At 69.0% G+C, this 230,686-nt stretch carries 196 protein-coding genes, 1 tRNA gene and 2 pseudogenes (2 of these 199 only partly in view); 123 read left to right on the top strand and 76 right to left on the bottom strand.

Annotated elements, in window-relative coordinates; all coding sequences use genetic code 11:
- The 9 genes from ABD212_RS00790 to ABD212_RS00830 form a co-directional block, all read right to left on the bottom strand.
- Nucleotides 1-727, bottom strand: partial view of a CoA-acylating methylmalonate-semialdehyde dehydrogenase gene (locus ABD212_RS00790; protein ID WP_344090194.1) — the start only. It extends 806 nt beyond the left edge of the window; the window shows 727 of its 1,533 coding nt (coding positions 1-727); the start codon lies at nucleotides 725-727; its stop codon lies off the left edge, out of view.
- Between the two features lie 76 nt (nucleotides 728-803).
- Nucleotides 804-2,135, bottom strand: coding sequence for an aspartate aminotransferase family protein (locus ABD212_RS00795; RefSeq protein ID WP_344090195.1), 1,332 nt, complete (start codon nucleotides 2,133-2,135; stop codon nucleotides 804-806).
- Between the two features lie 88 nt (nucleotides 2,136-2,223).
- Nucleotides 2,224-3,375 carry an ABC transporter substrate-binding protein gene (locus ABD212_RS00800; protein ID WP_344090198.1) on the bottom strand — a complete coding sequence of 384 codons (1,152 nt, stop codon included), beginning with the start codon at nucleotides 3,373-3,375 and terminating at the stop codon, nucleotides 2,224-2,226.
- 91 nt (nucleotides 3,376-3,466) lie between these two features.
- Complete coding sequence (locus ABD212_RS00805) at nucleotides 3,467-4,228, bottom strand: ABC transporter permease (protein ID WP_344090201.1); 762 nt, start codon at nucleotides 4,226-4,228, stop codon at nucleotides 3,467-3,469.
- The gene (locus ABD212_RS00810) at nucleotides 4,225-5,064 is read right to left on the bottom strand and encodes an ABC transporter ATP-binding protein (protein ID WP_344090203.1); all 840 of its coding nucleotides are present in this window, start codon (nucleotides 5,062-5,064) and stop codon (nucleotides 4,225-4,227) included. The genes ABD212_RS00805 and ABD212_RS00810 overlap by 4 nt, the downstream gene beginning before the upstream one ends.
- Entirely contained in the window at nucleotides 5,061-5,933 is an 873-nt protein-coding gene (locus tag ABD212_RS00815; RefSeq protein WP_344090206.1) for an ABC transporter permease, read from the bottom strand. Before ABD212_RS00815 ends, ABD212_RS00810 begins: the two co-directional genes overlap by 4 nt.
- Complete coding sequence (locus ABD212_RS00820; RefSeq protein ID WP_344090208.1) at nucleotides 5,930-6,946, bottom strand: TIGR03842 family LLM class F420-dependent oxidoreductase; 1,017 nt, start codon at nucleotides 6,944-6,946, stop codon at nucleotides 5,930-5,932. The genes ABD212_RS00815 and ABD212_RS00820 overlap by 4 nt, the downstream gene beginning before the upstream one ends.
- Before the next feature lie 157 nt (nucleotides 6,947-7,103).
- The gene (hydA, locus tag ABD212_RS00825; RefSeq protein ID WP_344090210.1) at nucleotides 7,104-8,567 is read right to left on the bottom strand and encodes a dihydropyrimidinase; all 1,464 of its coding nucleotides are present in this window, start codon (nucleotides 8,565-8,567) and stop codon (nucleotides 7,104-7,106) included.
- A gap of 236 nt (nucleotides 8,568-8,803) precedes the next feature.
- The gene (locus tag ABD212_RS00830; protein ID WP_344090211.1) at nucleotides 8,804-9,652 is read right to left on the bottom strand and encodes a nitrilase-related carbon-nitrogen hydrolase; all 849 of its coding nucleotides are present in this window, start codon (nucleotides 9,650-9,652) and stop codon (nucleotides 8,804-8,806) included.
- A gap of 166 nt (nucleotides 9,653-9,818) precedes the next feature.
- Between ABD212_RS00830 and ABD212_RS00835 the strand changes: the two genes are divergently transcribed.
- Nucleotides 9,819-11,066 carry a histidine kinase gene (locus ABD212_RS00835; RefSeq protein ID WP_344090213.1) on the top strand — a complete coding sequence of 416 codons (1,248 nt, stop codon included), beginning with the start codon at nucleotides 9,819-9,821 and terminating at the stop codon, nucleotides 11,064-11,066.
- Nucleotides 11,063-11,734, top strand: a complete 672-nt coding sequence (locus ABD212_RS00840) for a response regulator (protein WP_344090215.1) — start codon at nucleotides 11,063-11,065, stop codon at nucleotides 11,732-11,734. The genes ABD212_RS00835 and ABD212_RS00840 overlap by 4 nt, the downstream gene beginning before the upstream one ends.
- 23 nt (nucleotides 11,735-11,757) lie before the next feature.
- Here the strand turns inward: ABD212_RS00840 and ABD212_RS00845 are convergent, their stop codons facing one another.
- A complete protein-coding gene (locus ABD212_RS00845) occupies nucleotides 11,758-12,450 on the bottom strand; it encodes a hemerythrin domain-containing protein (protein ID WP_344090217.1) in 693 nt (230 codons plus the stop codon).
- Between the two features lie 151 nt (nucleotides 12,451-12,601).
- Here ABD212_RS00845 and ABD212_RS00850 point away from each other — a divergent pair.
- Together ABD212_RS00850 and ABD212_RS00855 are read left to right on the top strand one after the other, a co-directional pair.
- Nucleotides 12,602-13,360: pseudogene (locus ABD212_RS00850) on the top strand (ABC transporter ATP-binding protein); the annotation flags it as partial.
- 161 nt (nucleotides 13,361-13,521) lie between these two features.
- Nucleotides 13,522-14,994 (top strand): ABC transporter permease, encoded by a 1,473-nt coding sequence (locus tag ABD212_RS00855; protein WP_344090219.1) that lies wholly within the window; start codon nucleotides 13,522-13,524, stop codon nucleotides 14,992-14,994.
- 177 nt (nucleotides 14,995-15,171) lie between these two features.
- Here the strand turns inward: ABD212_RS00855 and ABD212_RS00860 are convergent, their stop codons facing one another.
- Nucleotides 15,172-15,690, bottom strand: a complete 519-nt coding sequence (locus ABD212_RS00860; protein ID WP_344090221.1) for a GNAT family N-acetyltransferase — start codon at nucleotides 15,688-15,690, stop codon at nucleotides 15,172-15,174.
- The gene (locus ABD212_RS00865; RefSeq protein ID WP_344090223.1) at nucleotides 15,683-16,204 is read right to left on the bottom strand and encodes a hypothetical protein; all 522 of its coding nucleotides are present in this window, start codon (nucleotides 16,202-16,204) and stop codon (nucleotides 15,683-15,685) included. The genes ABD212_RS00860 and ABD212_RS00865 overlap by 8 nt, the downstream gene beginning before the upstream one ends.
- A 243-nt stretch (nucleotides 16,205-16,447) precedes the next feature.
- On the opposite strand from ABD212_RS00865, the gene ABD212_RS00870 reads away from it, so the two are divergent.
- Entirely contained in the window at nucleotides 16,448-17,200 is a 753-nt protein-coding gene (locus tag ABD212_RS00870; RefSeq protein ID WP_344090225.1) for a 2-phosphosulfolactate phosphatase, read from the top strand.
- Nucleotides 17,201-17,206: 6 nt separating this feature from the next.
- On the opposite strand, the gene ABD212_RS00875 is transcribed toward ABD212_RS00870, so the two are convergent.
- Both ABD212_RS00875 and ABD212_RS00880 read right to left on the bottom strand, forming a co-directional pair.
- The gene (locus ABD212_RS00875; RefSeq protein ID WP_344090227.1) at nucleotides 17,207-17,695 is read right to left on the bottom strand and encodes a SprT-like domain-containing protein; all 489 of its coding nucleotides are present in this window, start codon (nucleotides 17,693-17,695) and stop codon (nucleotides 17,207-17,209) included.
- A 54-nt stretch (nucleotides 17,696-17,749) separates the two neighbouring features.
- Nucleotides 17,750-18,277: a tetratricopeptide repeat protein gene (locus ABD212_RS00880; RefSeq protein WP_344090229.1), complete on the bottom strand. Its 528-nt coding sequence runs from the start codon at nucleotides 18,275-18,277 to the stop codon at nucleotides 17,750-17,752.
- Nucleotides 18,278-18,445: 168 nt separating this feature from the next.
- Here ABD212_RS00880 and ABD212_RS00885 point away from each other — a divergent pair, with 168 nt between their 5' ends.
- Entirely contained in the window at nucleotides 18,446-21,637 is a 3,192-nt protein-coding gene (locus ABD212_RS00885; RefSeq protein WP_344090231.1) for an ATP-binding protein, read from the top strand.
- Between the two features lie 37 nt (nucleotides 21,638-21,674).
- Here the strand turns inward: ABD212_RS00885 and ABD212_RS00890 are convergent, their stop codons facing one another.
- The 3 genes from ABD212_RS00890 to ABD212_RS00900 all read right to left on the bottom strand — a co-directional run bounded on the left by ABD212_RS00890 (nucleotide 21,675) and on the right by ABD212_RS00900 (nucleotide 24,583).
- On the bottom strand, nucleotides 21,675-22,490 hold the full coding sequence (locus ABD212_RS00890; protein ID WP_344090233.1) for an ABC transporter permease: 816 nt from the start codon (nucleotides 22,488-22,490) through the stop codon (nucleotides 21,675-21,677).
- Nucleotides 22,487-23,491, bottom strand: a complete 1,005-nt coding sequence (locus tag ABD212_RS00895; RefSeq protein WP_344090236.1) for an ATP-binding cassette domain-containing protein — start codon at nucleotides 23,489-23,491, stop codon at nucleotides 22,487-22,489. The genes ABD212_RS00890 and ABD212_RS00895 overlap by 4 nt, the downstream gene beginning before the upstream one ends.
- A gap of 228 nt (nucleotides 23,492-23,719) precedes the next feature.
- A complete protein-coding gene (locus tag ABD212_RS00900) occupies nucleotides 23,720-24,583 on the bottom strand; it encodes a spermidine synthase (protein WP_344090239.1) in 864 nt (287 codons plus the stop codon).
- Between the two features lie 47 nt (nucleotides 24,584-24,630).
- Between ABD212_RS00900 and ABD212_RS00905 the strand changes: the two genes are divergently transcribed.
- Together ABD212_RS00905 and ABD212_RS00910 are read left to right on the top strand one after the other, a co-directional pair.
- Nucleotides 24,631-25,386, top strand: coding sequence for a 5-oxoprolinase subunit PxpA (locus ABD212_RS00905; protein ID WP_344090241.1), 756 nt, complete (start codon nucleotides 24,631-24,633; stop codon nucleotides 25,384-25,386).
- Nucleotides 25,380-27,431 (top strand): 5-oxoprolinase subunit B/C family protein, encoded by a 2,052-nt coding sequence (locus ABD212_RS00910; protein WP_425561218.1) that lies wholly within the window; start codon nucleotides 25,380-25,382, stop codon nucleotides 27,429-27,431. Before ABD212_RS00905 ends, ABD212_RS00910 begins: the two co-directional genes overlap by 7 nt.
- 54 nt (nucleotides 27,432-27,485) lie before the next feature.
- Here the strand turns inward: ABD212_RS00910 and ABD212_RS00915 are convergent, their stop codons facing one another.
- The 5 genes from ABD212_RS00915 to ABD212_RS00935 all read right to left on the bottom strand — a co-directional run bounded on the left by ABD212_RS00915 (nucleotide 27,486) and on the right by ABD212_RS00935 (nucleotide 40,768).
- Complete coding sequence (locus ABD212_RS00915; RefSeq protein ID WP_344090244.1) at nucleotides 27,486-30,092, bottom strand: ATP-binding protein; 2,607 nt, start codon at nucleotides 30,090-30,092, stop codon at nucleotides 27,486-27,488.
- An 81-nt stretch (nucleotides 30,093-30,173) separates the two neighbouring features.
- Nucleotides 30,174-32,801 (bottom strand): DUF4062 domain-containing protein, encoded by a 2,628-nt coding sequence (locus tag ABD212_RS00920; protein WP_344090246.1) that lies wholly within the window; start codon nucleotides 32,799-32,801, stop codon nucleotides 30,174-30,176.
- Between the two features lie 55 nt (nucleotides 32,802-32,856).
- Complete coding sequence (locus tag ABD212_RS00925; RefSeq protein ID WP_344090248.1) at nucleotides 32,857-35,475, bottom strand: DUF4062 domain-containing protein; 2,619 nt, start codon at nucleotides 35,473-35,475, stop codon at nucleotides 32,857-32,859.
- A gap of 53 nt (nucleotides 35,476-35,528) precedes the next feature.
- On the bottom strand, nucleotides 35,529-38,141 hold the full coding sequence (locus ABD212_RS00930) for an ATP-binding protein (RefSeq protein ID WP_344090250.1): 2,613 nt from the start codon (nucleotides 38,139-38,141) through the stop codon (nucleotides 35,529-35,531).
- Between the two features lie 17 nt (nucleotides 38,142-38,158).
- Entirely contained in the window at nucleotides 38,159-40,768 is a 2,610-nt protein-coding gene (locus ABD212_RS00935; protein WP_344090252.1) for a DUF4062 domain-containing protein, read from the bottom strand.
- A 315-nt stretch (nucleotides 40,769-41,083) separates the two neighbouring features.
- Here ABD212_RS00935 and rpoB point away from each other — a divergent pair, with 315 nt between their 5' ends.
- The 3 genes from rpoB (at nucleotide 41,084) to ABD212_RS00950 (ending at nucleotide 49,407) form a co-directional block, all read left to right on the top strand.
- A complete protein-coding gene (gene rpoB, locus ABD212_RS00940) occupies nucleotides 41,084-44,575 on the top strand; it encodes a DNA-directed RNA polymerase subunit beta (protein ID WP_344090254.1) in 3,492 nt (1,163 codons plus the stop codon).
- A 47-nt stretch (nucleotides 44,576-44,622) separates the two neighbouring features.
- Nucleotides 44,623-48,498 (top strand): DNA-directed RNA polymerase subunit beta', encoded by a 3,876-nt coding sequence (rpoC, locus tag ABD212_RS00945; RefSeq protein WP_344090256.1) that lies wholly within the window; start codon nucleotides 44,623-44,625, stop codon nucleotides 48,496-48,498.
- Between the two features lie 258 nt (nucleotides 48,499-48,756).
- Nucleotides 48,757-49,407, top strand: coding sequence for a hypothetical protein (locus tag ABD212_RS00950; protein ID WP_344090258.1), 651 nt, complete (start codon nucleotides 48,757-48,759; stop codon nucleotides 49,405-49,407).
- Between the two features lie 24 nt (nucleotides 49,408-49,431).
- Here ABD212_RS00950 and ABD212_RS00955 read toward each other — a convergent pair whose 3' ends face one another.
- Nucleotides 49,432-50,022 (bottom strand): DUF3558 domain-containing protein, encoded by a 591-nt coding sequence (locus ABD212_RS00955; RefSeq protein WP_344090260.1) that lies wholly within the window; start codon nucleotides 50,020-50,022, stop codon nucleotides 49,432-49,434.
- 138 nt (nucleotides 50,023-50,160) lie between these two features.
- Here ABD212_RS00955 and ABD212_RS00960 point away from each other — a divergent pair, with 138 nt between their 5' ends.
- From ABD212_RS00960 to ABD212_RS01155, 40 genes are all read left to right on the top strand, one after another.
- Entirely contained in the window at nucleotides 50,161-51,114 is a 954-nt protein-coding gene (locus ABD212_RS00960; protein WP_344090262.1) for an ABC transporter, read from the top strand.
- Nucleotides 51,115-51,639: a hypothetical protein gene (locus tag ABD212_RS00965; RefSeq protein WP_344090264.1), complete on the top strand. Its 525-nt coding sequence runs from the start codon at nucleotides 51,115-51,117 to the stop codon at nucleotides 51,637-51,639.
- Nucleotides 51,640-51,711: 72 nt separating this feature from the next.
- Entirely contained in the window at nucleotides 51,712-52,368 is a 657-nt protein-coding gene (locus tag ABD212_RS00970; protein ID WP_344090266.1) for a spermidine/putrescine ABC transporter substrate-binding protein, read from the top strand.
- Between the two features lie 136 nt (nucleotides 52,369-52,504).
- Nucleotides 52,505-53,635, top strand: a complete 1,131-nt coding sequence (locus ABD212_RS00975; RefSeq protein ID WP_344090268.1) for a serine/threonine-protein kinase — start codon at nucleotides 52,505-52,507, stop codon at nucleotides 53,633-53,635.
- Complete coding sequence (locus ABD212_RS00980; RefSeq protein WP_344090270.1) at nucleotides 53,635-59,613, top strand: Ig-like domain-containing protein; 5,979 nt, start codon at nucleotides 53,635-53,637, stop codon at nucleotides 59,611-59,613. The genes ABD212_RS00975 and ABD212_RS00980 overlap by 1 nt, the downstream gene beginning before the upstream one ends.
- Nucleotides 59,614-59,660: 47 nt before the next feature.
- The gene (locus tag ABD212_RS00985) at nucleotides 59,661-60,626 is read left to right on the top strand and encodes an AAA family ATPase (RefSeq protein ID WP_344090272.1); all 966 of its coding nucleotides are present in this window, start codon (nucleotides 59,661-59,663) and stop codon (nucleotides 60,624-60,626) included.
- The gene (locus ABD212_RS00990; protein WP_344090275.1) at nucleotides 60,623-61,996 is read left to right on the top strand and encodes a DUF58 domain-containing protein; all 1,374 of its coding nucleotides are present in this window, start codon (nucleotides 60,623-60,625) and stop codon (nucleotides 61,994-61,996) included. Before ABD212_RS00985 ends, ABD212_RS00990 begins: the two co-directional genes overlap by 4 nt.
- A gap of 32 nt (nucleotides 61,997-62,028) precedes the next feature.
- Nucleotides 62,029-64,503: a transglutaminaseTgpA domain-containing protein gene (locus ABD212_RS00995; protein WP_344090278.1), complete on the top strand. Its 2,475-nt coding sequence runs from the start codon at nucleotides 62,029-62,031 to the stop codon at nucleotides 64,501-64,503.
- Nucleotides 64,500-65,936, top strand: a complete 1,437-nt coding sequence (locus ABD212_RS01000; protein ID WP_344090280.1) for a DUF5684 domain-containing protein — start codon at nucleotides 64,500-64,502, stop codon at nucleotides 65,934-65,936. The genes ABD212_RS00995 and ABD212_RS01000 overlap by 4 nt, the downstream gene beginning before the upstream one ends.
- The gene (locus ABD212_RS01005) at nucleotides 65,933-66,397 is read left to right on the top strand and encodes a hypothetical protein (RefSeq protein ID WP_344090282.1); all 465 of its coding nucleotides are present in this window, start codon (nucleotides 65,933-65,935) and stop codon (nucleotides 66,395-66,397) included. Before ABD212_RS01000 ends, ABD212_RS01005 begins: the two co-directional genes overlap by 4 nt.
- Nucleotides 66,398-66,720: 323 nt before the next feature.
- Nucleotides 66,721-67,089 (top strand): 30S ribosomal protein S12, encoded by a 369-nt coding sequence (gene rpsL, locus ABD212_RS01010; protein ID WP_018171438.1) that lies wholly within the window; start codon nucleotides 66,721-66,723, stop codon nucleotides 67,087-67,089.
- 5 nt (nucleotides 67,090-67,094) lie between these two features.
- Complete coding sequence (gene rpsG, locus ABD212_RS01015; RefSeq protein ID WP_344060058.1) at nucleotides 67,095-67,565, top strand: 30S ribosomal protein S7; 471 nt, start codon at nucleotides 67,095-67,097, stop codon at nucleotides 67,563-67,565.
- Nucleotides 67,566-67,705: 140 nt separating this feature from the next.
- A complete protein-coding gene (gene fusA, locus ABD212_RS01020; RefSeq protein ID WP_344090284.1) occupies nucleotides 67,706-69,820 on the top strand; it encodes an elongation factor G in 2,115 nt (704 codons plus the stop codon).
- Nucleotides 69,821-69,967: 147 nt separating this feature from the next.
- Nucleotides 69,968-71,161, top strand: coding sequence for an elongation factor Tu (gene tuf, locus ABD212_RS01025; protein WP_344090286.1), 1,194 nt, complete (start codon nucleotides 69,968-69,970; stop codon nucleotides 71,159-71,161).
- Between the two features lie 140 nt (nucleotides 71,162-71,301).
- A complete protein-coding gene (locus ABD212_RS01030; RefSeq protein ID WP_344090288.1) occupies nucleotides 71,302-71,517 on the top strand; it encodes a hypothetical protein in 216 nt (71 codons plus the stop codon).
- A gap of 286 nt (nucleotides 71,518-71,803) precedes the next feature.
- On the top strand, nucleotides 71,804-79,366 hold the full coding sequence (locus ABD212_RS01035) for an LPXTG cell wall anchor domain-containing protein (RefSeq protein WP_344090290.1): 7,563 nt from the start codon (nucleotides 71,804-71,806) through the stop codon (nucleotides 79,364-79,366).
- Between the two features lie 467 nt (nucleotides 79,367-79,833).
- Complete coding sequence (rpsJ, locus tag ABD212_RS01040) at nucleotides 79,834-80,142, top strand: 30S ribosomal protein S10 (RefSeq protein WP_013584016.1); 309 nt, start codon at nucleotides 79,834-79,836, stop codon at nucleotides 80,140-80,142.
- Nucleotides 80,143-80,150: 8 nt separating this feature from the next.
- Nucleotides 80,151-80,810 carry a 50S ribosomal protein L3 gene (rplC, locus tag ABD212_RS01045; protein WP_344090292.1) on the top strand — a complete coding sequence of 220 codons (660 nt, stop codon included), beginning with the start codon at nucleotides 80,151-80,153 and terminating at the stop codon, nucleotides 80,808-80,810.
- Between the two features lie 4 nt (nucleotides 80,811-80,814).
- A complete protein-coding gene (gene rplD / locus ABD212_RS01050) occupies nucleotides 80,815-81,477 on the top strand; it encodes a 50S ribosomal protein L4 (protein ID WP_344090295.1) in 663 nt (220 codons plus the stop codon).
- Nucleotides 81,474-81,773, top strand: coding sequence for a 50S ribosomal protein L23 (gene rplW / locus ABD212_RS01055; RefSeq protein ID WP_344090298.1), 300 nt, complete (start codon nucleotides 81,474-81,476; stop codon nucleotides 81,771-81,773). Before rplD ends, rplW begins: the two co-directional genes overlap by 4 nt.
- 26 nt (nucleotides 81,774-81,799) lie before the next feature.
- Nucleotides 81,800-82,639 carry a 50S ribosomal protein L2 gene (gene rplB / locus ABD212_RS01060; protein WP_344090300.1) on the top strand — a complete coding sequence of 280 codons (840 nt, stop codon included), beginning with the start codon at nucleotides 81,800-81,802 and terminating at the stop codon, nucleotides 82,637-82,639.
- Between the two features lie 12 nt (nucleotides 82,640-82,651).
- Nucleotides 82,652-82,933 carry a 30S ribosomal protein S19 gene (rpsS, locus tag ABD212_RS01065; protein ID WP_344090302.1) on the top strand — a complete coding sequence of 94 codons (282 nt, stop codon included), beginning with the start codon at nucleotides 82,652-82,654 and terminating at the stop codon, nucleotides 82,931-82,933.
- Between the two features lie 21 nt (nucleotides 82,934-82,954).
- Nucleotides 82,955-83,356, top strand: coding sequence for a 50S ribosomal protein L22 (gene rplV / locus ABD212_RS01070; RefSeq protein WP_344090304.1), 402 nt, complete (start codon nucleotides 82,955-82,957; stop codon nucleotides 83,354-83,356).
- Nucleotides 83,356-84,108, top strand: a complete 753-nt coding sequence (gene rpsC / locus ABD212_RS01075; protein WP_344090306.1) for a 30S ribosomal protein S3 — start codon at nucleotides 83,356-83,358, stop codon at nucleotides 84,106-84,108. The genes rplV and rpsC overlap by 1 nt, the downstream gene beginning before the upstream one ends.
- Nucleotides 84,108-84,527, top strand: coding sequence for a 50S ribosomal protein L16 (gene rplP / locus ABD212_RS01080; RefSeq protein WP_344090308.1), 420 nt, complete (start codon nucleotides 84,108-84,110; stop codon nucleotides 84,525-84,527). Before rpsC ends, rplP begins: the two co-directional genes overlap by 1 nt.
- Nucleotides 84,527-84,841, top strand: a complete 315-nt coding sequence (rpmC, locus tag ABD212_RS01085) for a 50S ribosomal protein L29 (protein ID WP_344090310.1) — start codon at nucleotides 84,527-84,529, stop codon at nucleotides 84,839-84,841. Before rplP ends, rpmC begins: the two co-directional genes overlap by 1 nt.
- Complete coding sequence (rpsQ, locus tag ABD212_RS01090; RefSeq protein ID WP_344090312.1) at nucleotides 84,841-85,218, top strand: 30S ribosomal protein S17; 378 nt, start codon at nucleotides 84,841-84,843, stop codon at nucleotides 85,216-85,218. Before rpmC ends, rpsQ begins: the two co-directional genes overlap by 1 nt.
- The gene (gene rplN / locus ABD212_RS01095; protein ID WP_344090315.1) at nucleotides 85,215-85,583 is read left to right on the top strand and encodes a 50S ribosomal protein L14; all 369 of its coding nucleotides are present in this window, start codon (nucleotides 85,215-85,217) and stop codon (nucleotides 85,581-85,583) included. The genes rpsQ and rplN overlap by 4 nt, the downstream gene beginning before the upstream one ends.
- Nucleotides 85,584-85,585: 2 nt before the next feature.
- Nucleotides 85,586-85,945 carry a 50S ribosomal protein L24 gene (gene rplX, locus ABD212_RS01100; RefSeq protein ID WP_344090317.1) on the top strand — a complete coding sequence of 120 codons (360 nt, stop codon included), beginning with the start codon at nucleotides 85,586-85,588 and terminating at the stop codon, nucleotides 85,943-85,945.
- A gap of 2 nt (nucleotides 85,946-85,947) precedes the next feature.
- Entirely contained in the window at nucleotides 85,948-86,538 is a 591-nt protein-coding gene (gene rplE / locus ABD212_RS01105; protein ID WP_344090319.1) for a 50S ribosomal protein L5, read from the top strand.
- Nucleotides 86,539-86,676: 138 nt separating this feature from the next.
- Nucleotides 86,677-87,075, top strand: coding sequence for a 30S ribosomal protein S8 (gene rpsH, locus ABD212_RS01110; protein WP_344090321.1), 399 nt, complete (start codon nucleotides 86,677-86,679; stop codon nucleotides 87,073-87,075).
- Between the two features lie 6 nt (nucleotides 87,076-87,081).
- Nucleotides 87,082-87,618 carry a 50S ribosomal protein L6 gene (gene rplF, locus ABD212_RS01115; RefSeq protein ID WP_344090322.1) on the top strand — a complete coding sequence of 179 codons (537 nt, stop codon included), beginning with the start codon at nucleotides 87,082-87,084 and terminating at the stop codon, nucleotides 87,616-87,618.
- Nucleotides 87,619-87,620: 2 nt separating this feature from the next.
- Complete coding sequence (gene rplR, locus ABD212_RS01120) at nucleotides 87,621-87,980, top strand: 50S ribosomal protein L18 (protein ID WP_344090323.1); 360 nt, start codon at nucleotides 87,621-87,623, stop codon at nucleotides 87,978-87,980.
- Nucleotides 87,977-88,675, top strand: coding sequence for a 30S ribosomal protein S5 (gene rpsE / locus ABD212_RS01125; protein ID WP_425561219.1), 699 nt, complete (start codon nucleotides 87,977-87,979; stop codon nucleotides 88,673-88,675). The genes rplR and rpsE overlap by 4 nt, the downstream gene beginning before the upstream one ends.
- Nucleotides 88,675-88,860: a 50S ribosomal protein L30 gene (gene rpmD / locus ABD212_RS01130; RefSeq protein ID WP_179437254.1), complete on the top strand. Its 186-nt coding sequence runs from the start codon at nucleotides 88,675-88,677 to the stop codon at nucleotides 88,858-88,860. Before rpsE ends, rpmD begins: the two co-directional genes overlap by 1 nt.
- Nucleotides 88,860-89,462 carry a 50S ribosomal protein L15 gene (gene rplO, locus ABD212_RS01135; protein WP_344090325.1) on the top strand — a complete coding sequence of 201 codons (603 nt, stop codon included), beginning with the start codon at nucleotides 88,860-88,862 and terminating at the stop codon, nucleotides 89,460-89,462. Before rpmD ends, rplO begins: the two co-directional genes overlap by 1 nt.
- A 96-nt stretch (nucleotides 89,463-89,558) precedes the next feature.
- A complete protein-coding gene (secY, locus tag ABD212_RS01140; protein WP_344090327.1) occupies nucleotides 89,559-90,881 on the top strand; it encodes a preprotein translocase subunit SecY in 1,323 nt (440 codons plus the stop codon).
- Nucleotides 90,878-91,477 (top strand): adenylate kinase, encoded by a 600-nt coding sequence (locus ABD212_RS01145; protein WP_344090329.1) that lies wholly within the window; start codon nucleotides 90,878-90,880, stop codon nucleotides 91,475-91,477. Before secY ends, ABD212_RS01145 begins: the two co-directional genes overlap by 4 nt.
- Before the next feature lie 4 nt (nucleotides 91,478-91,481).
- Nucleotides 91,482-92,321 carry a type I methionyl aminopeptidase gene (gene map, locus ABD212_RS01150; protein WP_344090331.1) on the top strand — a complete coding sequence of 280 codons (840 nt, stop codon included), beginning with the start codon at nucleotides 91,482-91,484 and terminating at the stop codon, nucleotides 92,319-92,321.
- 12 nt (nucleotides 92,322-92,333) lie between these two features.
- A complete protein-coding gene (locus ABD212_RS01155; RefSeq protein WP_344090333.1) occupies nucleotides 92,334-93,026 on the top strand; it encodes a DsbA family protein in 693 nt (230 codons plus the stop codon).
- Between the two features lie 566 nt (nucleotides 93,027-93,592).
- Here ABD212_RS01155 and ABD212_RS01160 read toward each other — a convergent pair.
- On the bottom strand, nucleotides 93,593-94,609 hold the full coding sequence (locus tag ABD212_RS01160) for a hypothetical protein (RefSeq protein ID WP_344090335.1): 1,017 nt from the start codon (nucleotides 94,607-94,609) through the stop codon (nucleotides 93,593-93,595).
- A gap of 645 nt (nucleotides 94,610-95,254) precedes the next feature.
- Here ABD212_RS01160 and infA point away from each other — a divergent pair.
- From infA to truA, 9 genes are all read left to right on the top strand, one after another.
- On the top strand, nucleotides 95,255-95,476 hold the full coding sequence (gene infA, locus ABD212_RS01165; protein ID WP_013583992.1) for a translation initiation factor IF-1: 222 nt from the start codon (nucleotides 95,255-95,257) through the stop codon (nucleotides 95,474-95,476).
- 65 nt (nucleotides 95,477-95,541) lie between these two features.
- The gene (gene rpmJ, locus ABD212_RS01170; RefSeq protein ID WP_282836964.1) at nucleotides 95,542-95,658 is read left to right on the top strand and encodes a 50S ribosomal protein L36; all 117 of its coding nucleotides are present in this window, start codon (nucleotides 95,542-95,544) and stop codon (nucleotides 95,656-95,658) included.
- A 251-nt stretch (nucleotides 95,659-95,909) separates the two neighbouring features.
- Nucleotides 95,910-96,290 (top strand): 30S ribosomal protein S13, encoded by a 381-nt coding sequence (rpsM, locus tag ABD212_RS01175; protein ID WP_344090338.1) that lies wholly within the window; start codon nucleotides 95,910-95,912, stop codon nucleotides 96,288-96,290.
- A 32-nt stretch (nucleotides 96,291-96,322) separates the two neighbouring features.
- Complete coding sequence (rpsK, locus tag ABD212_RS01180; protein ID WP_179437262.1) at nucleotides 96,323-96,721, top strand: 30S ribosomal protein S11; 399 nt, start codon at nucleotides 96,323-96,325, stop codon at nucleotides 96,719-96,721.
- Nucleotides 96,722-96,885: 164 nt separating this feature from the next.
- Nucleotides 96,886-97,875 (top strand): DNA-directed RNA polymerase subunit alpha, encoded by a 990-nt coding sequence (locus ABD212_RS01185; RefSeq protein WP_344090341.1) that lies wholly within the window; start codon nucleotides 96,886-96,888, stop codon nucleotides 97,873-97,875.
- An 81-nt stretch (nucleotides 97,876-97,956) separates the two neighbouring features.
- Nucleotides 97,957-98,565 (top strand): 50S ribosomal protein L17, encoded by a 609-nt coding sequence (rplQ, locus tag ABD212_RS01190; RefSeq protein ID WP_344090343.1) that lies wholly within the window; start codon nucleotides 97,957-97,959, stop codon nucleotides 98,563-98,565.
- A gap of 282 nt (nucleotides 98,566-98,847) precedes the next feature.
- The gene (locus ABD212_RS01195; protein WP_344090345.1) at nucleotides 98,848-101,025 is read left to right on the top strand and encodes an adenylate/guanylate cyclase domain-containing protein; all 2,178 of its coding nucleotides are present in this window, start codon (nucleotides 98,848-98,850) and stop codon (nucleotides 101,023-101,025) included.
- 9 nt (nucleotides 101,026-101,034) lie between these two features.
- On the top strand, nucleotides 101,035-102,468 hold the full coding sequence (locus tag ABD212_RS01200) for a mechanosensitive ion channel domain-containing protein (RefSeq protein ID WP_344090347.1): 1,434 nt from the start codon (nucleotides 101,035-101,037) through the stop codon (nucleotides 102,466-102,468).
- A gap of 70 nt (nucleotides 102,469-102,538) precedes the next feature.
- On the top strand, nucleotides 102,539-103,405 hold the full coding sequence (truA, locus tag ABD212_RS01205) for a tRNA pseudouridine(38-40) synthase TruA (protein WP_344090349.1): 867 nt from the start codon (nucleotides 102,539-102,541) through the stop codon (nucleotides 103,403-103,405).
- Between the two features lie 60 nt (nucleotides 103,406-103,465).
- On the opposite strand, the gene ABD212_RS01210 is transcribed toward truA, so the two are convergent.
- The 6 genes from ABD212_RS01210 to ABD212_RS01235 form a co-directional block, all read right to left on the bottom strand.
- Nucleotides 103,466-104,155 (bottom strand): endonuclease/exonuclease/phosphatase family protein, encoded by a 690-nt coding sequence (locus ABD212_RS01210; protein WP_344090351.1) that lies wholly within the window; start codon nucleotides 104,153-104,155, stop codon nucleotides 103,466-103,468.
- A 103-nt stretch (nucleotides 104,156-104,258) separates the two neighbouring features.
- On the bottom strand, nucleotides 104,259-105,464 hold the full coding sequence (locus ABD212_RS01215) for an acyltransferase family protein (protein ID WP_344090353.1): 1,206 nt from the start codon (nucleotides 105,462-105,464) through the stop codon (nucleotides 104,259-104,261).
- Nucleotides 105,465-105,492: 28 nt separating this feature from the next.
- Nucleotides 105,493-106,803: a UDP-glucose dehydrogenase family protein gene (locus ABD212_RS01220; RefSeq protein ID WP_344090355.1), complete on the bottom strand. Its 1,311-nt coding sequence runs from the start codon at nucleotides 106,801-106,803 to the stop codon at nucleotides 105,493-105,495.
- A 123-nt stretch (nucleotides 106,804-106,926) separates the two neighbouring features.
- A complete protein-coding gene (locus ABD212_RS01225) occupies nucleotides 106,927-107,991 on the bottom strand; it encodes a glycosyltransferase family 4 protein (RefSeq protein WP_344090357.1) in 1,065 nt (354 codons plus the stop codon).
- Complete coding sequence (locus ABD212_RS01230) at nucleotides 107,984-109,114, bottom strand: hypothetical protein (RefSeq protein ID WP_344090358.1); 1,131 nt, start codon at nucleotides 109,112-109,114, stop codon at nucleotides 107,984-107,986. Before ABD212_RS01230 ends, ABD212_RS01225 begins: the two co-directional genes overlap by 8 nt.
- Nucleotide 109,115: 1 nt before the next feature.
- Nucleotides 109,116-110,108, bottom strand: coding sequence for a glycosyltransferase (locus tag ABD212_RS01235; protein WP_344090359.1), 993 nt, complete (start codon nucleotides 110,106-110,108; stop codon nucleotides 109,116-109,118).
- Nucleotides 110,109-110,489: 381 nt separating this feature from the next.
- On the opposite strand from ABD212_RS01235, the gene ABD212_RS01240 reads away from it, so the two are divergent.
- Nucleotides 110,490-112,136, top strand: coding sequence for a hypothetical protein (locus ABD212_RS01240; protein WP_344090361.1), 1,647 nt, complete (start codon nucleotides 110,490-110,492; stop codon nucleotides 112,134-112,136).
- A gap of 19 nt (nucleotides 112,137-112,155) precedes the next feature.
- On the opposite strand, the gene ABD212_RS01245 is transcribed toward ABD212_RS01240, so the two are convergent.
- The 10 genes from ABD212_RS01245 to ABD212_RS01290 all read right to left on the bottom strand — a co-directional run bounded on the left by ABD212_RS01245 (nucleotide 112,156) and on the right by ABD212_RS01290 (nucleotide 123,955).
- Entirely contained in the window at nucleotides 112,156-113,046 is an 891-nt protein-coding gene (locus ABD212_RS01245) for a hypothetical protein (RefSeq protein ID WP_344090363.1), read from the bottom strand.
- Between the two features lie 99 nt (nucleotides 113,047-113,145).
- Entirely contained in the window at nucleotides 113,146-114,399 is a 1,254-nt protein-coding gene (locus ABD212_RS01250; RefSeq protein WP_344090365.1) for a YveK family protein, read from the bottom strand.
- Nucleotides 114,396-116,042, bottom strand: coding sequence for a hypothetical protein (locus ABD212_RS01255; protein ID WP_344090367.1), 1,647 nt, complete (start codon nucleotides 116,040-116,042; stop codon nucleotides 114,396-114,398). The genes ABD212_RS01250 and ABD212_RS01255 overlap by 4 nt, the downstream gene beginning before the upstream one ends.
- Before the next feature lie 29 nt (nucleotides 116,043-116,071).
- Nucleotides 116,072-116,935: an alpha/beta hydrolase gene (locus tag ABD212_RS01260; RefSeq protein WP_344090369.1), complete on the bottom strand. Its 864-nt coding sequence runs from the start codon at nucleotides 116,933-116,935 to the stop codon at nucleotides 116,072-116,074.
- Nucleotides 116,932-118,008 (bottom strand): acyltransferase family protein, encoded by a 1,077-nt coding sequence (locus tag ABD212_RS01265; RefSeq protein WP_344090371.1) that lies wholly within the window; start codon nucleotides 118,006-118,008, stop codon nucleotides 116,932-116,934. Before ABD212_RS01265 ends, ABD212_RS01260 begins: the two co-directional genes overlap by 4 nt.
- 127 nt (nucleotides 118,009-118,135) lie before the next feature.
- Complete coding sequence (locus ABD212_RS01270; protein WP_344090373.1) at nucleotides 118,136-119,119, bottom strand: glycosyltransferase family 2 protein; 984 nt, start codon at nucleotides 119,117-119,119, stop codon at nucleotides 118,136-118,138.
- Nucleotides 119,116-120,270, bottom strand: a complete 1,155-nt coding sequence (locus tag ABD212_RS01275) for a glycosyltransferase family 4 protein (RefSeq protein WP_344090375.1) — start codon at nucleotides 120,268-120,270, stop codon at nucleotides 119,116-119,118. Before ABD212_RS01275 ends, ABD212_RS01270 begins: the two co-directional genes overlap by 4 nt.
- Nucleotides 120,267-121,934, bottom strand: a complete 1,668-nt coding sequence (locus ABD212_RS01280) for a lipopolysaccharide biosynthesis protein (RefSeq protein ID WP_344090377.1) — start codon at nucleotides 121,932-121,934, stop codon at nucleotides 120,267-120,269. The genes ABD212_RS01275 and ABD212_RS01280 overlap by 4 nt, the downstream gene beginning before the upstream one ends.
- Complete coding sequence (locus tag ABD212_RS01285; RefSeq protein ID WP_344090379.1) at nucleotides 121,931-122,980, bottom strand: glycosyltransferase; 1,050 nt, start codon at nucleotides 122,978-122,980, stop codon at nucleotides 121,931-121,933. Before ABD212_RS01285 ends, ABD212_RS01280 begins: the two co-directional genes overlap by 4 nt.
- Nucleotides 122,981-123,109: 129 nt before the next feature.
- Complete coding sequence (locus ABD212_RS01290) at nucleotides 123,110-123,955, bottom strand: polysaccharide pyruvyl transferase family protein (RefSeq protein WP_344090381.1); 846 nt, start codon at nucleotides 123,953-123,955, stop codon at nucleotides 123,110-123,112.
- A 203-nt stretch (nucleotides 123,956-124,158) separates the two neighbouring features.
- On the opposite strand from ABD212_RS01290, the gene ABD212_RS01295 reads away from it, so the two are divergent.
- Nucleotides 124,159-125,676: a sugar transferase gene (locus tag ABD212_RS01295; protein ID WP_344090384.1), complete on the top strand. Its 1,518-nt coding sequence runs from the start codon at nucleotides 124,159-124,161 to the stop codon at nucleotides 125,674-125,676.
- Nucleotides 125,677-125,684: 8 nt separating this feature from the next.
- Here the strand turns inward: ABD212_RS01295 and ABD212_RS01300 are convergent, their stop codons facing one another.
- Entirely contained in the window at nucleotides 125,685-126,137 is a 453-nt protein-coding gene (locus ABD212_RS01300) for a VanZ family protein (protein WP_344090386.1), read from the bottom strand.
- A 202-nt stretch (nucleotides 126,138-126,339) separates the two neighbouring features.
- On the opposite strand from ABD212_RS01300, the gene ABD212_RS01305 reads away from it, so the two are divergent.
- From ABD212_RS01305 to glmM, 4 genes are all read left to right on the top strand, one after another.
- On the top strand, nucleotides 126,340-126,792 hold the full coding sequence (locus tag ABD212_RS01305) for a VanZ family protein (RefSeq protein WP_344090388.1): 453 nt from the start codon (nucleotides 126,340-126,342) through the stop codon (nucleotides 126,790-126,792).
- A gap of 145 nt (nucleotides 126,793-126,937) precedes the next feature.
- Entirely contained in the window at nucleotides 126,938-127,384 is a 447-nt protein-coding gene (gene rplM / locus ABD212_RS01310; protein ID WP_344090390.1) for a 50S ribosomal protein L13, read from the top strand.
- A gap of 29 nt (nucleotides 127,385-127,413) precedes the next feature.
- On the top strand, nucleotides 127,414-127,893 hold the full coding sequence (gene rpsI, locus ABD212_RS01315; RefSeq protein ID WP_344090391.1) for a 30S ribosomal protein S9: 480 nt from the start codon (nucleotides 127,414-127,416) through the stop codon (nucleotides 127,891-127,893).
- Between the two features lie 14 nt (nucleotides 127,894-127,907).
- Nucleotides 127,908-129,266 (top strand): phosphoglucosamine mutase, encoded by a 1,359-nt coding sequence (glmM, locus tag ABD212_RS01320; RefSeq protein WP_344090393.1) that lies wholly within the window; start codon nucleotides 127,908-127,910, stop codon nucleotides 129,264-129,266.
- Nucleotides 129,267-129,272: 6 nt separating this feature from the next.
- On the opposite strand, the gene ABD212_RS01325 is transcribed toward glmM, so the two are convergent.
- Nucleotides 129,273-130,124, bottom strand: coding sequence for a hypothetical protein (locus ABD212_RS01325; RefSeq protein WP_344090396.1), 852 nt, complete (start codon nucleotides 130,122-130,124; stop codon nucleotides 129,273-129,275).
- Nucleotides 130,111-132,717, bottom strand: coding sequence for a DUF4062 domain-containing protein (locus ABD212_RS01330; RefSeq protein WP_344090398.1), 2,607 nt, complete (start codon nucleotides 132,715-132,717; stop codon nucleotides 130,111-130,113). The genes ABD212_RS01325 and ABD212_RS01330 overlap by 14 nt, the downstream gene beginning before the upstream one ends.
- 165 nt (nucleotides 132,718-132,882) lie before the next feature.
- Between ABD212_RS01330 and ABD212_RS01335 the strand changes: the two genes are divergently transcribed.
- A complete protein-coding gene (locus ABD212_RS01335) occupies nucleotides 132,883-133,992 on the top strand; it encodes a fatty acid desaturase family protein (protein ID WP_344092363.1) in 1,110 nt (369 codons plus the stop codon).
- Nucleotides 133,993-134,061: 69 nt separating this feature from the next.
- Here ABD212_RS01335 and ABD212_RS01340 read toward each other — a convergent pair whose 3' ends face one another.
- A complete protein-coding gene (locus tag ABD212_RS01340; protein WP_344090400.1) occupies nucleotides 134,062-134,268 on the bottom strand; it encodes a cold-shock protein in 207 nt (68 codons plus the stop codon).
- 169 nt (nucleotides 134,269-134,437) lie between these two features.
- Nucleotides 134,438-135,382 (bottom strand): Ppx/GppA phosphatase family protein, encoded by a 945-nt coding sequence (locus tag ABD212_RS01345; RefSeq protein ID WP_344090402.1) that lies wholly within the window; start codon nucleotides 135,380-135,382, stop codon nucleotides 134,438-134,440.
- Nucleotides 135,383-135,540: 158 nt separating this feature from the next.
- On the opposite strand from ABD212_RS01345, the gene coaA reads away from it, so the two are divergent.
- The 9 genes and pseudogenes from coaA (at nucleotide 135,541) to ABD212_RS01390 (ending at nucleotide 143,764) form a co-directional block, all read left to right on the top strand.
- Nucleotides 135,541-136,494: a type I pantothenate kinase gene (gene coaA, locus ABD212_RS01350; RefSeq protein ID WP_425561220.1), complete on the top strand. Its 954-nt coding sequence runs from the start codon at nucleotides 135,541-135,543 to the stop codon at nucleotides 136,492-136,494.
- Nucleotides 136,495-136,719: 225 nt separating this feature from the next.
- The gene (glmS, locus tag ABD212_RS01355; protein ID WP_344090406.1) at nucleotides 136,720-138,573 is read left to right on the top strand and encodes a glutamine--fructose-6-phosphate transaminase (isomerizing); all 1,854 of its coding nucleotides are present in this window, start codon (nucleotides 136,720-136,722) and stop codon (nucleotides 138,571-138,573) included.
- A gap of 203 nt (nucleotides 138,574-138,776) precedes the next feature.
- A pseudogene (locus ABD212_RS01360) lies at nucleotides 138,777-139,124 on the top strand (holo-ACP synthase); the annotation flags it as partial.
- Nucleotides 139,125-139,249: 125 nt separating this feature from the next.
- Nucleotides 139,250-140,371, top strand: coding sequence for an alanine racemase (gene alr / locus ABD212_RS01365; RefSeq protein WP_344090408.1), 1,122 nt, complete (start codon nucleotides 139,250-139,252; stop codon nucleotides 140,369-140,371).
- On the top strand, nucleotides 140,368-140,868 hold the full coding sequence (gene tsaE / locus ABD212_RS01370) for a tRNA (adenosine(37)-N6)-threonylcarbamoyltransferase complex ATPase subunit type 1 TsaE (RefSeq protein WP_344090411.1): 501 nt from the start codon (nucleotides 140,368-140,370) through the stop codon (nucleotides 140,866-140,868). The genes alr and tsaE overlap by 4 nt, the downstream gene beginning before the upstream one ends.
- A gap of 58 nt (nucleotides 140,869-140,926) precedes the next feature.
- Nucleotides 140,927-141,634, top strand: coding sequence for a tRNA (adenosine(37)-N6)-threonylcarbamoyltransferase complex dimerization subunit type 1 TsaB (gene tsaB, locus ABD212_RS01375; protein ID WP_344090413.1), 708 nt, complete (start codon nucleotides 140,927-140,929; stop codon nucleotides 141,632-141,634).
- Nucleotides 141,631-142,143 carry a ribosomal protein S18-alanine N-acetyltransferase gene (rimI, locus tag ABD212_RS01380; RefSeq protein WP_344090415.1) on the top strand — a complete coding sequence of 171 codons (513 nt, stop codon included), beginning with the start codon at nucleotides 141,631-141,633 and terminating at the stop codon, nucleotides 142,141-142,143. The genes tsaB and rimI overlap by 4 nt, the downstream gene beginning before the upstream one ends.
- Nucleotides 142,140-143,216 (top strand): tRNA (adenosine(37)-N6)-threonylcarbamoyltransferase complex transferase subunit TsaD, encoded by a 1,077-nt coding sequence (gene tsaD / locus ABD212_RS01385; protein WP_344090417.1) that lies wholly within the window; start codon nucleotides 142,140-142,142, stop codon nucleotides 143,214-143,216. The genes rimI and tsaD overlap by 4 nt, the downstream gene beginning before the upstream one ends.
- Nucleotides 143,213-143,764: a DUF4190 domain-containing protein gene (locus ABD212_RS01390; RefSeq protein ID WP_344090419.1), complete on the top strand. Its 552-nt coding sequence runs from the start codon at nucleotides 143,213-143,215 to the stop codon at nucleotides 143,762-143,764. Before tsaD ends, ABD212_RS01390 begins: the two co-directional genes overlap by 4 nt.
- Before the next feature lie 12 nt (nucleotides 143,765-143,776).
- Here the strand turns inward: ABD212_RS01390 and ABD212_RS01395 are convergent, their stop codons facing one another.
- Nucleotides 143,777-145,000 carry a THUMP-like domain-containing protein gene (locus tag ABD212_RS01395; protein ID WP_344090420.1) on the bottom strand — a complete coding sequence of 408 codons (1,224 nt, stop codon included), beginning with the start codon at nucleotides 144,998-145,000 and terminating at the stop codon, nucleotides 143,777-143,779.
- Between the two features lie 291 nt (nucleotides 145,001-145,291).
- Here ABD212_RS01395 and groES point away from each other — a divergent pair, with 291 nt between their 5' ends.
- Both groES and rarD read left to right on the top strand, forming a co-directional pair.
- Nucleotides 145,292-145,588 (top strand): co-chaperone GroES, encoded by a 297-nt coding sequence (gene groES / locus ABD212_RS01400; RefSeq protein ID WP_344090422.1) that lies wholly within the window; start codon nucleotides 145,292-145,294, stop codon nucleotides 145,586-145,588.
- 255 nt (nucleotides 145,589-145,843) lie between these two features.
- On the top strand, nucleotides 145,844-146,782 hold the full coding sequence (gene rarD / locus ABD212_RS01405) for an EamA family transporter RarD (protein ID WP_344092365.1): 939 nt from the start codon (nucleotides 145,844-145,846) through the stop codon (nucleotides 146,780-146,782).
- Between the two features lie 160 nt (nucleotides 146,783-146,942).
- On the opposite strand, the gene ABD212_RS01410 is transcribed toward rarD, so the two are convergent.
- Nucleotides 146,943-147,272 carry a metal-sensitive transcriptional regulator gene (locus tag ABD212_RS01410; protein WP_344090423.1) on the bottom strand — a complete coding sequence of 110 codons (330 nt, stop codon included), beginning with the start codon at nucleotides 147,270-147,272 and terminating at the stop codon, nucleotides 146,943-146,945.
- Nucleotides 147,269-149,566: a heavy metal translocating P-type ATPase gene (locus ABD212_RS01415; RefSeq protein ID WP_425561221.1), complete on the bottom strand. Its 2,298-nt coding sequence runs from the start codon at nucleotides 149,564-149,566 to the stop codon at nucleotides 147,269-147,271. Before ABD212_RS01415 ends, ABD212_RS01410 begins: the two co-directional genes overlap by 4 nt.
- Nucleotides 149,567-149,923: 357 nt before the next feature.
- On the opposite strand from ABD212_RS01415, the gene ABD212_RS01420 reads away from it, so the two are divergent.
- From ABD212_RS01420 to guaB, 6 genes are all read left to right on the top strand, one after another.
- A complete protein-coding gene (locus tag ABD212_RS01420) occupies nucleotides 149,924-151,276 on the top strand; it encodes an ABC transporter substrate-binding protein (RefSeq protein WP_344090427.1) in 1,353 nt (450 codons plus the stop codon).
- Nucleotides 151,277-151,347: 71 nt separating this feature from the next.
- On the top strand, nucleotides 151,348-152,688 hold the full coding sequence (locus tag ABD212_RS01425; RefSeq protein WP_344090429.1) for a branched-chain amino acid ABC transporter permease: 1,341 nt from the start codon (nucleotides 151,348-151,350) through the stop codon (nucleotides 152,686-152,688).
- A gap of 9 nt (nucleotides 152,689-152,697) precedes the next feature.
- Entirely contained in the window at nucleotides 152,698-153,693 is a 996-nt protein-coding gene (locus tag ABD212_RS01430; protein ID WP_344090431.1) for a branched-chain amino acid ABC transporter permease, read from the top strand.
- Nucleotides 153,694-153,727: 34 nt separating this feature from the next.
- Nucleotides 153,728-154,840 carry an ABC transporter ATP-binding protein gene (locus tag ABD212_RS01435; RefSeq protein ID WP_344092368.1) on the top strand — a complete coding sequence of 371 codons (1,113 nt, stop codon included), beginning with the start codon at nucleotides 153,728-153,730 and terminating at the stop codon, nucleotides 154,838-154,840.
- Entirely contained in the window at nucleotides 154,840-155,628 is a 789-nt protein-coding gene (locus tag ABD212_RS01440; RefSeq protein ID WP_344090433.1) for an ABC transporter ATP-binding protein, read from the top strand. The genes ABD212_RS01435 and ABD212_RS01440 overlap by 1 nt, the downstream gene beginning before the upstream one ends.
- 72 nt (nucleotides 155,629-155,700) lie before the next feature.
- Nucleotides 155,701-157,203 (top strand): IMP dehydrogenase, encoded by a 1,503-nt coding sequence (gene guaB / locus ABD212_RS01445; RefSeq protein ID WP_344090436.1) that lies wholly within the window; start codon nucleotides 155,701-155,703, stop codon nucleotides 157,201-157,203.
- Nucleotides 157,204-157,404: 201 nt separating this feature from the next.
- Here the strand turns inward: guaB and ABD212_RS01450 are convergent, their stop codons facing one another.
- A complete protein-coding gene (locus tag ABD212_RS01450) occupies nucleotides 157,405-158,871 on the bottom strand; it encodes a DHA2 family efflux MFS transporter permease subunit (RefSeq protein ID WP_344090439.1) in 1,467 nt (488 codons plus the stop codon).
- Between the two features lie 137 nt (nucleotides 158,872-159,008).
- Between ABD212_RS01450 and ABD212_RS01455 the strand changes: the two genes are divergently transcribed.
- The 3 genes from ABD212_RS01455 (at nucleotide 159,009) to ABD212_RS01465 (ending at nucleotide 161,828) form a co-directional block, all read left to right on the top strand.
- Entirely contained in the window at nucleotides 159,009-159,593 is a 585-nt protein-coding gene (locus tag ABD212_RS01455) for a TetR/AcrR family transcriptional regulator (protein ID WP_344090441.1), read from the top strand.
- Nucleotides 159,594-159,633: 40 nt separating this feature from the next.
- The gene (locus ABD212_RS01460) at nucleotides 159,634-159,918 is read left to right on the top strand and encodes a DUF2277 domain-containing protein (RefSeq protein ID WP_344090443.1); all 285 of its coding nucleotides are present in this window, start codon (nucleotides 159,634-159,636) and stop codon (nucleotides 159,916-159,918) included.
- A 221-nt stretch (nucleotides 159,919-160,139) separates the two neighbouring features.
- On the top strand, nucleotides 160,140-161,828 hold the full coding sequence (locus ABD212_RS01465) for an ABC-F family ATP-binding cassette domain-containing protein (RefSeq protein ID WP_344090445.1): 1,689 nt from the start codon (nucleotides 160,140-160,142) through the stop codon (nucleotides 161,826-161,828).
- 89 nt (nucleotides 161,829-161,917) lie between these two features.
- On the opposite strand, the gene ABD212_RS01470 is transcribed toward ABD212_RS01465, so the two are convergent.
- Nucleotides 161,918-163,030, bottom strand: a complete 1,113-nt coding sequence (locus ABD212_RS01470) for an FAD-dependent oxidoreductase (RefSeq protein WP_344090447.1) — start codon at nucleotides 163,028-163,030, stop codon at nucleotides 161,918-161,920.
- Nucleotides 163,031-163,193: 163 nt separating this feature from the next.
- On the opposite strand from ABD212_RS01470, the gene ABD212_RS01475 reads away from it, so the two are divergent.
- The 9 genes from ABD212_RS01475 to ABD212_RS01515 all read left to right on the top strand — a co-directional run bounded on the left by ABD212_RS01475 (nucleotide 163,194) and on the right by ABD212_RS01515 (nucleotide 172,118).
- Nucleotides 163,194-164,312 (top strand): GuaB3 family IMP dehydrogenase-related protein, encoded by a 1,119-nt coding sequence (locus tag ABD212_RS01475; protein WP_344092370.1) that lies wholly within the window; start codon nucleotides 163,194-163,196, stop codon nucleotides 164,310-164,312.
- Between the two features lie 149 nt (nucleotides 164,313-164,461).
- Nucleotides 164,462-165,316: an SURF1 family protein gene (locus ABD212_RS01480; RefSeq protein WP_344092372.1), complete on the top strand. Its 855-nt coding sequence runs from the start codon at nucleotides 164,462-164,464 to the stop codon at nucleotides 165,314-165,316.
- A gap of 62 nt (nucleotides 165,317-165,378) precedes the next feature.
- Entirely contained in the window at nucleotides 165,379-166,731 is a 1,353-nt protein-coding gene (locus tag ABD212_RS01485; RefSeq protein ID WP_344090450.1) for a glucose-6-phosphate dehydrogenase, read from the top strand.
- A gap of 89 nt (nucleotides 166,732-166,820) precedes the next feature.
- The gene (locus ABD212_RS01490) at nucleotides 166,821-167,321 is read left to right on the top strand and encodes a DUF3817 domain-containing protein (protein ID WP_344090452.1); all 501 of its coding nucleotides are present in this window, start codon (nucleotides 166,821-166,823) and stop codon (nucleotides 167,319-167,321) included.
- A complete protein-coding gene (gene guaA, locus ABD212_RS01495) occupies nucleotides 167,318-168,901 on the top strand; it encodes a glutamine-hydrolyzing GMP synthase (protein WP_344090454.1) in 1,584 nt (527 codons plus the stop codon). Before ABD212_RS01490 ends, guaA begins: the two co-directional genes overlap by 4 nt.
- A gap of 59 nt (nucleotides 168,902-168,960) precedes the next feature.
- Nucleotides 168,961-169,413 (top strand): nitroreductase family deazaflavin-dependent oxidoreductase, encoded by a 453-nt coding sequence (locus ABD212_RS01500; RefSeq protein WP_344090456.1) that lies wholly within the window; start codon nucleotides 168,961-168,963, stop codon nucleotides 169,411-169,413.
- A complete protein-coding gene (locus ABD212_RS01505; protein WP_344090458.1) occupies nucleotides 169,410-170,807 on the top strand; it encodes a glycosyltransferase in 1,398 nt (465 codons plus the stop codon). The genes ABD212_RS01500 and ABD212_RS01505 overlap by 4 nt, the downstream gene beginning before the upstream one ends.
- 70 nt (nucleotides 170,808-170,877) lie before the next feature.
- A complete protein-coding gene (locus ABD212_RS01510; RefSeq protein WP_344090460.1) occupies nucleotides 170,878-171,534 on the top strand; it encodes a ClpP family protease in 657 nt (218 codons plus the stop codon).
- The gene (locus ABD212_RS01515; RefSeq protein WP_344090462.1) at nucleotides 171,531-172,118 is read left to right on the top strand and encodes a ClpP family protease; all 588 of its coding nucleotides are present in this window, start codon (nucleotides 171,531-171,533) and stop codon (nucleotides 172,116-172,118) included. The genes ABD212_RS01510 and ABD212_RS01515 overlap by 4 nt, the downstream gene beginning before the upstream one ends.
- A 125-nt stretch (nucleotides 172,119-172,243) precedes the next feature.
- Here the strand turns inward: ABD212_RS01515 and ligD (ABD212_RS01520) are convergent, their stop codons facing one another.
- The 3 genes from ligD (ABD212_RS01520) to ABD212_RS01530 all read right to left on the bottom strand — a co-directional run bounded on the left by ligD (ABD212_RS01520) (nucleotide 172,244) and on the right by ABD212_RS01530 (nucleotide 175,052).
- On the bottom strand, nucleotides 172,244-173,500 hold the full coding sequence (gene ligD / locus ABD212_RS01520; RefSeq protein ID WP_344090464.1) for a non-homologous end-joining DNA ligase: 1,257 nt from the start codon (nucleotides 173,498-173,500) through the stop codon (nucleotides 172,244-172,246).
- 192 nt (nucleotides 173,501-173,692) lie between these two features.
- Entirely contained in the window at nucleotides 173,693-174,031 is a 339-nt protein-coding gene (locus ABD212_RS01525; RefSeq protein ID WP_344090466.1) for a helix-turn-helix domain-containing protein, read from the bottom strand.
- Between the two features lie 106 nt (nucleotides 174,032-174,137).
- A complete protein-coding gene (locus tag ABD212_RS01530) occupies nucleotides 174,138-175,052 on the bottom strand; it encodes a Bax inhibitor-1/YccA family protein (protein ID WP_344090468.1) in 915 nt (304 codons plus the stop codon).
- 155 nt (nucleotides 175,053-175,207) lie between these two features.
- Here ABD212_RS01530 and ABD212_RS01535 point away from each other — a divergent pair, with 155 nt between their 5' ends.
- Nucleotides 175,208-176,218 carry a glycerophosphodiester phosphodiesterase family protein gene (locus ABD212_RS01535; RefSeq protein WP_344090470.1) on the top strand — a complete coding sequence of 337 codons (1,011 nt, stop codon included), beginning with the start codon at nucleotides 175,208-175,210 and terminating at the stop codon, nucleotides 176,216-176,218.
- Nucleotides 176,219-176,236: 18 nt separating this feature from the next.
- On the opposite strand, the gene ABD212_RS01540 is transcribed toward ABD212_RS01535, so the two are convergent.
- The 5 genes from ABD212_RS01540 to ABD212_RS01565 form a co-directional block, all read right to left on the bottom strand.
- Nucleotides 176,237-176,539, bottom strand: a complete 303-nt coding sequence (locus ABD212_RS01540) for a hypothetical protein (RefSeq protein ID WP_344090472.1) — start codon at nucleotides 176,537-176,539, stop codon at nucleotides 176,237-176,239.
- Between the two features lie 71 nt (nucleotides 176,540-176,610).
- Nucleotides 176,611-177,225 (bottom strand): PadR family transcriptional regulator, encoded by a 615-nt coding sequence (locus ABD212_RS01545; RefSeq protein ID WP_344090474.1) that lies wholly within the window; start codon nucleotides 177,223-177,225, stop codon nucleotides 176,611-176,613.
- 353 nt (nucleotides 177,226-177,578) lie between these two features.
- Nucleotides 177,579-178,253 (bottom strand): cation efflux transmembrane domain-containing protein, encoded by a 675-nt coding sequence (locus ABD212_RS01550; protein ID WP_344090476.1) that lies wholly within the window; start codon nucleotides 178,251-178,253, stop codon nucleotides 177,579-177,581.
- A 552-nt stretch (nucleotides 178,254-178,805) separates the two neighbouring features.
- Entirely contained in the window at nucleotides 178,806-180,242 is a 1,437-nt protein-coding gene (locus tag ABD212_RS01560; protein WP_344090478.1) for an MFS transporter, read from the bottom strand.
- A gap of 46 nt (nucleotides 180,243-180,288) precedes the next feature.
- A complete protein-coding gene (locus ABD212_RS01565) occupies nucleotides 180,289-181,581 on the bottom strand; it encodes a DJ-1/PfpI family protein (RefSeq protein ID WP_344090480.1) in 1,293 nt (430 codons plus the stop codon).
- Nucleotides 181,582-182,082: 501 nt separating this feature from the next.
- On the opposite strand from ABD212_RS01565, the gene ABD212_RS01570 reads away from it, so the two are divergent.
- On the top strand, nucleotides 182,083-183,402 hold the full coding sequence (locus ABD212_RS01570) for an alpha/beta fold hydrolase (RefSeq protein WP_344090482.1): 1,320 nt from the start codon (nucleotides 182,083-182,085) through the stop codon (nucleotides 183,400-183,402).
- Nucleotides 183,403-183,431: 29 nt separating this feature from the next.
- On the opposite strand, the gene ABD212_RS01575 is transcribed toward ABD212_RS01570, so the two are convergent.
- Nucleotides 183,432-184,391, bottom strand: coding sequence for a GlxA family transcriptional regulator (locus ABD212_RS01575; protein WP_344090484.1), 960 nt, complete (start codon nucleotides 184,389-184,391; stop codon nucleotides 183,432-183,434).
- Nucleotides 184,392-184,465: 74 nt separating this feature from the next.
- On the opposite strand from ABD212_RS01575, the gene ABD212_RS01580 reads away from it, so the two are divergent.
- Entirely contained in the window at nucleotides 184,466-185,536 is a 1,071-nt protein-coding gene (locus ABD212_RS01580) for an NAD(P)-dependent alcohol dehydrogenase (protein WP_344090487.1), read from the top strand.
- Nucleotides 185,537-185,912: 376 nt separating this feature from the next.
- Here the strand turns inward: ABD212_RS01580 and ABD212_RS01585 are convergent, their stop codons facing one another.
- From ABD212_RS01585 to ABD212_RS01600, 4 genes are all read right to left on the bottom strand, one after another.
- Nucleotides 185,913-186,329 (bottom strand): MerR family transcriptional regulator, encoded by a 417-nt coding sequence (locus ABD212_RS01585; protein WP_344090489.1) that lies wholly within the window; start codon nucleotides 186,327-186,329, stop codon nucleotides 185,913-185,915.
- Entirely contained in the window at nucleotides 186,326-186,658 is a 333-nt protein-coding gene (locus ABD212_RS01590; RefSeq protein ID WP_344090491.1) for a hypothetical protein, read from the bottom strand. Before ABD212_RS01590 ends, ABD212_RS01585 begins: the two co-directional genes overlap by 4 nt.
- 311 nt (nucleotides 186,659-186,969) lie before the next feature.
- Nucleotides 186,970-187,533, bottom strand: coding sequence for a hypothetical protein (locus ABD212_RS01595; protein WP_344090493.1), 564 nt, complete (start codon nucleotides 187,531-187,533; stop codon nucleotides 186,970-186,972).
- A gap of 24 nt (nucleotides 187,534-187,557) precedes the next feature.
- Nucleotides 187,558-188,586, bottom strand: a complete 1,029-nt coding sequence (locus ABD212_RS01600) for a LacI family DNA-binding transcriptional regulator (RefSeq protein ID WP_344090495.1) — start codon at nucleotides 188,584-188,586, stop codon at nucleotides 187,558-187,560.
- Nucleotides 188,587-188,744: 158 nt separating this feature from the next.
- On the opposite strand from ABD212_RS01600, the gene ABD212_RS01605 reads away from it, so the two are divergent.
- The 7 genes from ABD212_RS01605 (at nucleotide 188,745) to ABD212_RS01635 (ending at nucleotide 200,131) form a co-directional block, all read left to right on the top strand.
- Nucleotides 188,745-189,713: a carbohydrate ABC transporter permease gene (locus ABD212_RS01605; protein WP_344090498.1), complete on the top strand. Its 969-nt coding sequence runs from the start codon at nucleotides 188,745-188,747 to the stop codon at nucleotides 189,711-189,713.
- Complete coding sequence (locus ABD212_RS01610; protein WP_344090500.1) at nucleotides 189,710-190,534, top strand: carbohydrate ABC transporter permease; 825 nt, start codon at nucleotides 189,710-189,712, stop codon at nucleotides 190,532-190,534. The genes ABD212_RS01605 and ABD212_RS01610 overlap by 4 nt, the downstream gene beginning before the upstream one ends.
- A 72-nt stretch (nucleotides 190,535-190,606) precedes the next feature.
- The gene (locus ABD212_RS01615; RefSeq protein WP_344090501.1) at nucleotides 190,607-191,878 is read left to right on the top strand and encodes an ABC transporter substrate-binding protein; all 1,272 of its coding nucleotides are present in this window, start codon (nucleotides 190,607-190,609) and stop codon (nucleotides 191,876-191,878) included.
- A gap of 104 nt (nucleotides 191,879-191,982) precedes the next feature.
- Complete coding sequence (locus ABD212_RS01620; protein WP_344090503.1) at nucleotides 191,983-193,734, top strand: DUF5605 domain-containing protein; 1,752 nt, start codon at nucleotides 191,983-191,985, stop codon at nucleotides 193,732-193,734.
- 47 nt (nucleotides 193,735-193,781) lie between these two features.
- On the top strand, nucleotides 193,782-195,251 hold the full coding sequence (locus tag ABD212_RS01625; RefSeq protein WP_344090505.1) for a glycoside hydrolase family 43 protein: 1,470 nt from the start codon (nucleotides 193,782-193,784) through the stop codon (nucleotides 195,249-195,251).
- Nucleotides 195,252-195,336: 85 nt separating this feature from the next.
- A complete protein-coding gene (locus ABD212_RS01630; RefSeq protein WP_344090507.1) occupies nucleotides 195,337-198,006 on the top strand; it encodes a family 78 glycoside hydrolase catalytic domain in 2,670 nt (889 codons plus the stop codon).
- Between the two features lie 277 nt (nucleotides 198,007-198,283).
- Entirely contained in the window at nucleotides 198,284-200,131 is a 1,848-nt protein-coding gene (locus ABD212_RS01635; protein WP_344090509.1) for a PKD domain-containing protein, read from the top strand.
- Between the two features lie 445 nt (nucleotides 200,132-200,576).
- Here ABD212_RS01635 and ABD212_RS01640 read toward each other — a convergent pair whose 3' ends face one another.
- From ABD212_RS01640 to ABD212_RS01660, 5 genes are all read right to left on the bottom strand, one after another.
- Nucleotides 200,577-200,975, bottom strand: coding sequence for an NAD(P)/FAD-dependent oxidoreductase (locus tag ABD212_RS01640; RefSeq protein ID WP_344090511.1), 399 nt, complete (start codon nucleotides 200,973-200,975; stop codon nucleotides 200,577-200,579).
- Between the two features lie 284 nt (nucleotides 200,976-201,259).
- The gene (locus ABD212_RS01645; protein WP_344090513.1) at nucleotides 201,260-201,679 is read right to left on the bottom strand and encodes an arsenate reductase ArsC; all 420 of its coding nucleotides are present in this window, start codon (nucleotides 201,677-201,679) and stop codon (nucleotides 201,260-201,262) included.
- Nucleotides 201,680-201,700: 21 nt separating this feature from the next.
- Complete coding sequence (locus ABD212_RS01650) at nucleotides 201,701-202,615, bottom strand: metalloregulator ArsR/SmtB family transcription factor (protein WP_344090515.1); 915 nt, start codon at nucleotides 202,613-202,615, stop codon at nucleotides 201,701-201,703.
- 24 nt (nucleotides 202,616-202,639) lie between these two features.
- Entirely contained in the window at nucleotides 202,640-203,134 is a 495-nt protein-coding gene (locus ABD212_RS01655) for a GNAT family N-acetyltransferase (protein WP_344090517.1), read from the bottom strand.
- Nucleotides 203,135-203,148: 14 nt separating this feature from the next.
- Complete coding sequence (locus ABD212_RS01660; protein WP_344090519.1) at nucleotides 203,149-204,465, bottom strand: NAD(P)-binding domain-containing protein; 1,317 nt, start codon at nucleotides 204,463-204,465, stop codon at nucleotides 203,149-203,151.
- 87 nt (nucleotides 204,466-204,552) lie between these two features.
- On the opposite strand from ABD212_RS01660, the gene ABD212_RS01665 reads away from it, so the two are divergent.
- Together ABD212_RS01665 and ABD212_RS01670 are read left to right on the top strand one after the other, a co-directional pair.
- A complete protein-coding gene (locus tag ABD212_RS01665; protein ID WP_344090521.1) occupies nucleotides 204,553-204,906 on the top strand; it encodes a metalloregulator ArsR/SmtB family transcription factor in 354 nt (117 codons plus the stop codon).
- Nucleotides 204,903-205,604, top strand: coding sequence for an aquaporin (locus ABD212_RS01670; RefSeq protein ID WP_344090523.1), 702 nt, complete (start codon nucleotides 204,903-204,905; stop codon nucleotides 205,602-205,604). The genes ABD212_RS01665 and ABD212_RS01670 overlap by 4 nt, the downstream gene beginning before the upstream one ends.
- On the opposite strand, the gene ABD212_RS01675 is transcribed toward ABD212_RS01670, so the two are convergent.
- Nucleotides 205,583-205,795 carry a helix-turn-helix transcriptional regulator gene (locus ABD212_RS01675; RefSeq protein WP_344090525.1) on the bottom strand — a complete coding sequence of 71 codons (213 nt, stop codon included), beginning with the start codon at nucleotides 205,793-205,795 and terminating at the stop codon, nucleotides 205,583-205,585. The genes ABD212_RS01670 and ABD212_RS01675 overlap by 22 nt on opposite strands.
- A gap of 98 nt (nucleotides 205,796-205,893) precedes the next feature.
- Between ABD212_RS01675 and ABD212_RS01680 the strand changes: the two genes are divergently transcribed.
- Both ABD212_RS01680 and ABD212_RS01685 read left to right on the top strand, forming a co-directional pair.
- A complete protein-coding gene (locus ABD212_RS01680; RefSeq protein WP_344090527.1) occupies nucleotides 205,894-206,550 on the top strand; it encodes a hypothetical protein in 657 nt (218 codons plus the stop codon).
- Complete coding sequence (locus ABD212_RS01685; RefSeq protein WP_344090529.1) at nucleotides 206,537-207,688, top strand: site-specific integrase; 1,152 nt, start codon at nucleotides 206,537-206,539, stop codon at nucleotides 207,686-207,688. Before ABD212_RS01680 ends, ABD212_RS01685 begins: the two co-directional genes overlap by 14 nt.
- Nucleotides 207,689-207,702: 14 nt before the next feature.
- Here the strand turns inward: ABD212_RS01685 and ABD212_RS01690 are convergent, their stop codons facing one another.
- Both ABD212_RS01690 and ABD212_RS01695 read right to left on the bottom strand, forming a co-directional pair.
- Nucleotides 207,703-208,167: a YdeI/OmpD-associated family protein gene (locus ABD212_RS01690; protein ID WP_344090531.1), complete on the bottom strand. Its 465-nt coding sequence runs from the start codon at nucleotides 208,165-208,167 to the stop codon at nucleotides 207,703-207,705.
- A 159-nt stretch (nucleotides 208,168-208,326) separates the two neighbouring features.
- A tRNA-Met gene (locus tag ABD212_RS01695) sits at nucleotides 208,327-208,399 on the bottom strand.
- A 286-nt stretch (nucleotides 208,400-208,685) separates the two neighbouring features.
- Between ABD212_RS01695 and ABD212_RS01700 the strand changes: the two genes are divergently transcribed.
- Entirely contained in the window at nucleotides 208,686-211,820 is a 3,135-nt protein-coding gene (locus ABD212_RS01700) for a S8 family peptidase (protein WP_344090533.1), read from the top strand.
- 124 nt (nucleotides 211,821-211,944) lie between these two features.
- Here the strand turns inward: ABD212_RS01700 and ABD212_RS01705 are convergent, their stop codons facing one another.
- Nucleotides 211,945-212,274: a hypothetical protein gene (locus ABD212_RS01705; RefSeq protein WP_344090535.1), complete on the bottom strand. Its 330-nt coding sequence runs from the start codon at nucleotides 212,272-212,274 to the stop codon at nucleotides 211,945-211,947.
- A gap of 234 nt (nucleotides 212,275-212,508) precedes the next feature.
- Here ABD212_RS01705 and ABD212_RS01710 point away from each other — a divergent pair, with 234 nt between their 5' ends.
- From ABD212_RS01710 to ppk2, 4 genes are all read left to right on the top strand, one after another.
- On the top strand, nucleotides 212,509-213,396 hold the full coding sequence (locus tag ABD212_RS01710) for a CHAD domain-containing protein (protein ID WP_344090537.1): 888 nt from the start codon (nucleotides 212,509-212,511) through the stop codon (nucleotides 213,394-213,396).
- Nucleotides 213,397-213,433: 37 nt separating this feature from the next.
- Nucleotides 213,434-214,054 (top strand): GNAT family N-acetyltransferase, encoded by a 621-nt coding sequence (locus tag ABD212_RS01715; protein ID WP_344090539.1) that lies wholly within the window; start codon nucleotides 213,434-213,436, stop codon nucleotides 214,052-214,054.
- 4 nt (nucleotides 214,055-214,058) lie between these two features.
- Nucleotides 214,059-217,070 (top strand): hypothetical protein, encoded by a 3,012-nt coding sequence (locus ABD212_RS01720; protein WP_344090541.1) that lies wholly within the window; start codon nucleotides 214,059-214,061, stop codon nucleotides 217,068-217,070.
- A gap of 95 nt (nucleotides 217,071-217,165) precedes the next feature.
- Nucleotides 217,166-217,975 carry a polyphosphate kinase 2 gene (gene ppk2, locus ABD212_RS01725; protein ID WP_344090543.1) on the top strand — a complete coding sequence of 270 codons (810 nt, stop codon included), beginning with the start codon at nucleotides 217,166-217,168 and terminating at the stop codon, nucleotides 217,973-217,975.
- Nucleotides 217,976-218,139: 164 nt separating this feature from the next.
- On the opposite strand, the gene ABD212_RS01730 is transcribed toward ppk2, so the two are convergent.
- Nucleotides 218,140-218,541: a YccF domain-containing protein gene (locus ABD212_RS01730; protein WP_344090545.1), complete on the bottom strand. Its 402-nt coding sequence runs from the start codon at nucleotides 218,539-218,541 to the stop codon at nucleotides 218,140-218,142.
- 326 nt (nucleotides 218,542-218,867) lie between these two features.
- Here ABD212_RS01730 and ABD212_RS01735 point away from each other — a divergent pair, with 326 nt between their 5' ends.
- From ABD212_RS01735 to ligD (ABD212_RS01765), 7 genes are all read left to right on the top strand, one after another.
- Nucleotides 218,868-220,022, top strand: coding sequence for an NAD(P)/FAD-dependent oxidoreductase (locus ABD212_RS01735; protein WP_344090547.1), 1,155 nt, complete (start codon nucleotides 218,868-218,870; stop codon nucleotides 220,020-220,022).
- A gap of 175 nt (nucleotides 220,023-220,197) precedes the next feature.
- On the top strand, nucleotides 220,198-222,663 hold the full coding sequence (locus tag ABD212_RS01740; RefSeq protein ID WP_344090549.1) for an ATP-dependent helicase: 2,466 nt from the start codon (nucleotides 220,198-220,200) through the stop codon (nucleotides 222,661-222,663).
- Nucleotides 222,664-222,711: 48 nt separating this feature from the next.
- Nucleotides 222,712-223,815, top strand: coding sequence for an SseB family protein (locus ABD212_RS01745; protein ID WP_344090551.1), 1,104 nt, complete (start codon nucleotides 222,712-222,714; stop codon nucleotides 223,813-223,815).
- A 72-nt stretch (nucleotides 223,816-223,887) separates the two neighbouring features.
- On the top strand, nucleotides 223,888-224,340 hold the full coding sequence (locus tag ABD212_RS01750; RefSeq protein ID WP_344092375.1) for an ArsR/SmtB family transcription factor: 453 nt from the start codon (nucleotides 223,888-223,890) through the stop codon (nucleotides 224,338-224,340).
- Entirely contained in the window at nucleotides 224,337-224,822 is a 486-nt protein-coding gene (locus tag ABD212_RS01755; RefSeq protein ID WP_344090554.1) for an SRPBCC family protein, read from the top strand. The genes ABD212_RS01750 and ABD212_RS01755 overlap by 4 nt, the downstream gene beginning before the upstream one ends.
- 1 nt (nucleotide 224,823) lies before the next feature.
- Nucleotides 224,824-225,420 (top strand): dihydrofolate reductase family protein, encoded by a 597-nt coding sequence (locus ABD212_RS01760; protein WP_344090556.1) that lies wholly within the window; start codon nucleotides 224,824-224,826, stop codon nucleotides 225,418-225,420.
- Nucleotides 225,421-225,576: 156 nt separating this feature from the next.
- On the top strand, nucleotides 225,577-226,605 hold the full coding sequence (ligD, locus tag ABD212_RS01765; RefSeq protein WP_344090558.1) for a non-homologous end-joining DNA ligase: 1,029 nt from the start codon (nucleotides 225,577-225,579) through the stop codon (nucleotides 226,603-226,605).
- Nucleotides 226,606-226,611: 6 nt separating this feature from the next.
- On the opposite strand, the gene ABD212_RS01770 is transcribed toward ligD (ABD212_RS01765), so the two are convergent.
- From ABD212_RS01770 to ABD212_RS01780, 3 genes are all read right to left on the bottom strand, one after another.
- The gene (locus tag ABD212_RS01770) at nucleotides 226,612-227,793 is read right to left on the bottom strand and encodes a serine hydrolase domain-containing protein (protein WP_344090560.1); all 1,182 of its coding nucleotides are present in this window, start codon (nucleotides 227,791-227,793) and stop codon (nucleotides 226,612-226,614) included.
- Nucleotides 227,794-227,889: 96 nt separating this feature from the next.
- On the bottom strand, nucleotides 227,890-228,936 hold the full coding sequence (locus ABD212_RS01775) for an ATP-dependent DNA ligase (RefSeq protein ID WP_344090562.1): 1,047 nt from the start codon (nucleotides 228,934-228,936) through the stop codon (nucleotides 227,890-227,892).
- Between the two features lie 212 nt (nucleotides 228,937-229,148).
- The gene (locus ABD212_RS01780) at nucleotides 229,149-230,372 is read right to left on the bottom strand and encodes an acyl-CoA dehydrogenase family protein (RefSeq protein WP_344090565.1); all 1,224 of its coding nucleotides are present in this window, start codon (nucleotides 230,370-230,372) and stop codon (nucleotides 229,149-229,151) included.
- 206 nt (nucleotides 230,373-230,578) lie between these two features.
- On the opposite strand from ABD212_RS01780, the gene ABD212_RS01785 reads away from it, so the two are divergent.
- Nucleotides 230,579-230,686, top strand: partial view of an SDR family oxidoreductase gene (locus ABD212_RS01785; protein WP_425561222.1) — the 5' end (the start) only. It continues 630 nt past the right edge of the window; only the first 108 of its 738 coding nucleotides appear in the window; it begins with the start codon at nucleotides 230,579-230,581; its stop codon lies beyond the right edge, outside the window.

Consider the following 230,686-nt stretch of genomic DNA (forward strand, 5'->3'; position numbering starts at 1 on the left):
TGGGGGTCGAGCCCACGAACGAGATCGACCGCACGTCCGGGTGCTCGAGGAGCGCGTCCACCGCCTCCTTGTCGCCGTGCACGACGTTGAGCACGCCGTCGGGAAGTCCCGCCTCCTTGAGCAGGGCCGCCATCCAGTTCGCGGCGGTCGGGTCCTTCTCCGAAGGCTTGAGGATGACGGCGTTGCCGGCAGCCAGGGCGATCGAGAAGAACCAGAGCGGAACCATCGCCGGGAAGTTGAACGGGCTGATGATGCCTACGACGCCGAGCGGCTGGCGGAGCGTGTAGACGTCGATGCCGGTCGACACGTTCTCGGAGTACGCGCCCTTCGTGAGGTGGCCGAGGCCGCAGGCGAATTCGACGACCTCCATGCCGCGGGCGATCTCGCCGAGCGCGTCCGAGAGCACCTTGCCGTGCTCCGAGGTGAGGATCTCGGCCAGCTCGCCCTTGCGGGCGTTCAGCAGCTCGCGGAAAGCGAACATGACCGTCTGGCGCTTCGCGATCGAGGCATCGCGCCAGCCGATCCACGCGAGGGATGCCGAGTCCACCGCGGCGGCGACATCCGCCTTGGAGGCGAGCCGCACTTCTTTCTGGATCGTTCCGAGCGCGGGGTTGAAGACCGGTCCGGTGCGTTCGGATTCACCCGCCCACGTGGCTCCGTCCACCCAGTGGTCGAGGATCGTGGTGGCGGACGGCGTCGTCCGCTCGAGGGTCGTGGTGTCGGTCATGATGCTTCCATTTCTTCGCGGTGAGATCCCCTTGTGAGGGAGCATGCACGCGTCAGAGGGGGCGCATTCGTTGTGGTCAGTGCCCTGCCTCGACGCTCGTCAGACCTTCATCGTAAATCGCCAGAGCCCGGGATGCCTCGTCGTCGGTGACAACGCACGGCGGAACCACGTGGATCCGGTTGTCCGCCGTGAAGGGCATGAGCCCCCTCGAGGTGACCGCCGTCTTGAGCTTTCCGATGACGTCCGCGCCCACCGGCTCGCGCGTCTCGGGGTCCTTCACGAGCTCCATGGCCCAGAAGACCCCTTCGCCGCGCACTTCGCCGATCAGCGGATGCCTGTCGGCGAGTGCCCTCAGTCCCGGGCCGATCACCTCGGCCCCGACCCTGCGTGCGTTCTCGACGATGCCCTCGTCCTCCATGGCGCTGATGGAGGCGACGATGGATGCCGCGGCCAGCGGGTGCCCGCTGTAGGTGAGGCCGCCGGGGAAGACCCGGTCGTCGAAGGTCGCCGAGATCGCGTCGGAGATGATCACGCCGCCGACCGGCACGTACCCCGAGTTGACCCCCTTCGCGAACGTGATGAGGTCGGGCACGACGTCGTAGCCCTGGAACGCGAACCACCGGCCGGTGCGGCCGAACCCGCACATCACCTCGTCGAGGATCAGGATGATGCCGTACCGGTCGCACAGCGCTCTGACCCCGGCGAGGTATCCGGGCGGTGGCACGAGGATCCCGGCGGTTCCGGGGACCGACTCCAGCAGGATCGCGGCGACGGTCGCTGGTCCTTCGGACTGGATGACGCGCTCGAGGTGCCGCAGCGCCCGGTCGGACTCCTCCTCGGGAGTGGTCGCCCAGAATTCGCTCCGATAAAGGTAAGGGCCGAAGAAGTGGACGTGTCCGCGGGCGTACTGGTTCGGCATCCGTCGCCAGTCCCCCGTGGCGACGATCGCCGCCCCGGTGTTGCCGTGATACGAGCGGTACGTCGACAGCACGGTGTCTCGCCCGGTATGCAGCCGCGCCATCCGGATCGCATTCTCGTTGGCGTCGGCGCCGCCGTTCGTGAAGAACACCTTGCGGAAGGCCGCCGGCGCCTTGGAGAGGATCCGCTGGGCGGCGAGGCCCCGCGTGAGGTTGGCGGTCGCCGGGCCGATCGTTGCCAGCAGTTCAGCCTGCTCCTGGATGGCCTTGACGACGGCCGGATGCTGGTGCCCGATGTTGACGTTGACGAGCTGGCTGGCGAAGTCGAGGTAGCGGTTGCCGGCGTGGTCCCAGACCTCGGTGCCCGCGCCGCCCGCGATGACCGGAAGATCGAGCGCCGCCTGTGCCGACCATGAATGGAAGACGTACTCGCGGTCGAGGGCCGTCGTCCTTGCGTCAAGACCGGCGGCGGTGGAGATTTCGGTGGTCATGGATCTACCTCGTATCGGAACCGGGATGCGGCGACTCGAGGAGGTCGCATCCCGGTGCCATGTCGGAGTCTTTCGCCTTCTGCGGCGGCTAGTTGCCGCCCTCCTTGAGTTCGACGGTCAGCGGTGTGAAGCCGGCGCCGTCGACATCCACACCCTCATCCTTCAACTCTTTCAGTGCCTTTTCCACATACTGGTTCGAGTAGGCGGTCGTCGGCGGATCCTTCGTGATGATCGTGGAGCCCGTGTCGTTCTTCGTGTCCAGCGCGATTCCGACCGTCTGGTCCCATGCCGCCTTGTCGATCATGCCTATGCCATTCGTGGAGGGCCAGATCAGTTTGTTGATCTCATTCGTCATCCACAGCTGGTGGCTCGTGCCGAGGGTGGAGCCGGCGTCCGTCACGATCTGGGCCGCCTTCTCGGGATTGTCCCGCGCGTAGATCCAGCCCTTGATCGAGGCCTTGATGAATTTCACCGTGGTGTCGGCGTAGTTCGCGTCGCCCGTCAGACGCGACGCGTCCGCCCAGATCGCATCCTGGAGCATTGCGGTGCCCTCGTCGTTCCAGTTGATGACGTTCAGGTCATCGGGCTGGTAGAGCTTGCCGGTGTCGGGATTGACCGTCTCGAGCACCTGCGCGTACTCGTTGTAGGTCATCGCCTGAGCTGCGTCGATGTCGCCCGCGAGGAAGCCGTTCATGTCGAACGCCTGCTGCACGAGAGTGATGTCCGACGTCGTGTCGATGCCGGCCTTCTGCATGCCGGCGAACAGCTCCCACTCGTTGCCGTAGCCCCAGCTGCCCACCTTCTTGCCCTTCAGGTCGGCCGCCGTGGTGATGTTCTTGTCCTTGAATGAGATCTGGGTCGTGGCCGACCGCTCGAAGATCTGCGCAACGTCGGTGACATTCGTGCCCTGCTCTATCGAGCCGAGCACCTTCGGCACCCACGAGATCGCGTAGTCGGCGTCGCCCGAGGCGAGGACGTCGATCGGCACCGTGTCGGTGCCCGCTTCCTGAATGGTGACGTCGAGACCCTCGTCCTTGTAGTAGCCCTGGGCGACGGCGGCGTAGTACCCGGCGAACTGCGCCTGGGCGACCCACTGCAGCTGAAGGGTGACGGGCGTCAACGCCGCGCCGCCCGACGAGCTCTCGGACGGTGTGCCCGACGAGGAGCAGCCGCTCAGCACGAGTGCGGCGGCTGTGACCGTCGCACCGATGCCGAGCGACAGTCGTGTGCTGTGCTTCATGGTGCTTCCTCCTGTGTGATGGTCCTCGTGATGTGAGGTGGTGCTGTTTTCTTCCGACCGGGCGCAGCCGGCAGGTCTGGGTGCATCGTCGTCAGGTGCGGGTCCGTGCGAGGGCGAGGGCTTCGAGGGCATACGTGGCGCTGTAGAAGACGAGCCCCGTGAGGATCGCGCCGAGCACGAACGCCCACGCGAGGGGATAGTTGCTCGACGAGACAGCCGAGGTGATCGCCTTTCCGAGGCCCGACACCGGACCGCCGAAGTATTCGGCCACGAGGGCCGAGATCACCGCGAGGGATGACGCGATCCGGAGCCCGGTGAAGAAGTACGGCAGTGCGCCCGGGAGCGTGACGGTGCGTGCGGTCTGCCAGGACGTCGCCGCGTAGGCGCGCATGAGGTCGCGGTGGATGGGCTGGGCCTGTCGGAGCCCGCGGAGGACGTTGAAGAAGATCGGGATGAACACCGCGATCGCCGCGACGATCTGACGACCCGTCTCGACGCTGGCCCCGAACATCGCGTAGAACACGGGGGCGAGCGCGACGATCGGGATGACGGCGAGCGCGGTGATGGTCGGCGCGCTGATCTCGTCGAGCGGGCGCCACGCAGCCGCCAGCAGCGCCCAGACAACACCGGCGACGGTGCCGACGATCAGCCCGACCAGCGCGTTGCGGGCGGTGCCGAGGCTCGCGATCCAGATCACCTCGAGCTTCTGAGCGAACTGGTCGCCGATCGCGATCGGCCCGGGAACGACGAAGGGCTTGAGCTGGAAGACGGTCACGGTGAGCTGCCACAGCACGATCGCGACGATCCCCAGCGCGATCGGTGCGACGAGGTCGCGCCAGCGTGCGGCGGTCATCGCGTCTCCACCCCGCGGGCGCCGGTCTGCGGCGCGCCGTGCAGTGCTTCGCGTACAGCGCTCACGCGCTCGAAGAAGGCGGCGTCTTCGCGCAGCTGCGCGGTTCGGCCGCCGCGCAGCCCCATGTCCAGGATGTCGCGGATGCGGCCGGGCCGCGGGGACATCACCACGACCCGGTCCGAGAGGAACACGGCCTCAGGGATCGAGTGGGTGACGAAGACGACTGCCGCTGCCGTCTCGGCGCAGATACGGGCGAGCTCGGTCTGCATGGTCTCGCGCGTCATCTCATCGAGCGCGCCGAACGGTTCGTCCATCAGGAGCAGCCGGGGCCGCTCGGCGAAGGCGCGCGCGATCGCGACGCGCTGCTGCATTCCGCCGGAGAGCTGATCGGGGTGGCGATCCGCGAAGTCGGCGAGCCCGACGAGGGCGATCAGCTCGTCGGCGCGGGCGCGGCGGGCGGCGCGGTCGACTCCGTGCAGCTCGAGTGGCAGCTCGATGTTCGCGCGTACCGTCCGCCAGGGGAGCAGCCCCGACTGCTGGAACGCGATCCCGTAGTCCTGGTCGAGACGTGCGCGCCGCGGTGTCTTGCCGAACACCGTGATCGCGCCCTCGGTCGCCTCGTCGAGGTCGGCGATCAGACGCATGAGCGTGGACTTCCCGCAGCCGCTCGGCCCGATGAGCGAGACGAACTCGCCGGACGCGACATCGAGGTCGATGTCCTCCAGAGCCTGCACGGTGGTGCCTTTGCCGGTGCGGAACGTCTTTTCAACGCCCCGCACGCGCACCGCGACATCCGCGAGGGATGCCTGGGGCGCGCGCGTCGAGGGAGTGGTCATGCCTTCACCTCCCCGCGACGGTAGCGGCGCAGCAACACGCCGATCAGAGCGACGACACCTGCAGCGGCGAGCCCCATCAGGATGGCGCCGAAGATGGGGGACCACTGTTTGGCGGGATCCGAGCTGCCGCTCGCCGCGAACTCGACGATCGATCGGCCGATTCCGCCGCGCAGCCCGATGGACACCTCGGCGACCACCGTGCCGACGACCGCGTTGATGGCGGCGAGGCGCAGCGCAGGCAGCAGGTAGGGAACGCTCGCCGGCAGTCGCAGCGTGATGAAGGTGCGCCACCATCCGACGCCGTACGACCGCATGAGGTCGAGGTGCGCGGCATCCGGAGATGAGAACCCGCGCAGTGCGCCGATCGACACCGGGAAGAAGGCAAGATAGCTCGCGATCACCGCAACGGACATCCAGTCCTGCCAGTGGAAGGTCCCGATCTCGAGCTGCGCGCCCCAGCGCCGCACCAGCGGCGCGAGGGCGATCAGCGGCACGGTCTGGCTGAGCACGACCCACGGGAGCAGTGCCGACTGTGCGGTGCGGAGTCTCTGCATGAGCACCGCCATCCCGAACCCCACGGTCACCCCGATCGTCCACCCCACGGCAGCGATACCGAGGCTGAACGCGGCCGCCGCCAATGCCACCACCCACAGCGGCGGTGAACCCGGCGCGCGCGTGACCGGCTCGAGGGCGCGCGCGATCATGTCCGAGATGTGCGGCATCGCGATGTCGGTCGTGCGGGGAAGGACAGTGACACCGGCGAGGATCACACCGGTGTCTGGCGCCAGCCACTTGTACAGCTCCCAGATAACCGCGATGAGGAACACCCCCGCGATGCCGAGGACGACCGAGCGGACGCGTCGGCTCATGCCTTCGCCGTCACATGCGCGGACATTGCCGGGATGACGGTCTCGCCGTAGACACGCATCGTCTCCTCCTTGCTGTCGTGCTGGAGGTATCCCGCGAACTGCGTGACGCCGAGGTCGCGCAGGTGCTCGAGCTTCGCGATGTGGTCCTCGGCGCTGCCCAGGATGCAGAAGCGATCGACGATCTCGTCGGGAACGAAGTCGACGTGGTCGTTGTCGGCACGTCCGTGGGTGTTGTAGTCGTAGCCCTTCCGCCCTTCGATGTAGTCGCTCAGGGCGTCCGGGATCGCGCCGTGGTGACCGTACTTCGCGACGATGTCGGCGACGTGGTTTCCGACCATGCCGCCGAACCAGCGGCACTGGTCGCGCATGTGCGCCCAGTCGTCGCCGATGTACATCGGGGCGGCCACGCAGAACGCGAGCGAGTCGGGGTCGCGGTCGGCCGCGGCTGCGGCATCCTTCACCGTCTTGATCATCCAGGCGGCGATGTCGACGTCCGCGAGCTGCAGGATGTAGCCGTCGCCCACCTCGCCGGCGAGCTTGAGCGCCATCGGGCCGTAGGCGGCGACCCAGACCTCGAGTTCGGAACCTCGACTCCACGGGAAGCGCAGTGTCGCGCCCTTGTACTCGACCGGCCGCGAGTTCGCGAGTTCGCGGATGACGTGGATCGACTCGCGCAGCTCGGCCATCGACACCGGCGACCCGTTCGTGACGCGCACAGCGGAGTCGCCGCGTCCGATGCCGCACACCGTCCGGTTGCCGTACAGCTCGTTGAGCGTCGCGAAGACGGATGCCGTCACCGTCCAGTCGCGCGTCGCCGGGTTCGTCACGAACGGCCCGACCGTGACGCGCCTGGTCTGGGCGAGGATCGCCGAGTGGATGACGTACGGCTCCTCCCACAGCAGGTGCGAGTCGAAGGTCCACACGTGGCTGAAGCCGTGGGCCTCGGCGAGCGTGGCGAGCTGCACCGTCCGGGCGGCGGGCGGATTGGTCTGGAGGACGACTCCGAAGTCCATGCTGTGTTCTCCCTGCTCGTTCGCGTTTCGTCTCGGTCGCTTCGCTCCCTCGCTCAACGACCGGTGGCTGGTGCCGGGTCGTTGAGCGAGCCGAAGGCGAGACGAAACGCGCCGGAGCTCCGTCTCGTCCTGCTTCTGTCGCTCGACGACCGACGTTTCATGCCAGATACTGGCTGAGGCCGCGCTTGAGGAACCGGCCGTCGCCCTTCGCGCCGAGGTACTCGCCGCCGTCGACGATGACCTTTCCGCGTGACACGACGGTGTCGACATGGCCGTCGATCTCGAACCCCTCCCACGCCGAGTAATCCATGTTCATGTGGTGGACCCTGCCCGTAGGCGAGCCGTCCGGCCGCAGGCCCAGACCGATCGAGGTGTGGCCGTTCGGGTCGTACACGACGACGTCGGCGTCGGCGCCGGGCTGGATGACGCCCTTGCGGCCGGAGAGCCCGAACATCCGGGCGGGAGTCGTGGAGGTGAGTTCCACCCAGCGCTCGAGGGTGATCCTCCCTGTCACGACCCCCTGGTACATGAGGTCCATGCGGTGCTCGATCGAGCCGATGCCGTTCGGGATCGCCCGGAAGTCGCCGCGCCCCAGCTCCTTCTGATCCTTCATGCAGAACGGGCAGTGGTCGGTCGACACCATCTGCAGGTCGTTGGTCCGAAGCGCCTGCCACATGTGGTCCTGGTGGCCCTCCTCGCGGGAGCGCAGCGGAGTGGAGCACACCCACTTCGCGCCCTCGAACCGGCCCCACTCCTCGCTCGACGCGCCGAGCTGCTCCTCGAGCGACAGGTACAGGTACTGCGGGCAGGTCTCTCCGAAGACGTTCCATCCTTTGTCACGGGCTGCGGCGAGCTGCTCGACGGCCTGTTTGGCGCTCACATGCACGACATACAGCGGAGCCCCGGTGAGGTTGGCCAGCATGATGGCGCGGTGAGTCGCCTCCTCCTCCATCTGCCACGCCCTGGCGATGCCGTGGTAGTACGGGTCGGTCTTCCTCTGCGCGACGAGCTGCTCTGCGAGGACGTCGATCGCCGGCCCGTTCTCGGCATGCATCATCGTCAGCAGCCCGGTGTCGCGGGACACCTGCATCGCCTTCAGGATCTGCGCGTCGTCGGAGTAGAACACGCCGGGATACGCCATGAACAGCTTGAAGCTGGACACGCCCTCGTCGAGGAGTCCGCGCATCGCCGCGAGCGAGTCGTCGTCGACGCCGCCGACGATCTGGTGGAAGCCGTAGTCGATCGCGCAGTTGCCCTGCGCCTTGGCGTGCCAGGCGGCGAGGCCATCCTGCACACGCTCGCCATAGCGCTGCACCGCGAAGTCGATGATGGATGTCGTGCCGCCCCACGCCGCCGCGCGTGTGCCGGTCTCGAACGTGTCGCTCGCGTTCGTGCCGCCGAAGGGCAGCTCCATGTGCGTGTGCGCGTCGATGCCGCCCGGGATCACGTACTTGCCGGTCGCGCCGATGACGGTGTCGACGGATGACGCGACATCCGTCCCGAGAAGCTGCGAGCCGGGCGCCAGCACGGCGGCGATCGTCTCACCGTCGATGAGGACGTCGGCCTCGCTGCGGCCGGTCGCGGACACCACGGTGCCGCCGGTGATGAGTGTGGTCGTCATGGTGTTCTCCTACCCCCCACAGGTCGTTGAGCGAGCCGAAGGCGAGGCGAAACGCGCCGAGCCGGCCGTGCACGGATGCCCCGAGCGTTTCGTCTCGGTCGCTGCGCTCCCTCGCTCAACGACCGGAACCGGATGCGTCTCCCTCCGGTCGTTGAGCGAGCGAAGCGAGACGGAACGCGCCGAACCCGCGCGACCGGCCGGTTTGGTCTCGGCGACATGGGCGCGACTCGTCAGCATCACGGCTCCACGATCTCGCCGTAGGTGTCGGGCCGGCGGTCCCGGTAGAACTGCCAGTCGTCGCGCATCTGCCGCACCATCTCGAGGTCGAGGTCGCGCACCAGCAGCTCCTCGTGCTCGCCCGATCCCAGTGCCCCGACATAGTTGCCGCGTGGATCGACGACCTGGCTGGTGCCGTAGAAGTTCACGGCCTGGTCCCCGTATTCGTTGTCTTCGAGCCCGACACGGTTGGGTGCGAGCACGAAGTAGCCGTTCGCGACGGCCGCGGCCGGCTGCTCGATCTCCCACAGCCGGTTCGACAGTCCGGGCTTGGTCGCATTGGGGTTGAACACCATGTGCGCGCCGTTCAGGCCCAGCTCGCGCCATCCCTCCGGAAAATGCCGGTCGTAGCAGATGTACATGCCGACCTTGCCGACCGCGGTGTCGAAAACGGGGTAGCCGAGGTTGCCCGGGCGGAAGTAGAACTTCTCCCAGAACTTCTCCACGTGCGGGATGTGGTTCTTGCGGTACTTGCCGAGGACCGCGCCGTCCGCATCCACCAGCACTGCCGTGTTGTAGTAGACGCCCGTCTGCTGCTCTTCGTAGATCGGCAGCACCATGACGGTGCCGAGCTCCTTCGCGACCGCCGCGAAGCGCTGCACGATGGGCCCGTCGGCCGGCTCGGCATAGGCGTAGTACTTCTTGTCCTGCGTGATGCCGAAGTAGGGGCCGTAGAACAGCTCCTGGAAGCACACCGCCTGCGCCCCCTGGGCTGCGGCATCCCTCGCGAACTGCTCGTGCTTGTCGAGCATCGACGCCTTGTCGCCCGTCCACGTGGTCTGGGTGATGGCCGCCCGTACGGTCGTCATCGTTTCTCCGTTCGTCCTCGCCAGTGCCTGTGTGTGCGACGGTAAAGCCTTGCGACCCCGCGGGGCAATGGGGGAGCCCGATACATCGCGGGACGGATGCCGCGGCAGCTGCACCTACATCGCGGGACGGATGCCGCGGCATCCCGTCTCCCGTACCGTGAAGAGGATGTTCCGCCCGCTCCAGCGCTATCAGGTCGTCGTCGACGTGTCCGTCGCGGCGGTCTTCCTGGTGATCGCCGCGTCGATCGAGCTGGATGTGATCCGGGGCATGATCGGCTCCACGACCGTGCTCGGCGCCCCGGTCACGGCGTTTACCTCGCTGCTGATCGCGGTGATCTTCAGCACGAGTCTCGCGATCCGGCGGCTCTCGCCCGGACTGGCGCTCGCCGTGGCGTGGACCGGGGCCGTGCTGCAGATGGCGCTCGGCCGACCGCCGTCGCTGTCGGACTTCGCGATCTTCGGCGTGCTCTACGTCACCGCCGCGTACGGGACGACTCGCGTGTACTGGGCGGGCCTCGCCTCGGCGCTGTTCGGGGCCGTCGTCATCACTCTGTACCTGTTCCTGGGTCCGACCTTCGCGGCGGGCGGGCTCACGTGGCGATCACTGCCGATCGCCTTCGTCATGCTGATCGCCGCCGTGTTCGCCCTCGGCCTGTCGTGGACGATCGGAGCGCTCGTGCGCGCCGCCGTGCGGGCCCGCGAGAATCGGCTGGCTCAGCAGCGCGCCGAGCGGGAGGCGGCCGTCGAACAGGAGCGCGTGCGCATCGCGCGTGACATGCACGACGTCGTGGCGCACTCCCTCGCTGTGGTGATCGCGCAGGCGGACGGCGCACGGTACGCCGCAGCGACGGATCCTGCGGTCGCGGCGGATGCCCTCACCACGATCTCCGCCACCGCGCGCTCCGCTCTGGCCGACGTTCGCCTGCTGCTCGGCCAGCTGCGCCACAGCCAGGGCGATGGGCCGCAGCCGAGCCTCGCCGACCTCGAGGCACTCTATGCCCAGGTGCGGGCCTCGGGAGTCGACCTTCGGATCACCATCGACCCCGCGCCCGCGGCCGAGCCGCCCGCGGGGGTGCAGCTCGCGGTGTACCGGATCCTGCAGGAGGCACTGACGAACGCGCTCCGGCATGGTGTCAGTCCTGTCGAGGTGACGCTCGCCTGGCAGCCCGACCGAGTCGAACTCGTGGTGCGCAATCCACTCCCGCAGTCGGCGGTGCCCGCAGTTCCGCTGTCACGGGACGCCGACGATGCTGCGCGAGCCGGGCGAGTCGCGACGGGAGAGCGTCTCTCCGCGGGCCACGGGATCATCGGCATGCGCGAGCGGGCGCAGCTGGCCGGCGGCACCCTGAGCGCCACCGCCGGGCAGGACGCGTTCGTGGTGCGCAGCACGCTGCCGATCGGCGGCGGCCGATGAGCCTTCGCGCGGATCGGCCGACCGCCGCGGCGATCCGAGTTGCCCTCGTGGACGACCAGGCGCTGTTCCGTGCCGGCATCCGGATGCTGATCGATTCGCAGCCCGATCTGCAGGTCGTCGCCGAGGCGGCCGACGGGAGCGAGGCGCTCGCGGTCGTGCGCGAGACCCACCCGGATGTCGTGCTGATGGACATCCGGATGCCGGTCATGGACGGTCTCGCGGCAACGGCCGAGCTGCTGCGCGACGTGGACCCGCCGCGCATCGTGATGCTGACGACCTTCGACCTCGATGAGGCCGCCGCCCGCGCGATCCGCCAGGGGGCGAGCGGATTCCTGCTGAAGGACGCCGACCCCGAGTTCCTCCTCGCCGCCATCCGCACGGTGCATGCCGGATCGGCCGTGATCGCGGCATCCGCCACTCGCGAGCTTTTCGCCCACTTCGCGGATGCCGCCCCCCGTCCGGTTCCCGCCGCGTACAGCGAGCTCACCGAGCGCGAGCGCGAGATCTTCGCGCTCGCCGCGCGCGGGCTGTCCAACGCCGAGATCGCGGCGCGCGAGTACCTGAGCGAGGCCACCGTGAAGACGCACATCAGTCGCATCCTCACCAAGCTCGCCCTGCGCGATCGGGTCCAGTTGGTGGTGTTCGCATTCGAGCACGGGCTGGCATAGCCGCTTTTCGCGCCGATGTGGGCTCAGCGGCCCTCGAGCGCGGCGCGGTGCTTGAGGTAGCGGGGGCGGCCGATGACCCGCCACAGCAGCCGGACCGGCGCGGGCAGGTTCTTGCGCTGCCAGGCGTCGCCGCCGTCGGGCTGGGACTCGATGATGAGGCCGAGCGAGTTCCAGGACTGGCCCTTGGGCGTCGCCTTGCGCCCGTGATCGGAGAACCATTCGATCTCGGGCTCGGTGATCACCGTCTCCATCACCGGGACGATGTTCGCCTCCTCGTCGGGGAGGTGCTCATTAAGGGCGGCGTTGACGCCGTCGAGCGCTGTGAGGACCGGTTCGGCGTCGGCGGCCGTCGCGGACGAGCGCCACGCGGGCACGGCGGCGTCCAGCGCCTCGAGGTGCACGAGCAGCTGCGCATGCTGCGCCTTCATCCGCTCGACATGGCCCGCACACGCGGGGGCGCGCTCTTCGAGGGGTCCCCACAGCCGCTCGTCCTCGCCCTCGTGGTGCGCGTGCACCGCTACCGAGAGCAGGTCCAGCTCGCGGGCGACGACCTCGGCGTGCGCCGTGTCGCCCGCTGCGACACCCTGCACGAGGCCGGGCGCCTTGCCGAAGCCGAACGTGAACATGCGATGGATCTCGGCCATCCCGCTGGCGTCGCAGGTCTTCGGCGCAGCGGCGGGGACACCGCCGCTCGACGGAAGCGGTATGGCGGGCATCGGGTCTCCTTCTCGCAGCGGTCGCTGAGGGAACGCTAGCCCGACAGACGGAGCGAACGGAAGAGCGCCGCAGCGAGATCATCCTTGCGATGTACGGGGATGCCTCGCACGGCCGACGCGGCGAGCCGGGGCGCGTCCGTAGCTTCGAAGAATGGAACTCACATCGACCGCCCTGGGCCTCGCCGCCCGGGTGCAGCAGCTCACCAGGACCTACGGCGCCGGCGGAAGCGAGGTGCACGCGCTCGACGGCGTGAGCGTCGGCATCCGTCGCGGCGAATTCACCGCGATCATGGGCCCGTCCGGATCCGGCAAGTCGACCCTCATGCACATCATGGCGGGGCTGGATGCCGCGACCTCGGGTCGCGTGTGGATCGGCGACACCGACATCACCGGGCTGAGCGACCTCGAGCTCACGATCCTGCGCCGGCGTCGCGTCGGGTTCGTGTTCCAGGCCTTCAACCTCGTGCCGACCTTGGACGCGGGCGCCAACATCCTGCTGCCGTTCGACCTCGACGGCCGTCGCCCGACGGCGCTCGAGCGCGCCCGCATCGACGGTCTCATCGAGACCCTCGGCCTCACCGATCGCCTTCGCCACCGCCCGCACCAGCTGTCGGGCGGCCAGCAGCAGCGCGTCGCGATCGCCCGGGCGCTCGCGACGGCGCCCGACCTGGTCTTCGCCGACGAGCCCACCGGCAACCTCGACTCGCGGAGCGGCCGCGAGGTGCTGGGCCTGCTCGCGGCCGCGAGCCGGCACCACGGCCAGTCCATCGCGATGGTGACGCACGACCCCATCGCCGCGAGCCACGCCGATCGCGTGATCTTCCTCGCCGACGGCCGGGTGGTCGCCGACAAGCCGCGCCAGTCCGCCGAGGAGATCTCGGCGTACATGCTCGCGTCCGAACTCGATGCGCCGCCCGCCGGCGCCACGTCGCTGAGAAACCAGGATCCCGCCGAGACATCGCGTGGCGTCGTGGGTCTCGGTGCGAATGTGGTTTCTCGCGATGGCGCCGCCCCGGGGGGAGCCCCTGCGACCGAGGACGCGGTGCCGACGGAAGCCGAGGGGGCGCGGGCATGATCGCCGAGACCCTCGCGGGGCGCGGTGTTCGCGGGAGGCGGGACGCGGCATCCGCCCCGTCCTCGTGGCTGCGAGAACGAGGGATGGGCGCCAGCATCCTCGTCGCGGCGATCTCGACGGCGTTCGGCGTGGTGCTCATCTCCGCGACCGCCTACATCGACGCGATGCTCCGCGCCAACCCCTACATCGGGGCGAGTGGCACGCTCGGGTTCGTCAACAGCTTCCTGACGGTGCTCCTCGTCGGCGTCGCCGTGTATGTCGCATCGATCGTGACCGCGAACACGTTCGCCACCGTCGTCGCGGGGCGCACCCGCGCCATCGCACTGCTGCGGCTGATCGGCGCCTCGGCGCGGTCGCAGCGGTCGGAGATCGCCCGCCAGGGCTTCGTCGTGGGTGTGATCGGCGCGGGCCTCGGACTCGTCGGCGGGACGGCTCTCGCCGCGGTCGGCGTGTGGCTCGCGGGCCGGATGCTGGATCTCGGCGACGTGCCGTTCGACCTCGTGCGGGCGGATCTGCTGCTGCCCGCCGCGGTCGTGGCCCTCACGACATGGGCCGCCGCTTGGGCGGGTTCGCGTCGGGTCCTCACCGTGACGCCCCTGCAGGCGATCGGCGGATCCGTGGAGCTGTCGCACGAAGCGGTGGTGCGTCGCTCCGGACGCAACATCGCGGCGCTCGTGCTGTTCGTCGTCGGCGGAGCGCTGCTCGCGCTCGGCGTGATCGGCGGGCTCTTCAGCCCGCTCGGAGTGGTCGTCGCGTTCGTGGGCGGCATCCTGTCGTTCACCGGGCTGGCGCTCGGTGCGACCTTGGTGATGCCGCCGGTGCTTCGGCTCGTCGGCCGGATCTTCGGTCGTTCGGCCACCGCGCGGCTCGCGGCCGAGAACGCGCTGCGCCACCCGGAGCGCTCGAGCCGCATGGCGATCGGCGTGGTCATGGGCGTCACGCTGGTCACGATGTTCGCCGTGGCCATCCAGTCGACGAAGGCCGTGATGACGGCGGCGGCGGGAGGCGCACTGCCGCCCGAGCTCGGCACGATCCTCGACTCGTTCGCCGCGATCATGATGGGGCTCGTCGCCGTGTCGGCGGTGATCGCCGGCGTCGGGCTGGTCAACCTCCTGACCCTCGGAGTCGTGCAGCGTCGGCGCGAGCTCGGCCTGCTGCGGGCGCTCGGCGTCTCGAACGGGCAGATCCGGGCCATGGTGCTGCTCGAGGCCGCGCACATCACGATCGCGGCGACGGCAACGGGGCTCGTGCTCGGCGTGCTCTACGGCTGGGCAGGCGCCCAGTCGCTTCTCGGGTCGATTCCGACGAACCCCGACGCCCCTGTCGTCGGCACCTTCGTGGTGCCGGCCGTACCGCTGGGGCCGGTGCTGGTGATCGTCATCGCGACGGCCGTGCTCACCCTGGTGGCGGCAGTCGTCCCCACGCGGCTCGCGACGCGGGTCGCGCCGGTCGAGGCGCTCGCCGAGTAGGCCGCCGGCGCGCTGAGTTGCCGCGATCGGCCGTTTCCCTTGGTGGGGAAGCGGCCGAGCGTGGCATGTGGCGCCTGGGTCCGCGCAGTACCGGCCGCCGCGGTGGGCTCGGCGCGGTGGGCTCGGCGCGGTGGGGCTCGGCGAGGCACGTCGGGCTCGACCTTCGGCGTCGGGGCCTCAGCCGGCCGGCTGAGCGGGACGCACCAGCCGCACCTCGCGCACGGGCTCGCCCCAGCGATCGTCGTCCTTCACGGTGCCGTCGGGACGGAAGCCGTTGCGGGCGTAGAACGCGCGAGCGCGTGGATTGTCCTCGAGGACCCAGAGGGATGCCGCCTCCCGGCCGATCGCGGCATCCAGGAGTGCCTGCCCGGCGCCCGAGCCGTACCGGTCGGCGAGCACGTAGATCGCGAAGAGCTGCCGGCGGCCCGGCACACCGTCGTCGTCCCGATCGGCGCCGCTCGACGCGAACCCGACGACGGCGCCGTCGACTTCGGCGACCCAGACCTCGCCGACCACGCCCGCGTGGCCATCGTCGAAGAAGCGCTCCCAGCCGTGGGACGAGCTCTCCACATCCAGTCCGTCGAGGATGGATTGCGGCATCCGGCCGGTGTAGGCCTCATGCCACGCCTGAACCTGCACGTGCGCGATGGCAGCGGCGTCTGCGGCCCGAGCGGGGCGGACGACGACCTCAGCCATCGGTGTCGGAGGCAGCCGCGGGTTCGGGGTCGAAGGCCCAGGTGGGCGCCATGGCGCGGATGCGGGTGGCGCGCCATTGCCACACCGTCCACAGCACCGGCCAGAGCGCGGCGGCGGTCGGCCCCCCGATGACCAGGCGGTCGCGCCACAGCGTCTTCGACGGATCACCGGGTGCCGGCGCGATCGCCATCTGGTGGTCCCAGACGTCGAGGCTCGCGAGGGGTCCGGACAGCGGAATGCCGCTGTCGCGGAAGATGCGCACCCGGCCGGCGGGCTCGTCGACGAAACGTTCGCTCACGTGGATGAGCTGGCGACCCATCGGCAGCGCGCTCACCGCGCTGAGCTGCACCGGGATGTCATCACCCGGCGTCCACGTCGGAGGGAGGCCTTGCGGATCGAGGGGGTCCATGTCGAGCACCGGGCCGTAGAGTTCGGCGACCGCCCGCGGCGAGTGGATGGCCCGCCACGCGGCATCCGCATCGCAGTCGATGACGAGCTTGAGCAGGATGCGCATGCTCCAGTCTCGCACCGCAGCCTCCGCCGCGATGACGTGCATCGATGTGCGGGGGCCCGACGTTCCACGAGGGGCGCGGCGGGAACCTCGATGCCGGCGGCGGCGCGGCGGGAACCTCGATGCCCGCGGCTGGGCATGCCGGAACCTCCATGCCGGAAGCTCGATGCCGGGCGGCTGCCGAACGCGCCCCTCGAACAGCCTCCGGCGCCGAGCCGCGGGCGACGCGCGGCTTAGGCTGGACGGATGCCCGGGCATCCCTTCGACCAGTCCTCCTACCAGGTCCGCCTCGACTGGGGAGTCGACGGGCTCGCCCGACTCGCACCGTCCGAGGTCGTCGTCGTCGTCGATGTGCTGCGGTTCTCATCGACGGTGATCCAGGCCGTCGAGCGTGGCGAGGATTTCCCGCTGGATGCCGCCGCCCGCGCGGTCTCGATCAACGGCGCGACCGTCGCCGAGCGGGCCCCCGAGACCGCCGCGATCGTCCTGCTCGGCGGGCTGCGCAACGCGGCGGCTGTCGCTGAAGCGGTGCTCGCTCTGCAGCAGGACCGCCGGGTGCGCACCAGCGTCGCGATCATCGCCTGCGGTGAGCTCGTCTCGGGCGCCCCCGGTGGGCCACTGCGGTTCGCCGTCGAGGACCTGCTCGGCGCAGGGGCCATCGTCAACGCTCTCACCGACCTCGGGATCGACCACTCGTCGCCCGAGGCGGCTGCGGCGGGGGAGTCCTTCCGAGCTCTGCGCGGCGCGACGAGGCATCTCGTCGCGGCGAGCGGCTCGGGCCGCGAGCTGGCCCTGCGGCACGCTCAGCGCTCCGAGCGCAGGACGGCCGATCCCGACGCCGTTCGCTCGCCGAACGGACCTGGAGGGTCTGGCGCCGAAGACCGCGCGACGGAGCACCCCACCCGGGCATCGCCCGCCGAAGAGTTGCACGCGGCTACGGCGGTGGACGCGGCATCCGTCGTGCCCATCCTTCGCGACGGGGTGTTCGTCGCCTTCTGAGAGGGGCTATCGCGGCGTCATCGCGGCGAGCCGGGTCGCCGGGGAGATCTCGCGGCGGCGCCATGCGAACACGTACCGCTCGTCGAAGCGCGGCGCACACTTCGCGCACGACGTGGGACGCGTGACGCGGCGATGGCGGTACGCGAGGTGCCCGGCAGGGCACACCCCGATCCAGGGTGCGAGCTCTGTCGCGGTCTCGCCCCGATGCGTCGCGCCGCCGACATACCCCAGGTCGCGGGCCACCGCCTTCCACCGCGGACCGTGGCCCGCCGACGCCCCCGCCAGCGCGTGGGCCACCTCGTGCAGCAGCGTCTGATGATTCACGTCGTCGTCGTACCGCGCGGTGAGGTAGCGCGACACGCTGATGCGCTTGTTCGTGTAGTCGCACAGTCCGGCGCGCCGCTTGGCGTTGTCGAAGCCGAAGGTCCACGAGTCGTCGAGGTGGGACGTGATGAGGGCCTCGGCCCAGTGGCGCACGCGATGAAGTTCCGTCATGGGGGGAAAGCTAGAACGTACCTACGACACTCGGCTGATCATGGGGCTGACAGCTCAGCTCGCGACGGATGCCGCGGCCCGGCGCCGGTCGACGGCATCGATGGCCATCAGCGTCGACTCGAGCTGGTCGTCGGGCACCCCCGACTCCTGGCGCAGGAACAGCGCGCGCTTGAAGTCCCGTCGCGCGGAGTCGAGGTTGCCCGAGTCGTAATGCACTCTGCCGCGATGCTGGTACGCGAAGGCGGCGATCCCCGCCCACCCTTGGCCTTCGGCCTCGTCGGCGCACATCGTGAGCTCCTGATCGGCTGCCGCGAACGCCCCGCGCACCTGCTGCACCGACGCATGGAGGATCCGCGCCCGCATGAGGTCCTTCCGGGTGCCCGCCATCCGGGCGACGCGAACGGCCTGCTCGGCGAGGACGAGCGAGTCATCCGGCTTGCCCAGCACCTTCAGCAGCCACACGCGCTCGAGCAGTGCGGGAAGGCTGCGCTGCTCGCCGATCTCGTCGAGACGCTCCCTGCACTGGCGAGGGTCGACCTTCTCACGCAGCGTCTCGGGGTCATACCCGCGGATATAGCTCATCAGTGACTCCCCTCGACCGCGCACCGGATCGAGCTCAAGTCTGCCTCGCCCGAACAGGCGACGAGGCGGGGCACGCCGATGTCCGACGGCTCGGATCGCGATCGGCGTCGACTGACGCGCTCTACCACCTGCGCCGCACGCCGACGGTGCCTGTCCTAGGCTCTCGATGTGAGACTGGACGGCGGCGTGCGCGTGGCGGTGCTGGGGCCGGTCATGATCGCCACGGCGGACGGCGCAGCGGTGCCGCTGCCGGGCGCACACACCCGCAGCCTCATCGCGGCACTGGCGGTGGGCGGACAGACGGTGCACTCCGCCGACGCCCTGGTCGAGGACATCTGGGGAGCGGCGCCGCCCCGGAACCCTCGCGCTTCGCTGCAGACCCTCGTATCCCGCGTGCGGGCCGTTGCCGGGGCCGATCTCGTTCGGAGTGACCCTGCCGGGTACTCGCTCGGCATCCCCTCCGACGCCGTCGACCTGGAACGCGCGCGCCGGCTCGTCGACGCCGCGGCGGGCATCGACGAGGGCGATCCGACAGGCCTCGCCCTCGTCGACGAGGCGCTCTCGCTATGGCGTGGCGAGGCGGGTGCCGACCTCGGAGACAGCGACCTCGGAGGTATCGTCGCGGATGTCGCAGGCGCCATCCGCGACCGCGCGGAAGCCCTTCGCGCCCGGGCGCTGTTGTCCGCGGGCCGCACAGGCGAGGCGGTCGTGATGCTCGCGGCGCTGTGCGACGCTCGGCCGTACGACGAGTCGATGCACGCGGAGCTCATGGGCGCACTCGCCGCCGACGGGCGCACGCAGGAGGCGCTCGCCGTCTTCGCCGGACTGCGAGCGCGTCTGCGCGACGATCTCGGCGCTTCGCCGGGCGCAGCCGTGACAGCCCTCAACACCCGGCTGGTCCGAGGGGATGCCCCCACTCGCGCGCCCAGCCGGCTGCGCATCGGTCTGCGTGCGGCGCACACGCCGCTGCTGGGCCGGGACGCCGACGTCGCGGCACTCCCCCCACTGCTCGCCCGTCATCGCCTCGTGACGATCCTGGGCGCCGGAGGTCTCGGCAAGACCCGGCTGGCGCAGGCGGTGGCGGCGGCATCCGATGCCCCCGGCGTACTCATCGTGGAACTCGCCTCCGTCCGCGCCGGCGATGACGTCGCATCGGCGATCGGCGCGGCGATGGGACTCAACGAGAGTCCTGCCGGGGGTCGGATCGCCGACGCGCTCACCCGCCCCGATCTCCGGGCCCGCGTCGTCGCCTTCCTGGCGGAGCGGCCCACGCTGCTGGTCCTCGACAACTGCGAGCAGGTGATCGACGCCGTGGCCAGATGGGTCGCGGACATGCTCGCCGCCGTTGCGTCGCTGCGGGTGCTGACCACCAGCCGGACTCCGCTGGCCATCGCCGCAGAGGCGGTCTACCCGCTCGCGGTCCTGAGGTCCGAACCCGACGATCCCGACTCCGTCGGACCTGCGGCTCAGCTGTTCCTCGACCGCGCTCGCGCCGTGCGCCCGGACGCCCTGCTTCCAGTGGATGTCGTGGTGAGGCTGTGCCAGCGACTGGATGGACTGCCGCTCGCGATCGAGCTCGCCGCCGCGCGGGTGCGCAGCATGACGCCCGAGCAGATCGAGGTCCGGCTGCGCGACAGATTCGCCCTGCTCACGACCGCCGACCGGGCGGCGCCGGAACGGCACCGCACGCTCCAGGCCGTCATCGAGTGGAGCTGGGATCTCGTCGACAGCGAGGCGCGGGGCGCTCTGACGACGCTGTCGCTGCTGCCTGCGGGATTCACCGCGCCCACCGCGGCGGCGGTCCTCGGCATCCCGTTCGCAGAGGACCTGCTCGACCGCCTCGTCTCGCAATCGCTGCTGATCGTCGCGGACGATGCGGACACCGGTGCTCTGCGGTTCCGGATGCTGGAGACCGTCCGCGAATTCGGACAGTCCCGCCTCGTTCCCGGCGACCGCGAGCTCGACGCGTGGAATGCCGTTCTCGGCTGGGCACGCGGCTATGCCACGGACCGCGTCGACCACGTGCTCGAGCCGTCGGTCTATCGAGCGCTGCACAGCGAGCACGACAACCTGCTGTCGGTGCTTCGCTACGCCATCGATCACGACCGTGCTGCGGATGCCGTGGCGATCGCCGCCGTCCTCGGCCAGGCCTGGATCGTCCGCGGCTCGTTCTCGGAGCTCATCACCCTGGCCCCCGCCGTCCGGCGCCTGGAGGCCGCCGCGGCGGTCGAGGACGTCAGCCCGGATGCGCGTGCCGTCACGCTCATCCTGGGGGTGATCGCCAGTCAGGCGCTCGGCGGCACCGGCATCCTGCGCAGCCTCGCTCGGCTGCGCATGACGCTGCGTCGCGGTGGCGTGAGCGATCGGTGGGCGGCCTTCGCCCGGGCGATCACCGCCAGTGCCGACGAGGAGCGGTTCGCCGTCGTCGTCGAGGAGCTGCGCGGGTCACAGAAGCCGGCGATCGCGCTCATGGGTGAGCTCATCGCGGCGCAGTACGCCGAGAACGAAGGCGACGCGGCATCCGCGATGGTCGCGGCTCGTCGCGCATGGGAGATCGCCGATGAGGCAGGCGACGTCTGGGTCGCGGCGACGGCCGCTTCGACGGCCGCGACCCTGGCGAGCCAGTCCGCCCGACCCGCCGAGGCGCTCGAATGGCTCGACCGGTCGGTCGCCGGGTTCCAGGCCTTCGGCGCCGAGAACGAACTGCGCCAGCAGGCGTGGGCGCGAGGAGGCAGTCTCGTGAGCCTCGGACGCCTCGACGAGGCGCGCGCGCTCTTCGGCGAGCTGGCGGGTCTTCGGGATCGCACCGACGACGGGCTCGAACTCGCCTCGATCGGATGGTTCGGGCTCGCCGAGGTCGACCGAGCGTCGGGGGATGCCGCGGGCGCAGCGGTCCGCTACGAGCGGGCCATGGAGCGGTTCACCACGAACGACCAGCGCGAGTCGCCATGGTTCCTCATGGCGATGGCCGGGCTCATCTCGGCCACGTCGTTCGACTCGTCGCTGCCGCCGGAGCGGATCGCCTGGTGGGCCGGCAGGCTGCGCACGAGAGCGATCGCGCTGCGCCGCGCCCGGCCGCAGTTCGTGGACAAGCCCGTCGTCGGCACGGTGCTGAGCGGCTGGTCGGCGTGGGCGATCACGCAGCCTGAGCTGCGCGACCGGGGTATCGAGACGCTGGCCATCGCAGCGCTCCTCGGTGCCCGGCAGGATCTGCCGAGCCTGCACCTGTCGGAGCATTTCGCGCAGGCCGAGGCCCTCGCGGGTGCCGAGGCGTACGCGCGCGGCGTGGCCGCGGCATCCGCTCTGCCTCCCCAGGATCGCGTGGACCGGGCCTTCGCGCTGCTCTCAGGTTCGCGATGACCTGCGTGCGTCTGGGCGATGGTGGGGGTGAAGCCCGTCAGGCCCGGCGCATGTACGCCCGCACCGTCAGTGGGGCGAACACCGCCACGATGACGAGGGCTCCGATCAGGGTCGAGACGACGTCCGCGCTCGCGTCGGCGCCCGACGTGAGCAGCCGCGCGGCCGTAACGAGGTGCGAAACCGGGTTGATGCCCACGAACCACTCCAGGGCAGGCGGCAGCGTGTCGGCGGGGACGAAGGCGTTCGACAGGAACGTCAGCGGGAACAGGATCAGGAACGAGATCCCCTGAACGGATGCCGCAGACCGCGCGATGACTCCGAAGAACGCGAAGATCCAGCTGATGGCCCAGGATGCCGCGATGACCAGCAGGCCCGCGGCGATCACTCCGGCGAGGCCGCCGGCGGGGCGGTAGCCCATGATGTAGCCGGTCGCGAACGTGATCGTGGTCGCGATCGCGTAGCGGACGGTGTCACCGAGGAGCGCGCCCGCGAGCGGCGCCACCCGGGCGATCGGCAGCGACCGGAAGCGGTCGAACACGCCCTTGTCCATGTCTTCGCGCAGCTGGACGCCGGTGACGACCGACGTCGTGATGACGGTCTGGACCAGGATGCCGGGCAGCAGGAAGGGCAGGTAGTCCGCCACGCTCCCGGCGATCGCGCCGCCGAAGATGTACGTGAACATCACGGTGAAGACGATGGGCTGCACAGTGACGTCGATGAGCTGCTCGGGCGTGCGGCGCATCTTGATCAGGCCGCGGGCGGCCATGCTGAGCGAGTTGCGGACCGACTGTCCGATGCTGACGTGGTTCTTGAGCGACCGCGCGGACGCGGGCTCGATGGCGATGGTGGTCATGCGAGGCTCCCTTCGAGCTCGGCTTCGGTCGCGGTCGCGCCCTCGGCGGACTCGACACCGTGACCGGTGAGGGTCAGGAACACCTCGTCGAGCGTCGGCTTCTGCACGCTGAGCTCGCTGAGGTGGATGCTGGAGTCCCGCAGCTCGAGGAGCAGGTCGCCGACGCGGTCGGCGTCGCGCATCGGGGCCGTGAGCCGGCCGGCTTCGGGTGAGACCACGGCGGTCACCCCGAGCACCCGCTCGATCGCGGCGCAGGTCTGCGCGATGTCGGCGGTGTCGGCGACTCGCAGCTGCAGGCTGGATTCGCCGATCGACGCCTTGAGCTCGTCCGCGGTGCCTTCGGCGACGACCTTGCCGGTGTCGATGACGGCGATGCGGTCGGCGAGCTGGTCGGCCTCGTCGAGGTACTGCGTGGTGAGCAGCACCGTCGATCCGGTCGCGACGAGCTCGCGGATCGTGTCCCACATCTGCCCGCGGGTGCGGGGGTCGAGGCCCGTCGTCGGCTCGTCGAGGAAGATGAGCGGCGGCTGCGCGATGAGGGATGCCGCCAGGTCGAGGCGCCGCCGCATCCCCCCGGAGAAGTTCTTGAGCGGGCGCTTGGCGGCCTCGGTGAGCCCGAACTGCTCGAGCAGCTCTGCCGCCTTGCGGCGCGAGTCAGCGCGCGAGAGGCCGAGCAGGCGGGAGAAGAGCATGAGGTTCTCGTTGGCCGACAGGTTCTCGTCGACGGACGCGTACTGTCCGGTGACTCCGATCAGCTGCCGCACGATCTGCGGCTCCTTGATGATGTCGTGGCCGAAGATGCGTCCGGTGCCGCCGTCGGGACGCAGCAGCGTCGCGAGCATGCGGATCGCGGTGGTCTTGCCGGCGCCATTGGGTCCGAGCACACCGTAGACGGTGCCGGTCTTGACGCGGAGGTCGACGCCGTCGACCGCCCGATTCTTTCCGAACACCTTCACGAGCCCCTCGGCCTCGACGGCCCAGTCAGTGGAGGAAGTTGTCATGTGACAACCATCGGCTCGACCGCTTTCACCGTGCTGTCGTCGCACTGTCGTGGGTCTGTCGCGCGCTGTCGCCGGCGTCGCCGGTCGTCGCGCGCCGTGGCCGGCGGCTGCCCGGCCATCCCGGATTTGGGGCGTCCTCCGTCCGTCGGGGCGGATGTCGTGCGCCCCGACGGACAAGGTGCGCCCCAAACCCGGCGTGGCCGGGCCCGTACCGGGCTGCCGCGGGAGTCAGCGCTCGAAGAGGGATGCCGCAGGCTTCGGGGACGGGGTCGAGTCGGCGTCGGTCGCGACCCGGGCGCCTCGCGCGAACTCCTCGATCTCGGCCCCCTGGGCGACCTTCGCCGGATGCGGCCCCGCTGCCATCAGCCGCGGCAGCCACGCGGTCGGAAGCGGCGCCGCGGATGCCACGATCACGAGGTTGCCGAATCGCCGGCCCTTCAGCGTCTGCACCTCTGCGAGCACGATGACGTGCTCGAGGACGGCGCGCACGGTGGCGACCTGCCGGCGGGCGAAGGCGAGCCCCGCGCCGTCGGCGACGTTCACGAGCAGCACGCCGTCTGATGCGAGGAAGCGCGCCGCCTCCGAGTAGAACTCCACCGTCGTGAGGTGCGCCGGCGTCTGGGCGCCGGAGTACACGTCCGATACCAGGAGGTCGACGTTGCCGACCAGCCCGGCGGGCAGTCGAGCGAGACCTTCGCGGGCGTCGCCGATCCGGACTCGCAGCGACGCGCCCTTGGGCAGCGGCAGCTGCTCGCGCACGAGGTCGACGAGCGCAGGCTCGAGCTCGATCACCTGCTGTCGCGACCCCGGCCGGGTGGCCTCTACATAGCGCGGGATCGTCAGGGCCCCTGCGCCCAGGTGCACGGCGGTGAGGGGCTGCCCCGGCATCCGAAGTCGGTCGATCACCGCGCCCATGCGCGCGATGTACTCGAAATGCAGGTGGGTCGGATCATCGAGGTCGACGTGCGACTGCGGGGTGCCGGCCACCACGAGCTCCCACCCGCCGCCGAACGTCGACGGGACGACCCGCGCCAGCGTCCCGTCCGAGAGCCTCACTTCGCGGACGTCCGGCTCCCTGCGTGCTCGCGCCATGGGCCAACGGTACTGCCGGCGAAGGGGGTCGCCAGTACCGTGGAGCCATGGTGGCGATCGATCTCAACGCCGACCTCGGCGAGACCGTCGAGGGCGTGCCGACCGCCGATGACGAGGCGATGTTCGCTGTGATCTCCAGCGCCAGCATCGCCTGTGGCGGGCATGCGGGGGATGCCGCATCCATGCGGGCGGCGGTGGAACGAGCGGCTCTCCGGGGCGTGGCCGTCGGAGCACACCCGTCGTACCCCGACCCGGCGAACTTCGGGCGCCGGGCGATGGACCTCGACTCGGCGGAGCTCACGGCGACGATCGCCCGCCAGCTCGCCGCGCTCAGCGCGGCGGGGGCCGACATCCGCTATGTGAAGCCGCACGGCGCGCTGTACAACCGGATCGTGAGAGATGTCGCGCAGGCCGAAGCGGTAGCGGATGCCGTCGCGGCGTTCTCCGATCGGCTCGGCCGGGCGCTCCCGGTGCTCGGTCTCGGCGGCGCGGTCTCGCAGGCGGCAACCAGCCGTGGCCTTTCGTTCGTGACCGAGGCGTTCCTCGATCGCGGATACCGCGCCGACGGGTCGCTCGTGCCCCGCGACGAGCCGGGCGCGCTGCTGGAGGATCCCGGTGCCGTCGCGGAGCGGGCGCTGCGACTGGCCGGCGAGGGCTTCGTGATGACCACCGACGGCCGCCGCATTGACATCGCGCCCGCGTCGTTGTGCCTGCACGGCGATTCTGCGGGCTCCGTTGCGATGGCGCGAGCCGTGCGCTCAGCGCTCGACGCCGACGGTATCGAGGTGCGGGCGCCGTGGTGAACGCGCGGCTGCTGCCGATGGGCGACCGGGCGATCCTGCTCGAGGTAGCGTCCCTCGACGACGTGCTCGCCCTGCACGCGCAGCTCGACGGGTCGCGACCGGATGGGGTGATCGACATCGTGCCCGCGGCGCGCACGGTGCTCGTGCGCGTCGATCCGGCGGTGCTCTCACTCGCGGCCGCAGGTGCGTGGGCGCAATCGGCCGCTGCGGCGACGGCCGCCGAGCGACGTGCGTGGTCCGACGAGGTCGTGCTCGACATCGCCTACGACGGCATCGACCTCGCGGACACTGCCGCACTACTGGGCCTGTCCGCCGCCGAACTCGCGGAGCTCCACGCGGGCGCGCGGTGGACAGTGGCCTTCACCGGGTTCGCGCCCGGGTTCGGCTACCTCGTGAGCCCCGACTGGCGGCATGACGTGCCGCGTCTCGCGTCGCCCCGCACGCGCGTCCCGGCGGGCGCGGTCGGTCTCGCCGCGGGATTCACGGGCGCGTATCCCCGCGAGTCCCCAGGCGGCTGGCGCTTGATCGGCACCACATCCGCCCGCCTGTTCGATCCGGATGCCGCATCCCCGGCCCTGCTCACGCCGGGAGCGCGAGTGCGCTTCCGGCCGGTGCGCGAGATCGTGCGCGTGCCCGGGGAGTCGGCCCGGTCCGCCCTCGGTTCGGGGCGCGATCTGTCCGTCGGGGCGGACGAATCACGCCCCAACGGGCCACATCCGCCCCAAACCCAACCCGAGCCCGGTTCGGCCCGGCCCGAGGCGGGTGCCGCCTCGCCTCAGCCCGGTCCCGCCCATCCCGATCCCGGCGCGGCGCGGCCCGCCCTCGGTTCGGGGCGCGATCTGTCCGTCGGGGCGGACGAATCACCCCCCAACGGGCCACATCCGCCCCAAACCCAACCTGAGCCCGGTCCGGCCTCGCCTCAGCCCGGTCCCGCCCATCCCGATCCCGGCGCGGCGCGGCCCGCCCTCGGTTCGGGGCGCGATCTGTCCGTCGGGGCGGACGAATCGCGCCCCAACGGGCCACATCCGCCCCAAACCCAACCCGAGCCCCAACCCCCAACCCAACCCCAACCCCAACCCCCAACCCAACCCCCAACCCAACCCCAACCCCCAACCCAACCCCAACCCCCAACCCAACCCCAACCCCAACCCCAACCCCAACCCCAACCCCGAACCGAGACCTCGAGCGGGCTTCGCATCATCGAGCCCGGGCTGCTCGCGACGGTGCAGGATCTCGGGCGGCCGGGAGCGGCATCCCTCGGCGTCTCGCCGTCCGGAGCACTCGACCGCGCCGCCCTCCGCACCGCCAATCGCCTCCTCGGCAACTCCGAGGCGGCCGCAGCCATCGAGGTCACGATGGGCGGCCTGCGCGCGACCGCCGAGCAAGACCGCTGGTTCGCGGTCACCGGCGCATGGGGGCGGATCGTGCTTGCCGGTCGCGAGGTCGATCCCTACGAGGCGCACCGCTGGCGTGCAGGCGAAGAACTGCACCTGGATTGGTTCTCGCACGGCACACGCGCGTACCTCGCGATCCGCGGCGGCGTGGACGCACGCGTGTCGCTCGGCTCGCGTGCGACCGACCTGCTCGCGGGGCTCGGCCCGCAGCCGCTGCGCGCGGGCGATGTCATCCTGATCGCCGGGGAGATCGCGGGTCCGATCCCGGTGGCGACCGTCGCACCGTGGGGTGCTCCGCACGACGAGGAGCTCGAGATCGCCCTCGCCGCCGGTCCCCGCGCGGACTGGTTCACGGCATCCGCTCATCGGACCCTCTTCGACGCCGTCTGGACCGTCTCGAACGCCGCCGACCGCATCGGCATGCGGCTGGACGGACCCGTCCTCGAGCGTGCCGTCGACGGCGAGCTGCCGAGCGAGGGCATGGTGCCCGGCGCGATCCAGGTGCCGCCGACGGGGAGGCCGACGATCCTGCTCGCCGACGGCCCGGTGACCGGCGGCTATCCCGTCATCGCGGTGGTGGCGGATGCCGCGCTCGACCTGCTCGCGCAGGCGCGGCCGGGCACCCGCATCCGGTTCCGGCACGCTCGCTGACCGTTCGCTTCCGCCGCTCCGCGCTGTGCGGCCCGAGCAGAGGGAGCCGACGGATCACCACTCCACGAGTGTCTGGTGCACCGCCCCGCTCTCGGCTTCGGGAAGTGCGAGCTCCACGGCCTCGGCGACCGTCAGGTCGGCACCCCGTCGCTCGCCGGCGGCCACGGCATCCGGATCCACCGCTCGGAGGGCGTCGAGCTGCGGGGTGTGGACCCGGAACGCCTCGGCGTCGAACACGCCGATCCGATGGCGGATGGCGGCCGCCACCGCCGACAGGGTGCCGGCGCGCTCGCCGTCGCCACGAGCCGCGGCGACGGCGCAGAGGCCTTCCAGCCCGTACGCGATGCCCTCTTCGTGGTGCAGCCGGATGGAGACCAGGAGGGTGCGGATGCAGTCCTCCTCGGCTTCGTCGATCTCGCCGCGCAGGAGCAGCAGCCGGGCCTGGTGGTTTCCCGCGACCGACAGGGTGAACAGGTCGGCGCTCGCCTCGGCGATCTCGGTGGCGCGGCTGAAGTGGGCCAGTGCCTCGTCGCGGGCGCCGAGGAGCCACGCGAGCCGGCCCCGCGAGACCTCGGTGATGGCTTCTGCCCAGGTGTTTCCGAGCTCGTGGAGCCTGTCGACCGCCTGGGTGAGCTCGAGTCCAGCGGTACGCACATCGGGCATCGGCAGTGTCAGCCTCGCGGTCGCCCGCGCCGCGAGTGCCATCGTCGAGGCGTCGTCGTCGCCGCTCTCCGCGAACAGCCGCACGCACTCGCCGAGCCCGGCGACCACGCCATCGGACGGGCGCTGCCACATCTCACCCCACAGCGCGAAGAACCAGGCGACAGCGCGGGTGTGCTGGGTGATCGGGCGCTCCTTGCCGAGCAGCTCCAGCATCCACACCCGCACCTCGGCGAAGAATCCCGCGATCCACCAATAGATCAACAGGCTCCACGCGAAGTCGCCGGCGTCGTCGAGGCGGTCGGTGTAGACGAGGTGGCGCACGGCGGCGCGGAGGTTCGGGAGCTCGAGGCCGAGCTGCACGACCGAGTCGGCCTGACCGACTCCGCGCAGCCCCGGCGCGACGCGGGCGACGAACCCGCGGTAGTAGTCGGCGTGGGCGGCTCGCACGACGTCCGCATCGTTGCGCGCCTTGAGGCGTCCGATCGCGTATTCGCGCACGATCGCCAGCAGCGAGAACACGGCGCGCCCGGCGATCTCGGTCTGCTTGACCAGCGAGGCGTCGACGAGGGCCGCGAGCCCCTCGAATCCGGTTCCCTCCCAGGAACGGCCGACACCGACCGCTTCCACCGCCTCGAGGGTGAATCGGGTCGCGAACACGCCGAGGTCGTCGAGCAGATCGCGCTGGTCGTCGGGAAGCAGACCCACGCTCCAGTCGATCGCGGCGCGCATCGTCCGATGGCGCTCCGGCAGATCCCGCACCGCCGCGGTCAGCAGCGGCAGGCTCTGCTCGAGGCGCTCCGCGATCCCGCGCGGATTCAGCAGCCGCACCTTCGCGGCGGCCAGCTCGATCGCGAGCGGCAGCCCTTCGAGGCGACGGCAGATGTCGATGATGTCCGCGGCGTTCTCGTCGTTGATCGAAAAGCCGGGCTTGACCGCGGTCGCTCGGTCGACGAACAGCATGCAGGCCGAGGACCGCAGCGCCCGATCGAGGGTGGGCGAGGCGGTGACATCGGGCGTGCGAAGTGCCGCGACGTCGTAGACCTGCTCGCCGCGGATCCGCAGCACGATCCGGCTGGTGACCAGGAACTTCGCGAGTGGCGCGGCGGCGGAGAGCCGCGCGACGACGGTCGCGGCGTCGACGATCTGCTCGAAGTTGTCGAGCACGACGAGCACACGGCGGCCCGCGAGCGCGTGGGCGATGCGCTCTTCGAGTGCGGCTTCGCCGTTGTCGCGGATGCCGAGCGCGTACGCGATCGCCGGTACCACCAGTCCGGGCTCGAGGACCCCTTCCAGCAGGACGAAGTACTTCCCATCGGGGAAGAGGTCGTCCGCGAGGCGAGCCGTCTCGATCGCCAGCCTGCTCTTGCCGATGCCCCCGGGCCCGATCAGGCTGAGGACGCGGGTCTCGTCGCGCGCGAGGAGTTCGCGGATGCGCGTCAGATCGTCCTCGCGCCCGATCGTGGCGGTATACGGAACCGGGATGCGCGCGGCGGGCGACGACGTCGCCGGCATGAGGGCGGCGTCGCCGGAATCGCGTGTCTCGTCGAAGCGCTCGGCGAGAAGCGTGGACAGATCGCTCGCGATCTGCTCCTCGAGCTGCTCGGGCGTCTCGAACGGAAGGTATGCCGCGGTGTCGTCCGAGCGGATGCGATCGATGAGCTCGCGGAGCCGGTCATCGCGACGCTCGGCGGCCTTGATGTAGATGAGCTTCGGCATCGACGCCGGCGCGAGGTTGTATTCGTCCTCGAGGCCGGAGACGTCCTCGTCCGGAGCCACCCATCCGTAACTCTCGGCGTAGATGCCGACGAAGACATCCGACTGCGCCAGGTACGCGCGGTACAGCGCACGGGGGGGATGCGGCCGGGCCCCGAGCTCGAACATGACGGGAGCGAGGCGCAAGCGCTCGATCGCCGATCGTGCCGCACGGCGTTCGTCGGCGAGTTCGCGCAGCGTCGAGCTCACGAACACGCGGAGCCGCTGATCCGGCGTGCGGATCACGGGCCGATCCATTGCGGTCATGAAGCCCTCACGGCGATAGCGTCCTCCCACTCGGTGCTCTGCGCCACCCGTCGAGCCGCATCACTGCTTCGCGAGCGGCTCTCGCACGGCGTCCTGATCCTCGGGGAGCGCGAGAGCGACGGCTTCGCCGAGCGAGAGATCGGCTCCAGCACGCTCACCTGCCGCCAGCCCCTCCGGGTCGCGTTCGCGCAGGGCTGCCAGAGGAATCGGGTGCACCATGAACGCCTCGACGTCGAAGACGCCGATCCGCTGCCGGATGCGCGCCGCGGCCGCCGCCAGCGCACCCGCCCGCCAGGAGTCGCCCCGGATGGCGGCGACGGCGCACATGCCCTCGAGGCCATATGCCATCCCCTCTTCGTAATGCAGTCGTGTGGACAGCCGCAGCAGCTCGCCGAACTCGTCCTCGGCCGTGGCGACCTCTCCGCGGAGGAAGTCGAGCCTCGAGCGCAGCACGCCCGCCACGACGACGGTGAAGAGGTCCTGGCCGGCCCGCGCGATCTCGGTCGCGCGATCGAAATGCGCCAGGGCCTCGTCGATCTGTCCGGTGGCCCATGAGATCCGGCCCAGCGACACCTCGGCGATCGCCTCTCCCCAGGTGTTGCCCAGTTCGTGAAGCGTCGCCACTGCGGTGCTCAATTCGCCCACGGCGGCGGCTACATCGAGGTCGGGGAACTGCATCCGTGCCGTCGCGCGCCCGGCCATCGCCATGGCTGCGGCCTCCTCGTCGCCGCTCTCGGTGAACAGCCGCACGCATTCGCCGAGGCCTGCCACCATCTGGTCGGAGGGATGCTGCCACAGCTCGCCCCACAGCACGAAGAACGTCGCGGCCGCACGCGTGTGGGCCGCGATCGGCTGCTGCTTGCCGAGCAGCTCCTGCATCCACAGCCGCACTTCGGCGAACGAGCCCGACAGCCACCAGTAGATCAGCAGGCCCCACGCGGCGTCGGCGGCGTGGTCGAGGCGATCCGTGTAGATCAGGTGGCGGACGGCGGCACGGATGTTGGGAAGCTCGACTTCGAGCTCCATCACGGCATCCGCCTGACCGCGCCCTCGAAGCTGGGGTGCGAGGCGCCCGACGAAGCCCGCGAAGTAGTCGGCGTGCGCGGAGCGCATGCGATCGGCCTCGCCGCGCTCCTTGAGGCGGGCGAGCGCGTACTCGCGGACGAGAGCGAGCAGCGAGAAGGATACCCGTCCGTCGACCTCGCTCTGCTTGACGAGCGACCCATCGACCAGCGCGCTGAGCGCTTCGAGAGCCTGGCCGTCCCATGATCGGCCGGCGCCGAGCGCTTCGACGGCGTCGAGGCTGAAGCGCGTCGCGAACACGCCGAGGTCCTCCAGCAGGTCGCGTTCGAGGTCGGGAAGCAGGCTCACGCTCCAGTCGATCGCCGCGCGCATCGTCCGGTGGCGTTCGGGGATGTCGCGCGCCGCGGCCGTCAGCAGCGGCAGGCTCTGGCCGAGACGCTCCGCGATGCCTGCCGGCGTCAGAAGACGGATCCTCGCCGCCGCCAGCTCGATGGCCAGCGGCAGTCCTCCGAGTCGACGGCAGATGTCGGCGACGTCGGCCGCGTTCTCCGCGGTGACGTCGAAGCCCTGCTTGATGGCCTGGGCACGACTGACGAAGAGCGCGACGGCCGACGAGCGCGTCGCGCGATTGAGGCTCGCCGGCATCTCGCCCGGCGGGGTCGTCAGCGGCTCGACCTCGTAGACCCGCTCGCCGCGGATGCGCAGCACGATGCGGCTCGTCACGAGGAAGGAGGCCATCGGCACGATCGAGAAGAGCTGGACGAGCACCGGCGCGGCCTCCACGATCTGCTCGAAGTTGTCGAGCACGATGAGGACCCGCCGGCGGTCGAGGGCGGCCGCGAGCCGCTCGAGCAGGCCGGCTTCGCCGCTGTCCCGGATGCCGACTGCCGCCGCGATCGTCGGCAGCAGCAGGTCGACGTCGAGCACCGCTTCCAGAGCGACGAAGTAGATCCCGTCCGGGAAGAGATCCGCCGCCGCGCGCGCCGCCTCGACGGCGAGCCTGCTCTTGCCGATGCCTCCAGGACCCGCCAGCGTGATGACCCGATCGGTCCCCTGGGCGAGCAGTGCTCTCACCGCGGTGATGTCATGCTCTCGCCCGATCGTCGGGGTCGTCGGCTCGGGAAGGCGCGTCGCGGCAGGAACGCCCGGGTCGTCGGCATCCGCCCCGTTCGCGCGTGGGCGAGACTGGTCGAATCGTTCGGCGAAGAGGGTGGCGAGGTCGTCGGCGAGGCGGTCCTGCAGCTCGTCGGCGGTCTCGAACGTGAAGTAGGCGGCGGTGTCGTCGTCGCGGACCCGGGCGAGGAGCGCGGTGAGCCGTTCTTCGCGGTGCGTGCTGGCCTTGATGTAGATCAGCTTCGGCATTCCGCGCGGGGCGAGGTTGTACTCGTCCTCCAGCCCCGAGACGTCCTCGTCGGGAGCGATCCAGCCGTAGCTCTCCCAATAGATCCCGACGAACACGTCGCTCTGCTCGAGGTAGGAGCGGTACAGCTCGCGCGGCGGGTGCGGGCGCGCGCCCAGTTCGAACATCACGGGCGCGAGCTTCATCCGCTCGATGGCGGTGCGCGCCGCGCGCCGCTCGTCCGCGAGCTCTCGAAGGGTCGAGCTCACGAACACCCGGATCCGCTGGTCGGGCGTTCGGATCACGGGGTGCCGAACCTCGCTCATATGCCCATCATGGCTCCCTCCGCGCCGCATCTGACGCGCCGCCCCGCCGCGCGGCTCACCATGTCGCCGGCACCTGTCCGCCCTCGGCATCCGTATCCGGCAGCGCGATGGCGTACGCCTCGGCGATGCTCATCTCCGCGCCGGCGCGCTCGCCGCCCGCGACCGCCTCCGGGGCCGTTGCGCGGATCGCGGTCAGAGGCTGCACGTTAGCGGCGAAACCGTCGACGTCGAACACGCCGACCCGCTGTCGGATGGATGCCGCGACTGCCGCCAGAGCGCCCGCACGCCATGCGTCGCCCTGCAGCGCGGCGATCGCGCTGATCCCCTCGAGCGAGTACTGCGCCCCCTCGTCGTAGTGGAGCAGCGCCGACAGTTCCAAGGTGGTGCGATAGTCGCCGCTCGCCGTCTCGATGTCGCCGCCGAGCAGGCGCACCCGCGCGACGTTGTTCCCCGCCACGACGCGCGTGAACGCGTCCTGCTCGGCCACGCCGATGGCCGATGCCCGTTCGAACCGCTCGAGCGACTCGGCGAATGCGCCACGCGCCATCGCGAGCAGTCCGAGTGCGACCTCCGCCAGAGCCTCCGCCCACCAGTCGCCGAGGCCGTGCAGGGCATCGCGGGCCTCCACCAGTTCGGCCTCGGCGGCCGCCATGTCGAGATCGGGGAAGCGCATCCGGGTGCTTCCGCGGGCCGCGAGCGCCATGGCCGCGGCATCCGCATCGCCGCTCTGTGCGAACAGGCGGGAAGCCTCGCCGAGACCCTCGATGACCTGGTTCGAAGGGCGCTGCCACATCTCGCCCCACATCGTGAAGAAGACGGCGATGGCATGCGTGCGCGTCGAGATCGGTCGTCCGCTGCCCAGCAGGTCCAGCATCCACAGCCGCACCTCGCTGAAGAAGCCGGAGATCCACCAGTACACGAGCAGGTTCCAGGCGAAGTCGCCGGCGTCGTCGAGCCGGTCGATCTGGACGAGGTGGCGCACGGCCGCGCGCAGATTCGAGAGCTCCAGGCCGAGGGTCCGGACGGCCGCGGGCTGCGCGGGTCCGCGCAGATCCGGCGAGGTGCGTCGCACGAGCCCTGCGTAGTAGTCGGCGTGCGCGGCGCGCATGACATCGGCCTCGCCGCGGGCTCCGAGACGCTCGACGGCGTACTCCCGCACGATCGCCAGGAGCGAGAACGTCGACCTGCCGCCGAGGTCGGCCTGCTTGACCAGCGACGCGTCGACGAGGCCGCCGAGGGCGTCGAGCACCTGATCCGCCCATGACCTGCCGGCGGCGACAGCTTCGACGGCATCGAGTGCGAATCGGGTGGCGAACACGCCGAGGTCGTCGAGCATCTCCCGCTGCACGTCCGGCAGCAGGCTGACGCTCCAGTCGATCGCGGCGCGCATCGTGCGATGCCGTTCCGGAAGGTCCCGCGATGCCGCTGTCAGCAGTGGCAGGGTCTTCTCGAGGCGCTGGTCGATCGCTGCGGGATTGAGCGCTCGTATCTTCGCGGCGGCCAGCTCGATCGCCAGCGGGAGCCCGTCGAGCCGGCGGCAGATGCTCGCGACATCCGCGACGTTGCGGTCGGTGAGCTCGAAGTCGGGCCGGACCGCCTGTGCCCGGTCGACGAAGAGCGCGACCGCCGGCGAGCGCAGCGCCCGGTGCACGGTCGCGGGCTCGGTCGCGCCAGGAGACGACAGCGCCTCGACCTCGTAGACCTGCTCCCCGCGTATCCGCAGCACGACGCGACTCGTGACGAGGAAGGTCGCGAGCGGCGCGGCGGTGTAAAGGCGCACCAGGACGGGTGCGGCATCCACGATCTGCTCGAAGTTGTCGAGGACGATGAGCACGCGCCTGCCCTCGAGCGCGCGGCCGATGCGGTCTTCGAGGTCGACGTCGCCGCTGTCGCGCACCCCCAGCGCGTACGCGATCGTCGGCAGCAGCAGGCCGGGCTCGAGCACACCCTCGAGAAGGACGAAGTACACGCCGTCCCGGAAGAGCTCCGAGCTCTCCCGCGCGACCTCGATCGCGAGGCGGCTCTTGCCGATGCCGCCGGGTCCGACGAGGCTCACCAGCCGATCCGCGCCGGCGGCGAGCAGCTCGCGCACGCGATGTACGTCTTCCTCGCGCCCGATCGTCCGCGTGTACGGGACCGGCACTCGCCCTGCGAGCGCCTCAGCGGGTTCGCCCTCGTCAGAGGCTCCGCGCCGCGAGGCGTCGAAGCGCTCGGCAAGCAGCGTGGCCAGGTCGTCGGCGATCCGCTCCTCGAGCTCGTCTGCGGTGCGGAAGGGCAGGTACGCCGCGTGATCGTCCGCCTGGATGCGCGCGATGAGCGCGGTGAGCCGCTCGTCGCGACGATCGGATGCCTTGATGTAGATGAGCTTCGGCATCGAGGCCGGCGCGAGGTCGTACTCGTCCTGGAGGCCGGAGATCTGCTCGTCGGGCGCGACCCAGCCGTAGCTCTCCCCGTAGATGCCGACGAAGATGTCGCTCTGGGCGAGATACGAACGGTACAGCTCGCGCGGTGGGTGAGGGCGCGCGCCGAGCTCGAACATCACGGGGGCGAGTCCCATCCGCTCGATCGCCGCGCGGGCGCCGGCCCGCTCAGCGGCGAGTTCGCGCAGAGTCGAGCTGACGAACACGCGGATCCGCTGATCGGGTGTCCGGATCACGGATGTCGCCCCGGTCATGTCCACATCCTGGCGCCCAGATCCGCCTGGCGCGCCCGCCGCCGACGCCGGGGTCATGACCGGGCTCCGGATGACGTCTCGAGGGTCGCGCCGGTGTCGGCGGTCGGCCCGGCGGCACTCCCCAGTGCGTACTCCGTGGCCTCGTGCACGGTCATCATCCGTCCGCGCGCGCGGGCCGCCTCGAACGCCGGCGCGGCGGCGGTGGCCAGTACGGAGGCCACGAACGGCTCGAAGGTCACGATCGTCGCCTGCTCGCCCATCCCGGTCAGCCGCCTCACGGATTCGGCTGCGCCCGCGATGACGCCCGCCCGCTCGATGTCGCCGCTGAGCACCGAGATCGCGATCAGACCTTCCAGGGCGTAGGCGGCTCCGTCGACGTTGCCGAGTTCGGTCGCCAGCACGAGGTTGCGTTCGAAGAGGTCGCCCCGCGGCGCCCCCTGTGCGATCCACATCCATGCCCGATTCGTGATCGCCAGCGTCGTCGCGAAGGGATCGCCGATGAGCTCGGCCTGCTCCAGCGCCTCGTCGAACCATCGCGCGGCCTGCGCGACATCGCCGCGGACGACGAACACGCGTCCGATCGCCACCTTCGCCATCGACTCGATGGTCGGCATCCGGCCTTCGAGCATCGAGAGCGAGGCACGTCCGGATTCCTCCGCGCGATCGAGTTCGGGGGGAACCTCGGCGAGATACGCGAGCGCGAGGGAGCCCAGCGCGAGCGCCTCGCTGTCCCGGTCCCCGATCGAGCGGAACAGCGCGACGCTCTCCTCGAACGGGCCCGGGCCGACTCCGCCCCGCTGCTGCCAGAGGCTCACCCACGACGAGTAGCCCAGTGCGATCGCCCTGGTGGCGTCCGACACGGCGACTCCGGTTGCGAGGATCGCGTCCATCCACGCCCGCGCTTCGGGCATGAGCCCGCGGATCCACCAGTACAGGAACAGGTCCCACACCACGCGCGAAAGCATGTCGACCGCCCCCATCTCCAGCAGGTGCCGGCCTGCGGTGCGCAGGTTGTCGCGTTCGGCTCCGAGTCTTGCCAGTGCGCTGAGCTGGGTCCTCCCCTGAAGCTTCGGTGCGATCTCCAGTGCCAGCCGCGTGTAGTGGTCCGCATGCAGGCGCCGCACCTCCGCGGCATCCGGAGATGCCTCGAGCAGGGCGAGCGCGTACTCGCGGACCGTGGCGAGAAGGCCGAACACCGGCACTGCGGCGAGCTCCCGAGGGCGGACGAGGCTGTTGTCGACGAGCTCGGTGAGAAGCGAGAGCGTATCGGCATCCGCCGACAGCCCGGCGCCGACCGCCTCCACAGCGTCGAGGCTGAAGTCACCCGCGAACACTCCGAGGCGGATCAGCAGAGCGCGCGGCGCCGGCTCGAGAAGCCCTGCGCTCCAGGCGATCGTCGTCTCGATCGTGCGCTGCCGGTCGGGCAGATCCCGCGTGGAAGCGACGAGCAGGGGAAGCCGCCGCTCGAGCCGCTCCAGCAGCGCTGACGGCGTGAGGACCCGGATCCGGGCAGCCGCGAGCTCGAGCGCGAGGGGCACGCCGTCCAGGGCGGCACAGATCCCGGCGACGGCGGCGACGTTGTCCTCCGTGATGTCGAACGCCGGATTGGCTGCGCGAGCGCGGTCGCGGAACAGCCGGATCGCCCACGAATCCAATGCGGTGCCGGCGTGGATCGCCCTCGTAGGGTCCGGAAGGGGGAGCGGCGGCACGTCGTACACGTGCTCGGGGCGGACGCGAAGCCGAGCCCGGCTCGTCACGAGGAAGGACGTGCCCGGCAGCGCCTCGGAGAGCGCCACGAGCACGGGTGCGGCGTCGAGCACCTGCTCGAAGTTGTCGAGGACGACGAGCATGCGGCGATCGCCGAGCGCCCTGCCGATGTCGTCGGCGATGCTGCCGCGGCCAGAATCGCGCACGCCGAACTCGGCGGCGATCGTGGGGATCACCTGTCCGGGATCGGTCACGTGCTCGAGCAGGATGAAGGCGACGTCCCGGTCGCCGACGGCGGCGGCACGGAGTGCGACCTCGATCGCGAGCCTGCTCTTGCCGATCCCGCCCGGCCCGACGAGGGTGACGAGCCGGACGGTGTCGTCGGCGAGGAGGTCCAGCACAGCGGCGACGTCCGCATCGCGACCCAGAGTCTCGGTGTAGGGTGGCGGGATCTTCGTCGCCAGGGGCGAGACGGCGTCGGCCTCCTCCGGGGCTCGACTACCTTCGAACCGCTCGGCGAGCATCGTCGCGAGGTCGCCGGCGACCCGTTCGGCGAGCTCCTCGGCGGTCGCGAACGACACGTACGAGGCGGTGTCGTCGCCTCGGATCCGGTCGATGAGGTTGTTCAGCCGATCCTCGCGATTCTCGGCTTCCTTTATGTAGATCAGCTTGGGCATGGTGGCCGGCGCGAGCAGGTACTCGTCCTCGAGGCCCGAGACCTCCTCTCCGGGCGCGATCCAGCCGTAGCGCTCGCCGTAGATCCCGACGAACACGTCGCTCTGCTCGAGGTAGGAGCGGTACAGCTCCCGCGGGGGATGCGGGCGGGCGCCGAGTTCGAACATGACGGGCGCGAGCCGCATCCGCTCGATGGCGGCGCGGGCCGCGCGGCGCTCGTCCGCGAGCTCCCTCAGTGTCGAGCTCACGAAGACCCGGATCCGCTGATCGGGGGTGCGGATCACGGGATGCCGGGCTCCTGTCACGGCGACACCAGCCGCCTCGCGTCACGCTCGGCGAACCGCGCCGCCTCGAACGAGCCGAATTCGAGCCCTTCAGCCTCGCCTTCCGCCAGTTCCGCCGCCGCATCGGTCGCCCGCAGTTCGTCGAGGAAGCGCACGTGATAGACGAACGCGTCGGCGTCGATCGCGGCGGTGCGCCGGCGGATGCTCGCCGCAGCACCGGCGAGCACGCCCGCGCGCCTCGCATCCCGCCGCCGCGCAGCGACGGCGCTGAGGCCCTCCAGACAGTACGCGATGCCCTCCTCGTGCCGCAGGGCGACCGATCCGGAGAGACTCTCGAGGTATGCGTCCTCCGCGTCGTCCAGGCGGTCGGAGAGCAGCATCATCCGCCCCACATGGTGAAGCGCGACGGTGCCGGCGAATCGCTCGCCGCAGGCGCGCGACGCCTCGGCCCCGCGGCGGAACAGCTCGGTGGCGTCGTCGTGGCGTCCCATCAGCAGGGCGATGCGACCGAGCGCGACCAGCGCGAGGCACTCGCCCCAGCCGACGTCGGCCCGGCGGAATGCCTCGGCACCCTCGCTGAGCCAGCGCGAGGCGGCGGCGACGTCAGGTGCGGGGCTGTTGATCTCGGCGACGCCGGCGGTCGTCGTGGCCATGGCGACACCGAGCATGTCGCCTTCGCTCTCGAACTCCTTCGCGGCGTCGAGCAGGATCGGCGCGATGCCCGGTCGGTGCGTCGTCCACGCGTCGCGCCATCCGGCGTAGAAGGCCACGATCGCCTGCTCGCGCGAGGAGGCCACGGCGCCGGTGCGGTCGAGGATCGCCTGCAGCCACACGGCCACCTCCAAGAGGTACCCGCCGACCCACCAGAACACGAACAGCCGCCAGGCGACGTCGCATGCCGTCTCGGCGTCGGCCCGGGCGGCCAGGTGGCGCACCGCGCCGCGCAGGTTGCCGCGCTCGAGGGTGAGCCGGGCGACGGCTGCGAGCTGGTCGCCGGTGCCCAGGTTCTCCGCCTCTGCGCGTGCGACCGCCGTATAGACGGCGGCATGCGCGTCGCGGACGGCATCCTCCTGCCCCGTCGCTGCGAGGTCCTCCACGCCGTACTCGCGGACACTCACGAGCAGCGAGAAGGCCGCCTGGCCGTCGACGTCGTCCTGATGGACGAGCGACGAGTCCACGAGCGTCTCCAGCGACTCGAAGACGTCGAAGTCCCACTCTCGAAGTCGCCCCATGGCTTCCACCGAGGCGAGGGTGAACCCCGGTGAGTACACCGCGAGCTCCATGAGCAGCCGGCGTGACGATGGGTCGAGCAGCTCGGCCGACCACTCGATCGTCGATCGGAGCGTGCGCTGGCGGAGGGGGACGTCACGTGAGGCGTCCACCAGGAGTGCCAGCTGCCTGTCGAGCCGCCGCAGGATGTCCGCCGGCCCGAGGAGGCGGATCCGCGCGGCGGCCAGTTCGAGCGCGAGCGGCACACCCTCCAGCACGCGGCAGATCTCCACCACCGGGGCGAGATTGGCGTCCGTGAGTTCGAACTCGGGGTTCGCCGCCCGGGCGCGCTCGGCGAAGAGCTCGATGGCGGCGGCGTTCCGGGCGCGGCCGATCGAATCGGGCGATTCGGGATCGTTCGTCGGAAGCGGGTCCACGTCGAATACGCGCTCCCCCCGTATCCGGAGCACGACTCGGCTCGTCACGAGGAACGCCGCGTCCGGGGCGATCGTGAACAGGCGCACCAGGATCGGGGCGGCGCTCACGATCTGCTCGAAGTTGTCGAGGACGAACAGCAGCCGCCGCTTGTCGAGGGCGAGCGCCAGACGCTCCTCCAGCTGCAGCCCCGTCGTCTCCCGGATGCCGAGCGCGTACCCGATCGTCGACAGCAGCAGCTCCGGCTCGAGGACGTTCTCGAGGGGCACGAACACGATGCCATCCGGGAACAGCGGTGCGGCCGCTTCCGCGACGGCGATCGCGAGCCGGCTCTTGCCGATTCCGCCCGGCCCGCAGATCGTCACCACCCGAGTCGCGCGATCCCTGAGAAGGGAGACGACCTGCTCGATCGCTCTGTCGCGGCCGATGATGCGCGTGTAGGCGGCGGGCATGCGGGTGACCGCCGAGTCCTCGGATGCCGCAGCCGGCTGCTCTGCGCGAGATTCCTCGAATCGTTCGGCGAAGAGGGTGGCGAGGTCGTCGGCGAGGCGGTCCTGCAGCTCGTCGGCGGTCTCGAACGTGAAGTAGGCGGCGGTGTCGTCGTCGCGGACCCGGGCGAGGAGCGCGGTGAGCCGTTCTTCGCGGTGCGTGCTGGCCTTGATGTAGATCAGCTTCGGCATTCCGCGCGGGGCGAGGTTGTACTCGTCCTCCAGCCCCGAGACGTCCCCGTCGGGAGCGATCCAGCCGTAGCTCTCCCAATAGATCCCGACGAACACGTCGCTCTGCTCGAGGTAGGAGCGGTACAGCTCGCGCGGCGGGTGCGGGCGCGCGCCCAGTTCGAACATCACGGGCGCGAGCCTCATCCGCTCGATGGCGGTGCGCGCCGCGCGCCGCTCGTCCGCGAGCTCTCGAAGGGTCGAGCTCACGAACACCCGGATCCGATGATCGGGCGTTCGGATCACGGGGTGCCGAACCCCAGTCATGTGCATCATCATGAACCTATGCGTGGGCATGCGTCCATGGTTCGGACCGGAAAACCGCGGTGGGGCAGGGTTATACCGCAGCATCCGGAACTCGTCAAGAATCCGACTGGACATATCTCGACATCCGCCGTATAGTAGGTAGTTGCGCTCTTGGATTCCCCCTGCCCTCATATGGTGGTCGGCTGTGCCTGCGTGCCCCCGCTTCTTCGCCGTGCGTGCGAAGCGGAGTGTGGCGCCAGGTTTCGGGGACGAATGAGCACTCCACCCTGACGACAAGGAAACGAGCCCCGCCCCGGGCCCACGGAGGTAATCCCCTTGGCTGCTGCGCGCAACGCAACCACCACCACCACCAAGAACGGCCGCGGAGCTTCCCGCCTCTCGTTCGCCAAGATCTCCGACACGCTGACGGTCCCCGACCTGCTGGCGCTTCAGACCGAGTCCTTCGACTGGCTCGTCGGCAACGACGGCTGGAAGGCTCGCGTCGAAGGCGCCAAGCAGGTCGGCCGCACGGATGTGCCCGAGATCAGCGGTCTCGAGGAGATCTTCGAGGAGATCTCGCCGATCGAAGACCTGAGCGAGACGATGCAGCTCTCGTTCACGAACCCGTATCTCGAGCCCGAGAAGTACTCCATCGAGGAGTGCAAGGAGCGCGGCAAGACCTACGCCGCCCCGCTCTACGTCGAGGCCGAGTTCATGAACCACCAGACCGGTGAGATCAAGACGCAGACGGTCTTCATGGGCGACTTCCCGCTCCAGACGGACAAGGGCACGTTCATCATCAACGGCACCGAGCGTGTCGTCGTGTCGCAGCTGGTCCGCTCGCCCGGCGTCTACTTCGACCGGACGCCCGACAAGACCAGCGACAAGGACATCGTCTCGGCGCGCATCATCCCCAGCCGCGGCGCCTGGCTCGAGTTCGAGATCGACAAGCGCGATCAGGTCGGCGTCCGCATCGACCGCAAGCGCAAGCAGTCGGTCACCGTTTTCCTCAAGGCCCTGGGCCTGACCAGCGAGGACATCCTCAGCGAGTTCGCCGGCTTCGACTCGATCGAAGAGACGCTGTCGAAGGACACGATCCTCTCCAAGGAGGACGCGCTCCGCGACATCTACCGCAAGCTCCGTCCGGGCGAGCAGGTCGCCGCCGAGGCCGCCCGCGCGCTGCTGGACAACTTCTACTTCAACCCGAAGCGCTACGACCTCGCCAAGGTCGGTCGCTACAAGATCAACCAGAAGCTCGGTCTCGCCGGCCCGCTCTCGGACTCGGTGCTCACCGTCGACGACATCGTTGCGACGATCAAGTACCTCGTCCGCCTGCACCGCGGCGACACCGTCTTCGAGGGCCTGCGCGCCGGCAAGACGGCCGACATCCGCCTCGACATCGACGACATCGACAACTTCGGCAACCGCCGCATCCGCGCCGTCGGCGAGCTCATCCAGAACCAGGTCCGCACCGGTCTGTCGCGCATGGAGCGCGTCGTCCGCGAGCGCATGACCACGCAGGACATCGAGGCGATCACGCCGCAGACCCTGATCAACGTGCGCCCCGTGGTCGCCGCGATCAAGGAGTTCTTCGGAACCTCGCAGCTGTCGCAGTTCATGGACCAGAACAACCCGCTCGCGGGTCTGACCCACAAGCGTCGCCTCTCGGCGCTCGGCCCCGGCGGTCTGTCGCGTGAGCGTGCCGGCGTCGAGGTCCGTGACGTCCACCCGTCGCACTACGGCCGGATGTGCCCGATCGAGACCCCGGAAGGCCCGAACATCGGCCTCATCGGCTCGCTCGCGTCGTTCGCCCGCATCAATGCGTTCGGCTTCATCGAGACGCCGTACCGCAAGGTCGTCGCCGGCCGGGTCACCGACCAGATCGACTACCTCACCGCGAGCGAAGAGGACGACTTCATCGTCGCCCAGGCCAACGCGCCGCTCAAGGCCGACGGGCACTTCACCGAGGACCGCGTCCTCGCCCGCAAGAAGGGCGGCGAGGTCGACCTGTTCCCCGCCGACGAGATCGGGTACATGGACGTCTCGCCGCGCCAGATGGTGTCGGTCGCGACGTCGCTCATCCCGTTCCTCGAGCACGACGACGCGAACCGCGCCCTCATGGGTGCGAACATGCAGCGTCAGGCCGTCCCGCTGCTGCGCAGCGAGTCGCCGGTCGTCGGCACGGGCATGGAGGGCTTCGCGGCCATCGATGCCGGTGACGTCGTGACCGCCGAGAAGGCCGGTGTCGTCACCCAGGTGTCGGCCGACTACGTGACAGTGCAGCTGGACGAGGGTGGCACGCAGGACTATTTCCTGCGCAAGTTCGACCGCTCGAACCAGGGCACCAGCTACAACCAGCGCGTCATCGTCAGCGAGGGCGAGCGGGTCGAGGTCGGCGAGGTCATCGCGGACGGACCGGCGACGGAGAACGGCGAGCTCGCGCTCGGCAAGAACCTCCTCGTCGCGTTCATGACATGGGAGGGCCACAACTTCGAGGACGCCATCATCCTCAGCCAGGACCTCGTGAAGGACGACACCCTCTCCTCGATCCACATCGAGGAGTACGAGGTGGACGCCCGCGACACGAAGCTCGGCAAAGAGGAGATCACCCGTGATCTCCCGAACGTGAGCCCCGACCTTCTGAAGGACCTCGACGAGCGCGGCATCATCCGCATCGGCGCCGAGGTCCGCCCGGGCGACATCCTGGTCGGCAAGGTCACGCCCAAGGGCGAGACCGAGCTCTCCGCCGAGGAGCGCCTGCTCCGTGCGATCTTCAACGAGAAGAGCCGCGAGGTGCGCGACACGTCCCTGAAGGTGCCTCACGGCGAGCAGGGCACGATCATCGCGGTCAAGGAGTTCAACGCCGAGGACGGCGACGACGAGCTCGGCTCGGGCGTCAACCGCCGCGTCGTGGTCTACATCGCCCAGAAGCGCAAGATCACCGAGGGCGACAAGCTCGCCGGCCGCCACGGCAACAAGGGCGTCATCGCCAAGATCCTCCCGATCGAGGACATGCCCTTCCTCGCCGACGGCACGCCGGTCGACGTCATCCTGAACCCGCTCGGCATCCCCGGTCGCATGAACTTCGGCCAGGTCCTCGAGACCCACCTCGGCTGGATCGCCCAGCAGGGCTGGAAGGTCGACGGCAACCCGAAGTGGGCCGCGCGCCTGCCCGACGAGGCCCGCGAGGCCGCCCCCGGCACGAAGGTCGCGACCCCGGTGTTCGACGGTGCGTTCGAGGAGGAGATCGCGGGTCTGCTCGACTCGACGAACCCCACGCGCGACGGCGTCCGGCTCATCGACTCGACGGGAAAGACCCAGCTGTTCGACGGCCGCTCCGGCGAGCCGTTCCCGGCGCCCATCTCGGTCGGCTACATGTACATCCTGAAGCTGCACCACCTCGTCGACGACAAGATCCACGCACGGTCGACCGGCCCCTACTCGATGATCACGCAGCAGCCACTGGGTGGTAAGGCCCAGTTCGGCGGCCAGCGCTTCGGCGAGATGGAGGTGTGGGCGCTCGAGGCCTACGGCGCCGCGTACGCGCTCCAGGAGCTCCTCACGATCAAGTCCGACGACATCCTCGGCCGCGTCAAGGTGTACGAGGCCATCGTCAAGGGCGAGAACATCCAGGAGCCCGGCATCCCCGAGTCCTTCAAGGTGCTCATGAAGGAGATGCAGTCGCTCTGCCTGAACGTCGAGGTCCTCTCGGCCGACGGCACGCCTGTCAACCTCCGCGACACCGACGACGACGCCTTCCGCGCTGCGGAAGAACTCGGCATCAACATCTCCAGCCGCTTCGAGTCCTCGTCGATCGACGAGATCTAAGTCGCCAGGCAACGAACAGAATTCCGACACAGGAGAACTGAGAACTAGTGCTCGAATCAACAACTTTCGACCAGCTTCGCATCGGCCTGGCCACTGCCGACGACATCCGTCGTTGGTCGTACGGCGAGGTCAAGAAGCCCGAGACCATCAACTACCGCACGCTCAAGCCCGAGAAGGACGGCCTCTTCGGAGAGCAGATCTTCGGGCCCTCGCGTGACTGGGAGTGCGCGTGCGGCAAGTACAAGCGCGTCCGGTTCAAGGGCATCGTCTGCGAGCGCTGCGGCGTGGAGGTCACCAAGTCCTCCGTCCGCCGCGAGCGTATGGGCCACATCGAGCTCGCCGCGCCCGTGACCCACATCTGGTACTTCAAGGGCGTCCCGTCGCGCCTCGGGTACCTGCTGGACATGGCGCCTAAGGACCTCGAGAAGGTCATCTACTTCGCCGCATACATGGTGATCTCGGTCGACCAGGAGGCGCGCCAGCGCGACCTGCCGACGCAGGAGAACAACATCCGCCTCGAGCTGAAGACGCTCAGCGACCGCCGCGACGCGCGCATCGCCACGCGCCTCCAGAAGCTGGAGGAGGAGCTCGCCGCGCTCGAAGAGGAAGGCGCCAAGGCCGACCAGAAGAAGAAGGTCAAGGATGCCGCCGAGAAGGACATGGCGGGCATCCGCAAGTCCTTCGACGACCAGATCGTGCGTCTCGAGAAGGTGTGGGAGGACTTCCGCACCCTCGAGGTCGGCGCTCTGAAGGGCGAGGACGAGATCTTCCACGAGCTCCAGGACCGCTTCGGTCAGTACTTCGAGGCCTACATGGGCGCGGAGTCGATCAAGCGTCGCCTCGAGGCGTTCGACCTGGCGTCCGAGTCCGAGAGCCTGCACCTGCAGATCTCGGAGGGCAAGGGCCAGCGCAAGATCCGCGCGATCAAGCGCCTGAAGGTCGTCAACTCGTTCCTGCAGACCGGCATGAGCCCGGCATCCATGGTGCTCGACGTCGTCCCGGTGATCCCGCCGGAGCTCCGCCCGATGGTGCAGCTCGACGGTGGCCGCTTCGCGACATCCGATCTCAACGACCTGTACCGCCGCGTGATCAACCGCAACAACCGCCTCCGGCGCCTCATCGACCTCGGCGCTCCCGAGATCATCGTGAACAACGAGAAGCGGATGCTGCAGGAGGCCGTCGACGCGCTGTTCGACAACGGCCGCCGCGGTCGCCCCGTCACGGGCACCGGAAACCGCGCGCTCAAGTCGCTCTCCGACATGCTCAAGGGCAAGCAGGGCCGGTTCCGCCAGAACCTGCTCGGCAAGCGCGTGGACTACTCAGGCCGTTCGGTCATCGTCGTCGGTCCCCAGCTCAAGCTGCACCAGTGCGGTCTGCCCAAGCAGATGGCTCTGGAGCTGTTCAAGCCGTTCGTCATCAAGCGCCTGATCGACCTCGGTCACTCGCAGAACATCAAGGCCGCCAAGCGCGCCGTCGAGCGCACGCGTCCCGAGGTGTGGGACGTGCTCGAGGAGATCATCCGCGAGCGCCCTGTGCTGCTGAACCGTGCGCCCACGCTTCACCGTCTCGGCATCCAGGCCTTCGAGCCTCAGCTCGTCGAGGGCAAGGCCATCCAGCTGCACCCGCTCGTGTGCGCCGCGTTCAACGCGGACTTCGACGGTGACCAGATGGCCGTGCACCTGCCGCTGTCGGTCGAGGCCCAGGCCGAGGCCCGCGTGCTGATGCTCGCGTCGAACAACATCCTGAAGCCCTCGGACGGCCGTCCGGTCACCCTGCCCTCGCAGGACATGATCATCGGCCTGCACCACCTGACCACGGTCAAGGAAGGCGCCAAGGGCGAGGGCCGTGCGTTCGGCTCGGTCTCCGAGGCGATCATGGCGAAGGACGAGGGTGAGCTCGACCTGCAGGCGAAGGTCCGCATCCGGGTTCCGGGTCTGACCTTCCTCGAGGGTGAGGCGCCCGAGGACTACGACCGTCATGGACTGCTGGATGCCTCGCTCGGCCAGGCGCTGTTCAACGACACGCTCCCCAAGGGCTACCCGTTCGTGCGCGAGCAGGCCGACAAGGGCAAGCTGTCGCAGATCGTGAACAAGCTCGCCGAGGAGTACCCCAAGGTGGAGGTCGCCGCGACGCTCGACCGCATCAAGGACGCCGGCTTCTACTGGGCCACGCGTTCGGGTGTGACGGTGGCGCTCAGCGACGTGCTGACCCCGCCGAACAAGGGCGAGATCGTCGGCCGCCACGAGAAGCGCGCCGCGAAGGTCCAGGCACAGTTCGAGAAGGGTCTCACGACCGACTCCGAGCGTCGCCAGGAGCTCATCAAGATCTGGACCGAGGCCACCGACGAGGTCCAGGTCGCGATGCGCGACAACTTCCCGGAGGAGAACACCATCAACCGCATGGTGTCCTCGGGCGCTCGAGGCAACTGGCTGCAGATCCGGAACATCGCCGGCATGCGAGGCCTGGTGAACAACCCCAAGGGTGAGATCATCCCTCGTCCGATCATCTCCTCGTACCGCGAGGGTCTGTCGGTGGCGGAGTACTTCATCGCGACGCACGGTGCCCGCAAGGGTCTGGCCGACACGGCCCTCCGTACGGCTGACTCGGGTTACCTCACGCGCCGTCTCGTGGATGTCTCGCAGGATGTCATCATCCGCGAAGACGACTGCGGCACGACCAAGGGTCTCGAGCTGCCGATCGCGGCGATGGGTCCCGACGGCTCGCTCGTCAAGGACGCCAACGTCGAGAACTCGGTGTTCTCGCGCACGCTCGCATCCGACGCGGTCGACGCTCAGGGCAACGTCCTGGCGCAGGCCGGCGAGGACGTGGGCGACGTGCTCATCGACAAGCTCATCGAGGCGGGCGTCGAGACCATCAAGGTCCGCTCGGTCCTGACCTGCGACTCCGCCGTCGGCGTGTGCGCGCAGTGCTACGGCCGTTCGCTCGCGACCGGAAAGCTCGTCGACATCGGCGAGGCCGTCGGCATCATCGCGGCCCAGTCGATCGGCGAGCCCGGCACGCAGCTCACGATGCGCACCTTCCACACCGGTGGTTCGGCCTCGGCCGACGACATCACGCAGGGTCTTCCCCGCGTGCAGGAGCTCTTCGAGGCTCGCACCCCGAAGGGCGCCTCACCGATCGCCGAGTCCGACGGACGCATCACGATCGACGAGACCGACCGTTCGAAGAAGGTCATCCTGACCCCCGACAACGGCGACGAGCCGCACGTCTACCCGGTGCTCAAGCGCGCGACACTGCTGGTCGAGGACGGCCAGCACGTCACGGTCGGCCAGCCGCTCCAGGTCGGAACGCTCGACCCCAAGGAGGTCATGCGCGTGCAGGGTGCTCGCGAGGTGCAGCGTTACCTCGTGGGCGGCGTGCAGGGCGTGTACCGGTCGCAGGGTGTGCCGATCCACGACAAGCACATCGAGGTCATCGTCCGCCAGATGCTCCGCAAGGTCACGGTCGTCGATCACGCCGACACGAACCTGCTCCCGGGTGAGCTCGTCGACTTCAAGCGCTACCAGGCCATCAACCGTGCGACCGTCGCCGAGGGCAAGCGCCCGGCATCCGGTCGCCCGGAGCTCATGGGAATCACCAAGGCGTCGCTTGCGACCGAGTCCTGGCTGTCGGCCGCCTCGTTCCAGGAGACTACCCGCGTGCTGACCCAGGCGGCCATGGAGGGCAAGAGCGACCCGCTCCTGGGCCTCAAGGAGAACGTGATCATCGGAAAGCTCATCCCCGCCGGAACCGGACTTGCGAAGTACCGCAACGTCACGGTCGAGGCGACGGAAGAGGCCAAGAGCGAGCGGTACCCCAACCGCATCTTCGCCTCGGACGGCGCGTACAGCGACGCCGACCTGAGCTACGTCGACTTCGACAGCTTCTCGACGGACGACTTCACACCCGGCACGTACAACTGACGCGAACCCGCGTCGCACGAAGGGCCCCGGTTCGCCGGGGCCCTTCGTCGTGCCCGGCGCATGCGGTCCCCGGTCCGACCACTCCGGGTTCGGGGCGCCGTCTTTCCGCTGGGGCGCGCAAGGTCCGCCCCGACGGACAGGACGCGCCCCGAACCCGGGAAAGATGGGGAACACCGGCCCGGGTGCGGGATGCCGCGGCCCAGCGCGCCGCAGGGGGGCACCGGCATCCGCGATCTACCGTTGAGGGGGAGGCGGGTGATGGCGCGGATCGGGGGTCGCAGCAACTGGATCGCCGTGCCCGCGGGGATGCTGTGCGCCGCCGTTGTGGCAGGTCTGGTGTGGCTCGCGCTGCCGATGTTCCCGGTCACGGTCGCCTGGGTCGGCGACACGCTGCGCGCCGCATCGGCGCCCCGGCCGACCTCGGTCGCAGCCCCGACCCCCGCGGATCGCGCAGCCGCGGCAAAGCCTCTTGACTGCAGGGCGCTGTATCCCGACAGCCTGTGGTCCGAGCTCACGTGGCGCGGCGGGGTGCTGCTCACCCAGACCGCAGGGCCTCCCGCCACCGCCGTCGCGTCCCTGGCCGACGCGCTCGAGCCGAGTTCGCGGGTGACGTGCGCGTGGCGGCTCCAGGGTGGCGGTGGGATCGTCACGACCCTCGCAGCCGTTCCGGAGGATGCCGCGACGATCGCCGACGCCGCGCTGCGCGGGCAGGGGTTCACGTGCACCATGACCGGGGGCGTGGTGCAGTGCATCCGCGTCCGCGGGGTGGTGATCGAGGAGCACACGGTTCGCGGCGGGCTGTGGCTGTCGAGCATGGAGACGGCGTGGCACCCGAGCGATTACGGCGTGCGCGTCGCAGCCCAGGTCTGGAACCCGGCACCGGGGTATTCCTCCGCAGCAGGTCACTGACCGCAGGGGCCGGGTTCGGCGGCCTCAGCCGAAGACGCTGGCGATGATCGCGGCCGTGTAACCGCTCGGCGCCAGGTTCGAGAAGCGAGTGTCGATGAGGATGTCGTCCCGCCAGAACACCGTCCGCCCGTCGGTCACGGGGTAGTCCTTGTCCTTCCAGGTCGCCTCGCAGCGCGTGCCGCCGTCGGGCGTGTAACAGGTGAACTTGTGCTCGCCGTCGAGGCCGTTGAGCAGCTCGAGGGCGGGTCCGCGCGACATGACGCTGATCGTGGTCATCAGCTTCGTCGTGTCGGCGGCCGGGTCGGCCCAGATGCACACCAGGCTGCCGTCCTCTTGAACGCCCGACGGACCGACGGCGGGATCGTTGAGCGGGATGCCGTCGAGTTCGGCCAGCACCCGATCGGTCAGGATCGCCCGGCAGTCCGTCGGCAGCAGAGCATGCGCCGCCGGCGTCGCGCCGGGGCTGCGGGTGGCGATCGGGGTCGGCGACGGGGTCGTCGCGCTCGGGGTGACCGAGGGCGTGGCGGTGGGCTCGGGAGCGCACGCCGCGAGCGCGGTGAGCGCGATGGCGACGGATGCCGCGGCAGCGGCGATGCGGACGCCTCGATGTGACATGCGCCCACCTTAACGGCGAGTGCGGGCTCGCCACCGCGGCGCGCCCCGGGAATCCATGCGGCACGCCTCCACGAGGTCGGCCGGAGCGCGGGTTACCCTCGCAGTGCGGGGACGTGCCCTGCGTGAGGAGTGCATCCGATGAGTGACACCACGTCGTCCTACGGCGAACCCGTCGAGGAGCCCGCCGTCCCCGACGATGTCGTCGGGCACGCCGAGGCGGGGCTCGCGGATGCCGAGGCTGCCAGACGCGTCGCACCAGGCGACGGGATCGTCGCGGGTGAGCCCGACCAGAAGGAGCCTGTCGTGGAAGAGCCCGTCGAGGCCGCATCCGTTCCCGTGGACGGCGCGGCGGAGGTCACCACCGCCGCAGACTACGAGGCCGCGTATCGCGACACCTCCGACGAGACGCCTGTCGCCACGACGGCGGAGCCCGTCGTGGGCACCCCCGTCGTCACGACCGCCGAGCCCCTCGCCGAGACCCCTGTGGCGGCGGCGGCACCCGTCGTCGCGACGGCGCCTGCCGTGCAGCCGATCTTCGTCCAGGCGCCCGAGGCGCCTCGGCCGCGGGGCAACCGCGCCGCTGCCGGCGCGATCGGGATCGTCGCAGCCCTCGCGTTCGCCGTCCTCTATCTGGCCGCATGGCTCGGGTTCGATGCGCTCTCCGGCAAGGTCACGCTCGACAACGCCGGCGGGGCCCTCGTCAGCGCCCTCGGCACCTGGTCGCTCTGGGTGACGGTTGTCGTCTTCTTCCTCGCCTTCTGGCTGCTGGGCGCCATCATCAACCGCGGTCGCTGGGGAGCCTGGGTGGTCTTCGGCCTGCTCGTCGGCTTCGCGTCGTACGGCGGGCACCTGCTCGGTCAGCTCTTCCAGGCGCCGTTCTGGATGCTCACGGCCACTCAGGCGGAGCAGCTGATCCAGGCTCAGCTGTACACTCCGCTCGCCATCGCCGCGTTCATCATCGGTCGCGAACTCACCATCTGGTTCGGCGCATGGGCGGCGGCGCGTGGTCGCCGCGTGACCGAGCTGAACGTCGAGGCGCAGCGAGAGTACGAGCGCACGCTCGAGGCGGGCCCGCAGCTCGTCCGTCAGTAGGTGACCGCGCGCCCGGGGCAAGGCGGCGGCACCGTCCGCCCGCTCACGGCGCTCGCCTTCGCGACGGCGACCTTCGTCGCGCTTCTGATCTTCGGGCTCGGCATGGTGAGCCTCGCCCTCGGCGAGGACGTCATAGCGACGTCCGGACTCGGGCAGGCACCCGGCATCGTCGCGACCGTCTTCGCCACGATCGCCTTCGCGATCGGGCTCTGGCTGGCAGTTCGGTCGCATCGATCCGCCGCCGCATCCGAGGGCGACTCTCCTCGCTTGTCGCCGTCGTACTGGGGCGCCGCATGGACCACAGCGGCATGCTTCCTCGCGTACGTCGGCGGGCTGTTCGTCGGGGCGGTGACGACCGGGGCGGACCTCGCGGCCGCCGCGGCCGCCGCAGGCCGGATCGCGACCACCTGGTTCGGGGTGGTCGTCGCGGCCGCGGCGCTCGTCTCGGCATGGGGCGGGATCGCCCTGGTGCGCACCCGGGCCAGCCGCCCGCGCTGGCCCTGGGAGGACGAATTCGACGAATAGGACCGGAATCCCGAGTATCCTGCCGTCCCGGCATGCGGGTGCGAGGGTGCGTGCGGTACTACCGTTGTGCTCGTGGAGCGATCGCTCGAGACCCAGGTGAGCCAGGCGGTGGATGCCTGGCTCACCTGGCTGCCGCGTTGGGAGCCGTCCACCCATCGGGGCCGGGTCGCTCCGTGCCGCCGATGCTTCGGATCTCCGGTGCTCTCGGCCGCCGGCCTCGGCGCTGACGTGCCGCACGGCGTGCAGCACGGACTCTCGACCCGCGTCAAGACGATCGTCGACCGCTCCGTCGCCGAATACACCGCGCTGAACCTTCCGATGCTCCAGGCCGAGCTCGACCAGCAGGCGGCGCGCAACCGTGCCCGCAGCTATCGCCCGACCGAGGGGCTGGAACCGGAGTTCGAGGGGCTCCCGCTGGATCCCGACCCGGTGCCCGGCGCTCCGTTCCTGTTCACGATCTCAGGACTGGCTGAAGCGGCGGATGCCGACATCCCGGCACTGCCGCCGTTGACCGACGAGGCGAAGGCGGCGCTTCGTCAGGAGGTCGGACTCGCCGACGACTACGCCAACATGGTCGGCCGTGAAGTCTGCACGATCCTGCTGCACCATCGACTGCGCATCCAGGCCGCCATCGGCGAGTACGTGGAGCCTCAGATCGAGGCGATGCTCGAGGAGCTGACCCGCTCTCTGGATGTGCCGTTCGACCCTCACGATCCACCCGCCGGCTGAGCCGGCCCGACACACCTTTCCAGCCTCCGACGGCACACGGCGCCGTCCAAGGCTGGTTTGTTAGCATGACCGAGTTTGCGGGCGCCGCCGCGCGCCAACCGCCGCACCACGGCGGATCGACCCTGGGGGAGGTACGGTGACCACTCGCCTTCCCTCGGCGCCCCCGATCCTCCCCGGCCTCGCATACATCCGGCCGCTCGGCTCGGGCGGCTTCGCCGATGTCTTCCTCTACGAGCAGGACATGCCGCGGCGCAACGTGGCCGTGAAGGTCATGCCGAGCGACGTGCGGGATCCGGATCTGCGGAGGATGTTCAACGCCGAGGCCGATGTCCTCGCTCACCTGTCGGCCCACCCCGCCATCGTCACCGTGTACCAGGCGGGCATCTCGGCGGACGGACGGCCGTACATCGTCATGGAGTACTGCCCCGGCTCGCTCGCGCAGCGCTACCGCATCGAGCGCATCCCGGTGGAAGAAGTGCTCACCGTGGGCGTGCGAATGGCGAGCGCCCTGGAGTCCGCGCACCGTGCCGGACTGGTCCACCGCGACGTCAAGCCCAGCAACATCCTCATCACGACCTTCGGAACTCCGGTGCTCGCCGACTTCGGCATCTCGTCGTCGCTGGCCCGTGCGACCGCCGACGAAGTGCTCGCGATGTCCATCCCCTGGAGCGCGCCGGAGGTGATCGCCGAAGAGACCGCCGGCACCATCTCGAGCGAGGTCTGGAGCCTCGGCGCCACCGTCTACTCGCTCCTCGCCGGACGCAGCCCGTTCGAGCGGCGCGACCGCGGGCAGAACACCAAGGAGCAGCTGCGCCGTCGCATCGCGCGCGCGAGCTACACCGCCATCCCGCGGACGGATGTGCCGGAGTCGCTGCAGACCGTGCTGGCGACGGCGATGAGCCGCGACCCCTCGCGGCGGTGGGCGTCGGCGCGCGAGTTCGCCGAAGCGCTCCAGCGGGTCCAGACCGAGCTCGGTCTGGCGGCGACGCCGGTCGAGATCCCCGATGACGAGTGGTCCGCGGCATCCGGTGCGGTCGATTTCGGCGATACCGCGCTGCGCGGTCCCACCCGCTCCCGCGTGGACCACGAGGATCGGCGCAAGACGCGCGGCGAGTCGGGCATCGCCGCGCTCGTCCGCGACGAGGACACCGACTTCACCACGCCGGCGCGATCGCGCGGGCCGGTGTGGATGATCGCCGCCGTGTCCGCCGCGGTCGTGGCGATCGCCGCGGTGCTGGCGGCGCTCTTCGCGACGGGTGTGCTCTGATGCGGCCTCGGACGATCGCCGCAGTCTCGGCCGCCGTCGTCTTTGCGCTCGTGATCGGCGTGAGCATCCTCTGGCCCGGGCTCGACGCCCAGGAGACGCCGGGGGTCGACACCGGCGTGTGGGCGCTGCAGACGGGTGACGGACGCCGCTACGCGCGGGTCAACACCGCCGTCGGCGAGCTGGACACGGTCCGCAGCATCAGCAACCCCGACCGGGTGGTGCAGTCGCGGGATGCCGTGTACCTCTTCAGTGACAGCTTCAGCAAGGTCACCCGCATCGATGAGGCCGCGCCGGCGGACCTGGACGAGCAGGCGCTGCGCGCATCGCAGTCGACCCCCGCCGGCACGACCGACGTCGCCACGGCCGGCGACTACGTCGCCTACCGCACCGACTCTGGCGCCGTGTTCGCCGGTCTGCTGGACGGCGGTCCCGCCACCCAGCTCGATCCGTTCCCCTCCGGCGATGAGAACGCACGGCAGTACACGGCGGACGCGATCGCGGTCGACAGCCGCGGCATGCTGTTCAGCTACTCGCGCGCCGACGGATCCGTCCTGAGGTACGACATCCGCGCCTCGACCGTGCGTGGGCGCGATCCCGTCGATGTCGGCGATGCGCTGTCGACGCCCGCCATCACCGCGGCGGGCGACACCTGGGCGCTGGTCGACACGGACGACGGGGACGTGTGGCTTCGAGGGGCGGATGCCGTCTCCCACGCGCCGACCACGGGACCCATCGTGGTCGGCGAGCCCGACCCCGCGGGGAAGGACGTCTACGTCGCCGACCAGACCGTTCTGGTGCGCATCGCGGTCGACGGGTCGGGCATCGACATCGTCACCGGCACCGGGACGACCGAGCTCGGAGCGCCTGCGCAGCCGATCGTGCACGACGGGGTCGTGTACGCCGCGTGGCTCGGTCAGGGCAGGGGCGGCGGGGTGCTCTGGAGCTCGCGCGACGGTCCGTCGTCGCTCGGCTACGCGAACGGCGAACTGCAGGACGATCGGCGCCCGGTGTTCGTCGCGAGCGACACGGCCCTCATCCTGAACGACACCAGATCGGGATGGGCGTGGGCGATCCCCAGCGGTGCGCTCATCGCCTCGAGCCAGAACTGGTCGCTCGACGACAGGGTCAACAGCGATGCGGTGCAGAGCGACGAGCAGCTCGCCGTGGTCATCGACCCCAAGCCGCCGGTCGCCGAGCCCGACGAGTTCGGGGTGCGCGCGGGCAGCCTCGTGAGCCTGCCCGTGCTGATGAACGACCACGACCCGAACAAGGACGTGCTGAGCATCGATCCCGCGTCGGTCACCGGCCTCGACCCCGGATTCGGCACGGCGTCGATCACCGACGACGGGCAGCGCATCACGGTGCGGGTCGCTCCCGGCGCGCACGGCTCGGCGTCTCTCGGCTACGCCGTGTCGGACGGCACCGCCGAGGGCGGCCTGATGTCGCCGCCCACGTCGGTGACGCTGACAGTCGCGGATCCGGCGGTCGACTCGGCGCCGAAGTGGTGCGGCGTGAAAGGCTGCCTCGTCCCGTGGCCAGAGCCCGAGGTCGCCCGTGGCGGCACGGTCACGGTGCCGGTGCTGCCAGGATGGGTCGATCCCGAGGGCGACCCGCTGCTGCTGCTCTCGGTGCAGAACATGTCCGGCGTCGGGAGCGTCGCCGCGACGCCGGGCGGCGAGGTCGTTTACCAGCACAGCGACAGCGGCGGGAGCGGCGAAGAGGTCATCGAGCTGATGGTGACCATCGCCGACACGACCGGTCGGACCGTCCGCAAGCCACTCGTCGTCCGGGTCTCGCCGCACCCGCAGCTCACCGTCCAGTCGTTCGCGACGATCGACACGCTCGACGCCGGGATCACGGTCGATGTCGCACCGCACGTCACCGGGACGAGCGGCAGGATGTCGCTCGCATCTGTGCGCGTGCTCGACAGGGCCGCGGCGACGGCGACCATCGTCGACGGAACGACCACGTTCGACTTCGCGGCATCCAGACCCGGCACCTTCCGTGTCGACTTCACCGTGACCGACGGCACCAGCGACGCCACCGGCACCGCCCGCATCACCATCCTCCCGCCGGACGCGCCGCCGCAGCTCGCGACGGCTCCGGTCGTCGCGTTCGTCCATCCTCAGGAGGATGCGACGCTCGACGTCTTCGCGGTGGTCTCCAACCCGACTCGCCGCGTGCTGCTGCTCAGCGACGTGGTCGCGGTCCCGGATGCCGGCGCCTCGCTCTCGGTGGACGCGGTCGGTCAGAGCAACCTGCGCGTGTCGGGGACAACGGCCTCGGGCGGGCCCGGGCGGCTGGGCACCGTCTCGTACGTTGTCAGCGACGGCACCGAGGATCGTGGTGCGCGGGTCGAGGGCGAAGCGACCGTCTACCTGCTGCCGCCGGCACCCGAACTCGCCCCGATCGCCGTCGACGACACCGTCGTGGTGCGCGCCGGAGCGCAGATCGACATCCCCGTCCTCGACAACGACCTCTCCCCGGCCGGCGGGCGGCCGACGCTCAACCCCGCGGCGGTCCGGTCATCCAGCAAGGACGCCCTCGCCTTCGCGTCAGGGGATCTGCTGCGCTATCTCGCGCCCAGCAAGCCCGGCGATTACGGCATCGACTACTCGGTGTTCACGACAGGCACGCCGTCCCTCGCCGACACGGCTACGGTGCACGTACGGGTGCTGGGGCAGGACGCCAACCGCGCACCGGCGCCCGAGACGCTCGAGGGCCGCGTGCTGAGCGGGCAGTCCACCGTCATCGAATTCGACGGGTTCGGGATGGATCCGGACGGCGACGTCGTGACCCTCGACCGCGTCGTCACCCAGCCGCAGCGCGGGTCGGCCACGATCTCGGCCGACGGCACCTCGCTCGTGTATGCCAGCGTGCCCGGCGACCACGGCCAGGTCTCGTTCCGGTACCGGGTCGTCGACTCGTTCGGCGCGACGGGCGAGGGGACGGTGCGCATCGGCGTCCTCGACGGGGAGGCCAACCCCAGCCCGATCACCTTCACCGACTACGTCCAGGTGCAGGCCGGCGCGGGCAGCTCCATCCGGGTGAGCCCGCTGTCCAACGACGTCGACCCGACAGGCGGCGCGCTGCGGATCACCGCGGTGAGCCCGGACTTGCCGCAGACTCTCGCCGACGGCACCGTCAACGACGAGTACACCCGGCTCGACCGCCGGATCGCGTCCACGGACGATACGACCGTCGTCGTGGACGCCGGGACCGAGCCCGGCACGATGTCGTACCTGTACGACGTGGAATCGAGCTCCGGCAACACCGGTCGCGGCCTCATCGTCGTGAAGGTCGTCCGCGAAGCGGTGCCCGACTACCCTGTCGTCGCCGACACGGTGCTGACCGCCGAGACGCGCGAAGAGTTCCCGCACGGGATCGACGTGCTCGCAGGCAAAGCCACCTGGTCGGGCGGGGACGTCTCCGATCTCAAAGTGTCGCTGTGGGGCGAACCGGACGGGGTCTCCGTCGACGGCACGTCGCTAAGAGGCCCGCTCCCCGCCCAGACGCGCATCATCCCCTTCGCCGTTACCGGGGAGGGGCCTTCGGGCAAGGTGAAGACCTACGCGTTCCTGCGGGTTCCCGGCGACGACGATCTCGCCCTCGCCATGCGCTCGGGGGCCAAGCCTCAGCGGGTGACCGAGCTCGAGTCCGTCTCGTTCGACATGGCGGATCTCGTGGCGATGCCGCGCGGGACCAGGCTGGAGGTCGGCAGCGACATCCGCGCATCGGGCGCTCGTCCCGACGCCTCCTGCGTGGTCGAGTCCGGCACCACCGTGCGCTACGACTCCGGAGCCGGTGCACCGTGGGTGGATGCGTGCCAGGTGCCGGTGCGGCTCGCAGGCCAGCATGACTGGACCTACCTGTCGGTGCCGATCCTGGTGCGAGCGCTCGACCCGCAGCCGCAGCTGCGTGCCGGGTCGATGACGGTCGGGCCGGGGGAGACGGCGACATTCGATCTCCGCGACATGACGACTTGGCAGCTGCGCGACGACTGGGCCGGGATCCGGTATGCCGTGGACTACTCGGGCTCGGCGTTCGACGTCTCACTGGACGGCTCCGTCGTCACCGTGACGGGTGCCGACAGAGCCGTGCCCGGCACCGAAGAGGCCGCGATGGTCTCGGTCACCAGCCACAGCGGGGTGGCGCCGGTGCGGCTGATCCTGCGTGTCGGCTCGGCGCCCTCGACCCTGCCCCAGGGCGGATCACTCACGCAGCAGTGCAGCCAGGCGGCAGGATCCTCGTGTTCGATTCCCGTCATCGGGGCGCCGGGCGAGGTGAACCCGCTTCCGCGAACGCCGCTGGAGGTGTTCGAAGTGCGTCCCGCAGGCCAGTGCACGGGCGTGACCTTCACCGTCGGGTCTGCGAAATCCGTCGTCGCGACCTGGACGGAGGACGCGCCCGGCGCGACCTGCTCCGCGACCTTCTCCGTGCGCGACGCGCAGGGACGCCGTACGAACGCGGAGCGCGACGGCACGCTGCTGCTCGATCTGCTCGGCTATCCGCAGGCTCCCGCGAGCGTCGCCGAGACCGCGTACGCCGACGGCACGCTCACCCTGCGCGTCGACCCCGGAGACGCCCGGCTCGCCTACCCGGCACTGAGCGGATTCGTGATCCGCTCGAGAGGAGCCGTGGTGGCGCGGTGCGCTGCCGACGGCACCTGCCCGGTCATCGCGGCGCCGAACGGCGAGCCCCGCACGTACGAGGCTTTCTCCGAGAACGCCGTGGGCCAGTCGCGCACCGGCGTCAGCACCGTGGCATGGGCCTACAACCCGCCGAAAGTGCCGTCCTCGGTCCAGGCGCAGCCGGTCGTCACGACCGGGGAAGGCGGCGTCGTCGCGCTGTCGATCGACGGGATCGATCCCGACGAGACCGGCAGCCTCGAGATCACGAGCGCGACGGGCGAGACCGTACGGGTGCCCGTCGGAGCCGGACAGACCAGCCTGCAGGTCCCGTCTTACCGCGTCGGGACGAACTCGGCGACACCCGTCACAGTGAGGCCGCTGTCGAGGTTCGAGGTGCCGCCGGGGATCGGCGGGGGACCGACCGGAGGGGTCGTCACCGTGTCGGCCAACGGGATCGGTGCGCCGACGGACGTGAAGCTCGTGCTGACGTCCGCGTCCAACGGCGACGGCACGTCGACGGTGACGGCTCATGCCGACGCCCGCTCGGGCGGCGACGGCTCCACGCTGGAGTACGGGATCGTGCGCGAAGGCGCGCGCTGCGACACGCGCGTGGGTGGCGGGGACGCCACGTTCTCGGGGCTGCCGGACGGCGAGGAGTATCGGTTCACAGCCTGCGCCGAGTCGTGGTACGCCGGCAGCTCGTTCGGCCGGGCGACCGCCACGGCGTCGGTGCGCGCCCAGCAGACGGGCAGAGCCCCGACCGGCTGGACCTTCGCCGTGGACGGCACGCCCAGCGTCTCGAGTTCCCGCGCGGAGTGGATCATCCGCGACGACCCGACCTCGGGCGAGCGGGTCCCCAACAAGAACCGTGTCGAGTTCTCGGGATGGGGGCCGTCCACGACCGTGTTCGACCGGGATCCCGGCATCCAGGTCCGCTACGTGCATCGCGTCTGGGGCACGGCCACGCCGTGGGCGGCGGTCGTCCCGCGCGCCGGCAGCGCGCCCTACCAGGTGCAGGCGCGGTGGTCGGCGCAGAGCTGCGTCGGCGGTTCGGATCTGGCGCTGCGAGCGGACTCGACCAATGGCCTCGCGAGCATCACGTTCGACAGCGCCGGGCTCCACTACTTCGACGCGGCTGGAGTCGAGCTGCCCCACACGGTCGGCACCTGGACGGTGCCGGTCGGCACGGCGCGCGTCGACGGCATCTCGGTCTCGGTGGACTGGTCGGCGCAGGGCTGGGGGCTGTCGCCCGCGACCGCGACCTTCTCGGCGACCTGCGAGCCGAATCTGCCCCCGCAGCCGTCTCCGACCGTCCCGCAGCCGACTCCGACCGCCGTGCAGCCATGACCCGCCCCGCCGGACCCACGACACCCGTCACAGCTAAGGAAAGCCCGATGACCATCACGCAGGAGCAGGCGACCTGGTTCGCGCAGACGTTCGGCCGGCTCGCCGACAACGTCGAGCGCGCTGTCCTGGGCAAGCGCCATGTGGTGGAGCTCGTCCTCACCGCCATGCTGAGCGACGGCCACGTGCTGCTCGAGGACGTGCCCGGCACCGGCAAGACCTCGCTCGCCCGCGCGATGGCGCAATCGGTGCAGGGCACGAACACCCGCATCCAGTTCACGCCCGATCTTCTGCCCAGCGACATCACCGGCGTCAGCGTGTACGACCAGAAGGAGGGCGTCTTCGAGTTCCACGCGGGCCCGATCTTCGCCAACATCGTGCTCGCCGACGAGATCAACCGGGCGAGCCCGAAGACGCAGTCCGCGCTCCTCGAGGTGATGGAGGAGGGCTTCGTCACGATCGACGGCGTCTCGCGTGCAGTCGGCGTGCCGTTCCTCGTGCTGGCGACGCAGAACCCCATCGAGCAGGCGGGAACCTACCGTCTCCCCGAGGCGCAGCTGGATCGATTCATGATGCGCACCTCGCTCGGATACCCCGACCACGCCTCCACCGTCCGGATCCTCGACGGCGCCGCCGTGCCCACCGCGGACCTGAGCCCGATCATCACCCCCGAGGCCCTCATCGGCATGGCGGACCTCGCCGCCCAGGTCTACGTCGACGCGCTCGTGCTCGACTATGTGGCGCGTCTGGTCGACAGCACGCGGTCGGCTGACGAGGTGCGGCTCGGCGTCAGCATCCGCGGCGCACTCGCACTGACGCACGCGGCGCGCACCCGCGCGGCCTCGCTCGGCCGCACGTACGCGACGCCGGACGACGTGAAGTCCCTCGCCACCGCCGTGCTCTCGCACCGGCTGATCCTGAATCCCGAGGCGGAGTTCGACGGGGTGTCGCAGGAGGCCGTCATCGGACAGGTCCTGCTGGATGTCGCACCGCCGAGTCGCCGCGAGGTCGTATGAGCCTCACCGACTCCCGACTCACCCGCACCTCGGCTGCGACCGGCCCGGATGCCCTCACGCAGGTCACCGCGACCGCGGTCACGTCCGCGCGCCGCGACCGCGCCCTGGTCCGCGGGGTCGTGTGGTGGGCGGGGGTATGGCGTGCCTGGCGGGCTGCGCTCGCCGCAGCCGCGGCCTGGAGTGCACGCACGGTGCGGCCCGCGGGGGTCCTGGTCGCCCTCGCGGCGACGGTCGGGCTCGCGGTCGGTGTCGTGTTCGGCTGGGTGGAGTGGATGGTCGCCGGATCGGCATCCCTCCTGCTGCTGGCGGCCAGCGTCCCGTTCCTGTTCGGCGCGCGCTCGTACGACGTGGAGCTGTCCCTCGCGCACGAGCGCGTGGTCGCCGGCGACGGCGTGACCGGCGAGATCGTGGTCCGCAATCACGGCCGGCGCATCGCGCTGCCCGGGCGCATCGATCTTCCGGTGGGCCGGGGCCTGGTGGAGTTCGGCGTCCCGCTGCTGCGGCCGGCGCACACCGTCGCGCAGCCCCTGGTCATCCCCGCCCTCGCCCGCGGCGTCGTCGCGGTGGGGCCGGCCACGACGGTCAGGAGCGATCCGATCGGCCTCCTGCGTCGAGAGCACGCCTTCGCCGACGTGCACCAGGTGTACGTGCATCCTCGCACGACGGTGCTGCCGTCCACGAGCGCCGGGATGATCCGCGACCTGGAGGGCAGTCCGACACGCCGCCTCGTCGACTCCGACATGTCGTTCCACGCGATCCGCGAGTACACGGCGGGGGACTCCCGCCGGCAGATCCACTGGAAGTCGACCGCGAAGACCGGGCGGCTCATGGTGCGCCAGTACGAGGAGTCCCGACGATCCCGTATGGCGGTCGTGCTCGCGGTCGCCGAGGCGGAGTACTCGGATGCCGACGAGTTCGAGCTCGCGGTGTCCTGCGCGGCATCATTGGGCCTTCGGGCGGTGCGCGACGCCCGGGATGTCGCCATCGTGACCGGATCCGAGATTCCTCGCGTCGTGCGCGGCCGGCTCCGAGCGATCACGAACCTCCCCTCGGGCTCGCCCCGGCCCATGCTCGACGCCTTCAGCGGCGTCGACCGGCTCGAGAACACCATGCCCGTCGCGGAGGTGTGCCGCCTCACCGCAGAGTCGGGCGACCGTCTGTCGATAGCATTCCTCGTCGTCGGCTCGCGGGTGCCTCTCACCCGCCTGCGGCAGGCCGCCCTCACCTTCGCCGTCGACACGACGGTGGTCGCCGTGATCTGCGACGAGCACGCGCATCCGCGCATGCAGACGCTCGCCGGACTCACGGTGCTCACCGTGGGCACCATCGACGATCTGTCGGGCCTTCTGGTGCGGGGGGCCACCGGATGAGCGCGCGGGATGCCGGCACGCAGAGTTCCCCGGTGCCGCGGATCGTGCCGCGAGTGGTCGCGGGGTCGCTCTACAGCGCATTCGTCGTGGTGCTCGCCGCCGTCGCAGCGTGGCCCGTCTACCAGTACTGGTCGCTCGTCGTGCTGGTCGCGGTCAGCGCAGCCCTAGCCACCGCGATCGCCGTCGTCGCCCGGCGTCGCCGCTGGCCCGGCTGGCTGACGGCCGGCGTGGTCGCAGCGGCGTTCCTCGTGGCCGGGGTGCCGCTCGCGGTGCCGTCGCGCGTGGGGGCGCCCGCCGACATCCTCCGAGGGGTCGGCGAGCTCACCACAGGCGTGCTGCTGGCGTGGAAGGATCTCGTCACGGTCGACCTGCCCGTCGGGTCGTACCGAAATCTGCTGGTTCCGGCTCTGGTGGTCTTCCTGGCCGGCACGTGCGCGATGCTCCTGCTGTCGTGGCGGCGCGACGCGTTCGCATACGCTGCCGCACCCGTCGGGATCGCGATGGTCTCGTTCGGCCTGTTCTTCGGCCGCACCACGGTCAGCGACGACTGGACGGTCGGACCGATCACGCTGTACGCCCCGGTGGAGACCGCGCTCGGCCTCGCGACGCTGCTCACGAGCCTGCTGTGGCTCGCGTGGCGCACGCACGAGGAACGCTTCCGTGCCCTCCAGCGGGCCGCGGCGTTCAGCGGGGTCCGGGTGTCGCGACGGCCGTCGACCGCGGATCGCCGACGCACCGCGCTCGGCGCCGGGATGATCGCGGTGGCGCTCGTCGTCGTGGTCGCGCTGGTTCCCGCCGTGGCGCGGGGCGCGCAGCGCGACGTGCTCCGCGCGGCCGTGGGGCCCGAGGTCGATCTCGCGGCCGCGGTGAGCCCGCTCGCGGAGTACCGCGCGCTGTTCGCCGACGCACGCGCCGATGACGTGCTGTTCACCGTCGCGTCCCAGGGGGTCCTTCCCGAGCGCGTCCGCCTGGCGACCCTCGACTCCTATGACGGCGAGACCTACCGCAGCGGCGGGTCCGACTCGCAGGAGGCCGGCCGCTTCGTTCGAGTCCCCTCGGAGCTCGACGCGGGTCCGGGCGCGCCGGTGGAGGCGCAGGTCACGATCGAGGGTCTGAACGGCATCTGGATGCCGACCGCCGGCCGGCTGTCGTCGGTCGACTTCATCGGGGCCCGGGCGTCGTCCCTCGCCGATCGCTTCTTCTACAGCGCCGCCGCGTCGGCGGGCGTCGAGACGGCGGGCAGCGGGCTCGAGCGGGGCGACTCCTACATCCTGCACGGTGTGGAGCCGGCTCGCGTCGACCTGTCGGCGATCGACGCACCCGGCGAGGTGAGCAAAGGCGTCGCCGCACCCGAGAGCCTGCGGACCTGGGTCAAGAAGCACGTGACGGGCTCCGGCGGCGGAGCCCTCGCCGGTCTGGTCTCGCTGCTGCGTGAGCGGGGCTACCTGAGCCACGGACTTCCGTCTGCCGGCAAGCCCGCGCTCTGGACGCAGTCGCTGCCGGGCTACCGGTTCCAGCCCAGCGCCTCCGGACACTCCCTGGCGCGCATCGACGCCCTGTTCACACGCCTTCTCGAGCGTGAGACGGATCCGCGGGCCGCGGCATCCGGGAACTATGTCGCCGCCGTCGGAGACGACGAGCAGTTCGCCGTCGCAGTGGCCATGATCGCCCGGGAGCTCGGATTCCCGGCCCGCGTGGTCGTCGGCGCCCGCCTCACCGCCTCGGACCCGGACCTGCCCACGTGCCGGAACGGGGCGTGCCGGGCGCAGGATCTCGCGGTGTGGACCGAAGTGGAGTCTTCCGAGGGGGAGTGGATCCCGGTCGACGTCACGCCGCAGTACGCGCAGTCGCCGAGCCTGGAGGTCACCCGGCAGCGCGACCCCGAGAACGTCACCGAGGTGCGACCCGACTCGGTGCAGGCGGTGGTGCCGCCGCAGCCGGTGCAGGACGATTCCGGCGCCGACACGCCGCCCGACCAGCCGGCGGGAGTCGACCTCGCCTGGCTCTGGCCGGTGCTGCGCACGGCCGCCATCGTGCTGCTGATCGCCGTGCTGGCGCTCGGTCCGTTCCTGGTCGTGATCGGCGCGAAGGCGGTGAGGCGCCGGGCGCGCCGCCGCAAGGGCGATCCCGTCGTGCGGATCGCGGGGGGCTGGGAGGAGTACGTGGATGCCGCCGTCGACGCGGGTCGCGATGCACCGCGAGCGAGCACCCGGCCGGAGCTCGCCGACGACCTCGCCACACCCTCTGCCGCCGAGCTCGCCGTGGTCGCCGATCAGGCCGTGTTCTCGGGCGCATCGCTCGCGAACGAGGACGCCGTGGCATTCTGGCGGATCGTGGACGACGAGCGCCGCCGGTTCGCACGGGATCGCGGACTCTGGCGAAGGCTCGCCGCGACCGTATCGTTGAGATCGTTCATCCGTCACGTGGCGCCCGACCCGGGTGCCCGCAAGCGCTTCGCCGAGAGGGGGAAGCGCCGGGCCACCGAGCCCGTGCGCCTCACACCATGACAGCCACCGATGGTTCCACGTACTTCGCTGTCACGACGCTCGCCGTCGTGGGATTCGTCGTGTTCTACGTCTGGCTCGCGCTCGGACTTACGGCGGTCTTCCGCAAGTCGGGCGAGGAGCCCTGGCGAGCCTGGGTGCCGGTGCTGAATCTCGTCGTGCTCCTGCGGCTGGGCGGCCTGTCGGGCTGGCTGCTGCTGCTCGCGCTGATCCCGTTCGCCGGCCTCATCGCGGTGTGGGTCGCCGTGGTGATCGCCTGCCACCGCATCGGCGCGGCATTCGGATTCGGACCCGGGATGACGGTGCTCGCCGCCCTCCTGCTGCCGGTGTGGGCATCGGTCATCGGCTTCGGAGCCAGCCGCTGGGTCGGCGCGGAGGCACCGGTCGGCACGCGACGCACGTCGGCCGAAACGGACGACGGCCTGGCGTTCCTCGCCGGGATCACCGATCAGGCCGGATATGCGCCGAAGCCCCCGTCCGCGGGCCCATCGCGGGCTTACGCGGCCGGCGACGTCGCCTCGCCGCCGCCGAAGCCCCCGCTTCCCGCCGCGTCCACCACGGGCTGGGTGCCTCCGCCTCCGCCCCCGCCCCTTCCGGCTCCCGCGATCCCGACCGTCTCGGCTGCGGCATCCGCCTCTCCGCCTGTGCCGCCGAGGCCGTCGTACACATCCTCGGCGCAGCGGTGGGAGGGACTTCACCCCGCCGACGAGCTGACCGGCGAAGTGACCGGCGCCGTCCCCGGTGCGCCGAGCCCCATCTCGGCGATCCCTGTGGCCCCTGACTACGCCGACGAGGAGGTGGCCGCGGGTCCGCTGGGTGCGGGACCCCGCAGGGGAGCGCAGGCACCTGCCGCCGATCCTCCTGTCACCCACGTCCCGGCGCCGGCGCCGGCGCCGGCGGCGCAGCCCGCCGAGCCGTGGGCGCCGATGCGATCGCCGATGGCCGAGCCGGGGGCGTTCGCCGAGACCTCCGGACCCGTGTCCGCGATCGTGGGAGCACCGGATGCCGGATCCCCGCGTTCGGCGCGCGGCTCGGTCTCGGCGCTGCACTCGCGGCCCGAGATCCCCGAGGAGGCGATCGAGCAGACGGTGATCACCAGCCGGCGCCGCACCGCCTGGTCGCTCGTGCCTCCTTCCGGCGAGGCGATCCCGCTGAGCACCGAGGTGGTGATCCTCGGACGCCGCCCCGTCGCGGATCCCGAGTTCCCGGGCGCGCAGCTCATCGCGATCCAGGACGGCACCGTCTCGAAGACGCACGCACGTCTCGAGCTCCGTGACGACGCGTGGTACATCACCGACCTCGACTCGACCAACGGAGTGCTGTTCGCGACTCTCATGGGCACCGAGGTCGAGGCCACTCCCGGCGTCGCGGTCGAGGCGGGCGACAGCTTCCTGCTCGGGGATGCCGAGGTCCGGCTGCAGCGGAGCGATGGGTGACGGACGCATCCGACGCCACTGAGCGGATCACCCGCACCGACGGCGTCGACGAGTCCACGACCCCCCGACGGTCTGCGCCCGACGACCGCGATCATGCCGAGGGCTTCGCCGCGGATCTCACCGACGACGGCTCGACCGTCATCGCGCGACGCGAGTCGCGTCGCCGCCAGGGGCGGGCCGAGGCCCCCCGACCGACCGCAGCCGCTCCGCAATCGGCAGCGGCTGCGCGGGCCGCTGCCGCGCCCACGCGCGCGGTCTCGGCGGTGAGGCCTCCCGCACCCGTCGTCGTGCCGCGCACGACCCCCGTCGCCCGCACTCCCCAAGCCGTGGTCGACACGGCCGCCGAGGACGCGGCCCGGAGGCGGCGCAGCCGCCGTCTCGCCCTGCTCGTGCTGGTCGCGGCATCCATCGTCATCGTCGTCGCCGGAGCGGCGCTGATCGTGCTGCTGGCAATCGGCTGAGGCGACTCGGGCTCGTTTGACCACCCCTCCACCCGTCGCGTATCATTGACCGCGTGTGCGCTCGCGCGCGCCCTCTGACGTGCCTCGGCAATCGGCAGGGTGGCGAGCACCACATCTCAGGGAACGATCTGCGAACAGATCACCCCCACGGCATATCCACCACACAACGGCGCGACACCATCATGTCTCGCCGGTGGATGAATGTGAGCCCGCAGCGTCACGAATCGCAAGATCCGGATGCCGCGGGGGAGACACGACCGCTGTCACCGTGCAGCACCTGTGCGGAACCCCACAGAACCGCGCAGCACAACATAGGAGAGAACGTGCCAACCATTCAGCAGTTGGTTCGCAAGGGTCGCTCGCCCAAGGTCTCGAAGACCAAGGCACCGGCGCTCAAGGCGAACCCGCAGCAGGCGGGTGTCTGCACCCGTGTGTACACGACCACACCGAAGAAGCCGAACTCGGCGATGCGCAAGGTCGCCCGTGTCAAGCTCCGCAACGGCACCGAGGTCACCGCGTACATCCCCGGCGAGGGCCACAACCTGCAGGAGCACTCGCTCGTGCTGGTGCGCGGCGGCCGTGTGAAGGACCTTCCCGGTGTCCGCTACAAGATCGTCCGCGGCGCGCTCGACACGCAGGCCGTCAAGAACCGTAAGCAGGCTCGCAGCCGCTACGGCGCGAAGAAGGGTTAAGGAACATGCCTCGTAAGGGACCCGCCCCGAAGCGCCCCGTCGTCAACGACCCGGTCTACGGCGCACCGATCGTCAGCCAGCTCGTGAACAAGATCCTCGTCGACGGCAAGAAGTCGCTCGCCGAGTCGATCGTGTACACCGCCCTCAAGGGTGTCGAGTCGAAGAACGGCCAGGACGCCGTCGTCACCCTCAAGAAGGCGCTCGACAACGTGCGCCCCACCCTCGAGGTCAAGAGCCGTCGCGTCGGCGGCTCGACCTACCAGGTGCCGGTCGAGGTCAAGCCTCACCGCGCCAACACGCTGGCACTCCGCTGGCTCGTGAGCTATGCGAAGGGCCGTCGCGAGAAGACGATGACCGAGCGTCTGCAGAACGAGATCCTGGATGCCTCGAACGGCCTGGGTGCCGCGGTCAAGCGCCGCGAGGACACCCACAAGATGGCCGAGTCGAACCGCGCCTTCGCGCACTACCGCTGGTAAGCCGTTCCGTCTCGCGGCGATGCCGCTCGCTCAACGACCGCATTCCAAACGGTCGTTGAGCGAGCGAAGCGAGTCGAAACGCAGAGCGAAGCGAGACGGAACGCCTGAAACCGCTCCAAAACCACAAGTAAGGACACCCCGTGGCACAAGAAGTGCTCACCGACCTCAACAAGGTCCGAAACATCGGCATCATGGCGCACATCGATGCCGGCAAGACGACGACGACCGAGCGCATCCTGTTCTACACGGGCACCAACCACAAGATCGGTGAGACGCACGACGGCGCCGCCACCACCGACTGGATGGAGCAGGAGCAGGAGCGCGGCATCACGATCACGTCGGCCGCCGTCACCTGCTTCTGGAACAAGAATCAGATCAACATCATCGACACCCCCGGCCACGTGGACTTCACGGTCGAGGTCGAGCGCTCGCTGCGCGTCCTCGACGGCGCGGTCGCCGTGTTCGACGGCAAGGAGGGCGTCGAGCCCCAGTCCGAGACGGTGTGGCGCCAGGCCGACAAGTACGACGTCCCGCGCATCTGCTTCGTCAACAAGATGGACAAGCTGGGCGCCGACTTCTACTTCACGGTCGACACCATCGTCAACCGACTGAAGGCCAAGCCGCTCGTCCTGCAGCTGCCGATCGGCATCGAGAACGACTTCGTCGGCGTGGTCGACCTCATCGAGATGCGCGCACTGGTCTGGCCCGGCGACGCCAAGGGCGACGTGACCATGGGCGCCAAGTACGAGATCCAGGAGATCCCGGCCGACATGGCCGAGAAGGCCGCCGAGTACCGCGAGATGCTGCTCGAGGCCGTCGCCGAGACCGACGAGCACCTGCTCGAGAAGCACTTCGGCGGCGAGGGCCTGACGGTCGCCGAGATCAAGGGCGCGATCCGCAAGCTCACGATCAACAGCGAGGTCTACCCCGTCCTGTGCGGCTCGGCGTTCAAGAACCGCGGCGTGCAGCCGATGCTCGACGCCGTCATCGACTTCCTGCCATCGCCCCTCGACGTGCCCGCCATCGAGGCGCACGACCCGAAGAACGAAGAGATCGTCATCCCGCGCCACGCCGACCGCGAGGAGCCCTTCACGGCGCTCGCGTTCAAGATCGTAACGCACCCCTTCTTCGGCCGCCTCACCTACATCCGCGTGTACTCCGGCCACCTGGACTCGGGTGGGCAGGTCGTGAACTCGACCAAGTCCAAGAAGGAGCGCATCGGGAAGATCTTCCAGATGTACGCCAACAAGGAGAACCCGGTCGACTCGGTCACCGCCGGCCACATCTACGCGGTCATCGGCCTCAAGGACACCACGACGGGCGACACCCTCTCGGACGCGAACCACCAGGTCGTGCTCGAGTCGATGACGTTCCCCGAGCCGGTCATCGAGGTCGCGATCGAGCCCAAGACCAAGGCCGACCAGGAGAAGCTGGGTCTCGCGATCCAGAAGCTCGCCGAGGAGGACCCGACGTTCCGCGTCGAGCAGAACTCCGAGACCGGCCAGACCGTCATCAAGGGCATGGGCGAGCTGCACCTCGACATCCTCGTGGACCGCATGAAGCGCGAGTTCCGCGTCGAGGCGAACGTCGGCAAGCCCCAGGTCGCGTACCGCGAGACGATCCGCAAGGCCGTCGAGCGCCACGACTACACGCACAAGAAGCAGACCGGTGGGTCGGGCCAGTTCGCGAAGATCCAGTTCGCGATCGAGCCGCTCGAGGTGACGCCCGACACGACGTACGAATTCGAGAACAAGGTCAGCGGTGGCCGCATCCCGCGCGAGTACATCCCTTCGGTCAACGTCGGCTTCCAGGACGCGATGAACGTCGGCGTGCTCGCCGGCTACCCGATGGTCGGCGTCAAGGCGATCCTGCTCGACGGTGCGGCGCACGACGTCGACTCGTCCGAGATGGCGTTCAAGATCGCGGGCTCGATGGGCTTCAAGGAGGCCGTCCGCAAGGCGAACCCCGTGATCCTCGAGCCCATCATGGGCGTCGAGGTGCGTACTCCCGAGGAGTACATGGGCGACGTCATCGGCGACCTGAACTCGCGTCGCGGCCAGATCCAGTCGATGGAGGATGCCGCCGGCGTCAAGGTCGTCCGGGCCCTCGTGCCGCTGTCCGAGATGTTCGGCTACATCGGCGACCTGCGCTCGAAGACCTCGGGCCGCGCGGTCTACTCGATGGAATTCGACAGCTACGCCGAGGTTCCTCGCAACGTGGCCGACGAGATCGTCCAGAAGAACAAGGGCGAGTGATCGCCCCGGATGCCGGGGGCCAATGCCCCGGCATCCGTCCCACAACTTCACACAGACACCTCTACTAAGGTGGAAACCAATCCCCGTAGAGAACCGGTCGCAAACCAGTGCCCGGAAGATCTACACGACCGTCCTGAGGAGGACCCAGTGGCTAAGGCCAAGTTCGAGCGGACCAAGCCGCACGTGAACATCGGAACGATCGGTCACGTCGACCACGGCAAGACCACGCTCACCGCCGCGATCTCGAAGGTGCTCGCCGACAAGTACCCGTCGAAGACCAACGTGCAGCGCGACTTCGCGTCGATCGACTCCGCTCCCGAGGAGCGCCAGCGCGGCATCACGATCAACATCTCGCACGTCGAGTACGAGACGCCCAAGCGTCACTACGCTCACGTCGACGCCCCGGGTCACGCCGACTACATCAAGAACATGATCACCGGCGCCGCTCAGATGGATGGCGCGATCCTCGTGGTCGCCGCCACCGACGGCCCGATGGCCCAGACGCGTGAGCACGTGCTGCTCGCGAAGCAGGTCGGCGTGCCGTACCTGCTCGTGGCGCTCAACAAGAGCGACATGGTCGACGACGAGGAGATCCTGGAGCTCGTCGAGCTCGAGGTCCGCGAGCTGCTCTCCAGCCAGGACTTCGACGGTGACAATGCCCCGGTCGTGCGTGTCTCGGGCCTCAAGGCGCTCGAGGGCGACGCCGAGTGGACCGAGAAGATCGTCGAGCTCATGGACGCCGTCGACGAGTCGATCCCGGACCCGATCCGCGACAAGGACAAGCCGTTCCTCATGCCGATCGAGGACGTCTTCACCATCACGGGCCGTGGCACGGTCGTGACGGGTCGCGCCGAGCGCGGCACCCTCGCGCTCAACTCCGAGGTCGAGATCGTGGGTCTGCGCCCGACGCAGAAGACGATCGTCACCGGGATCGAGATGTTCCACAAGCAGCTCGACGAGGCATGGGCCGGCGAGAACTGCGGTCTGCTCCTGCGCGGCACCAAGCGTGACGACGTCGAGCGCGGCCAGGTCGTCGTGAAGCCCGGTTCGGTCACCCCGCACACCAACTTCGAGGGCACGGCGTACATCCTGTCCAAGGAGGAGGGCGGCCGTCACAACCCGTTCTTCACGAACTACCGCCCGCAGTTCTACTTCCGCACCACCGACGTCACCGGCGTCATCACGCTGCCCGAGGGCACCGAGATGGTCATGCCCGGCGACACCACCGACATGACGGTCGAGCTGATCCAGCCGATCGCCATGGAAGAGGGTCTCGGCTTCGCGATCCGTGAGGGCGGCCGCACCGTCGGCGCCGGCACGGTCACGAAGATCATCAAGTAGAGGCGCGCAGACACTCTGCAACCGACAAGGGGTCGGACCTTCGGGTCCGGCCCCTTCGTCGTGTCCCGGGGTGTTCACACCCCGGCCCGCGACAGCAGAATGACTGCGGACGTCCTTTTCGGGGCGATGAAGGAGTGGAGATGGGCATCGAAGATCTCGTGAACCAGGGCAAGGGATTCCTGGATCAGAACAAGGATCAGATCGGCGAGGCGCTGAAGAGCGAACAGGCCGAGGGCGTGAGCGATGGCGCGCTGGACGCCGCGTCCGGTTTCGTCAAGAAGGTCGCGCCCGACGGCATGGACCCGCAGGTGGACGGCGCGCGTGACGCGGCCGACAAGGCGATAGGGAACGAATAGCCCGAGAAGTCGGGGCGACCCCGGGGGAAACCCCGGGGTCGCGCCCGTACATCCCGCTGAACGACCGGAATCACGCGCTGAACGGGCTCATTGCGGCCGACCCGACGAGCCCGACGATGCGCAAACGTTGCATTGAATGGGCTTGACGGGCACATGGGCCGCCACTAGCTTGCGAGTGGGGCACGTGCCCGACCGTCTCGGGGGAGACGATGTTGTCGGCCAGGACACTGTTCCCGGATGTTCTGCGTGCAGAGCGTCCGGTCGGACGAGGCACTAGGGCGGGGTCATGTTCAACAACGCGCGTTTCACACGGTCGGATTCACCCGAGCTGGGGCGGGAGCGGGAACGCCTGCTGGTGCTCCGGCACCGCTGGTACGCAGGCGGCGTAGCCACGCTGATCTCGGCGGCGCTCATCTTCACCGGAGTCGGCAGCCCGGCGCTGGCGGACACCACGCCGACCCCCACTCCGACCGATACCGCGGCTCCGACGCCTCCGGCGGATGCCACGACGCCTCCCGCGGATGACACGGCGACGCCCACTCCGACCCCGACGCCCCCGGCCGATGCCACGACTCCCCCAGCCGGCGACACGGCGACGCCGACGCCGACTCCGACGCCTACGACCGACGGCACGACGCCCCCGGCCGATGCCACGCCCACTCCGACCCCGACGCCGACCGATCCCGCCGACTCGTCGGGCAAGACCACTGTGAAGTCCACCGCCGACGCGCTCGGCGACGTGGTGATCGCGACGGTGCCGGCTCCCGGGGCGACCACGGCCGTGATCACGGTCAAGGTCGGATCGGACCGCACGGGAATCACCGGAGTCACCCCCCTCGCCGGACGCGTGCTGCTGCTGAACACCGGCACCTCCGGCCCGAGCGGCACTCGCCCGGACGGCATCGCGGGCCTCGGCGCCGGCTGGGCATTGTGCACCTCGGACGCGCAGGGGGACTGCTCGTTCACCGTTCCGGAGACGCAGGCCGGCCCGCCCGCCGGCGTCAACCGCGACGCGCGCTTCTGGGTCGTGGGGTCGACGCTTCCCGCCGGCTACTACTCCAACCCCACGCTGCGCACCGGTGACTCCTCCGGCTCGTCCAGCACGGCATCGCAGTACACGTTCCGCACCGGCGACCAGCTTCGCGCGAACACCACGTACTCGTCGCAGAACGCCAACGACTTCATGCTCTCGTCGGGTGCGGTCGCGACCGCTTCCGGTGGAATCTGGCAGCAGTCCCGCAACAATCCTGTTCTGCCGGCATCCTGCGGTCTCGACGTCGCGCTGATCCTGGACCTGTCCGGCTCGGTCGCGCCGTCCCTCCCGGCCCTCAAGACGGCCGCGAACACGTTCGTCGACTCGCTACAGGGCACGCCGTCGCGGATGTCCCTCTTCTCGTTCTCTACCATCAGCCCCGCCGACGGCGCCACGGCCAACTTCCCGAACCTCACGCCGGTGACGACCCCCGCCCAGGGGACCGCCTTCAAGAACCGGTACGCCACGTGGACCGCCACCGGGACCACGAACTGGGACCGCGGGCTCGGCGTTGCCGCGGCTGCCAACAGCGTCGCCAACAACTTCGACATCGCCGTGGTCATCACAGACGGCAACCCGACCTCCTACAACCAGCCGTCCCAGGGCAATGGCAGCCTCAACCGGTTCCGCGAGACCGAGAACGGCATCTTCTCCGCGAACGCGCTGAAAGAGGGTCCGGTGGGAGCCCCGGCACCGACGCGTGTCATCACGTTCGGAGTCGGCGGCGGCGCGACGGGCGCGACCAACGCGCTCAACATCCGCGCCATCTCCGGCCCGATTGCCTACAACGGCAGCAACGGGGACGTCGCAGACTACTACCAGACGACCAACTACGCGGCTGTCGGCACGGCGCTGCGCAACCTCGCCCTCGGCAACTGCCAGGGCACGCTGACGGTCACCAAGCAGATCGTCCCGAGCTCGGCACCTGTCGGCAGCATCACAGGCGCCGTTCCCGCAGGCGCCGGCTGGCAGTTCACGAGCGCCATCAACCCCTCGACCATCACGACGCCTTCCGCAGTTCAGACGACGACGGCGGATGGCACGGGCACGGTGAACTACCCGCTCACCTTCCCGGGCGGCACCACGACCGGCGCGATGACGGTCACGGAGGCGCAGCAGTCCGGCTTCACGCTGCAACCGGTGACAGGGCAGAACGCCGTCTGCATGAACCTGAGCACGACCCCGGCAACCGCAGTACCGGTGGTGAACGTTGCCGACGGGTTCACGGTCGAGGTGGACAGCAGCCAGGCGATCAGCTGCACCGTGTACAACCGCGCGCCCAACCCCCCTGCCGATATCACCGTCAGCAAGACCTGGGTCATCAACGGCGTGACGTACGCGAACGGCGCACAGCCGAGCAACTTCTCTGCTCAGCTCCAGCTCACGGGGCCCGGCGCAGCCGGCGCCACCGACCAGGGCTGGGATGTGACCCGGACCGGATACAGCGTGAGCGACCAGACGACTCTCTCCGAGTCGGTGACGACACCGGACCCAGCGATGTGCTCGACTTCGTCAACCGTGACCAATATCAACGGCACCGCGACGAGCAACCCGGTCGGCGCTGGCTTCCCTGTAACGCTTTCTCAGGAGCACAACACCGCCACGATCACCAACACGGTCGATTGCCGGAGCACACTCACGCTGCTCAAGCAGGTCCAGAACGGCTCCGCTGCAGCGACTAGCTGGACGCTGAACGCTTCCTTCCTGGCCATCCCGCCGATCAACACTGGGCTCCCCGGATTCTCGGGAGCCTCAGGGAGCCCCGCGGCGACATCGCAGGATGTCACTCCCGACGCTCGCTACCAGCTGTTCGAAACCGGCGGCGATCCGCGGTATGTGCAGACCGACAACCGCACGAACCTGCAGTCGAACCCGCTGTCGACCGGGTCGGCCACATGTATCCGCGTCGATGCGACCGGGGCTCCGTGGCCCGGCAGCGGCTTCTCCGACGGCATCAACGGCGGTGTCAATGTGCCGCTCGGATATCGCGTGGCGTGCACGTTCGTGAACCAGACCGCGTCCCTGACGCTGCTGAAGAACGTCGTCAACGACAACGGCGGAACCCAGACGGCGAGCGCGTGGAGCCTCACCGCGACGCCCGCGACGCTGACCGGTCTGACTCCGACCACCGTTGCCGGATCCGAAGGAATCGTCCCGGCGAGCACGTTCGAGGTGCGTCCCGATCACGTCTACACCCTCACCGAGTCGACGGTGCCGGGCTACCAGTTCGTGAAGCTGCAGCAGTTCGTCGGCGGCACCTGGGTGGATGTCGTCGCCAACTCCGATCCGCTGGGCTATCCCCAGAAGGACGGGTCGGGCAACTGGCAGATCACGGTGGCGGGCCTCGACAACCCGGTCTACCGATTCGTGAACGACGACGTCGCGCCGATGCTGACGCTCGTCAAGACCGTGACGAACGACAACGGCGGCACAGCTGTGCCCACTGCCTGGACGCTGACCGCGACGACGCCGGGCGGACCGAACCTGACCGGCGCCACCGGCAGCCCCGCGGTCACGGCGCAGCCGGTGCAGGCGGGTGTCGTCTACACGATCGGCGAGTCCGGTCCGGCGGCGTACAACTGGACCAACCTGTCCTGCACGGGCCACGCGGGCGCGACGCAGGCTGCACCGACACTCACCCTCGCACCGGGCGAGAACGTCAGGTGCACGCTGAACAACGACGACATCCTCGTGCCGGTCACGATCGTCAAGAGCGACGGCGTGGTCCAGCAGCTGGCGAACGGCGACTGGAGCATCTCGTACGACGTCACCGTCACCAACACCAGCGCCACCCTGCCGACGACGTTCTCGCTCACCGACGTCCCGACGTTCGACTCGAGCTTCACGATTCTGACTCAGGGGTGGCAGGGCAGCCCCGACGTCACCGATGTTCCGATCGCAGGGGGCGGAACCGCCACCTACACGTACGTCGTGACCGCATCGACGAACAAGACACCGGTCGACCCCACCGCGCTGGTGTGCACCCCTGCGAGCGGCGGCGGGTTCTTCAACACCGCGACGGTCACCTTCCCGGGGGGCACGAACAGCGACACCGGATGCGCCATCCCGGCCAAGCCCGTGATCCAGAAGACGGCGCTGCCGTCGACGCAGAACACCACCACCGGTGCCTGGACCCTCAGCTACACGGTAGAGGTGTCGAACCCGTCGACGATCCCGCTCGCCTACACCCTCGATGACACGGCAGCAGCGCTTCCCGCCGGAGTCACCGGTGGTGCGTGGGCGGCTTCCGACCCCGTCGCAGTGGGCGGAGGAACGTTCGTACGCAACGCGGCCTGGGCCGGCAGCGGCGAACTCGCCACCGGAACCCTGCCGGCAGGCGCCTCGCACACGTACACCGTGTCGCGTGCCGTGATGGTCGCGGCTACTGTGCCGGTGAGCGCGCTCACCTGTGGATCGGTGGTCAATGAGGGCGGCGGCGTGTGGAACACCGCGACAGTGACGAACGGGCTGGCGAACGATGACTCGTCTGCGTGCGCCGACATCACACCGCCCGATGTGACGATCCAGAAGCACGTGACGAGCACCTCCCAGTTGGTGGACGGCACGTGGCGGGTCACCTACGACATCACGGTGACCAACACGTCAGCCGACCTCGCAGCTGTGTACAGCCTCAGCGACACGCTGCGGTTCGGCGGTGACATCGCCATCGTCGACGTGTCGTGGACCGGACCGACGACCGGGACGGGCAGCTCCGCCGGCCAGTTCGGCATCGCCACGAACCGGGTTCTCGCGCCTTCGGCGACGGACACCTACACGGTGACCGTCCTCGCGACGATCAACGCGGCCGGCTGGGACGGCGGCACTCTCACCTGTCAGACGGGCGCGACCCCGAACCCGGGCGGCTTCCTGAACATCGCCACGGTGACGGTCAACGGCACCACGATCCCCGCGAACGACTGCTCGGAGCCCGCGCTCCCGACGATCGCGAAGGCGGGCGTCTCGGCAGTGCAGGACGCCTCCGACCCCGACACGTGGGTGGTGTCGTATGACGTGACCGTCACGTCGGGCGGCCTCGACACGTTCTACTCGCTGTCCGACACACCGGCGTTCGCGGCGGGCATCACGCTCGGCGCGGGCACTGCCCAGCGCACCGACATCGCCGGCCAGCCGGTGGTGCCGATCACATCGGGCGCCGACTTCGCGACCGACGTGCCACTGCCGGCCGGCGCGACGCACGTGTACCGCGTGTCGTGGACCGTGGTGGTGACGAATGCCTTCAGCCCGAACCAGGCGGAGTGCACCGGCACGCCGGGCAGCGGCTTCTTCAACACCGCGACGCTGACTGTCGGCGACATCCCGATCGACGGCTCGGACTGCATCCCCGTCGCCAACCGGGTGTACCCGACGATCACGAAGACGGTGACCTCGACGAACCAGGATCCTGCCACGGGGTGGTGGACCACCACCTACGACCTCGTGGTGACCCTGGCTCCGCAGGGTCCGGCGAACCCCGACGGACTGTCGGCGAAGTACGACCTCGTCGACACGCTCGACTTCGGCGGTGACATCAACGTCATCAGCGCCATGTGGTCGGGCGAGTCGTCGGGCACGTTCGTCGGCAACACCGGAACGCTCGCCACAGGCAAGGCCATCGCGGCCGGCGCGACCCACACGTACACCGTCACGGCGGTGGCGGAGGTCACCGCTGCGGCGGTCACGGGCGGCACCACAGCGTGCGTTCCCGGTGAGACTCCGACCGCGGGCGGGTTCCTGAACACGGCGCTGCTCAGCTCCGGTGGCCAGGACACCCCGGCGGACGCGTGTGCCGAGCCGATCTTCCCGGAGATCGACAAGTCGCCGACGGTGGGCACGCCCACCGAGGATCCCGCAACGGGACACTGGACGGTCAGCTACGACATCACGGTGACGTATCCGGCCACCACGGTCGACCCGCAGCCGGTTCTCGGCTACGTCCTGACCGACACGCCGGCGCTGCCCGCAGGGGTGGAGCTCATCGGCGACTGGACGGCAGCGGCCGCGAACGGCGACACGCCGGCGCCCGACAACCCGACCTTCAATGGCACGGGCACGTGGACGATCGTCAACGCGTCGTTCGATCCGGCAGCGAACGGAGTGACGCAGCACGTGTACACGGTGACGGCCGAGGTGAACGTGACTCGGGCGCCGACCGCCGACGACCCCGCTCAGGTGTGCGACCAGGTCGAGACCCCCGGCTGGGTGGTCGTGAACACCGGGACCGTCACCTCTGGTGGCTTCAACGCGCATGACGACGCCTGCGAGGTCGTCCAGTTCGAGGACGTCGGGATCCAGAAGACGACGAGCGCCCCTGGCCCGTTCGAGTCCGGCGACACGTTCGACTACGTGCTCACCGTGACCAACCTCGGCACCGGCGACGCGACGGACCTCCACGTGAGCGACCCGATCCCGAGCCGCTTCACGGTCACCGCGATCGATCTGAGCGCAGCGCCGGGCTGGTCGAACGACAACTCGCCCGCGCTCGTCGGGACCGGGAACACGGTGAATCTCAGCGCCGCCAGCCTGGCATTCGGGGCGAGCGCCGAGATCAGGCTCACCGTGACGGTGAACCCGAGTGGGGTCGCGCCGCCGCCGGTGCAGAATCTGAATGCGGATGACCCGGTGCCGACCCCACCGCCGTTGCCCCAATCCGACCACGTCAACACGGCATGTGTCGAGGCGGCCATCGACGCCGACGGTTCGAACAACTGCGACAGCGTCACGGTGCAGACCAAGGACATCACCGCGGTCATGTACACGCGCTGCGTGGCCGATGCGCCGCTGATCGGGTTCGTCCTCGGCAAGACCGACAACCTGGCGAGCCTGCCGGTGAACTTCGCCTGGCAGCCGGATCCCTTCGACCCGGCGGCCGACCCGACGAGCGTCACGGTGACGTACCCCGGCGGGACGACGACGGTGGCTGACGAGTTCCCGTGGGTGGGAACGCAGTTCACGCCATCCGGGATCAGCACCGACTATCCGGGCTGGCGCCCGCTGCAGGCATCCGACTACGGTCCGGGCGGCGGGTACATCAACCCCGCCGACGGCATCGAGTATCCGCCTGACGTCGCCCTGTCCCCCCCGCTCGCCTTCGTGTTCAACGGATTGATCCTCGATCCGTCCGAGCTCGACTACGCGTGGCGGTTCGACACCACGGCGACGCTGTCGGTCAACCCCTCGATGACCTTCGAGGTCAGCTACCCGCCGGCATCCGAGGCGTGCGTCGTCGCTCGGCACTCCAACGTGCAGATCGAGAAGGACGCGAGTGTCACGAAGACGGATCCCGGCAAGTCCTTCACGTACACGCTCGCCACCCACAACGTGAGTGACGACTCGGCCGCCGACGGCGTGGTCGTGACGGATGCGATCCCGTCGGATATCAAGATCACCGACGTCACGTGGCCCGGCAAGGGCGATGCGACCGTGTTCCCGAACTGGACCACGTGCGCGGTGACCGGGCAGAACGCGTCGGGCTACGGCGGAACGCTGACGTGCGACCTGTTCGGTCCGCTGCAGCCCGTCGGCGCGAACAGCGGGGCGTCCGCGGCGCCGACGATAACCCTCGCGGCGACCGTCAATCCGGCGTCGAAGGCCAGCGTGATCACGAACGTCGGCGTTGTCGACTACTACACGTTCGGCCATCCCACCGACACCGGGCGTGACGCGGACGACGCGACCGTGGCGCTGTCGACGCTGCCTGCGACCGGTGCGAGTTCCGTCCTGCCGCTGGTGACCTTGGCGATCCTGGCACTGCTCGTCGGCGCCGGACTGCTGATCGTGGGCCGCCGCCGTCGGAGTGAAGCCAAGCCGACGCTGTAACGGTGAGAAGGGGCCGGCCGTCTGACGGCCGGCCCCTTCCCGTTGCACCGGCGCGCACTCGGTTCTGGGATCGCACCTGGGAATCTGCCGCGCACGCAGCGCCGCGACACGCCCGAGTTTGCGACACGCCCGGGCTGCACGTAGACTAGTGAGGTTCCACATTCCGGTGCCCCTTTTGGCGTGCGCCGGATCACTGCCAGGGCAGTGCATAGGCAGGTGCGCAAGCGCCGGGTCCTAGGCCGCGGGCAGCAGAACAATACATCCGAGACCACCTCCTTCACGGGGGCGCACGTGCGCGTGCGACCGGCGACGGACCGGATGCCGCGGCATCCGGATTGACAGCAGAACATGGGTGCAGCAGCACCAGCGCAAGCTGGTGGAAGTGCCATGGCGCGTGAGCGCCACTGTGCGTCCAATGCCCCCGGGGAGCCCGGGCAGGTAAGACGCGGAAAGAGAGTGAGCAGACAATGGCGGGACAGAAGATCCGCATTCGCCTGAAGTCGTACGACCACGCCGGACTCGACTCGTCGGCGCGCAAGATCGTCGACACCGTGACCCGTGCAGGCGCGACCGTCGTGGGCCCCGTGCCCCTTCCGACCGAGAAGAACGTCGTGTGCGTCATCCGGTCGCCCCACAAGTACAAGGACAGCCGCGAGCACTTCGAGATGCGCACCCACAAGCGTCTGATCGACATCATCGACCCGACGCCCAAGGCTGTCGACTCGCTGATGCGTCTCGACCTCCCGGCCGATGTCAACATCGAGATCAAGCTCTGAGGTTCGACATGGCTGACATCAACTCCAAGATTTCGAAGGGCCTGCTGGGCACGAAGCTCGGCATGACCCAGGTGTGGAACGAGCAGGGCAAGCTCATCCCCGTCACCGTCATCGAGGTGGCTCCGAACGTGGTTACCCAGGTTCGCACCCCCGAGAAGGACGGCTACAACGCCGTGCAGATCGCCTACGGACAGATCGACCCCCGCAAGGTGAACCAGCCGCTCACGGCCCACTTCGAGGCCGCCGGCGTGACCCCCCGCCGCCACCTCACCGAGGTGCGCACCGCGGATGCGGCTGACTACTCACTCGGTCAGGAGCTCACCGTGGATGCCACGTTCGAGGCCGGCCAGCTGGTCGACGTCGTCGGCACCAGCAAGGGCAAGGGCTTCGCGGGCGTCATGAAGCGCCACAACTTCAAGGGCGTCTCGGCTTCGCACGGTTCGCACCGCAACCACCGCAAGCCCGGCTCGATCGGCGCGTCGTCGACTCCGAGTCGCGTCTTCAAGGGCATGCGCATGGCCGGCCGTATGGGTGGCGAGCGCGTGACCGTCCTCAACCTCACGGTGCACGCCGTCGACGCCGAGAAGGGTCTGCTGCTCGTCAAGGGCGCCGTCCCCGGCGCGCGCGGCCGCATCGTCTACGTCCGCAACGCAGTGAAGGGGGCCTGAGCTTATGGCTGACTCGACTCTCGCGCTCGACGTCCGTGGCGCTGACGGCAAGAAGGCAGGCTCTGTCGAGCTGCCCGCCGCGCTCTTCGACGTCAAGACGAACATCCCGCTGATCCACCAGGTCGTCGTCGCACAGCGTGCGGCGGCTCGCCAGGGCACCCACTCGACCAAGCGTCGCGGTGAGGTCTCGGGCGCCGGCCGCAAGCCCTTCAAGCAGAAGGGCACGGGCAACGCCCGTCAGGGCTCGATCCGTGCGCCGCACATGACCGGCGGTGGCATCGTCCACGGTCCGAAGCCGCGCGACTACGCGCAGCGCACCCCCAAGAAGATGATCGCCGCCGCCCTGCTGGGCGCGCTGAGCGACCGCGCCCGGGGCGAGCGGCTGCACGTCGTCGAGACGTTCGGCATCGAGGGCGCGCCTTCGACGAAGTCGGCCGCGGCGTTCCTCGCCGAGGTCGGTGCGACCAAGAACGTGCTCGTCGTCATCGAGCGCGCCGACGAGGTCACCATCAAGAGCGTCCGCAACCTCGCGTACGTCCACGTGCTGACCTTCGACCAGCTCAACGCCTACGACGTGCTCGTCTCGGACGACATCGTCTTCACCAAGGCCGCCTACGACGCGTTCGTCTCGTCCAAGGCCGGCGCCACCGAGGAGGTTTCGGCATGACCGGCATCCACAAGGACCCGCGCGACATCATCCTGAAGCCGGTCGTCTCCGAGAAGAGCTACGGGCTCATCGACGAGGGCAAGTACACGTTCCTCGTGGACCCCCGCTCGACCAAGACCGAGATCAAGCTCGCGATCGAGAAGATCTTCGGCGTCAAGGTCGCTGCGGTCAACACGATCAACCGCGTCGGCAAGGCCCGCCGCACCCGCTTCGGCACCGGCAAGCGCAAGGACACCAAGCGCGCCATCGTGACGCTGAAGTCGGGCACCATCGACATCTTCACGGCAGTCGGCTGACGGTCGGGACAGAGGACTAGAGAACTATGGCTATTCGCAAGTACAAGCCCACGACCCCGGGTCGCCGCGGCTCGTCGGTGGCCGACTTCGCCGAGATCACCCGATCGACGCCTGAGAAGTCGCTCCTCCGCCCGCTGGCCAAGACCGGTGGTCGCAACAACCAGGGCCGCATCACCACCCGCCACATCGGCGGTGGCCACAAGCGCCAGTACCGCGTCATCGACTTCCGTCGCAACGACAAGGACGGCATCGACGCCAAGGTCGCTCACATCGAGTACGACCCGAACCGCACGGCGCGCATCGCGCTGCTGCACTACGCGGATGGCGAGAAGCGCTACATCCTGGCGCCGAACAAGCTCTCGCAGGGCGACGTCGTCGAGTCGGGTGCCGGCGCAGACATCAAGCCGGGCAACAATCTGCCCCTCCGCAACATCCCGACCGGTACCGTGATCCACGCGATCGAACTCCGTCCCGGCGGCGGCGCGAAGCTGGCCCGTTCCGCGGGCGCCTCGGTGCGTCTCGTCGCGAAGGACGGGCCCTACGCCCAGCTGCGTCTGCCTTCGGGCGAGATCCGCAACGTCGACGCGCGCTGCCGCGCGACCGTCGGCGAGGTCGGCAACGCCGAGCAGTCGAACATCAACTGGGGCAAGGCCGGCCGCAACCGCTGGAAGGGCATCCGCCCGACCGTCCGCGGTGTCGCGATGAACCCGGTCGACCACCCGAACGGTGGTGGCGAGGGCAAGACGTCCGGTGGACGTCACCCGGTGACGCCGTGGGGCCAGAAGGAAGGCCGTACGCGTCACGCCAACAAGGAGAGCGACAAGTACATCGTCCGCCGTCGCAACGCCGGCAAGAAGCGCAAGTAGGAGTAGAGGAAGATGCCACGGAGTCTCAAGAAGGGCCCCTTCGTCGACGAGCACCTGCTTCGCAAGGTCGTCGTCCAGAACGGGGCAGGCACGAAGAACGTCATCAAGACGTGGTCGCGTCGCTCGATGATCGTCCCGGCGATGCTGGGTCACACGATCGCCGTGCACGACGGTCGCAAGCACATCCCCGTGTTCGTGACCGAGACCATGGTCGGACACAAGCTGGGCGAATTCGCGCCCACCCGCACCTTCCGCGGCCACGAGAAGGACGACAAGAAGGGCCGTCGCCGCTAGGCGACTGAGGAGGAGAGAGAAATGGTGGAGTCCATCGCACGTGTGCGACACATCCGCGTGACCCCTCAGAAGGCTCGTCGTGTCGTCGCCCTCATCAAGGGCAAGCAGGCTCAGGAGGCCCTGGCCATCCTGAAGTTCGCGCCGCAGGGCGCGAGCGAGCCGATCTACAAGCTCGTCGCCGCAGCCATCGCGAACGCTCGCGTCAAGGCTGACAAGGATGCCGAGTACCTGGACGAGCAGGACCTGTACGTGGCCAACGCGTACGTGGACGAGGGCACGACGCTCAAGCGTTTCCAGCCCCGCGCCCAGGGTCGCGCTTTCCAGATCAAGAAGCGCACGAGCCACATCACGGTCGTGCTCTCGACGCCGGAGGTCGCTGACGCAGCCCCCGCAGCCAAGACCAGCAAGAAGGCGAGCAAGTAATGGGACAGAAGGTAAACCCGTACGGCTTCCGCCTCGGCATCACCACGGACCACGTGTCTCGGTGGTTCTCGGACTCTACGAAGCCGGGCCAGCGCTACGCCGACTACGTGGCCGAGGACATCAAGATCCGGAAGCTGCTTCAGACCAGCCTCGACCGTGCCGGTGTGAGCAACATCGAGATCGAGCGCACGCGTGACCGCGTCCGCGTCGACATCCACACCGCGCGTCCGGGCATCGTGATCGGCCGCCGCGGCGCCGAGGCCGAGCGCATCCGCACCGACCTCGAGAAGCTCACCGGCAAGCAGATCCAGCTGAACATCCTCGAGGTCAAGAACCCCGAGGCCGACGCTCAGCTCGTCGCGCAGGGCATCGCCGAGCAGCTCTCCGCACGTGTGGCGTTCCGCCGCGCGATGCGCAAGGGTCTGCAGGGCGCGCAGCGCGCCGGCGCCAAGGGCGTCCGCATCCAGGTCTCCGGCCGCCTCGGCGGCGCCGAGATGAGCCGCTCGGAGTTCTACCGCGAAGGCCGTGTGCCCCTGCACACCCTGCGCGCGAACATCGACTACGGCTTCTACGAGGCGAAGACCACCTTCGGCCGCATCGGCGTGAAGGTCTGGATCTACAAGGGCGACCTGACCAACAAGGAGCTCGCGCGCGAGCAGGCCAACGCGCCCAAGTCGACCCGTGACCGCAACGACCGTCCGCGTCGTGGCCCCCGCAACGAGGCCCCCGTCGCAGAAGGAGCACCGGCGTAATGCTTATTCCCCGCAAAGTGAAGTTCCGCAAGCAGCACCACCCTGGGCGGACCGGTCAGGCGACCGGCGGCACCAAGGTGAGCTTCGGCGAGTTCGGCATCCAGGCCCTGACGCCCGCTTACGTGACCAACCGTCAGATCGAGTCCGCTCGTATCGCGATGACGCGTCACATCAAGCGTGGCGGAAAGGTGTGGATCAACATCTACCCCGACCGTCCGCTCACGAAGAAGCCGGCCGAGACCCGCATGGGTTCCGGCAAGGGTTCTCCGGAGTGGTGGGTCGCAAACGTCAAGCCGGGTCGCGTCCTCTTCGAGGTCGCCGGCGTCAACGAGCAGCTCGCTCGTGAGGCCCTGACCCGTGCAATCCACAAGCTGCCTCTCAAGGCACGCATCATCAAGCGCGAGGAGGGCGACGCGTAATGGCGATCGGCACCAAGACGCTCGCACCGAGCGAGCTCGACACGTTCGAGGACCAGCGCCTCGTCGAGGAGCTGCGCAAGGCCAAGGAAGAGCTGTTCAACCTGCGCTTCCAGTCGGCCACCGGCCAGCTCGAGAGCCACGGCCGCATCCGCGCGGTCAAGCGCGACATCGCGCGGCTCTACACCGTCATCCGTGAGCGCGAGCTCGGCATCCGTGCCACACCCGCGCCGCTGGAGACCGCCACCAAGGCGAAGAAGACCAAGGCCAAGAAGGCGGATGCCGCTGACAAGGCCGTGAAGGAAGAGGCCGAGTGATGGCTGAGTCCACTGAAAAGAAGGCTGCCGCCAAGACCGAGGCCCCCGTGGCCGAGGTCGAGGTCACCGCGCCCGTCGAGGCGAAGGGCCACGAGAGCTCCGAGCACGACGTCCGTGACGCCGACGCCCGTGGCTACCGCAAGGCCCGCCGCGGCTACGTCGTCAGCGACAAGATGGACAAGACCATCGTCGTCGAGGTCGAAGACCGCGTGAAGCACCCCCTCTACGGCAAGGTCATCCGTCGGACGTCGAAGGTCAAGGCGCACGACGAGGGCAACGCCGCCGGCATCGGCGACCTCGTCCTCATCAACGAGACCCGCCCGCTGAGCGCGACCAAGCGCTGGCGCCTGGTGGAGATTCTGGAGAAGGCCAAGTGATTCAGCAGGAGTCCCGCCTCAAGGTCGCCGACAACACCGGCGCCAAGGAGCTGCTCACGATCCGCGTGCTCGGTGGCTCGCACCGCCGGTACGCCGGTCTGGGCGACACCATCGTCGCAACCGTCAAGGACGCGATCCCGGGTGGAAACGTCAAGAAGGGCGATGTCGTCAAGGCCGTCATCGTCCGCACCGTCAAGCAGACCCGTCGTCCCGACGGCTCGTACATCAAGTTCGACGAGAACGCCGCCGTCATCCTGAAGAACGACGGGGAGCCCCGCGGCACCCGAATCTTCGGACCGGTCGGCCGCGAGCTTCGTGACAAGAAGTTCATGAAGATCGTCTCGCTCGCCCCGGAGGTCATCTAGTCATGGCGAAGATCAAGAAGGGCGACCTGGTTCAGGTCATCGCGGGCGCCAAGCCCGAGCGCGGCGGCGACCGCGGCAAGCAGGGCAAGGTCCTCGAGGTCCTCGTCGAGCAGAACCGCGTCATCGTCCAGGGCGTGAACTACGTCACCAAGCACACCCGCGTGGGCCAGACCCAGCGCGGCACCAAGACCGGTGGCATCGAGACCTTCGAAGCCCCGATCCACATCTCCAACGTCGCCGTCGTCGACCCCTCCAGCAAGAAGCCGACCCGTGTCGGCCACCGCGTCGAGGAGCAGACGAAGGATGGCGTGAAGCGCACCGTCCGCGTGCGTTACGCGAAGAAGTCAGGCAAGGACCTCTGATCATGAGCACCACCACTGCCGTGGAGGCTGGCAAGATCCAGCCCCGCCTGAAGCAGAAGTACCGCACCGAGATCCAGCAGAAGCTGCAGGAGGAGTTCGGCTACGTCAACGTCAACCAGATCCCCGGCCTTGTCAAGGTCGTGGTGAACACCGGCGTCGGCGAGGCGGCTCGCGACAGCAAGGTGATCGATGGTGCGGTCGACGACCTCACCAAGATCACCGGCCAGAAGCCGGTCGTCACGAAGGCACGCAAGTCCATCGCGCAGTTCAAGCTGCGCGAGGGTCAGGCCATCGGCGCACACGTCACTCTCCGCGGCGACCGTGCGTGGGAGTTCCTGGACCGTCTCGTAAACCTCGCGCTGCCCCGCATCCGCGACTTCCGCGGCCTGTCGCCTAAGCAGTTCGACGGCAACGGCAACTACACGTTCGGTCTCCAGGAGCAGTCCGTGTTCCACGAGATCAACCAGGACAAGATCGACCGCGTCCGCGGCTTCGACATCACCGTGGTGACGTCTGCCAAGACGGATGACGAGGGCCGCGCCCTGCTGCGCCACCTCGGCTTCCCCTTCCAGGCGGACGACGCACAGGCGTGACACCCGCGGTCGTAGAGCGAGCGGAGCGAACGAAACGCGTTTCGTCTCGTCGCTTCGCTCCTCGCTCAACGACCGAAATCAGGAAGGTCGGCTGTCGTGTAACGGCATCCGAAACCGCATGAACAAAGGAAACCACTCATGACAATGACAGACCCGGTCGCAGACATGCTGACCCGTCTGCGCAACGCGAACTCGGCGCACCACGACTCCGTGTCGCTGCCGAGCTCCAAGCTCAAGACCCACATCGCCGAGATCCTCAAGCGCGAGGGCTACATCGCGGAGTGGTCCGTCGAGGACGCCCGCGTCGGCCAGACGCTCACGCTCACGCTGAAGTACGGCCCGAACCGCGAGCGGTCGATCGCCGGCATCAAGCGCGTCTCGAAGCCCGGCCTTCGCGTCTACGCGAAGTCGACCGAGATCCCCACGGTCCTCGGCGGCCTCGGCGTCGCCATCCTGTCCACCTCCTCCGGTCTTCTCACCGACCGTCAGGCCGAGCAGAAGGGCGTGGGTGGGGAAGTCCTCGCCTACGTGTGGTGATCTGACATGTCCCGTATCGGACGTCTGCCGATCGACATCCCCGCCGAGGTGACCATCGAGGTCGCCGGGCAGGATGTCGCGGTCAAGGGCCCCAAGGGCGAGCTTTCGCTCACCGTGGCGCGCCCCATCGAGGTGAAGGTCGAAGAGGGCCAGGTCGTCGTGACCCGTCCTGACGACGAGCGCGCATCGCGCTCGCTGCACGGCCTCACCCGCACGCTCATCAACAACAACATCATCGGTGTCACCCAGGGCTACACCAAGGGCCTCGAGGTCGTCGGCACGGGTTACCGCGTGGCGCAGAAGGGCGACTCGGTCGAGTTCGCCCTCGGCTTCTCGCACCCCGTGCTCGTCAACCCGCCCGCCGGGATCACCTTCACGGTCGAGGGCAACAACCGGCTCACCGTGAGCGGCATCGACAAGCAGGCCGTCGGCGAGGCGGCTGCCAACATCCGCAAGATCCGCAAGCCCGAGCCCTACAAGGGCAAGGGCGTGCGATACGCCGGCGAGGTCGTTCGGCGCAAGGCCGGAAAGGCTGGTAAGTAACCATGGCTGTGAAGTCGAAGAGCGACGCCCGCGCGCGTCGCCACGCCCGCCTTCGCAAGAAGGTCGTCGGCACCGAGTCGCGTCCCCGCCTCGTCGTGACCCGTTCGGCACGCCACGTGTTCGTCCAGGTCGTCGACGACGCCAAGGGTCACACTGTGGCCTCGGCATCCACCCTCGAAGCGGACCTCCGTTCGTTCGACGGTGACAAGACCGCCAAGGCCCGCAAGGTCGGCGAGCTCGTCGCCGAGCGTGCCAAGGCTGCCGGCATCGAGGATGTCGTGTTCGACCGCGGTGGCAACCGCTACGCGGGCCGTGTCGCGGCGATCGCCGACGGCGCCCGCGAAGGGGGACTGAACCTGTGAGCGAATCTGTGAACAACAACAACGTGGAGACCGAAGTGACCACCGAGCAGGCAGCTGCCGTCGAGGCCGCTCCCGAGGCGACGACCGAGCGTGAGCGCGAGCCCCGCCGCGGTGGCCGCGAGCGCAACCCCAACCGCGACCGCGGTTCGCGCGATGCCGACAAGAGCCAGTTCCTGGAGCGCGTCGTCACCATCAACCGCGTGTCGAAGGTCGTCAAGGGCGGCCGTCGCTTCAGCTTCACGGCCCTCGTGGTCGTGGGCGACGGCACCGGCGTCGTGGGCGTCGGCTACGGCAAGGCCCGCGAGGTGCCCCTGGCGATCTCGAAGGGTGTCGAAGAGGCCAAGCGCAACTTCTTCCGCGTTCCGCGCGTCGGCTCCACCATCCCGCACCCGGTGCAGGGCGAGGCGGCTGCCGGTGTGGTGCTGCTGCGCCCCGCCGCCGCGGGTACCGGTGTCATCGCGGGTGGTCCGGTCCGCGCCGTGCTCGAGTGCGCCGGCATCCACGACGTCCTCTCGAAGTCGCTCGGCTCGTCGAACACGATCAACATCGTGCACGCGACGGTCGCGGCGCTCAAGCAGCTCGAAGAGCCTCGTGCGGTCGCCGCGCGTCGCGGACTCGAGTTCGACCAGGTCGCTCCCGCCCGTCTCGTCCGTGCCGAGGCTGAGGCCGCGGCCGCAGCGAAGGTAGGTGCCTGATGGCCGCGCGTCTCAAGGTCACGCAGATCAAGTCCAAGGTGAGTGAGAAGCAGAACCAGCGTCACACGCTGCGAAGCCTCGGTCTCAAGCGGATCGGCGACTCGGTCGTCCGTCCCGACGACGCGCAGACGCGCGGCTACGTCAAGACCGTCGCCCACCTCGTGAAGGTTGAGGAGATCGACTAATGGCTGAAAAGGCCGAGAAGAAGAAGGACGAGGCGGTCGAGGCCGCTCAGCCCAAGAAGGCTGCGTCCAAGGGCAAGGCCGAGACCGCTGCCAAGCGGGCGCCGGCCAAGAAGGCCGACGTCCCGGCGCGCCCCGGCGTGCTCAAGGTGCACCACCTGCGTCCCGTCCCCGGGTCGAACACCCCCAAGACCCGGGTGGGTCGCGGTGAGGGCTCGAAGGGCAAGACCGCCGGTCGCGGCACCAAGGGCACCAAGGCCCGCTACCAGGTCAAGGTCGGCTTCGAGGGTGGGCAGATGCCGTTGCACATGCGCACTCCGAAGCTCCGCGGATTCAAGAACCCGTTCCGGGTCGAGTACCAGGTCGTGAACCTGGACAAGCTCGGCGAGCTTTACCCCAAGGGTGGAGAAGTCACCGTCACCGACCTCGTCGCCAAGGGTGCGGTCCGAAAGAACGAGAAGGTCAAGGTGCTCGGCACCGGCGACATCTCGGTGAAGCTCAACGTGTCGGTCGACAAGGTCTCGGGTTCCGCCGAGCAGAAGATCGTCGCCGCGGGCGGCTCCGTGGCGGCGAACGCCGTCACGGCAAACAGCACCGTCAAGTAGTGCACAGCGGGGGCCGGAGCTTGCTCCGGCCCCCGCTGGGTTACCCTGGATGACGGTACGCGAGTCCGTACCGGCATCCCTTCTGGAGGCAGCCTCTTGTTCAGCGCCATCGCGCGGGTCTTCCGTACACCCGACCTTCGTCGGAAGATCGCATTCACTCTGGCGATCATCGCCTTGTACCGGCTCGGTGCCCACATACCGGCCCCCTTCGTCGACTTCCCCAACGTGCAGGCCTGCCTTCAGCAGTCCTCCGGCACCGAGGGCCTGCTGTCGTTGGTCAACCTGTTCTCGGGCGGTTCGCTGCTGCGGCTGTCGATCTTCGCGCTCGGCGTCATGCCGTACATCACCGCGACGATCATCGTGCAGCTGCTTCGCGTCGTCATCCCGCATTTCGAGACGCTCTACAAAGAGGGCCAGTCCGGCCAGGCCAGGCTGACGCAGTACACGCGCTACCTCACGATCGCGCTGGCGCTCCTGCAGTCGACCACCCTGGTGACGGTCGCCCGCAGCGGTCAGCTGTTCGGTCAGAGCAGCGTGCCCGAGTGCCAGCAGCTGCTGACGAACGATGTGTGGTGGGCACAGCTGCTCATGATCATCACGCTGACCGCCGGCACCGGCCTCATCATGTGGTTCGCGGAGCTCGTCACCGAGCGCGGCATCGGCAACGGGATGTCGATCCTCATCTTCACCTCGATCGCCGCGTCCTTCCCGGTCTCGATGATGGCGATCGCGCAGACCAAGGGATTCGAGGTCTTCCTCCTCGTTCTCGCCATCGGAATCGTCGTCGTCGGTCTCGTCGTCTTCGTCGAGCAGTCGCAGCGGCGCATCCCGGTGCAGTACGCCAAGCGCATGGTGGGTCGTCGCACCTACGGCGGAACCAACACGTACATCCCGATCAAGGTCAACATGGCCGGCGTCGTGCCCGTCATCTTCGCCTCGTCGCTGCTGTACATCCCCGCCCTGCTCGCGCAGTTCAACCAGCCGCAGGCTGGGCAGACGCCCGCGGCCTGGGTGGTCTGGATCACGAACTACCTGACCAAGGGCGACCATCCGCTGTACATGGTCCTGTACTTCCTGCTCATCGTCGGCTTCACGTACTTCTACGTCGCGATCACCTTCAACCCCGTCGAGGTCGCCGACAACATGAAGAAGTACGGCGGGTTCATCCCTGGCATCCGTGCCGGCCGGCCGACCGCGGAGTACCTGGACTACGTGCTCACGCGCATCACCCTGCCGGGCTCGATCTACCTGGGCTTGATCGCCCTGCTTCCGCTCATCGCCCTTGCGACGGTCGGCGCCAACCAGAACTTCCCGTTCGGCGGCGCGTCGATCCTGATCATCGTCGGTGTCGGACTCGAGACGGTGAAGCAGATCGATGCGCAGCTCCAGCAGCGTCACTACGAAGGGCTTCTGCGATGAGGGCACCCCGGCTGCTCATCGTCGGACCCCAGGGTTCCGGCAAGGGTACCCAGGGCGTCCTCGTCGCAGAGGCGTACGGCATCCCGGCCATCTCGACCGGTGACGTGTTCCGGTCGGCCGTCGCGGCCGGCAGCGAGCTCGGGCGCCAGGTGCAGGCGATCATCTCCGCCGGTGACCTCGTGCCCGACGAGCTCACCAGCGCCGTGGTGCGCGACCGGCTGTCGCAGGCGGATGCCGCGGGAGGGTTCCTGCTCGACGGCTACCCCCGCAACCTCGCTCAGGTGCGGGATCTCGACGCGTTCCTTGAGGCGCGGGGCGGCGAGCTCGACGCCGTGATCGAGCTCAACGTGCCACGGGACGAGAGCATCGCGCGCCTGTCGCAGCGCGCGCAGGAGCAGGGTCGCACCGACGACACCGAAGAGGTCATCGCCAACCGTCTCGCGATCTACGAGCGCGAGACCGCCCCGATCCTCGACGTCTACCGCGACCGCGGAATCGTCGACGACATCGACGGCACGGGATCGCTGGACGACATCACCGATCGCGTCATCGCCGCTCTCGAGGCCCGCGGGCTGATCCGCTCGGCCGCGGCCTGACTCCGTGGCTCTGCGCCGCTCGATCTACAAGTCGCCCGCCCAGCTGCGGGCTATGGTGCAGCCCGGGCTCATCACGGCGGCGGCGCTCGACGCCGTCCGCGCGCTGATCGCGCCCGGTGTGACGACAGGCGAGCTGGATGCCGCGGCATCCGCGCTCATCACCGCCCGGGAAGCGAAGTCGAACTTCCAGATGGTGCGCGGCTACCGCCACACGATCTGCGCGTCGGTGAACGAGCAGGTCGTGCACGGGATCCCCGGGGATCGCGCGCTCGCGCCCGGCGACATCCTCTCGATCGACGCGGGCGCGGAGTACCAAGGCTGGAACGGCGACTCGGCGTTCTCGGTCGTGCTGCCCGATCCCGCCCGTCCCGCGGTGGTCGCCGAGCGGCAGCTCCTGTCGGACGTGACCGAAGGCTCCCTCTGGGCGGGCATCGCCGCGCTCGCCACTGCGTCGCATCTCGGCGAGATCGGCACCGCCGTACAGGGCTACATCGAGGCCAATGCGCCCGAGGGGGGCTACGGCATCCTGCGCGACTACGTCGGGCACGGCATCGGACGCAAGATGCACGAGTCGCCGTCGGTGTTCAACTACCGGGTGGCCGATCCGGGTCCGGAGGTGCGACCGGGTCTCGTCCTCGCGATCGAGCCGATGGTCGTCATCGGCGACCAGGCGACGTTCGTCGAGGACGACGGATGGACCGTCTCCACTATCGACGGCTCGGCCGGCTCCCATTGGGAACATAGCGTCGCCGTGCACGATGGAGGCATCTGGGTCCTGACGGCGCCCGACGGCGGTGCCACGGGCCTCGCACCGTTCGGCGTGACACCGCGAGAGATCGCGTAGGAAGAAGAGGACATGGCAGGGCAGCCGCGCAAGGTCAACTGGTTCGCGATCTGGGTGAGTGTCGGGGTCGTCGTGGCTCTGGTGCTGGTCGCCTGGCTCGTCATCGCGTTGAACAACCAGTCGCAGGGCGGCGGCGGCACCGGCGAGACGCCGAAGGCCTCGAACATCAACAGCGAGACGGGCGCGATCCTCGTCGGCACCGGCGCCTCGACCATGGACACCTACATCGACTTCATGTGCCCCATCTGCAACCAGTTCGAGCAGGCTTATGGCGACGCCATCCAGGGTCTGGTCGACGACAGCACGATCACCCTCGGCATCCACCCGATCGCGATCCTGGACCACTCCTCGCAGGGCACCAAGTACTCGACACGGGCTGCGAATGCGATGTACTGCGTGGCGGTGGCGGATGCCCAAGCCGCCGTGCCCTTCATGCGGGCGATGTACGCGAGCCAGCCCCAGGAGGGCTCGACGGGACTCACCGACGCCCAGATCCTGCAGATCGCCTCGACCGCCGGAGTCACCGGGATCGATGACTGCGTCAACAGCGGCAAGTACTCCGACTACGTGACGACGATGACCCAGAAGACCCCCGTGCAGCCCGGCGCGAGCGGCATCGGCACGCCGACGATCGCCATCAACGGCAAGGTCATCGCCAACTCGACGCTGCCGCAGCCCGCTGACCTGGCGTCGCTGTTCCAGTAGGCCGTCGCGGGCGGCGGCCTCGGGCTGCCGGGCGGCGGGGCGGCCTGGGCCGCCGCCATGAGAACCCACGATCCCGCCGAGAAATCGCATTCCCGCCGGGACATCACGCCGCGGGTGGGGAGTCGGCGGGTTTGTGGTTTCTCGCGGGCTGCACGGGAGTGCGAGCAACCATCGGGTAGCCCGGCGCATCCACTGGCCGCGGCCGCGCTCTCGACATCCGCCAGCCAGCGCTTGAGAAACCACCTCCCGGCGGAGGAACCACTCTTAGGCCGAGACATCACGCGGTCGACGGGGAGTCGGCGGGTTGGTGGTTTCTCGCGGGCGGTTGGGGAGCGGGAGGCAAACATGGGGGACGCCTGCGGCGTCCACTGGCCACGGCCGCGCTTTCGGCATCCCTCCGCTGCCGCCGCGCCTTCGGCATCCCTCCGCTGCCGCCGCGCCTTGGGCATCCCCTCGCGGCGGCCGCGCTTTCGGCATCTGCCCGCCAGCGGCCGCGCTTTCGGCATCCCCCAGCCAGCGCTGGAGAAACCACCTTTCGGTTGAGAAACCACTCGCGGGCCGGGACATCACGCGGTCGACGAGGTGTCGGCGGGTTTGCGGTTTCTCGCGGACGGGGCCGACCGCGGGTTGGTGCCGAGGGTCGCGAGCAGTGCGGGGCGCTGCGGCCGCATGCGGGGAACCCCCATGCTGTCGAGTCGATCCGTAAGCGGCTTGACGGCGACGGCGGCCGACCAGTCCCACCTGCCGAAGGCGCGACACTCGCGGCGAAGTCTGTCTTCGCGACGCTTCTCGTCGATGACGCGCGCGACCGTGTCGTCCGCGGACTCGCCGCGGTACTTCTCATAGCCGTCGGATTCACCCAGTGCGCGCACGGTGCGCCATCCGAAGTCGACGCGATCGCGGCATCCTTCTGAAACGATCTCGACTTGGAGCTCGGGTTCCTCGAAGCCGGCCCAGAGCATCACGGCGCGGCTCACCGACTCGCCGACCGACTCGGCACGCGCATCGACGAGAGGCCAGAGCACTGCCAGCTGCCCACGGCCACGGCGATCGGACTCCACTGCCGCGATCGCCCGGAGATCGTCGATCGTGTTCGTGCCGCCCTGGAACGGCGAGATCGCCGCATCGGCGACGGCAAGCGCGAATGCCGGAGGCAGCACCCGCATCAAGTCCACGGCGGTCTGCGCCGCCGAGGTGGTGTGAGCGAACCCGCGGCGCTCGGTCACGGGCGGGTCGACGCTGGTGTGGACGCAGACATCGCCGAATCGTCGCGACCTCGCCCGATCCGGATCGTGGATATGGATGTCGCGCGGTTCGCCGAAGATCGGAAGCCCCATCAACGCGGCAGACGACTCGTGTGAGAAGACGGCATCGGAATTGACAAGCGCATACGCATGAACTCGGGCGAGGTAGCGGTCCCACGGCGCGAGTGCCTGCCACGTGGAGTGCGGCGCGTACACGCCGGCGCGAACGCGGGCATAGCGGGGACCGTCGCGAAGGCGCTGGCCGGTCAGCGGTACGTCCGCGACGAGCAGGAGGTCCACGGGCGAGGGTCTCACCTGTCCCATCGGCATCACGGGCATCTGTTCATGGTGCTCCCACCGGCATCCCGCCGTATCACGAGCCCCGACTCTGTCGATGGATGTCTGAGCCCCACCGTTGGGGAGGAGCCGCAACCGTTAGGCGCCTTCTGCGCAACCGCTTCGCCCAGGAACCACCCACCCGCCGAGAAACCACCCACCCCTCCGCCAGAACCACCCACCCCTCCGCCAGAACCACCCACCCCTCCGCCAGAACCACCCACCCCTCCGCTAGAACCACCCACCCCTCCGCTAGAACCACCCACCCCTCCGCTAGAACCACCCACCCCTCCGCTAGAACCACCCACCCCTCCGCCAGAACCACCCCAGCAGCCCGCCGAGAAGCCTCATCCCCGCCCAGAAACCACCCCGCCGCCCGCCGAGAAACCTCATCTCCGCCCAGAAACCACATGCTCGCCGAGAAATCGAGCGTCGCATGAGGTCTCGTGGCGGATGTGGTTTCTCAGCGAAGGCGGTGGCGGCGCGTCGAGCAAACCGCAGGCTGATGCATACCCGGGCCCGGTTTGCCGAGGCATCCTAGATCACGTATGATTGATCCTTGGTGCGTCGCGCCTTCATCGGCGTGTCCGAGCACCGAAACCCCCATCAACCGCAGACCGACCGGTCTGCACAAGCGTTAGCGAGTGTATGGCGAAGAAAGACGGTGTCATCGAGATCGAGGGCACGGTGTCCGAGGCTCTGCCCAATGCGATGTTCCGCGTTGAGCTCACCAACGGCCACAAGGTGCTCGCCACGATCTCAGGCAAGATGCGGCAGAACTACATCCGCATCATTCCCGAAGACCGCGTCGTCGTGGAGCTCAGCCCCTACGATCTGACCCGCGGCCGCATCGTCTACCGCTACCGCTAGACCGGTCGAGAAGTAACGCCCCAGGCGATATCGCCTGCCCGGCGAAGACAGCGAAACAGGAAATCATGAAGGTCAACCCCAGCGTCAAGCCCATCTGCGACCACTGCAAGGTGATCCGCCGTCACGGTCGCGTGATGGTGATCTGCAAGGCCAACCCGCGCCACAAGCAGCGCCAGGGTTGAGCGAGGCGGCGCAGCCGCCGAGTCGAATCTCAGGAACGTACAACTCAATATCGCGAGAGGCGCTACGTCTCGCTTCGCTCGCTCAACGACCGGAAGGTCGACGGAGCGGCGATCACGTCTCGCTTCGCTCGCTCAACGACCGGAAACGGTCACTGAAAAGGCAGGATCAGAACCCGCAAGGGGGACACCTCGGGCTGGAGGCCCGGGCACCGATCCTGCTCCACACCTCCACCAACTCCTAGGAGAGCCGCATGGCACGTCTTGCCGGCGTTGACATCCCGCGCGACAAGCGCGTGGTGATCGCCCTTACCTACATCTACGGCGTCGGCCGTACCCGCTCGAACGAGATCCTCACCGCGACGGAGATCGACGAGAACCTCCGCGTCAAGGACCTGAGCGACGACCAGCTCATCGCCCTCCGCGACTACATCGAGGGCAACTACAAGGTCGAGGGTGATCTCCGCCGCGAGGTCGCCGCCGACATCCGCCGCAAGGTCGAGATCGGCTCCTACGAGGGCCTGCGTCACCGTCGTGGCCTCCCCGTGCGCGGTCAGCGCACCAAGACGAACGCGCGCACCCGCAAGGGCCCGAAGCGCACCGTCGCCGGCAAGAAGAAGGCCGGCCGCAAGTAACGCGGGCCCGGAAGGTTTAGGAGAGAGAACTCATGGCACAGGCCAAGACCGCCGCGCGCAAGCCGCGCCGCAAGGAGAAGAAGAACATCGCGCTGGGCCACGCCCACATCAAGTCGACGTTCAACAACACGATCGTGTCGATCACCGACCCGTCCGGGGCTGTCATCAGCTGGGCATCGTCGGGTGGCGTGGGCTTCAAGGGCTCGCGCAAGTCGACGCCGTACGCCGCCGGCATGGCCGCGGAGTCCGCTGCCCGCCAGGCGCAGGAGCACGGCGTCAAGAAGGTCGACGTCTTCGTGAAGGGCCCGGGCTCCGGCCGCGAGACCGCGATCCGCTCGCTTCAGGCCGCCGGCCTCGAGGTCGGCTCGATCAGCGACGTCACGCCGCAGGCCCACAACGGCTGCCGTCCTCCGAAGCGCCGCCGCGTCTGACCCTTTCGACGCCGCTCAGGACCGGGGACGCGTCTGCCGGTCCTGAGCGCGTCGGACTTTTCAATTGGCGGATGCCGCGGCCCGCGGCATCCCTGAACAAAACTCAACACACCTCACCCACTGCAAGTGTCAAATAGCGGGCACTTGACTGAAAGGAACACATAGTGCTCATCGCACAGCGTCCCACTCTGACCGAGGACAAGATCGGGGAGTTCCGCAGCCGCTTCGTCATCGAGCCGCTGGAGCCTGGCTTCGGCTACACGATCGGCAACGCGCTGCGTCGCAGCCTCCTGTCCTCGATTCCCGGCGCGGCCGTCACGAGCATCCGCATCGACGGCGTCCTCCACGAGTTCAGCACCATTCCCGGTGTCAAGGAGGATGTCACCGAGATCATCCTGAACATCAAGCAGCTCGTCGTCTCGAGCGAGCGCGACGAGCCCATCACAGCGTACCTGCGCAAGACCGGTGCGGGTGAGGTCACGGCCGCCGACATCTCGGCTCCGGCCGGTGTCGAGGTGCACAACCCCGAGCTCGTCATCGCGACGCTCAACGACTCGGCGAAGTTCGAGCTGGAGCTGACGATCGAGCGTGGCCGCGGCTACGTCTCTGCGACGCAGAACCGCAACGAGTACGCCGAGGCCGGTCAGATCCCGATCGACTCGATCTATTCGCCGGTGCTCAAGGTCAGCTACCGAGTCGACGCCACCCGTGCAGGTGAGCGCACCGACTTCGACAAGCTCGTGCTGGATGTCGAGAGCAAGTCCTCGATCGCCCCGCGCGACGCCGTCGCCTCTGCCGGTCGCACGCTGACCGAGCTGTTCGGCCTGGCCCGCGAGCTCAACGTCGAGGCCGAGGGCATCGAGATCGGCCCGGCACCGGTCGAGACCGTGCTCTCGAACGAGCTGTCGATGCCGATCGAGGACCTCGACCTGTCGGTGCGCTCGTACAACTGCCTCAAGCGCGAGGGCATCAACACCGTCAGCGAGCTGGTCGCCCTTTCGGAGACGCAGCTCATGAACATCCGCAACTTCGGTCAGAAGTCGGTCGATGAGGTGCGCGACAAGCTCGTCTCGCTCGGTCTGTCGCTGAAGGACTCGGTTCCCGGGTTCGACGGTGCGCACTTCTACGGCGGCTACGACGACGAGACCGTCTGAACTGCGTCCCACAGTCGCGACCGTCGGTTCATGACAGCGGCGCGCCTCCCCGACCCGATTTCACCCTGGAGTAACTGAGACATGCCCAAGCCCACGAAGGGTCCCCGCCTCGGCGGCGGTCCCGCCCACGAGCGCCTGCTGCTTGCGAACCTCGCCGCCGCGCTGTTCACGCACAAGTCGATCAAGACGACCGAGACGAAGGCCAAGCGCCTGCGTCCGCTCGCCGAGCGGCTCGTCACGTTCGCCAAGCGCGGCGACCTGCACGCGCGCCGTCGCGTACTGTCGGTGATCGGCGACAAGGAGGTCGTGCACGTCCTCTTCACCGAGATCGCCCCGCTGGTCGCCGACCGTGAGGGCGGCTACACCCGCATCACGAAGGTCGGCAACCGCAAGGGCGACAACGCGCCCATGGCGGTCATCGAGCTCGTGCTCGAGCCGGTGACGAAGAAGCCTTCGGTCAAGAAGACGTCGGCGAAGGCGGATGCCGCTCCCGTCGTCGTCGAGGAGGCGCCGGTCGAGGCCGACGAGCCGGTCGAGGCCGACGAGCCCGCGGTCGAAGAGGCTGCGGCAGACGAGGCTCCGGCAGACGAGGCTCCGGCCGCCGGTGCCGAGTCGCAGGAAGAGGGCGCTGCCGCCGAGGCCGCGGCGGAGGACGCCGTCGAGACCCCCCCCGGCGAGAAGTCCGAGTAATCGGACGGCCGGGCGTCGCTGCCCGGCCAGGTCGCGGCATCCGTGCCCGGCCATCCTTGCACCACGAGACCCGCGAGCCCTGAGGGGCCCGCGGGTCTCGCGCGTCTGCGGGCGACGCCGCGCGCTGCGGGATCAGGGGCGCCGGCGCCCGGGCGCGGGCACAGGCACGTGTGCCCGACGGTTCCTTCCGAATGCGCCCGGCGCTAGTCTGGGCGCAACCTCGCCGCGGCGAGGCCCTGGGGTTCTTGCTGCGCCACGGCGGCGCACCTGAGGAGCGGCAGATTGTCCGAGTCGACCACGCCGGCACCGGCACCCACCGAGTGGGTGGGCAGGCCGCGCCCGCGCTCTCGTGCGGGGCTGTCGATCTACTCCATCCTGCTCATCATGCTGCTGTCGGTCAGCGTGCTCTCCAGCATCGTCGTCGGGATCATCGGCTACGTCAACGGCACCGAGGCGCTCCGCTCGATCGCCTACCAGCGCCTCGTCGAGATCCGCGAGAACCGCAGCCGCGAGGTCTCCCAGCTGTTCGCGACGATCGAGAACGCGGTGCGGCTCGGCGCCATGAACGAGACGAGCAAGCAGGCGGTGCGCGCGTTCACCGCGGGATTCGACGAACTCCAGCGCCGGCATCCGACTCCCGCGCAGGCGGCTGCGCTCGACGCGTACTATCACGACACGTTCGCTGCTGACCTGTCGGCGGCGACCGGAAAGGATGTCGACGGGTCCACCTTCTCCCCTCGCGATGGCGCTCAGGCGTATCTGCAGTACAACTACGTGATCCCCTACAAGAGCTGGGAGGACGCGATCAAGACCGCCGACGCGGGGGATGGCAGCGCGTGGTCGCAGGCGCATGCGAGGTACCACGCCTACTTCCGGTCGATGACGCAGCTTCAGCAGTTCGAAGACGTCCTCGTGCTCGACACGGCAGGCAACGTCGTCTACTCGGCGTACAAGGGCGTCGACCTCGGCACGAATCTGTTCGATGGGCCCTACAAGCTGTCGAACCTCGCCCAGGCGTACCGCAGTGCGATGGATCAGAACGTCGTCGGCGACGTCGTGATCGCGGACTTCGCGCCGTACTATCCGAGCCTCGGCACGCCCGCAGGGTGGGCCGTCACCCCGATCGCCGACGGCGGCGAGGTGATCGGGGCGCTGGCGATCGAACTGCCGATCGACCGGGTCAACGAGGTGATGACCGTCGGCGGCGAGTGGGATGCCAACGGGCTCGGACGCACGGGTGAGACCTACCTCGTCGGCCACGACGGACTCATGCGGTCGATCTCGCGCCGGCTGGAAGAGGACCCGACGGCGTACCAGAAGGATGCCGTGAACGCGGGCCTCGCGCCGGCGGCCGCGGCGCTGAGCGTCCACAACGGCGACACCCTCATGCAGCAGGCGATCTCGGGTGACGCGGTCACGCGGGCGCTCGCCGGTCAGGACGGAACGCTGCTGGAGCGCGACTACCTCGGTCGCGACAGCCTTACGGCCTACGCCCCGCTGAACGTCGACGGACTGAACTGGGTCATCGTCGCGCAGGAGACGTCCGCCGAGGCGCTCGTGCCGGTCGAGGACTTCACCCGCAACCTGATCCTCTCCACCGCGGCCATGATCATCTTCGTCTGCCTGCTCTCGCTCGTGCTCGCGCAGATCTTCGTCCGGCCGCTCCGGCGACTCAAGTCGGCCGCGCAGCGGATCGCCGCCGGCGAAGAAGGCGTGCAGGTGGATGCCGGATCCAGCGACGAGCTCGCCGACGTCGCGAACGCCTTCAACGACATGAGCCGGAGCCTCGAGATCAAGTCGCACCTCATCGACGAGCAGGCGAAGGCGAACGAGCAGCTGATGCTGTCGTTCATGCCGGAGGGCATCGCCAGCCGCTACAAGCACGGCGACGAGGCGATCACGCAGGACAGCGACGACGTCACGGTGATCTTCGCCGACATCGTGGGGTTCGAAGAGCTCGCCTTGTCGATGTCTTCCGAGGACGCCGTCGCACGACTCAACGACCTGGTGCGCATCTTCGACGAAGCGGCCGAGCGCCACGGCGTCGAGCGTGTGCGGACGACCCGCCAGAGCTACCTGGCGAGCTGCGGGCTGGCGACCCCGCGCGTCGACAACGCGCGCCGCGCGGTGGATTTCGCGATGGAGCTGGAGAAGATCCTCGAGCGGTACTCCACCCACCAGGGGGTGCAGCTGGGCCTTCGCGCGGGCCTCGACTCGGGCAAGGTCACGAGCGGACTGATCGGTCGTGCCCGCGTCGTGTACGACATGTGGGGGGATGCCGTCAACCTCGCGTTCCGCGTCCAGGGCGACTCCAACGAGCCCGGCATCTACATCACGCAGCGGGTGGCCGACCGGCTGCCCGAGTCGGTTTCGATCAAGCCGGTCGGCGAGATCCAGACCCAGAACGGCGCCCAGCGGGTCTGGAAGGTCGACGCCCCGGTCCCGGTCGTCGAGGGCTGAGGCATCCTCATGGCGGACATCGTCTCGCAGCCGTGGTTCTGGCCCGCTGTCATCGTCTCGGTGGGACTGCCGCTGCTGCTGATCGGCCTGACCGAGTTCTACAACTCGCTCGCCCGTCGCGGCAGCCGCGCGGCGCCGATCATCCTGATGGTGCGCAACTACCTCGTCCCCGTCGCTGCCATCCTCCTTCTCATCACGCAGCCGGGAGCGTGGAAGGAGCAGGGGACCTGGCCGAAGGTCATCGCGACGGTCTTCGGCCTGCTCGTGATCGTGGTGGTCATCAACGCGATCAACCACCTCGTGTTCCATCGCGGCGAGAAGGGTTCGTGGCGCGACCGGTTCCCGGCGATCTTCAGCGACCTCATCCGCTTCGCCCTCATCGTCGTGGGCATCGCGCTGATGTTCTGGTGGGTCTGGGATGCCGACGTCGCCGGCGTCTTCGCGGCGCTCGGCGTCACCTCGATCATCGTCGGCCTGGCGCTTCAGAACGCGGTCGGGTCGATCGTGTCGGGGCTCTTCCTCATCTTCGAGGCGCCCTTCGAACTCGGCGACTGGATCGACACGGGGGGAGTCCGCGGCCAGATCGTCGAGGTGAACTGGCGCGCGATCCATCTCGACACCGGCAACGGCATCCTGGTCATGCCGACGGCCCATCTCGCGGGCGGCGCGTTCACCAACCTGTCGCGCAGCCCCGAACCGTACGCGGCAACAGCCGAGGTCGAGTTCGGCACCGACGACCCGCCGGGGAAGGTCCGCGACCTGCTCCTTCAGGTCGCGCGCGACATCCCGCTGGTCTCGCCGCTGCGCGAGCCCGCCGCGACCAGCCACCCCGCCGCCAAGTACTCGGTCTCGATACCTCTGCAGAATCCGGGCGACGCCGATGCCGTGATCGACATCTTCCTCACCCGGCTCTGGTACGCCTCGCGGCGCACCGACCTGCACCTGGACGGCGATGTCACCGACGACTGGCGAACACCGGCCCGGTTGCAGGATGCGCTGCGGCAGATCGCCCCGGCACTGAGCCTCAAACCGGGCGAGACCGATGCGCTGGCCGCCGACGCCCGCCTGGAACGGTACTGCGCAGGAGAGTCGATCCTGCGCCCCGGCACGGTGCCCGCCGTTACCCGGTTCGTGCTGAGCGGCACGGTGGTGCTCGGCATCCCGACGGAGGATCAGGGTTTCGTGCAGGTGGCGAAGCTGAGCACCGACGACGCCATCGGCATCACCGCCCTCTCGCGCACTCCGACGATCTCGCGGGCCATCGCGACGAGCGAGGTCGACGTGGTCGTGCTGCCGATCAACATCCTCGACGACATCGTCCGATCGCACCCGGTGGTCGCCCGCGAGCTCGTGCGCGAGAGCGAGAACCGCGTCCAGCAGGCGCGGATCGCCCTCCATGCCGTCGGCGAGCAGCTGCCGTTCGGCCGCCAGATGCTCGGCTGAGCCGCGGCGCCGGCGCTGACGCAGCGCGCGGTCCGCGGGATGACGGATGCAGCGGCAATAGGCTGGGGCGGTGCGCATCCGGCTCGACATCGCCTATGACGGGACGCATTTCCGCGGGTGGGCGCGCCAGCCGGGGCTGCGCACCGTGCAGGGCACACTCGAGGACGCGATCGCGCGGGTGCTCGGCGGAGACCCGAGGCTCGTTGTGGCGGGACGCACGGATGCCGGCGTGCACGCGACCGGACAGGTCGCCCACCTCGATCTGGACGAAGCCCAGCAGCAGCGGCTCACGGCCCGCCGTCCGCGCGCGCGAGCAGGGGAGGAGCCCGGCTCGGCTCTCGGACACGCCGGCGCCCTGGCGCCCCGGATCTCCGGCGTCGTCGGCGCGTACCCCGACGTCGCCGTGCGCCGGTCGTCCGTCGCCCCCGAGGGGTTCGACGCGCGGTTCTCGGCGGTGTGGCGCCGCTACGCGTACCGCGTCGCCGATCGCCGGTCCGGGTACGATCCGCTGGAACGGCATCGCACGACCAACGTCCGCGCGACGCTCGACGAGACGGTGATGGATGCCGCGGCCCGTACGCTCATCGGACTCCACGACTTCGCCGCCTACTGCAAGCCGCGCGACGAGGCCACCACCATCCGCACGCTCCTCGAGTTCGACTGGCGCCGCGACGCCGAAGGCGTGCTGGTCGCGAACGTCAAGGCCGACGCGTTCTGCCACAGCATGGTGCGCGCGCTCGTCGGCGCGTGCGTCGCCGTCGGCGAAGGGCGGCTGGACGCCGAGGATCTCATCGACATCCGCGACTCGCGCGAACGGATACCCGAGGTGAAGGTGCTCGCCGCTCGAGGGCTGACGCTCACCGACGTGGGCTACCCGGCCGACGAGCTGCTGGCAGGTCGCGCCGAGCAGACGCGCGCGCGGCGGATCGCCGACTGACCGTGCCTGGCTGAGCCGGGCCCTCGCACCGTCCGGGTTCGCAGGCGTGGGAGGCGCTGTTCAGGCCTGCGCGACGCGTACCGGCGCGGGCTCGGCATCGATCATGATCGGCAGATGGTCCGAACGGCCCTGCGGCAGCGTGGTGACGCGCGCGATGTCGAAGCCGACGGAGGTTGCGAGGTCGTAGTGTCCGCGGAAGAACCGGTAGCGCGTATAGGTGCGCGCATCGCTCAGGGTGAGCTCGTACCCCTGGTCCCGGACCTTCTGGCTCAGGTGCTCCTTGAAGACCGGATAGTTGTAGTCGCCGACCATGAGCGCCGGGAGGCCCGGACCGAGCTGCTCCAGCTCGTGAAGCGCGGAGCGGATCTGATGGCGCCGCAGCGAGTTGAGTGCGGTCAGCGGCGCCGCGTGGAACGAGGCCACGATGAGGTCGCGGTTCGCGTCGATGTCGTGCAGCAGCGCGCCGAGCATGCGTTCGTGGGCAGGCTTGAGAACGCGATCGTGCAGAGACTTCTTCAGTGCGATGGCCCGCACCTGCAGGGCGTGATATGTGCTCTCGCGGTAATACAGTGCGAGCCCCAGCCGATTGCCCTGGGTCGCTTCCGCGAGCCGCAGCCCGGCGAAGCTTTCCGGCAGGTCGTTGGTGTCGCACTCCTGCAGGCAGAGGATGTCGGGCGCATGGCGCTCCGCCAGGCCGGCGAGCTCGGTGGCTGCCCGGTGCTTGCGCAGGTTGTAGGAGATGACCTTCATGTCGCGACCAGCCTAGAACGGGCGGGCGGAGCCCGGAGAGGCGAAAGCGGATGCTGAGGGGATACCCAGCCTCGCCCCACGGCGTGGCCGTGCCCGGCCCGGCTTATGCGCGTTCGTCGTTGTGTCGTTCACCCGTGTTCGCGGTGTCACCGGCGTTCGCCGTGCCCGTGCTGTCCGGGTCACCGGTGTTCTCCGTGTCCGCGTTGTCTGGGTCACCGGTGTTCTCCGTCTCGCCCGCGCGATTCAGCCGGCGCCGGAGCCGGGCGAAGGGCCGATCCACGAACACGAGGATCGCCCACGATGCGAGAACGGTCGCCGCGATGCCGATGGTCGCGGTGGTCACCACCGGCGCGCTGATGGACGTCTCGGCGATGATCAAGGCGGGGCGGTGGATCAGGTAGATGGAATACGAGGCGATCCCCACCCAGACGACGGCCCGAAGGTTGAACAATCGGCCGATGACGGATCGTGGCATCAGGATCAACGGAACGAAGACCGCCGCGAGCGCGATGCTCTGGATCGTGTAGCCGATCGTCATCCCGAGCGTATCGGGCCAGCGGCTCACGAAGTACACGACCGCCACCCCGCCGAGGAGGATCGGGGTCAGCAGCCAGCGGCGCCTCGGAGTCCGCACCTCGCCGTACGCCGGGTTCGCGGCGATCGCGAGCACGGACCCCCACAGGATCGCGTCCGCCCGGGTGTCGGTGGCGAGATAGATCCGGTCGTAGCCGGCGCCCTGAGAGAGGAGATACACGCGCCACACCATGATCGCCGTGCACAGGGCGACCAGGATCGCGGCCTGCATCCAACGCCGCGGCACCCAGCGGCGGAGGGCGACGTACAGCAGCGGGAAGATCAGATAGAAGTGCTCCTCCACGGCGAGCGACCAGAGCGCGTTCATCCCGCCGGGGAGCCCCGCCCGGCCCGCCCAGATGATGTAGTAATTGGTCCAGAACGTGAACGTGGAGACCGCACCGAGTGCGGTCATCCGGTTCGCGATGGCGCCTGCGAGAGACAATGCCACGGCGACGATCAGCACGAGATACAGCGGAGGGAAGATCCGGAAGAAGCGGCGCAGATAGAAGTCCTTGATCGAGATCCGGTCCATCGCGTCGTATTCGCGCCGCAGGAGCGTGGTGATCAGGTAGCCGCTGAGGAAGAAGAAGATCGTGACACCCGTCGACTCCCGGATGAGCCGGTACGGGAGTTCGGCGTGCCCCCAGACGACGAGAAGGATCGCAAGGGCGCGGATTCCGTTCAGAGACGGAATCTCGAACTTGCGGCCACCGACGATTCCCAAGTTCGCCATGGCTGTCCTCGATTCGGGGGGAGACGTGTTAGGGCCTTCCCATGCCGTAGTACGTCCAGCCGGCGCCTCGCCACGCGGATGCGTCGAGGCAGTTCCTTCCGTCGACGATGATGCGCCCATTGACGAGTCCCGCGGCGTGGTGGGGCGACAGCTGGTGCCGATACTCGTCCCACTCGGTCACGACGACCACGACATCCGCTCCACGGAGCGCCTCGTCACGGTCTTCCACGTACGCCAGCTGCGGGTGGATGCGGCGGGCATTCTCGATCGCGGCAGGGTCGGTGATCGTCACCCACGCCCCCAGACCGTGCAGGCGCACGGCGACGTCGAGCGCGGGAGAGTCGCGGATGTCGTCGGAGTGGGGCTTGAACGCCGCGCCGAGCACCGTGATGTTCTTCTTGAACACCGAACCGCCCAGCGCGTTCACGACCAGCTCCACGGCGCGATCGCGGCGCCGGAGGTTGATGGCGTCCATCTCGCGCAGGAAGGCCACCGACTCGCCGCGACCGAGTTCCTCGGCACGGGCCGAGAACGCGCGGATGTCCTTGGGGAGGCATCCCCCTCCGAAGCCGATGCCTGCGCCGAGGAAGCGGCGTCCGATGCGAGCGTCGTGGCCGATGGCGTCGGCGAGCTGGGTCACGTCGGCTCCGGTGACCTCGGCGATCTCCGCCATCGCATTGATGAAGGAGATCTTCGTGGCGAGGAAGGCGTTCGCCGCGACCTTGACGAGCTCCGCGGTCGCGTAGTCCGTCACGATGAAGGGCGTCTCTTTCGCCACCGAGGGGTGGTAGACCTCGCGCAGCACGTCCGCGGCCCGGTCCCCCTTCGATCCGGATGGCACCCCGGCGACGAGGCGATCCGGATCGATGGTGTCCTGCACGGCCCAGCCCTCGCGGAGGAACTCCGGGTTCCACACCAGCGTCGCGCCGGCTTCGTGCACCCGGGGCGCCAGGGTCGCGGCCGTCCCGACGGGAACCGTCGACTTGCCCGCGACGATGTCGCCCTCGGAGAGATAGGGGAGCAGGCCGTCGACGGCGGCATTCACGTAGGTGAGATCGGCGGCATATCCGCCCGCCTGCTGCGGGGTCCCGACGCCGATGAAGTGCACGGCGGCGCCGGCGGCCTGCGCCATGTCGGTGGTGAAGCTCAGGCGGCCTGACTCGATGCCCTGCGTGAGGATCTCTTCCAGCCCCGGCTCGAAGAACGGTGCCCGTCCCTGCGCAAGCGACGCGATCTTCCGCACATCGACGTCGATGCCGACCACATCGTGGCCGATCGAGGCCATGGCGGCGGCGTGCACGGCACCGAGGTACCCACAACCGATGACTGACAGACGCATACTGCTCCTCATGTGGCGCGACGGATCGAACTCTCTTCCTATCAGAAGAGTGTTACCGGAATTGGTCGCGAGGATTGCCTCGCGCGACAGACCAGGTGCGGCATCGGCACGGGAATCGGCACATCAGGACACCGGGGAGGCATGAAGGGCCGCCGAAGGGATCGGTCCCCGCTGCGCATCGATCCAGATCGACTCGACGCGGGGGTAGACGGCGGTCGCCGAGAAGCGGGAGGCGAATCGCGCGAAGCCTGCGTCGGCGATCCGGCGCCGCTCGTCCTCGGCGGACATCGCGCGCTTCAACGCGACGAGGAGGTCATCGACGGAGGCGGGCGCGACGAGGATTCCGCAGCCGTCGGACAGCACGGCGGGTATTCCTCCGACCGCCGTCGAGATCACGCAGGCTCGACGGGCCATGGCCTCGAGGATGAACATGGGCATCGCCTCATCCCGGGAGGGCAGGACGGCGACCTCCGCCTTGTCGAGCAGCTCCATCAGGGCGCTGTGGTCGAGGCTGCCCACGAACTCGGCGCCGGGCAGGCCGTCGTCGACGAGGTGTCGATCGCGGATCGGCCCCGCGACGACGAGTCGCCACGGCTCGGCGGGCTCGGCTTCGCGCCACGCCTCCTGAAGCACGTCGATCCCCTTGCGGTACGAGACCACGCCGCCGAAGACGACGAGCTTCTCCTTCTCACGAGGGCGACCGCTCGGGATGGCGTTGGGGACGAGCTCGACGTTCTGTTCGCCGACATGGCGAGCGCAGATGGCGCTCGTCTCGTCGCTCAGGCTGATCACGCGCGAGCTGGCGGTCAGCACCTTCCGCACGATATCGGGGTTCTGGCGCTCGAACGCGGCGAACTCGCTGCCGTGCAGGTGCGCCACGACAGGGAGCCCCAGGCGTGCCGCGTAGCGCGCGATCCACCCCTCTCGAAGGAAGGATCCGCGTTCGCTCAGATGGACCACGATCGTGGCACGCTCACCCGATCGCGCGATGACGCGGATCCGGCGCAACGCACGCAGGAATCCCCGCGCCGCGGCCACGTGATCGCCTGGATCGCCTCGTGACTCGATCACGTCGACGTCCACTCGAGGAAACGGCCATGCCAGGTAGGCGTTGATGACCTGCGTCATTCCGCCGGGGATGTCTCCCGACCGGCCGACGTGATAGACGTGGGTACGCTGCTCAGCCAACGGCGACCATTTCCGCGGCGTCGGCGTGCGGTGCGTCGGCGAGCAGCTCGGCGAGCTCTTCGCGCACGGCATCCAGCCGTTCCCGGGCGACGACGAGGTGCCGCAGGTTCTCTGCTCTTCCCGCCGCGATCTCCTCCAGCGCGCCCGCCAGATCCTCGGCGGCCATTGCGCTGGTGTTGATCGCCACGCCATCGATGCCGATCGTGGCGAAATGACGCGACACCTTGTCGTCGTCATCCAGCTGCAGCCCCGCCGGCGCGGCGCCCTCGGTGAAGGCCGCGATGATGACGTGCAGGCGATCGCTCACTACGACGCGGGTATGGCGATAGAGCGCTCTCAGTCGCTGCTCCTGGGCCGCATGGTCGCTGAGCTCCGGCCACTCGAGGAGTTCGGCACCGAGGTCGCGTGCCAGTTGGCGCGACCGGTCGTTGTCGACGGACACTTGAGTGACGACCCAGACGGTGAGATCCTCGCGCTCCGCGAAGGTCGCGATCCCCGTGAACCACTCCTGCGGCGGGTATGGTCTCGGCGCGACCTCCACGTCGTTTCGCATCGAGACGACCAGCACGTCGCGGTGCGTGTCGTGGACCGCTGCGGCGAGAGCCTCGTCGGTCATGCCCTCCTCGAACCCGAGGTCGGGCATCGGCGGTCCGAAGCCGAGGTAGCGGGCGGTCCGGTCGTCACGCCATCGGGTGTACGAGCTCAGGGCATTCGAGGGCCACATGATCGCGCGGGGCAACCGGGAGAAGTTGCGTGCGCCCGCCCCGATCCTGCTGACGGAGCCTCCCCGCAGTCGCACGAGCGCCGCGGCAGGAAGCATGGCCAAGTGCTCCTTCATGCCGACCACGGTCAACTGGATCTCGCCGGGCTTGTAGATCGAGCTCGCATTGCCGCGCCACGCGGACTTCAGCAGAGCTGCGTACCACTGCCGGAAGGAGCGGTAGACGACATCCCCATGTCTCAGGCCCAGGCCTTCGTCGTATCCCTCCGGGGCGTTTCCGACGTAGACGTGCAGGCGGCCGGCGGCCCGCGCCCAGTTGAGGAGGGGCCTGCGGAGGATGATGTCGCCGATGTTCTCGTACTGTCCCCGCCCGACGGCGAAGACGTCGCGTTGCCGTGTCACGTCAGGCTCCCGCCATCGCGAGGGATTCCTGGCCCACGGTCAGCCCGTCGACGATCCGTCTCGACGCCGCGAGGCGAATGGTCTTCTCGGTGAGGTCCGGCCCCTCGACCGCAATGCCGATGCCCGAGCCGTTGACGAGCTCGGCGATCTGAAGCTGGTGGTCATCGACGTGCTCGTAACGGGTCGCGCGCCGCACAGCTTGGATCGGGAAGATCCCCATGCCCAGCAGTTCGAGCAGAGTTCCGACGCCGGCGTGAGTGACCACGACGTCGGCGTCAGCGGCCGCCGCGGCGAATTCATCGGGCGACAGGTAGCGGTTGACCGAGCCGGGCAGGCTGTCAAGACGATCCGTGTCACCGAGCTGCCACACGGTGTCTTCGTTCGCCATCCCGGTCGCGAGGAAGGCATCTATGATCGAGTCGAACCGGTATCCCCGGATCGTGCCGAGGGTGATGAACACCCGCAGCGGATCGCTCTTGACACCCCGCTGCTCGCTGCGATAGTCGGCGAGGATGCTCGGGTGCGTGCCCCAGCGGCCCTTCGCCCAGGAGGGATGCTGGGTGCGCACGTCCACGCCGCGCATCCGCGCCAGCATCCGGCCGGTGGCGGATGGCCCGCGGACGCGGCACACGCTCTCGACATACGTGGACGGCACTCCGTGCAGCCGCGCGAGCGGCAGCGCCGCTGTCGCGATCGCCGCGCCGGTGCTGATGGCGGCGTCGAACTTCTCGCGCTGCAGCAGACGTCTGAGCGTCGGCAGAGCGAAGATGGTGCCCTTCAGATCGCGTGGTCCGACGTAGGGCAGGTGGTGCACGCGTCGCCCGGCGAGCTGCTGCCGGCTCTGCTCGGTGTCGAACGTCACCCAGAGCGAATCCTCGTGGGCGCCGATGCGGGACTCGATGCGCAGCAGTTCCGTCAGATGCCCGCCGGTCGAGCAGATCATCAAGGCCTTGCCGCCGGCTCCGAGAATATTCGAATCGAACGATTCCTGCATTTCGCTGTGTCTCCACTCACTGCGGAGATCGCCGAATTCGGTCGATTCTCCTGGTGATCTGCGGCTACGACACGACGCTGGCGACAGCCCGTCCTCTGCCCCAAGCTACAGCGGTGCGGTCTGGTGGTCACGGTCTCCAGGCGGACCTTAACCCGCGTGTAACCAGTCTTCACGCGGTGTTCACATTCAGCACCGAGGAGCGGGCTTTTGCGGGGTTCGCAGGAGAAGTGATCTGGACCGAAGTAAAAGATCCGTTAACTCACGTGACGACTTATGGCATGCAATGCGAAAAACGGTTCACGGCATCCATAGTAGAAATGTGAAGTGGCATCAGTGACAGGGGGATCCAGGGCGGGACGCTGAGCGATCAAGGAGCGAAACGTGAAGAACAAGCGAATGGATCTGCCCGACGATTCCTCCAGCCGACGGTCATTCCTGCGCGGTTTCGCGCTCGTCGGCGCGGCGACCATCACTCGGGCCGCGGCGGGCGGTGTCCCGGCGCAGGCCGCCGAGTCCACTGCGCTGGCCGGGGATGGGATGACGGACGATGGGCCCGCCCTGCAGCGGATCTTCGATGCCGGGCGGCAGCCGGAGTTCGTATCGAATCGCACCTATCTGCTGAACTCGCCCGTCTTCCTGGATCGGCCGTCGTCGCTGGCGATGTTCGTCCTGGAACTCAACGGCGCGACCCTGCTGCTCGGACCGAGGCTCCCGACGACGGACGCATTCTGGCGCGACAAGGCGACTCGATGGGCGTTCTTCCCGAACACCGTCCGACGCGCCCTCAGCGACGGCCAGGTGAATGTGTCCCCTGGGACGCGCGCGAGCGGGACGGGCACCGGTGCCCTGGTCAGCCTGATTGTGCGCGACGGCACAGTCGAGGGGCGTGGAGCCAATGCGGGGTTCGCGTTCGCGAACCGCACCGGAGCCAAGTTCGAGAGCGTCGTTCTGCACGGCGCTCGGACGCTGCTCTCCTGGCACGACTACTCCGACGCGAACGTCTTCCTGCAGTGCCACAACCGAGAGGGCGGGAGGGCCGGCTCCGTGCTGGTCGAGCAGATCAGTCCCGGTGACGGTCTGCGCATGGAGAGCTGCAAATCGGATGCCGCGGTCGGCCTAGCGCGCCTCAAGTACTGCCGGGGCGCCGAGATCGTGGGCACGGTCACAGGACGCATCGAGCTCGAGGCGTGCTCCGCGATCCAGATCCGCGGCGGTCATCAGGAGACGCCGATCGTGAACGAGACGATCATCGACATCCGCAGCTCCGACGTCGTGATCGACACCACCGCCTTGTACCTGGCTCGCGGCCGGCCCGACGAGGCTCTTCCTCCCGCGGTGCGCATCACCGACACCGGCACGCCGGCATCATCGGTCGTTCTCAGGGACTGCACCGAGGTGCGCGCGCTCGTCACCACCGACGAGAAGCTGGGAAACGTGCTCTCGATCGACAGGGCCGTCCTGGGCACACGGGTCGAAGCGCGCGGACTGACGTCCGTCGTCAGCGTCCGCAAGAAGGGCGGAGTCTGGAGCAAGTCCGTCGGTTCGTCGATGGGAGGCTCCGGCGGTGTGTCGCCTGCCCTGGCCAGCTCGCTCGACACCGTCGCGACCGGAGACTTCCGGCTCTCGAACCCCGGCACCGGCTGGGTGGTGGCGCCGACGACGCCGACACCTTCGTTCACCGGCGTCGCGCCGACCATCTCGGGACTGGCGGCGACCGACGACATCGGCGGGACCCTGGGGTCAGCAGGGTACCGGTACCGCGCTCAGGGGCGCCTCCCGGGCGGGAAGCTGACGCCTGCCTCGGACTTCTCCCCGGTCGTGGCTTCCAGATCCGGGGCGCTGCGTTTCCTGGTCCTGCCCGGCGGAGGCCCCCAGGAACTGCGCATCTGGCGTTTCCTGGGCGCCTCCACGACGCCGAACGGGTATCTGGACGTCGCCGCGGCATCCACCACCCACACGATCTACGACACGGGGTCGAGTGCGAACGGGTTCCTCTGGAAACCGGGGACCGCCAAGGCAGCCCCCTAGCCGCAGAGCGCGGGTCTGCTCACAGGGACGACCACCGCTGGAAGGTCTTCAGCATGTCGGTGTTGACGGAGTCCGGCACGTAGTGACCTGTGGCGGTGCCGCCGCCGTCGTGCGTGATGAACGAAGTCTCGATCGCGACCGGCTTGGCGAGCGTCTCCAGGGCGATCGCGTGGAACTGCGGGGGAACGCGCGTATCGTCCGGATTGTAGGAGGCGCGGATGCGGGCGCCCTGCCATGCAGACTGCGGGAGCGTGGCGGCGTTGGTCGCCTGGATCGCGGCGGTGTCGTTGTTGTACGCCGGCCCGACCTGGGTGGGACCCCGCATGTACGAGTCCATGACGTCGTAGACGCTGCTCGCGAGGTACATGCCCTGCTGACGCGGGAGCATCCGATTGCCGAATGCCCAGCACATCAGCGCTCCGCCGCCGGAGTTGGCGCGCGCGAAGCTGTAGTAGATCCTCCACAGCGCGTTCATGTATGCGACCGCGTTCGCCTGTGCGGTGATGGCGGGGGGCGACACCCAGGCCGTCGGACCGGCGTAGTCGGGGCACACGCACACCGCTCCGCTGTCGATCGACGGCTGCGCGCCGTGCAGGAACGCGCTGCTGAGCGACGAATAGCTGCTGTTCGTCGCGTGATAGAACCAGATGACCGGGACCCATTTGGTCTTGTTGGGCGGTGCGGACTGAGGGACGAACAGCCGCGTCATATCCCCCTTGATGGATACGTCGATGCTCTCGTACAGCGTGCCTTTCGGAGTGCGCACGTTGCTGATGCGACTCACTTCGCCGGGGAGCTTCGGAACCTTGGTGTAGTCGGCCGCGTTCGCAGCCAATCCGCCGCCGAGCGTTCCGCTGGCGACCCCCAGCGCGGCGGCCGCGCCGGCCCCCAGGAAGACTCGCCGGCTCACGCCGCCGGGTGCTGATGATTCGGGTTTCATTTTCCCTTTGCCCCTTCCAGATTGTTCATGACGGTCGTGCAGTTGGCGGCGAGCTGTCGGACAGGCCTATCAGTCGGCTCGTCTGGTCCACACCACGCCGGCGACGTCGGCTCCCGCCTCGGTGAGGGCTGCGAGCCCCCGCGCGAGCTGGGTGCTCGTGGTGCGACCCTTTCGGACGAGCACCAGCGTGAGCATGCCGAGACGCCCGAGGATCGCGGCATCCGCCCGCTCGTTGGCCGGTGCCGCGGTCACGAAGACGATGTCGCTCTCCTTCGTCAGGTCGCCGAGGCGTTCCGGCGACTGCGCGCCGGCGAAGACGTCCGCGCGCGAATCCATCGTGCCCGGGCCGACGTAGGCGACTCCAGGGACCCTGGAGGTGTCGACGACATCGTCCGCAGTGGCCGTGCCGGCGAGGTAGTCGGTGATGCCGGGTGCGCCGTCGGGGGTTGCGGCCGTGGCGAGCAGGGTGGTCCGTTGTCCGATTGCGGCCATGGATGATGCGAGCGAGCGTCCCACGCCCTCGGAGCGGACGTCGCCGGCCGATGTCACCAGCCAGGTGGCGCCTTCGGGGGCGCGGGCCTGCAGGGCGGCACGCAGCGTCGCGGTGTCCTGCGCGCGCGGCGAGCCCCTCCTGCGCCCCGACCGGATCGCGAGCGAGCCGATGATCGGGTGATCGGTGGCGGCCCGGAGGGTGTCGAGGTCGTAGATCCGGTTGTCGCCGCGCATGCGCACAGCGAGGAAGATCGCGGCGGCGAGCGCGCCCACCGCGAAGGCGATGAGGCCGTTGATGAGAGGACTCGGGCTGAATGGCACGTCGGGCACGACCGGCGGAGTCACCGTGGTCAGCTCGAACGTGTAGACGGCCGATTTCGGGTCGAGGGGGTTCGCGATGATCTGCGCCTTCTCGGCGCTGGACCGCAGGACATCGATGATCGCACTGTTGAGGGCAGCCGCATCCTTCGGATCGTCGACGGTCACGGTGATGTCGAGCAGCGTCTGCTGAGCGACCGCCGTGACGCCGTCGGTCACCGTCTTGAGGGTGAGCGACTTGTCACCCACCTTCTTCAGCGCCGGGGTCAGAACGGTGGGCGTAGGCACCAGCTGGGCGTCGGTGGCGGCTCGCTGGATCGCCAGGTTGGTGGCCTGGATCTGGTTCTGCAGGGGTCCCTGCGAGTTCAGGGCGTAGAGCACGCGGGATGTTGCCTGGTACTGCGTGGGCATGATCCCGGTGACGAACCATCCGCCGGCAAGCGCGACGAGCATGATCAACACCACCCAGATCCAGTTGCGGCGGAAGGTACGACCCAAGGCGACAAGGTTCATGGTGCCTCTTTCATTTGTAGCTGAAGTGTTCCCTCGTGAGGGTGGGTGGCAGCGAGAGCTGCATTCGGGCGGAGAAAGGCGCCTGCCGGTATCGCAGGCGACAGGCGTCGCGTGATCGGCGGCGGGCCGAGGTTCACCGGCATCGCGGATGGCGCGAAGTCGAGCGTGCCGTTGCGGACGTCCGTCCGCAACGACGCTGCGATCGCGGATGCGGCGAACAGGAACAGATACGACGGCGGCGAGGTGAAGGCCGGGGCGGCGACGGAGTCGAGCATGATCAGGGTGAACCAGCAGACGCCGCTGAATCGGATCCATCGCACGATCGCAGGCTCATCGGGCGAGACGCGGATCAGGAGGATCCGCAGCGCCAGCAGAGCTCCGATCACGAACGCGACCGTGCCGAGCCAGCCCGTCTCGCCGAGCAGTGCCGGCCACTGGGTGTCGTTGAGGTACTTGCCCATCTCAGGACCGCTGCCGATCCCGTAGATGCCGTCGAAGCCGAGCTTGGTGTACTCGGGGCTGTAGTAGTCGGCCGCGGTCGCGCTGCCGTACCGGCCGAACCCCACGCCGAGCGGGAAGTAGTTGCTCGCGATCTGCCAGCCGCCGGCGGTGAGCCGCGAGCGTGCGGAGAGCTGACCCGCGCCGTAGTAGAGCTGGAGATCCCCGAAGACGGCGACGTAGATGCTGGGGCCGAGCAGAATCAAGGCGGCAGGGAGCGCGGCCGCGGCGACGGCCAGAACCAGCACGTTCCCCTTCCGCAGCACCAGTCCGGTCGTGACCACCATCAGACCTACCAGCGCCTTGGCGCGGAAGGTGAGAAGGGCCAGCCCGGTCAGCATGAGCGCGACGAGGTAGCCGAACCAGCTCGACTTCACGAAGAGCTGGTACGCCAGAATGGATGAAGCGAGGATCGTCGCCATCCGTCCATAGGCGGCCGGCTGCTGGAACGGCCCGATGATCGCCGGGATCCCGCCGTAGTACTGCACGGCCGATCCGCCGAACAGGCCGGTCCATGGACCGGGAATCGCCAGGTTCACGACTCCGGTCGCGATGAGCACGATCGCCAGCCCGAAGCCGGCCCTCGCCAGTGCGTGGAGGTCGGCGGGTCTCCAGTGCAGCTGCGCGACCGCGACCGCGAAGACGATGCACTTCGTGAGGAGCGTGGCGCCCTGCAGCGAGATCGCCACGGGCGTGCCGTACAGGATCGCACCGAGGGAGCCCGCGAAGACGAATACGGCGAACCATCCGCTGCCGGGCAGCCAGACGAGCGACCGTTCGACGATCGCGCGCCGGGCGACGATGATCGCGGCGGCGCCGAAGATCATGGCTTCGTCGGCGATGCCGCCGACGCTTCCGAGCGCGGCCTGGATCTGCCCGGAGATCGCCGCAATCACGAGGGTCAGACCCAGTGCGACCTTCGGGTAGGTCCAGGCGAGCGCGAAGAACCCGACCGCGGCGACGAGCCCGAAGAAGACGAGAGGCAGTCCCACGCCGACGACCGCGCTCACGAAGACCGCCGCGAGGACCGCCGCGTACGTGACCGTCGATCGCACGGCTCGTCCCGTCATCCGCAGCCACGGGTGGCCCGATTCGGTGATGTCTTCGGTGTGACGCACGGGTCCTCCGTCCTCTGTGCTGGTCACTTGCTCGGTCAGGGTTGGGATGTCGGCGGCTATGACTGGAGTCTCGCTTTCACGAAGTCGAAGATCGCGTTGCGCATCTTGTCGGTGAGGAGCGCCAGGCCATGCCGTTCGCCCGCCAGAACGGTGAGCTCGGTCGGCACGCCCGCCGCTTGCAATGCGTCGTGCAGCGCCTTGACCTGTTGCCGTGGCACCAGTTCGCGCGATCCCCCCGCGAGGAAGAGCGGGGCATCGCCCTTGGACACGGCCTTCAGGGGCGACGCCGGGACCGACTGCGGACAGTCGTCGATCTTGGTGCACCCGAGGTAGGCGAGGATCGTCGCGATCGCCTCCGGAGAGGGCGTCCCGAGGGTGAGCCCGCTCGGGGTCATGTCGGCGACAGGCGACAGCGCGACCCCGGCGGCGATCCCGGTGTCCGGCTCGGTGGCGACGGATGCCGTGATGATGGCGCCGGCGGAACTGCCGAGCATTCCGATCCGTGCGGGGTCGATTGCGTACTGCGCAGCGATGTCAGGCTGCTTGAGCCACGCGACCGCGGAGTTGGCGTCATCGACGGGCGCGGGATACGCGAAGTCGGGCAGCATGCGGTAGTCGATGGCGACCCCGACGACACCGCGTTGCGCGAACTGCTCGCACAGCTTGCGCATGCTGCTGCGGGAGCCCTCGGTGAACCCGCCCCCGTGCACGAGGATCATGGCCGCGCGATCCTTGTGCGCGTTCCGAGGAAGACAGACGTCGGCATCGAGCTTCTTGCCGTCGACTTCGTGGTACACGGTGGTCTGCACGTCGACCGCGGCAGCCGAAGTCGTGCTTCGGGGCTCGCCCGTGGAGGCGCAGGCGCTGAGGCCGACGAGGAGGATCGCGGCCAGGGCCGCGGTGGTGGCGCGTTGGATCATGTGGAAGCGTTGCCTACGGCTTTACTGATGCGACGGCGCGCGGTCCACGGCGGGACGTAGAGCCAGCGCACCTTGGTGGTGAGTTTGGAGAGGATCACGGCGAGGTAGGTGGTCAGGACCGCGGCCGCGGTCACGATGAGGGCGCCGATGACTCCGCCGATCGGCGGCAGCAGGAACTCGAGCAGCGCAGCCATGCTCACGATGATGAAGATGTGCAGCAGGTAGATCTGCAGACTCCACTCGCCGATCGTCCCGAAGATCGCGGCCAGCGGACGGAACATCGCGATGTACTTGCAGGCGATGAATCCGCCGGCGACCGCCAGCAGCTGCATGATCGTCACCGCGAAAGGCACCTCTCGCGCGTGCGGGATCGCGACGACCGCGACCGAGCCGAGCAGGTAGACGACCAGGATGCCCATGAGCGTCCACGGTCCCGCGCTCGCGATGAACGCGGCGATCTGCTTGTGGAACAGGGCGCCGAGCAGGAAGAACAGGAAGAGCGCCGCGGTGCGGTTCCAGCCCAGGTTGTTGAACGTCGCGAACCCCGAGGTGATGGCCGTGGAGATCAGTGCGGCCCCGGCGACCTTCAGCCAGATGGGGACGCGTCGGAGCGCCCATACCCCGAGCGTGAACCAGAACATCGCGTACAGGAACCAGTAGCTGTTGCTGGGCCAGACCAGCAGAAGCAGGAGGCTCCGCGGATCGGTGGCGGGCAGCGCGCCCAGGTCCCCGTTCGTTCCGGGGACGAGCACGTAGAACACGAATCGCACGACGGACCACACGACGTAGAGCCAGAGCAGCGGGATCAGACGTCGCTTGAGCAGCTGGGGGAAGCTCCAGCTCGCCACGCGGTACACGAACAGCCCCGAGATCAGGAAGAACGCCGGCATCGGGTAGGCCTCCAGGAACAGCTTGATGCGTCCCGGATAGCCGCTGATGTCAGCATGGCCGAAGTAGAGGGAGGTGTGGAACAGGACGACCATGAACATGGCCGTGCCCTTCGCGACATCCATCCACGCTTTCGGACGCGTCTCGCGGTTGATCAGCGATCGCTGACTGGTTGGCTCCGTCACCACGTTCCTCCTTCCACCCCAGGGAATGGGTTCTGCGTGTGCATCCACGTTATGCGGACCGCGTTTCCGGCCTGTGTCGCGCACGGATCCGGCCCGTGAATACCGAGAAGAGGTGCAGGCATCCCGTTCACAGTCGCCCTCCCGCTCGATCGAGGACGAGTTCGTAGGCGCGGGGAGTCAGCCAGCCCATCGTGTAGATCGCCGTGCGCGTCGCGTCGCCGCGGCGCACGAGGGCGCCGAGCTGGCGCAGCGACATCTGGCCGCGGATCTCCTTGACCAGTGCGCTGCGCTCATGCTCCGTGTACGCGCCGGATGTCGCATCCTTGAGCCGCGAGAGGGTGCTGAACCGGGCCCGGTAGTAGAGGTAGTGCTTTCCGCGGAGCTCTCGGGCGTCGACGCGTGCGACGCAGGACGCCATGACATCCCCGAGCTGGCGCAGCGAGTCCGCTCGCTTCGAGCCGGACCGGATGACCGAGCCTTCGCGGAGCCGGTAGGTGTAGACGGATCGGGGGAGGATCGCCACCCGGTCGGCTTCCACGAGGGATTGCGCGACCATGGCCTGGTCGGAGTGCTGACGGATGCGGGTGAACGTGATCCGGCCGAGGAGGTCCCGCCGGAACAGCTTGTTCCACAGATGACCGGTGATGCCTCCGACGAGCAGCTCGCGAAGCGCCTCGGCACCTGTCAGGACCGGCTCGTCCGGGAGCGTGCCGACCGGACGGTCGGGACGTCCCTCGGCATGGACCGTGGCACCGGCGCAGACCACATCCGCACCGTGCTCGAGCGCCGCGGCCGCGAGTGCGGATGCCGAGTCCTCCGGCCACGAGTCGTCGGCGTCGACGAACCACACGTAGGTGCCTGTCGCGGCATCCACGGCGGCCTCGCGCGCGGCCGCGACACCGCCATTGCGCGTGAGCAGCACCGCGTGGACGCGGTCCTCCTTCTCGGCGAGGCGCTTGATGATGCCGCGCGTCCCGTCGGTGGACGCATCGTCGACGACGATGATCTCGAGATCGACGTCCTGCTGGGCGAGCAGCCGCTGCACCGCGGACTCCACGTATTCCGAGGCGTTGTAGCAGGGCAGCACGATACTCACGAGCGGCGGGCTCATCTGTCGGCTCCCTTCGCCATCACGAGGTTGAGGACGCGCTCGAGGTCCCGGCCGCTCGCGTCGAGCGAGAAGCGGGTCAGCCAGGCGTCGATTCCGGCGACGGTGAGCTCGCTCGCACGGGTGACGGCGTCGGCGAGGTCGGCCGGCTCGTCGGTGAGGGCGAGCTCTCCCGTGATGCCGGGAACGATGGCGTCGGCGACGCCCAGTGCGCCCGAGACGGCGACGGACGGAACGCCCACCGCTGCCGCCTCGACGAGAACGTTCCCGAATCCTTCCCGGCTGGACGGCAGCAGGACGACCGCGTTGGGGCCGAAGTGCTCGAACCAGTCCTCGACCCAGCCGCGGTCGGTGAAGGCGACTCCCGCGTCGCGTGCCGCGACGGTCATCGCGTCCAGCAGCGGCCCGCCGCCGAACGACACGACTTCGGTGGGGATGCCGCGACGGCACAGCTCGGCGGCCGTAGCGATCGCCAGAGTCGGACGCTTCTGCGTGACGAGCCGGCAGGGAAGCACGATCTGAACCCCGGCATCGAGGCCCGGCACCCGAGGGACGGGTGCGCGGCCGGCGACCTTGGCGGTCGCTGGATTCGGGACGACCGTCAAGCGGTCGCCGCGTACCCCGAAGCCGGCCACGAGCTCTCCGGCGACGGGGTGGGAGATGGCGATCACGTGGTCGGCGCGACGATACAGACGCTTCGCGACCCAGATCTTGGCACGATGGGCCAGGTCGGCGTGGGCGAGGCCCAGGCTGACCAGATTGCGCTCGCTGATGACCACGCGCGGCGCGCGCCTGCCCGCCAGGAGGGCTGCGGTGAGCAGGATCAGGTTCGCGTGGGCCTGCAGGCTCACCACGACGTCCGCGTCGGTCGTTGCGAAGAGATCGCGGACGGCGCGGGCCTTCGCAAGGTGTCCTCTGGCCGCGCCGAGGCTGTGGGCGGCCACTCCCTCGGGCAGGTACCGATCGGTGTCCTTGCCGGATGTCGTCACCACCGTCACGCGATGGCCGCGGGCTGCGAGCCACTCCATCCAGGCGCGAGCGACGAACTCCGCCCCGCCGCCGTGCAGGGACAGCACGACGAAGACGATGGACAGCGGCGACGGGGCGGATGCCGGTGCGTCGATCTCGCCGGGAAGAGTGCGGGCATCGGTCATGGGCGGGTGTCCCCTTCGTCGTCGACCCGGAGGTTGGGCTTGCCGGCCGCGGCGGCCGCTTCGCGGCGCAGCTCCTGGTCCTCGAGGTCCGCGCGGAGCGCGGGGTCGGTCGGAAAGATGTCGAACTCGGCGTCGGTGTCCAGGCGTGGGATGCCGGCTGCCTCCGCACGCCCGCCGTCGGCGACCGGGCCGCTGCTGCGGGCTCGCCGGAAGAACCGGCGCGCCGACAGCAGATCGAGCACGTCACGCCGGAAGCGTGGCCAGACGAGGGCGACGAGCGCGACCCACCCGAGTACGACCATGCCGCCGACGATCACGCGCACGAACGGCAGCTCCTCGGGGATCGCGACGGTGGCCAGTGCCGAGACGAGGCATCCCGCTCCGAACACGACGACCGCACGGGCGCCGTTGGCGAACATGGCGCCCACCGGCGCATCGGAGACGCGGCGGATCCACAGCAGCGACAGCGGCCACATGACGACGATCGATGCGGAGTAGCCGATCGCGACGCCGTACATGCCCCAGATCGATCCGATCAGGATCGCGGCGATCATCAGGGGTCGCGTCACCAGCGAGTAGTAGAGGTTCTGCCGCATCAGCCCCTTCGACAGGAACACCCAGTAGACGGCATAGCCGGCCGCCTGGAAGAATCCCGCGACGAGCAGGATGCGGAAGACAGGCACCGTCCCGAGCCATTGGGTGCCGAGCATGATGCGCACGATCGAGTCGGCCTGCGCGCCGAGGAGTGCCAGCACGGCGCCGATCACGGTGAGCAGCGCGGACTGGCCGAAGGTGATGAACCGCGCGTACCGATCACGGTCGTCCTGCAGCCTCGAGAGCACCGGGAGCGCGACGCGGGTCGCCGGCGCATTCAGCTGCAGCAGCGGGAGCATCATGAGCTGGAATGCGCGGTTGTACAGACCCAGCGCGCCCGCTCCGGAACGGGCGCCGATCACGATCGAGTCGACGTTGGAGCTCGCGTAGATCAGCAGCTGGGTGCCGAACATGTTGACGCCGTAGCGCAGAAGGCCGCGCATCGGCTCGCGGCGCGACATCCATCCCGGGAACCACGCCGCGAGGAAGATGAGCAGCACCAGGGCGGCGAGCGCCTGCGCGACGGCCTGCCCGACGAGCGACCAGTATCCGGCCCCGGCGAATGCGAGGCCCAACCCGATCGCGAGGCCCAGGACCTGCGCACCCGTGTCGACGATGACGAGGCGCCCGAATTGAAGCGACCGCGACAAGTCGGCGCGGAACTGCGTGGACAGCCCGTTGAACAGGAAGGTCACCGACAGCGCGGCCGTGATGGGCTGGAGGCGGGGGTCGCCGTAGAAGTCGGCGATCGGCCAGGAAGCGCCGGCTGTGAGGAGGGCGAGGCCCACGCCGATCGACGCGTTGATCCAGAAGAGATTGTTCTTCTGCCCGCGGCTGAGGGTCGCCGCCTGGATGGCGGCGGAGCTGAGCCCGAAGTCGCGTACGAGCTCGCCGACGCCGATGACCGCTGTCACCATGGCGACGAGTCCGTAGTCGCCCGGCGTCAGCAGCCGCGCGAGGATCATGATGCCGGCGAGCTGCACGACGATGCGGACGACCTGCCCGGCGATCGTGATGCTCGCACCGCGCGACGCGGAGGCGCCGAGCGACGGTGCGCCGGTCGCAGTCATCGGTGCTTCACCTGGGCGATCGCCTGGCGGTATGCACCTTCGATGATCCGGCCGACGTGATCCCAATCGCGATCGGCGAGGTACGGCTCGGCCGAGCGCTCGCCGTGGCGCGCATCATGCAGCCCAGAGCGGATGACGTCGGGCGTCAGGTCGCCGTCGTACTCGATGATCCAGCCAGGACCGACCTCGTGGGACAGCGCAGAATTGCTCTCGGTTCGGGGGGCCAGCACCGGCCTACCGAGCGACATCGCTACCAGGATGGCACCGGAGTTGTGCATCTCGTGGTACGGGAGGATGACGAGCTCGGCACGGCCGACCTCGTCGACGAGCTCCGCGTCCGAGACGTATCGCAGCAGCGCCGAGATGCGCGGATCGCTTGCGCAGTGGGCCTCGACCATCTCGCGCTGGCCGGAGCTCGGCGAGCCCACGATGCGCAGTTCGAGGTCTTCGCCGTCCGTCCCCGAGAACGCGTCGGCCAGGCCGTCGACGTTCTTGTAGGGACGGATGATGCCGAAGTAGAGCAGCCGGCCGCGACGGGGCCGGGGAAGCGGGTGATGCGCGTACGCCGAGCGATAGTGGCCGTGCAGTGCGGTGACGACGGGACGATCGGTCGGCGGCGTCGTCGTCGGATTCAGTCGGATGTAGAGGTCGGTCGCTCGGTCGAAGCGCTCGAGCGAGCGCCGCTCCGCGGCATCCCCCGGCTCATGCGGCTGCACGTTGTGCAGGTGCCGCACGATGGGAGTGCGGGTCAGCCTGGCGCGCAGCAGGAACGCGTCGAGGCATCGGCGACGGATGAATCGTCGCATCCGCGAGCTGCCGCGGATGGTCAGTTCGGGCCAATGGGCGTGGAAGACGTCATAGCGCCCGAAGATGGCCCCCTTCCACGAGTCGAACCGGAGAACGACGCGCGGGTTGTCCATCCCGACCATCAAATCCACGAACTTCGTGTGGCCGTCGGGGGGCGCGAGGGTCTGCTGCACGATGATCGTCGCGGTCGTGGAGTCGATACGGGATGCCGTACTCGCACGTTCGGCAGTGGTCATCATGGTGGAGCTCTCTGTGCTTCGGCAACTGGCGATGACAACCCTGTCTCGGAGCAGGCTATGGCATCGGCACCGCGCCACCCCGTGATGTGACGAGCTCGGCACCGAGAGTTAACGTGCGCGAAACCCCGGTCACTGCACAGCGGAGTCGCTCGCGGGCCGAGGGACCGGCAGACGGGCGCCATCCATCCACAGCTCACGGGGGAAGCCCTGCAGGAGCGGCTGCGGGTCCCAGCCGGTCAGCGGAGGCGCCGGATGATCGAGCGCCTCCTCGATCATGGTGGCGGCATGAGGGAGTTCGCGCCCGGTCCCCCCGAAGTAGTCCCGGTACTTGAACAGGTCCTCGGCGCCCGGCAGCATCAGCGAAACGGGGACCCCGAATGTCTCGGCGACGATGATGCCGTGGAGGGATGACGCGACCACATGCGAGCTCTCCGCGATGGTCCGGATGCACGTCCACAGGCGCGCCGTCGGATCGAGGAATCCGTCGGCATGGCGCCACTGCGGCGCGTCGTGCATGTTGGGCACGATGGTGACGCCCCGCTTCAGGGGGACGACGCTCGCCGCGAACTCCGGAAAGACCGTCGGCAGGAGCAGGGCGGGATCCCCGTACACCCGAGGGGTGTCGATCCCGCGATCCAGAAGCCACGCCCGGGTGAGCGGCCCGCGGACGGCCCGCACATCGAGGTTCGCGAACCGGTGATCTTCGTCTGGGATCTTGCCGTTGCGGCCGGTTCCCCAGACGACGTCGCCGTCCTTGGCGAAATGCAGGATCGACCCGACAGCGAGCAGGCGCCGACCGTCGCCGCGTCCGGGTGCGGAGCGCGCCAGCCGGCGCACGACGAGGGGTCCGAGCAGGTCGCCGAAGTTGTCGACCCGGGGCACGCGGGGGAGAGCACGAGCCAGCCGGCTCGATCCCAGATGCCGGCGCGGGTTCCAATGGACGACCTGGACGCCGCGGATTCTGATCGTCGTCATGTGCCGCATCTTAGACAGCCCGTGTTGCGGGCTTTCGCACGGCGAGGTGCGCGCGAGCATTTGTCTTAGCTGTAACACCTCGGTAACCCGCCATCACCGAACGCCACCCATGATGGGACGTGGGACCGTCCCTGGGGAGTGACGGAGGGCGTTCCGTTCCGGACTCGCCCATTCCCGAGGAGAGCAACTCGGAGGCGTACCGCATGGCAGCCCAAAGCACGTTGGAAAGGGAGCGGATCGTCGAATCGCCATCGCGACGTCTCGCTCCGGCAGCCGCGAAGCAGTCTCCGCACGGCCCCGTCAAGTGGGAGCGCCAGTACATCCGGGCTCTCGTGGTGTCGGACGCGATCCTCATCGCTGCGACCCTCGCCGCAACGGTCCTCCTGGTGCCGCACCCCACGATGATCCCCGTGCACAAGCTCTCCTCGGCGGTTTCGGTCTGGCTGGTCGTCGGATTGATCGGGCTCGTGATCATCACGCTGCTGTCGCTCTCGGGAAGCCGCACCTCGCGTGTCGTCGGCGTCGGCAGCCAGGAGTACCGCGCCATCGCCCGGTCCTGCTTCGTCGCGTTCACATCCGCAGCGCTGTTCGCCTATCTCTTCCGCATGGGCGGGCTGAAATTCGTTCTCGCCGTGGGACTGGTCGCCACAGCCGGCGTGCTGGTCATGAGCCGGTGGGTGTGGCGACGATGGCTGGTGGCCCAGCGTCGAGAGGGCCGCATGGCCAATCGTGTGCTGCTGGTGGGATCGGAGGCATCCGTCGCCTCCACTGCTCGCGACCTGAAGCGCACCCCTGCCGCCGGCCTCCATGTGGTCGGTGCCTGCACGCCGTCCAGTCGGATCGGGGCTTACATCCCCGGCACCGACATCGCCGTCTCCGGCTCGGTCTCGAACGTCATGCAGGCGCTCGAGCGCGTGGCGGCCGACACCGTGCTCATCACCAGCGCGAACGAGCTGAGCGCCGACACGGTGCGTTCGCTCAGCTGGCAGCTCGAGCCCGGACAGCAGCACCTGATCGTCGCCCCGAGCCTCACCGACATCGGAGGGCCCCGGCTGCACGCGCGGCCCGTGTCAGGGCTGCCGCTCGTGCACGTGGAGACGCCTCGGTACCACGGCGGCAAGCTGCACCTCAAACGCGCATTCGACATGTTCGCGGCCGGCCTGCTGATCCTGCTTCTGTCACCGGTGCTGCTGGCGAGCGCGATCGCCGTGCGGTCCTCGAGTCCCGGCGATGTGCTTTTCCGCCAGGAGCGCATCGGGCTCAGTGGCCGGCGATTCGACATGCTGAAGTTCCGTTCGATGTACGTCGATGCCGAAGACCGCCTCGGCGAGCTCTCCGCCCACCCGAGGGACGGCGGCAACGACATCATGTTCAAGCTGAAGAGCGATCCCCGCGTCACCGACGTGGGCCGCATCCTCCGCCGCTTCAGCCTGGACGAACTGCCTCAGCTCATAAACGTGCTCCGTGGCGACATGGCTCTCGTCGGTCCCCGCCCCCCGCTCGATCGCGAGGTCCGACAGTACACGGATTCGGTGCACCGCCGATTCCTCGTCAAGCCGGGCATCACCGGTCTGTGGCAGGTGAGCGGACGCAGCGACCTCGACTGGGACGAGACGGTGCGCCTCGACCTGTTCTACGTCGAGAACTGGACGCTGACCGGGGACCTGCTGATCCTGCTGAAGACGGTCAGGGCCGTTCTCAAGAGCGACGGGGCGTACTGACGGCGGTCTCAGTACATCCGGCTTGTGAGCCGGTCGGGTCGTGAGCACAGCCGCCAGATGACGGCGCCGAGCAGACCGCCGAGCGAATTGGCCAGCCAGTCCAGGATGCTGGGCATGCGGGCGGGCACGAAGAACTGAGCGAGCTCACCTGCGGCGAACAGGGTGACGCAGATGACCACGGCGACCCACCACCGGCGCCGCGGCAGCATCATCGCGAGGAAGAGGCCGAGTGGTGCTGCGAACAGCACATTTGCGACGAACTGGACGAGGTTGTACGTGATCCAGCGCGGCAGCCCATGCCCATAGCCCTGATACAGCACGCGGTAGACCCCGAGCGAGTCGCCGTCCACGCGGTGGGGCCACAGCACGACCGCCGCGGCGAAGCCGAGGTAGCAGACCAGCAGAACCGCGCCGACGATCCGCGATCTTGCGAGCCGTCTGCGCGGCGGGCGTGTGGTCATCGCAGGAGTCTCCATTCCACGACGCTAGACGAATCGCGTTAAGGGGTGATTACGGCGGCGTGACCGCGGCGGGCCCGCAGTCGTCTGCGCGGCCGCGTCGAATCGGCCGGCGGCACCTGTCCTGCCGTCTGTCGTTCGGCTCGCGGTACACTCGGAACCCAAAAGCGCGGCAGGGTCGCGGCGCCCGACCTGGGGAGGGCTGATGCCGGCGAGCAGTTCGATCGCGGACACCCGACCGGTGGCGCCCGCCGCGCCCGGGCGAATCCTCCGTGACCCACGTCTGTGGCTGGCGCTCTACAGCGTCGTCCTCGCCGCGATCGCCTTCTGGCCGGTGCCGGTCGACCGCGGCAGCGGCGGGATGCTGCGAGCCATCTCGGCGGCGGTGCCGTGGCTCACCTACGACGTGATCGAGAGTTCGGCGAACGTGCTGCTGTTCGTCCCGCTCGGCATCCTCCTGGCGCTCGTCCTGCCCCGGCGGCGGTGGCTGGTCGTGCCGATCGCGCTGGCGGTGACGGTGGTGATCGAGTGCGGGCAGGCGCTGTTCCTCCATCAGCGCACCGCGAGCGTGCGCGATGTCGTCGCGAACCTGATCGGCGCCGTGATCGGCCTGGCCATCGTGCTCGCACGGTTTGGTCGCGGCACCCGGATGCCGTAAGATCGATCTTTGGTGCCCACGGCTCTGCTGGCCGGCACCGCGAACGTGAGCCCTCCACTGGCGTGTTCGAACCCCTTTCGGGGAGCGAACCACCCCGGAGTGGGATTCACGAACCTCTCCGTTCGATCAAGAAAGCAGCACTATTGTGACGCGCACGTACACCCCCAAGGCTGGCGAAGTCCAGCGCGAGTGGCTCATCATCGACGCGACCGACGTCGTCCTGGGCCGCCTCGCCTCGCACGCCGCCGCCCTCCTCCGCGGCAAGCACAAGGCGACCTTCGCCAACCACATGGACTCCGGCGACTTCGTCATCATCGTCAACGCCGAGAAGGTGGCCCTGACCGGCCAGAAGCTCCAGAAGAAGATGGCGTACCGCCACTCGGGCTACCCGGGCGGCCTGACCGCTGTCTCGTACGCCGAGCTGCTCGACAAGAACCCCGTCCGGGCCGTCGAGAAGGCGGTCCGCGGCATGCTCCCCAAGAACAGCCTGGGCGCCCAGCAGCTGCGCAAGCTCAAGGTCTACCGCGGCGCCGAGCACCCTCACGGTGCGCAGCAGCCCAAGACGTACACCCTCGACCAGGTCGCCCAGTAAGCGCCGCTTCCAGACTTAAGGACACACTCGTGGCGAAGATCGAAGAATCCACCGAAAGCAACTTCTCGACCGAGACCCCGGTCGACCAGACGGCTGTGGCCGTTGAGCGTCCCGTGCTCAGCGTCCCCGGCGCCGCGGTCGGCCGTCGCAAGCAGGCCATCGCCCGCGTGCGGCTGGTTCCGGGCTCGGGCACCATCACCATCAACGGCCGCACGTTCGAGGACTACTTTCCGAACAAGCTGCACCAGCAGCTCGTGACCGACCCCTTCACCGTGCTGAACCTCACGGACGCGTACGACGTGATCGCGCGCATCTCCGGCGGCGGCCCCTCCGGCCAGGCCGGCGCGCTGCGCCTCGGCATCGCCCGTTCGCTCAACGGCATCGACGAGGAGAACAACCGCGCCACCCTGAAGAAGGCCGGCTTCCTCTCGCGCGACGCGCGTGTCAAGGAGCGCAAGAAGGCCGGTCTCAAGAAGGCCCGCAAGGCTCCCCAGTACTCGAAGCGCTAGGCGAGCCCGCTCCGATGCCGCTGTTCGGCACGGACGGCGTGCGGGGGCTGGCCAACGGCCCCCTCACCGCTGATCTCGCTCTCTCCCTGGCCCAGGCGGCTGCAGTCGTCCTGGGCCAGGGGCGCACCGCCGACGCCCGGCGGGCCGCCGGCAAGCGCCTCACGGCCGTCGTCGCGCGTGACCCGCGAATCTCGGGTGAATTCCTCGCGGCGGCGGTGTGCGCCGGCCTGGCCTCGTCAGGCGTCGACGTGCTCGAGGCCGGCGTTCTGCCCACCCCGGCGCTCGCGTTCCTCATCGCCGACCACGACGCCGACTTCGGCGTGATGGTGTCGGCATCCCACAATCCGGCCCCTGACAACGGCATCAAGATCTTCGCCCGCGGCGGCGTCAAGCTGCCCGACGTCGTCGAGGAGCGCATCGAGCACGCGATGGCCGGCCCGAAGGTCCAGCCCACGGGTGCGGGCGTCGGTCGTATCCGCAGGTTCGCCGACGCCGAGGACCGCTATGTCGTGCACCTGCTGTCGTCGCTGCCGCACCGGCTCGACGGCATCCACGTCGTGCTGGACTGCGCGCACGGCGCGGCATCCGGCGTCTCGCCCGAGACGTTCCGCGACGCGGGCGCCCGCGTGACCGTCATCGGCGCCGACCCCGACGGCCTGAACATCAACGACGGCGTCGGCTCGACGCATCTCGCCTCGCTCGCCGAGCACGTCGTGCGCGCCGGGGCCGACGTCGGCATCGCTCACGACGGCGACGCGGACCGCTGCCTCGCGGTGGATGCCCACGGCAGGATCGTCGACGGCGACCAGATCATGGCGATCCTCGCGGTCGCGATGAAATCGCGTGGTCACCTCGTCAACGACACGCTGGTCGCGACCGTGATGAGCAACCTCGGGCTGCACCGTGCGATGGCCGACCACGGCATCCGTGTCGAGCAGACCGCCGTCGGCGACCGCTACGTGCTCGAGCGGATGAACGAGGGCGGATTCGCGCTCGGCGGCGAGCAGTCCGGCCACGTCATCATGAGCGAGTACGCCACGACGGGCGACGGACTGCTCACCGGGCTGCATCTGCTCGCCGAGATGGCCGCGCAGAAGAAGACCCTCGCCGAGCTCGCGTCGATCATGACCGTGTATCCCCAGGTGCTCGTGAACGTGAAGGGCGTCGACCGCTCGCGCGCCGCCACCGACGAAGGTGTCGCGGATGCCGTCGCGGTCGCGATCGCCGAGCTCGGCGACTCGGGGCGCGTGCTGCTTCGCCCGTCCGGCACCGAGCCTCTCGTGCGAGTGATGGTGGAGGCCGTGACGGCCGAGGTCGCGCAGGAGCATGCGGACCGGCTCGCCGGAGTCGTGCGGGAGCGCCTCGCCCTCTGACCCTCGCTACGGCTCGTGCACTTTCGCGCTCCGCAGCCGGAGCTCGCACCACAGCGTGAGCCATCCGTAGACCACGACCCCGGCCGTGACGAGCCCGATGAAGACCGGCGTCATCGGCCGATCCCACAGCAGCTCGGCGTGACCGCCGACGAGCGACAGGACGATGGCGGCGAGGCTGAGCAGCTGCGCCTGGAACAGGATGCGGAACGCGCTCCACCGGGCATCCCAGAGGAGCGCCGCGTTGACGACGCCGGTGAGGCTCAGCACGGCGCCGAGCGCTTGAGCGGTGAGCGGCGTCACCTGCCACGCCCAGAACGCCGTGGCCGCCTGGGGCGCGACGAACATGACCGCACCCGTGACGAAGGCGCACGCGCCGGTGACCGCGAGGCCGACCCGCATGAAGCCGGGGATGAGGACATCCGGGGTGTCCGCCGTGCCGGGATCGCGCGGACGCTGGACGATCGCCACGACGGCGATGACGAACGGCGTCGTCGCGTACAGGGTGAACCACACGATGAACGAGAGGTTCATCGAGAACCGATCGAGGTGCAGCAGCGTCGCCACGAGCAGGGCGGCCGCGAAGACGACGACGGCGGGATAGCCGTGCCGCACGTGGTGCCATCGCCGCGCCGTGGCCACGCGGACGAAGAACCAGATGCCGCCGAGGTACGCGGAGGCCAGCAGGTAGGCCGACAGCGACGGGGCGATCGGCCATGCGAACAGCTCCCCGGTGCGGGTCGGGAACCCGAAGAGCAGAATCACCGCCGCCACGAGGAACGGGATGATGAAGATCGCGACCCAGCGTGTCCCCGGGAGGATGCCGTCGTCGGCGCGTGTCGACAGCTCAGGCGCGGACATGCTCGAGGACATCCGCCACCGTGAGGTCGAGTCCCTCGACGATGGCCGTGTCGAGGGTGTCGCCGAGTCCTGCCGTGCGGAGCCCTTGCACGGGGATCATGTAGAACTCGAACGATCCGAGATTGAGCATGCCCTTGCGCCTCCGGAGCGTCTGCGCAGCGCCGAGCAGATGTCCGGCGGCGACGGCATCCCCCTGCAATGCGCGCAGCCCCGCGAACGCCTCCAGCCCGTAGGCGATGCCCTCGTCGTGATGCAGCGCGAGCGAGAGGTCCAGCGCATGCGCGAAGTCCTCCTGGCCACCCGCCACGTCGCCGGTGAGCACCCTTGTCCAGCCGCGCGAACTCGTCGCGATGACGATCCCGAGCCGCTCACCCTGGGATGTCGCGTGCCCGAGGCTCTGCTCGAACCGCTCGCGCCCGGCCGCCATGTCGCCTCTGGCCATGTCCACGCGGCCCAGCACGATGAGCGACATCGCCTGACCCCACGCGTCGCCGATGTCGGTGAAGCCGGCGAGGCTGGTCTCGAGCTCGCCGAGTGCCGCAGCGAAGTCGGGGCTCGGCCGTGAGAGGAGAGCGAGCCCGAGCGAGATCCCGGCCAGTGCCGCCCCGAACGTGTCGCCCGCCTCGCGGAAGAGGTCACGGCTGATGATGAGCCCGCCGGTGACGTCGAATCCCGGCTCCTGCCAGAACCTGACCGCGTTCGTGTAGTACTCGCCGATCGCCCGCGTCCGCACGCTTATCGGCACGTTCTCGTGGTCGGCGATCTCGAGGAGCTCCTCGGCCCAGGTGCGCACGACGCCCAGGTAGCCGCCTATCCACAGATACAGGTACAGCGACCAGAGGTAGGACGCCGCCGTGTCGAGGTCGTGCCGGCTGAACAGGACCCGGGTCACACTCGCCAGATTCTCCGTCTCACGCTCGAGGCGCTCGAGCCAGTCCAGCTGGTCGGGACCCCGCAGACCCGGCTGAGCCTGCACCGCCAGTTCGCGGTAGTTCGTCAGCCATGCCTCGGTGGCGGCTGCCGACGCCTCGGGCGACAGCAGCTCGGCGGCGAACGCCCGCACGAGCGAGAGGAGGCGGAACATCGTCGCGCCATGGCGATCCGCCGTGCCGAGGAGGCTCGCGTCGACGAGCGCTTCGAGCGCGGCGAGCGGATCCTCGGTCCCGGTCGCTCGGAGCACCGCTTCGGCGGATCCGAGGCTGAAGCTGCCGCTGAACACCGAGAGCGTCGCGAAGGCCGCCTGCGCATCGGGATCCAGGATGTCGGTGCTCCAGCGGATCGTGCTGCGCAGAGCCCGCTGCCGTTCCGGCAGATCTCGCGCGCCGCCCACGAGCAGGGTCAACGCGGAGTCGAGCCGCTCGAGGATCTGCCCGACCGAAAGCGAACGCACTCGTGCGGCGGCGAGCTCGATCGCCAGCGGCACGCCGTCCACCGCACGGCAGATCGCGATGACCGCGGGAACGGTCTCGGGCGTGAGCATGAAGCCCGGCCGCACCGACGCTGCGCGGTCCACGAACAGCTCCACGGCCGACGCCGCGGCGGCATCGCCCCCCGCGGCTTCGGAGGGAAGGTCCAGCGGGCCGACCTCGTAGATGTGCTCGGCCCGCACCCGCAGCGCGGTGCGGCTCGTCACCAGCAGCGTGAGTCGCGGGCTCGCGGTCAGCAGCTGCACGAGCAGGTCGGTGGCTTCGAGCAGGTGCTCCATATTGTCGACGACGAGCAGCACGTCGCGCCCGGACAGGGCGGCGATCACCTTGTCCTCGAGGGTTCCCGTGCCCTCGGCGTTGCGCACGCCCAGCGCCCGCGCAATGGCGACGAGTGCGCCGCTGGTCGTGGACACCGCCTCGAGCAGCGCGAACGCGACGTCGCGACCGCGAGCCGCGGCATCCATCGCGATCTCGATCGCGAGGCGCGACTTGCCGATTCCTCCCGGCCCGACGAGCGTCGCCAGCCGCACGCCGTCCTGGCCGAGCAGCTGCGCGACCTCGGCCCGCTCGCGCTCGCGTCCGACGATGGCCGTGTAGGGCGCGGGGATCTCGGTGGCGACAGCGCGGCGGGATGCCGCGTCCTCAGCTCGCGCCGCATCTTCGGCTCGAGCCGCGTCATCGGCACGTGCGGCGTCGAACCGTTCCGCCAGCAGTGTCGCGAGATCGCCGCTCACGAGCCGTGCGAGCTCCTCCGGGGACGAGAACCTCTTCCACGAGCTGCGGTCGTCGCTGCGGATGCGATCGAGCAGCTCGGACAGCCTGTCCTCGCGCGCAGGCGAGGGCTCCTTGATGTAGATGAGCCGCGGCAGGCCGTTGGAGAGGCGGTACTCGTCCTCGAGCCCGGAGAGCTCCTCGTTGGGGGCGATCCAGCCGTAGCGCTCGCCGTAGATGCCCACGAAGACATCGCTCTGAGCCAGGTACGACCGATAGACATCCCGAGGCGGATGCGGCCGGGCGCCGAGTTCGAACATCACCGGGGCGAGCCGAAGCTGCTCGATCGCGGCGCGCACGGCTTCGCGCTCCGGTTCGAGTTCCTTGAGCGTGGAACTGACGAAGACCCGGAGGCGCTGGTCGGGAGTGCGGATCACCGCGGGCCGTGAGGCCATGAGGGAATCATGGTTCATGCGACCGGCTCGCGTCTAGCATGCCCGGCTGCCCCGGGTCCAGCATGCCGGGTCCCGCATACGGGTACGCGTACGCTGGGGCTAGCGATCGGCATTCGCCTTTGGCTCCGCACGGCCCTTCCAGGCTGCCGATCGAGTGGGTGCCTCATCTCCTCCACAACTGCTCTCGTCGAAACCGTCGGTCCGATCCGCACCACGTACGCGCGCGCCGAGGACTTCCCCTCGATGACGCGCACCTACAGCGATGTGTCGAACGTCGTCCGTGACACCGGACTACTGGCGCGCACGCCCTGGTTCTACTCGATCGTCGGCACGGTGCTGGCCCTCGCCCTCGGCGGCGCGGTGACCGGCTTCATCCTGCTCGGCGACAGCTGGTTCCAGCTGCTGATCGCCGGAGCTCTCGGCATCATCCTGACGCAGGTCGCGTTCCTGACGCACGAGGCCTCGCACCGCACCATTCTCACGTCGGGTCCAGCGAACGACCGGCTCGCGCGCGTCCTCGCCGCAGGAGTCGTCGGCATCAGCCACTCCTGGTGGGTCAGCAAGCACACGCGTCACCACGCGAACCCCAACCGCGTCGGCAAGGACCCCGACATCGAGATCGACACCGTGTCGTTCATCGAGGAGGATGCCGCCAAGGCCAAGGGAATCCACGCCGCGATCACCCGGCGCCAGGGATGGCTGTTCTTCCCGCTCCTGACCCTCGAGGGCCTCAATCTGCACGCCCTGGGCCTGAAGCACCTCTTCGGACGCGGCCAGGTCAAGTCCCGGTACACCGAGCTCGCCCTCGTCGCGCTGCACTTCACGGTCTACCTCGGCGCCCTGTTCTGGCTGCTGCCGCTGGGCATGGCGTTCGCGTTCCTCGGTGTGCAGCTCGCGGTCTTCGGCCTCTACATGGGCGCGTCGTTCGCCCCGAACCACAAGGGGATGCCGATCATCGACCGCGATGCGAAGCTCGACTTCTTCACCAAGCAGGTGCGGACCTCGCGCAACATCTCCGGCGGCTGGTGGGCCACCTGGGTCATGGGCGGCCTCAACTACCAGATCGAGCATCACCTCTTCCCCAGCATGCCGCGCCCGCACCTTGCGCAAGCACGCGAGATCGTCCGCGAGCACTGCGCCGTCGTCGGCGTGCCCTACGTCGAGACGACGATGTGGCGCTCGTGGGGCATCGTCATCCAGTACCTCAACCGGGTCGGCCTCGCCGCTCGGGACCCGTTCGACTGCCCCATGGTCGGGCAGTTCCGCCGGGTCTGAGCCCCGGCATCCCACACCTGCCGACGACGAAGGCCGCCCCGCAAGATGCGGAGCGGCCTTCTTCGTGAATCAGACGGGGCGGATGTTCTCGGCCTGCGGACCCTTGGGGCCACGGGCGACGTCGAACTCGACGCGCTGGTTCTCTTCGAGCGAGCGGTAGCCGCCCGTCTCGACGATGGCGCTGAAGTGTGCGAACACATCGGGCGAAGAGTCATCGGGAGCGATGAAGCCGTAGCCCTTTTCGGCGTTGAACCACTTGACGGTTCCAGTTGCCATTTTCTATCTACTTTCGTTTGAGGTAATCCCGACCCGCGCAAAGAAGAGGGCGGGCGGTGTGATGGCGGCAGGTTAATGCCGCGAGGAGGGACGCGGGGCCGGGAGTTGACGCCGGCACGAACACGCGGAAACGACCAAAACGAGCGGATCTTGCTTTCGAGCATACAGGTCAGGCGCTGGGAGTGCTCCATGAGAGCGATTCGATGTAACGGAGCAGCACCCCTTCGCGCAGCGCCCAGGGCGAGACTTCGAGCTCGTCGACATCCATCGCCTTCATGGCTTCGTGCAGGACGACGGCCGCCGCGACGATCTGGAACGTGCGATCCGCGGTGATGCCGGGCAGTTCCTGCCGCGCGGATGCCGGGATGCGCGCGAGGCGCGGGATCCACGAGCTGAGCGATGCGCGGGGGAGGAGCATCCGCTCGATCCCCGACCAGCCCGGCACCGGATAGCCGACGAGCTTCGCGAGGGACCGGATCGCCTTCGACGATCCGACGACGTGATCGGGCCGGGCGAGCGCCCGGAAGGTCGAGGCGGCGGGCGCGAGCGTCGCCTTCGCATGATCGCGCAACCGTTCGACGGCCGCTTCGCCTGGCGGGTCGTCGGGGAGGTAGGCGATCGTCATGCGTCCGGCGCCGAGGGGGACGGATGCCGCGACCTCCGGCAGCTCGTCCGCACCGGCCGCGACCTCGAGGGAGCCGCCGCCGATGTCGAACAGGAGGATCTGGCCGGCAGCCCAGCCGAACCACCGCCGCACCGCGAGGAACGTGTAGCGGGCCTCCGTCTCGCCGCCGAGCACCTGCAGCGGCTGGCCGAGAGCAGCCTCGATGCGGGCGATCACATCGGCGCCGTTCGCCGCCTCGCGCACGGCCGACGTCGCCGTGGCGAGGAGCTCGTCGACGCGCTCCTCCGCCGCGGTGCGCCGCGCTTCGTCGACGGCGCGCTCGAGCGCGCGCACCCCGTCCTCCGAGATCGCGCCATCGGCTCCGACGTACCTCATCAGGCGCAGCACGGTGCGCTGGCTCGTGGTGGCGAGCGGCCGGCCGCCGGGTCGCACATCCGCGACGAGCAGATGGACCGTGTTCGAGCCGATGTCGAGGACTCCGAGGCGCACGGGTCGAGAGTACTCCGACCGCGTCGTTCGGCGCCTCCTCGCGAGGGGGCAGGTGCGCGCCGCCCGGTGACGCGCCGGTTCGGCGCTCTCCGCGGGAATCCGGCCGCCGGGCATCCGTCTCTTCGGCGCCGCGCGCGTCGCCCGCTACGATGAGCGGGATGTCTGCCGACCACGCGCCAGCCCTCTCACCCGCCCTCTCGCTCTATCGAGAGATCGACCGGGCCGAGTGGTCGCGGTTGGCCGCCGGCATGGCGCAGCCGCTGTCCGAGACCGAGGTCGTGCAGATCCGCGGCCTCGGCGACCGACTCGACATGGCGGAGGTCTCCGAGGTCTACCTCCCCCTCTCGCGGCTGCTGTCGCTCTACGCCGAGGACACGAAGCGTCTCGGCGCCGACACGAGCACGTTCCTCGGCGAGCCCGACTCGACGACGCCGTTCGTCGTGGGTGTCGCCGGCTCGGTCGCGGTGGGCAAGTCGACGATCGCGCGCCTGCTGCGCGAGCTCATGAGCCGCTGGCCGGGGACCCCTCGAGTCGAGCTGGTGACGACGGACGGCTTCCTCTATCCGAATGCGGAGCTCGAGCGCCGCGGCCTCATGAGCCGCAAGGGATTTCCGGAGTCCTACGATCGCCGCGCGCTCCTGTCGTTCCTCACCGAGGTGAAAAGCGGAGCGCCTGAGGTGCGGGCGCCCTTCTACTCGCACATGCGTTACGACATCGTGCCGGATGCGCACGTCACGGTGCGGCGGCCGGATGTCGTCATCGTCGAGGGCCTCAACGTGCTGCAGCCGCCGCCGACTCCGAACGACGTCGCGGTGAGCGAGTTCTTCGACTTCTCCATCTATGTGGATGCCGACAGCGACAACATCACCCAGTGGTTCATCGACCGCTTCCTCGCGCTGCGGCGGGGGGCGTTCAGCAACCCCAACTCCTTCTTCAACGTCTTCGCGCACCTCAGCGACGAGGAATCCGTCGCGACCGCCCTGGGGTTCTGGAACGAGATCAACCTTCCGAACCTCGAAGAGAACGTGCTGCCGACGAAGCATCGCGCGACGCTCGTGCTCGAGAAGGCGGCCGATCACGCGGTCGAGCGAGTGCTGCTGCGCAAGCTCTGATCCGCGGCAGGAGGACACGCCGACCTCTGCGAAGTCGCCTCGCCGTCGACCGGCGGCGACCCGCCTGTCGCGCGCCGCCGTCCCGGCTGCGACCTGCACCCGGTCGCGACCCCCGCCGCCACGCCGGTCGCGCACCGCCGCCGACCGAACGAACCGGGCGGCATCCGCAAACCGGCCGGCCGTTTGTACGGGCTCCTCGCATAAGCCTCCGCCTACCATGGGGGCATGTGCGGAATCGTCGGATACGTGGGCCCACGCCAGAGCCAGGCCATCCTGCTGGCCGGACTTTCGCGTCTCGAGTACCGCGGCTACGACTCCGCGGGCATCGCGGTCATCGACGTGGACGGCGACCTCGGGATGCGCAAGCGTGCCGGCAAGCTCGGCGTGCTGCGCGACGATCTCGCACTCGCGCCGCTGCCTGACGGAACGACCGGCATCGGCCACACCCGCTGGGCGACGCACGGCGGCCCCACGGATGCCAACGCGCACCCCCACCTCGCCGACGACGACAAGCTCGCGGTCATCCACAACGGCATCATCGAGAACTTCTCGGAGATCAAGGCGGAGCTCGTCGCGCAGGGCTACACCTTCCGCAGCGAGACCGACACCGAGGTCGCCGCGGTGCTTCTCGGTCGCGAATACCAGACCCACGGCGATGACCTGGTCGCCGCGTTCCGCGCGGTCGTCCAGCGCCTCGACGGCGCCTTCACACTGCTCGCCATGCACGAGGACCAGCCCGGCCTCGTCGTCGGCGCGCGGCGCAATTCGCCGCTGGTGATCGGCCTCGGCGAGGGCGAGAACTTCCTCGCCTCCGATGTCGCCGCGTTCGTCGAGCACACCCGCCACGCCCTCGCGATCGGCCAGGACGAGATCGTCGCCATCACTCCCGAGGGCGTCTCGGTCACCGACTTCGCCGGCAACCCCGTCGAGGTCGAGCCTTTCGAAGTGCTGTGGGATGCCGCGGCCGCCGACAAGGGCGGCTGGCCCTCGTTCATGGCGAAAGAGGTGTCCGAAGAGCCGGAGGCGGTCGCCAACACGCTGCGCGGCCGCATCCGCGACGGCCAGATCGTGATCCCCGAGCTGGACGGCCTCGACGAGCTCTTCGCGAGCATCAACCGCGTCATCGTGATCGCCTGCGGCACTGCCGCCTACGCCGGCATGGTCGGCAAGTATGCGCTGGAGCAGTGGACGCGCGTACCCGTCGACGTGGAGCTCGCGCACGAGTTCCGCTACCGCGACCCCGTGATCGGGCCCGACACGCTCGTCGTGTCGATCAGCCAGTCGGGCGAGACCATGGACACCCTCATGGCCGTGAAGTACGCGCGCGATCGCGGGGCGCGCACGCTGTCGATCTGCAACACCCAGGGCGCGACGATCCCGCGAGAGTCCGACGCGATCGTCTACACCCACGCCGGGCCCGAGGTCGCGGTCGCCTCCACGAAGGCGTTCCTCGCCCAGATCACCGCGCTGTATCTGCTGGCGCTTCACGTCGCACGCGTCCGCGGATCGCTCAGCGCGGACGAGGCGCGGCTGCAGGTGCTCGAGCTCGAGGCCATCCCTGCCAAGATCTCGCGCATCCTCGAGCTGGAACAGTCGCGCATCGAGCAGCTCGCGTACTGGATGGCCGACACCCGCTCGGTGCTGTTCCTCGGCCGCCACGTCGGATACCCGATCGCGCTCGAGGGAGCCCTCAAGCTCAAGGAGATCTCGTACATCCATGCCGAGGGCTTCGCCGCCGGCGAGCTCAAGCACGGACCGATCGCGCTCATCGAGCCCGGTCAGCCGGTCTTCGTGATCGTGCCCTCGCCGCGCGAGTCGGCGCTGCTGCACTCCAAGGTGGTGTCGAACATCCAGGAGATCCGCGCCCGTGGCGCTCGCGTCATCGCGGTCGCGGAAGAGGGGGATGTCGCGGTGCTGCCCTTCGCCGACGAGGTGCTGCGCATCCCGCTGGCGGATCCTCTCTTCGAGCCGCTGCTCGCCGTCGTGCCGCTGCACATCTTCGCGATGGGCCTCGCAACGGCGAAGGGCCTGGATGTCGACCAGCCCCGCAACCTCGCGAAGTCGGTCACGGTCGAGTAGCGGCATCCGCTCGTCCGCTCTGCGGTGCGGGCGTTTCGTCTCGCAGCGAGGAGCGCAACGACGAAACGTGGTGGGGCTCAAGTACGCCGGGTCCGGCGTTCCCCGGTCGTTGAGCGAGGAGCGCAGCGACGAGACGAAACGTCGTCGGGCGGAGCGCCGCGATAGTCTGACGGATGCCGCGGCCGCGGGCGGGAGGGAGCCAGATGATCGTCGGAATCGGCGTCGACCTCGTCGACATCGAACGCTTCGAGCGCACGGTCGAGCGAACCCCGCGACTCCTCGAGCGCATGTTCAGCCCGACAGAGAGGGCGCTGTCGCTGCGGTCCCTTGCCGCGCGCTATGCCGCAAGGGAGGCGCTCATCAAGGCGCTCGGCGGATCGGATGGATTGCGGTTCAATGAGGTGGAGATCACGCCCGAGGCATCCGGGCGCCCGTGGTTCACCCTGACCGGTTCGACGGCGGCGTTCGTCGCCGAGCGGGGCATCACGACGCTGCACCTCTCGATGTCGCACGACGCCGGTTTCGCGATCGCGTACGTCGTGGCCGAGGCGGGCACCGAGCTCCCGCGATCGGGCGAACCCGACGCCGCAGCCGCCGCCACTCGCACCAGCTCGACGCCTCGCCCCGACACGGAAGCACCGGCCGTCGCGAGCGGCGCGCCGACCGAGGCGGCCCGATGAGCCGTCTCCCCTCCGGCGTGATGCGGGAGGCCACGATCGACGTCGGCGCGATCACGGCGAATGTCCGGCACCTGCGACGGCTGACCGACTCCGAGGTGATCGCCGTCGTGAAGGCCGACGGCTACGGGCACGACGCCGTGCTGGCCGCCGTCGCCGCGCTCGAAGGCGGAGCCGCCCGACTCGGGGTCGCCGACGTCGCCGAGGCGCTCGCGCTGCGCCGTGCCGGGATCGTCGCGCCGATCCTCGCGTGGCTGCACGCGCCCGGGGCGTCGTTCGCCGAGGCGGCAGCGATGGGCGTCGAGCTCGGCATCTCGAGCTTCGACCAGCTGCAGGCCGCGGCCGCGGCATCCGGCACTCGACCCGCCGGCGTTCACCTGAAGCTCGAGACGGGGCTGGGGCGCAACGGCATCGCCCCCGACGACATGCGCCGCGTGTTCGCCGAGGCGGCGCGCCTCGAGCGCATCGGCAGACTCCGGGTGATCGGGCTGTTCAGTCACCTCTCGAACACGTCCGCCGACGACGACCGCGCCGCCCTCGCGCGGTTCGAAGAGGGGGTGGGAGCGGCGGCATCCGTGGGTCTTGCCCCGCCGCTGCGCCACATCGCGGCCACCCACGCGGCCATCGCGCTGCCGGCGTCGCGTCTGGGGTGCGTGCGGGTCGGGATCGGCATCTACGGACTCTCTCCGTTCGCCGACCGCACCTCGGCGGACCTGGGCCTGCAGCCTGCGATGACGCTGCGCGCGTCGGTGGCGGCCGTGCGCCGCGTTCCAGCCGGCCGCGGCGTGTCGTACGGCTACGACTACCGCACCGATCGCGAGACGACTCTGGCCCTCGTGCCGGTCGGCTATGCCGACGGCGTCCCCCGGCAGGCGTCCGGTGCAGGTCCGGTCGTGATCGCCGGAAACCGGTTCACGGTCGCCGGCCGCATCGCGATGGACCAGTTCGTCGTCGACGTCGGCGAGCATCCCGTGTCGGTCGGCGACGAGGTGGTCCTCTTCGGCGACCCGACCCTCGGCGCACCCTCCGCGGACGAGTGGGCAGGTGCCGCAGGCACCATCAACTACGAGATCGTGACCCGCATCGGCCCCCGCGTGCCTCGCCGGCAGGTGTCGGCGTGAGCGGTCTCGATCCCATCGCCGGGCAGCACGAGATCGCCTCTCCCGACGACATGGAGCAGCTCGGCGAGCGGATCGGACGGATGCTGCAGCGTGGGGACCTCGTCGTGCTCACCGGTCCGCTCGGGGCGGGCAAGACGACCCTCACTCGCGGCATCGCGGCCGGTCTCGGCGTCCGCGGTCCGGTGCAGAGCCCGACGTTCGTGATCGCACGGACCCATCCGTCACTCGTGGGCGGTGCGCCGCTCGTGCACGTCGACGCCTATCGCCTCGGTTCGGCGGTCGAGCTCGACGATCTCGACATCGACGTGGATGGGTCGGTCGTCGTGGTCGAGTGGGGAAGCGGCATGGTCGACGGCCTCCGGGATGCGTGGTGGGAGATCGAGCTCGAGCGCCGGCTCGGCGGGCGGGGGCTCGACACGATGTGCGGCGGCCCCTCTCCTGCGGCCGAGCTCGACGCCGACGCGCCGCGCGTCGTGAGGATCACGCGCCGCCCCTAGTCAGCTCGCCGATTCGCCGCGAGGGAGGGATGAGCGCGCCCTCAACTAACCTGGAAAGGTGATCCTGGGCATCGACACCTCGCTCGGCACCGCTGTCGCGGTTGTCGAGGTCGACGGCGTCGTGCGGTCGCAGGTCGAGAGCGCGGACCCGCGCGGCCACGCCGAAGCGATCGGGTCGCTCATCGAGCAGGCGCTCGCCGACGCGGCCGTCCAGGCATCCGACATCACCCATGTGGCGGCCGGCATGGGTCCGGGGCCCTTCACCGGCTTGCGGGTCGGGATCGCGGCGGCGCGCGCCTTCGCGCTCGGCCGCGGCATCCCGGTCATCCCCGTGGTGAGCCACGACGCCGTCGCGCTCGAATTCCTGCTGCACCTCGCGCTCACGGGCGGGTTCGAAGACGGGGCGAACGACCCGTTCGCCGTCGTCACCGACGCGCGGCGCCGCGAGTTCGCGTACACCGTGTATCGCGACCTCGACGACGACGGGCTGCCGGAGCGGCTCGCCGAGCCCGCGCTCGTGCCGCGCGAGGCTCTCGACGCGCTGCTCGCGGATGCGGGCGTGGCGCGGTACGACGCCGATCGCATCCCCGCGGCGATGCTCACGCTCGCGGCAGGTCGGGCGCTCGCGGCGCATCGCGCGATCGGCCCGGCCGACGCCCTCTACCTGCGGTCGCCCGATGTGACGCTCCCGACCGGACCGAAGCGGGTCACCGCCCGGGTGCCGGGAGGGGACGACACCCGCGCGCGGATCGGAGACGAATCGTGAGCACGCGCCCCGCGACCATCGACGACCTCACCGCGATCATGGCGCTGGAACGGGCGTCGTTCCCCACCGATGCGTGGTCGGACGCGATGATGCGCCAGGAGCTCGCGTCGCCCCACAGCTGGTACGTCGTCGTCGAGGAGGCCGGGCAGCTCGTCGGGTATGCCGGTCTGCGCTCGCCGAGAGGAGCACCGGATGCCGACATCCAGACGATCACCATCGCCGAGGGATCCCGCGGCCGAGGTCGCGGCCGCGCCCTGCTGAGGACGCTCCTGGCTGCGGCGGCGGACCGCGGCGCGGCGCAGGTGTTCCTCGAGGTGCGGGCGGACAACCCCGTCGCGCACGCCCTGTACGCGTCCGAGGGGTTCGTCGAGCTCGCCCGCCGGCCGCGGTACTACCAGCCCGACGACGTCGACGCGGTCGTGATGCGGCTCGATCTCGCGGGGTGGCTCGCGCGGCCCGGCCACGACCGGGATCAGGCGAATCCGCAGGACGCGGGAGCCTGCACGTGAACCGCCACGAGCCCCTGGTCCTCGGCATCGAGACGAGCTGCGACGAGACGGGCATCGGCATCGTGCGCGGCCGAACCCTGCTGTCGAACACCATCGCCAGCTCGATGGACGAGCACGCCCGATTCGGCGGAGTCGTGCCCGAGGTCGCGGCCCGCGCCCACCTCGAGGCGCTGCAGCCCTCGATCGAAGCGGCGCTCCGCGAGTCGGGGGTGAGTCTCGCCGAGATCGATGCCGTCGCCGTGACCTCCGGCCCCGGCCTTGCCGGAGCCCTCATGGTGGGGGTCGGCGCGGCGAAGGCGCTCGCGGTGTCGCTCGGCCGCCCGCTCTACGCGGTGAACCATCTCGTCGGCCACATCGCTGCCGACATCCTGGACTCCGAGGCTCTGCCGCTCGAGTACCCGACCGTGGCGCTGCTGGTCAGCGGCGGGCACACGTCGCTCCTCCTCGTGCGGGATCTCACGACGGATGTCGAACTGCTGGGCGAGACGATGGATGACGCCGCAGGAGAGGCGTTCGACAAGGTCGCGCGCCTGCTGGGGCTGCCGTATCCCGGAGGTCCGCACATCGACCGCGCTGCGGCATCCGGCTCCGCCGAGGCCATCCGGTTCCCGCGGGGTCTGTCGCGCGCGTCGGACCTGGCTGAGCACCGCTACGACTTCTCGTTCTCGGGGCTCAAGACCGCCGTCGCCCGCTGGGTCGAGCAGAGCGAGGCGGCGGGCGAGGCGGTGCCGGTCGCGGATGTCGCGGCATCCTTCCGCGAAGCGGTGGTCGACGTCCTCGTGACGAAAGCACTCGCCGCGTGCGCCGACTACGCCGTGCCGCGCCTGCTGCTGGGTGGAGGGGTCATCGCGAACAAGCGCCTGCGCGACGTCGCGATCGAGCGAGCGGATGCCGCTGGCGTGACGGTAAGGATCCCTCCGCTCTCGCTCTGCACCGACAACGGCGCGATGATCGCGGCGCTCGCGTCCGAACTGATCATGGCGGGGCGTCCGCCGTCCACACTCGGCTTCGGAGCGGACTCGACCCTGCCGGTGACCGAGATCCAGGTCGCGGAGTCCGAGGAGGCCGCGTGAGCGAGGACCGCGCCGAACCGCCGCGGCCCGACGACGCTTCCGCCGCGACACCCTCTCCGCAGGCGGCCGATGCGACCGCGGCTGTGGGGGCCGAGTTCAGCGCGATCCCTGCGGCTGTCGAGCTTCCCTCACCCGACGTCGCTCTCGCGGATGAAGCCTCCCCGCTTCCCGGGGCGCATCGCGGGGGTTTCCAGCGACTGCCGACGGCCCCCGTCGCACTGACAGTGGAGTCGGCGCCCACCGAGCCCGGCATCTCGGACGGAGGCCCGCCCGTCGCGGAGTGGCTTATACCGCCGTCCGCGCCGCCGCGGCGCGGACTCGCGAACTGGGCGCTCGTGTTCTCGATCCTGGGCCTGCTGGTGGCGCTGTTCGTCGGCTGGGGCTTTCCGATCGGCCTCGTCGGAGTGATCTCGGCCATCCTGGCCTTCCGCCGGCCCCTGGAGAATCGCGCCGTTGCCGTCTGGGCCCTCGTGCTCGGCATCGTCTCGGTGCTCTACAGCGCGGGCTGGCTCCTCTATGCGGCGGGTCGCGCCGATCTCTTCGGCTGACCGCGCCGCAGCTCAGGTCGCCGCACCCACGCGCTCCGCGAGGATCGCGACGCGCTTGGTGCCGATGCGCGTGAGGAAGAGGGTCGCCGAGAGGTCGCCGCCCAGCCCGAGCTTCGTCCGCAGAACGGCGGGATCGACATCCACTCCGCGCTTCTTGATCTCGAGCGTCCCGACGCCCCGCTCGCGAAGGGCCTTTCCGAGCGCCCTCGGCTCGGAGGGCAGCACCTCGCGCACGCGGAACGATGAGACGAACGGGCTCGTCACCGCGGCATCCGAGGTCAGGTACGCGATGTGCTCGTCGAGCATCCCCGCGTCGAGGCTGCGCGCGACGTCGCCGATCAGCCGAGCCCGGATCACGGCGCCGTCCGGCTCGTGCAGAAAAGCGCCGAGCGCTCGCGCGGGCTCGTCCGCGGCATCCGCCCGCCCGGTCAGCTCGTGGCCGGAGTCCCCGCGGATCACGAGCGCGGCGCGCCTGACCCCTTCGCGTGCGAGGACGCCCGACCAGAGGACGAGCTCGATCGTGGAGCCTTCGGCGCTCACCCACTGGGCTTCGAGGTCATCGGGGATGAGCCGCCGATCGAGTCCGGGCCCGAGCTTGACGCCGACCGGAACCCGCGAGGCGAGGGCGAGCACCCAGTCCAGCGACGGCGACCACTCCTCGGGACGGGTCCGCGAGGTCTCGCTGTGACCGGCCGTGCGCCGGGCGGGGTCCAGCCACACGGCATCCACGCCGAGGGTCCCGGATGTCCCCTCCGCGGCCTCGACGAACTGCTCGGCCGTGCCGTGCCCGACCGTGACGGTGTCGCCGAAGGGCGCGAGGTTGTAGGCCGCGATGGCCGCTGTCACCTCGTCGGCGTCGACCGCCTCGACCCGCAGCCCGAGCGCCGCGAGTCCGAGCGCGTCGCCGCCGATGCCGCAGCCCAGGTCGGCGACGGCGGTGATTCCGGCATCCCGGAACCGTGCCGCGTGCCGGGCCGCGACCGCCAGCCGGGTGGCCTGCTCGAGGCCAGCCCGGGTGAAGAGCATGCGCTCGGCGAAGTCGCCGAACTTCGCGTGCGCCCTGGTCCGCAGCCGAGCCTGGGTGACGACGGCGGACACGAGGTCGGGGGAATGCCCCTGCTTGCGCAGGCGCGACACGGCGGCCGCGGCATCCGTCGTCGACTCGATGGGATCCTGCGCGTCGAGCAGCCGCAGCCCACCGGGGGTGAGCAGGGCGGTGAGCTCGGCCATCTCCATCCGGCCAGCCTAGGGGGACCCACAGCGGACGGCGGGTGCGCGGCCGGGTCGTCTCTCGCAACGCCCCCGCTCACGAAGGGTCGGGACGATGATCCGAGGAATGATGCCCGCGTCAGACAGGCGGCGGCGGGTCCCCTCGCGGCGCCCGGCTGAGAGCCATGTGTCGCCACGATGCGACACGACTGGCACTCACGTTGCGAGAGTGCCAGCGGGTTGCCTAGACTGGAGTTAGCACTCTCAGTGTGTGGGTGCTAACCAGTCTTGAAGTTCAAGGAAAGCAGAGGTAGACCCGTGTCGGTTTCCATCAAGCCGCTCGAGGACCGCATCGTCATCCGTCAGGTCGAGGCCGAGCAGACCACCGCCAGCGGTCTGGTCATCCCCGACACTGCCAAGGAGAAGCCCCAGGAGGGCGAGGTCGTGGCCGTCGGACCCGGTCGCATCGATGACAACGGCAACCGTGTCCCGATCGACGTCGCCGTGGGAGACCGCGTGCTCTACAGCAAGTACGGCGGCACCGAGGTCAAGTTCGGCAGCGACGAGTTCCTGGTCCTGTCGGCGCGCGACGTCCTCGCGGTCGTCGTCCGCTAGTCCTCGCGCTTAGCGCGATCCGGGGGGGTCGGATGCTTCGGCATCCGGCCCTCTCTGCGCGTCGATGGCAGTGAACGCACGAAGGTCGGCAGTCGACGGATGCCGCGGCCGCGGCATCCGGGAGGCCGGTCCTCCCGGTCGCCATAGGCTGGACAGGTGATACGCGAACCTTCCCCGACGGCCGGTGGTGCGGGGTCCTCCCCGCCGGAAGCTGCCGCGGCGGACGGCTCGGCGACGGTGCAAGGGGCGGCATCCATCGCTCCTTCCGGCGATCCGGCCCGGGAGCGCCTGCTCGGCGGCGTGTACGCGTTCACCGCGTACCTGATGTGGGGAATCCTGCCGCTGTACTTCCTCGCACTGGCGCCGACCGGGCCGTGGGAACTCGTCGCCTGGCGGATCCTGCTCTCGCTCGCGTTCTGCGTGATCCTGCTGACCGTCATGCGCGGCTGGGGAAGGCTCGCCCGCATCATGAGGCAGAAGCGGCTGCTGGCACTCACCGCGTTCGCGGGCGCCTTGATCTACGTGAACTGGCAGATCTACATCCTCGCGACGCTGACGGGTCACGTGATCGAGACGAGCCTGGGGTATTTCATCAACCCGATCGTCACGGTGCTGCTCGGCGTTCTCGTGCTGCGTGAACGCCTGCGTCTCACGCAGTGGATCGCGCTCGGCCTCGCGGCGCTCGCGGTGCTGGTCATCGTGATCGGGTACGGCGCGTTCCCCTGGATCGCGCTGAGCCTGGCGGGATCCTTCGGCATCTACGGTCTCGTGAAGAAGAAGCTCGGCCCCTCGGTGGATGCCGTGAGCGGGCTCACCCTCGAGTCGCTGTGGCTCGCACCCGTCGCCACGGTGCTGCTCATCGTCGTCGCCGACACGAGCGGCCTGACGATCGGCGCGAGCGGAGCCGGGCACGCCGCGCTGCTCGGCCTCGCGGGCGTCATCACGGCGACGCCGCTCCTGCTGTTCGCGGCCGGCTCCCGCCGGGTGCCGCTCACCGTGATGGGGATGCTGCAGTTCGTGGCGCCGATCCTGCAGTTCGTGATCGGCGTCTGGGTGCTGGGCGAGTCGATGTCGCTCGAGCGCTGGATCGGCTTCGCATTGGTCTGGGTGGCGCTCGTCGTGCTGACGGTCGACTCGGTCGTCTCGGCGCGGCGTGCGCGCGGCGGGGTCGCCGACGTCGCCGATCTGACGTAGCTCGGCGTCGGCGCGCTCCCGCGGCAGGCGTGGTCCCGCGGCCCTCCGCTCAGCGGAGTGGCACCGCGCAGGGGAGGCCCCGGCGTCGTCGGGCGGCCCTCCCCTCGGCCCAGCCCCTCCGCGAGGCGGAGGTCACCCTCACAGGGTGCATCGAGCCGAGTTAGCGCACGAGCCGGGCGATCGCCTGCGAGGCCTCGGTGATCTTGGCCTCGGCGTCGGGACCGCCGAGTTTCGCGGCATCCACCACGCAGTGGCGAAGGTGGTCGTCGAGCAGACCGAGCGCGACGGCCTCGAGCGCGCTGGTCAGGGCGCTGATCTGGGTGAGGATGTCGATGCAGTACTTCTCGTCCTCCACCATCTTGTGGATGCCGCGCGCCTGACCCTCGATGCGCTTCAGCCGGTTGAGGTATCTGTCCTTGTCGGTGATGTAGCCGTGGGCGGCGTGGGCGCCGAGGTCGTCGTGGTCGGCGGCGAGCATGTGGTCGGTCATCGGGACTCCTCGAGAACAGCGGGCAGGGGATGGGCGGGGGCGTGACTGCGGTCGTGCGCCGCATGCGCCTCGGTCGACAGGCTCTGGGCGCCCGACAGGCTGCGGAACCGGCGCAGCCGCAGGCTGTTCCCGACGACGAAGGTGCTCGAGAAGGCCATCGCCGCCCCCGCGATCATGGGATTGAGCAGGCCGAGCGCGGCGAGCGGAATCGCCGCGACGTTGTAGGCGAAAGCCCAGAAGAGGTTGACCTTGATCGTGCGCAGGGTCGCGCGCGACAGCAGGATGGCGTCGACGACGCCCCGGAGATCTCCCCCGACGAGGGTGAGATCGGATGCCTCGATCGCGGCGTCCGCGCCGGAGCCCATCGCGATCCCGAGGTCGGCCTCCGCGAGCGCCGCCGCGTCGTTGACGCCGTCGCCGACCATGGCCACCACGCGGCCATCGGCCTGCAGAGTCCTGACGAGCTCGCCCTTCTGCATCGGCAGCACGGCGGCCGCGACGCGTTCGATGCCGACTTCGGCGGCGATCCGCCGCGCGATGGTCTCGTTGTCGCCCGTCAGCAGGATTGGCTCGAGCCCCTGCGCCCGCAGCCGATCCACCGCCTCGGCGCTCGTCGGCTTGACCTGGTCGGCGACGGCGAGGACTCCCCGGGCCGCGCCATCCCACACGACCACGACCGTCGACTGACCCCGGGCCTCGAACCGGGCGGCGGCATCCGCGAGCGCCCCCTCGAGCGGCGGTGCCGCAGCGGCGACCGCCTCCCCGCGCCCCACGATGACGGCGTGCCCCTCCACCATGCCCGACACGCCGGACCCAGGGAGGCTCTGGAATGCCGTGGGCTCCGGCAGACTCCCCACCTCGGCCGCAGCCGCGCGGGCGATGGCCCGCGCGATGGGGTGCTCGGATGCGTGCTCGAGCGCACCGGCCAGACGCAGCAGCTGCGCCGGGTCGACTCCAGGCGCCAGCACGACGTCGACGAGCGACATCCGTCCCGTCGTGACGGTGCCCGTCTTGTCGAGCACGACGGTGTCGACGGTGCGCGTGGACTCGAGGACCTTGGGTCCACGGATCAGGATGCCGAGCTGGGCGCCGCGGCCGGTGCCGACGAGGAGAGCGATCGGCGTCGCGAGACCGAGTGCGCAGGGGCACGCGACGATGAGGACGGCGACGGCGGCTCCGAACGCCGCGGCCGGGGAGAAGCCGAGCAGCAGCCATGCGACGAGCGTCACCAGCGAGAGGCCGATGACGACCGGAACGAACACGGCGGAGATGCGGTCGGCGAGCCGCTGCGCGGCCGCCTTGCCCGATTGGGCCTCTTCGACGAGGCGGGCGATGCGGGAGAGCTGCGTGTCGCGGCCGACCCTCGTCGCGCGCACCACGAGGCGCCCGCCCACGTTGACCGTGGCCCCGATGACGGCGTCGCCGGCAGCGACTTCGACGGGCACCGATTCGCCGGTGAGGATCGACCTGTCCACGGCCGACGTGCCCGAGACGACCACGCCGTCCGTCGCGATGGTCTCGCCCGGACGCACGACGAATTCGTCGCCGATGCGCAGGCGGTCCACCGGCATCCGCACTTCCTGGCGCGTGCCGGTGAGCAGATCGCGGCGCAGGACTGCAACGTCCTTCGCCCCGAGATGCAGCAGCGCGCGGAGGGCGGCGCCCGCACGACGCTTGGAGCGCACCTCGAACCAGCGCCCCGCGAGGACGAACATCGTCACCCCGGAGGCCACTTCGAGATACAGATTGGCCGAGGCGTCGGCCGGTGCGATCGTCCAGGTGAAGGCATGCGACATCCCGATCGCACCCGCTTCGCCGAAGAACAGGGCGTACAGCGACCATGCGTAGGCCGCGAGCACGCCGATCGAGATCAGGGTGTCCATCGTGACGGCGCCGTGCCGCAGATTGCGCCAAGCCGCCTGATGGAACGGCAGAGCGGCCCACAGCACCACCGGGGTCGCGAGCACGAGCGAGACCCATTGCCAGCCCGGGAACTGCAGCGCGGGGATCATCGACAGCAGGATCACGGGAACCGACAGGGCGACGGCGAGCACGAGCCGCCGCCACAGCGACGTCAACTCCGGTTCCGCGTGGTGAGCGTGCTCGTCCGGGGCGGGTAGGGGCAGGGATGCGGTGTACCCGGTCTTCTCGACTTCGGCGATGAGCAGCTGCGGATCCATTCCCGCGGGGGCGCTGACGTGTGCCCGCTCGGTCGCGAAATTCACGGATGCCTCGACCCCTTCGAGACGGTTCAGTCCCTTCTCGACACGCGCGGCGCATGACGCGCAGGTCATGCCCGCAACCTCGAGTTCGATGGGTTGGCGATGTCCTGTCATAAGTCCGCAGCTCCGTCTTCTGAATACCCCATGGGGGTACGTGGTGCAGATCTACTTTACCCCCTATGGGTATCGGCGGCTCCGGTGCTCGGATGGGGTGGAGGAGAGGGGCGCGGGACGACGGGTGCGGGTGGCACGGCCGGCCGGGTGCGTGCCCGCTCTTTCGCCCGCATTCCGGGGCAGAATCCCTTCGTAACGATTCCGTCGCAATCGCCGTGGATGAAACGTCAAAGCAACACTCGGCGGATAGGTTTCTCAACAATTCCGGCGATGCCACCCTGCCGTCGGGTCTCTTGCAAAGAAGGGTCTTCACACGTGTCAATTTCACGCACCCGCGGAATCACCGCGGCCGGAATGGCCGGGGTCGCCGCGCTCGCGCTGCTCCTCGCCGGATGTGCCGGATCGAACTCGGGCTCGCCCAGCGCGTCCGCGTCGGCCACCGAATCCGGTGCTCTCGCCGCCGTAAAGGCCTGCGGCTCAGGCGAGGACTCGTCGAGTGTCTTCGCACTCGGCTCGTTCCTCCCGCTCTCGGGCAGCCTGTCCTACCTGGTCCCGCCGGCTGTGGCCGGCGTCGGCGCCGCGCTCTCCGACATCAACGCGGCCGGCGGCGTCAACGGCAAGCCGGCGTGCCTCTCGTCGCAGGACTCGAGCGACGGCGACCACAAGGACGTCGGCGACGCGAACATCAAGTCGCTCGTGCAGTCGAAGGTCTCGGCCGTCGTCGGCCCCGAGTCCTCGACGGTCACGCTGAACATCCTGCCCGTCACGCAGGCGGCCGGCATCCCGGTGTTCTCGCCTGCGGCGACCTCCGATGCCCTGTCGGGTCAGAAGCACTTCTTCCGCGACGCCGCTCCGAACTCGGCTGAGGGCGACGCGCTCGCCAAGCAGATCCTGAGCGACGTCCCGAGCGCCAAGGTCGCGATCCTCGTCTTCAACGACGCATACGGCATCGATCTGCGCAACACGCTCGACGCGTCGCTCAAGGCCGGTGGCGGCACCGTCACGTACGGCGGGAAGGGCATGAACCAGGAGTTCTCGTCCACCGAGTCCTCGTTCGGCACGATCGTCGGCAACGCGCTGGCCACCAAGCCCGATGTGGTCGCCGTGATCGCCTTCGCGCAGTCCGAGACGATCTGGCAGGAGCTGGCCTCGTCCGGGTTCAAGATGTCGGACACGTACTACGTCGACGGAAACCTCGCCGACTACTCGACGTCCAAGAACGCGGGCTCCGACCCCGACATGACCGGCGCGAAGGGCACGCTCCAGGGCTCCGACCCCGCCGTCATCAAGGACAAGCTCGAGGCGTGGTACATGAAGAACGTCGGCAAGTCGCTCGACGGCACCTACTCGTACGGCGCCGAGTCGTACGACGCGACGGTCATCCTGGCCCTGGCCGCGGAGCTCGCGGGCAGCAACGACCCCGCCGCGATCGAGGCGCAGATCCGTCCCGTGACCGGCTCGACCAACGGCACCGAGTGCAAGAGCTTCAAGGAGTGCAAGGACCTCATCGCCGGCGGTACGAAGGACATCCACTACACCGGCCCCTCGGGGATCGGTCAGATCAACGACGCCGGCGACCCGTCGACGGCGTACATCGGCATCTACCAGGCTGACAAGCTCAACCTCGGTAAGAAGCTGCTGACGACCGTCCAGGCCACCATCGGCTGATCAGTTCCCAGTAAGGTGGCGGGGGTCGGCGCTGACCGGCCCCCGCCACCTGTCGGAGATTCGGAGTCCTCGTGCGTTCCCACGTTGCACACCCCCGATGGCGGGTGCTGCCGATCCTCTTCGCTTTCGCGCTCGTGGCGATCGCCCTCTTCGGCGCGGCCCTTCCCGCGCAGGCGATCGCTCCGACGAGCATCGAGGTCGGCGACAGCTGCACGGCGACGAAGACCGTCGGATGCCTGCAGGGCAAGGTGGTCGACGACAACCGGAACCCCGTGAAGGGGGTGACCATCTCGGTCGCGGGACCCGCGGGCACCGCCGAGGCCACCACCACCAAGCAGGGACAGTTCTTCTTCGCGGTCGACACCGCCGGCAAGTACACCGTCACGCTCGATGCGAGCACACTGCCCGAGGGCGTCACGCCCAAGGCGGCCGCGACCACCGTGACGGTCACCCTCGGCCAGCTCACCCCAGCGGGCTTCGCGCTGAACGGGCACCCGAAGGGCTCGGAGCGCGCCCAGTCCGCCGGTGCGAGCAACTGGGCCGAGCTGCTGTGGAACCAGATCTGGGAGGGCGTGCTCCTCGGCCTGCTCATCGCCCTCGCCGCGATCGGACTCTCGCTGATCTACGGCACCACGGGGCTTTCGAACTTCGCGCACGCCGAGCAGATCACCTTGGGCGGATTCCTCGCGTATGTCTTCGCGGTCCAGCTCGGACTCAACTTCGTCGTCGCGACGATCATCGTCGTCATCCTGAGCGGCATCTTCGGCTACCTCCAGGACTCCCTGCTCTGGGCGCCGCTGCGTCGGCGGGGCCTTGGTCTGACCCAGCTCATGGTCGTGACGATCGGCCTCTCACTGGCGCTGGACTACATCTACGCCCTGATCTGGGGGCCGGGCGTCGTGAAGGTGTCCACGGGCATCGAGCTCCAGACCGGGCCGCTTCGCCTCACTCCGTCTGCCTACTGGTCGATGCTCATCTCGATCGTCGTGCTCGTCGCCGTCGGTCTCGCCCTCCTCTACACGCGGATCGGGCGCGCGACCCGTGCCGTCGCCGACAACCGTCCCCTCGCCGCCGCGAGCGGCATCGACGTCGATCGCATCATCCGCATCGTCTGGACGGTGTCGGCCGCGCTCGCCGGACTCTCAGGCGTCCTGTACGCCCTGGTCAACGGCGGCATCAGCTTCCTGGCTGGAGCACCGCTGCTGCTGCTGATCTTCGCCGCGGTCACGCTGGGCGGCATCGGCACAGCGTTCGGCGCACTCGTCGGCTCGATCATCATCGGCCTGATATCGAGTCTCTCCACGCTGTGGCTGCCGCCGGACCTGCGTTACGGCGTCGCCCTCGTGATCCTCATTCTCACGCTGCTGTTCCGGCCCCAGGGCATCCTGGGCCGTCGCGAGCGGGTCGGCTAGGAGCGGACGATGGACTTCGGATTCTTCTTCTCGACGCTGGTCACCGATCTCGGTGGGCTCGTCATCTCGGCGCTGCTGATGAGCTACATGATCGCGGCGATCGGGCTCAACATCCACTTCGGCTTCACAGGGCTGCTCAACATCGGCCAGGCGGGCTTCATGCTCGTCGGTGCCTACGGGTTCGCGCTGACCGTGAAGTACACCGGCAATTTCTGGCTCGGCTTCGTCGTCGCCATCGCGGCCGGCATCCTGTTCGCGCTCATCCTGGGTCTGCCGACGCTGCGCCTGCGCGGCGACTACCTGGCCATGGTGACGCTGGCCGCCGCCGAGATCGTGCGACTGGTCGGCGACACGCAGACGCTGGCGCCGTGGACCGGCGGCACGATCGGCATCCCGAACAATCAGTTCTCGGCGCCGTTCGTGGCCCTCTCGCCCTTCCCCAGAGACGGCTCGTTCCAGATCGGCCCGTACAACTACACCTTCAGCCAGGGCGACAGCTGGTGGCTTCGGCTCTTCGCGTTCGGCGCGCTCCTGCTGGTGCTGCTGATCTCGTGGCTGCTGGTGCGCAGTCCGTGGGGCCGGCTGCTGCGGGGCGTCCGTGAAGACGAGGATGCCGTGCGCAGCCTCGGCAAGAACGTGACCATGCTCAAGACCCAGAGCCTCGTCATCGGCGGCGTCTTCGCGGCCTTCGGCGGAGTGATCAACGTCCTGGCGACGTCACTGTCGGCGGACGGCATGGGGCGAACGCTGACGTTCCAGCTCTATACCTGTCTGCTGCTCGGTGGGGCGGCCACCGTGTTCGGCCCGATTCTGGGGACGATCCTCTACTTCTTCGTCACGATCATCATCCGCGACTCGCTCAAGTTCTTCGGGGCCGGTGTGATCAGCGATCAGCAGGCGGCGCAGATCATCTGGGTGTTCGTCGGCGTTGGCCTGATGCTTCTGGTGATCTTCAGGCCACAGGGCATACTTGGCAACAAGAGGGAGTTGACGTTCGTTGCCTGAGTCGACCAGCACCTATCCGCACGACCGGGTTGCGCTGCGTGCGCAGCTGGCCGGAGTGGACGCGCTGCCCGGATCCCCGAAGCCGGATCCCATTCTCATCGTCGACCGCATCGTCCGCCGCTTCGGCGGGATGACGGCCGTCGACGTCAACCACCTCGAGGTGCAGCGGGGCGCGATCACGGCTCTCATCGGGCCGAACGGCGCGGGGAAGACGACGTTCTTCAACCTCCTCACCGGTTTCGACAAGCCGTCGGCCGCACGCAAGGACAAGGCGGACAGCGTGTCGGAAGGCCCTCCTGCCTGGGAGTTCGAGGGCCAGTCGCTGACCTCGACGAGCGCATACCGAGTGGCCAAGGCGGGCATGGTGCGCACGTTCCAGCTCACGAAGGCGCTCTCGGCGATGACGGTGCTCGACAACATGCTTCTCGGCTCGCAGACGCAGTTCGGCGAGAAGATGAGCCTGTCGATGGCGTGGCCCGCCTGGAAGCCGCGCGAACGCGAACTCACCACCAAGGCGGAGTCGATCCTGGAGCGCTTCAAGCTCCTCGACAAGCGCGACGACTATGCGGGAAGCCTCTCGGGCGGCCAGCGCAAGCTGCTCGAGATGGCCCGAGCTCTCATGAGCGATCCGAGCATGATCATGCTCGACGAGCCGATGGCCGGGGTGAATCCCGCATTGACGCAGTCGCTCCTGGGCCACATCGAGAGCCTGCGGGATGAGGGCACCACCGTGCTGTTCGTCGAGCACGACATGCACATGGTGCAGCGGATCTCGGACTGGGTCGTGGTCATGGCCGAGGGCCGGATCGTCGCGGAGGGTGTCCCGCGCGAGGTCATGCAGAACCAGGCCGTGATCGACGCCTACCTGGGCTCGCATCGCGACGACGACCTCGGCGACGACGCGCTGCTCGAGGAGGATCTCGCGCCGGTGCTGGCAGCCGAAGAGGACGAGCGGGCCGCGGCGCTCGCCGAGCAGGCGGCCTACATCGAAGAGGTCCGCGAGATGGAGGCGGACGAGACCGCGGCCGAGCCGGAGCCGCAGCCCGATTCAGCGGCGAAGCCGGAGCCTTACTCTGGGACCGAGCCGCAGCCCGATGCTGCGGCCCAGCCGGCGCTCGACGCCACGGCGAAGGAGGACGAGTCCTGATGGTCGCCTACCAGGGCACGGGCGGACCGCTCGTCGACGCGCAGAACATCGTCGCGGGCTACCTGCCGGGTATCAACATCCTCCACGGATGCTCGCTCACGGCGTATCCGGGGGAGCTCGTCGGAATCATCGGCCCGAACGGCGCCGGAAAGTCCACGCTGCTCAAGGCGCTCTTCGGGCTCGTTCCGGTGCGCGACGGCCAGGTGATGCTGGGCGGCGAAGACATCACGAACCTGAAGGCCAACAAGCTCGTGCAGGCGGGAGTGGGGTTCGTCCCGCAGACGAACAACGTCTTTCCCTCACTGACCATCCAAGAGAACATGCAGATGGGTCTGTTCCTGCGCCCCAAGAAGGTCTCGGAGCGCCTCGACGCGATGTACGACCTGTTCCCGGTGCTCAGCGAGCGGCGCGGCCAGCGTGCCGGCGGGCTCTCGGGTGGCGAGCGTCAGTCGCTCGCGATGGCGCGCGCGCTCATGATGGAGCCGAGTGTGCTGCTGCTGGACGAGCCGTCGGCGGGTCTGTCGCCGGTCCGCCAGGACGAGACGTTCCTGCGCACGCGCAAGATCAACCGCACCGGCGTCACCGTGATCATGGTCGAGCAGAACGCGCGTCGGTGCCTGCAGATCTGCGACCGCGGGTACGTCCTCGATCAGGGCCGCAATTCGCACACCGGAACGGGCCGCGAACTCGCCGACGATCCCAAGGTCATCGAGCTGTACCTCGGCACGCTGGCCGCCGATGTCCAGGCCGAGAACGCCGCCGGCGAGGCCAGGCCGCATCCGGAATAGTCCCAGCAAGCCGCGGCTTATCATTGGGGAACGGGCTGCGAGCCCGCCCCCGCCGCGACTCGAAAGGGAACGATGACCGAGCACGACCCCTTCGGCTTCGTCGGACTGACGTACGACGATGTCCTGCTGCTTCCCGGACACACCGACGTCATCCCCAGTGAGGCTGACACGTCGTCTCGTGTGACCCGGCGCATCACCGTCGCGACGCCGCTGCTGTCGAGCGCGATGGACACCGTCACCGAAGCGCGGATGGCGATCGCCATCGCCCGCGAGGGTGGGATCGGCATCATCCACCGCAACCTCGCCATCGAGGAGCAGGCGTCGATGGTGGATCGCGTGAAGCGCAGCGAGTCGGGCATGATCACCGACCCGATCACCACGACGCCGGACGCGACGATCGAAGAGGTCGACGGGCTGTGCGCCAAGTACCGGATCTCGGGCCTGCCCGTGATCGACGCCGAGGGCCGGCTCGTCGGGATCGTCACGAACCGCGACATGCGGTTCGTCTCGGGCTTCGAGCGCCAGAGCACCCTCGTCAAAGACGTCATGACCACCGAGAACCTCATCACCGCGAAGGTCGGCGTCGGCGCGAACGACGTCATCGCGACGTTCGCCAAGCACCGCGTCGAAAAGCTGCCGCTGCTCGACGACGAGGGCAAGCTCGCGGGGCTCATCACCATCAAGGACTTCGACAAGAGCGAGAAGTATCCGCTCGCGACGAAGGACGAGCAGGGGCGCCTGCGCGTGGGCGCGGCGATCGGGTTCTTCGGCGACGCCTGGCAGCGCGCCGAGGCGCTGCGTGACGCCGGGGTCGACGTCCTGGTCGTCGACACCGCGAACGGCCAGTCGGCCGGCGTGATCGACATCGTACGTCGGCTCAAGGCCGATGCGTCCTTCGCCCACATCGACGTCGTCGGGGGCAACGTCGCGACGCGCGAGGGCGCGCAGGCCCTCATCGACGCGGGGGTGGATGCCGTCAAGGTCGGCGTCGGTCCCGGTTCGATCTGCACCACTCGCGTGGTGGCAGGCGTCGGCGTGCCGCAGGTGACGGCCGTGTACGAGGCAGCTCTCGCGGCACGCGAAGCCGGCGTCCCGGTGATCGCCGACGGCGGACTGCAGTACTCTGGCGACATCGCCAAGGCACTCGTCGCGGGAGCCGACACCGTCATGATCGGGTCGCTGTTCGCCGGCACCGACGAGAGCCCGGGCGACATCGTCTTCGTCGGCGGCAAGCAGTTCAAGCAGTACCGCGGCATGGGATCCCTCGGTGCCCTGCAGACCCGCGGGAAGAAGACGTCGTACTCGAAGGACCGCTACTTCCAGGCGGATGTCCCGAGCGACGACAAGCTGATCCCCGAGGGGATCGAGGGCCAGGTGGCGTATCGCGGGCCGGTCGGCGCGGTCGCGTACCAGCTCGTCGGCGGACTCCGGCAGTCGATGTTCTACGTCGGTGCGCGCACCATCGACGAGCTCAAGGCGAAGGGCCGGTTCGTGCGCATCACGGCTGCCGGTCTCAAGGAATCCCACCCCCACGACGTCCAGATCGTCGTCGAGGCGCCGAACTACAAGCGCTAGCCGCCGCACGCCCGTCGCCCGATTGGCGGCACCCGAACTTCGGCGACTGGCGCGGAATTCGGATGCTGCGGGCGCCGCGGCGCCGATTTCGGGCGCGTATTCCGAGATTCGGATCGACCGAGGCGCCGCTCCCACGGTTCGGCGACGCGAGCGCGGGACGGGAGCCCAACGCCTCCGTCCCGCGCTCGCGAGTACGGCCGATCACACGCTCGTGAGCTCGGACTCTTGCGTGACGGATGCCGCGGCCTCGGCATCCGTCATCTCCTTCACGATCCGTGCCGAACGACCCGCCGGAAGCCACAGCGCGGCGATCGCGGCGGCGAACAGCACCGCGGCGCCGGTGAGCACCGCCGGCCGCGCGGCGTCGACGTAGAGGTCGGGCTGCAGCTGGCCGCCGGCGCCGACGAAGATCGCGGTCATGACCGCGGTGCCGAGCGCGATGCCGATCTCGCGGACCGTCGAGTTCACGCCGGAGGCCTTCGCATGGTCCACGACGCCGAGGGTCGCGAGCAGGGCCGTCGCCGAAGGTGCGAAGACGAGCCCCATGCCGACGCCCGCCATGATGAACGGCGCGATGAGCTGCGGATAGTCGAGGTCGGGCGAGAGCGTGAGTGCGATCCACGCCAGTGCCGCACTCTGCAGCAGCAGGCCCGTGAGCATCAGCGCACGCGTGCCGACGCGGGGCGCGATCATGCCCGCGATCGGCGCGACGAACATCGGCGCGAGCGTCCACGGCGTGGTCTGCAGGGCCGCCTCGAGCGGCGTGGAGCCCTGCACGACCTGCATGTACTGGATCAGGATGAAGACCGCCCCGAACGTGCCGAACGTGAAACCGAATCCGACCACGTTGGTGAGCGAGAAGGATCGGTCGCGGAACAGCCGCATCGGAACGAGCGGTGCCTTCGCGCGCAGCTGCCACAGGACGAATCCGACGAGCAGCGCGGTGCCCGCGACGATCTCGGCGACGACGTCGAACGACGACCACCCGTCGTCGTTGCCGCGCACGATCGCATGGACGAGCGCCAGTACTCCGACAGCGGCCAGCAGGGCGCCGACGAGGTCGATGCGCGCCCGCGCACCGAAGTCGTTGTTCAGCGCGAAGTAGGCGAGCGGGATGGCGATGATCGCGACCGGGACGTTGATCCAGAAGATCGCCTGCCAGTTCCAGCCCTCCATGACCGCCCCGCCGACGAGCGGGCCGACGGCGACGCCCAGGCCTGAGATCCCACCCCACAGGCCGATGGCCAGCGGTCGCCGCTCCGGCGCGACGCCGCCGGCGATCAAGGCGAGCGAGAGCGGCATGACACCCGCCCCCCCGAAGCCCTGCAGCGCGCGCGCCGCGATCAGCTGACCGGGGTCGGTGGACAGCGCGGCGAGCACTGAGCCGATCCCGAAGACGGCGATCCCGATCACGAAGATCGTTCGCCGGCCGAAACGGTCACCGAGCGCGGATGCAATCAGGATCGCGCTAGCGAAGGCCAGCGTGTACGCGTTGACGAACCACTGCAGCTCTTCGACGCTCGCGCCGAGCTGCGCGTGCAGCACCGGCAGCGCGTTCGTCATGACGAGGTTGTCGAGCGTCGCCATGAACATCGGGACGGATGCCGCGGCCACGACGAGTCCGAAGGCTCGCCTGCGTACCGGCAGGGGGGTGGTGACGTCGCTCATGCGAGGCTCCTATCCGGGTGTTGTAATCGGATGATTACTAAGTGTGGGATCGACTGTAGTAATCGACTGATAACATGTCAAGTGTGAACACGAATGCGGAATCGACGACGACGTCTCCGCCCGAGACGACTCGCCGGATGAGCTCCGGAGAGCGGCGCGAGCAGATCGTGGCAGCGGCCATGGCGGTGTTCGGTGCCAAGGGGTACGAGGGCACCACCACCGACGACGTTGCGCGCACCGCAGGCGTCAGTCAGCCTTATGTCGTGCGGCTGTTCCGCTCGAAGGAGAACCTCTTCCTCGCCGCGATGCAGGCGGCCCTCGATGAGCTCATGCGCGTGTTTCGCGCGACACTGGCGGATTCGCCATCCGATCGTCCTGTCGCCAAGCGGATCGGCGAGGCGTACGTCGATCTGCTGAGCACCCGGGGACTGCACCAGACGCTCTCGCACGCGTGGCTGCTCGGCGGCCACCCGGTGATCGGCCCCGCCGCACGCCACGGCTTCGCGCAGGTGTGGCAGTTCTTCCGCGACGAGGCTGGATTCGAAGCCGAGCAGGCGCGTTCCTTCCTCGCCGAAGGCATGCTCATCAACGTGATGATCGGAATGCGTCTCGTGGACGACTACGGCTCGGATGCTCGGATCACCGAGTTGTTCCGAGCCTGCTTCCCGACCGAGCTGCCGCACATCCTCGACATCGCCCCGCGGGGCGACGAGCCCTGGTAGTCCTCGCTCGCTGACGGATGTCCGGCGTATCGTCGAACCCATGTGCCGGAACATCCACACCCTCCACAACTTCGAGCCCGCCGCCACGTCCGACGAGGTCCACGCCGCAGCACTGCAGTACGTGCGGAAGATCGCGGGCACCACGAAGCCGTCGAAGGCGAACCAGGCCGCCTTCGACCACGCCGTCCACGAGATCGCCCACATCACCGGGCATCTGCTGCAGGATCTCGTCGCTACGGTCCCGCCGAAGAATCGCGAGGAAGAGGCGGCCAAGGGCCGCGCCCGCGCGATCGCCTCTGGGCGCTACTCGGCCCCCGCGGCCTGAATCCCCTGCTCGCCTCCCGGGTCGTTGAGCGAGGGAGCGGAGCGACCGAGACGAAACGGTCCGGGACCTGCGGTCATGGCCGTGTCGGGTGGGTGGGCGCGTTTCGTCTGGCTTCGCTCGCTCGACCACCGGGGGGACCGAGGACGACGTTCGGCCCAGCCCTGGGATAGGCTGGTCGGCTCCGTCGGCATCCGTTCTCTCGCGGAGCGAACAGGATCATCGTGGGTTACATCGACGTCAACGGCGTCTCGTATTCGCTTCCCGACGGAAGGCCGCTGCTCGACGACATCGCGTTCCGTGTCGGCGAAGGTTCGACGACGGCGCTCATCGGAGCCAACGGCGCGGGCAAGACGACGCTGCTGCGGGTCATCCGGGGCGATGAGGCACCGCACGCCGGCTCGGTCTCGATCGGCGGGGGACTCGGCGTCATGGACCAGTTCGTCGGCCACGGTGCGGCGGGCGAGACCGTCCACGACCTGTTGATCTCGGTCGCGCCCCGGCGCATCCGGAGCGCGGCGGTCGAGCTCGAGGCCGCCGAGGCCGCGATCATCGATCGCGACGACCTCGAGAGTCAGATGCGCTACGCCGGTGCGCTCGCCGAGTACGCCGAGGCCGGCGGGTACGAGCAGGAGACTCTGTGGGATGCCTGCACCGTCGCGGCTCTCGGCATCCCGTTCGCGCGTGCGCGCTTCCGCGAGCTCACGACGCTGTCGGGCGGCGAGCAGAAGCGGCTCGCTCTGGAGGCGCTGCTGCACGGCCCCGACGAGGTGCTGCTGCTCGATGAGCCCGACAACTACCTGGACGTGCCGGGCAAGCGCTGGCTCGAACACCGCCTCCGCGAGACGCCCAAGACGGTGCTGCTGGTGTCGCACGACCGCGAACTGCTCGCGCGAGGTGCAGACCGCATCGTGACGCTCGAGGTCGGCGGTGCCGGTGCTTCGGCGTGGGTGCACGGCGGAGGCTTCGCCACGTACCACCGGGCGCGCGACGAGCGGATGGCGCGCCTGGACGAGCTGCGCCGGCGCTGGGACGAGCAGCACGCGAAGCTGAAGACCCTCGTCGCCGATCTCAAGGTCAAGGCCGCGGCCAACGACAAGTTCGCGTCGCGGTATCGGGCGGCGCAGACGCGGCTGCGCTGGTTCGAAGAGGCCGGGCCACCGGAAGAGCGGCCGCCGGCGCAGGAGCTCGACGTGCGACTGCGGGGCGAGCGGACGGGCCGTCGCGCCGTCGTCGCGGACCGGCTCGAACTCACCGGGCTCATGGCGCCCTTCGACCTGGAGGTCTGGTTCGGCGACCGCGTGGCCGTGCTCGGATCGAACGGCTCGGGCAAGTCGCACTTCCTGCGCCTCCTGGCGCGCGGCGGAACCGATCCCGACGCGCTCCTCGGCCACGTGACCGCGGTCGGCGCGAGCCTCGAGCCGGTGGCGCACGCGGGGCGCGTCGTGCTCGGTGCGCGGGTCGTGCCCGGCTGGTTCGCGCAGACCCACCGGCATCCGGAGTTCCGCGGCAGGACGCTCCTGGACATCCTGCACCGCGGCGAGGATCGGCGGGTGGGGATGCCGCGGGATGCCGCGAGCTCTGCCCTCGACCGGTACGGGCTCATCCGCCAGGCGGAGCAGACGTTCGACACCCTCTCGGGAGGTCAGCAGGCGAGGTTCCAGATCCTGATGCTGGAGCTCTCGGGCGCAACGCTGCTGCTTCTCGACGAGCCCACCGACAACCTCGACCTCGTCTCGGCCGAGGCGCTCGAGGATGCGCTCGCACGCTTCGAGGGCACGGTGCTCGCCGTCACGCACGACCGGTGGTTCGCGCGCTCCTTCGACCGCTGCCTCGTCTTCGGCGGCGATGGCAAGGTGTACGAGTCCGACACGCCGGTCTGGGACGAAGCACGGGTCGCCCGTTCACGCTGACCACCGCGTGTCCGGTGCTCGTCCGCGCGATCTGCACGGGCGCTCGGCGTGTCGTGACCAGGAAGCGCCGGATGCCGGCCATCCGGGCGTCAGCGCAGCCGGAACGCCTCAGCAGCGCGCGCCGCGGGGTCCAGAGCGAGGTCCGCCAGCACGGCGCCGACGCCGGGCGCGAACTTGAAACCCTGACCCGAGAACCCCGCGCCGACCACGATCCGGCCGACGCGGTCCAGCACGAACGCCTCGTCGACGGTCGAGGTGTACGTGCAGCTGATCGGTGCGGCCGAGTCGGCGTCGAGACCCGGCATCCACTCCCGCACGTATTCGGCGAGCCGCGCCGCGTGCTTGTCGGTGCGGAAGGGCCGCGCGTCGGGGTCGACCTCGTCGCCGACGCGATGGAATCCGACCTTCACGCCCTCGCCCGGCGTCGGCATGCCGTAGACGGGCGCCGGCCACGTGCCGGGAGTCACGAAGTGGTTGAACGACGGCCAGGCGACGGCCGGGTCGCGCGGGGCGAAGTGTGCGGGGCTCTCTTCGGTCACCGTGAGCGAGGGGAGCGGGATGCTGCCGCCGACCAGTGCGGAGGTCCACGCGCCGGCGGTGACGACCACGGCGTCGGCGCGCACGGCGCCGGCGGGCGTGTGCACCGTGACGCCGTCGGCATCCTCCTCGATGCGCGCCGCTGGGGTCTGCCAGCGCACCTCGCCCCCGGCGGCGACGATCCGCCGCTCGAGCTCTTCGAGGGCGGCCGATGCGCGCGCGACGCCGGCATCCGGCGAGAACAGGACCGTCTGCTCGAACCGGATGCCGGGCCAGCGCCTCGACGCCTCGGCACTGTCGAGCAGGTCGGCCGCGATGCCCCGGGCTCGCAGCTGCTCGTGAATGGCCGTCAGTCCTCGGCCCGTACCCCCGAGCGCGGCACCGCCGCCATGCGAGACCAGGCCGTGCAGGCGGAGCAGCGGCTCGCCGCCGGGCGAGCCCAGCGCATCCCACCCGGCGCGGGCACGGACGAGCAGATCGAGGTAGTGATCGTCCGCGTAGGCGTTGTTGAAGTTGCGGGTCGCGCCATGCGACGCGCCGCGTGTGTGGCCGCGGGCGAACCGCTCGAGCACGAGCGGACGTTCATCCCGGCGACTCAGCTCCCAGGCTGTCGAGAGGCCCATGACTCCGCCGCCGACCACCACGAAGGGCACACGCTCGCTCATCCATCGATCTTCGCAGGCTCCGAACTTCGGCGAACGCGGCCGATCCCGGGCCGGTGCACGCCGATCCTCCGAGAAACGCGCGGATCCCCGAACTTCGGAGGCGACGACGCCAGTGCCCGCCACGGAAGTCGAAGCCGCCCGCGGGTAGGCTGAAGCCGTGAGCATGGAGATCGAACTCGGCCGCGCCAAGCGCGCGCGCCGCGCGTACACGTTCGACGACATCGCGGTCGTGCCTTCTCGGCGCACCCGCAATCCCGAGGATGTCTCGACCGCCTGGTCGATCGATGCGTTCCAGTTCGCGATCCCTGTGCTCGGAGCACCGATGGACTCCGTCGTGAGCCCTCGGACGGCGATCATGCTGGGTGAGCTCGGCGGCCTCGGCGTGCTCGACCTCGAGGGCGTCTGGACGCGCTACGACGATCCCGAGCCGCTGCTCGTCGAGATCGCGTCGCTCGAGAAGGCCGAAGCCACCCGCCGGATGCAGGAGCTGTACTCCGAGCCGATCAAGCCCGAGCTCGTCCGGGATCGGCTCGCCGAGATCCGGGCCGCCGGAGTCACCGTCGCCGGCGCCCTGACGCCGCAGCGCACGCAGGAACTGTACGAGACGGTCGTCGCGGCAGGCGTGGACCTCTTCGTGATCCGCGGCACCACGGTCTCGGCCGAGCACGTCTCGTCGGTCGAGCAGCCGCTGAACCTCAAGAAGTTCATCTACGACCTCGATGTCCCCGTCATCGTGGGCGGTGCGGGCACCTACACCGCCGCGCTGCACCTCATGCGCACCGGAGCCGCAGGCGTGCTCGTCGGGTTCGGCGGAGGGGCCGCATCCACCACTCGCGCGACCCTCGGCATCCACGCCCCCATGGCGACCGCGGTCGCCGACGTCGCAGGCGCGCGCCGCGACTACCTCGACGAATCGGGCGGCCGCTACGTGCACGTGATCGCCGACGGCGGCGTGGGCACGTCTGGTGACCTCGTCAAGGCGCTCGCGATGGGGGCGGATGCCGTGATGCTCGGCGTCGCGCTGGCGCGTTCCACCGACGCACCGGGTCGCGGGTACCACTGGGGTCCCGAGGCGCACCACTCCAGGCTGCCGCGCGGACGTCGTGTTCGGGTCGACCAGGTCGGCTCGCTCGAGGAGGTGCTGTACGGGCCGGCGCCCGTCGCCGACGGCACCGCGAACCTGATCGGGGCGCTCCGCAAATCGATGGCGACGACCGGCTACTCCGACCTCAAGGAGTTCCAGCGGGTGGAGGTCGTCGTCGCGCCCTACAGCACCGGATGACCGACGAGAACAGGTCCTCGAGCGAGCCGAGCGAGACCAAACGGCCCGAGCCGACGAGCGACGGTGGGTCGGACGCGTCTCCTCCCGGGCCTTCGCCTCTCGCCGAACGACCGGAGGCGGTGGTCTTCCCGCCGACCCTGCGCGAGGTCATGCTGCGGCCGTGGTGGATCTGGATGCTGCTGCTGTGCCTCGTGGTGGCGGGGGTGTTCGCGTGGCTCGGCCAGTGGCAGCTCGGTCGGGCGGTCCAAACCAGTCCGATCCCGCCCGGGGCGACCGAGCAGGTGCAGCCGATCGCGGAGGTGACCACGCCGGGTGCATACCTGCCGGAGCCGCTCGTCGGTCAGAAGGTGTCGGTGAGCGGCTCGTGGGTGAGCGATGACTTCCTCGTGGTCGGGTCGCGGTTCAACGACGGCGCCCAAGGCTACTGGGTGACCGGACAGCTGCGCCTGGCAGACGGACAGGCCGGTCCCGACGTGACCGGCCCCGCATCGCTCGCCGTCGCGATCGGATGGGCGCCCACGCGCGAGGAGGCCGAGGCCGCGGCATCCGCTCTGCAGGACGCCGTCTCGGCGGGCGACCAGGTCGATGCCCTCGAGCTGACCGGGCGACTGATCTCGGACGAGGATCCGGTGGTGCCGCCGCGCGGCTCGGACCCCCTCACGATGACGAGCATGTCGACCGCGGCTCTGCTCGGGCAGTGGCACAGCGTCGAGGAGCTGGGGGTCTACCGCTCGTACCTCGTCGCGGACGAGCCCGCCGCGGGTCTGACGGCGATCTCGTCGCCGGCGCCCGCCCAGGGGTCGAGCGTCAACTGGCTCAACATCTTCTACGCCATCGAATGGGCCGTGTTCGCCGGCTTCGCCTTCTACCTCTGGTACCGCCTCGCCCGCGACGCATGGGAGAAGGAGGTCGAGGACATCGCGGATGCCCAGGCTGCAGATCGCGAGGCCGGCGGCGACCGACCGGGTCGGACGATGACCGACGGAGCGGACTCGAGCGCCTAGCACCGAAGGGCTCGGTGCAACAGAGGGCTCGACGGTTTCGCGCGCCCGCCTACTCTCGTGATGTGACACAGAGTGTGAGCATCCTGATCCTCGGCGCCGGCGGAGACCTGACGAAGCGCCTGCTGCTTCCGGGCCTCGCGAGCCTGCTGTCGGTGCACGACTACGACGTGCAGGTCGTCGGAGCGGCCCGAGAGGAGCGCACCGACGAGCAGTGGCGGCAGCTCATCCGCGACAGCTTCGGGCAGATCACCGATCCGCACGATGCGGACCGCTACCTCGAGTCGGCTCGGTACATCACCGCGGACGTCACGGATGCCGGCCGGCTGCGCGACCTGATCGCCGCATGCGACCACACGCCCATCATCTACTTCGCGCTGCCCCCCACGGTCACGGCGAAGGTGTGCACTGCCCTCCGGCAGGTGGATCTGCCGGAGGGCACCCGCCTCGCCCTCGAGAAGCCGTTCGGCACCGACCTGAAGTCGGCCCGCGCCCTCAACCGCCTGATCGCGCGGCTGGTGCCGGAGGAGCAGGTGTTCCGCATCGATCACTTCCTCGGGATGTCGATGGTGCTCAACATCCTCGGCCTGCGCTTCGCCAACCAGCTGTTCGAGTCGGTGTGGAACAGCGAACGGATCGAACGGGTCGAGATCGTGTACGACGAACTGATCGGGCTCGAAGGACGCGGCGGCTACTACGATCACGCCGGCGCTCTCACGGACATGCTCCAGAGCCACCTGCTCGAGGTTCTCGCGCTCCTGGCCATGGAGGAGCCGCCGCGGCTGAATGAGGTGGAGCTGCGGTCCAATGCCGCCCAGGTGCTGCGAGCCACGCATGTCTGGGACGACGATCCGGTGGCCTCGAGCCACCGCGCGCGCTACACCGCCGGGCAGGTGGGCGATCGCTCGCTGCCGTCCTACGCCGACGAGCCGGGCGTCGATCCGGCCCTCGAGACGGAGACGCTCGCGAAGGTGACCGTCGAGATCGACACCGCCCGGTGGCGCGGTGTCCCGTTCACACTGCGCTCCGGCAAGGCGATCGGCCGATACACCACCCAGGTGCGCGTGCACATGCGTCCGGTGCCAGAGATCCCCGGCTTCGGAGGCGCGCCCGCGCCGGACTCGATCATGCTCGACGTCAAATCGGGGGCGGTCGAGCTGGGGGTGACGATGAACGGCAGCGGCGACCCGTTCACCCTCGAGCGCAGCACGCTCGTCGCCAAGAAGGAACCGGGCGACATGCTTCCCTATGGCCAGGTGCTGCGGGGCATCCTGGACGGCGACCCGCTGCTGTCGGTTCGCGCCGACATGGCGGAGGAATGCTGGCGCATCTTCGAGCCCGTGATCGCGGCGTGGCGCAAGGACGAGGTGCCGCTGGAGGAGTATCCGGCGGGATCGCTCGGCCCTGAGGGCTGGTAGCTCACACGCACCCGATCGAATTCGGGGACGGACGGCGTCGGGGACCGCACACGGCCGGGGCGCGCGAGCGCCCCGGGTAGACTGCAGGTATGCCCAGAGCCCCCAAACTCGCCAGTTTTCCGGCCATTCGGGGTGCGCTCCGGTTCTATCAGATCTGCTCGATCATCACCGGCACGATGCTGCTGCTGCTGGTCACCGAGATGATCGTGAAGTACGGACTGGGCTACGAGCTCTTCCTCGGCGGATCGCGCGGATTCCTCTCGTTCGCGCCCGTCATCGAGACGGCCGCCGGCCGTGAGTCCACCGGGGACGGCCTCAACCTGTCGCTCGGGATACTCATCGCGCACGGCTGGTTCTACGTCGTCTATCTGTTCTCCTGCTTCCGCATCTGGAGCCTCATGCGCTGGAGCTTCGGCCGACTGCTGCTGCTCGCGTCGGGCGGCATCATCCCGCTGCTGTCGTTCTTCATGGAGGCGCGGGTCGCGCGCGAGGTCAAGGTCTACCTCGAGGAGCGCGAGGCCGCCGAGCTGCACACCGACGCTGAGCACTCGACCCTCACGCACGCGATCCCGACGGAGAACCAGCGGTGACGGAGCAGACCGAGACGTCGCAGCGCCCGGTGCTCGTCGTCGACTTCGGCGCGCAGTACGCACAGCTCATCGCGCGGCGCGTGCGCGAAGCGGGCGTCTACAGCGAGATCGTGCCGCACACGGCGTCCGCGGCCGACATCGCGGCGAAGAATCCGGTCGGCATCATCCTGTCGGGCGGACCCTCGTCGGTCTACGAGGACGGCGCACCGGCGCTCGACGCCGGCGTCTTCGACCTCGGCGTACCCACGCTCGGCATCTGCTACGGCTTCCAGGTCATGGCGCAGGCACTCGGCGGCGAGGTCGCCAACACCGGCGTGCGCGAGTACGGGGCGACGGATGCCGTGCTCACGGGTGACGGCGGCGTGCTGCTCGCCGGGCAGCCGGCCGAGCAGAAGGTGTGGATGAGCCACGGCGATCAGGTCGCCGAGGCCCCGGAAGGCTTCGCCGTGCTCGCGTCAACCACGGCGACGCCGGTGGCCGCGTTCGGGAGCGACGAGCGTCGGCTGTACGGCGTGCAGTGGCATCCCGAGGTGAAGCACACCGACTACGGCCAGCGCGTCATCGAGAACTTCCTCCACAGCGCCGCCGGCCTCGCCGCCGACTGGAACAGCGGCAACGTCATCGCCGAGCAGGTCGACCGCATCCGCGCGCAGGTCGGCGAGGGCCGGGTGCTGTGCGCGCTGTCTGGCGGCGTCGACTCGGCGGTCGCGGCCGCCCTCGTCCACAGGGCCGTCGGCGATCAGCTCGTCTGCGTGTTCGTCGACCACGGGCTGCTGCGCAAGGGCGAGCGCGACCAGGTCGAGAACGACTACGTCGCGTCCACCGGCGTCCGGCTCGTCACGATCGACGCCCGGCAGCGGTTCCTCGATGCGCTCGCCGGCGTCCGCGACCCGGAGCAGAAGCGAAAGATCATCGGCCGGGAGTTCATCCGCACGTTCGAGGCCGCCGAGCGCGACCTCGTCGCCGAGGCTGCGGCAGACGGCGAGCCGATCCGCTTCCTCGTGCAGGGGACGCTGTACCCCGACGTCGTCGAGTCGGGCGGCGGCACCGGCACCGCGAACATCAAGTCGCACCACAACGTCGGCGGCCTCCCCGAAGACCTCCAGTTCGAGCTCGTCGAGCCGCTGCGGACCCTGTTCAAGGACGAGGTCCGCGCCATCGGGCGCGAACTCGGGCTTCCGGCCGAGATCGTGGGCCGCCAGCCGTTTCCGGGCCCCGGCCTCGGCATCCGGATCGTGGGTGAGGTCACCGCTGACCGTCTCGAGATTCTGCGTGATGCCGACGCCATCGCGCGGGAAGAGCTGACCCGCGCCGGGCTCGACCAGGAGATCTGGCAGTGTCCGGTCGTGCTGCTGGCCGATGTCCGGTCGGTCGGCGTGCAGGGCGACGGCCGTACGTACGGGCATCCCATCGTCCTGCGACCGGTCTCGAGCGAGGATGCCATGACCGCCGACTGGACTCGGCTGCCGTATGACGTGCTCGCCCGCATCTCGAACCGCATCACGAACGAGGTCCGCGAGGTCAACCGCGTCGTGCTCGACGTGACGTCGAAGCCGCCCGGCACCATCGAGTGGGAGTGAGCCGGAGGCTCACCGACCGCCGCCGAGCACGCCCGGCGCTCGCCCAATAGGCTGACGGCGTGACCAAGCGCTACGTTCGCCCGACGTGGTTCGACGCCGTGTTCAACGGCGCCGTGGGATGGTTCACGCGGATGGGTCTGCCGCTCGCCGGCAGCCGCGTCCTCGCAGTACGGGGCCGGACCAGCGGCGAGTGGCGCGAGACGCCCGTCAATCCGCTGCGCGTCGCCGGCCAGCGGTACCTGGTGGCCCCGCGCGGTCATACGCAGTGGGTGCGAAACCTCCGCGCGGCCGGCGCAGGGCGGCTGCGCAAGGGCCGCCAGGTCGAGCAGTTCACCGCTGTCGAGGTCGCCGACGCCGACAAGGCCCCCATCCTGCGCGAGTACCTGCGGGTGTGGGCGTGGGAGGTCGGCCGATTCTTCGAAGGGGTGGATGCCGGATCCCCCGACGACCGCCTGCTCGAGATCGCGCCCGACTTCCCCGTCTTCCTCATCAGTTCGACGGCCGCGTCATGACCGGGTTCCCCGACGCCGAGTACCTCATAGTTTCGAGCCGGCTCATCCCCGACATGGACGGCGGCTACACTCTCGCGACCCTGGCGCGGGCACGGCAGATGGCCCATGCCGGAGTCCATGGGGGCCGCGGGCCGCTGCTGCTCACCGTCGACCCGGGCACGCCGCAGGAGCACGCGCACCATCGTGCCGTGTTCGCCGGACGCGACCTGGTTCTGGATCCCTCGCGGATGCGAAACCTCTTCGACGAGGCCGGGGACCCGCGCGGCGGCGCCGCGGCGTGGCTGCGTGCGGCAGCGCATCCCGGCGAGCCTGATCCAGCGCTCGACTACCGCCCCGTCGCGGGCGCGGCGGGCCCGGTCGTCGCCCTGCCGGTCATCGCGGGGGATCCGGATTGGCACATCACGACCGCGCCCATCTCGGTCTACGGCTCATCCGCAGGCGGCCTCGGTGTGCTCGACGGGTTCGGCGACCTGTATCGAGCCTGGCTTGCGCACGTGGTGAGCGGGCTGCGCGCATCCGGCAGCGACCGGCCGATCGTGGTCATCTGCGAATCGCGGCAGCTCGGCGAACTGCTCGTGGGATGGGATGACCCGGACGTGCGCCTCGTCCACGCCATCCACACCGTCCACCTCGAGCCGCCCTACGAACCGGACGGGCCGCTCAACTCCCTGTGGACTCGCTGGTTCACGGTCGCGGAGCGGTTCGACGCCGTGCTGTGGCCCACTGCACTGCAGCGCTCCGAGGTCGAGCGGCGTTTCGGCGCTTCGCCGGTGCACGTCGTCGTTCCGCACGCGGTGCCGGCCGCGGCATCCGTCGCTCCTCTCTCGGCGCGTGACCCGAGCCGGGTCGTCATGCTCAACCGCCTGGCGCCCGGCAAGCGCATCGATCACGCCATCCGGGCGTTCGCCTCGGTCGTGCGCGAGGTGCCGGACGCGACACTCGACATCTACGGCGAAGGAGCCGAGCGCGACAGGCTGCAGGCGCTCATCGACGAACGGGGCCTCGGCGCTCGTGTCGTGCTGCGCGGGCGCACCGACGATCCGGATCGCGTGCTGGACGAGGCATCCGTCTTCGTCTCGACGTCGGCGTTCGAGGGGCAGGGGCTGTCGATGGTCGAGGCTCTCGCTCACGGCTGCCCGGTGATCGCGTACGACGTGCCGTACGGCCCGCGCGAGATCCTGGCGCGAGGGGGCGGATGGCTGCTGCCCGACGGCGACCAAGCCGTCCTGGCGACGATGATCGCGCGGCTGCTGACCGACATCGAAGTGCGCGCCCGGCTCGCCGAGGAGGCGGTGCAGGTGGCTCGCGAGGTGAGCCCCGAGCGGGTGATGGATGCTCTCGCGGCAGCGGTCACGGATGTGCTGGCGCGGCCGTCCCGGCGAAGCCCGGGCTGATCCGCCTGGAGCGGCGCCGCCGTGAGCGGATCCGGCCCCGGCGGTCCCGCGCGTCGCGCACGCTGGGACCATGACAGAAGAAGACACGCAGCACCGGTTCGGCCCGGACGCGCGACGCGAGCTGCTGCGCCAGCGGGTCCTCGTGCTGGACGGTCCGCTGGACGACGACAACGGCACGCTGCTGCTGACGCAGCTGCTGGCGCTTGCGGCCGAGGACGAATCGTCCGACATCGCGCTGTGGATCCACTCGCCGGGCGGGTCGGTGCCGTCGATGCTCGCCATCCGCGACGTCATGCGGCTCGTGCCGAACGACATCGCCACCCTCGCTTTAGGCCTCGCCTGCAGCGCCGGGCAGTTCCTGCTTTCGGCCGGGACGCCGGGCAAGCGGTGGGCGCTGCCTCATGCGCGGATCCTCATGCACCAGGGGTCGGCCGGGATCGGCGGATCCGCGGTCGAGGTCGAGGTGCAGGCCGACGACCTGCGTCACATGCGCGACACCGTGCTCGGCCTGATCGCCGCCGACACCGGGCAGCCGGCGGAGCGCGTCTTCGAGGACTCGCTCCATGACCGCTGGTACACCGCGGCCGAGGCGCAGGCCTACGGTTTCATCGACGGCATCGTGTCGGACTTCGCTCAGGTGGTGCCGCGGCGGCGCCGGCCCGCAGGCTTGGGAGTACCCCTCGGCACGGGTGTCGCGGGGGTCACGGCCGCGGAGGTGGCGGCGTGAGCGGCTACGCGATCCCCAACGTGGTGGCGCAGCATCCGCGCGGCGATCGCATCATGGACGTCTACTCGCATCTGCTCGCCGAGCGCGTCGTCTACCTCGGCACCGCCATCGACGCGGGTGTCGCGAATGCGCTGATCGCACAGCTGCTGCACCTTGATGCCGACAGCCAGGAGCGCGACATCCAGCTCTACATCAACTGCGAGGGGGGCGACCCGTCGGCGATGCTCGCGGTCTACGACACCATGAGGCACGTGCGGCCGGATGTCGCGACCACTTGCATCGGGCAGGCGGTCGGGGTCGGCGCCGTGATGCTCGCGGCCGGCGCTCCGGGGAAGCGGTCGGTGCTGCCGCATGCGCGCGTCGTGCTGCATCAGCCGGCAGGGCAGGGACGTGGTGCGATCCCCGACCTGATCCTCCAGGCGGACGAGCTCGTGCGAGTGCGCGCGGAGGTCGAAGGGATCCTCGCCCGGCACACCGGACAGGATGCCGTGAAGCTGCGCGCCGACACCGACCGAGCTCGGGTCTTCACCTCCGCCGACGCCGTCGCCTACGGCCTCGCCGACCGTGTGCTCGACGGGCGATGACCCACGGTCGTTGAGCGAGCGAAGCGAGTCGAAACGCGCTGGGCCGCCTCGCCGGGTTCGGCGCGCTTCGTCTCGTCGCTTCGCTCCTCGCTCAACGACCGGGGGGCGGCGCTGGGCGGCCTCGCTCAACGACCGGGCTGAGGGCCGTCGCCCGGCCAGGTCTTGCCGGCCCACGGGTCGTAGTCGGCCAGGAGGTGCTCTTGCGGTGGCCGTTCGGCTTCGGGCACGTGCTGCAGGTTCACCCGCACGCGGTACCACAGCGAACTCGAGCCTCGCATCCCGTCGACGAGCACATCGGCCGGGTGCAGGAGTGGCACAACGGACGGATGCCGCGACCGCCACTCGTCGAGAGCGGCGAGCGCCTCGGGCTTGGTCTTGGTGCGCGCCACCTCGATGAGCGGCATGGTCGACTGGCGGCGCCCGTCCGCGGTACCGGAGCCTCGCGGCGGCTTCTCGGCCGGCCCCAGCTCCTCGGCGAGCCGCAGCAGCCCGTCGAGGGTTCCGACCGCATCATCGATCCCCGCGTGCGGATCGCCGATCTCGGCGAAGCGCTCGAGCACCGTGGCCACGGTGAACCCCTCCGGGCGCCGCACGGCCACTTCGCCCCAGTCCATCGGCGTCGACACCCGGGCATCGGGCAGCGGGCGGATCGAGTACGCGGATGCCACGGTCCTGTCCTTAGCGTTCTGGTTGAAGTCGACGAACACGCTCTCGCCGCGCTCCTCCTTCCACCAGCGTGCCGTCGCGAGTCCGGGCGCGCGGTTCTCTATCTCCCGCGCGAGCGTCTCGGCCGCGAGCCTGACTTGCTTGAAGTCCCACTGCGGCACGATCCGCACCAGGATGTGCAGCCCCCTCGACCCGGAAGTCTTCGGCCAGCCGACGAGTCCGACATCGTCGAGCACCTCGCGCGCGACCATCGCGACATCCACGATCTGCGACCAGTCGACTCCGGGCATCGGATCGAGATCGACGCGCAGCTCGTCGGGGTGGTCGAGATCCTCGGCGCGGACCGGGTGCGGGTTCAGGTCGAGACACCCGAGGTTGACGACCCAGGCGAGGCCCGCGGCATCCCGGATCACCGCCTCTTCGGCCGAGGTGCCGCGTGCGTAGTGCAGGGTGGCCGTGTCGACGAAGTCGGGGTGGTTCTCGGGCACCCGCTTCTGGAAGAAGGCCTCCTCGCCGATGCCCTTCACGAAGCGCTTCAGCACCATCGGCCTGCCGCCCGCGCCACGCAGCGCGCCTTCCGAGACCGCGAGGTAGTAGCGCACGACGTCGAGCTTCGTCAGGCCCGGCTGCGGGAACACGACCTTGTCGGGGTTCGAGACGCGCACCTCGTGCCCGTCGACCTCGAGGATCTCGCCTGTGCTCTTCGAAGGGCTCACCGGCACCACGCTACCGGCCCGGGGTGACCTCAGGCAGTGCCGAGTTGCCCCGATCGGCCGTCTCGCGCTCGGTCAATCCGGCCGGTTCCGGCAACTCGCCGATCGAAGGCATTCCCGCAAACCGTGGGTCGACGGCGTCCGGCGACCCGCCGATCGACCGTGCGCGCCAGCCCGCAGAACACGACCACGCGGTCAGGCGGCGAGCGACAGCATCGCCCGGCTGCCGACGGCCGCCGGCTCCGCGGTGCGTGCGCGCAGATCGTCCACGACCGCCGCGGTGAGGTCGATCAGCGTGACCTCCAGCGCGCCGGCGACGGCGGCGATCATCTCGCTCGACGGCTCCTTGAGTCCGCGCTCGATCTCGGAGAGGTACTGCGGCGAGACCCCGGCGCGCTCCGCGGTGTCGGCGAGGCGCTCACCGCGATCGTGACGGATGCCGCGCAGCCGGTCGCCGAGCGCTTCGCGCCAGAGCGGCTCGGGCTGACGCGAGGGACGTGATGCCTTCGTCGGCAACGGGATGATCTCGGCCATGGGCTCACGATAGAACGTGGGGCCGCGGCATCCGAGGGCGTTCCGCTCAGAGCAGAACGGCCGCCCGATGCACCGGACCGCCGTTCTGTCACTCGGAAGCGAGAGGTCAGTTTCGCGCGATGGCGAGGATGCGCAGGATCTCGATGTACAGCCACACCACCGTCACCATGATGCCGAATCCGCCGAGCCAGCCGAAGTTGCGGGGAGCCCCGTTGCGCACGCCCCGCTGGATCAGGTCGAAGTCGAGCACCAGCGAGTACGCCGCCATGATCACGACGAAGACGCCGATGAGGATGCCCCACGGGATGCCGAACAGGAAGCTGGGCTGGCTGTAGATGCCGAATACGCCGCCTGCGATGGGCGCGCCGGTCCACATCAGCACCAGGTTGATCAGGGAGAACACCAGGTACCCGATCATCGCGATCATCCAGATCTTGGTCAAGCGCTTCGAGGCCCGGATCTTGCCGCTCGCGAAGAGAGCGAGGGTCACTCCCACGACCGACAGCGTGGCGAGCGTCGCCTGGAAGACGATCCCCGGCCAGAGGAACTCGAAGAACGCCGAGATCCCGCCGACGAACAGACCCTCGAAGGCCGCGTAGGCGAAGATGAGCGCCGGCCTGACCTTCTTTGCCGACGTGAAGGACACGATCAGGGCGAGCACGAAACCGCCGAGCATGCCGACGATCCACGGGATGGTCGTCGGTGCGGCGTTGCTGCTGACCGGGGCCATCGTCCAGAGCCAGCCCGCGACCGCGGTCACGAGAAGGACCGCGAAGAGGCCCATCGTCTTCCAGACGGTGTCCTCGACCGTCATGCGGTCGGTCTCGATGGCGCCCGCCGGGGGGGCGGCGTACATGCCCTCGAGTCGGGCCTGCGCCGCGGCGTCCACCGCCGCCTGCTGGGCCGACGCGGTCTGCGTCTGCCCACCGATGGTCGCGGCCTGCGGACCGCCGGGATACGACTGGACGGCGCGTTGATCCTGGAACGCCGGGTTGTTGAATGCGGGGTTGTTGAGGGCCACTGCTCTCACACTCCAAGGTCAAGGGGGTCGACAGCGCTGTGCTGTGGCTCCACGATATCCGACACCGCCCACGTTGCGGCAGAAAGCGCCTGTGAGAGCGATTTGAACCGGCGGCTCGCAGTCGTCCCCGCAGGCCCGGCGGATAGCCTGAACCGGTGCCTCGCACGCGACCGCTCGTCATCGGGCACCGTGGTGCGCCCGGCTACCGGCCCGAGCACTCCCGCTCGGCATATGAGCTCGCACTGGCGATGGGTGTGGATGCCGTCGAGCCCGACATCGTGGTCTCGCGCGACAGCGTCCTCGTGGTGCGGCACGAGAACGAGATCTCCGGATCGACGGATGTCTCGGATCGGCTGGAATACTCCCGCCGGCGCACGACCAAGACGGTCGACGGCGTCGACCACACCGGATGGTTCACCGAGGACTTCACGTGGGATGAACTGGCGACCCTTCGCTGCCGCGAGCGGCTGCCCGCGCTTCGGCCGTCGAGTGCCTCGTTCGACGACACGCAGCCCGTCCTGCGCCTTCGCGACGTCCTCGACCTGGTGCGCGAGGCCTCGATCGAACAGCACCGCGCCATCGGCCTGGTGCTCGAGATCAAGCACGCGACGTATTTCGAGTCGATCGGCTGGGATGTCGCAGCCCTCGTCGACACCGAGCTGCGCGGTGCGGGCTGGCAAGGGGATGAGGCCACGCTCACGATCGAGTCGTTCGAGTCGACGGTCCTCGGGCGCCTGCGGGATCGCGGCATCCGCGCGTCGTATGTCTATCTCATCGAGGCTGCCGGTCGCCCGTTCGACCTTGTTGCAGCGCGCGGCAAGGCGGCGCCGACCTACCGGCAGACGGCGCGACCCGCCGGGCTCGACGCGCTGGCCGGAGTCGTCGACGGGATCAGCGTCGACAAGCGGCTGATCCTCGCTCCCGACAGACTCGGGCGCACATCGGGTCCGTCGGCACTGGTGTCCGATGCGCACGAGCGGGGGCTCCGCGTGTTCACCTGGACGTGCCGGCCCGAGAACGAGTTCCTGATCCCGCAGTTCCGGGGCCGTGGCGGTGCGCGCGCGTTCGGCGACTGGCGTGGAGAGTGGAGCGTCATCCGCGATTCCGGGGTCGACGGCGTGTTCGTGGATCATCCGGACCTGGGCATCGAATTGTTCAGAACCTGACGGCAGCGTGGGTCGGACTCATTCCGCTCGAGGCATATGGCCCGCAGGGGCGCGATGCGTGGGCGCACCCCAGCTCGCCATCGGTCCGCCGCCGGGGCCGTGCGAGCGCAGGAACGCTCGATGCACCTTCTCGCACGCGAGCTTCAGCGACGTCGCCCAGCCGATCACGTCGTCGCGGAACATGACGCGGTAGCGGGTGTCGGTGCCGTTCATGACCCGTCGGAGCTCGATCGTGCCGTACTGCTTTCCGGTGCGGTCGATCATTCGCCAGGTGCCGGTCGGCCCCTCGACGGCCTCGAGGATCGGATGCCACTTCTCCACCGGATTCCCTTCTCCGGCCGAGAGATCCGATCGTACGGGCGCGAGCCGACATCGGAGTGAGCGACGTCGCCTCAGCTCGTCGGCGCGTCGACGCCCGTCTCGGCGTTCGCGGGCCGGCCCCGCTTCGGCATCTGGGCTGACAGCTCCAGCGCCATCGCATGCGCGGGTCGCTCCGCCAGCAGCCGCTCGCTGTGGTCCAGCCACCGCACCTCCGCCTCGATCGCGAAGACCATCGAGTCGACGACGAGTTCCCGTGCGAGATCCTCGATTTCAGCGGGATCCGCCGGTGGACGCTTCGCAAGCTGCAGTCGGCGCAGCTGCGCCAGCGAGGCGTCGCGCTCGGATCGGATGACCGTGGCGACGTCCACGCCCGGCAGTGTCGCCGCCAGCGCGAGCTTGATGGCCAGCGCGTCACGCGTCCCCTGGCCGCGATCGACGGGTGAGTCGAGCCAGGACGCGACCTCGAGGGAACCGGCATCCGTTATCGAATAGTAGACGTGGCCGTGCTCGTCGGTCTCACCCTTCTCGATGAGTCCATCTCGCTCGAGGCGGTCCAGGGTGCTGTAGATCTGGCCGACGTTCAGCGGCCAGGTGGATCCCGTTCGACGGTCGAACTCCGCGCGAAGCTGATACCCGTAGCACGGCCCCTGATCGAGGATGGCCAGCAGACTCTGGCGCACCGACATCATCGTCTCCTTGCCGTTGGGGGAGGGCGGTCGGACGTTTCGCCGCGGGTATATGCGCAGTATATGCATACTCCGTAGCCAAAGACGGGATGACGGGGCTGCGTGATCGCGAGGCGGACACGAGGATCAACGGCTCAACACGACTCATCCCCCAAACATCGAGGGAGAACTGTCAGGACCAAACAACGCCGAAACGTCAGGGATCTATTAATTCAGAACTGTCAGGGATGTCCTGAGACATGACACCGGACGATGGTCGCGGTGTGTGGCAACGTCGACCGAGAGTAGCGGGCTCCGAGCGCTTCCGTGTGGCGCTCTCGGGAAGAATCATCGCGCTGAGGACCGACTAGAGATCAATGGTGGTCATGCGTCAGCTCGTCATGGTCGTCCTCGAGGAGCACGCCGACTGAGGTCGCGCATGCATCCCCCCGCCACGCTTCCCGGCCTTCCCGGACCGCGAACACCGCGATGACCAGACCTGCGATCGCGTCCGCCCACCACCACCCGAACAGGCTGTTCAGCACGAGCCCGATCAGAACCGCGGCCGAGAGGTAGGTGCAGATCAGGGTTTGCTTGGAGTCGGCAACGGCGGTCGCCGAGCCGAGCTCACGGCCGGCGCGGCGCTCCGCGAACGAGAGGAACGGCATCACGATGACGCTCAGGGCAGTGATGGCGATGCCGAGGGCGCTGTGCTCGACCTCGACGCGAGTGAGCAGCGCAAGCAGCGACGTGACCGTGACGTACGCGGCGAGGGCGAAGAACGCGATGGCGATGACGCGGAGCGTGCCCTTCTCCCATCGCTCCGGGTCGCGGCGGGTGAACTGCCAGGCGACTGCGGCGGCGGAGAGGACCTCGATGGTGGAGTCGAGCCCGAATGCGATCAACGCGGTCGACGAGGCGATCGTCCCGGCGGTGACCGCGACGATCGCTTCGATCAGGTTGTAGCCGATTGTCGCGGCGACGATCCATCGGATCCGGCTCTGCAAAGCATCCTTGCGCGCTTCAGAGAGCGGCGACGTGGCGGTCATGTGCACGTGCATTCCGCTTCGCCGCAGCAGTCGGGCTCGACGAAGAGCACGATCTGCAGCAACTCGTTCAACGCGGGCGCGAGATGCGGGTCGGAGATTCGATACCAGGTGCGCCGGCCATCGGGGATCGCCTCGACCAGCCCGCAGCCGCGAGGACACGCAAGTTGGTTCGACATCACGACGTTCCCTCCGACGGCGAGAGTGTAGCGCTCGTCAGCGACTACGTTCAGGGCTTTCGCGGCATATCCTCGGTCCTCCGCTGCGCTCCGGCCCTCCGGTACTCCACGTCCCAGAACTCCGCCGCACCCGACTGCTCGAGAGGCCAGTGTCGGAGGTGCGGTGAAGACCGATCATGGCGAGCGATCGCTCGGCCTGGTGGCAACTGGCGCCGCAAGAGCTTTGGACCGCGAGTCACGGGACCCATCCATCCACAGACCTGCCCGGCACTTCCCGGCCCAGTCCGAATGCGGCGCCCTCGCGCGGTCGATGCAGACTGAGTTGAGTTGGTCTTCGACCTCATGTTTGGCTGATTTCGCACCACGCGTAGAGCGATCAGGTCTCCGCCTCCACGGGCACTGCTTGCCCTCGCCTCGCGCGCGGCGGTGTCAATGCGGGGAGGGTGAGGAGGGCGACCACGACCGCTGCCGCAGCCGTGGCGGCCGCCGCGAGCTGGGCCGCCTGCAGGCCTGCCTCCGCCGCTGCCATCGCCGTGCCACCCGCCTCCAGGACGACCGCACGACTGGCCGCATCGAGCGCACCGAAGACCGCGATCCCGATCGCGCCGCCGATCTGGGCTGTGGCGGACGCGAGGCCCGAGCTGACACCGGCGTTGTGGGCGGCGATGCCTTCGGCGATGACGAGGGTGGTCGGGGTGAAGCTCAGCGCGACGCCCGCCGCTGCGATGACCAGCGCAGGCAGGACGCGCAGTACATAGAAGTCGCCGTTGTCGACGGTGGCGAGCATGAGGTGCGCCACGACGAGCAGGAGGAGGCCGATGACGACCACACGCTGCGGTCCGAGCCTGTTCAGCGCCCTGGGCAGAACGAGGAGGCTGACCGCGAACCCGGCCAGTGAGGTGGGAAGCATTGCCAGCCCCGCGAGACCCGGCCCGTATTGCAGCACCTGCTGGAGGAGCAGGGCGACGAGCACGAAGCAGGCGATCCGCGCGGCACCACCCAGCAGGTTCACCGCTATGCCGCCCGCCACGCGTGCGTCGCGCAGCACGCTGGGCGGCAGGATGGCATCGGAGCTGCGCCTCTCGACGAACACGAACCCGATGAGGCACGCGATCGCGATCGCTGCGGATGCGATCACCTCGACCGAGATCAGGCCGCGGTGCGGCGCCGACAGCACTGCGAAGACCACCGCGAGCGCAGCCGCGGTGACCAGGCTCGCGCCGGTCGCGTCGAACGGGCGGCGCGCACCGGCCTCAGCGGGCGGGACGAGCGCCCATCCTGCAACGCCGATGGCTAGTGCGACGGCGGCGGTCACGAACAGCACGCTCTGCCAGCCGAGCACAGCCGTGAGCAGACCTCCGACGGTCACCCCGACTGCGCCCCCGACGGTGGATGCGGCGCCCCAGCCGCTCATCGCTCGTGCCCGCGCGGGGCCGGTGAAGCGAGAGAGGATCACAGACATCGCTGCCGGGCTGAGCATCGCCGCGCCCGCGCCCTGTGTCAGGCGGGCTGCGATCAGCTGAAGCTCTCCCGTCGCGAACCCGCCGATCAGGGAACCGACGACCAGCACTCCCGCGCCGATGAGGAACATGCGGCGGCGTCCGAACACGTCGGCAGCGCGGCCCGAGATCAGCAGCAGTGCCCCGAAGCTGAGGAAGTAGGCGTTCAGAACCCATGCGGTTCCGACGGGCGTCAGGTCGAGGTCCGCAGCGATCGATGGCAGGGCGACATTGAGGATGCTGGAGTCGAGCATCACGACGAACTGCGCGGCTACGAGAGTCAGAACGAGCGGCAGGGTCGAGCGGTTGTGCATGACTCGTTCCTTCCTGGCCATTGCGCGGTTCGGTGGGCGGCGGCGGTCATCGGTGTCGCTGGAGTCGACGGGCGGCGTACGGCATCGCACCCAGAGCCGCCGCGAGGAGCACGGCCGTCGCGAGGAGCGCGGGGGCACGCCACCGATCCAGGGTAGGCGCATCGACCATGGTGACGCGGTCGAGCGGGTACTCGAGCATCTTGCCGACGGACTCGGCGACGGCTGGGCCGGTCGTGCGCGAGAGCTGTTCGATCGCCGCATCGAATCCTCCGTATCCGGCATGTCCGGCGAAGCCGCCCGCGACGAGTGCGTCGCTGCTGTCGTCGTTCGCGCCCGCGAGTCCGGTGCGAATGGTGAGGCCATGGCGGGTGTGCACGGTTCCCGTCGTCGAGACGGCGTTCGTCGTGGCGGCTTGGGAGTAGGTGTACACCTCGAAGAGTGCGGCGACGTCGATCTCCCCGATGCCCTCGGACAGTTGGATGTCGACGGTTGGGCGCGACCACGGGAACGCGGTGTTGATCAGGACTCCGGCATCCATGGTCCCGAACGACTGTGCGGGGATCGCGGTGGGAGCGTCGAGGGACCAGCCGGGGTATGCGATCTCGTTGCCGACCCGAATCGCCTCCGCCGCGCCGGCCATATCGGCCATGACTTTGAGAGTGCCAGGGATACCGGAGGTGACCCCTGCCGTGGTCGTGATCCTTCCGTCCTGCACGTACCGCTCGCCACGGAGCCACGTCACCTCGGGGCGGGAGTCCTCGAGCGCGCCGATGCGCGACCAGTGCGAGGTCGCGGTGGTGCCGTCGAGGACGCCGGATGCTGCCAGCAGGCGGGAGCCTGCGCAGATGCCGAGCACTCGCGCACCGGCCGCATAGCGGGTGGCGATGAACTCGCGCGCGGCCTGCTCTTCGGGACCGTCGGGGAGGTTCACCGCGGGCACGACGATCAGATCCGGCGTTGGTGCGGTTCCCGACTCGACGTCTGCGAACGTGTAGTTGGAAGCGACAGCCATGCCGCCGTCGAACCCTGCCGGCTGCGGTGATGCGGAAACCGTGTAGACGCTGAAGGCGGGCGAGCTGGCCAGCACCTCGTACGGAGCCAGGGCATCGGCGGCGTCGGTGCCGGACTGACCGAGGACGATCGCCACGACGTGCCGCCCGGAATCCGCATCCGCGGCGCGGTGATTCGCGGTCCTCGAGGCCGGGCTCGGTGGTTGGGTCGCGGCTGGTGCCGGCTGGCTGGACTGCATGATGCCTGCGATGACGATCGCGGCGAACGAGATGACTGCGATGGTGCCGGACAGGGCAATCATGCCGACACGGCGGAGGATGTTGGCCATGAGACTCTCCAATTCGGGTGTAGTTGGCAACACGGATGCGTGGGACAGGTGAAACCCGTCCGCGGCGAAGTTCGTCGCGGCCGCGTGGCTCACGCCAGGTGGCCCCGAGAAGGCCGTGACGCCTCACTCGGGTGGCAATGACTCGCGTTCGCTCCGCCGCCGGCCGACGCCTTCGGCGATCGTTCGCGCGCGACCCTCTCGTTGCTGCGGAAGCGCCCGAACGCGATCACAACCGCCGTGAACGCGGCGGTGATGAACAGACAGAGCCACCGAACGTCAGCGCTGCGCATGTCATCTCGATTCGTGTTCATGGGGACGCAGTTCACGCTATGGGCGGGCGGGAGGGGCGCCTAGGACACGGTCTTGACGATCTCGGCCACGCGACCGAAATCGTCAAGACCGTGTCCTAGGCCGGCGCGCTGAGCCACTCCTACCGTGAACTCATCCCCTCAAGAACAGCCGGGGCGCTTGCGTGTCGCCCCCAAAGGAACGGAGCATGTCGTGACCACCGTCACCCCTCTCACCGCCACACCGACCCCCGAGGACGAGATCGGCTCGACGCGGTCCACCCCGGTTCGGAGGCGGCATGTCGGGCCGATCGCGGTGGGGTCGTTGGTCGTCGGCCTCGCCGCCGCGCTTGTTCTCGCCGCCGTCCCATTCGGGCCGGCGACGCAGAGTGCCGTCACCGGGTCGGTGCTTTGCGGGTTCGCTTTCGGCTGGGCACTGCTGGCCATCCTGTCCGTCCGCTTTACGGATCGACCGCAGCGATGGGCGTACGCCCCAGCGCTGCTGATGGGCGTCGGCGGCCTTCTCCTGGTGGCGTTCGGCCCCTCATTGCAGCAGGTTCTGAACTGGATCTGGCCGCCCGTCATGCTGGGGTTGTCGATCTGGATGCTCGTGCGCGTGCACCACGGCCTCCGCGATTCCCGTAGTCGGTGGGTGCTCTACCCTGTGGCTGGGTTGCTCGCTCTCACGGCGGTCGGCGGTGGCTATCAAACCATCGGTGAAGCCGCGGATGCGCAGGCGAACCCCATGCCGGGCCGACTGGTCGAGATCGGCGATCACGGCCTCCACGTGTACTGCGCCGGCTCCGGAAGCCCCACCGTCGTCCTCGAAGCCGGCGGCGGCGCGAAGGCGTCGGATCTTGCGCTGATCTCCACACGCGTAGCTGCCGACACTCGCGTGTGCGTGTACGACCGCGCCGGTCGCGGGTGGAGCGAGTCCGCTCCGACCCCTCCCCACGGCATCCAGATCGCGACCGACCTCCACACCCTGCTGCAGCGTGCCGGTGTGCCCGGACCCTATGTGCTCGCCGGGCACTCCTTCGGCGGGCTGTACGTGCAGACCTTCGCCGCCCGATATCCCAGCGAGGTCGCGGGCATGGTGCTGATCGACTCCACAGCCCCGAATCCCGCAGCCGCGCCCTACACCGCACGTCCCTTCGTTGTGGATCGTGTCTTCGCACTGGTCTCAACAGTTGCGCAGCTGGGACTCGGCCACCTGTTCGGTGCCACCCCCCGCGACCTCCTCAGCACCATCGACGAATACGCCGACGCAAGCGACGCAGTACGGCAGGCGGCATCCCTCACCGACTTGGGCGATATGCCCCTGATCGTCCTGACGGCAGGAAGTGGACACGATGCCGCATGGACGGTGGCGCAGGATCAGATGGCAACGCTGTCGACCGACACCGTGCACCGGATCGTCGAAGGCGCCACCCACGAGGCGCTGGTGGCCGATCCCAACGGTGCGGCGGCCACCGCTCACGCCATCGCCGAGGTGGTCTCATCCGTCCGCACGGGCGAGAGCGTGAACCGGTAGCCCGTCGACTGTCATCGTTCAGGTCGAGGTCACGCCGACCCGAAGTGGTGCCGGTGCTCGCCCGGGGTGGTGTTGAGGCGTCGCCGGAAGGCGCGGTTCATGGTCTCGGGGACGCCGAACCCACACGCCCGCGCAACCTCCTCCATCCCCAACAGCGTGGTCTCCAGGAGCCGGCACGCTGACTCCATCCGGACCGCCTCCACATGCTCGGCTGGGGTGATGCCGACCTCGGTCTTGAAGATCCGGCTGAACTGCCGATCGGATAGGTGGGTGCGTGCCGCCATCGCCGGGATGGAGAGGTCGGCGGTCAGGTTGTCGGGTATCCAGTCCAGCAGGTCGCGGATGGGTTCGTCGTTCGCAGACTGCGCTGCGAGCACCGCGGAGAACTGCGCCTGCCCGCCCGAGCGGCGAAGGTACACGACGAGCCGGCGGGCGACAGTCGCGGCCGCTTTGCGCCCGTAGTCGTCGGCGACCAGGGCCAGCGTGAGGTCGATTCCTGCGGTGACACCGGCCGAGGTCCAGACGTTCCCGTCCTGGACATAGATGGCATCCGGTTCGACGGACACTGCCGGGTAGTCGCGTTCGAGATCGGCGCATTCCGCCCAATGCGTGGTCGCGCGCCGGCCGTCCAGCAGCCCTGCCGCTGCAAGAAGGAAGGCGCCGGAGCACACGGACGTGACCCGCCGCGAGTGCGCCGCGAGGCGCCTGATGTTGTCCACCAGCTTCGCATCGGCGGCTGCTTCGTCCATGTCGCGGCCCCCGGATACCACCAGCGTGTCGATACCGCCGACCACGTGCTCGATCGGCTTCGTCGCGAACTCGAGGCCGCTCGTGGACAGGACCGGGCCCCCGTTGGTGCTGACGAGCTCGGTCGCGTACCGCGGTATCCGCAGGAACCGCGATGCCGTGGAGAAGACCTCCAGCGGCCCGGTGATGTCGAGGATCTGAGCCGAGGGGAACCCGACGATCACGATGCGCGGTTCGCTCATGGCCCTCCCTCGGTGGCCGAGATCGTCAAGAGCCTGTCCTAGGAGACACGACACCTGAACCATACCCTGGAGACATGCCCACAGAACCGAATCAAGACCAGTCCACCACCACAATCGACACCACCGGCACCGCAGAACCGTCACCCGCACCGCCCCTCGGAACCTCAGACACGATGCGTGCCATCGTCCAGAAGCGATACGGCGAGACCGACGTCCTGCACCTGGAGGAGACCTCCAGGCCGAAGATCGCCGCCGACGAGGTTCTCGTCCGCGTCCGCGCCGCCGGACTGGACCGCGGCACCTGGCACACCATGACCGGCCGCCCGTACTTGATGCGGATCATGGGCTTCGGCTTCCGCGGCCCGAAGAACCGAGTGCCCGGACTGGACGTGGCCGGAACGGTCGTCGAAGTCGGCGTGTCCGTCACGCGCTTCGCCGTCGGCGACCAGGTGTTCGGCATCAGCCGCGGCTCATTCGCCGCGTACGCCGCCGCCCGCGAGGACAAACTCGCCCTCAAGCCGCCGAGTCTGACCTTCGAACAAGCCGCCGTCGTCCCCGTCTCCGGCATCACCGCACTTCAAGCGCTGCGCGACGCCGGACGACTCCAGCCCGGCCAGCGAGTGCTGATCATCGGCGCGTCCGGAGGAGTCGGCAGCTACGCCGTCCAGATCGCCGCGGCGCTCGGCGCTCACGTGACCGGAGTTGCAAGCACCGCAAAACTCGACCTTGTCAGGTCTCTCGGCGCCAAGCACGTCATCGACTACACCCGCGAGGACTTCGCCGATGGCGCGGCGCACTATGACCTGATCCTCGACATCGCAGGCAACTCGACCATCGCACGACTCCGTCGCGTGCTCACACCGCGTGGAACTCTCGTCATCGTCGGCGGCGAAAACGGCGGACCCGTCACCGGCGGAATCGGACGCCAACTGCGCGCGATCGCCCTCTCGCCCTTCCTCCGGCACCGCCTCACCATGCAGACGACCAAGGAGCGCGCCAGCGACCTCGAACCACTCACCAACCTCGTCGAGACCGGTCGTATCGTGCCGACTCTCGAGCGGGCCTACCCGCTCGAAGAGGTGCCCCAAGCCATCCGGCACCTCCAGGCAGGTACTGTGCGCGGAAAGATCGCCATCGTTCCTTGACTCGCCCGCGCGGTTGACTCCACGTGGCCGCGTGCCCCTTGTCGGCGTCCCTGTATCTCTTGCGCGCAACCGACCGCGATGCTTCCTGCGGGAAGGGCGGGTCGCTCGAAGTGGGGACAGATCGCGGTGCGGGCAACTCGCCAAAGTGGGATTGATCCTTGGAGGAGTCAAGTCATGAGGCACGACCCCGCTGCAGCGGCGATGAGAGCCTGCTGTGCGATGGCGGCCCCGGCCTCGGTGAGAACCGCAACGGCGATCAGGTACGGCAGCGCGCAGCATCCGGAACAACGCGATCAGCGCGAGAGCGCCGGCCGCCGTGGTGCGCTTCGGGGCGCCGAACGGAACCTCCGCGGCGGGCACGCCCGGTCGGGGTTTGTCATGCCTGATCGCCGTGCGCGATGTCGACAAACGGAATAGGGCACTGCGGACAGGTGCATCCATCGATGCTTGTACAGCCGGCAGCCACGACCTGTTCGAGCGACTCACGGATGGTGACGAGGTCGTCGATCTTGTGCTGCACCTCGAGGATCTTCGTCTCCGCTCGGGTCCGCAGATCCGGTGTGATGTGCCCGCGCTGGCGGGTGTCGATCAGTTCCGAGACCTCGTCGAGGGTGAACCCGAGTCGCTGCGCCGCCTTGATCACTCTGAGCAGTTGGACGGTGTCCTCCGGGTAGGAGCGGTGCCCGCCCAGCGTGCGCAACGGCGGTGCCAGCAGACCCCGACGCTCGTAGTAGCGGAGGGTTTGCAGATTCACTCCTGCGCGCTCAGCGACCTCGCCGCTGCGCAGTGTCACGACACCCTCCCCAGGAGGCTGGTGAGCGCCGTGAGCACCTCGGTGTACTGGGACGGGACCCGGATCGTCAACGCTGTATGGTCACCGTCCGCCTCGACCGTGAAGTCGAAGAACGAACAGCACTCGGTCTCTCTCGCCGCGAGATCGCGAGCGGTATCGAGCAGCTCGCGTGGGAGCATCACCGTCGCGACGGTCGGTGACTTGCGCTCGATCTCGCCCAGCGCGGTCGCGAACAGGTCGGCGAACTGCGTCACACGCAGCGGACGCGCGACTGTGGGCAGTGTGCATGCCTCCGGCGCCCGCGCCAGAAGATTCTCGAACTGGGTCATGAGACCCACCGTAAACCTGTACCTGAGTACCGGATGCAAGTGAAATGAGGGCTAGACCCGATGACGGTCCCACGAATAGCGCTCCGCGCTGCAACCTCCATACAGCAAGCAAAACGACGCGCGCTAACGAAGAGAAGCGATCACTGAGACAACGCCTTCGACGGACCAAACAACGAGAACCAAATCATACAATTCACGTATGCACCATGCCTGGTGATGACACGACTACGCATGCACGCTCGACACATGCGAGGAAGGCTTCGGAGCTGGAAGAGGGGAAGCGACTCCCGCGGCATCCGCAATGCCCTCTCTTACGCCTTCGAGGGCACGTGCGATGCACCCAACCGGGCCTCGCTCGGTGCCTCGGCTGCCGAGCAATATGCCGACACGAAGTGCACGACGGTCACCAGGTACACCGTGGTGACCGGCACCATCGCTAGAGACGAATTCGATGCGCCCGCCCTGCGCCGCTGGATCCAAGGGGACAATCCAGCGACCGGTGAGCCTAGAGGGCTGGTGCACAGATCAGAGAACTCGGACCTGCTGCTCGATGGCACGATCAACTCGATCTCCTGCTCGACGATGACGCCAAGCCGCAGCACATCAAGGCACTCATGGCGTCCGACACGATCGTGCTGAAACTCCGCGTCGGCAACCGCTTCGCGGCACTCTCCGCACCCGGCGCCCTCCCGAGGCGCGAGGACATGCGCGGCGTGGCCGCGCTTCACGCACGCGAATCCGGCAACCTCGACGACGCTCAGCTGGCGGCCGCATCCGCAATCGCCGGTACGAGCAGATTGGTCTCGATCACCGGTCCCGCGGGCGGCGGCAAGACGATGCTGCTCCGCGTCGCCCGCACCGGGCTCGAACTGCAACGTCGCAGAGTGATCCTCGAGCGATCAGGCGGGGGGGACCGCGGACTCCCGTCGCACCAATGCCGGCTCGATCACGGTGTTCGCAGCCGGTGAGCCGGTGCGGAGATGCTCGAGGATCATCCTGAACGCGGATCGACCCAGTTCGAGGTGGTCGAGCGCGACCGTGGTCAGCGGTGGATGGAAGTGCGCGGCATCGGGCATGTCGTCGATTGCGATGACCGAGTAGTCCCTCCCCGCGCTCAACCCGCGTTCGTACATCGCGTGCTGGAAGCCGAGCGCGATGGCGTCGTTCGCGCAGAACGCCGCCGTCCACCTGCCCTCGATGGGCAACCGTCCGATGCGGTACCCCGACGTGCTCGACCAGTCCTCACAGGGCACGGTCACTTGCGCGTCGATGCCCGCCGCGTCAACGACGTCCCTGTAGCCGCGCTCGCGGTCACTCGACTCATGAAGGTTGCGAGGGCCGCGGACATGCAGGATGGCCCGGTGTCCGAGGTCCACGAGATGTTCGGTCGCGAGTCGACCTGCAGCGTACGAGTCGACGTAGGTCGCTCCCACCTCTTGCCGCGGATGATTCGACAACGTCACGAACGGGATGGTGTTCAGCAGTTCGTCCCACAGGTCCTCGAACCCCGGGTAGGGACTCGCCAGAACAATGCCGTCGACCTGATGAGCCAGAAGGCGCCCAGCCGCTCGCTCGATCTCCGCGGGCGCTCTCGGATCGTCGAGATCATGCGGCAGCTGAGCGGTGATCAACCCGTATCCCGCCTGCCGGCTGGCATCGTCGAGACCGCTGAGGACGGACGACGAGCCAAAGTCGAGGGGTCCCATCGAGAGCACCCCGATGGTGTTCGTGGTCTGTGTTCTCAGGTTCCTTGCGACCAGATTCGGTCGATAGCCGAGCTCGTCCACCGCGGACTGGATGCGCTGGCGCGCGTCCGCGCCCACATAACCGCGACCGGTCAGGTGTCGGGAGACGGTGCCGACCGACACGTTCGCGAGCGCGGCCACATCCGCCATGCTCGGCCGAGACCGCTTCTGCTGGGAGTTCATCTCGCGCTCTCAAATTGGGACTTGACAGAGTGTGTAATCGATCACACAATAGCACTTATCCCGCATGTGTGAACGATTGCCTACCCGTTTTCCCCGTGTGTAATCGATCACACAATCGGCGGACCGAAGTTTCATCCGCAATGACGCAAGGAGCAACGATGCGAACCGAACCGATGGCCGCACCGGCCAGCCCGTCGGGCACCGGCGTGGCGCTCGCCGGGCCGGCGAGCACGACGCCCATCCGACGTCGACGCGGTCTGCCCTCGGTCGGGCGGAGCCTGTGGTGGTTCGCGATTCCGGCGGCTCTGATCTACATCTACGTGATCCTGGTCCCGAGCGCGCGGGGCGTCTACTACTCGTTCACGAACTGGGCCTTCCTGGTGAAGGACCCGAAGTGGATCGGCTTCGAGAACTACGTCACGAACTTCCAGGGAGACGCCGGACCGGTGGCGCTCCGGACGCTCGGGATCGCAATCGCCGTCGTGACGATCCAGAACACGCTTGGTCTCGGCCTCGCGCTTCTGCTGAACGGCCGGATCCGAGGTCGGAATGTGCTGCGGACGATCATCTTCGCCCCTCTCGTGGTGTCCTCACTGGTCGTCGGATACCTGTTCAAGTACATCTTCGGGCCGCCCGACATCGGCGGCGTCAACACCGCCCTGCACGCATTGGGCCTCAGTCAGATCGACTTCCTCGGCAACCCCACGTGGGCGATCTGGATCATCATCATGACCGTCGTCTGGCAGTTCACGGGCTCGTCCATGGTCATCTACCTCGCCGGGCTCCAGGCCGTTCCGGTCGAGCTGGATGAGGCCGCCGCGCTGGATGGCGCGGGGTACTGGCAGCGCTTCTGGTATGTCACCCGGCCGCTGCTCGCCCCGGCGATCACGATCAACTTGATGCTGGGCCTCATCGGCGGCCTGAAGCTGTTCGACCAGATCTTCGCGATCACCGGTGGCGGCCCCGGCGGGCAGACCCAGACGATCTCCACCCAGCTGTATTTCCTGTTCTCCAACTTCGGCTACTACGGCCGCGCGGCTGCACTCGCCGTCGTTCTCGCGATCGGAGTCGGAGTGCTCTCGTTCATCCAGTTCTCGGTGCTTCGCCGACAGGAGCGCAACTCATGAAAGTCCGAACCAGCACCCGAGTCGGAAGCACCTTCCTCGCCTACGGCTCGACCGCGATCTTCCTGATCCCGGTGTACATCCTCGTCAACCTGTCCATTCGACCCGACGGCGACCTCACCCCCGGCTTCCTCCCCAGTGGGAAGGCGACGCTCGACCACTACGTGACCGCGTGGACGTCCTCGTCGCTGCCCGGCGCGATCGTGACCAGCATCATCGTCACCGTCATCTCGACCGCTGTCGTCCTGGCGTTGGCGACGATGGCGGCATACCCGCTCGCCCGGTCGATGTCGCGGCTGTCGAACGCGACCTTCTACGGCTTCCTCGTCGGCCTGCTGCTGCCGTTCCAGCTGGCACTGCTGCCCGTGTACTTCCAGATGCGCGACCTGCACCTGCTGGGGACGATCTGGTCGCTGGTCATCGTCTACGTCGGCCTGCAGATGCCCTTCTCGATCTTCCTGATCACCACGTTCCTCCGATCGAGCGTCCCGATCGAGTACGAGGAGGCGTCCCGGATCGACGGATGCAGCAACGTGCGCACGTTCTGGCACATGGTCGTCCCGCTGTTGCGCCCCGTTCTGGGAACCTGCGCGATCCTCAACGGCGTCGGGATCTGGAACGACTTCTTCACGCCGCTGATCTTCCTCACCGGCGGGTCCCAGGTGACCATTCCGATGGCGATTTACCAGTTCGTCGGTCAGTACACCAGCAATTGGCCATTGATCTTCGCCTCACTGGTGATCTCGATGATCCCGATCCTGGCCGTGTACCTGCTGCTGCAGCGATACGTGATTCAAGGCTTCGCCGGCGGTCTCAAGGGCTGAGACCGCGGGCAACAGATGTCCGGCGCCCGGCCGGGCAAGTCCACTGCACCCCACACAGATAGGAACAGATCGATGAAGATCCAGCATCGGATCATCGCAATCGGCGCGGTATCAACGATCGCCGTGCTCGTCGCCGGTTGCTCCGGCGGCGGCGGAACCTCTCCTTCGAGCTCCGGCGGCGAACTCAGCGGAACAGTCACCGGCATCTTCGACGCCCAGTACAAGGGCGCCGTCGAGCCGATCGTGAAGGCGTTCGAGGAGAAGAACCCCGGCGTCACCGTCAAATTCGATTACCAGGGCGGCGACCTCGGCCCCGCGATCCTCGCCCAGTTGCAAGCCGGCACCGCGCCGGACGTGCTCCTCACGTTCCCCGGTGGCAGCCCGAACGACTCCAGCGACAACGTGGTCCCGCTCGCCAACGCCGGGCTGATCGCGCCGTTCGAAGCCGACTGGAGCGGCGACGTGCCCGAGACCTGGAAGCCGCAGGTGTTCTTCAAGGACCAGCTGTACGCCTTCCCGGGGGCGCTGCAGCCGCTGGCGGCGATGTACAACCAGACCCTCCTCGATGAGCTGGGGCTGAAGGTCCCGACCACGCTCGACGAGGTCATGCAGCTCTGCACGGACGCTAAGGCGAAGGGTGTCTACGCCTTCGCGCAGGGACTCGGTGAAACCGCAGCAGGCCCTCAGATGCTGTCCTTCGGGCAGACCGCCTCGCTGATCTACGGCGCGGACCCGACGTGGGATCAAGGACTCGCGACCGGCAAGGTGTCCTACCCGGGTTCGGGCTGGCAAACCCAGTTCGAGATCTACCAGAAGATGTTCGACGCGGGCTGCTTCGGCGAGGGGTCGCTCGGTCGCTCCCGCCAGCAGGGACAGGACGCCGTCGCTCAGCGGCAGGCGCTCGGACTGGTCGATGTCGGCGCGGTTCTGGCCGGCATCCACGCTGCCAACAAGGATGACAAGTTCGTGGTGGCGGCGATCCCGGCCACCAATGACGGCAAGAACAGCATCACCGCCCTCCCCGGGTACACGCTCACCGTGAACGCCGCGGCGAAGAACCTGGACGCCGCGAAGGCGTTCGTGGCCTTCGCCGGCGAGCCCGAGCAGTCAGCGGCGTTCGCCACCGGGTTCGGCTCCGTGCCACTCATCCCGAACACGAAGTTCACACCCCCGGCCGAGCTCAAGGAGTTCAACACGCTCGTCGTGAACGGCCAGACCGCACCGATCGCCAGCCTCCAGCCCGAGGTGCAGAGCACTCTGAACACTGCGGTGCAGTCGATGCTGCTCGGCAATGACACGCCCGCCAGTGCGGCGCAGAAGATGCAGGACGCCTACAAGAAGTAGCAAGTCCGTTGCCGGGCTGCGGCGGCCGGGAGGCCTGGTCGCCGCAGCCCTGCTGTCTTCACCCCAGCCTGCATCCGCAGACCCCGCACCCAGAGGAGCCCGTCATGTCCACGTTCCACTCCCGGTCGTCGCTCGCCGGCGTCCTGACCCAGCCGCACGCGAGGGCTGTCGTCGAGGAGATCGCCCCGGAGGTGCTCGAGTCGGCACTCGCGCAGACGGAGGCGAGCTTTCCGCTCGCCCCGGTGCTCTCGATGATCCTTGATCCCGGTGATAAGCGGGTGCAGGTCCTGCTCGAGCGGCTGTACGCGCTCGAGGATCGCACCGAACGCTCTGCGGAGGAAAGCCCGATCACGCCGAGGCTCGACTACGAGGCCACGGACATTCCCCTCGCCAGTGCGGGCTTCGTCCCGCCGGAGAACGCGACCGCGAATCGCCTTGTGGAACTCACCTTCACCGGCCCGTCGCATGGCAACCCCTTCGTCGAGGTCGAACTCACCGTCCGTCTCGCCCTCGAGGACATCGTGATCGACGTCGGTGCGTTCTACGACGGCGACGGCCGCTACATCGCCCGGTACCTTCCCCCGCAGCCGGGTGTCTGGACCTTCAGCACCTCCTCGACCGCCCGCTCGCTCGACGGGATCACCGGGTCTATTGCGGTCGTCGCATCTGACGCGCCGGGCCCGGTCCGCGCCGACGGCTTCCACTTCAGGTACGCCGACGGGACACCGTTCACACCGCTCGGCACGACCGCCTACGCGTGGACCCACCAGAGCGTCGAGCTTCAGGAAACGACTCTCCGGGCGCTGTCCGAGGCGCCATTCACCAAGATCCGCATGGCGCTGTTCCCGAAGCACTTCATCTTCAACACCAACGAGCCCGAGAGATTCGTCTTTCCACGAGACGGCGACGGCTGGGACACCACCGGGTTCGACCTGGAGTACTTCCGTCAGCTCGAGACCCGGCTCACCCAACTCGGTGAGCTCGGCGTCCAGGCCGACCTCATCCTGTTCCACCCCTACGACCGGTGGGGATTCGCGAACCTCGGTCGAGCCGCCGACGACCGGTACGTCCAATACGTCGTGCGCCGCCTTGCGGCATTCCCCAACGTCTGGTGGTCACTGGCGAATGAGTACGACCTGCTGCTCGACAAGAACCCGGACGACTGGGACCGCATCGCCGGAGTCATCCGCGACAACGACCATGTCGGGCATCCGCTCTCGATCCACAACTGGCTGGAGATCTGGGACTACGAGTCCGAGTGGGCCACGCACTGCAGCATCCAGCACGGCGAACAGCTCGGCGCGCGGGTCCGTGAGTGGCGCGGCCGGTGGCGCAAACCCGTGATCGTCGATGAATGCGGCTACGAGGGCGACATCGACCAGGGCTGGGGCTTCCTGCCCGCGACGGACGAGGTCCGCAGAATCTGGGATGCCGTCATGGCCGGCGGCTACGCCACCCACGGTGAGACCTACCACCGCGAGGACGATGTCCTGTTCTGGGCGAAGGGCGGCCAGTTGCACGGCGAGAGCCCAGCACGCATCGCGTTCCTCCGGTCCATCATCGAGGACTCGCCCACCGGGAGGCTGGAACCGCTGCCGTCCGACTTCGATGCGGCCCACGCGGGCGTGGACGGGCAGTACCTGCTGATCTACTTCGGCGGGGGGCAGCCGGCATTCCGTGCCGTCAAGGTGCCGGCAGGGATGCGGGCGCGCATCGATGTGATCGACACGTGGAACATGACCATCACCACGCTGCCGGGCGAACACGTCGGCGAGGTACGGGTCGACCTGCCCGGGCGCCCCTACATCGCCGTCCGGCTTCGCTCGGTCATCCAGGCCGAGTCGACGTCTGCCTGAGTCCACGACGAGCCATGTCCGGCGTCCCTGAGAATGCGGTATGTGCGATGGCTGAATCTCTCAGCGGCGAGACCCACCCCATCGTGCCCGGATTCTTCCCCGACCCCACCATCTGCCGGGTCGGAGACGACTACTACCTCGCGAACTCGAGCTTCGAGTACTTTCCCGGCGCCCCGATCTTCCACAGCCGCGACCTCGTCACGTGGACGCAGATCGGCAACATCCTCACCAGCCGCACCCAGTTCCGCCGTGGCTCCCAGGGACCTTCCACAGGCATCTACGGATCGACCCTGCGGTACCGGGACGACCGATTCTGGTTCATCACCACCAACATCAGCGACTTCCACGCCGGACAAGTCATCGTCCACGCGGAAGACCCCGCGGGACCGTGGAGCGATCCGGTGTTCGTCGCGGAGGCAACCGGCATCGATCCCGACCTGTGCTGGGACGAGGATGGCACGTGTTACCTCACCTGGCACGTCCTCGACTTCACGACCGGCGGACAGGGCATCCGGCAAGCACCGATCAATCCTGAGACCGGTCGATTCCTGGAACCCGACTACCCGATCTGGCAGGGCAGCGGCATGTCGATGGCCGAGGGGCCGCACCTGTACCGCATCGGCGACTACTGGTACATGATGCTCGCCGAGGGTGGAACCGAGCGCGGCCACTGCGTGACGGTCGCCCGGGGCAGCAGCCCGCGCGGCCCGTTCGGGTCGTGTCCGCAGAACCCGATCCTCACCCATCGAAGCAGTGACCACGTCGTCCAGAACGTCGGCCATGCCGACCTGGTGCAGACGACGGCGGGGGAGTGGGCGGCGGTGTACCTCGGCGTGCGACCGCGAGGTTCGACCCCGGGATTCCACGTCCTCGGGCGGGAGACCTTCCTGGCGGGCGTGAACTGGACCGACGGATGGCCGACATTCGACGAGTCGCGGTTCGACATCCCGCAGGCCGACACGAGGTTCTCCGACGACTTCACGGAGGACCTCAATCCACGCTGGGTCGTGCCGGACGGCGAGCCCGCCGCGGTCATCGAGCGCGACGCCGGCGGGGGCGTCCGATTCCATTCGACGGACGACGTGCTGTGCGCTCGTGTGCGTGACTTCGACTGGCACACCGACGCGGAGGTCGAGAAGGCCGGAAGCGTGGGGCTGCGCCTAGACGACCGGCACTGGTACCACGTGCAGCTGTGCGACGGCATCGTTCGAGCCGTCATCCAGATCGGCGATCTCCGGCACGAGCTGGGTGGCTTCGCAACCCAGGAGCAGTACGTCACGCTGTGCGTCGAGACGGCGGCGCCCCGCACACCACCTGTGCCGTTCGGGCACGCCGGCCCCGACGACATCGTCATGTCGGTGGTGTGCGAGCACGGAACCACCGAGCTTGCTCGCCTCGACGGCCGCTACCTCTCCACCGAGGTCGCCGCCGGATTCACCGGCCGCATGCTCACGGTCGGCGCCCCGTCACCCGACGGCCGCATCCTGCGCGTGACCTATCGACCGCTCCCAGCCTGACCAGCACAGGGAACATGCGACCGATCGGACATTCCGACCCCCTGATTCACCATCGCCTTTCAGCTCAGAGGACCCTTCCGACGTAATGACCGCCACCACAACACCGACGGCGCTGGCCGGAGCGCAGTGGATCTCGAGGGCTGTGCCCGCCGCGCAGCGCATCATCCGCGCGACACGGCGGGACCGGATCCTTTGGGCCGCGCCCGGGTCGACACTGACGCAGACCTTCCACACCGACGGACCCGTGCGCGCGGTGAACATCGACCTGGCCGGTCCAGGTGAGGGAGTCGATCCATTCATCGCGGATGTCGATTTCACGATCAGCCTCGAAAGTGCCGACGGCAGCGAGGTCGCTCGGCGCCATGTCGCCGGCCCACAGCTGCTGTGGGACTACTTCGGCCAGCTCCTCGAGGTGTCGCCGCCCGCTCCGGCGGGCGAGTACACGGTCGTGCTACGCCCAAAGCGGGAGACCATCGGCTGGTACGCCGAAGACGCGGGTGCCGCGTGCCCCGACGACGGTGTGTCGCCGTTGCCCGTCGACGGCGACATCATTCTCGATGGACAACACCAGGCCGGGATACTGCTCATCGCCGTGGAGACCGACCCCGCGCCCAACCCGCAGTTCCGAGGATCGGTCCACGTCACGGGGGAATTGGAGAGGGCGACCCTCGCGTTCACCGCACTCGGCTCCGGGATCCTCCGCATCAATGGAGTCAAGGTCGGCGACGCGGCGATCGAGCCCGCCGTCACCGCCTACGACAAGACGGTGCTCTACCGCGTGCACGACATCGCCCACCTGCTGCAGTCCGGCGCGAATGAACTGCTCATCGAAGCAGGTCGTGAACGGTTCGCCGCCCGGGGAGGGGACATCTGGGGCTGGCACCTAGCGCCCTGGCATCGCGAACCCATGGCGATCGCAGCCATCGATCTGCTGTACACCGACCGACGTAGCGCGCGTGTCGTGACCGGCGACGGATGGGACGCCGCCGACGGCATCGTTCGCCGCGAACTGCTGTTCGGGGGCGAGACGTGGGTGCTCAGCGCCGACGAGCCGGATTGGAAGCCGGCAACGATGGTCGACCCGCCGCGAGGGGAGCTGCGTCTTGCCGTGCATTCGCCAATGCGTGCCGGCGCGCCCCGACCGCCGATCCTCTCCGAGGATCTCGGATCGGGTCGAGTCGTGTACGACTTCGGAGCGGTGATGACCGGCCGGCTGCGGTGCCGTGTGACCGGGCGCGCCGGGGCGGCCGTCGTCGTGACGTCGGGCGAACAGCGCAATGCCGTAGGCGAGGTCATCTGCGACAACGCTCTGGCAGCCGGAAACGGTCAGGAAGACCAGCTCCTGATCCAGCGCGACATCCACGACCACACCTGGGAGATCCAATTCGGCTACCGCGGGTTCCGGTGGGTCCAGATCGACACGCGCGGCGACGTCGAGGTAGCCGGCGTCCGCGCTGTGCCGATCTACACCGACCTCGAACGGATGGGCGAGCTCGCAGCCGGTGAGCCGCTGCTGGAGTGGATCAACACCGCGCTGGGGCGAACCTTCCGAAACAACCTGCACGGCATCCCCACCGACACACCCATCTACGAGAAGAACGGCTGGACGGCCGACGCACACCTGGCGACCGAGGCGCTGCTGCACCACTTCGACCTCCGACCCGCGTTCGACAAGTGGCTGCAGGACCACCGCGACGCCCAAGCCGACGACGGTGCCATCCCGCAGATCATCCCGACCCCGGGATGGGGGCGCGCCGCGGACCCTGCCTGGTCGTCCTCGGCGGTGCTCATCCCGTGGTATCTGTACTGCGAATACGGCGATCGTGACGTGCTCGAACGCAACGCCTCGATGATCCGGCGGTATGCCGACCACCTCATCGATCGATCGGGAGGCGGGATCTGGTCGCACCGCACCTGGAGCGACTGGCTCGCGCCCCAGTTCACCATTCCGCCGGAGGGCATGGCGCCGACCGGTACCGCGATGGCGGTCACCGTCCTCCAGCACACGGCGGCCGTGCTCGACGAACTGGGCAACCAGGATGCCCACGAATACCGGGCGGCCGCGGAGACGATCTCCGCCGCGTACCACGACGCCTACTTCGATGCCCACGCAGGGTGCTACGGGGTGCCCGGGGTGGGTTACCGACAGACCATGAACCTGCTGCCGCTCGCCTTCGACATGGTGCCCCGCGCCGCAGTCGGCACCGTGCAGGACAGCCTCATCGCCGACATCGAAGGCCGAAGCCGCGGTCACCTGGACTGCGGCGCCATCGGCGTCCGCCACCTCCTTCCCGTGCTCTCATCCGCCGGACGAGACGACCTTGCGCTCACGGTCCTGCTGCAACGCACCCGACCGGGATGGGGCGCATGGTTCGAGGCAAGCGAGAACACCCTGCTCGAGGCATGGGATGCGTCCGCCCGGTCCCGCAACCACTACTTCCTCGGCTCAGTCGCATCGTGGATCCAGCAACGGGTCGGCGGGCTCCGCTCGATCGCTGCGGGGTGGCGCGAGATCGAGATCGCTCCTGTCGACGACCCGCGCATCCGAGGTGCACGAATGCGCCACAAGACCCCGCTCGGTGAAGCGTCCCTGTGCTGGGAGCGGGGTGTCGGCGGGTGGCGCCTTGACGTCGTGGTGCCCAGCGGCGCGACAGCATATGTGCGCGTGCCTGGACACCATCATCAACTCGCATCCGGCACCCACTCGCTCGTTCTCCCCTCACCGCACGCACATGGCACCCCGGTGCTGACGTGAGGACATTGCGCCCCTGTCGCCGCCTCAGAACGTTCCGCGGCACTCGTCGACCAAGTCGACCGAAAACCCCTCGCACAGTTCACGGCGGCAGCCCCGCCATCTCCAGAAGGGAGCAGTCAACCGCCGCAACCTCCACGCCCGTTAGCCGTTCAATGACGCCGTGCACAACGAAGGCAATACAGAAATAGCCCCCACGCATTCGCCGCCACGCGTCATGGCCGCGAAGCCCTGCCGCCACGACGTCCGTGCCGACACAAACCATGAAGTTGGAGAAACCATGAAGAGATCCATCCGGCGCAGGTTCACCCCTGTCGCGCTCGGCGCCGCGGCTGCCATTGTTGTCGGGCTGCTGTCCGCAGCACCGGCCTCCGCCGCACCGCCCGACTGTGTGCAATCCGCACCGAACGCCCCGATGCAGATCACGGCGGACTGCATCGACCCGCAGTTCACCCAGCCCGTCATCGACTCGGAGACTGACGAGACCTTGCCGGTTCCTCACCACCGGGTATCAGGGCACTTCGAGGGCACCAACATCAAGTTCAACATCTATCTGCACGCGCAGGCGGACAAGGCGAAGTGGGATGGCCGGTTCTTCCAGTACACCTACCCCACCGTGTTCGTAGCGGGAGCAAGCACTGCCGTGGCGAGCGATCGAGCCATCGGGTTCGCGCTGGCGAGCGGCGGGTACGCGGTGCACGCGGGGAACGGCTCCGTCTCCCTCGGGTACCGGTACAGTGCCGCCGCGGCGAAGTTCGCGAAGACCCTCGCCGCGAAGTACTACGGCGGCGATCGACAGATCTTCGGTTACCTCTACGGGCCGAGCGGCGGCTCGTATCAGGTCATCGGCGCGGCCGAGAACACCGAGGGGATCTGGCAGGGATACGTGCCGATGGTGCAGGGCGTGCCGCAGCCGTCCAGCTACAACTTCGAGGGCAGATCCGCCGCGGAGCTGATCCTCAGCGGCAAGGCTGCCCAGATCCGCGACGCCATCCTGCCCGGTGGCAGCGGCAACCCCTATGCGACTCTGGACCCGGCTGAGCGAGCCATGCTCAAGGAGATGCTCGCACTCGGGATTCCGCTCAAGGCGTGGGAGAACGCCGACTACCTTCTCGGATACGACGCCAAGTACTACGGGGCGGGGCTCGCTTCCGACGATCCGCTGGCGTACGACCCGACGTATGTCGACGACTTCTGGAACTCGCCCGGCTATCTCGGGACCGAGAACAGCCCGCTCGGCCAACGCGTCCGGGAAAGGCTCGCCGAGATGGGCGACACCATCGGCCACCGCTGGAACATCGCCAAGCGGTTCGCGTACCGGTATCAGCTCCCTCCCGCCGGTCAGGGCTGGATCGGGCTGGACCAGTTCCGCAACCCCGACGGTACCCCGATCTACCCGCAGCGTCCGGTGGGCGAGCCTTCGTTCGCGCCCGTGGTTTCGGGCAACGCCGCTTTCGACGGCTCCATCAACGGCAAGGTCATCGTTGTCTCGAACCTCTACGACAGCGACGCACTGCCGTGGCACACCGACTGGTACCGTCACCGCGTCGAGGCGAGCCTCGGCGGCGCTGCCGCTGACAGCTACCGCGTGTACTTCACCGATCACGCCGATCACCAGGATGAGGCGCCGACGGGCCTGCGCGCCTCCACTCTCGTCAACTACTACGGGATGGTCGAGCAGGCGCTGCGAGATGTTGCCCAGTGGGCAGAACACGGTGTCCCCGCGCCGGCATCCACGCGCTACTCGATCAAGGACACGCAGATCTCGGTGTCCCCGTTCTCGCTGATCCGGCAGGGCATCCAGCCCACGGTCGACATCGTGTCGCTCGGCGGGACGATCAAGGCGAAGGTCGGCAAGCCGGTGACCATCGTCGCCACCGCCCGGACGCCGCTCGGCGGCGGCAAGATCATCGCGGCGGAGTGGGACTACGAGGGCGAGGGCACCTTCGTTCCCGGTCTGGCCGGAAAGCCGCAGAAGATCGAAGCGATCACCACGAAGTACACGTTCACCCAGCCGGGCACGTACGTCGTGAGCGTCAAGGTCACTGCGGAGCGTGACGGGAACGTCAACGCGAAGTACGCCCTGCTGCAGAACATCGACCGCGTCCGAGTGGTCGTCACGAAGTAGCGAACGATCGGGCGGACGGATGCGCTGGGTCGGCATCCGTCCGCTCGCCCCGTCGATATCGGTCGGAATACCAGGAAAGAAGCGATGTGGAGATCGCATCTCGAAGTCCGCGGACTCCGCTGAGTCCCACGCATCTGGGTCGGGGAACTCCCACTCCACCAATCGGCCGACGACCGGGCCGGGGAGCGCCAGCCCCGGATTCATTGTCACGACGACATCGGCGGACGCAAGGTCGGCTTCGATGACGAGACGCGGCGTGGCGTCCCCGGTATCGATCCCCCACTCGCCGAGCGCTTCCGCGACCCAAGGGATTGATCTCGTGTGCGGGTTTCAATCCGGCGCTCGTGGCGTTGACCCGCCTTGAGCAACGTGCGCGAGGAGGTGTGCCCGAGTTGGGACCTGCCGGCGTTGTGCTGGCGGATGAAAAGCACCGTTGGCGCACCGGTCATACCGTCACCACCAACGGGATGTGCGCGCGCGACCAGGCCTGCGTCGCCGTCTGCACGGCATCCCACGGGGATCCGAGCGGAGGCCTGTATGACAGGTCGAGATGGCCGACCTGCTCGACGCTGAGCCCGGCGAAAAGGGCGGTGGCGTACGTATCGACGCGTTTGGCTGACTCGGTGCCGAGGCGGCCGACGAGCTCCGCGCCGAGGAGCCGGCCTGTTGTCGTGTCTCCGGTGATGCGGATGCTGATCGGCGGTGCTCCGGGGTAGTACCGCTTGTGGTCGTCAGCGACGGCTTGTGTCGTTGCCGGGTTGAAGCCTGTGACGGTCGCTTCATGGTGGCGAAGGCCGGTGCGCGCGGCGACCAGGTCGAAGACCTTGACGACCTGCGTCCCCACGGATCCGGCGAACCGAGTGCTCCCGCCCAGGGCGTTCTCTCCGGCGACGCGGCCCTGCTCGTGCGCGGCGTGCCCAGCGGCAGGCAGGTCAGTCCGAGGAGCCGGTGATGGGTGACGACCCCGTCGCCGGCGGCGAAGACATGAGGGATGCCGGTGCGCATCTGTTCGTCGACGACCGCCGCGCGACCGGCACCGAGGGGCGGGCTGCCCGCTGCACGCGCTGAGCGCGAGAACCGCGGCAAGCACGGTTCCCGCCGTAACACCGGTCGTCGCGGCGCGGATGGCTACGCCGCCCGTTCCGGGAGCAGCTCTGTGATCAGCACTTCGATGCGGCGACGGATCTCGTCGCGGATCGGACGCACGGCATCGATGCCCTGGCCCGCCGGGTCATCGAGATCCCAGTCCTCGTACCGCTTACCGGGGAAGATGGGACACGCGTCGCCGCACCCCATCGTGATCACGACATCCGACTCCTTGACCGCCTCGACGGTGAGCACATTGGGGATGTTGCCGGCGATGTCGATGCCCTCCTCTGCCATCGCCAGGATCGCGACCGGGTTGATCTCATCCTTCGGCGCCGAACCGGCCGACAGCACCTCGACCGCGTCGCCGGCGAGCGCGCGAAGATATCCCGCGGCCATCTGAGAGCGCCCGGCATTGTGGACGCAGACGAACAGAACGGTGGGGGTGTCGAGGTCGGCCATATCCAAAGCATAGATCAACGTCTATGCTTTAGCGACCTGCTCTGGTGAACGTTCGGTGTCCAGTTCCTCAAGCAGGGCGCGCACGCGGGTGTCGATCTCGTCGCGGATGCCGCGCACTTCCTCGAAGGGCCTGCCGACCGGATCGTCGAGATCCCAGTCAAGGTATCGCCTGCCCGGGTAGATCGGGCAGGCGTCGCCGCAGCCCATAGTGACGACCACATCAGCGGCTTTGACGGCTTCGTCGGTGAGCGGTTTGGGGAACTCGCCGCCCAGCGGCACGCCGATCTCGTCGAGCGCCGCAACGATGCTCTGCCTCACTTCGCCTGCCGGGGCGGAGCCCGCGGTGCGGACGGTGACCCGCTCCCCGGCGAGGTGCCGCAGGATCGCGGCGGCCAGTTGCGACCGGCCGGCGTTCTCGACGCAGACGAACAGCACCTCCGGGGTGCCGATGACCGGGTGCCGGGCCCGTGCCAGGGCGTCGAGCCGGGACGCGCTGAACGATGCGGTGCGGGACGCGAGCCGGGAGACGGGTCCTTCTGCCGCGAGCAGCCGGTAGCTGTCGTCGACGTAATGCGCCACGGTCTCGGCGCTGAAGACGCCGTGGAACCGGGTCGCCAAGTCGCCGGAAATCCGTTCCAGGTCGGGTGCGGGGTGCGGCGTGGCGGCGCGGTCGCCGAGCACGGCGTCGACGCGTTCGCTGCTGTCCGGGGCGATCGAGTACCAGACCCGGCGGCCATCGGGCTCGCGTTGCACGACCCCCTGGTCCAGCAGGGCGCGTATGTGGTGGCTGACGGTGGGCTGGGTCAGCTCGAGGGTCTCCGCGAGTCTCCCGACAAGCGCGCGACCGTCGTCGGCGTCGCGGATCAGTTGCAGGATTCGGGCGCGGGTCGGATCGCCGAGCACCGTCAAGGCACGGTCGGCGGTCGCGGCATCCATAGACACGAGTCTATCGCCGAGGGCTCAGTCGAAGCCGTTGTGGGAACTGCGGCGTTCGATGAGGATCGTGTCGCGCCATTGCCCGGAGTGCGGTCCGGCGCCGGAGCGTGCGATCCGCTCTCTTCTCCCAACGATGCGGAAGCCCGCCGCCTGGTGGAGTCTCAGGCTCGCCGTGTTCTCAGGGAAGATGCTGGACTGGATCGTCCAGATGCCGGCTTCCTCAGCCGCGCCGATGAACGCGTCGAGCAGGAGCCGGCCGATCCCGCTTCCACGCGCATTCCGTTCGACGTACACCGAGTGCTCTACGACGCCCCGGTACGCGGCTCGGGATGAGATGGCGGATGCCGCCACCCATCCGACGACCGAGTTCTGGTCGTCGATGCCGACGAATCTCAGTCCCGGAATCTTGCCGGCGTCGAAGGCGTCCCAGGAAGGGGTCGTCGTCTCGAAGGTGGCTTCGCCGTCTTCGATCCCCTGCGCGTAGATCGACTCGACCGCGGGCCAATCGGCGGAGGTCATCTCACGAAGGCGGATCACGAGCAGCAGCCGCCTCCGTCGCCGAGATCAGTGGAGCAGACTCCCGTCGCAGGAAGGACGAGATCGACCTTGGATGCCGACGCCATGTCACCGGCGAGCCACGCTGTGACGGAGCGGACCTGCTCGTATCCGCTGGCGAGCAGGAACGTCGGCGCCCGACCATAGGACTTCATCCCGACGATGAAGAACCCGTGCTCGGGATGCGTCAGCTCACGGAAGCCATGCGGCTCCACCGTCCCGCACGAGTGGACGTTGGGATCGATGAGCGGCGCGAGGCGCTTGGGCGCTTCGACGATCTCGTCCAGTTCGAGTCGGATCTCACGGAGGATGTCGAGGTCTGGCCGGAAGCCCGTCGCATTGACGACCACGTCGGTGGTGTGGACGACGACCTCGCCGCTGCGGTGGCCGACCAGCTCGACGGCGTCGCCTGTCCGACGGCCGCGGATGATCTCGAAACCGTCGAGGAGGGTGATGTCGCCGTCGGCGACAGCACGGTCGACGCCCCTCCCGAGTCGAGCCCGATCGGCGAGCTCATCGTCAGGCGACGACGACACGCGCACGGCCTGCGCGTTGCGGATCAGCCACGTCACTCTGGTGTCGGGCTCCTGGCGCGCCAACTCGACAAGCCCAAGCAGCGTGTTCGCCGCTGAGTGGCCGGCGCCCACAACCGTGGCGCGACACCCGGCGAACTGGGCCCGATCGCGGCCGAGGACGTCAGGTAGGGCGGGCGTGACCCGGTCGGCGATCTCCGCCATGCCCAGCAGCTCGAGCCCGCTGGATGACAAGGAGTTGGGGGAGAGGTACGTGCCGGACGCGTCGATGACGGCACGCGCCGAGACATCTTCGACATCGCCGGAGGAGGTGCGGATACGGACGGCGAACGGCGTGCCGGTCCGACCATGCGAACGAGTCCGGTCCATACCTTCCCTGGTCACGCCGATGACTTCGACGCCGAGCCGGAGCCTTGATCCGATCTCCTCGACCTGTGCAAGCGGAGCGACGTAGAGCTCGACCACTTCAGCGCCGGTCGGTGCCCGGTCCGGATCGGGGAGCTGCCAGCCCCGCTCCTCGAGGAGTCGCCGGGACGAGGGATCCACAAGGTGCTTCCACGGCGAAAACAGCCTGGTGTGACCCCACGCCCGCACGCTCGCGGCCACCTCATCGCCGGCTTCGAACATCGCGAACTCGATGCCGCGCTCCACCAGGTTCGCGGCCGCGGCCAACCCGATCGGACCGGCACCGATGATCACGACGGGAAGAGTCGCCAGTCGGTCGTTCTCCACGACGCGGGGGGTCAGGTCGAGCAGGGTCACGGCGTCCTCCAATGGAATATCGATGAGTGTCGATATGGAAGTCTCACCCATCTATCGACATCTGTCAATATCGACTACTCTCAATATATGACCACCATGCTCGAGGTGACCGACGTCACCGCCGCCGGCACCTGTTGCACGCCCCTCGTGCGCGAACCCATCTCCGCCGACGAGGCCGAGCAACTGGCGCAGACGATGAAGGCCCTCGCCGATCCAGCACGCCTGCGTCTGCTGTCGATCGTCGCCGCCTCCGAGAACACCGAGGCGTGCGTCTGCGATCTCATCGAGCCCGTCGGGCTGAGCCAGCCCACCGTCTCGCATCACCTCAAGGTCCTCACCACCGCCGGATTCCTCACTCGCAGCAAGCGCGGCACCTGGGCGTACTTCAAGCTCGTCCCGGGCGCGCTGGACCGCATCTCGCAACTCTTCGTTGGATCGTGACCACAACCCTCCGCGCTGCCGTCGGCGAATTCCTCGGCAGCGCCGGCCTCGCCGCGGTCGTCATCGGGTCCGGCATCGCCGCGCAACGCCTCTCCCCGACGGATGTCGGCCTGCAACTTTTCGAGAACGCGTTCGCGACCGCGCTCGGCCTTGCCGTGCTCATTGTCGTGTTCGCAACGGTGTCCGGATCGCATTTCAACCCTGTGGTGACCATTGTCGACGTGGTGCTCCACCGACGGCCGTGGTCGATCGTCGCCGTCTACCTACCGGTCCAGGTGATCGGATGCATCGTCGGCGCCGTCCTCGCCAACCTGATGTTCGCGGAACCCGCGGTGGAGTGGAGCACGAAGGATCGATCCGGCTGGAACCTGCTCCTCGCAGAGGTCGTCGCCACCGCGGGGCTGATCTTGCTCATCTTCGCGCTCGCGCGCACCCGACGCTCCCACCTCGCGGGGCCCGCGGTCGGCGCCTACATCGGCGCCGCGTACTTCTTCACGTCCTCCACGAGCTTCGCCAACCCCGCCATCACGATCGGACGCATGTTCAGCGACACCTTCGCCGGCATCGCCCCGACATCCGCCCTCCCGTTCATCGGCGCTCAGCTGGTGGGAGCGCTGCTGGGGTGGGTGGTTGTCCGGTGGCTCGTCCCGGAGCAGAGCGCGGAATCGAGTTCAACTCAGCCAGCAACGAGTCGATGATCGGTGCGGTCGAACGCGCACCCTTCCATCCACTCGATGATCTGTGAGCGCCGATAGAGGATCGTCTTGCCGGAGAGTCGGTAGAAGATCGGCCCCCCGCCGCGATAGCGAAGCTGCGCGAGAGCGGCCTTGGAAAGATGCGTCAGCTCCGCCGCCTGCGTGAGCGACAGCCACTCTTCTTCGCCGTCCATCGTCACCCCGTTTGCGTTGTCGCGTCATCGATAGGCAAAGTCTGGGGTCGACTGCCTAGTCATGTCAATGAAGCGCACTGGGGTGGCAAGATGGGCTCATGGAGCAGTACGTCCGGCAATCGGGCAGCAGCATCGTCGTTCCTCCCGGAATCTCCGTCAAACCCGTCATCGATGCCACGATCCCTGTGGCCACTGGGGGGGTGGGTGCGCTGAGAGAGGGCGACCTCGCACATGCCACCTGCCGGCTCGAGTACTCCGAAAGCGCTGGGCGCTACGAAATCGCTGCGTTCGGACTGGATCGACGACAGGCCGAGATCGAGATCACCGGCGCACTCTGGCGGACCGTGCGTGTCCAAGAGATCATCCAGACGGTGATCGACATATCACTGCCCCTATGGACTCGTCCTATCAGCGACCTTCGTCGCGACCACAGCGTGACCGCCCGAGACATCCCGGGCCTGGAGGGCGGCAGTCCGGATGCCATCCTGCTCACCGCCGTCGCGTACCGAATCGCCGAGATCTCCAACGAGAATCCCGCTCTCGCCGTGGCGGAGACCCTTGGGCTCAAGCAGCGAACCGCAACCAACTGGATCCAGCGCGCCCGCACCGACGGCTACTTCAGCCGGACGGACCATGAGAAGCAAGCGCGGATGATCGCGAAGGCGATTGAGCCGCTCGTCGCGCCGCCCATGGCGACACGCGAGCAGGCCGAAGCTCAGCTAGAACTCATGAGGAAAGCCCATGGGCACCGTTGAGTCCTACGACACCGGGGCTGGCCGACGCTACCGAGTCCGCTACCGGACACCGGACCGCAAGCAGACGGACAAGCGCGGCTTCCGCACCAAGCGCGAGGCCGAGCTGTACCTCGCGACAGTCGAAGTCTCGAAGGCGACCGGGGAGTACATCGATCCGGCTCGCTCCCGCACGACTATCGGCGAACTGGGTCCGAACTGGCTCGCGGCCAAACGAACGCGGCTGAAGCCCTCCAGCTACAAGGCGCTCGAGGACGCCTGGCGCGTCTATGTGGCGCCCGGCTGGGGTGCGACCACCGTCCCCGCTGTCACGTACAGCGACGCACGAGCGTGGGTCTCGCAGCTGTCAGCGGGAGCCGCCAAAACGGACCGGCGGGATCACATCCGATCCAGAGGCCAAGGCGCGCGACCCAAGAGCGCCACAGTCGTGATCCGCGCTCACGGTGTCCTGGCGTCCGTGCTCGACATCGCGGTGAGAGACCGTCGAATCTCGCACAACCCGGCACGAGGGATCGACAACCTGCCGCGCAAGGAGCGCAAACCGCACCAGTACCTCACGCACGCCGAGATCCAGCGACTCGCGACAGCATCCGGCACCCACGCCACCTTGATCTACCTCGCCGCGTACACCGGACTCCGGTGGGGCGAACTCACCGCGTTGCGCGTACGAGACGTCGACGCCCTGCGCCGGCGCCTCGCGGTCACCGAGAGCGCGGTCCGGGTCGGGGCGGAGATCCACGTCGGGTCACCGAAGACGCACGAACTCCGGTCGGTGCCTTACCCCGAGTTCCTCGAGCTGCCGATCGCGAAACTCTGCGAGGGGAAGCCGCGCGACGCCCTCCTGTTCGGCGGCGGGCTCGACTACCTGCAGCGGCCGCGCGCATCGGGCAAATCGCGGTCCTGGTTCGTTAGAGCCCTCGACGACGCCGGCCTCGAGCGGATGACCGTCCACGATCTCCGGCACACCGCCGCTTCACTCGCGATCAGTTCCGGCGCGAACGTCAAGGCCGTGCAGCGGATGCTCGGACATGCCTCCGCCGCGATGACGCTCGACGTGCACGCAGACCTGTTCGACGACGATCTCGACACCGTCTCGGCGTCCCTCAATGCCGCGCGAGCCGCCTCGATCGCGAAAGCCTGAGGCTTGGCCGCAGGTTACGGATGCTGTTTGTGCCCTTGCTGCAGTTGGCGAACCATCTCGGCGATCCGGATGGGCCGTTGATCCGGTTGACGCTTCGTGGAGTCGATCCACCGCAGCCATGCAGTGCGGTAGAACTGCGCTAGCGAGTCGAAGAAGGCGGCAGCATCCGGAGCGGCGTCAAGTGCCGCGGCGATGTCCGGCGCGAGGTCGGCTCGCTGCGGTCCTTCCGGCTCGAGCGCCACCTCCACCTCGGTTCCGTCGCTCAGCGGGACTCGGCACCACGCCGGGCCGAGCACGATCACCGGTTCGCCGTTCCGCTGCTCGATGACACCTCGCATCGGGCGGTCGGCCACGGAGCCCGTCACATGGTGCCGCGGCTTGTCGCCCCAGACCTCGTTCGGGTCGAAGGGAATCGAGAACTGCGTCCGCCCCTGCCGGTCCACCGCAACCGCGGTGCGGAACCTCCGTCGCTCTCCCACGAGCCCCAGCCTGCCACCACCGCGCTCTGACGTTGAGAGGCCTGCTGCGACATCTATCCACAAGCCCATCCACGAAAGTGTGGGCAAATCGCGGTTCGCCGAGCAAGCTGAGAGCCGCGATCCCAGTGTTTACAAGGGATCGCGGCTCTCATTCCTTCGACGCGACGGCGGGAGTCGAACCCGCACCGCTGCCGGTTATGAGCCGGTGCCCGGGACCGCCCGGATCGCCGCGATGGCATGACGTTACCGCGCCGTGACCTCGGGCGGGAGGAGTGTTTCGTGTGTGTTCGCTGTGCGTCCTTGTGTTTCGCCGGCCGCCGCGATCGGGCCGCGAGAGCGCTGATCGTCGCCGAGGCGATCGGCGACGATCAACGGGCGATGATTGCCGTTTCGCACCGAATCGGACGCTCAGCTTAGCGGTCTGCTCAACCTGAGAGTTTTCTGTTGACCTTTCTTGAGTTCCCACATAACGTGCGCTCGTACGATCAATCCCCCTTGCACCGAGAAAGTAGGCCCTCTTGTTCCGACGTTCTCTGGCAGTGGTCGGCGCAATCGCGCTGGCGATCGCCACTCCCACTGCGGCGCTGGCCGCAGGCCCAGGCGACGATCCGTCGTCGAAATTCCAGAAGTCCGAGACCCGTGGAGCCGTCCCCAAGACCTTCCATCCCATGGGCGTAGGCGCTGACGGTCGGGTCACAGTCGTCGTGGAGATGAAGGGCGACCCCGTCGCCGTCGTCGAGGCCCAGGAGGGTCGAGACCTCACCACCGCCGAGCGGAACACGATCAAGAGCACGCTCAAGAAGGCGCAGGACGTCGTCACGGATTCGATCAAGAGCAAGGGCGGCCAGATCCAGGCCAGCATGCAGTCGGCCTACAACGGCATCCAGGCGACGATTCCCGCCGCGCAGGTCGACGCACTGGCCGCACTGCCCAACGTCGTGGCGGTTCACCCGGTCACGAGGTACACGGTCGACAACGCGGTCTCGGTGCCCTTCCTCGGCGTACCGCAGGTGTGGCAGAACACGGGCTACACAGGCAAGAACGTCAAGATCGCGATCATCGACACTGGTGTCGACTACACCCACGCGAACTTCGGCGGCCTCGGAACGGTCGCGGCATACGATGCAGCGCACGCCACCGAGACACAGCCCGCAGATCCGGCGCAGTTCGGTCCGGCCGCGCCGCGCGTGAAGGGCGGCTACGACTTCGTCGGCGACTCCTACAACGCCGACCCCACGTCCGCGGACTACCAGCCGGTTCCCCACCCCGACCCGAACCCCCTCGACTGCAACGGCCATGGCAGCCACGTCGCCGGCACGGCTGCCGGCAGCGGCGTCGCGGCTGGCACCACGTACCACGGCCCGTATGACGCCTCGACGCCGTCGAAGTCGTTCGACATCGGTCCGGGTGTCGCACCCCAGGCCGACGTGTACGCCTTGCGTGTGTTCGGCTGCGATGGCTCTACGGACGTCGTCGTCCCGGCGATCGACTGGGCGGTCGACCATGGCATGAATGTAATCAACATGTCGCTCGGCTCGCCGTTCACCCGTGGTGACGCCCCAGATGAGGTCGCCGCCTCGAACGCGATCGGCGCGGGCGTGGTCGTCGTCAAGTCGGCCGGCAACGAAGGTCCGAGCCCGTACCTCGCCGGGAACGGCGACGGTGTGATCTCGGTCGCTGCGATCGACAGCTCGGAAAGCTTCCCGGCCGCCGAGATCACCGTCGGCGGCGTCGCCGTCCCTGCGATCAACGCCAACGGTGCCAGCCTCGCCGGCCTCCCCAGCCTGCAGGTCGTGCGCCTCACGGACGATCCCAGCACGGCCGAGAATGAGCTTCTCGGCTGCTCGGTCGCCGCGTACACGAAGGCCGGAATCACAGCGGGTGGCAACCAACTGGCCGTCTCGACACGTGGCACATGCGGCCGAGTCGCAAAGGCGATCTACGCACAGCAAGCCGGAGCGGCTGCCGCGGTCATGATCAACAACGCCGACGCCTTCCCGCCGTACGAGGGCAAGATCACGACCAACCCCGACAACGGTGAGCCGTTCACGGTTACGATCCCGTTCCTTGGTGTGAAGTCGTCCGACGGTGCCAAGCTCGTGGCTGGTCAGCCGGCCACGATCGCCGCGGCCGGAACATTGCCGAACCCCTCATTCCGCAACTATGCGTCATTCAGCTCGAGCGGTCCTCGCAGCGGCGACAGCGCATTGGGCGTGGATGTCGCAGCCCCTGGTGTTTCGATCTTCTCGACTGGCGTCGGCACTGGCAACCTCCCTGCGAACTTCTCAGGGACGTCAATGGCCTCGCCGCACGTCGCAGGGGTGGCCGCACTGACGGTGCAGGCGCACCCGACGTGGAAGGCGAGCGAGGTCGCTGCGGCGATCGTCGCGACCGCCGACCCCGACAAGGTCGTCGGCCAGTACCTCGTCCGCGGCGGTGTCGGTCTTGTGGACGCGGCGCAGGCCGTGGGCGCTCAGGTCACGGCAACGGGTGACGCCTTCAAGACGGACAGCGGATGGCTGCGCGAATCCGCGCTCAGCTTCGGCTTCCAGGAGTCGTCGCTCGGATTCGCCGGAGTGAAGACCATCACCGTCTCGAACTACGGCAAGAAGGCCGTCACCTATTCGGTGTCGTCCACGCCGTCGCAACAGTCCGAGAAGGCGAAGATCGTGCTCAGCCACAGCAAGGTCACGGTACCCGCCGGCGGCAAGGCCAAGATCGTCGTGGGCCTCGCAGCGCCCACGAGCTCGGTGGGCACCTCACTTGCGGGAGCCGACCAGTTCTCGTTCTACGAGTTTTCGGGCGACATCGTGCTGACATCGGCGACGGACACGCTGCGCGTGCCCTACCTTCTCGTGCCTCGCTCGACGAGTCGCGTCGGAGTGGCCGGCGGCGACCCGCTGTTCAGGAAGAACGCGACTGTCGCGGACGGCCAGAAGTCGGTCAAGCTGAGCAACCCGCTCGGTGCGCTCCCGGCCAGCGCGGACTTCTACACGTGGGGTCTGAGCGACGCGAAGGATGTTGCGAAGTCCGTGGTGGACAGCGGGTACGACTTGCGCGCCGTGGGCGTCCAGTCGTTCCCTGCTGCGGCGGGCGATCAGATCCTCGCCTTCGCGATCAGCACGCACACGCGGTGGTCGAACGCGGCGAGCAATGAGTTCGATGTATACATCGACACCAACGGCGATGGCGACCCTGACTGGGATGTGTTCGCGGCCGACGAGGGAGCCACCCTCGCGGGCGACTACAACGGCATCACGGGAGTGTTCGGGGTCAATCTCAAGACGGGTGACGGCTTCGTGTCGGACTACTTGGCGCAGGCGCCGACTGACAGCAGCACGATCGTGCTGCCGTTCCTCGCGAGCAACATCGGACTCACGTCTGCAACCGGCACGTTCGGGTACACCGTCCGGAGCTTCTCGCTGGTCACAGGCCTGTCGGATGACTTCGTCGGTTCGGCGATATACAACCCATGGAAGCCCGCGCTGAGCAACGGCCAGTTCGAGACGGTGCCGCGCAACGGCAGTGTCACCGTCCCGGTCGACGTGAACTCCGCACAGGTCTTTGCCCAGAAGCCGCTCGGTGTCATGGTCGTGGTCGCGGACAACGCGTCGGGGGCCCGAGAGGCGCTCCTGGTCAAGACCACCAAGTAGCCCAGCTGCAGAGAGAAGTGGCGCCCCGTCGCAAGGCGGGGCGCCACTTCGTGCGCGAGAGCATCCGCTTCGCTCAGACCAGGAACCGGATGCCGCGGCCAGGGTCCGGTATCCCGAGCCCTGCTCAGCGCTTGCAGAGCTTCGGGGAATCGGACGTCCCGAATCGGTAGTCGTAGCGGACGGCGTCGACGGTCACGATGACCTGCATCCCGTCCACAAGCGCCTGGGTGTAGGACTGGCCGGGCTGCGGGCATCCGAGTGCTCCGCTGTTCCACGTCACCGCAGTAGCGGACACAAGTTCGGGAGTGCCGGTCACACCCTGCGACTCGAGGTTGGCGACGATCGCATCCCACCGGGCCGGCGGCACGGCGGTCGGCGAACCGCTCGGTGCGATGGGTCCGGGCGTCACTGTCTGGAACGGCGGGCGTCCTGACGGCTGCGGTGGTTGCGTCATGGGGGCTCCTGAACACGCGGTCAGCGAAAACAGCAGAAGCGCTCCGGCGGCGGTGATGAGATACCGGGCCATGTCACTCCTCCAGGTCGGGCTCAGCGTAGAAGACCGGCCTCCGAGTTGGCTTAGAGCTCGGCGAACGCGCGCCGAGCATGCGAGAGAACAGATGCGCGCTGATCGGCTGCGCGTCCGCCCGCGGGTATAGCCTCGACGCCAGGCCCGGCGACAGGAGGATCGATGGCGGAAGCCGTGCCCGACGGACACCCCACGACAGCGGATGACGTCATCCGGGCGATCATCCAGTTCGCGGCGGACCGGCTCATCACCAGCCAGCCGGGCGCGATCCAGGACATTCCCGACGGCGTGCATCAGCACCGGACGAGCGTGCGCCGGCTTCGGAGCGTCCTGGCAGCCTTCCGCGACTTCCTCGATGAACCCGCCGCACAGGATCTGCGCGTGCAGTTCGCAGAGTGGGGCCACCAGCTCGGCGTCGTCCGCGACGTCGAGGTCCGCGCGGATGTCGCGGCCGCGGCGATGGATGACCTGGGCATCGACGATCCCGTCATGCGCGTGCGTCTGGTCGAGACCGAGCACGAGGAGTACGCCAGGGCCCACGCCCGGCTGTGCGAGCTGTACGACGGTCCCCGTTCGAGCGCGCGGATGACGGCTCTCGAGGAGTTCGCATCTGATCCCGTCGCGGCGGTGGATGCCGACGCGCCGCCGGATCGGCTGCTCGATGTCGTCCGGCATGAGGCGCGGCGCGTGCGCAAGGCGGCGAAGCGCAGCGACGGCTCGATCGAGTCGCTCCACGATGTGCGCAAGGCGGGCCGGCGCCTGCGGTACGTGGCAGAGGCGCTGCACGAGGCCGACCAGGAGTCCTTCGGCGACGACTGCGAGGAGCTGGCCGCGGCGGGAGAGGAGGTCCATGACGCGCTCGGGAGCCACCGCGACGAGCTGATCTTCATCGAGCGGCTCGAGCTCGCCCGCGTCCAGGCCGGTCGTGCCGGCGAGCGGGTCGAGCACTACGACGCGCTGATCGAGCGCGCCTCGGAGCGTGCGGAGAAAGAGCTGGCCGGACTCGGCGACGCTCTGGATCGCGTGAAGGCCGCGGCCGCCGCGCTGTGACCGACGCGGTGTCCGAGCCGACGGATACCGTGTGCGCATGGCCGAGCTGAGGGTCCTACCCGCCCGGGACGCGGGGTGGCAGGCCGTGGACGCGGTGTTCCAGGCTGAGGCATCCGCGCGCAACTGCTGGTGCCAGTTCCACGTGCTGTCCAACCGTGACGCCGCGCGAAGCAGCCGCGACACACGCCGAGCGCTGCTGGCCGAGCAGATCGACATCCTCGACCCTCCCCGCGGGCTGGTCGCACTCGATCGCGACGAAGCCGTCGGCTGGTGCGGGGTCGAGCCGCGCGTTCGCCTTCACCACGTGCTCGCAAGCCGGCTGGTGCGGCAGCACAGCCCGTACGACGCGTCCGACGGACAGGTGTGGTCGGTGTACTGCATCCTCGTGCCGCCGCGGTACCGTCGTCGCGGAATCGGGACGGATCTCCTGCACGCCGCCATCGAGCACGCTCTCGCCGGCGGGGCCGAAGCTCTCGAGGGATACCCGATCGACACGGCCGCGCGCGGCGGCGTGCTGCCGCCCGGCTTCTCGACGGGCACAGTGGGCATGTTCGTCGACGAGGGCTTCCACGCCGGGGCGGCGCTGCCGAGCGGACGCACACTCGTCCACAGGTCGGCCCGCGCGGACGAGAGCGGTGGCCGCGAGCGGCTACCGTGATTCCATGACGACGGCGGCCAAGCGGGGGATCCTCGCTGTGGTCACCGCCATCGTGCTGGTCGCCCTCGGAGTGGGGCTGGGGGTCGTCGTCGGCGACGCGCTCGGCATCCGCACCGAGCCGGCGACCCAGATGAGTCCCGCCGCCCCCGTCGACACCGACATCGCGGCCGCCGTGCCACCGCCGCGGTTCACGACCGTCGACGCGCCGGAGGGACCCCGCGTGGACGCGGCGCTCGACGAGCTGCTGGATGCCGCGGCCGATGCCACTCACACCGCCGGCGAGGCATCCCTCACCGTCGTCTCGGGTGACGGCGACGGCGGCGACGACACCTACCGGCTGAGCGGGACGCCGACGGCGCTCAAGGTCGAAGCGTCGACCATCGCCGGTGCCGTCCGCGGGGTGTACGACCTGGCCGCGCAGATCCGCGCCGGCCGATCGGTGGCCGAGCACCTGGGCGAAGAGGTCGCCTCGCGCCTGCCGTTCCGGATGGTCGAGATGGGAGCCGTCGGGGTGGATCCGAACCCGGCGGAGTGGGCGCCCGGCACCGACTACTCGCACGCCTCGAAGGCGTTTGCGGATGTCTTCCTGCCCGAGGCCCCGTACATCGACCAGAAGGCGCTCGCGTCGGCGTATGCCGACTTCGACACCTTTCTGCGCCACTCGCTCGCGAACGGGTACAACGCGGTCGCGTTCCCCGGCTTCGTCGAGTTCGTGACGTTCGACGACGTCCCCGGCGGCCCGGTCTACGCGGGAGGCGACGACCATCGCGCCAAGGCGATCGCGCTGCGCGACGCGTTCGGACCGTTCTGGGACCACGCGCAGGAGCTCGGCATGAAGGTGTTCCTGCGCACGGACATGCTCACCCTCACAACCCCGCTCGAGAAGTACCTCACCGACCGCTTCGGCTCGCTCGATACCGAGAACCCCCAGCTGTGGGACGTCTACACCGCGGGCCTCGACGAGCTGTACGCCGCGGAGCCGGCGCTCGACGGCGTTCTCATCCGGATCGGCGAGGCCGGCCGCGTCTACGACGTGCCGGGCTGGGACTACTACTCCGAGCTCGCGGTGAAGACGCCGGACGCCGTGCGGGCGATGCTCACGTCGCTGACGCGCCAGGCCGAGGCATCGAACCGAGAAGTGATCTTCCGCACCTGGAGCGTCGGGGTCGGCGCCGTCGGCGACATGCACACGAGCACCGACTCGTACGAGGCGGTGCTCGGCGGCATCGACTCGCCGGCGCTCATCGTCTCGACGAAGTACACGCTCGGCGACTTCTACAGCTGGCTGCCGCTGAACAGCACGCTCGAGCAGGGCGACCAGCGCCGGATCATAGAGTTCCAGAGCCGGCGCGAGTTCGAGGCGTTCGGGGCGTTCCCCAATGACCTCGGACGCGAATACCAGTTCGCGGTGCAGAAGCTGCTCGCGGCGAACCCGCACATCGAGGGCATCTGGACGTGGACCCAGGACGGCGGTCCGTGGCGTGCGGGGCCCATGACGCTGTACCTGAAGGCCGGGTTCTGGCAGCTGTACGAGCTGAACACGCAGCTTGCGGCATCCCTCGCCCGCGATCCCGACGCCGACGTGGCGGCGGTGACCGCCGCGTGGGCTCACGAGTGGTTCTCGGATGATCCCGACACAGTTCGCGCGATCGTCCAGGCGATGAACGGATCGCGGGACGCCGTCGAGCACGGCCTGTACATCGAGCCGTTCGCCGAGAAGCGCGTCTTCGCGATCGGGCTCGAGCCGCCGCCCATGATGTGGATCTTCGAGTGGGACATCCTGACCGGCGACTCGGCGGTGCTCGACGTCATCTACTCGATCTCGCACGACCGCGTCGACGAGGCGATCGCCGACGGCAAGAAAGCCGTCGCCGACGTCGAGGCGATGCGGGATGCCGTGTCATCGACGGATGCCGCGACCTGGCACGACCCGTCGATGCGCGGGGCATTCCGGGGCACTCTCGACTACGAGGTCGACGTGCTGCGGATGCTGTCGGCCTACCGCGAGATGATCCTGTACCAGGGACAGTGGCATGACACCCTCTCGTCTGCGTCGTACGATGCGTGGTCGTCGGCCCGCGATGAGTTCACGACGCTCGCCGCGGCCCACACGGAGAAGTACGCAGGGGATGTCGACTACCCCGCGTACAACCTGACCGCTGCCGAGCTCGGGGTCCAGCGCGCGGACCGAGACCTCGCGATGGCCTGGATCGCGCGCGGGCTGCTGCTGCTCGCGATCGCCTGGCTCATCATCGGGATGTTCGCGGCGCGCACCCGCCTGATCCGCCGTCCCGGCGCAGCGGCGGCCCGGGCCTCCTGGCTCGCGTCGACGCGTCCGTGGCGGGCACGCGAGTCCACGCTCGGGATGCTCGCTCCCGATCGATGGCTCATGGTCGGGCTGCCCGCAGCCCTGCTCGTCGCGACGCGAGCGGTGCAGACCTCGTTCCTCTCATGGACTCAGCTCGCCATCGTCCTGAGCGCATGGCTGATCTTCGTTCTGGTCGTGCGGCTCCTCGTCGGACGCCGATCACCGTGGCCCGTGATCGCTGCAGTGGGGGGAGTCGTCGTGCTGCGCTGCGTCGTCACGCTCTTCGCGCTCTCGTTCACCGGGCCGGGCGGCTACTGGTACTCGTTCTGGACGCAGCCCACCGCACGCACGATCTACATCGCGATCGCCTTCGCCCTGTTCGTTTGGGTGTTCGTGGCCGCTGGCTGGGCATTGGTGGCGCAGGTCGGACGCCGTCGGGCGACCGGCATGGTGCTCGCGGCAGTCGGACTCGCCTTGGCGATACCGGCGGGGATCGTCTCGGCGATCGGTCTCGAGACGGCGCTCACGGTCTGGAACGACCAGATGGGGCTGCTGCCCTGGGGCCTGGCGCGCATCCTCGGGATCACGGTGTATCTCGACATCCCCGCCGACACGGCCCTCTGGGCCGCGGTGTTCGGAGCCGTCATCGCCGGCGTCGGCTTCGCGCTCGCCATCCGCTGGCGTCGCGGCGCGGCATCCGTCGCCTGAGAGTCCCGCTGCGGGTCACGCCTGCTGGTCGCCCCGGTGCGGGACTAGTCTTGCGCCAACGCGCGCCGAAGCGCGATGCACCACGGGAGACGCGGATGTCGAAGAAGCCCAAGAAGTCGGCCAAGCCCGATGGCGGTCTCAGCGGGAAGAAGTACGCCAAGGAGCTCAAGAAGCTGCACGTCGAACTCGTGAAGCTGCAGGAGTGGGTCCGCTACAAAGGCCTCAAGGTCTGCATCGTCTTCGAGGGTCGTGATGGGGCGGGCAAAGGCGGTGTGATCAAGGCGATCACCGAGCGGGTCACTCCGCGCGTCTTCCGCGTCGTGGCGCTGCCTGCTCCGAACGACCGCGAGCGCAGCCAGATGTACATGCAGCGGTACATGCAGCACTTCCCGGCCGCCGGTGAGGTGGTCATCTTCGACCGCAGCTGGTACAACCGCGCCGGGGTCGAGCGGGTCATGGGCTTCACCGACGAGGCGACCGCACGCAAGTTCCTGCAGCAGGTTCCGTTCGTCGAGCAGGCGATGGTCGACTCCGGCATCATCCTGCTCAAGTACTGGCTCGAAGTCACTCCCGAGGAGCAGACGCGGCGCCTCGAAGGCCGCATAACCGATGGTCGCAAGATCTGGAAGCTCTCGCCGATGGACCTGCTCTCGTATAACCGCTGGTACGACTACTCGCGCGTCCGCGACGAGATGTTCGACGCGACCGACACTCCGACCGCACCGTGGCATGTGGCCATCTCGGACGACAAGGAGCGCGCGCGGCTCAACATCATCTCTCACCTGCTGTCGCAGATCCCGTACGAGGAGGTGCCACGCGAAGAGCCGGTGCTTCCAGAGCGTCAGGATCCGGGCGACTACGTCGACCCGCACTACCCGTATCGTTACGTGCCCGAGAAGTTCTGAGGCGTGGATGCCGGGCCACGGAATCCGTTTCGTCTCCGTCGCTGCGCTCCGCCGGTCAACGACCGGGACGCTCGCGGCCGGCCGGTCCTTCGCTCGGCGACCGCGACCCGCTACTCCCCGGTCGTTGAGCGGACGAAGCGAGACGAAACGCGCTGTACCCGGCACTACGAGCGGACGACGTCGAACGCGCCCTGGCCGGTCGAGACGATCTCCTTGCCGAGCGGCATCAGTGAGATCGGCACGAGCTTGAAGTCCGCGATTCCGAGCGGGATGCCGATGATCGTGAGGCACAGCACCAGGCCCGACACGATGTGGGCGATTGCCAGCCACCAGCCGGCGAGGATCACCCAGACCACGTTGCCCAGGAACGAACCGACGCCCGCTGTCGGCTTCGCCACGATCTGCCGGCCGAACGGCCACAGCGAGTACATCCCGATCCGGAACGAGGCGATGCCCCAGGGGATCGTGAGGATCAGGATGCACAGCACCACGCCGGTGAGCATGTAGCCGACGAAGAGCCAGAAGCCGGCGAAGACGAGCCAGATGATGTTGAGGAGCGTGCGCACGCGTTCAGTCTTGCAGGGTGGCGCTGGGGGTCGGCCCGGAGTCCTCCGGTGAGCGGAGGAGGATCGGCCTGCGGAGGGGCGCACACCGCCGAGGGGACCTCCGCTCTGCCGAGACCCTCCGCTCGGCGGAGGAGCCCTGCTCGGCCGCGAGACACCCGCCCGCGCCCCACCCATCCACCGCGACCCACCCCACCCATCCACCACGACCCGCCGACGCTGACCCACCGCCACCCGCCCTCCGTACCGGCCGGTGGAAGCACCCGCCTCGCCCGCCCGACCTCGGCGCTAGAGTGAGCGCCAAGTGTGACCGGGGGAGGTGAGGGCGCATGACGCAGCGCGTCGTGGTGCTCGGGGCGGGGTTCGGCGGGTTGGAGGCCACCAGCCTCCTGTCGGAGGAGTTCGGCGACGAACTCGACGTCGTCCTGATCGACAAGACCGCCGGCTTCGTGTTCGGCTTCTCGAAGCTCGACGTGATGTTCGGGCGCAGCATCCCGGAGCAGGTGTTCCATCCGTACGCGAACATCGTGAAGCCCGGCGTGCGCTTCGTACAGGCCGAGATCACGGCGATCGATGCGGCGGCCAAGCGCGTCGAGACGACGGTGGGGGCGTTCGAGGCCGACTTCCTCGTGATCGCGCTCGGCGCCGACTACGACGTCGCGCGGACGCAGGGGCTCGCCGAAGCCGGTCATGAGTTCTACAGCGAAGCCGGTGCGTTCGCACTGCCCGACACGCTGGCGGCGTTCGAGGGCGGAGACGTCGTCATCGGCATCACGGCGGGTCCGTTCAAGTGCCCTCCGGCCCCCAGCGAGACGGCGCTGATGCTCGACGCGATGCTGCGGCAGCGCGGCATCCGGGACTCGTCGACGATCACGCTCGTCATGCCCTTTCCGCGTCCGATCCCACCGTCGCCGGACGCTTCGGCGGCTCTCCTTGCGACCTTCGAGGAACGCGGGATCACCTGGCATCCGGACACGGGAGTGCGGTCGCTGGATGCCGCGGCACGCGTCGCCCGCCTGGGAGACGGATCGACGCTTCCGTTCGACCTCTACCTCGGCGTGCCCGTGCATCGGGTGCCTGCGGTCGTCGAGGCGTCGGGGCTGACCGTCGACGGATGGATCCCCGTGGATCCGCGCACGCTCGAGACGTCATGGCCGGATGTCTACGCCGTGGGGGACTGCGCCTCGGTCGGCACGCCGCGCGCGGGCGTCTTCGCCGAACGCCAGGGTGCGACCGCTGCCCGGCGGATCGCCGCGCGGGTGCGCGGCGAGTCCGGCGACGCGCTCTACGACGGTCGCGGCGTCTGCTACGTCGAGTTCGGAGGCGAGGAGATCGGTCGTGTGGAGGTCGCCTTCTTCGAGGGTCGCCCGCACGGTTCGATGGAGGGGCCCTCGCTCGAGCTCGCCGCCGAGAAGCGCGAATTCGGCGCATCGCGGATCAAGCGGTGGTTCGGTCGCGAGTGGACGCCGGCCCTCGCCGAGTAGGCCGGCGCCGCCGTCTCGGGTTCGGGGCGGGTTCGCTCCCGTGGGGCGTGGATCCTGCGCCCCGACGGACAGAATCCGCCCCGAACCGGCAGCAGACACCCGCGCGCACGGGCCGACGGCGGCGCCGCGGTTGCCGGGGTCCACTGTCGGCCGGCCCGCCTAGACTTGACGAGCCATGACCGACGCCCGCACGCCCATCATCGTCGGCGGAGATCGCGGACCCCAGCCCAGCCTCGGTGCCGGCTCGCCCGCCGCGGCAGGCGGCCCGCGCGCCGACGAAGACCTGCTCGCGGGACTCAACCCGCCGCAGCGCGAGGCCGTCACTTACCGGGGCCAGGCGCTGCTCATCGTGGCGGGCGCAGGGTCCGGAAAGACGAGCGTGCTCACCCGCCGGGTGGCGAGCCTGCTGCGCAACAAAGAGGCCTGGCCCAGCCAGATCCTCGCGATCACCTTCACCAACAAGGCCGCGGGCGAGATGCGCGAGCGCGTCGAGCAGCTGGTCGGCGACTCGGCGCGCGGCATGTGGATCTCGACGTTCCACTCGGCGTGCGTGCGCATCCTGCGCCGCGAGGCCGAGCAGTTCGGCTTCACCAAGTCGTTCACCATCTACGACTCGGGCGATTCGCGGGCGCTCATCAAGCGGCTGGTGAAAGACCATGAGGCGGATGCCTACGGCCTCACCCCCGCGGGCACCCAGGGCCGCATCTCCAAGCTCAAGAACGAGCTGGCGGATGCCGAGTCCTATGCCCGCCAGGCGAACATGAGCGACCCCGCCGAGCGGGTCTTCGTCGACGTGTTCACGGACTATCAGCGCGAGCTCCAGCGCGCCAACGCCTTCGACTTCGACGACCTCATCGGGCAGACGGTGTACCTGTTCCGCGCGTTCCCCCACGTCGCCGACGTGTACCGCCGTCGATTCCGGCACATCCTGGTCGACGAGTACCAGGACACGAACCACGCCCAGTACGCGCTCATCCACGAACTGACCCGTCCGCCGGGCTCCGACGCGCCGCCGATCGCAAGCGGCGGCATGATGATCTTCGAACCCGAGCCGAGCGCCGAGGATGCGGCATCCCTCACCGTCGTCGGGGACTCCGACCAGTCGATCTACGCCTTCCGCGGCGCCGACATCCGCAACATCAGCGAGTTCGAGCGCGACTACCCGGGCGCGAAGGTGGTGCTGCTCGAGCAGAACTACCGCTCGACGCAGAACATCCTGAGCGCTGCGAACGCCGTGATCAGCCACAACTTCGACCGCAAGGACAAGAAGCTGTGGACGGATGTCGGCGCGGGCGAGAAGATCGTCGGCTTCACCGGATACTCGCAGCACGACGAAGCCCAGTTCGTCGCCGACGAGGTCGACACCCTGCGCCGCGAGGGCATCGACTACTCCCAGATGGCCGTGTTCTACCGCACCAACTCGCAGTCCCGTGCACTGGAAGAGATCTTCATCCGCTCGGCGGTGCCATACAAGATCATGGGCGGCACCAAGTTCTACGAGCGCGCCGAGATCAAGGATGCGCTGGCCTATCTCGTCGCGGTCTCGAATCCCGCCGACGAGATGGCGATGCGGCGCATCATCAACAAGCCGCGCCGGGGCATCGGCGATGTCACGATCGAGACGATCTCGCGCTACGCGCAGGACGAGCAGATCACCTTCCGCGACGCGCTCGCGAACTCGTCCGCTCTAGGCGTAGGGCCGAAGATCCAGGCGGCGATCGCGCACCTGGATGCCGTGCTGGCCGAGGCGACCGACCTCATGCTGCCGGCATCCGGCGAGCTCGCGCCGCCGACCGCGGTGGCCGAAGGACTGCAGCTGCTGCTCGGCAGGACCGGCTACACCGACGCGCTGCGCGCGAGCCGCGACCCGCAGGACGAGGCGCGTGTCGAGAACCTCGACGAGCTCGTCGCGGTCGCCCGGGAATTCGCGCGCAACAACCCTGAGGGCACCGTCATCGACTTCCTCGCCGAGGTGGCGCTGGTATCGGATGCCGACGACCTCGAGGACGCGTCCGGCTCCGTGTCGCTGATGACGATGCACACGGCGAAGGGTCTCGAGTACGACGCGGTGTTCGTCACCGGCGTCGAAGAGGACCTCATCCCGCACCGGATCTCCGCCGGCGAGCCCGGAGGGCCACAGGAGGAGCGCCGCCTCTTCTACGTCGGTCTCACCCGCGCTCGAAAGCGCCTGTACCTCTCGCTCGCGATGACCCGCGCCCAGTTCGGCGAGGTCTCCGTCGCCATGCCGAGCCGATTCCTGCAGGAGATCCCGCCCGAGCTGCTGCACTGGCGTCAGTCGCCGGGCGACGTCAACTCGCGCGGCGGCACGCAGTCACGCGCCCTCAACGCGCGGCGACCGGGCGGTGGCAGTGGCTTCGGCACCTCCGCGAGCCGATACGGCGACGACCTGGTGCCGAGGTCCACATCGATCGAGAAGTTCGCGAACCGCATCCCCGCGAAGGTGCGCGACAACGGCGACATGCAGCTCGCGCCGGGCGACCGCATCCGCCACGACGACTTCGGCGAAGGACGAGTGGATGCCGTCACCGGGGAGGGCGCGAAGCGCATCGCGCACGTCCGCTTCGACGCAGTCGGACCCAAGAAGCTGCTGATCAAGATCGCCCCTATCGAGAAGCTCTGATCCGAGGGCGCTCGGGCGCGCCACGGGACCCCAGGTTAGGCTCGGACGATGGCCCTCTTCTCTCGCCGCCCGAAGGGCGCACCCGACCCGTCCGCCTCTCAGCCGGCGCCTGAGGCCGACGAGGTCGCGCCCCCGGCGCCCGAGGCTGACGAGGTCGTGCCCCCTGCAACGGATGTCGTCGAGGTCGGCGCGACCGATGCGCCGGCGCCCGAGGTAGATCCAGCCCCGGGCGATGCGGAGCGGACCCCGGAGGCCGCCGCGACGCCGGAGGCTGCGGCATCCGTCGACATCTCGGTGTCGTCGTTCCGCGGACTGGGCTCTGCCGCGCCCGGGGTGCACCCGCCCGTTCCGGCCGAGGCGCCTGCAGAGACCGAGACGATCCCGGGCCTGCGGGACAACGTGCTCGTCCGCGATGCGCTCGCCGCGCTCTCGGAGCCGCCCACGTCGCAGCAGCTGCTGAATGTGACACGTCAGCTGCTGCAGGGGCACCTGTTCCTCCGCGTGAAGGGGGACGCGAGGGCGTTGCTCGCAGCAGGCGAGGAGCTGCCGCTGGCCGTGGCCGGGATCGGCGACCAGACGTTCATCCTCGCCTACAGCAGCGGATCCGCGCTGCAGGCGAGTGTTCGCGCGGATGGCGACACCGAGACGTCCGCGATGGGACAGCCGGTGCTCGCCGTCATCCGGCACCTGCTCGCGGGACCGTATCAGGGCCTCGTGCTCGACCAGTCGTCCGCACCGGCCCGCGCGGTGCTCTCGCGCGAACTGCTCGAGCGGCTCATCGCAGAGATCGACGAATCGCTGACGCTGAAGACCCTGCTCGCCGAGGAGCGCACACCCCAGACGGCTGCTGCAGTGGCGGAAGCGCTCGCGCGGGTTCCGCTGTGGGTCGCCGTGGGCGGCGTCCCAGGGGAACTGCCGGGGATCGCCGAGGGCCGATCGGAGGATGGATCACGGTTCCTCGAGGTGTATTCGCACCCGATCGAGGTCGCGGCGATGGGGCGCTCGGACCAGGCTGCGCCGCTGAGCGGCGCGCAGCTCGCCGGTGCCCTGCGCAGCGATGAAGGGCTGACCGGGGTCGTCATCAATCCGCAGGGACCGTGGATCCGCCTCTCCCGCAGCGACCTCGCTCCACTCCTCGCACTCGCGAACTGAAACGGGCCTTGACTCCTGTGCCCCATCGTCATATCGTGTTATCAACGTACTAGTTGATAAATGAGTGAGTTGATGAACAAGTCGGATGCCGCGCTCGACCGAGCCTTCGCTGCCTTGGCCGACCCGATCCGGCGGGCGATCGTCGCACGTCTGAGCAGGGGCTCCGCCACGCTCGGCGAGCTCGCCGAGCCGTTCGCCATCTCGCTTCAGGCGGTGTCGAAGCACATCAGCGTGCTCGAGGACGCCGGACTGGTGTGGCGCACGCGTGAGGCGCAGCGCAAGCCGGTGCACCTCGACGCCGCGGCGCTCGAGCGACTGACGTCGTGGATCGATCGCTACCGGCTCGAGGCTGAAGCCGCCTACCGGCGTCTGGACGCCGTGCTCGCGGCATCCGGATCGAGCTCCGGCGACCACCGCCCACCCACATCACCTGCGCCGCGCCGCAATGCCGGCGGCCGCGCCGTCCCTCGCACACCCACCGCCCCGGCCCCGGGGCTCAACCAGGAAGAAGGAGAAGCACCATGAGCACCGCAAACCCCGTCGTCATCGAGGCGACGCCAGGCCAGTCCTACGCCGACATCACCCGCGAGTTCGAAGCACCCGTCGAGGCGGTGTTCCGCGCTCACGCGGACCCCGAGCTCTTCAAGGTCTGGATCGGGCCCCGCTCGCTCCAGACCACGATCACGCACTGGGACTTCCGGACGGGCGGCGGCTACCGGTACGAGCAGACGGATGCCGATGGCAACACATACGCGTTCCGCGGCATCTTCCACACCGTCCGAGAGAACGAGCTGCTGATACAGACGTTCGAGTACGAGGGCACGCCCGACGAGGTCAGCATCGACGCGATGCGCTTCGAGACGCTGCCCGACGGGCGCTCGCGTCTGGTCGACCACAGTGTCTTCCCATCGATCGAGGTGCTCGAGGGCATGATGGCCGAGGGCATGGAATACGGGATGAACGAAGGCTACGAGAAGCTCGACGAGCTGCTGGCGGCGCAGGGCTGACATGGGCAAGGTCGTCTCGTCCGCATCGACCTCGCTCGACGGCTTCGTCGCATACCCGGACAACGACCCCGGCCCCCTCTTCGACTGGTACGAGGCAGGAGACGTCGAGATCGTCAATCATGGCGATCTGCCGCCGTTCCACCTGACCAGCGAGAGTGCCGACTACTGGACCGGGTGGGTCGGCGAGATCGGCTGCCTGGTCGTCGGCCGCCTGCTCTTCGACATCACCGATGGGTGGAAGGGCGAGCATCCGATCGGCGTGCCGTTCGTCGTCGTCACCCACGAGCCGCCCACCGATTGGAAGTGGGGCTCGACGGGCAACGGCCACTTCGTCACGGACGGCATCGAGGCGGCCATCGCGCGCGCCAAAGAGATCGCCGGGGACAAGTCGGTGGGGGTCGCCGCGGGCACGATCGCCGGTCAGGCGCTCGCCGCCGGCCTCCTCGACGAGGTCGCGATCGATCTCGTGCCGGTCGTTCTGGGCAAGGGGCATCCGTACTTCGCGGACATCGCACCCGCGGACGTCAAGCTCGGCGACCCGACGCTCATCATCCGGTCGAGTCGGGTCACGCACCTTCGGTTCCCGGTGGTGAAATGAGGTCGGCTTCCGAGGCCGGCGCGCGCTGTCACGGACAGGATCGACGAAACAGCGCCAGAAGTGCGTCTCGAACCCGGTCAGAGCGGATCAAGGCACGCGCGCGAGATTGCTGGCCGTTGTGTCGCGCACGTCGCACCCCACCCGTAGGGTCGGACCATGGCGTCGGAGCGCATCACCCTGACCGTGGCCGGACCTGACGGAGATCGCGAGGTCGGGCTCTCGAGCCCCAACCGCGTGCTGTGGCCCGACCTCGGCATCACCAAGCACGAGCTCGCAGAGTACCTGCTGGCGGTCACGGGACCGTTCCTCAACGCGAACGGCGACCGGCCGGTCTCGCTCGAGCGGTTCCCCGAGGGCGTCGACGGTGAGCGGTTCTACTCCAAGAACCCGCCGAAGGGGGCGCCGTCCTTCGTCGAGGCGCAGACCGTCACCTACAACAGCGGGCGGCGGCATCCACAGCTCATCCTCACCGAGATCGCCACGGCGGTGTGGGCGGTGCAGATGAACACGATCGTCTTCCACCCGTGGGCGTCGCTGACCGCGGACACCGACAACCCCGTCGAGCTGCGCATCGACCTCGATCCGCAGCCGGGGACGGACTTCGCCGATGCCGCGGACGTCGCGCCCGCGCTGCGCGACGTCCTCGCCGAGGCGGGCCTGACGGCGTTCATCAAGACGAGCGGCAACCGCGGTCTCCACGTCTTCTGCCCGATCGAGCCGTCGCATGAGTTCCTCGACGTGCGTCACGCCGTGATCGCCGCGGGCCGCGAACTCGAGCGACGGCTGCCCGACAAGGTCACGATGAACTGGTGGAAGGAGGAGCGCGGCGAGCGCATCTTCATCGACTTCAACCAGGCGAACCGCGACCGGACGATGGCCGGCGCCTACAGTCCGCGTGCCTTGCCGGGCGCGACGGTGTCGACGCCGCTGACGTGGGACGAATTGCCGGATGCCGATCCCGCTGCGTTCACGGTGCGGTCGATGCCGCAGCGGCTGAGCAACGTCGGCGATCCGTGGGCCGACCTGCTCAGCAAGCCGGGCCGCATCGACACGCTCCTGGAATGGTGGGAGCGCGACCTGGCGGAGGGCCTCGGCGAACTGCCCTTCCCGCCGGACTTCCCGAAGATGCCTGGCGAGCCGCCGCGCGTCCAGCCCAGTCGCATCAACCCCGAGAACTGGACGTGACGCGGGTCAGCCGACCTGCGGAAGGATGAGGTACTCGATCATGTTGAACGCTTCGTCGGTGTGGAACTGCTCGGCGAAGTCGGCTGGGTCGCGACCGTTGTAGTCCGAGACCACGACGACCACCAGGTCGCGCTCGGGCACTGCCGCGAGCATGAGTCCGCCGTATCCGAGCGCAAGGAACACCGGCCCATGGTCGGTGCGATCCACCCACCATCCGTACCCGTAGCCGCTCGGGCGCCGACCCGTCTCCGCATGGCTCCTCGTGGACGCTTCCACCCACTCCCGTGAGACCACGCGGCGGCCGTCCCAGACTCCGCCGTCGACGTACAGCCGTCCGAGGGCGAGCAGGTCCTCCGGCCGCAGCTTCAGGAGCCCGGCGCCCACCTGAGTGCCCCGAGGGTCCGTCGGCCAGGCGAATCCCGCGGCGAAGTAGCCTTCGGCGAGTACGGTGTTCCGCACCTCGACGCTTCGCACCGGGTGGACCCACGCCGGCTCCGATCGGATGCCGATCCGATCGAAGAGCTGCTTCCGCGCATCGTCGAGCACCGAGCCCTCGGTGGCCTCATCCAGGATGGCCGCGAGCAGGTGGGCCCCGGCATTGGAGTAGGCGAACGATCCGTCGCCAGGGCCGCGCGCCACGCGGTCGGCGATGATCGTGCCAACCCAGTCCGTGCTCGCGGTGAGGTTCAGCTGGTCGTTGTAGGGAGTGGATCCTCCCGGCGCGAAGCCGGCGGTGTTCGAGAGGATGGCGCGGAGCGTGATCGCGGCGACCTCGCGCGTCATCGCGCCGCGGTATGCCGGGAGCAGCTCTCCGAGCGTCGCGTCGAGACCGGATATGCGCCCTTGATCGATCGCGATGCCGATCAGGATGGAGACCACACTCCCGGTCGCCGATCCGACGTTGACGTAGTCGTGCGCGTGCTGTCCGCGCCAGAGCGCGAGGACCGTCTCGCCGCCCTGATCGACGAGCACCGCACGCACCTTGTCGTACTCATCGAAGCGCTGCAGGAACGACTGGACGTCGGAGCTCAGTTTCGCCGCCGACGCGGAGTCGTGATCCGACGGCGAACAGGCGGGGACGAGGATCAGCGACGCCGACGTCACAAAAGCGGCCGCTGCCGCCGCGACGCGACGGCCCACCGCGGTCAGACCCTGCAGGGCCCTCACGGCGGGGCGAAGATCCGACATCCCGTCCATCACGCGCTCGAATCGACGAAGTCCTGCTGCACGTCCGAGGCTAACCGTCCAGGTCGAGGGTGGCCAGGGCAGCAGCCTGACGCGATATCAGTCCAGCACGCCGCCGAGATCGTAGGCCGACACGGTCTCGAGCTGCTCGAACGTGCAGGACTCGGGGTCGCGGTCGGGACGCCAGCGCTCGAACTGCACGGTGTGGCGGAACCGCCATCCCTCGAGCTGGTCGTACCGCACCTCCAGGACACGCTCGGGGCGCAGCCGGACGAACGACGTATCGCGGTCGGCCGCCGAGAACCTCGACTTCTCGCCCTCGCCGGTTCTGGCCTGGCCGTCCTCGTTCCGCTCGACGAGTGGCGCGAACTCTTCGATCAGCTCTAGGCGCCGTGCATCGCTGAACGCCGAGACGGCGCCGACGTTGTGCAGCCGGCCCTCGTCGGTGTACAGCCCGACGAGCAGCGCACCGACTCCCTGCCCCGACTTGTGGATGCGATAGCCGAGCGCCACCACATCCGCAGTGCGCGCGTGCTTGATCTTGAACATGGTGCGCTTGTTCGGGGCGTAGTGCTGTGCCAGAGGCTTCGCGACGACGCCGTCGAGCCCGGCACCCTCGAATTCGGCCAGCCACCGGGCCGCGAGCTCAGGATCCTCCGTGGTCCGTGTGACGTGGACGGGATCGGGGAGCCCGCTCAGGAGGTCGACGAGCTCGGCGCGGCGCACTTCGAAGGGCTCCGGCTGCAGATCGCGCTCGCCTCGGGCGAGCAGGTCGAACGCGATGAACATCGCCGGGGTGGTCTCTGCGAGCATGTTGACGCGAGACGCAGCCGGATGGATGCGCTGGGTCAGCGACTCCCAGTCGAGTCGCTGTCTGCCGGGCTCACCCTTCGGGACCACGATCTCCCCGTCGATGAGGCAGGGCTCGGGCAGCAGCCGGGCGAACGCCGCGACGAGTTCGGGGAAGTAGCGGGTGAGCGGCTTCGCGCCACGGCTGCCGATCTCGACATCCGTGCCGTCCCATGACACCAGCGCGCGGAAGCCGTCCCATTTCGGCTCGAAGCTGAGCCCGCCCGGTGTCTTGGCCGGGTCGGGGACGGCGGGCACGGACTTCGCGAGCATGGGCGCCGGGATCTCATAGGGCATGCGTACATCCTGGCGCCACCCGCCGACCTCGTCCACGGGAACCGAGGACAGGTCGGCGCGCGGCGGTCATCCGCCCAATCTGGCGCCACTGACCGTGGCCTCGATGTCATCGAAGTTCTGCTGGTCGCCGGAGTAGTCGCTGAACGAGATCCACCAGTCCGTGCCGTCGGCGCGCACCCGCAGGAGCCAGTTGTCCGTCGCGCCCGGGCGCCTCAGGCGAAGGCGCCGACTCCCGTGATGTCACGGCCGATGAGCAGCGCCTGGACGCTCTCGGTGCCCTCGTACGTGTGGATCGACTCGATGTCGGCCATGTGTCGCATCACGCGATGCTCGAGCAGGATGCCGTTGCCCCCGAGCATGTCGCGCGCGACCGAGGCGATCCGGCGCGCCGCCCGCGTGTTGTGGTATTTCGCGAGCGACGCCTGCGTCGGCAGCAGTTGCCCGGCCTGTTCGAGGTCGGCGAGGCGGCGGCAGAACAGCTGCATGCCGGTGAGCTCGTCCAGCATCTGGGTGAGACGCTCCTGCACCATCTGGAAGCCGATGAGCGGCTTGCCGAACTGGACACGCTCCTTCGCGTACGTCAGCGCCGACTCGTAGCAGGCCGTGGCATGGCCGAGGGCCGACCAGGCGACCCCCGACCGGGTCGCATACAGCACCGTCGAGGCGTCCTTGAAGCTGTGCGACCCGGGTAGCACGGCATCGGCAGGGAGGCGCACGTCGGTGAGCGTGATGTGAGCCTGATGGATGGCGCGCAGCGACGCCTTGCCGAGGATCGGGCGTCCGTCATACCCGGGAGTGTCCTGCGGGACCAGGAAGCAGCGGACGGTGCCGCTACCGTCGCCCCCGGGCACGCGCGCCCAGACGAACGTGATGCCGCCGGAAGCGCCGTTCCCGATCCACTTCTTGGCTCCGTTGAGAACCCACTCGTCGCCGTCCCTCACGGCCTCGGTCTCAAGGGAGACCGAGTCTGACCCGTGGTCGGGTTCGGTGAGCGCGAAGGACGCGAGAACCTCGCCGCGAGCCACCGGCGCGAGGTACTGCGCCTTCTGCTCGTCGCTGCCGAACAGCGCGAGGGTGCGCAGCGCGAGGCCGCCTTGGACGGCGAGGATCGTGCCCATCGAGCCGTCGCCGCGCGAGATCTCCATGTTCACCAGTCCCGCCGCCAGCGGCGAGAGGTGCGTGATCCCGTCGTGCTCGATGCCGTCCGTGAACAGATCGAGCTCGCCCATGCGGCGCGCGAAGTCCAGGTTGTACTCGCCCCGATCCCAGTACTCGTCGATGACCGGGATCACCTCATCGGCGAACGTCTTGGCCCTCTCCCAGGCGCCGCGATCGGCATCCGGGACGTCGCGGAACACCGCATAGAAGTCGGGGTCGAGTCGGCGGGTGAGGTCGTAGCCTTCGACGCGCTGACCGGGGACGGGGGTGTAGCTCATGCTGCTTCTCTCGGATCGGTGCTCGTGCCGGAACAGTGTACAGCGGCGAGACTGAGTGTCTCCAATCGTGGTACCCAGTCTCACGGAGTGGACGCCCTCTCTCGTGATAGCCTGGCCAAACCGACTGGCCGGTATGCTGGCCGATCAGCGCATAAGGGCCGCTCGGACATCGACCGGCCCTTCCCCGCCCACACGAAGGAGTGCAGGTGCAGCGATTCGAAGACAGGGTCGCCCTGATCACCGGCGGCAGTCGCGGGATCGGGTTCGCCATCGCCCGGCGACTGGTCGACGAGGGCGCGTCCGTCGTCATCACC

This window comes from Microbacterium deminutum (assembly GCF_039530205.1).
Taxonomy (GTDB): domain Bacteria; phylum Actinomycetota; class Actinomycetes; order Actinomycetales; family Microbacteriaceae; genus Microbacterium; species Microbacterium deminutum.

Excerpts from the sequence above, each read along its gene's own strand:
- ABD212_RS00795 (WP_344090195.1), bottom strand. The coding sequence starts at position 2,135 with ATGACCACCGAAATCTCCACCGCCGCCGGTCTTGACGCAAGGACGACG.
- ABD212_RS00800 (WP_344090198.1), bottom strand. The coding sequence starts at position 3,375 with ATGAAGCACAGCACACGACTGTCGCTCGGCATCGGTGCGACGGTCACA.
- ABD212_RS00805 (WP_344090201.1), bottom strand. The coding sequence starts at position 4,228 with ATGACCGCCGCACGCTGGCGCGACCTCGTCGCACCGATCGCGCTGGGG.
- ABD212_RS00810 (WP_344090203.1), bottom strand. The coding sequence starts at position 5,064 with ATGACCACTCCCTCGACGCGCGCGCCCCAGGCATCCCTCGCGGATGTC.
- ABD212_RS00815 (WP_344090206.1), bottom strand. The coding sequence starts at position 5,933 with ATGAGCCGACGCGTCCGCTCGGTCGTCCTCGGCATCGCGGGGGTGTTC.
- ABD212_RS00820 (WP_344090208.1), bottom strand. The coding sequence starts at position 6,946 with ATGGACTTCGGAGTCGTCCTCCAGACCAATCCGCCCGCCGCCCGGACG.
- hydA (WP_344090210.1), bottom strand. The coding sequence starts at position 8,567 with ATGACGACCACACTCATCACCGGCGGCACCGTGGTGTCCGCGACCGGC.
- ABD212_RS00830 (WP_344090211.1), bottom strand. The coding sequence starts at position 9,652 with ATGACGACCGTACGGGCGGCCATCACCCAGACCACGTGGACGGGCGAC.
- ABD212_RS00835 (WP_344090213.1), top strand. The coding sequence starts at position 9,819 with ATGTTCCGCCCGCTCCAGCGCTATCAGGTCGTCGTCGACGTGTCCGTC.
- ABD212_RS00840 (WP_344090215.1), top strand. The coding sequence starts at position 11,063 with ATGAGCCTTCGCGCGGATCGGCCGACCGCCGCGGCGATCCGAGTTGCC.
- ABD212_RS00845 (WP_344090217.1), bottom strand. The coding sequence starts at position 12,450 with ATGCCCGCCATACCGCTTCCGTCGAGCGGCGGTGTCCCCGCCGCTGCG.
- ABD212_RS00855 (WP_344090219.1), top strand. The coding sequence starts at position 13,522 with ATGATCGCCGAGACCCTCGCGGGGCGCGGTGTTCGCGGGAGGCGGGAC.
- ABD212_RS00860 (WP_344090221.1), bottom strand. The coding sequence starts at position 15,690 with ATGGCTGAGGTCGTCGTCCGCCCCGCTCGGGCCGCAGACGCCGCTGCC.
- ABD212_RS00865 (WP_344090223.1), bottom strand. The coding sequence starts at position 16,204 with ATGCGCATCCTGCTCAAGCTCGTCATCGACTGCGATGCGGATGCCGCG.
- ABD212_RS00870 (WP_344090225.1), top strand. The coding sequence starts at position 16,448 with ATGCCCGGGCATCCCTTCGACCAGTCCTCCTACCAGGTCCGCCTCGAC.
- ABD212_RS00875 (WP_344090227.1), bottom strand. The coding sequence starts at position 17,695 with ATGACGGAACTTCATCGCGTGCGCCACTGGGCCGAGGCCCTCATCACG.
- ABD212_RS00880 (WP_344090229.1), bottom strand. The coding sequence starts at position 18,277 with ATGAGCTATATCCGCGGGTATGACCCCGAGACGCTGCGTGAGAAGGTC.
- ABD212_RS00890 (WP_344090233.1), bottom strand. The coding sequence starts at position 22,490 with ATGACCACCATCGCCATCGAGCCCGCGTCCGCGCGGTCGCTCAAGAAC.
- ABD212_RS00895 (WP_344090236.1), bottom strand. The coding sequence starts at position 23,491 with ATGACAACTTCCTCCACTGACTGGGCCGTCGAGGCCGAGGGGCTCGTG.
- ABD212_RS00900 (WP_344090239.1), bottom strand. The coding sequence starts at position 24,583 with ATGGCGCGAGCACGCAGGGAGCCGGACGTCCGCGAAGTGAGGCTCTCG.
- ABD212_RS00905 (WP_344090241.1), top strand. The coding sequence starts at position 24,631 with ATGGTGGCGATCGATCTCAACGCCGACCTCGGCGAGACCGTCGAGGGC.
- ABD212_RS00920 (WP_344090246.1), bottom strand. The coding sequence starts at position 32,801 with ATGAGCGAGGTTCGGCACCCCGTGATCCGAACGCCCGACCAGCGGATC.
- ABD212_RS00925 (WP_344090248.1), bottom strand. The coding sequence starts at position 35,475 with ATGACCGGGGCGACATCCGTGATCCGGACACCCGATCAGCGGATCCGC.
- ABD212_RS00935 (WP_344090252.1), bottom strand. The coding sequence starts at position 40,768 with ATGACTGGGGTTCGGCACCCCGTGATCCGAACGCCCGATCATCGGATC.
- ABD212_RS00950 (WP_344090258.1), top strand. The coding sequence starts at position 48,757 with ATGGCGCGGATCGGGGGTCGCAGCAACTGGATCGCCGTGCCCGCGGGG.
- ABD212_RS00955 (WP_344090260.1), bottom strand. The coding sequence starts at position 50,022 with ATGTCACATCGAGGCGTCCGCATCGCCGCTGCCGCGGCATCCGTCGCC.
- ABD212_RS00960 (WP_344090262.1), top strand. The coding sequence starts at position 50,161 with ATGAGTGACACCACGTCGTCCTACGGCGAACCCGTCGAGGAGCCCGCC.
- ABD212_RS00980 (WP_344090270.1), top strand. The coding sequence starts at position 53,635 with ATGCGGCCTCGGACGATCGCCGCAGTCTCGGCCGCCGTCGTCTTTGCG.
- ABD212_RS00985 (WP_344090272.1), top strand. The coding sequence starts at position 59,661 with ATGACCATCACGCAGGAGCAGGCGACCTGGTTCGCGCAGACGTTCGGC.
- ABD212_RS00990 (WP_344090275.1), top strand. The coding sequence starts at position 60,623 with ATGAGCCTCACCGACTCCCGACTCACCCGCACCTCGGCTGCGACCGGC.
- ABD212_RS01000 (WP_344090280.1), top strand. The coding sequence starts at position 64,500 with ATGACAGCCACCGATGGTTCCACGTACTTCGCTGTCACGACGCTCGCC.
- rpsG (WP_344060058.1), top strand. The coding sequence starts at position 67,095 with ATGCCTCGTAAGGGACCCGCCCCGAAGCGCCCCGTCGTCAACGACCCG.
- ABD212_RS01030 (WP_344090288.1), top strand. The coding sequence starts at position 71,302 with ATGGGCATCGAAGATCTCGTGAACCAGGGCAAGGGATTCCTGGATCAG.
- ABD212_RS01035 (WP_344090290.1), top strand. The coding sequence starts at position 71,804 with ATGTTCAACAACGCGCGTTTCACACGGTCGGATTCACCCGAGCTGGGG.
- rpsJ (WP_013584016.1), top strand. The coding sequence starts at position 79,834 with ATGGCGGGACAGAAGATCCGCATTCGCCTGAAGTCGTACGACCACGCC.
- rplC (WP_344090292.1), top strand. The coding sequence starts at position 80,151 with ATGGCTGACATCAACTCCAAGATTTCGAAGGGCCTGCTGGGCACGAAG.
- rplD (WP_344090295.1), top strand. The coding sequence starts at position 80,815 with ATGGCTGACTCGACTCTCGCGCTCGACGTCCGTGGCGCTGACGGCAAG.
- rplW (WP_344090298.1), top strand. The coding sequence starts at position 81,474 with ATGACCGGCATCCACAAGGACCCGCGCGACATCATCCTGAAGCCGGTC.
- rplB (WP_344090300.1), top strand. The coding sequence starts at position 81,800 with ATGGCTATTCGCAAGTACAAGCCCACGACCCCGGGTCGCCGCGGCTCG.
- rpsS (WP_344090302.1), top strand. The coding sequence starts at position 82,652 with ATGCCACGGAGTCTCAAGAAGGGCCCCTTCGTCGACGAGCACCTGCTT.
- rplV (WP_344090304.1), top strand. The coding sequence starts at position 82,955 with ATGGTGGAGTCCATCGCACGTGTGCGACACATCCGCGTGACCCCTCAG.
- rpsC (WP_344090306.1), top strand. The coding sequence starts at position 83,356 with ATGGGACAGAAGGTAAACCCGTACGGCTTCCGCCTCGGCATCACCACG.
- rplP (WP_344090308.1), top strand. The coding sequence starts at position 84,108 with ATGCTTATTCCCCGCAAAGTGAAGTTCCGCAAGCAGCACCACCCTGGG.
- rpmC (WP_344090310.1), top strand. The coding sequence starts at position 84,527 with ATGGCGATCGGCACCAAGACGCTCGCACCGAGCGAGCTCGACACGTTC.
- rpsQ (WP_344090312.1), top strand. The coding sequence starts at position 84,841 with ATGGCTGAGTCCACTGAAAAGAAGGCTGCCGCCAAGACCGAGGCCCCC.
- rplX (WP_344090317.1), top strand. The coding sequence starts at position 85,586 with ATGGCGAAGATCAAGAAGGGCGACCTGGTTCAGGTCATCGCGGGCGCC.
- rplE (WP_344090319.1), top strand. The coding sequence starts at position 85,948 with ATGAGCACCACCACTGCCGTGGAGGCTGGCAAGATCCAGCCCCGCCTG.
- rpsH (WP_344090321.1), top strand. The coding sequence starts at position 86,677 with ATGACAATGACAGACCCGGTCGCAGACATGCTGACCCGTCTGCGCAAC.
- rplF (WP_344090322.1), top strand. The coding sequence starts at position 87,082 with ATGTCCCGTATCGGACGTCTGCCGATCGACATCCCCGCCGAGGTGACC.
- rplR (WP_344090323.1), top strand. The coding sequence starts at position 87,621 with ATGGCTGTGAAGTCGAAGAGCGACGCCCGCGCGCGTCGCCACGCCCGC.
- rpmD (WP_179437254.1), top strand. The coding sequence starts at position 88,675 with ATGGCCGCGCGTCTCAAGGTCACGCAGATCAAGTCCAAGGTGAGTGAG.
- rplO (WP_344090325.1), top strand. The coding sequence starts at position 88,860 with ATGGCTGAAAAGGCCGAGAAGAAGAAGGACGAGGCGGTCGAGGCCGCT.
- ABD212_RS01145 (WP_344090329.1), top strand. The coding sequence starts at position 90,878 with ATGAGGGCACCCCGGCTGCTCATCGTCGGACCCCAGGGTTCCGGCAAG.
- ABD212_RS01155 (WP_344090333.1), top strand. The coding sequence starts at position 92,334 with ATGGCAGGGCAGCCGCGCAAGGTCAACTGGTTCGCGATCTGGGTGAGT.
- ABD212_RS01160 (WP_344090335.1), bottom strand. The coding sequence starts at position 94,609 with ATGCCCGTGATGCCGATGGGACAGGTGAGACCCTCGCCCGTGGACCTC.
- infA (WP_013583992.1), top strand. The coding sequence starts at position 95,255 with ATGGCGAAGAAAGACGGTGTCATCGAGATCGAGGGCACGGTGTCCGAG.
- rpmJ (WP_282836964.1), top strand. The coding sequence starts at position 95,542 with ATGAAGGTCAACCCCAGCGTCAAGCCCATCTGCGACCACTGCAAGGTG.
- rpsM (WP_344090338.1), top strand. The coding sequence starts at position 95,910 with ATGGCACGTCTTGCCGGCGTTGACATCCCGCGCGACAAGCGCGTGGTG.
- rpsK (WP_179437262.1), top strand. The coding sequence starts at position 96,323 with ATGGCACAGGCCAAGACCGCCGCGCGCAAGCCGCGCCGCAAGGAGAAG.
- rplQ (WP_344090343.1), top strand. The coding sequence starts at position 97,957 with ATGCCCAAGCCCACGAAGGGTCCCCGCCTCGGCGGCGGTCCCGCCCAC.
- ABD212_RS01200 (WP_344090347.1), top strand. The coding sequence starts at position 101,035 with ATGGCGGACATCGTCTCGCAGCCGTGGTTCTGGCCCGCTGTCATCGTC.
- ABD212_RS01210 (WP_344090351.1), bottom strand. The coding sequence starts at position 104,155 with ATGAAGGTCATCTCCTACAACCTGCGCAAGCACCGGGCAGCCACCGAG.
- ABD212_RS01215 (WP_344090353.1), bottom strand. The coding sequence starts at position 105,464 with ATGGCGAACTTGGGAATCGTCGGTGGCCGCAAGTTCGAGATTCCGTCT.
- ABD212_RS01220 (WP_344090355.1), bottom strand. The coding sequence starts at position 106,803 with ATGCGTCTGTCAGTCATCGGTTGTGGGTACCTCGGTGCCGTGCACGCC.
- ABD212_RS01235 (WP_344090359.1), bottom strand. The coding sequence starts at position 110,108 with ATGCAGGAATCGTTCGATTCGAATATTCTCGGAGCCGGCGGCAAGGCC.
- ABD212_RS01250 (WP_344090365.1), bottom strand. The coding sequence starts at position 114,399 with ATGAACCTTGTCGCCTTGGGTCGTACCTTCCGCCGCAACTGGATCTGG.
- ABD212_RS01260 (WP_344090369.1), bottom strand. The coding sequence starts at position 116,935 with ATGATCCAACGCGCCACCACCGCGGCCCTGGCCGCGATCCTCCTCGTC.
- ABD212_RS01270 (WP_344090373.1), bottom strand. The coding sequence starts at position 119,119 with ATGAGCCCGCCGCTCGTGAGTATCGTGCTGCCCTGCTACAACGCCTCG.
- ABD212_RS01275 (WP_344090375.1), bottom strand. The coding sequence starts at position 120,270 with ATGACCGATGCCCGCACTCTTCCCGGCGAGATCGACGCACCGGCATCC.
- ABD212_RS01280 (WP_344090377.1), bottom strand. The coding sequence starts at position 121,934 with ATGACTGCGACCGGCGCACCGTCGCTCGGCGCCTCCGCGTCGCGCGGT.
- ABD212_RS01285 (WP_344090379.1), bottom strand. The coding sequence starts at position 122,980 with ATGATGACCACTGCCGAACGTGCGAGTACGGCATCCCGTATCGACTCC.
- ABD212_RS01290 (WP_344090381.1), bottom strand. The coding sequence starts at position 123,955 with ATGACGACGATCAGAATCCGCGGCGTCCAGGTCGTCCATTGGAACCCG.
- ABD212_RS01295 (WP_344090384.1), top strand. The coding sequence starts at position 124,159 with ATGGCAGCCCAAAGCACGTTGGAAAGGGAGCGGATCGTCGAATCGCCA.
- ABD212_RS01300 (WP_344090386.1), bottom strand. The coding sequence starts at position 126,137 with ATGACCACACGCCCGCCGCGCAGACGGCTCGCAAGATCGCGGATCGTC.
- ABD212_RS01305 (WP_344090388.1), top strand. The coding sequence starts at position 126,340 with ATGCCGGCGAGCAGTTCGATCGCGGACACCCGACCGGTGGCGCCCGCC.
- glmM (WP_344090393.1), top strand. The coding sequence starts at position 127,908 with ATGCCGCTGTTCGGCACGGACGGCGTGCGGGGGCTGGCCAACGGCCCC.
- ABD212_RS01325 (WP_344090396.1), bottom strand. The coding sequence starts at position 130,124 with ATGTCCGCGCCTGAGCTGTCGACACGCGCCGACGACGGCATCCTCCCG.
- ABD212_RS01330 (WP_344090398.1), bottom strand. The coding sequence starts at position 132,717 with ATGGCCTCACGGCCCGCGGTGATCCGCACTCCCGACCAGCGCCTCCGG.
- ABD212_RS01340 (WP_344090400.1), bottom strand. The coding sequence starts at position 134,268 with ATGGCAACTGGAACCGTCAAGTGGTTCAACGCCGAAAAGGGCTACGGC.
- coaA (WP_425561220.1), top strand. The coding sequence starts at position 135,541 with ATGTCTGCCGACCACGCGCCAGCCCTCTCACCCGCCCTCTCGCTCTAT.
- glmS (WP_344090406.1), top strand. The coding sequence starts at position 136,720 with ATGTGCGGAATCGTCGGATACGTGGGCCCACGCCAGAGCCAGGCCATC.
- alr (WP_344090408.1), top strand. The coding sequence starts at position 139,250 with ATGAGCCGTCTCCCCTCCGGCGTGATGCGGGAGGCCACGATCGACGTC.
- ABD212_RS01395 (WP_344090420.1), bottom strand. The coding sequence starts at position 145,000 with ATGGAGATGGCCGAGCTCACCGCCCTGCTCACCCCCGGTGGGCTGCGG.
- ABD212_RS01410 (WP_344090423.1), bottom strand. The coding sequence starts at position 147,272 with ATGACCGACCACATGCTCGCCGCCGACCACGACGACCTCGGCGCCCAC.
- ABD212_RS01415 (WP_425561221.1), bottom strand. The coding sequence starts at position 149,566 with ATGACCTGCGCGTCATGCGCCGCGCGTGTCGAGAAGGGACTGAACCGT.
- ABD212_RS01430 (WP_344090431.1), top strand. The coding sequence starts at position 152,698 with ATGGACTTCGGATTCTTCTTCTCGACGCTGGTCACCGATCTCGGTGGG.
- ABD212_RS01440 (WP_344090433.1), top strand. The coding sequence starts at position 154,840 with ATGGTCGCCTACCAGGGCACGGGCGGACCGCTCGTCGACGCGCAGAAC.
- guaB (WP_344090436.1), top strand. The coding sequence starts at position 155,701 with ATGACCGAGCACGACCCCTTCGGCTTCGTCGGACTGACGTACGACGAT.
- ABD212_RS01450 (WP_344090439.1), bottom strand. The coding sequence starts at position 158,871 with ATGAGCGACGTCACCACCCCCCTGCCGGTACGCAGGCGAGCCTTCGGA.
- ABD212_RS01455 (WP_344090441.1), top strand. The coding sequence starts at position 159,009 with ATGAGCTCCGGAGAGCGGCGCGAGCAGATCGTGGCAGCGGCCATGGCG.
- ABD212_RS01460 (WP_344090443.1), top strand. The coding sequence starts at position 159,634 with ATGTGCCGGAACATCCACACCCTCCACAACTTCGAGCCCGCCGCCACG.
- ABD212_RS01470 (WP_344090447.1), bottom strand. The coding sequence starts at position 163,030 with ATGAGCGAGCGTGTGCCCTTCGTGGTGGTCGGCGGCGGAGTCATGGGC.
- ABD212_RS01475 (WP_344092370.1), top strand. The coding sequence starts at position 163,194 with ATGGAGATCGAACTCGGCCGCGCCAAGCGCGCGCGCCGCGCGTACACG.
- ABD212_RS01480 (WP_344092372.1), top strand. The coding sequence starts at position 164,462 with ATGCTGCGGCCGTGGTGGATCTGGATGCTGCTGCTGTGCCTCGTGGTG.
- ABD212_RS01490 (WP_344090452.1), top strand. The coding sequence starts at position 166,821 with ATGCCCAGAGCCCCCAAACTCGCCAGTTTTCCGGCCATTCGGGGTGCG.
- ABD212_RS01505 (WP_344090458.1), top strand. The coding sequence starts at position 169,410 with ATGACCGGGTTCCCCGACGCCGAGTACCTCATAGTTTCGAGCCGGCTC.
- ABD212_RS01510 (WP_344090460.1), top strand. The coding sequence starts at position 170,878 with ATGACAGAAGAAGACACGCAGCACCGGTTCGGCCCGGACGCGCGACGC.
- ABD212_RS01525 (WP_344090466.1), bottom strand. The coding sequence starts at position 174,031 with ATGGCCGAGATCATCCCGTTGCCGACGAAGGCATCACGTCCCTCGCGT.
- ABD212_RS01545 (WP_344090474.1), bottom strand. The coding sequence starts at position 177,225 with ATGTCGGTGCGCCAGAGTCTGCTGGCCATCCTCGATCAGGGGCCGTGC.
- ABD212_RS01550 (WP_344090476.1), bottom strand. The coding sequence starts at position 178,253 with ATGACCGCCACGTCGCCGCTCTCTGAAGCGCGCAAGGATGCTTTGCAG.
- ABD212_RS01560 (WP_344090478.1), bottom strand. The coding sequence starts at position 180,242 with ATGCACAACCGCTCGACCCTGCCGCTCGTTCTGACTCTCGTAGCCGCG.
- ABD212_RS01565 (WP_344090480.1), bottom strand. The coding sequence starts at position 181,581 with ATGGCCAACATCCTCCGCCGTGTCGGCATGATTGCCCTGTCCGGCACC.
- ABD212_RS01575 (WP_344090484.1), bottom strand. The coding sequence starts at position 184,391 with ATGAGCGAACCGCGCATCGTGATCGTCGGGTTCCCCTCGGCTCAGATC.
- ABD212_RS01580 (WP_344090487.1), top strand. The coding sequence starts at position 184,466 with ATGCCCACAGAACCGAATCAAGACCAGTCCACCACCACAATCGACACC.
- ABD212_RS01590 (WP_344090491.1), bottom strand. The coding sequence starts at position 186,658 with ATGACCCAGTTCGAGAATCTTCTGGCGCGGGCGCCGGAGGCATGCACA.
- ABD212_RS01600 (WP_344090495.1), bottom strand. The coding sequence starts at position 188,586 with ATGAACTCCCAGCAGAAGCGGTCTCGGCCGAGCATGGCGGATGTGGCC.
- ABD212_RS01605 (WP_344090498.1), top strand. The coding sequence starts at position 188,745 with ATGCGAACCGAACCGATGGCCGCACCGGCCAGCCCGTCGGGCACCGGC.
- ABD212_RS01610 (WP_344090500.1), top strand. The coding sequence starts at position 189,710 with ATGAAAGTCCGAACCAGCACCCGAGTCGGAAGCACCTTCCTCGCCTAC.
- ABD212_RS01615 (WP_344090501.1), top strand. The coding sequence starts at position 190,607 with ATGAAGATCCAGCATCGGATCATCGCAATCGGCGCGGTATCAACGATC.
- ABD212_RS01620 (WP_344090503.1), top strand. The coding sequence starts at position 191,983 with ATGTCCACGTTCCACTCCCGGTCGTCGCTCGCCGGCGTCCTGACCCAG.
- ABD212_RS01625 (WP_344090505.1), top strand. The coding sequence starts at position 193,782 with ATGGCTGAATCTCTCAGCGGCGAGACCCACCCCATCGTGCCCGGATTC.
- ABD212_RS01630 (WP_344090507.1), top strand. The coding sequence starts at position 195,337 with ATGACCGCCACCACAACACCGACGGCGCTGGCCGGAGCGCAGTGGATC.
- ABD212_RS01635 (WP_344090509.1), top strand. The coding sequence starts at position 198,284 with ATGAAGAGATCCATCCGGCGCAGGTTCACCCCTGTCGCGCTCGGCGCC.
- ABD212_RS01645 (WP_344090513.1), bottom strand. The coding sequence starts at position 201,679 with ATGGCCGACCTCGACACCCCCACCGTTCTGTTCGTCTGCGTCCACAAT.
- ABD212_RS01650 (WP_344090515.1), bottom strand. The coding sequence starts at position 202,615 with ATGGATGCCGCGACCGCCGACCGTGCCTTGACGGTGCTCGGCGATCCG.
- ABD212_RS01655 (WP_344090517.1), bottom strand. The coding sequence starts at position 203,134 with ATGACCTCCGCCGATTGGCCCGCGGTCGAGTCGATCTACGCGCAGGGG.
- ABD212_RS01665 (WP_344090521.1), top strand. The coding sequence starts at position 204,553 with ATGACCACCATGCTCGAGGTGACCGACGTCACCGCCGCCGGCACCTGT.
- ABD212_RS01675 (WP_344090525.1), bottom strand. The coding sequence starts at position 205,795 with ATGGACGGCGAAGAAGAGTGGCTGTCGCTCACGCAGGCGGCGGAGCTG.
- ABD212_RS01680 (WP_344090527.1), top strand. The coding sequence starts at position 205,894 with ATGGAGCAGTACGTCCGGCAATCGGGCAGCAGCATCGTCGTTCCTCCC.
- ABD212_RS01685 (WP_344090529.1), top strand. The coding sequence starts at position 206,537 with ATGGGCACCGTTGAGTCCTACGACACCGGGGCTGGCCGACGCTACCGA.
- ABD212_RS01705 (WP_344090535.1), bottom strand. The coding sequence starts at position 212,274 with ATGACGCAACCACCGCAGCCGTCAGGACGCCCGCCGTTCCAGACAGTG.
- ABD212_RS01710 (WP_344090537.1), top strand. The coding sequence starts at position 212,509 with ATGGCGGAAGCCGTGCCCGACGGACACCCCACGACAGCGGATGACGTC.
- ABD212_RS01715 (WP_344090539.1), top strand. The coding sequence starts at position 213,434 with ATGGCCGAGCTGAGGGTCCTACCCGCCCGGGACGCGGGGTGGCAGGCC.
- ABD212_RS01720 (WP_344090541.1), top strand. The coding sequence starts at position 214,059 with ATGACGACGGCGGCCAAGCGGGGGATCCTCGCTGTGGTCACCGCCATC.
- ppk2 (WP_344090543.1), top strand. The coding sequence starts at position 217,166 with ATGTCGAAGAAGCCCAAGAAGTCGGCCAAGCCCGATGGCGGTCTCAGC.
- ABD212_RS01735 (WP_344090547.1), top strand. The coding sequence starts at position 218,868 with ATGACGCAGCGCGTCGTGGTGCTCGGGGCGGGGTTCGGCGGGTTGGAG.
- ABD212_RS01740 (WP_344090549.1), top strand. The coding sequence starts at position 220,198 with ATGACCGACGCCCGCACGCCCATCATCGTCGGCGGAGATCGCGGACCC.
- ABD212_RS01745 (WP_344090551.1), top strand. The coding sequence starts at position 222,712 with ATGGCCCTCTTCTCTCGCCGCCCGAAGGGCGCACCCGACCCGTCCGCC.
- ABD212_RS01750 (WP_344092375.1), top strand. The coding sequence starts at position 223,888 with ATGAACAAGTCGGATGCCGCGCTCGACCGAGCCTTCGCTGCCTTGGCC.
- ABD212_RS01755 (WP_344090554.1), top strand. The coding sequence starts at position 224,337 with ATGAGCACCGCAAACCCCGTCGTCATCGAGGCGACGCCAGGCCAGTCC.
- ABD212_RS01760 (WP_344090556.1), top strand. The coding sequence starts at position 224,824 with ATGGGCAAGGTCGTCTCGTCCGCATCGACCTCGCTCGACGGCTTCGTC.
- ligD (WP_344090558.1), top strand. The coding sequence starts at position 225,577 with ATGGCGTCGGAGCGCATCACCCTGACCGTGGCCGGACCTGACGGAGAT.
- ABD212_RS01770 (WP_344090560.1), bottom strand. The coding sequence starts at position 227,793 with ATGTCGGATCTTCGCCCCGCCGTGAGGGCCCTGCAGGGTCTGACCGCG.
- ABD212_RS01775 (WP_344090562.1), bottom strand. The coding sequence starts at position 228,936 with ATGCCCTATGAGATCCCGGCGCCCATGCTCGCGAAGTCCGTGCCCGCC.
- ABD212_RS01780 (WP_344090565.1), bottom strand. The coding sequence starts at position 230,372 with ATGAGCTACACCCCCGTCCCCGGTCAGCGCGTCGAAGGCTACGACCTC.